We start from the raw sequence: 226429 nt of genomic DNA, 5'->3' as shown, positions 1-226429 counted from the left end.
TGAACGAAGGCTACGGCGACGCGGTGCGGTTCTACCCGGTGACGTTCGACCCCGCCCGCGACGACGCCGACCGCCTCCGCACGTACGCCGACGAACGGAACGTCGCGCTCGATGCGGGCAACTGGCAGTTCCTCCGTCCGGCCTCCGCCGAGCGAGCCGAGCAGGTGGTCCAGGAGGCGTTCGGTGTGGCGTTCGAACGGACCGAACCGGAGGACATGGACGGCTACATGTTCACCCACACGCCGATGACGATGCTCGTCAACCCGGACGGGTACGTCGAGCGCGCCTACCGGACGAAATCGCCCGACTCGGAGCGACTGATCGACGACCTCGCGTCGGTGCGCGAGGCATGAACCGCAGACGGGCGATCACGGCCATCGCGGGCGCGGGGCTCACCGGCGGGAGCGCCCTCGTGCTGGGCGGCGCCGGTCCGTTCGGCGACGGCGACGGGTTGCCGGTCCGCGTCGAGGGGATCGACGCGCCGGGATCGGCCGACGGCCCGGTCCGGGTACCCCGCTCCGGTCGACCGACGCTCGTCGACTGCTTCGCGACGTGGTGTGCGCCCTGCGACCAGCAGATGCAGACGCTGACCGAACTGTACCCGGAGTACGAGGACCGGATCGCGTTCGTCTCGGTGACGAACGAGCGCGTCGGCGGCGGCCTCTCCGCGGAGGACGTCGCCGACTGGTGGGAGCGCCACGAGGGCCGCTGGCCCGTCGCGGTCGACCCCGAGAGCGCGGTCATGTCGGCGATCGGCGCCGACGGACTCCCGTACCTGGCGATGGCGGACGCGAGCGGCGTGGTCCGGTGGCGACACTCGGGGGTCGCGTCAGGCGAGCGCCTGCGGTCGGCGTTCGAGGCGGTGCTGGAGGGATGACGGGACCGCTCGTCGGTGCGGTGGGGTTCGCCCTCGGCGCGGGCGTCGCGACGTTCTTCGCGCCCTGTGCCTTCCCGCTGTTGCCCGGCTACGTCGGATACTTCCTCGAACGCGGCGGCGGCGACTCCCCCGGTGCCGCGGCCGCGGCGGCCGCGCTCGGTTCGCTCGGCGGGTTCGCGCTGATCGCGGGGGGCGCCTACGCGATCGGCCGTCGGCTCACGTCGCTCCTTCCGGCGTTCGAGCCGCTGGTGGGCCTCGCGCTGGTCGCGTTCGGTGCGGCGACGCTGGTCGACCGCGGGTCGGCGACCGTCCCGCTCCCGAGTCGACCCGACTCTGTCGTCGGCTTCGGGCTGTTCGGCGGCGCGTACGCGCTCGCGGCGGCCGGCTGCGTCGTACCGGTCTCCCTCGGCGTGGTCGCGCAGGCGCTCACGTTCCCGCCGGCGAGCGCGACGGCGGTGCTGACCGCGTACGCGGGCGCGGCGACGGCGCCGCTGGTCGGCGTGACCCTGCTCGCGAGCGCCGGCGTCGACACCTGGCGGTCGCTGGGGCGCTACGCCGGCACGCTCGAACGGGTGGCGGCCGCCGTCATGATACTCGCTGGCCTCGGTCAGATCGGGCTCTCGCTCGTCGTCCTCGACGCAGTCTAACCGGTCGGGCGGTAGCGATCCGCTCGCACTCAGAACGACTGTGCGAAGGTCAGGAGATCCACTGCGACGATGAACAGCACGACGAGGACGGCGAGGAGGATGATGGCCTTCAGGAACCACGGCATCGACTCGTCGGCTGCAGTCGTATCGCTCATACCCCCAGTAGCCGTGGCGCTCCCCTCAACCCACCGTTGTCACAGGACAATCGCCGTGCGTCGTTCGAGGTCGGGCAGACGGGAGAGTCAGTCGTCCGGTCGCCCTCGCGACCGAAACTGACTGGCTACTGGCCGAACAACTTCGGGATAGATGCGGGAATTCGTCTTCACGCTGACGTACGAGACGGGAGCGGACCCGCTGATGGACGCCTTCGCGGCTACGCCGGAAGCGGGGTCGACGGCGCTCGTCTGTCCGGTCTCCGAGTCGGAGGTCTGGCGACTCGACAGGGTCACGGGGCCGGCGGAGACAGTCGAACGGGCGGCGGCCCTGATCGCGGACGAGGAGCGGGACCTGCTGTCGATCAGCGACCGCGGCTGCGCGGGGCGCCGATACAGCGACGTGCTCTCGGCCTCTGCGCGGCGAGCCGTCGTGTACACCCGCGTCTCCGAGGCCGTCCGGTGCGACGCCGTCGCGCTGATCGCCAGGCGGTACCTCACCGGTGGCGTCCTCGCGGAGGTGACCCGCCGCGAGTCCGAGGAGCGCTGGCGGATCCTCACCGAGAGCGACGAGAAGGTCGGGATGCTCTACGACACGCTCGGAGGGACGCTCAGAGAGGGGATCTCCTTCCGGTTCGAGCACCTGGAGGACGCGACCGAGCCGCCGTCGAACCCGTTCGCGTCGCTGTCGCTGCGGCCCGAGCAGCGGCAGGTGCTCGAACTGGCCGCGGAGATGGGGTACTACGAGACGCCGCGGGAGACGACGCTCGACGACCTCGCCGCCGAACTCGACTGCCCGCGGTCGACCGTCTCCTACCGGCTCAGACGCGCGGAAGCCCAGGTCGTGGCGGGATTCCTCTCGACGACCTGAAACCGGTCGTCACACCGGGAACCACGGAGCGACGGCGTCGGCAAACCCGACCGGCTCAGCCGAGGAGGAGGCCGAGAGCCGCGTCGAGGACCCCGACCGGGACGGGCCGTACGGCGGGGTCGAACGGCCCGTCGGCGACCATCGAGAAGATGGGGAAGCCGTAGGCGATGGCGACGAGGACGACCGCGACGGCCGTCCACAGTTTGAAGTTGTCGAGGACGCGCGGGCTGTCTTCGGGGCCGGAGATCGGTTCCGGGAGGTGGCTGTCGACGCGGAGGCGCCCCCGGCCGCGGTCGGCGAACCAGGTCGCCAGCATCACCGCGACGAACAGCACCGCACCCAGCGTCAGCAGCGTCCCGCCGGCGGCGATCTGCAGGCGCATCTCCGGGATCGACCCCAGCGCCGCCTCGAAGGTGAACTGGTCGTACTGGGGCTCGGCGGTCCGCCGCGGGACGCCCGCGAGGCCGGCGCGGTGCATGGCGTTCGACATCAGGGCCATGCCGATGAACCAGACGTACGGCTGGATCTGCGCGAGCCCGTACAGCTGGAGTCGCTTACCGGTGACCTGCGGGTACAGCCAGTAGCTGAGGGCCATCATCGTCAGCGCGCTCGCGGTGCCGACGGTGAGGTGGAAGTGGCCGGGTACCCAGAGGGTGTTGTGGATCAGCGAGTTGATGTTCATCCCGGCGTTGACGATGCCGGAGAACCCGCCGGCCGCGAACATCAGCCCGGCCAGCGCCATCCCGGCGAAGGCGGGATTCGCCCACGGCAGCGCCTTCATCCAGCCGAAGTAGCCGCTGCCGCCCCGCTTGCGGGCGCCGTACTCCATGCTGGCGACCACGGTGAAGGCGGTGAGGAAGCTCGGCAAGAGGAGGAACATCGTGTTCGTCATCGCGACGAACTTGAACCCCTCCGCGACCCCGGGGTCAGCGTACTGGTGGTGGAAGCCGACCGGCGTCGAGAGGATGAGAAAGAGGACGAACACGACTCTGGCGAGCGGGTCGCTGAACAGCCGGCCGCCGGCGAGTTTCGGCAGGATGGTGTACCACGCGAAGTACGCCGGCATCAGCCAGAAGTAGACGACCGGGTGGCCGAAGAACCAGAACAGCGTCCGGGTGAGCAGCGGGTCGACGCTGTCGATGAGGCCCAGCGACAGCGGCAACAGGAAGACGAGCACCTCGACGGCGACGCCGAGCGTCGAGATGTACCACATCAGTATCGTCGTCAGGACCATGAACGCCTGGAGCGGGACGCGCTCGCCGGCGTTGTCGCCGCGCCAGCGGAGGTACGACCGGATCCAGTCGAACCCGGCGAGCCACGTGCCGACGAGCCACGCCGCCAGACCGGCGTAGAACAGCGGGTGGGCCTGCAGCGGCGCGTAGAAGGTGTACAGCACGTCGGCCTCGAACGGGATCTCGCCGACGAAGCCGCCGAAGATGGCCGTCGCGACGGCGACGGCACCGCCGAGCTGGAGCGCGAACCAGCCCATCGAGAACCGCGGGTCGACCAGGTCGCGCCCGAGACTGCGGGTCGTCCCCCAGGTGAACGCGCCCGAGAGGAAGAAGATCGTGAAAAACAGCGCGAGCAGGACGCCGTGACCCGTCAGCACGGAGTAGTAGTCGCTCGAACTGATGACGCCGCGGAAGACGTTCGTCCGGTGGAGCGCCTGGACGATACCCAGTATCGCCCCGACCAGCAGGGCGGAGAAGGAGACGCCGAAACACAGGCGGGTGATCCGGGCGGCGGCGGGGTACTCGTCGACGAACGCGAGGCGGTCGCCGGTCGTCAGTTCGGGCCGTTCGGCGGTCTCGGTCGCCCGGTCGTCGTGTGCGTGTGCCATCGTCACTGCACCTCCGCGGTCGCGTTGAACGCCGACTCCGGGACCACTTCGAGCGTTCCGGCCATGTCGTGGTGGCCCTGCCCGCAGTACTCGTTACAGACGAGGCCGTACTCGCGGGGCTCGTCGAACTCGGCGGTCACCATGGCCTTCTGGCCGGGAATCGTCATCGTGTTGATGTTCGTGCCCACGACCTCGAAGCCGTGGAGCACGTCGGCGCTGGCGACGTGGAACGTCACGGTGCTGTTCGCCGGGACGCGGATCGGCTCGGCGGTCCCGGGGACGAACGCGAACCGGCGCGTCTCGACGTAGACGTCGTAGTGGCCGGGTTCGCTGCCGTTGTAGACGCCGGGGTCGCGGAAGCTCTCGCTCGCCGCCGGGTCCGACGTGTCCACCTGCCCGCCCTCGGCGTCGACCATCCCGTACCCCGCGACGACGGCACCGAAGGTGACGGTCCCGATGAACAGGACGATCATGAACAGCGCGGCGACGAGCCAGATCCGTTCGAACCGGTGGACGTGCATCTCAGCCCACCACCGTCGGGCCGTTGGCGAGGAACTCCACGAAGTACATGAACAGCCAGGTCAGCGTGACGACCAGAAAGTAGACGGCCAGCAGCGCCGCCGTCCCGACCGGGTCGAACGCGTCGTGGTCGACCGACTCCGTCTCCGCCTCGGCCACCGCTGACTCGTACATCGGCCCGCCGCGGGCGACCGGGACCGCCGCCCCTTCGCCTGCCGCGGCGGTATCGGTTCGAGCGCCCTCGAACGAGGGTTCCGGCGGCGTCCGCCACCCTAACCAGTACACGGCGCCCACCGCGAGCGCGGTGACGAGCGCGCTCACGACCGTCGCGGCCAGGAGCGACCCGTTCCCCGCTGCAGTCGCCAGCACGACACCGACTTCAATACCCTTCATACTGGGTGTCGTTCGACTCCGGTCGATTGTAACCTGCCTTGTCGCAGGACAACCGGCGAGCGGCCGCGACGGCGGTTGTCACGGGACAAGGTGGTGTTTATTCCCGGTAGTTCCCTCGGTGCCAGACACCCCGCGGCCGCCGGCGCGCGCGCCGACCGGCGGTCGCCGCACAGCAATGGTCGAACGCACGCCGCGATCCGATCGGTCGGACGCCCTCGTCTCCCCGGAGTGGGTCGTCGAGCGGTTGCCCGAGGCCCGGTCGGACGACCCGTCGCTTCGACTCGTCGAGGTGGACCTGAACACCCAGTTCTACCACGAGGAGCACCTCCCGGGCGCGGTCGGACTCGACTGGCGGTCGGACCTGCAACACGACCGACGGCGGGACCTGCCGTCGGCGCGGTCGTTCGCCGACCTGCTCGGCGTCCACGGCATCACCGAGGAGACGACCGTCGTGGCCTACGGCGACAACGCCAACTGGTTCGCCGCGCACTTCTACTGGCTGTTGACCTACTACGGACACGACGACGCGTACCTGCTCGACGGCGGGCGGGAACACTGGGTCGAGTCGGACCGACCGACCACGACAGCGGTGCCGTCGTTCACGTCACGTACTTACGAGCCCGCCGGCCCCTTCGAGCACGTCCGCGCGTACCGCGACGACGTCCGGCGAGCGATCGACGGGCGGACGAGGCTGGTCGACGTGCGACTGCCCGAGGAGTTCGACGGGACCGTCCTCGCGCCCCCGGGGATGGACGAGTTCGCCCAGCGCGGCGGGCACGTCCCCGGCGCGGTCAACGTCGTCTGGTCGGCGAACGTCGCGCCCGACGGCCGGTTCAAATCCACGGACGAGCTCGAAGCGCTCTACCGCGACCGCGGCGTCACGCCCGACCGGAGCGTGATCGTCTACTGCCGTATCGGCGAACGGTCGTCGGTGACGTGGTTCGTCCTCTCGGAGATCCTCGGCTACCCGTCGGTCCGCAACTACGACGGCTCGTGGACCGAGTGGGGCAATCTGATCGGCGCCCCGGTCGAGACCGATCCGTCCAGCGATCCGGGGGACGGGAGCGTCTAGCCCCTGCCGGACTGGCGGTGACCGGGCGGTCGCCGGTGGCCGGACGGTCGCCGGTGGCCGCCTCGATCGTCCGCGTCACTCGCGGGTCGCGACGGACGCTCGGTCACCGTCCGCGACGGGGCGCGTCGAGTTGAGCACGACGAGCAGACTGCTGGTCGCCATGGCCAGGGCGGCAAAGAGCGGGTTGAGCACGCCCGCGACGGCCAGCGGGAGCGCCACGGCGTTGTAGAGAAACGCCCAGCCGAGGTTCTCGCGGACGCGTCTGCGGGTCCCCTCGGTCTTCGCGAACACGGCGGGCAGTGGGTCGAGCGAGTCGCGGGCGACGACTACGTCGGCGGCGTCGACGGCCAGCCGCGTCCCGCGCTCCATCGCGACCCCCAGGTCGGCGGCGGCCAGCGCTGGCGCGTCGTTGCTCCCGTCGCCCACCATCGCCACCGGACCGTCCGCCGCCAGGCGGTCGACGACCGCGGCCTTCGCCTCGGGCGGGACGCCAGCGAACACCTCGTCGACCCCCGGGTGGGTCTCGAACCGTCGCGTCGCCGCCCGGTCGTCGCCGGTGATCACGACCACGCGGCGCTCGGCGATCAGGTCCTCGACGACCGCTTCCCAGCCGTCGCGCACCTCGTCGCCGACGACAATGGCGCCCCGGACCCGGCCGTCCCAGCCGACGTAACTCGGGACCGCGTCGGCCGACGCGTCCTCGTAGGCGAGCGCCACGTCCTCCGGGACCGACCAGCCCCGCTCGTCGAACAGCGCGGCGTCACCGACGAGGACCGTCCGGTCGCCGACGGCCGCCTCGACCCCCCGTCCGGGGTGGGCCTCGAAGTCGGCGACGGCGGCGTCGGGGAGGGTCCCGGCTGCGACGACCGCCTCGGCGACCGGGTGCGTCGCGAACTGCTCGACCGCGGCCGCGAGCGCGAGCGTGTTCTCGTGGCCGACCACCTCGCGGACGGTCATCGATCCGGTGGTGAGCGTGCCCGTCTTGTCGAACGCCACCGTCTCCACCTCGGGGGCGGTCTGCAGCGCCGAACTGTCGGTGATGACGACGCCAGTCGCGAGCGCGTCGCGGATGCCGGCCGCGACGGCCATTGGCGTCGCCAGCCCGAGCGCGCACGGACAGGAGACGACGAGGACGGTCAGCCCGGTCAGCAGGGCGGCCGTCGGGGCGGCCCCGAGCAGGAGGTGGACGGCGGTCGTGCCGACCGCGAGGACGAAGACCAGCGGGACGAACGCGGCGGCGATGCGGTCGACGAGCCGCTGGGCGCCGGACGAGTCGCTCTGGACGGCCCACAGCGTCTCGACGAGGCGGTCGGCGGTGCTGGTCGGGTCAGCGTCGGCGCGGACCACGAGGCCGCCGTCTGTGACGGTCCCGCCGCCGACCACCTCGTCGCCGGGACCTTTCGAGACGGGCACGGACTCGCCGGTGACCAGTGACTCGTCGACGGCCGCGGTCCCCTCGACGACGGTGCCGTCCACGGGGACGCGCTCGCCCTCGCGGACGACGAGCTCGTCGCCGCCCCCGACCGCGTCGCGCGGTACTGGCTCGGTCCCGTCTGACGTCCGACGTCGCGCCGTGTCGACCCGTTCTTCGGCCGCCTCGGAGAGGCGACCGGTCGCCCGGCGGCGGACGCGGTCGCGGTAGTAGTCGCCGACCGTCACCGCCAGCACGACGACGACGGCCACGTCGAAGTACAGATCCGTGTGGCCCAGGACCAGGGCGAGCGTGCTGTAGGCGTAGGCGGTGACCGCCGCGACGGCGACCAGCAGGTCCATATTCGGCTCGCGGACCTGCAGGCTCACGACGGCGCCCCGGAGCAGGGGATAGCCGGTGTAGCCGACGACGACCGTCGCCATCGCCCAGACGTTCGCGAAGAGGAACCCGCCCGCCGGCCCGTCGAGGTCGACCAGCAGCGAGTCGGGCGCGACCCCGAGGTAGACGGGGTAGAGGAAGAGGACGTACCACGCCATGACCATCATCCCGAAGAAGCCGCCGACCAGCAGACGCCCGACCGTCTCCTGGTCGTCGTCGCCGGCTTCGCTCCCGGTCGGCGCTGCCTCGTAGCCGTAGTCGGAGACGCCGTCGGCGACGGCGGCCTCGTCCGTCAGGTCGGCGTCGTAGACGACCCGCATCATCCCGGAGGTGTAACTCGCCTCCGCCGCGCGCACGCCCGCAGTCTCGGTCGCCGTCGCCTCGAGGAACGACTCGCAGGTGGCACAGTGCATTCCCGACACGTCGAGGTAGGCCCGCTCACCGTCGACGTCTTCGACTGCGGGCCCGCCGTCGAGCGCGTCTGGGTCGGCGTCTTTGGGGGCGTCGTCGAGCGTCCGCGCGACTTCCAGGCAGCCCCGACAGCAGAACGCGCCCCCCACGTCGTCGGCGACGTGGGGCGAGTCGGGCGTCGGGAGCCCGCAGAGCGTGCACTCGTCCATCGTCACCCCAGCGGCTGGTAGGCGGGCAGCGGCGGGTGTGGCAGGTGGACACCCAGCAGCATCAGGCCGTGAGCGAGCGGGAGGTAGCCCATGAGAAGGAAGGCGACGCCGAGCGCGCGGTGGAGCGGTCCCTGGATCCGCGGCGAGACGGACTGGAACGCGACGCCGTAGGCGAACACCGCCGGCACGGTCGCCAGTCCGAGGGACGCAAGCGCCAGGCCGCCGTAGGCCGGCGACCCGGTGGCGAACGCGTAGAGGAACGCGGGGTACAGCAGCGGGCACGGCAGCAGTCCGTGGACGGCGCCCAGCGCGGCGATTCGCGGGCCGCGGACCCAGCGGTCGACGCGCTCCATCAGCGCGCCGCTCACCCGCTGGAAAGCCGAGGGCGTCCAGCCGTGGCCGAGGGCGCCGCCGGTCGAGCCGGTGAGCGCGTAGTTCGCACCGGTCAGCAGGATGAACCCGCCGACCAGCACGCCGGCGACCGCTCGCACGTCGTCGGCCACCGCCGCGACGCCGGCGGCGTCGTACAGCACGGCACCCAGCGCGCCCATCGCGGCCCCGATCAGCGCGTAACTCGCCGTCCGACCGAGGTTGAACAGCAGGTGCTGGCGGATCGCCGTCCACCCGGCGGGGCCGTCGCCGCCCAGCCGGTCGGCGTACAGCGTCACCAGCGGCCCGCACATTCCCAGACAGTGGGCACCACCGAGCAGCCCGACGAGCGCGAACACGACGAGACCCGCCTCGCTGCCGGCCGACGCGGCCGCCTGGAGCGGCGTCATCAGTTCCCGGTCAGGCGAGCCGGGAGGTACTGCTCGTCGGCCGATCCGAACATGATCCGCACGGCGACCACGATGAGGACAGTGTTGAGTATCGCCAGCACCGCGACCGGTTCGAGTCCGAGGGCGAACGCAAGCGCCGACGGGATCGCGAGCAGCCCCACCAGTGGGAGCCACGAGAGCGGGATCGAGTCCATGGATCCCCCTGTCTCCGTCGATCGGTTAAATTGCGCGTTGTCACAGGACAACCGCCGGGATCGGGTGCCCGTCTCGCCCGCCGTCTCAGTCGGCTTCCCACTCCTCGCGCAAGAGGCCGTACTGCACCATGTCGCGGTGCTCGCCGTCGACGAACATGAACTTCCGACGGCGACCTTCCTCGGTGAACCCGAGCGACTCCAGCAGGCCCCGGGAAGCGTCGTTGTGGTCGAACGCGCCGGCACCGATCGCCGGCTTGTCGTACGAGCGGAAGACGTAGTCGATCACGAGCCCGACGGCCTCCTTGCCGTAGCCCTGGCCGTGGACCTCGGGGATCAACCAGTAGCCCAGTTCGGGCCGGCGGTAGTGCATCTCCTCGGCGTTCACGGCGCCGATCCGTCGCACCTCGTCCTCGTCGACTTGGCCCGGCCCGGCGTCCTCGCCGTCGAGACAGACCAGGAACCGGTCCGTCCCGTCCTCCGCGGAGACGTCCATGGCCTCCTGATTCCGCAAGTAGGAGCCGAGGGGGTAGCGGATCTCGTCGTTCGCGCTGGCCCGCTGGAGGAACGGGACGTCCTCCGCTTCGACGGACCGGAGCGTGACGCGGTCGCCGCTCGTGATGCGTGCGCCTGGCATGGAGGCACGAGGCCGTCCCTGGGGCATCTGTCTTCCGGTCCGTCGAAAGAAAGCCGAGTGGATCGCCCGTCGCCCCGCGGCGAGACGGCGGGCGACGCGGAATCGGAGGGCCGTCGTTCGTGCGGTCGTCAACCGCTCTCTTCGCCGACAGCGTCCTCGCGGAGCGGTGTGAGACGGATCGAATCGCCGGCGACGATCTCGACGAGGAAACCCTCGTATCGGAACGAGACTCGACAGCGGACGGTCGAGTCGGCGCTCCCGTCGAGGAGGGCGTCGAGCGCGTCGGGGTCGAGGACCTCCCCGAGCGGTTCGAGGGACTCGGGTTCGGTGTTCGCGAGTGCGGCCACGGCTCTGTAGACGGCGACGCACGCTGATTCGGGCGCGACCGATTCCAGATCGGTCTCGTAGACGTCGGAATCGTCAGCCCAGACTCTCTGTTCGTTCATAGTTCTCTTTGGTGGCGACGTCGTCCGCATCGCGCCGACGTTCGCACGCAGGGATCTGCACGCAAGTACCTGATGTCTACATGATTAGGTCCCGATCAGCAGCGCTCGGTCCGTCGCGCCGCGAGAGAGAAATCCTTTTGCGTGATTCGTCCGCAGTTAGGGGTATGGACTGGCCGCACGACCCCGACGGCGACGAGGGGAGCGAGGGACGCCGCAAGTACGGGCAGGCGGTGCTCGCGAAGAAGATCGACGAGGCCGAGGACTTCCCGCTGACCCAGTCGGAGTTCGTCGACGACTACGGCGACCACCCGATCCGGATCGACTACGAGACGGTCGTCAGCGTCGCCGAGATATTCGAGCACGTCGACCAGGAGGAGTACGAGGACTTCCCCGACTTCCACAAGGCGGTCGGGCAGGGGCTCCGCGACGCCGACTACTGGCCGTACCGCCTCGAACACGCGTAACCCGGCCGGAGTTTTAGGGACCCACCGCTCGTATCTCGCACAGAGCCGACAGTGTCAGACGCTTCCACCGGCGACGACGCCGACGCGGCGCGGGCCGATTCGGACGCACACTCGGCCGACACGTTGCGCGAACGGGCGGGCGAGAACCGCGTGAAGCTCTGGCTGTTCTTCGAAGCGGACCGTCGGGCTATCGCGGTCGCTGTCGGACTCGTCTTCTTCGCCGCGCTCGTCGTCGTCGGCGCGCTGACGCCGAACGTGACCGGCGCCCTGCGGACCGGCGACCCGGTCGAGACGACGTTCCAGGCGTTCATCGGTGCCATCATCACCGGCGTCACGCTCGTCGTGACGCTCAACCAGCTCGTCCTCTCCCAGGAGTTCGGAACGTTAGACGAGCAACGCGACCGCTTCGACGGGACGATGGCCGTCCGCGAGACCGTCGCCGACCACGTCGACCCCGAGGTCGCCCCGTCGGACCCGTCCGCGTTCATCCGCGTCATCGTCGAGGCGGCAGCCGACGACGCCGAGGCCGTTGAGGGCGCACTCGAGGTCAACGACGTTCCCGCTGACGTCGCAGACGCGATCGAGAACCTCACCGCGGGCGTCCAGAGCAACGCCGACACGGTGGTCGAGCAGCTGGACGGCGCCGCGTTCGGGTCGTTCGACGTCCTCTCGGCCGCGCTGGATTTCAACTACTCGCTGAAGATCTTCGACGCGCGCCGCCTCCGCAACGAGTACGAGGAAGACATCCCCGAGCCCGTCCAGGAGCGCCTGGACGAACTCCTCATCACGCTGGAACTGTTCGCCCCCGCGCGCGAACACCTCAAGACCCTCTACATCCAGTGGGAACTCATCGACCTCTCGCGGTACGTCCTCGGCACCGCGATCCCGTCGCTGATCGTGGCCGTCTACATGCTGCTGTTCCACGAGGTCGGGACGCCGGGGGGTGCCGTGTTCGGTATTCCGACGGAGGTCGTCGTCGTCAGCGCCGCGGTGACGGTCGCGCTGGCGCCGTTCCTCGTCCTGTTGTCGTACGTCCTCCGCGTCGCCAGCGTCACCAAGCGGACGCTCGCCATCGGTCCGTTCACCATCCGCGACACGCACGACCAGAACGAGTGAAGTGGGTAGCGCACGGTGTGCGGGAAGTCGGACCGCCAGCGGCCGCCGACTACACCAGCTGGATGGTGTTGCCGTTCGACGTGACGTGCAGGTCCCGACCGAGTTTGTACCCCTCACTGGACGCGAGGTCGACGTACCCGGAGAAGCCGGCCATGTCCTGGTGAGCCGGGATGACGTGCTGGGGCTGGAGCGCGTCGAGCATCTCGTAGTGGCCCTCCGAACGCAGGTGACCCGACACGTGGACGTCGTCGTAGATGCGCGCGCCCTGCATGCCCAGCAGCTTCTCGGACTGGTAGCGCTGGCCCTCGTTCGTCGGCTCCGGGATGACCCGCGCCGAGAAGATGACCTTGTCGCCGTCGTCGATCTGGTAGGGCGTCTCGCCGCGGCCCATCCGGGTGAGCATCGCGCGCGGCTCGCCCTGGTGGCCGGTGACGACGGGCAGGAAGTTCTCCTTGCCCTCGTTCATGATCCGTTCGAACGCCCTGTCGACGGACTGGCGGTGGCCGTACATCCCCAGGTCGTCCGGGAACTCCACGGCGCCGATGCGCTCGGCGGTGCCGGAGTACTTCTCCATCGAGCGGCCGAGCAGGACGGGTTCGCGACCGATCTCCTCGGCGAACTCGACGAGCGAGGTGACCCGTGCGATGTGGGAACTGAACGTCGTCGCGACGATACCGCCGTCGTAGTCTTCGAGACTCCCCATCACGTCGCGGAGGTGGCTCCGGGCGACGGACTCGCTCGGCGTCCGCCCCTTCTTGTTCGCGTTCGTGCAGTCCTCGATGTAACAGAGGACGCCGTTGTCCTCACGCCCGATCTCGCGGAAGCGCTTCATGTCGATGGGGTCGCCGATGACCGGCGTGTGGTCCATGCGCTTGTCGAGGCCGTAGACGATAGCCCCCTCGGGCGTGTGCAGGACCGGGTTGATGGCGTCGATGATCGAGTGGGTGACGTTCACGAACTCCAGTTCGTTCCGGTCGCCGATCGACATCGTCTCGCCGGCGTCCATCTCGACGAGGTCGTTCTGGACGCTGAACTTCGACTCGTCCTGGATCTCTTCCTTGACGAGCTCGAGCGTGAACGGCGAGGCGACGATGGGCGCGTCGTAGCGGTGAGCCAGTTTGGAGATGGCGCCGATGTGGTCGAGGTGACCGTGCGTCGGCACGATTGCCTTCACGTCGCCTTCCAGATCGGACATGACGCGGTCGTCGGGGATCGCGCCCATGTCGATCAGGTCGAGGCTGTGCATCCGCTCGGTCTGGACGTCGTCGTGGATCAGTACCTTCGAGAGGTTGAGGCCCATGTCGAAGACGACGACGTCGTCTCCGGCACGGACGGCCGTCATCTGGCGGCCGACTTCCTCGTAGCCGCCGATAGTTGCGATTTCGATTTCCATAGTTGGGTCCGATCAGAGTGATCCCAGAACCCCTTGCAGAGTCCGCCAACGGAGGAGAGTCGGAGGTGAAACGCCACTTCGACGGCCGGACGAGGCGAGTCGCGACGAGCGACTCCCCCCGAACGCACAGCCTTCCCGGGGATAACGCGTGTTTCGGTTACCTACTAATCCGTACCCACGACGTAAATAGCCGACGGACCGGGCCTTCCGTCGAGGTCGACCAGGCACGATGGTTCCGGAGCGCGGCCCGTTCGGAGCGCTCGCCGACGGGCGGATCACTCGATGAGTCGCCCCTCCGGGAGAATCCCAATCGTTTACTACCGGCGGCCGTAACTTCGCACGCGTTCCTTTCCCGATAATCGGTCCCGCAGGCACCCCCTCCACAGCGACGACATCACCCACATGAGCGATACGATACACCTCATCGGCGGCGGAACGGTCGGTCGACGGATCGCCGATCGGCTCGACGTGCGAGGCGATTCAGTCCTGATCGTCGAACGAGACGACGAGCGCGCACGGACTCTCGAACGGCGAGGGTACCGGGTTCATCGGGGCGACGGGACTGACGTCTCGACCCTCGACGAGGCCGGCGTCGCCGACGCGGACGTCGTCGTCGTCGCGACCGGCAACGACGACTCGAACCTGCTCGCCGCCCAGCTGGTCAGGAGCCGGTTCGACCCCGACTCCGTCATCGCTCGCGTCAACAGGCGCGGAAACGCCGACCCGTTCGAGGAACTCGGCATCGAAACCGTGTCGAGGTCCGACGCGACGGCGCGGATGCTGGACTCCCACATGGAGTCACCGGCGATGACCCGGTGGATGGAGTCGCTCGGGGACCGCGGCGACGTCCAGGAGGTCGCAGTCACGAACCCGGACCTCGTCGGGTCGACGATCGCGGAACTGGACGAGCGACTCCCCGAACAGGTCCTGATCGTGATGGTCGGCGACGAGGTCGACGCCCACCTGCCCGACCGCGATGGGACTGTCGAACTCGGCGAGCACGTCACGCTCGTCGGCTCGCGGACTGCCGTCCGAGAGGCGATTGAGGTGCTCGGCGACGACGACCGACCGACCGAGACCCCGTCCCGCGATTAGGACGGCGAACCGACGGGCCGACGGCCACGCTATCGGTTCCGTTCGTGTGAGAACGCGCTACCGACGTGGTCGATCGTCAGTCGGTCTCCCGAGGCGTTGAAGGACGTCACCCTCTCGTTCTCGACGACCCCGACCGCGCCGTCCCGAATCACCTCCGTCACGTCCCGAACTCGCCGACGTACTTCTCCTCGGCGTACTCCCTCGCGACTTCCGCTTCAGGCGTCGTCGGCCGAGTCCTTGATGGCAGACAGCCGGTCGACGAGGTCGTCGGTCGAGGCCTCTGTCTCGAACGTGATCTCGCCCTCGTGGTCGTTCTCGTGGACGCTCACACCCTCGCCTTCGTCAGCGTCGACGCTCTGGTCCTGTTGCTCGGATTCGTCGTAGCTTCCAAAACCCATACGCGATCGATCCCGACTCCCGCCGAAAAAGCAACCGATACTCAGTCGGGGACAGTCGACAATCTGGCCGGAGACGGACGACGGCGTGTCCGGTCGGTTCACCGACGAGCGGAATCGAAGACGAACGGGCGGATCACAGACGGCGTTCGACCGCTGAATGCGACCAGGCAATCTCACAATATCAGAGTAGACGACAGATCGGGCTGTTCAGCGCGGTCGACGGGAGAACTCGTCGAAGCGCCCCCTCACCGGCTGGTACTCGAGGTCCAGTGCCCCGTCGGGTCCCGACGCGACCCAGAGGACGCCGTCGACCCGTTCGGCCAGCGCCGCCATCGTCGCCTCGTCGTGGGCCGTGTAGTCGACGCCGACGAGCGTGACGCCCGAATCGGTCCGGATCCCCGAGATCTGCCGGAGCACCGAACACACCTGGTCGGTCGGCACGGTCGCGAGGACAGGCGTCAGCGATCTGACCAGGAGGTGACGCGCTCCCGTCGCCGGTGGACCGCCCGCGGACAGTTCCGTGAGTCCGACGACCAGCCGCTCCAGATCCCCTGGAGCCGGCGTGTAGACGACCGGGACCTCCCCGGCGGGCGCAGCGAGTGACTGCTGTTTCGACGCCGTGTCGACCACGCCGAGCGGCGGCCTGTCTCCGTCCGGATACGTGCTCTCGGCGGCCTCGACGGTCTCGTCGGCGCTCTCGGTCGTCGTGACGGCCAGCACCGTATCGTCGGCGTCGCCGAGCCGAGAGATGACCTGGAAGCCGACGGCGTGGCGCGAAGGGTCGGTCGAGCCCGCGACGAGGACGGTCGACTTCGTCGAGAGTCCCTGCGGTAGAGTGCCGACGGACATCGGGTCACGCTCGCTCGACGAGTCGGACGCGTCGGTCACTGATCAGTCGCTCCGGCGCCGCCGAGCGGCGCTCGACCGTCCTGCCAGTTGCGAGACCGTCTGACGGGGGTAGTAGCGTGCCCCACAGGTGGGGCACTGGGCGATGCGTGCGCTGGACCGGCCGTCGGTCTCGACCGGCAGGTCCGCGGTGAAGACGACGCGTTCGACGAGCGGTGCCCCGCAGTCCGAGCAGGGGAGGTCAGTTTCTCTCATGGGTGTGTCTGTGGCCGGTCCCGTCGGTGAAGCCCAGGGCCCGCCATGAAAGGGGTCGCATCCGGCACGGCGCATCTCAGAGCAGTGCCATCGAAGGACGCCTCGTAGCGGTGGCGAACCGATGGGCGAACGAAGAACGGACCGGACGAAGTCCGCAGTACGAACGTCTGTTCCGTTGTACGTCGTAAATATGTTTCGCTCAGCCGGTCCGTCGACGGCGGGTCGTATTCTCGTCCGATCGCAGGAAACCGGGGCCGCCCGCCCAGTCGAAGCGGACGATTCCGCGGTCGCTCAGTCGAAGCGGAACGTTTCGAGATTTCGGGGGGCGTGCGTCCGGACGTTGAGCTCCTGGTAGAGTGCGGAGGAGAGCTGGTCCGTCGCGGTCTCGTCGCCGTGGACGCAGAGCACCTCTTCCGGGCGCGGGCTCATCGTCCCGACGAAGTCCTCCAGGCCGTTGCGGTCGGCGTGGCCGGAGAACCCGCTGACCGACTCGACGTCGAACCGCAGCGTCATCTGTTCGCCCCGGCTCCCGCGGTCGCTGAACGGGATCTCGCGGCGACCGCTCTGGATCCGGCGGCCGAGCGTCCCCTGGGCCTGGTAGCCGACGAACAGCAGCGTGTTCTCCGGCTCGCCGCCCAGCAGTCGCAGCCACGACATGATCGGACCGCCGGTCACCATCCCGGAGGTCGAGAGGATGACACACTCTTCGCCGTCGGCGATCTCCTCGCGCATCTCCTCGCCGCCGTCGACCTGCTGGAACTGGTCGGCGAGGAACGGGTTCTCGTCCTCGTGGAGGATCCGCTGGCGCAGCCCGTCGCGGAGGAACTCGGGGTAGGCCGTGTGGATCGCCGTCGCCTCGCGGATCATCCCGTCCAGGTACACCGGCATCGTCGGGATCCGCCCCTCGCGCATCGCCTCTTCGAGCACGAGCATCAGCTCCTGCGAGCGCCCGACGGCGAACGCCGGGATGACGACCTTGCCGCCCTCCTCGTAGGTCTCGTTGACGAGTTCGGTGAGCTTGCGCTCGCTGTCTTCCTGGTCGGTCTGGTAGTCGTCGCGGCGGCCGTAGGTCGACTCCATGACGAGCGTCTCCGCCCGTGGGAAGTCGTTCGAGGCGCCGTTGAACAGTCGGGTGTCCTTGTAGTGGATGTCGCCCGAGAAGACCACGTTGTGGAAGCCGTTCCCGATGTGGAAGTGCGAGACGGCGCTCCCGAGGATGTGACCGGCGTTGTGCATCGTGAGCTTCACGTCCGGCGCGATGTCGGTCACGTCGCCGTACTCGACCGGGATGGTGTGTTTGAGCTCCTTGCGGACCATCTCGGACTCGTAGGGCGGCGAGCGCCCCTCCTTGGCCGCGACGTCGAGGTAGTCGAGCTGGAGCAGGCCCATCAGGTCGCGGGTCGCCTGCGTCGTGTAGATCGGGCCGTCGAAGCCGTACTTGAACAGGAGCGGCAGGAGCGCCGAGTGGTCGAGGTGGGCGTGGGTCAGGACGACGGCGTCGAGGTCGGGGATGGGGTTCGCCTCCGGGACCTGGAGGTAGGGGACCTCGCCCTCGGCGCCCGGTTTGTCGCCGCAGTCGATCAGGATCCGGGTCTCCGGCGTCGAGAGGATGAAGGAGGCGCGGCCGACCTCGCGACAGCAGCCGAGCGTCGTCACGCGGACCCAGTCGGTCTCCTCGCGCTGTTCGCGGTGGATCCGCTCGCCGACGCGTTCGAGGAACTCCCGGCGCTCGTCGCGCTCCTGGATGAGGTAGTTCCGGACGTTGTCGACGGTCGAGGACTCCATGGGCGGCGTCCGCAGGACCTCCGCGGTCCAGCCGACTTCCCGCTGGATCTCCCGGAGGGTACTCCCCCGGTTGCCGATGACCATACCGGGCTTCTCGGCCTCGATCACGACCTCGCCGGTTCCCGGATAGAACCGGAGGTTCTCGATCCCGGCTTCCTCGGGGATCAGATTCCGGATCTCCGCTTCGGCGTCGCGCTCGCGGACCTGCGTGCCCGCCGCCGGGCGGACGGTGATCCGCTTGCGGACGGAGCTGGCCAGCCGCGGGACCAGTCCGTCCTGTTCGGCGAACTGCTGTGGCGTCTCCGTGTAGATCACGAGTTCGGGGCCTTCGAAGGTGACCCGCGAGATCTCGAGTTCGTCGGGGATCTCCGCCTCTATCGTCTCCCGCATCGCCTCGATCGGGTTCGTGCTGTCGTCAGTACTCATTCATATCGTGTGTTCCGCGTGGTCGGGGATGGTCGGGCTCTCGGTCGACGACGCCCGTCGGCGAGAGCGCTCAGAGCGGTCCGTCCGAACGAATCCGGTCGCGGGTCGCCGCCTCGGCCGCCCTCGTCGTGGAATCGGACCCGGACTGAGAGAAGAACCGAGAATCCGGTTCGGTACCCGCGAACGGACGAAGTCGTTCGCTTTCAGGTAGTCGAGTCACGGTATAAACCGTTTCCGACACTCGTCGCCCGGGTCGCCCGTCGCTTCCGGCGCTCGTTGCGCCGGACGTCCCTCGCTTCCGACACCCTCGATCCGGGGGCTCACCGCTCTCGGTCGCGTTCGCGCATGCTCTGGCGAGTGAACTGTGGCTGGGCGCGGATCCCGCGGCGCTTGCGAAACGAGAAGTACAGCAGGACGGCGACGAGGACGGCGAGCCCGACGGTGACGGCTGCGGCGACGAGCTGCTCGAACGCGACGAGCACGGCCGACGAGAAGACGGCGCTCGCGAGGACCATCCCGTAGATGAGCCGGCGAGTGACCCGTCCGAGGAGGTTCTGCGAGTCCCTGAAGTCCACCTCGACCTGCAGGTCCTCGTGGATCGCGAGATCGAGCACCTCCTCGATCTTCGGCGGCGTCCGGACGGCCGACTTCGTCGCCTCCTGGACCTCGTCGACCCGCTCCTCGACGTACTCGCGCGCGGTGTCGGCGAGGAACCCCTGTCGGCGGAGGTACGCCGTCGCCACCTCGATGAAGTCGAAGTCCTCGTCGAGCGTGACGCAGACGCCCTCGACGACGGTGGCGACGCGGAGGACGAGCGCGAGGTTCGCGGGAAGCCGGAACGGGAAGTCGTAGATAGTGTCCTCGACCTGCTGGACGATCTGCTGGACGCGGTACTGCTCGATGTCCTCGCCGCGGGCGTCGGCGATGGCGAGTTCGAGGACGTCGGCCATCACCTGTCGGTCGGCTTCCGGACTCAGCGTCCCCATCTCGATCAGCGTGTCGAGGATCGCCTGGATGTCCTGGTTGGCGACGGCGATGTAGAAGTCGACGATCTTCTCCTGGATGAACGCGTCGACGTACCCGCTCATCCCGAAGTCGTAGAAGACGAGCGTGCCGTCGTCCTGCACGGCGAGATTGCCGGGGTGGGGGTCGGCGTGGAAGACGCCGTCCTCGATGATCATCTTGAGGTACGCCTCCTGGAGCGTCTCGGCCAGTTCCGTGCGGTCGAGGCGGCGGTCGTCGAGTTCCTCGAGGTCCGTGATCTTCGTGCCGGGGACGTACTCCATCGTCAGGACGCGGTCGGTCGACCGGGACTCGTCGACCTCCGGCATCCGGATCTTCGGTTCGTCGGCGAAGTTCGCGCGGATCTCCGCGAGCATCCGCGCCTCGCGCTCGTAGTCCATCTCCTGGCGGATCGTCCGGTCGAACTCGTCGGCGAGCGTCTCCAGCGAGAACGACCGCGACTCGTCGACGAAATACAGCAAGAGGGGCAGCGTCCACTTGACCACGCGCAGGTCCGCCTCGACCAGGTCCTCGACGCCCGGCCGGCGGACCTTGACCGCGACCTCGCCGTCTTCGGTCCGGGCGTGGTACACCTGGCCGAGGCTCGCGCCGCTGATCGCCTCGGTGTCGAACTCGGCGAACCGGCTGTCGACGGGGCCGAGCGCCTCTTCGAGGACCACGCGGGCGCGCTCCCAGTCGGCCGGGGGCACGCGGTCCTGCAGTTCTTCGAGTTCCTCGATGTACTCCGGCGGGAGCACGTCGGGGCGCGTCGAGAGCAACTGGCCGAGTTTGATGAACGTCGGCCCGAGCGTCAGGAGGGTTTCGAGGAGGGTCCGCGCACGCTCGCGCCGTTTCTCGGGCGAGACCGACCGGCTCCGGCCGAAGAGGATGAACCGGTTGCGGTCGCGGACGTACGCGAGTGCGAGCGGCAGGAACTGCCACGCGACGACGACGAACCGCCAGTATGCGCGTAGGTTCACGTGAACTCAGTCGTCGATGGGGATCTGCGTCTCCGGCGCGGCCTCCGCTTTGGGGAGTTCGAGTTCGAGGACGCCCCGGTCGATCGAACCCGAGGCGCCGGCGCCGGTGACCCCCGGCGGGAGCGGCAGTTCCACGTCGAGAAACAGCGAACGCTCCTCCTCGACGTAGTCGAAGTCGGCGGGCACGTCTTTCTCGCGCCGCGCCTCGACGCGCAGGCGACTGCCGTCGACGGCTGCGTCGACGGTCGCCTCGGACGCGCCGGGCAGGTCCAGCACGAGCAGGTACGCGTCGTCGCTCTCCAGCACGTCGGCGAAGACGGCGTCGGGCAGGTCCCTGAGCGCGTCACGCAACGATGACATGCGCGGGGGTACGGATGCGACGGCGAAAAAGGCCGCGGTGTTTCCGCCCCGCGCGGCCGAACGGCTGCGACGCACCGCTTATTGGCCGGGCGCCGAAACCGTCCGTATGACCGAACCGCCCCGGTCGGCCGCCGACCGGACCGCCACGTCGACGGCCCGCGACCGACTGCGCGCCGTCGTCGCCCCGACCGACCGGACCGAGACGCTGCCGGTCAGCACCGCCGTCAGCCGGCCGCTCGCGGAACCCGTCGTCGCCCGTCGTGCCGTCCCCGCATTCGACCAGGCCGCCCGCGACGGCTTCGCCGTCCGCGCGCCCGACACCGCCGACGCGAGCGCGGAAGCGCCGGTGGAACTCGCCGTCGCGACCGTCTCGACCGACGCCGCCGACGCCGTCCCCGCCGCCGCGGTGGAACCCGGAACGGCGGTCCCCGTGGAAGCCGGCGCCCAACTGCCGGAGGGGGCCGACGCGGTGGCCGGTCCGGAAGCGGTCCACGGGGTCGCCGATCCGGACACGACAGACGACGCTCTCACTGTTTCCCGCCCGGTCGACCCCGAGGTCGGAGTCCGCCGCGTCGGCGCGGACGTCGTCGCCGACGAGACCGTGCGACCATCGGGCCACCGGTTGCGACCGTCGGACCCCGCGCTCTGCACCGCCGTCGGTCGCACCCGCGTCGAGGTCGTCCAGCGCCCCGCCGTCGGCATCGTCCCGACCGGCGGAGCCGTCACGAGCGGCGACCCCCGGCCCGGAGAATCCGTCGAGACGAACGGGACGACGGTCGCGGAGTTCGCCGAGCGTTTCGGCGCCAAGGTGACCTACCGCGACCCCGTCGAGCCCGCCCCGCACGCGCTCCGCGCCGCGGTCGAGCGCGACCTGACGAAGGACCTCCTGGTCACCGTCGGCGGGACGGGGCCGGGAGAGTCCGACCGGATCCGCGACGTGGTAGCCGACCTCGGCGAGGTCGAGGTCGACGGCGTCGCGCTCGAACCCGGCGGAACCACCGCCCTGAGCGTCGTCCGTGAGCGCCCCGTCCTGTCGATACCCGGCGACCCCGTCGCGGCGTTCGTGGCGACGACGCAGTTCGTCGCGCCCGCCGTCGCCCGCCTCGCCGGTCGTGAACCACCGGCGCCGGTGACCGTCGACGCCGACCTCGCCACCGACGTCGTCAGCGAGTCGGGTCTCACCTCGGTCGTCCCCGTCGCGTTCGAGGACGACGACGAGTCAGGGGCGGAGACGGAGCGGACCGCTCGCCTCGTCGCCGACGAACCGCTGTCGACGCTCGCCCGTGCCGACGGCTGGGTGGTCGTCCCCACAGACCGCGAACGAGTGCCGGCGGGCGAAACGGTTTCCGTCGAGCGCTGGGAGGCGTCGGTATGAGCGACCGCAAGGAGTTCCGTGACCTCGCCGACCCCGAACGGGCCCGCGAGACCGTCGCCTCCCTCGATCTCTCGGCCGGGAGCGAGCGCGTCCCCCTCGAAGCGGCCCGAGAGCGCGTCCTCGCCGAACGGGTCGACGCGGACCTGGACGTGCCGGGGTTCGACCGCGCCGCGATGGACGGGTACGCCGTGCGCGCGCCGGACACCTACGGGGCCGACGATTCACCCGTGACGCTCCCCGTCGTCGGGAGCGTCCACGCGGGGGAGACGCCCGACGTGTCCCTCGACGCCGGCGAAGCTGCGGAGATATCGACGGGCGCGGTCATGCCGGAGGGCGCCGACGCCGTCGTGATCGTCGAGCGGACGGAGGAAGTGACCGGGAACGAGGTCGACGACGACAGCCAGTCGGACCGCGCCGTCCGCGTCGAGAGGGCGGTCACGCCCGGCGAGAACGTCATGCTGGCCGGCGCGGACGTCGCCGCCGGCGAACGGGCGCTCGGCCCGGGCACCCGCCTGACGCCCCGCGAGATCGGTCTGCTCTCGGCGCTCGGCGTGGACGAGGTACCGGTTCGAACGAAACCCCGGGTCGCCATCGTCTCGACCGGCGACGAACTCGTCCGCCCGGGCGGTGACCTCGACAGTGGCGCCGGCCAGATCTACGACGTGAACACCTACGCCGTCGCCTCGGCCGTCGAAGAGGCCGGCGGCGACCCGGTCGTCTACCCCCACGTCGGCGACGACATGGAGGCCATGGAAACGACGCTCGTCGAGGCCGCCGGCGACTGCGATCTGGTGCTCACCTCCGGGTCGACGAGCGCCAGCGCCGTCGACGTCGTGTATCGCGTCGTCGAGGAGCGCGGCGAACTCCTGCTCCACGGCGTGGCGATCAAACCGGGCAAGCCGATGCTCGTCGGCCGGATCGACGGTGACGGTGACGCTACCGGCGGTGACGCAGATTCCGAAGGCGGCGAGTTAGGTGCCGCCTACGTCGGCCTCCCCGGCTACCCCGTCTCGGCGCTGACCATCTTCCGGACGTTCGTCGCGCCCGCCATCCGGTCCGCCGCGGGACTGCCTGAACCGCAGACAGCCCGCGTCGACGGCCGGATGGCCGCCGCGGAGCGCTCGGAGGAAGGCCGGCGCCGCCTGCTCGCGGTCGGCCTCGTCGAGGCCGAGTCGGGCGAGACGCTCGTCTACCCCGTGGACAAGGGCAGCGGCGCGACGACGACGCTCACGGCGGCCGACGGCGTGGTTGACGTCCCGGCGGACACGAACGCCCTCGCCGCCGGCGACCCGGTGACCGTCGACCTGTTCTCGCCGGAGGTGCGCCCGCCGACCCTGCTGGGCGTCGGCGAGGACGACCCCGCGCTCTCGCGACTGCTGGATCGACTCGACCGCCCCCGGTATCTCGCTCGCGGGTCTCGCGGTGGGCTCCGACAGCTTCGAGACGGGCTCCCCGACGTCGCCGTCGTCGCCGGTCCGTTCGACGCCGAGCGCGAAGCCGTGGCCGACGCCGTCGACCTCGGCGGCTGGACGCGCGAGTGGGGCCTCGTCGTCCCCGACGGGAACCCCGAGGGCGTCGAGGGGCTCGGCGACCTGGTGGACCGCGACCTGTCGTTCGTGAACCGGGGGACCGAGTCCGGTCTCCGGACGAGTCTCTCGAACGCGCTGGCGGAACTGGCCGAGGAGCGGGGCGTGGACCGGCGGGACGTGACCGACTCCATTTCGGGATTCGAGCTGGCCGCGCGAGCCTTCGAGAGCCCCGCCCGATCCGTCGCTGCGGGCGACGCCGACGTCGGGCTCGGGCTGCGCGCGACGGCGTCGAAACTGGGCCTGGGGTTCGTCCCCGTCGGGACGCAGTCCGTTCGCGTGCTCGCGAATCCCGAGCGGATGGACAAGGCGAGTGTGAGAGCGGTTGACGACCGGCTCGGCGACCTCGCCGACGTGCTCGGTGGGCTCGACGGCTTCGAGAGCGAGTGAGCCGAGCGAGCCAGTAGCTGGGGAAACCCCTCGACGCGCTCAGAGTTAGCCGCACCCTCTCGACGCGCTCAGAGTTAGCCGCACCCTCTCGGCGCGCTCAGAGTTCGCCGAACCCGCCGATGCGGCGGTCGCCGAGGACGCACTGACCGCGTTCGACGGCGTCGACGCGGTCGACGTGGATCGCGTCGATGCCGGCGTTCCAGGCGGCGCCGGTGTCGTCTGGGTCGTCGCCCACGAGGGCGCCCTCGTGGCCGTTGTACCCCACACCGATGCGGTTCATCGCCAGTTCGACCGGGGTCGGGTCGGGCTTCCAGCCGATGTCGTCGTCGCAGCAGACGACCGCGTCGAACCAGTCGGCGATGTCGTGGTGGTCGAGCAGCGGCCCGGTCAGGTACGACTGGCAGTGGGTGACCACGCCGGTCGGACGGTCGAGTTCGCTGATGAACGCCGCGGCGTCCTCGTAGACGAACGACGACTCGGCCCGGGCGACCGGGTCCTCGACCTCGTGGAACGTCTCCCAGAACTCGTCGGGGTCGAGGTCGCGTCGGGAGAACACGTCGTTTCGCGCGCCGCCGACGCCGTACCACAGGTGGTCGGCCTCGCGGTCCGTGAAGCTGAACCCGAGCCGGTCTCCCACTTCACCGACGACCTTCCGGGGGTAGTCGGGGTCGACGTCGACGACCGTCCCGTCGAGGTCGAACAACCAGAAATCGTACGCGTCACCGGCCATTGGATCGTTCTAGTTGGGGACTGCGCTGTAAGTACCTTCTGGCGGGATCGCCGCGCCGGGTGCGAACCGCCGCCGCCAGCGCCACGGACCGGGCAGATTTATGGCACAGACGGTCCAGCGTCCGGACGAACGATGCGCCTGTCGACGCTGGTCACGGACCCCCGGACGTTCTTCGAACGCCGACGGGAGGACCCATCGCTGGTCGGCCCCACGATCGTCGTCGCCCTCCACGCGTTGATCGTGCTCGCGACGATGGCGGTCATCCTCCGGGCGTTCAGCGGGCTGGTCGGCCGGGTCGACGCCGGGTCGCTGGTCTACGCCGCCGGCGACCAGCGCGTCGCCGCGCCCCGCCAGTTCGTCCTCTCGCTGGGGTTGACGCCCGTGGTTTACCTCGCACTCTGGGTCGGGGTCGCCGCCGTCGTCTACCTCGTCTCGATCTACTTCGACGGCGAGGGCCCGTTCCGCCGCGTCCTCGCGTTCGTCGGGTGGACGCTCGTCCCGACGCTCGTTCCCACTGTCGTGGTGGCGGTCGTCGTCACCGCGCTCTTCGTCGACGCGCCGACGTTCGGCTCCGAGGCCGCCGTCGAGGAGTGGGTCCGCTCCTCCGTGATGGGCGACCCCGCCTACGTCGGTGTGCGACTGCTCCGCCCGCTGTTCACGCTCTGGATGGCCTACCTGTGGATCGTCGCTGCCGAGTGCGCCCGCGGGCTCACCCGCCGCCAGGCGCTGGTCGCCGCGGGACTCCCCGTCGCCCTCGCCGTGTTGAACGCCCTCGGGACCTACGTGGGGTTCGTCGCCCAGGCGCTCGGATTCCTCCCGTGACGCTGTCGCCCTCCGTCGCCCACGGCTACACTTCCTCGGTGACGTGGATCGAACTCCCGAGGTACTTCGACAGGACCTCGTCGACCGTCGACGCGTTGAACAGGTCCAGGTCGTCGGCGATGGCCGAACGCAGGTCTTCGAGATAGGCCTCCGTGGTCCGGAGTTCGCTGAACGAGACGCTCGCGACCGGCGTGCCGAGCGCGTCCTCGGTCACCTCGCGCATGTACGCCTCGTCTCCGCACTCGCCCCGCCACAGGTTGTCCCGGAAGTAGAGCCACCCGGGCTCGCCCGGCGGGTCCGCCCGCCGGAAGACCGTCGTCTGGAACGTGTCCGGGTTCGCCCAGACCCCCTCCACGTCGGGGTCGAGCCGGACCGTCACCCGGAACACGTACGCCGCCTCCGGGTCGGTCCCCGTCGCGGACCCGTCGTCACCCCTCCCCTCGTCGTCTCCCGTCGCCATCTACTGCAGGTCGTCGAACCGCTCGGCGAGTTCGATGTCCTTGTCGGTGATGCCCCCTTCGTCGTGGGTGGTCAGCCGCACTTCGACCTCGCGCCAGCCGATGGTCATCTCTGGGTGGTGGAAGGCGTCCTGTGCGACCCCGCCCGCGCCCGCGGCGAAGCCGACGCCGTCGAGGTACGCGTCGAACTCGTAGGTCCGGACGATCTCGTCGCCGTCGCGCTCCCACTCCGCCGGTAGTCGCTCTTCGATCTCGTCGTCAGAGAGCAGGTCTGCCATGTGAAAACCGTGGGTCGGAACCCGCATGAAAGTTCGGCCGATGTGTTCGAGTCGGAAAGATTCCCGCTGCAGAGACGACCGCTACTCGAACTGGGACCGCGAACAGCGTGAAAGCCCCGACGCGTTCGACTCGGGAGACTCGCTGCGCTCCTCGCTCCGCTGCGGTGCTTGCTTCGTCTGCCTTCGTCGAACGCGTCGCCCCTTTCATTCCCGCCCGCTTCGGCCAGTCGATCAGTCTGTGCGGGTGGGAATGAAAGGGGCCGGGCGCTCCGGGAACCCGGGCGAAGAAAGCACCGCAGGGAGCGAAGCGACCGAGGAGCGCAGCGAGCCCCGGGACCGGAGCGTCCGGGGGCTTTCACGCTGTTCGTGGCTACGATCGAGTCCGCGGTTCTACGAACCCATTCACTCACGCCGCCGAAATCGGAGAGAAAACCGAGAACAGCTACTCTTAGTCGTCGCCCAGCTGATCGAAGACGGCGTCGGGCATCTGGTCGCGGATGTGTTCGGGGATCTCCACGCCGTCGACGTCGTCGCCGTCCGCTTCGGCGCCGAACTCGGGGTCGAACAGCTGGAGCGCGGTGTTGATGGTCGACCAGTCGTCCTCCTCGGCGGCGTCGCGCAGGCTCTTGGTCGGCGCGGCGAGCAACTGGTTGACGATGGCGTCGGCCATCGCCTCGACGACTTCGCGCTGGTCCTCGTCGAGGTCCGCCCTGCCGAGCGCCGTCTCGACCTCCTGGGCCTTGACGCGCTCGGCGCTCTCGTACATCGCCGAGATGACCCGGTCCGCCCGCTTTCGCTTGTACTGGGCGATCAGGTTGTCGAACTCGACGTCGATCATGTCCTCGACGACCGTCGCCGCCTCCGCGCGCTGGGCGCGGTTCTCGTCGGTGACGGTCTTCAGCGCGTCCAGGTCGCGAACGGTCACGTCCGGGAGTTCGGTCACCGTCGGCGGTACGTCGCGCGGCTGGGCGATGTCGACGACGAACGTCTCGCCGGCGCCGGCGACGGTCGACTTCTCGAAGACGTAGTCGGGGCTCCCGGTTGCCGTCACGACGACGGCGGCGTCGGCGACGACGCCGGCGACGTCGTCTAGGTCGACGACGGTCGCGTCGGCGTCGACGGTGTCCGCGAGGTGGACGGCCCGCTGGGTCGTCCGGTTGGCGACGTAGAGGTGGTCGACGCGCGGCGCGAGCGACTGGGCGGCGAGCCGCCCCATCTCGCCGGCGCCGACGACCAGGGCGTCGGTCCCGTCGACGCCGACCTCTTCGTCGACCAGCTTGACCGCGGCGCTAGCGAGCGACACTGACCCCTCGTTGATGGCTGTCTCCGTCCGGGCACGCTCGCCGACGTGGACGGCCTTCGTCACGCCGGCTTCGAGGATCCGGCCGATGCCGCCCGCGGCGAGGGCGTCCTCGTACGCGGTGCTGACCTGGCCGAGGATCTGGTCCTCGCCGACGACGATCGATTCGAGGCCGGCGGCGACGCGCATCAGGTGCCGCAGGCTCTCCTCGTGTCCCAGTTCGACGAGGACGTCCTCGGATACCGCGTCGAAAAACACGTCGAGCGCGGCGCGACCGTCCGGGCCGTCGCTCGTGACGACGTAGGCCTCCACCCGGTTGCAGGTCTGGAGGACGTACGCCTCCTCGACCGCCGGGACCGAGAGCAGGCGCTCGACGGCCGCGCGCTGGCTCTCGACGGACGCGGCCTCGAGTTCGTCGACCGTCGCGCGGTCGATATCGACGCTCGCGCCGGAGATGACGCCCGTGCCGACCGTCACGCTGTCTCACCCGTCACGTCCGTGATCACGTCCGCTGCCACTTGTCGAGCTTTGGGTATCCCACTATCTAAAGCCTTCCAAACCGCGTCCGACCTGACAACCGCCCGCACGGCCTCGCGACGGCGGTCTGGAGCGACGCCCTCGCGCTGTAACTCCTCGCGTATCTCTCCCGTGAGTTGCGCCATCGCGCCCGCGTCGGCGATCTCCGTCTCGATCCGCTCGCGGAGGTGCCGGCTCAGCGCAGGGCTCGCCCCGCCCGTCGCGACGGCGGCCACGACCGGGTCGTCCCGCACCGTCGCGGGCACGACGACGCTCCCCGGGTCGCGTCCGCCGTGTTCGTCGGCCCGGTTGACGAGCACGCCTCGCTCGCGAGCCACCTCCTCGATCCGTTCGTTCAGGTCGGCGTCGCTCGTCGCCGCGACGACCAGAGCCGGGTTCGCCCGGTCGAACCAGTCGGGCACGTCCCCGGGATCGGGCGCCTCGCGGACCAGTTCGGCGTCGCCGAAGTGGGTCTTCCCGTCCGTCCCGTCGCCGTTCGAACTGTTGCCGTCCGACCTGTCGCCGTCAGCGTCGGCGAACGCCGGGCTCACCACGACGACCCGCGCCTCGCGGGCGAAGCGGCGCGCTTTCCGCGCGCCGACGCGGCCCCCGCCGAACACGAGGACCGTCTCGCCGTCGAAGTCGTGGAGCAGTGGAATCACGTGTCGTGCCTCGTCACCATCGTCTCAGGCGGTGTTGGCGTCCGCGCGTTCCTCGATGCGGATGCCGGTCTTCTTCAGGATGCCCGTCGAGAACAGCGTGTCCCAGTCCTCGTCGGTCACGTCCCAGTGTTCGGCCATCTTCTCGCGGACCTGCTCGACGCGGGCCTCGCTCTCTTCCTCGCTGCGGCCGTGGGTCATCGCGAAGAAGTTGTACGGCCAGACCCCCTCGTGACGGGGTCGCCGGTAGCAGTGGGTCACGAAGTCGAACGCGGCGATCTCGGGGCCGACCTCGTCGACTACCTCGTCTGGTACGTTCCAGACGGTCATGCCGTTCTCCGAGTACCCCAGCGAGTAGTGGTTCGGGATGACGCCGACGCGGCGAACCTTCCCCTCCGCGTCGAAGCGCTTGATCGTCTCCAGCACCCACTCGACGTCCTCGTCGAGCGCTGCGGCCACGTCCCGGTAGGGCGTTCGCGTGGTCGGGAGGCCGCCCTGGATCTCGACGACCAGGTCCCGCTCGCGCGGCGTCAGGCTGTCCCGGTCTTCCGGCTCCACGTCGGGACCCAGGCCCGACAGGTCGATCCCGCCGTCGACGTCCTCCAGGGGACCCTCGACGGGGAACTTCGCGCCGACGTGGAACTCCCGCTGTTTGGGGAGGTTGTACGTCTCCTGGTCGGTCTCCTCCTCGATTTCGCCGAGCACCTCGTCGACGCGGTCCTCTTCGGCCACGCTGACGACGAACCACATGTTGAGGTGCGGATGTTCGCGCTCGTAGTTGTGCGCGACTTCGGAGTGTGCGTTCACCTGTTCGGCCACCTCGTCGAAGCGCTCTTCGGGCGCGTGCATCGCGACGAGGGTCGCCGTCCCGCCGATCGCCTCGGCGTTTATCAGCGCGCCGAACCGCGTGAGGACGCCTTCCTCGTCGAGTGCGGCGAGGCGCTCGTGGAGGTCCGTGGCGCTCACGTCCACGCCGTGGTCGGCGAGCGCAGCGGCCGCTGGTTCGTAAGGGTCCGCGACGACCGGGAACCCGCCCTGGTAGGCGTTGAGGATCGCCCGGTCGACGGCGTCGAGGTCGGTCATACCAGAGATTGTGGCGCGAAACGGTATAAACCGCCCGTCTACGGTGCGACGACGGTCCTCGTGGCCCGACTGCGCCCTACGGGCAGTCGCTCTCGTCGAACGACGACGGCTCCGATCCCTGTTCGACGCCCCCGGTTTCTCCGCTATCGAGGTTCACGAGCATCGCTCGCCCGCCGTAGCCGTGGGTCTGGTCGTGCCCGCGGACGACCACGCAGGTGAGATCCTCCGGCACTTCGATGGTCCCAGAACGGGTGAACGGATCCGTCGAGTGAGGATGCGCGAGGTCGCGCCGTCCGAGCCGGTCGCCGTCGAGGGACTCGACCTGCCACCAGTCGGCGTACCCCTCCTCGCCGTCGTCGTCGTGGTAGAGCGTGACCGAGAAGCGGTACGCGTCGTTCGATCGCTCGAACTCGACGGCGGTGACGTTGGCCTCGCGGAGGTCGTACTCGGGCGTCGCCGTCCCGTCGCTTGTCGTCTCCCGTTCGTCGCTCGTCGGCTCCCGTCCGTCGGTCGTCGGCTCCCCACGGTCGGTGGTCGTCGAGGCCGTCTCGTCGGCCGGACTCGCCGACTCCGCAGTGGTGGTCGTCGCTTCTGCGTTCGTGGGCTGGTCGCCGCCCGAGTCCGGATCGGTGCCGGTTCCCTCGGTCGCGCAGCCGGCGAGGCCGACGAGCGTGAGCGCGGCCCCCCGAAGGACGGTCCGTCGGTCGGGCGCGAACGTGTCGAGCGCAGGTGGGTCGGGGTCGGGGTCGGCTGCAAGAGGGCCGGGCATATCGACGACTCCGCCCTGTTCGCTGAAAAACGTGTCTCCGACGGGCGGAACGGGCTCACAGCCGTCTGGTCGCGGCGCGGAAAACCTTTGTTGTATGAGAACGTGCACCACGATATGCCGAGCGAGAGTGACCAGCGTGCGTCCGAGATGATCGAGCGCTGGAACCACGCATTCCGCGCGCTCACCGCGGAGCCGCGGAGGCAGATCGTCGTCGCGCTCATGGAGGCCCCGCCCGGCCGGCAGCTTTCCCTCCCCGAAGCGGCGAACCCACCGTACCAACTCCGCGACCCGGAGGACCTGTACGTCGACCTCGTGCACACGCACCTCCCGATGCTCGCGGAACGCGGCTTCGTCGAGTGGGAGCGCGAACCGCTCACCGTCGAGCGCGGGCCAGCGTTCGAAGAGGTCCAGATCGTCTTCGAAGCGCTGCATGCGCACGCTAGCGAGCTTCCGCCGCAACTCGTCCAGGAGTGCCAGCGACTCGAAGAGTCCGCGAGGGGGCAGTCGTGACCGAACCCGACGACATCACTCTGGAACTCGTCGGCGCCCTCGCCACGGTCGAGGGGGTCGAACCGCACGAACTCGACTACTCGTTGCACGACTACGTGGCCACCGACGCCATCCGCGCGATGGCCGAGACGGACACCGACGACTGGGAACTCACGTTCGACGTCCCCGACCACACGGTGACCGTCGACGGAACCGGCGAGATCCGGATCGACGGCGTGACCGTCCGCGAGAGCGACGCCGTCCAGTCCGACGAGATCAGATAGCGGCGACGGCGTGCGTGGGATCGGCGACAGGGGGTTCGGCGCGGAACAACCGTGGCGAACGGGAACTGTGGATTCAGCGCGGAAGAACGGGTCGAACGGACACCGCAGATGCGGCCCTTACTCGAAGACGAGGCCTTCGCCGTCGTCGCCGTAGAGGGGGTGCTCCTCGGTGAGACCCTGGACGATCTCGGCGACCTCGGCCTTGACGTCTTCGTCGTCGGGATTGTCGATGACCTCGGCGATGCAGTGGCCCACCGTCTCGGTGGCGTCCTCGTCGAAGCCGCGCGTGGTCAGCGCGGGCGTGCCGGCGCGGATGCCCGAGGCCACGAACGGCGAGCGCGTCTCGCCCGGGACCGTGTTGGCGTTGAGGACGATCCCCACGTCTTCGAGGGCTTCCTCTGCCTGCTTGCCCGTCACGTCCGGGTGCGAGTCGCGCAGGTCGACGAGCACGAGGTGGTTGTCGGTGCCACCGGAGACCAGCGAGAAGCCGTGTTCCTGCAGGTGGTCGGCGAGCGCCTGCGCGTTCTTCACGGTCTGCTCGGCGTACTCCTCGAAGTACGGCTGCAGGGCCTCTTTGAACCCGACCGCCTTGCCGGCGATGTTGTGCATCAGGGGACCGCCCTGCGTGCCGGGGATGATCGCCGAGTCGACGGCGTCGGCGTACTCCTCGTCGGCCATGATGATGCCGCCGCGGCCGGCGCGGATGGTCTTGTGCGTCGAGCCCGTCACGAAGTCGGCGATCCCGACCGGCGAATCGTGGACGCCCGCGGCGACCAGGCCCGTGATGTGGGCGATGTCGGCCATGTGGTAGGCGTCGACGTCGTCGGCGATGGCCTGGAACTCGTCCCACTGGACCTCGCGCGGGTACGCCGAGAAGCCCGAGACGATCATGTCGGGGTCGAAGTCCTCGGCCTGGGCGCGGATCTCCTCGAAGTCGAGGCGGCCCGTCTCGGGGTCGACCTCGTACTGTTCGACCTCGTAGACCTGACCGGCGAAGTTCTTCGGGTGACCGTGGCTGAGGTGGCCACCGTGGGTCAGGTCGAGCGAGAGGATCTTGTCGCCCGGGTCGAGGACGGCCGTGTAGACCGCCATGTTGGCCTGCGAGCCCGAGTGGGGCTGAACGTTGACGTACTCGGCGCCCCAGAGCTCCTTCGCGCGGTCGATCGCGGCCTGTTCGACCGTGTCGGCGTGCTCGCAGCCGCCGTAGTAGCGCGAGCCGGGATACCCCTCGGCGTACTTGTTCGTGAGGACGGAACTCTGCGCCTCGAGTACGGCCTCGCTGACGTGGTTCTCGCTGGCGATCATCGCCAGCGTGTCGCCCTGTCGCTCGACTTCGGCTTCGAGCGCGTCGGCGATCTCCGGGTCCACGGCCCGGACTGTGTCGTAGTTCATCTGTACTGGAGTGTCGGCGGCGGCCCGTCAATAATCTACCTTTTCGGCGAGCCAACGGGCTCCGCCGACAGGCAGACCGAGCGGTCTCAATACCGACTCCGCCACCCGCACCAACGACAGACCGCCCGAGACCCGGTCAAACCGGAGCGATAGGGTCGATTCACAGCCGACGGGCGGTAAAATTAAGTGTGATAATCCGAAATACCGCAGCTATCAGATGAGTTCGAACTTTCTGGAGGACGACGTCGGTGCCGTTCTCGCGGGCGTCTTTCGGGACAGTAGCGGCCTCGTATACGCGGTCAACCCCACACGAGAGACTCTCACGGAACTGATATTCCGGCTCCACGACGTGGCCGATCCCCCGACGGTCCGGCTGCTGGCACCGGGCGATCCGATCAAGGACGTGATGGCCGACTTCATCGTCGCCGGCCACGCCGCCGACCTCGTGGCCGCGGACACGCTCGGGCTGCGCGTGCTCGACGACGCGCCGGAGGCCTCCCTGCTCGTGACGGAGTCGAGCGTCGTGTCCCTGATCGCTGCCGACGACCGGGTCGGCGGCCTCACCGCGACCGACGAGGAGTTCGTGACGGCGATGCGCGACCGCTACGCCGCCGAGTGGGACGACGCCGAGGAGTTCTCCCTCCGGACGCCGCCGCTGTCGCGGGTCCGCGAGACGCTCGCTGCCGACATCGGAGCCGACACCGCCGAGGACTTCGACGGCCTGCTCGACTCGCTGTCCGTCGCCAAGGGCGACGGCGAGGGGCTCGACGAGGTCGCCATCGCTCTGCTGGTCGCCGCGCGCAACGGCCAGTTGCTCTACGACATGAGCAAGTGGGGCGAGGACGTGGGGCTGGCCAGCAAGGCGACGTTCTCGCGGATGAAGACGCGCCTCGAGGACAGTGGCCTCGTCCAGACGGAGAAGGTCCCTATCGACGTAGGCCGGCCGCGCCTGCGCCTGCGTCCCGGCGACGACGAGATGGCCGAGGCCGACCTCCCCGAGCTGGCCGCGATGGCCCAGGAGCGCCTCGACGAGTGAGTCCCCGGGCTTTTCTACCCGTCGCCGCCTCCGGGCACGCATGACAGTCGGACTCGTCGGATCGGGCCCGGCCGCCGCGGCCGTCGAGGCGGCGCTGGGCGACGTAGACGAACCAGTCGAACGCGTCGGCGTCGACGACATCGACGTGGGAACGCGCCTCGGCGTCGTCGTCGACCGCGCCGGCGCGGCGACCTTCGAACGAGCGAACGACCGGGCGCGCGACACGGGGGTCCCCTGGTTCGCGATCGAACTCGGTGGGATCGGGGGCGTCCCCGTCGTCGACGCCTCCGTCGCCGGGTTCGACCCCGAGGGCGCCTGCTATCGGTGTCTCTCCGCCCGCGTGGAGTCGAACGTCGAGGCGGACGCCGACCCGACGGCCGCACCGTCGGACGCCACGGCCAGGTTCGCCGGCGCCGTCGCCGGCCGCCGCGCCGCCCAGCTCCTCGACCCCGCCGAACCGGACCCCCTCGGCGCGGTCGTCGAACTCCCACACGCAGAGCGCGAGTTCCTGGCCGTCCCGGGGTGTGACTGCGGCGACGGCCGCGACCGCGTGCTCGACAGGGGCTACCTCGACCGCGACGTCGAGCGGGCGCTCACGCGGGCCGAGGTCGGTCTCGACGACCGCGTCGGCGTCGTCCAGCAGGTCGGCGAAGCCGAGTCGTACCCGGCGCCGTACTACCTCGCGCAGATCTGCGACACGAGCGCGTTCGCGGACGCGACGGCCTCGCGCCAGGCCGCCGGCGTCGATCCCGGCTGGGACGCCGCGTTCATGAAGGCGCTCGGCGAGGCCTACGAGCGCTACTGCGCGGGCGTCTACCACGCGGCGGAGTTCAAGCGCGCCGCCGCGACGGAACTGGCCGACGCCGTCGCGCCCTCGTCGTTCGTCCGACCCGATAGCTGGATCGGGAACGGCGAGGACGGCGTCGACGCCGGCGGCGACCGCGCCGAGCGCCCGTGGGTCCGCGGGACCGACCTCGTGACCGAACAGCCGGTCTCGCTCCCCGCCGAGATCGTCCACTACCCGCCGCCCGAGCGGACGATCCGCCCCGCCATCACGACCGGGCTCGGACTCGGCAACTCCTCGGTCGAGGCGATGCTCTCGGGCCTCTACGAGGTGGTCGAGCGCGACGCGACGACGATCGCCTGGTACTCGACGTTCGACCCGCTCGGCCTCGACGTGGCCGACGGCGGCTACGAGCGTCTCGCCGCCCGCGCCGGTGCCGAGGGGCTTGATGCCACCGCGTTGCTCCTGACCCAGGACGTCGACGTGCCGGTCGTCGCCGTCGCGGTCACGCGCGAGGAGTGGCCGAAGCTCGCGCTCGGAACCGCGGCCCACCTCGACGCGGGCCGCGCGGCCAGGAACGCCCTCGCCGAGGCGGTCCAGAACTGGGTCGAACTCGACGGAATGGGCGAGGAGGACGCGGCCGCGACAGACGGCGCCATCGGTCACTACGCCCACCGGCCCCCGGTCGTCGACGAGTTCGTCAGCCCCGACAAGCGGGTGTCCGCCGACTCCGTGGGCCCGGAGACGCTCCCGGAAGGAGGCGACCACCTCGACGCCGTCCTCGACCGCGTCGTCGCGGCCGGCATGTCGGTCTACGGCGCCCGGACGACCACGCGGGACGTCCAGCGACTGGGCTTCGAGGCCGTCCGCGTCGTCGTCCCCGGCGCCCAGCCGCTCTTCTTCGGCGACCCCTACTTCGGCGAGCGAGCGCGGAGCGTCCCGGCCGACATGGGCTTCGAACCCGCGCTCGACCGCGACCACCACCCCTATCCCTGACGGAGGGCCGTCCCGCTCGGCCTGGACCCATACCGGCCGCTCACAGGACCGGTTCGGCGACCGTTTTTCTCGATCCGCAGACGGCGTGTAATATGCAAGTAAATAGACTAATACGAGGATTTATGGCGAAGGGTGCAGATGGTTCACACGGCACCTGGCGTCGCTTCTGCAAGCCCGAAGCGGTCCGTCAGAGGAGCGCATCATGGTATCAGAGTTCGACCTCCCGTGTACAGACTGCAATCAGCAACTGGTGCGGACGGAAGTCGCGTCGCCGTCGACGGGCGACGAGTTGACCGTGGCGGAGTGCCCGACCTGCGGGAGCCGGTACTATCCCGAGTCGGCCCTCGAAAAGGTCTGACGGCCCCGTTTTCGTCGATTCCTCGCCGGCTTCGTAGCGGTAGCGCCGACGCGAGCGTTCGGTTCGGTCCAGCCCCGATTCAGATGGCGAACGTGACGCGCAGCATGTCCCGCGTCCCGGGGCCGAGGCCGACGGCCGCGGCGGCGACGAGCAGCAAAACCGCGTAGCGGGGACTCTCCTCGAAGATGTGCTCGTCGAAGAGCCAGACGATCCCCACCGCGACGGCGAGTTTCACGACGAGGAACGGCCACGAGGTACCGATCACCGCCGACACCGACGACGGCTGTATCGTCTCGGTGATGCCGATGATCGCCCGGTTCGCGACGTGTTTCGCGCCGTAGGCGTCTATCGGGTGACCCAGCTCCGGGAGCCAGTCGGCCGCGACCACGTTCGCGACGCCGTCGACCGCGTGCGCCCACAGGATCCCGAGCCCGACCAGGCCGGTCCCCTCGTTGATCTCCGGTTCGTAGCGGTCGGCGCCGACGTAGATCCCGTACGCGAGCACGGACGCGAGTCCCAGGTCGACCACCAGTATCTGCGGGTAGAACTCGGCGTACTCCCGCGTCGCCGCGACGAAAAAGAGGTACGCCAGCGTGAGCGCGAGGACGCCGAGGCCCATCCCCGCCATCGCCCGGTATCTGTTCTCAACGACGCCCTGGGATTCGAGCCGCAGGCTCACTAGCAGCGCCCCCAGCGTGATCACGAACACCGTCACGTAGATCACGGGGCTGATGAACAGGACGTTCAGCGGGTAGCTGATGACGGGTTCGACGCCGGCGCCGGCGGCGGCGTCGGTCACGTCTTCGACGACCCTGACGGCGCCGCCGAACAGCATGAACGGGACGAGCGAGAGGAACAGTCGTTTGTCCTCGCCCACGTCCAGCCGGTCGAGCAGGAAGTAGACCCCGGCCAGCATGAACACCAGCACGACCATGTACCCGACCGTGGAGACGGTGCTGTACCCGGTGTACGCGACGACGCCCGACGCCTCGGCCGCCTGACAGGCCGCGGTGCTCCCGAGCAGTTCGGTCCCCTCGCCGGTCCTGACCGCACACCGCGCGTTGTTGGCGTCCGAGTAGATCGGGCCCCAGAAGTACTGCCAGACGAACTCGTCGTAGACTCGTTCGGTGGCCACGACTGAGCCGCCGACCAGCGCCACCAGCGCAGCGGCGAACGCCGCGAGCCAGCCCCGCTCGGACACTACCTGCTCGCTTTCCATGCCCTCAATCCGTCGCGTCTGGCTGTTTAGCCTTCCGGTCCCGTGCGCACGTCGAGCGCGACCGCGACCACGGCGTGCTGGTAGCGCGACGGCGCTGCTCTACCGCGATGCCGCCGCTCGCGCCACCTCGCAGACCGCGTCGTGCGCTTGGCCGTTGCTCGCGACGACCCCTTCGCGGTCCGGCGTCCACTGCTCGCCCTCCAGGTCCGTCACCGTCCCGCCGGCCCGCCTGACGAGGTGGATCCCGGCCAGCGAGTCCCACGGGTCCGGCGTGTACGTCGAGAACGCGGCGTCGAGTTCCCCGCTCGCGACGAACGCGAGCGTCGACTGCATGCTCCCGAACCGTCGAAAGTCCCCCAGCCGATCGACCGTCGCGGCCGCGACAGCGCCCAGGTCCGCGCCCGCCCCGCGTTCGAAGCGCCCGACCGACGCCGCGGCGAACGTCTCGGGGTCAGTTCGGCCGCTCACTTCCAGCGCGTTCCCGTTGCGAGTCCCCGTCTCCGCCGCCGCGTACAGGTCCTCGGTCGTCGGGAGGTACGTCGCCGCCGCGACGACCTCGCCGTCGGTCACCGCGGCAACCGCCGTCGCCCAGGTCCGGTGGCCGCGCGCGAAGTTCGCCGTCCCGTCGATCGGGTCGACCACCCACACGTCCCCGCTCTCTGGCACCTCCGACAGGATCTCGACCTCCTCGCCCGGCGTCCCCAGCGGCACCGCGTCTTCCTCGCCGACGACCGCGTCGCCGGGAAACTCCCCGCGGATCGTCGAGACCACCTGGCGCTGGGCGTCCCTGTCGGACTCGGTCACCAGGTCGTTCTTGTCGGCTTTCGTCTCGACGTCGAGCTCGCCCCGGAAGGCCTGGCGAGCGACGGCGCCGCCTGCTCTCGCTGCCCGCTCGGCCACCGCCACTCGTCGATGTGCGTCGGTCACGCCCGTTCCTCCGTCTCCCGCGCAAAAAGCCGCTCCGGATCCGTCATTTTCCTCGGGGGTCGCCTGCGGCGACCTCCCGACAAAAAACAGGGGTGAAAACGGCCGTTCGTTCCCTGTAGTCGCGACCGGTGTCCTCGACCGCTTCCTGGACGAACCAGTCGCGCCAATTAGAGCGTAACACAGTGACACGAGTGGTGAAGAGTGAAATCCAGGGCTCGGGCATGGATCGAACTTGGGCTATCGGGACTACTGCGTTCGCTGACTCGCAGCCGCATCCTCGTTCGATTTCGCGAGATTCTCGGCAACTCTCTCGAGATGCGGAGCTCGAACACGGTTTCAGAATCGCCTTTTCGTAACCTCTCGCACGGAGGTCATCCTCGGAGATAGCCGAGTCACGAACGGTTTTGTAACGCGTGGAGGATACGGCATACATGGCTCAGCGATGGCAGCCAGTCGAATGGAAATTCGAGCCTGCCAATTCACACGAGAACGCGTACGGCGACGAGTTGCTGACTGCCACGTTCGAACACGAATCGGGTACAACGCACGAAGTGTCGGGGTTCCGATACGGGGACGGCACCGTTCGCGTGCGCTTCGCACCGCCATCACAAGGTCGGTGGACCTGGGAGACCCACTCGACTGATCCGGAACTCCGCGAGAGCGGGACGTTCGAGGCGACGACGAACCGGACTGAAACCGCGCTTCACGAGCACGGCTACCTCGTCGCGGACGAGCGTACCCTCCGCCACGCGGACGGGACGCCCTTCTTCTGGCTCGGGGACACCGCCTGGTCGGCGAGCACGCGCGCGACTCCGGAGGAGTGGGCGGACTATCTCGACCACCGCGCGGAACTCGGCTACAACGTCGTACAGGTGAACGCGCTCGCACAACACGACGCCTCGATTCCCCACGACAGGCTCCCGTTCGGCGCGGACTGGGAGATGGATTCTCCGGATCCCGAGTACTTCGAGGCGCTCGACGGCCTCGTCGCGATGGCCCACGACCGCGGCATCGTGCCGGCGCTCGTCGCACTCTGGTTCGACTACGTCCCCGGGGCGAACGCGAGCTGGGACTACGTCTACGCGGACCGCCACCCGATGACTGCCGCGCAGGCACGACGGCTCGGACGGTATCTGGGCGCCCGCTACGGTGCATACGGGACCGTCTGGCTCGTCTCGGGGGACTCCGAGTTCGACGAGGAGTCACTACAAGTCTATCGAGCGGCCGCGGAGGGACTCCGCGACGCCTGTACGCATCCGCCCTTGACCGTCCATCAGCCCGGGGGCCAAGTGACGCCGGCGATCGCGAACGACGAGGACTGGCTCCACTTCCACATGTACCAGTCGGGACACTCGACCGACCTCACCGGCCCCCGCAGCCAGGCACACAGTACCAGAACGCTGGACCCGCCGCGGCCCGTTCTCAACGGCGAGCCGCCGTACGAGGACATGTACAACCGGGACCCAGACGAGCGAATCGATCGTAGGACCGTTCGGGCGGCGGGCTGGGTGAGCGTCCTCGCGGGCGCGAATGCCGGGCTCACGTACGGCGCACTCGGCATCTGGAACTGGCACCGGGAAGGAGACGCGTTCGAGGCCGGAGAAGACCGGTGGGGCAAGTCGGCAACGTGGCGTGAGGCCCTCGAATTCCGAGGCGCCGAAGATTACGCCCGATTACGCGAGATTCTCGACGGATTCGCGTTCGACTCACTGGAACCTCGACCCGAGCTCCTCGTAACTGACGAATCGGGCGTCGAAGCAGCGGTGCTCGCGGATGCCCTCCTCGTATACGCGGTCGACGGCCACCGTCTGACGCTCCGTGACCCTCCGACTGTCGATTTCTTCGAGTGGGTTGACCCCGGAACCGGCGCGAGGCGCGACGCCGAGGTCGAACGCCAGGGTGACGACGTTCGTGTCTCTCCCGCTCCGTTCGATGGCGACGGCCTGCTCGTTGGACGACGATAGTTCCAACACGGGATCCTATCGTTGTCTCTCTGACATCTATTGGATCCACGACTGCGCCAGCGGCCAAAAGGTCGTGAACCAGGGTCAGAACGGCGGGCATCTGCTGAACGCATCCGCTGTATCCAGCACGGCACTCTGAACGACAACCAATTTTGAGAGACGGATAGTGGTCAATTCGCACGCCGCACTGAACACACTCTTTCGATTGCAGTCGGTTACTCCGAACCCTCTGCCTCGTCGGCCATCTCGATGATGGACTCGGCGATGTCGCGGGCCTCTTCCGGCGTGTAGAGCGTCTGGTCGCCCCACGACTGGTCGATGCGCACGTAGCCGTCCCTGGCGTCGATGTCGAAGAAGGCAGTATGCTCTAGCGGTGGCACGTGCAGCGGGTCCTGGGCCGTGTCGTCCGTTGCCATACCCAATATCCGGCCCGAAATGTCATAAACTTGCCCCCGTCTGCCGGATTTCTGGACAGTCGCGCACCTCGTGGGGACGTTTGGCAGAAGTTTGCGAGGGAAGACCGCTCCGATCACGGCGCAACACCGTTCACATCAAGGCCGACCGATGGCCGGCCTCGTTCCGCGGGCTTCCTGCACTGTTTGCGAGGGGCCGCGTGGGCCACACAGTGCGAGGGAAGGGATTTGAACCCTTGGACCCCTACGGGAGCGGATCTTGAGTCCGCCGCCGTTTCCAGGCTTGGCTACCCTCGCACGCAGATACCGGTTCGACTGACGCGTTTGAATAGGCTACGGTATCGCCGCCGCCCCCGCTGCTTGCCGGGAGTACGCCGTACTTATCGGATGCGGTCGAACCGTCGGCGCTGGTAGCCACCTCCGAACGGTCACGTAGCCGGTGGTTGACTGCGCAAAACCAGCTAAACCGTTGTGGGACTCTTCCGTCCACCGCGGGCAACACGCGGACGATGCAACGGACAACTATCGCTGTAGCACTGACCGCACTGCTCACGGTGACGAGCGTCGGCGGCGCGATGGCGCTCGGCGTGCCCGCGGGCGACCTGTCGCCACAGACCGAACGGTCTCAGGACGCCCAGCAACAGACCGCCTGTGACTACGAGTCGCTGTTCGACGACACCATCGGATCGGTCGTCTCGGTTCGGACGGTCTCCGGACAGGGGTCCGGTTTCGTCTACGACGTCACGAACGCCACCGGCGGCGTGAACGAGACCGACGCCGCGAACACAACCGACGAAGTGAGCGCGGCGGGAAGCGCGTACATCGTCACGAACGCGCACGTCGTCAGCGGCGCGGACACCGTCGAGATCCAGTTCGAGCGCGGCGAGTACCGAACCGGGACGATCGTCGGTCGGAGCACCTACGCCGACCTCGCGGTCGTGAACGTCTCGGACGCCCCCGCCTACGTCGAGGGGCTCTCGGTCGCCGACTCCGATCCCGACCACGGCGAGAAAGTGGCCGCGCTCGGTAACCCGCTCGGCCTCGAAGAGACGATCACCCACGGCATCGTCAGCGGGGTGAACCGGTCGCTGCCGACCGACCGCGGCTTCTCCATCCCCAACGTCGTCCAGACGGACGCACCGATCAGCCCCGGCAACTCCGGCGGCCCGCTGGTCGCCTGTGACGGCGACGTCGTCGGCGTCAACACCGCCGGGATCGCCCGTCAAGGCGCCGAGAACATCGGTTTCGCCGTCTCCGCGTCGATCATCGAGCGGGTGGTTCCCGAACTCGTCGCCGAGGGCGAGTTCGAATACCCCTTCCTCGGCGTGCGAACGACGCCCGTCACGCCCGCGGTCGCCGACGCCAACGACCTCAACCAGACGACCGGTATCATGGTTGTCTCCACCGCCGAAGGCGGACCGGCCAGCGGCGTGTTGCAAGGCGCCACGGGCGTCGACGAAACGACGGAGCCCGACGTCCCGATCGGCGGCGACGTGATCCTGGCGGTCGACGGGGAGCAGATCGAGACCGGTGAGGACCTCGGCACCTACCTCGTCCTCAACACCGAACCCGGCCAGACCGTCGAGATGACCGTCCTCCGCGACGGCCAGGTCGAACAGGTCGACGTGACTATCGGCGAACGGCCCGACCCGCAGGGCACCTGAGTCCGGACTCCCCGAGTTCGCGCTCCCGCGGCGTTCGCCGGGGCGACCGACGCCGCGAGAACCGCTGTCGAACTCGTCGGCGGCGAACACCTATCCCCGCCGCGGACGTAGATTCGCGTATGGATAGCGACGCGGACGAACCCCCCTCACAGGCGGAGACGGACGGACTCGACTCGGTTGACGAGAGCGACCAGGCCGACGAGACCGATGGAACCGACGAGACTGCCGAGGCCGGCGAGACTGCCGACGCCGACGAAACGGTGCAGGTCTGGCTCGTCGAACGCACGTACTCCGACGACGAGCAGAACATCATCATCCTCGTGTACGCGACGCCCGACGGGGAGCGTTACTTCCGGAAAGAGCGCGCACTGACGAGTTTCACGAACGACGTCCGGGAGACGACCGCCGCGGTGGACGTCTCGCCGAACAATCTCGGCGCCGTCACCGACCCCGAGGAGCGTGAGCGGTACGCCACCGAGGCCGCGCGGATGGCCGAGGCCTACGACCCCGACGACACCGTTTGAGACCGCCGCCCCGTGACCTCACCCGTCTAGGTCTCGGCAACCGATCTCACCCGCCCAAAGATCGGCAGTCGACCTCACCCGTCCAGATTTCGGCAATCGACCTCACCCGTCCAGATTTCGGCAATCGACCTCACCCGTCCAGGTCTTCGAAGTCGTGGATGCGCTCGCGCAGTTCGGGCGGGATCGGTCGCGATTCGCGCGTCTCGGGGTCGACGAACACTTGCGTCGTCTCGGCCTCGGCGACGAGAGCCCCGTCCTGTCGGAGTTCGTAGGCCATCGTGAAACTCGACTCGCCGAGGCTGGTCACCTCGATTCCCACGTCGACGGTGGACGGCTCGGTCACCGACGACCGGAAGTCGACGTTCAGCGAGACGACGACGGCGGAGAACTCGTCGATGTCGTCCACACCGAGTACCTCCTCGATGTACGCGACGCGGGCCTGCTCGCAGTAGGTCCCGTACACGACGTTGTTGACGTGACCGAACGTGTCGAAATCCCGGTAGCGGACGTCGACTTCGTGTTCGAACGCTGCGTCCATGGCTCACGTGTGGACGGCGGCTGTGTTAACAACCGCGGAACCGCGCTCCCGGGACCGCGCTCGCGTTGCCTGACCCACCGTCGGGCCGACGGACAGTTGCACGGACGGGCCGACTGCCGGTCGCACCGACGGGATTACACGTCGGGCGCCCGGAGAGGTGAGTGATGGACGAACACACCCGGGACTACGACGTCGGGCCGCCAACCACCGGTGATCCCGCCGGCTGGCGGGCCGACCGCGGCGCGTCCAACGGGTGGGAACACGGGACGCTCCGGCGCGCGGTCGTCCACGGCGTCGCCCTCTTCAACGCCGGCGAGTTCCACGAATCACACGACTGCTTCGAGGACGAGTGGTACAACTACGGCCGCGGGTCGACCGAGAGCAAGTTCCTCCACGGGATGGTGCAGGTCGCCGCCGGCGCGTACAAGCACTTCGACTTCGAGAACGACGACGGGATGCGCTCGCTCTTTCGCACGGCGCTGCAGTACCTCCAGGGCGTCCCCGAGGACTACTACGGCGTCGACCTCCGGGAGGTCAGGGCGACGCTGGCCGACGCGCTCGACGACCCGTCGGTCCTGCGGGGGTGGCAGATCCCGCTGGACGGCGAACGACCGGTCGCCGACGATCGGGACTTCGCGTACGCCGAGTCGCTGGAACATTGACGGCCGTCGAACGGAGAACCGGGCCAGGTCAGAGCTGCACGGCCTCGTACCCGCTCAGGGTCTCCGGGACGGTGACGGTGGTCTGGGTAGTCGCGCCGGACTTCGTCGACAGTTTGATCCGGACGGTGCTGCCCTCTCCGAGCGGTTCGTCGGTCTCGTCGACGTTGACCGTGCCGTCGCTCGTCGCCATCGTCACGTTCGTCGGATCCCCTCCGGTGTCGAACGTCAGGATGAACCTGTCGTCCGGGTCGTTGAGAACCGGGAGCGAGTCGTCCGCGTCCTTCAGCGCCGTCGCCGCGAAGTCGGCGTCGCCCGCGTCGACCCGGTAGTGAGTGACGTGGTAGACGCCGCTCGGATCGAGCCACTGGACGGTGACGTTGCGGAGGTCGACGTTCCCCGCGCCCGGGTTCGCATGGACGGTGACGTTCACGCGTCCGATGACCTCCTTGCCGTCGACCATCCCGACCGCGCCCGACTTCGGCGCGATGTCTATCCGGTCGGTCACCTGATCGCTGGAGTCCTGGCCCGTCTGCGAAGATTTCGTCTGGAGGAACCCGGCCGTGTTGATCAGGACACCGGCCGCGATCGCAGCGACCAGGACCATCGCGATGAAGACGACGAGCGTTCCGATACCGACCTGTGCCTTGCCGTCGGATCTGCGTTCGAACATCTGTGAGTCACGTCCCGAAACGGTGGTCCGCCTGCCGCTCGACCGACGTGTCCGGCGAACCCCTCGTTGGTACCCGTGCTTTCGAGAACTCCCTCATAAACGTGTTCGAGCGGTTATCAACGGTGAGTCCGCCGGCGTTCGTCGTCCGTCGCGGTCGGGACGGGAGCGGGCGGGGAGTCGACGGCCGGTCGCGCCCTCGAGCGTCCCAGTCACGGGCGAAAGCGGTCCATCTATAGGGGCCAAACCGGTACCACGGATCGATGCGAGTCGAGACGCTGGGCGACGGAGAGCCAGAGATCGCCGTCGTCGGCGGGATCCACGGCGACGAACCCGCCGGCGTCGAGGCGGTCGAGCACTTCATGGAGACGCGACCGGACGTCGCGAAACCGGTGAAACTCGTCCTCGCCAACGAGGAGGCCATCGAACGCGGCGTCCGGTACGTCGAGGCGGACCTGAACCGCTCGTTTCCCGGGCGGGCCGACGGGCAGAGCCACGAAGTCAGGCTGGCCCACGCCCTCGGCGAGGAAGTCGGCGACTGCCTGACGCTCGCGCTCCACACCACGCACTCCTACGAGGGGATGTTCGCGCTGGTCGACGAGATCCGCGACCTCGCCCGCGAAGTCTGTCCCCGACTGTCGGTCGACGCCGTGGTCGAGACCGGTCACGCGGAGGGGCGGATCTTCGAGGTGGCGCCCGACACTATCGAGGTCGAGTGCGGGTACCAGGGGTCGAAGCAAGCGGCGCGGAACGCCCGGCAGGTCACCCGAGAGTTCCTCGCGGCGACCGGCGCGTTGCCCGACGAGCGGACGCCGCACCAGACCGACCTGCCCGTCTTCAGGTTAGGGGACCCCGTGCCGAAGGTCGCCGCGGAGGAATACGAAGTGTTCGTCGACAACTTCGAGGAGGTGCTCGCGGGCGAGAAGATCGCCGCCGCCGACGGCGAGGCCGTCCTCGCCGACAGCGACTTTCACCCGGTGTTGCTCTCGGCCTACGGCTACGAGGACGTGTTCGGCTACACCGCAGAGCGCGTCGGCACGCTGTCGGGCTGAATCGCCGCAGTCTCCGTCGTAGATCACGCCGGCCACGCCGCCCTCCGGCCGCGCACTCAGCTTTCGTCGGCTTCGAAGACGACCGTCGTCAGGTCCCGGTCGAGCGCGCAGAAGTCGTGGGGCGGGTCGCCGACGACGGTCTGGATGGTCCGCTCGTCGTCGAACTCGACGCCCTCGGGTTCGCAGTACTCGTGGCTCGGGCAGTCGGTGTGCGGACAGGGGCCTTCGAGCGACACCTTGCTCCCGGCGTACGCGCTCGAACTGGCGACGTTGGCGCGGACCGACGCGGGTTCGACCTCGACGGCCACGACGCCGGCGTCGTGGACGGCGCAGTCGAGCGTGCTCCCGTTCTCCCGGAGCGACTCCACCCGGTAGCGGCGGCCCTCGACGAGATTGAGACACTGGTCGCGGTACGGGCAGCCCTCGCAGGCGCTCGACTCGCCGCGGTAGACGAACTCCTGGCCGGGTTCGGCGAGCCGCGACCCGACGAGCGTGAGCGTCGACATATCCGCGACTTGTCGCCGACGCGGATTAAGTTTCCCGGCTCCGCCGCGGCGTAGAAAACCGAGGACCACGAGAATCTCTCGTCCCCAACGGCGATAGGGTTCGGCTCACTCCCCGCGGCCGGTGAGCTCGTCGAGTTTCTCGAAGTACGCCTCGCGCGGGACCTGGTAGAGCGAGCGGTAGTCGACGTCGCCGGCGGCGAAGCGGCCTGCCAGTTCGACGGCACCCGCCTGCGCCTCTTCGCGGGAGTCGTACCGGTCCTCCGGGCGATTGACCTCCGGTTCCAGGTAGAGCGTCACGAACCACGGGTCGTCGGGCCGGGTCTGGTCGCCCGGGTGGCGTCGCCGCCGGCCCTTGGTGAGGTAGACGGTGGGGAGACAGGGCGCCGGAAACGCGTCGCTGTCGAACACGTCGGGCCGGTACGCCAGGACGGCCTTGTGGCGCTCCTCCGACCAGACCACCCAGTCGTCGTCGAGCCCCTCGAATGCCATACCCGTAAGTGGACGTCCCCAGGCCAAGAGTGCCGCGGTCGGCGTCCGACGGGGATCGGTGTCCGGGACGGGCCGGCGCAGAGGGGCTCGATGCAGACGGTACTCGCCACCGACGCGACTTGGTGCAGATGGCACTCGGTGCAGACGGGGCCGTCGAACCGGCCGGGGCTTTCGCGCACCGAGGCATTGACCGGCTCTCGCACGACGTCACGTTGGTAATCGACAACAACCCACACGGGAAAGCGCCGGCGAGACGGGCTGGACGCCCGCGAATCGGCGGACGTTTATATAGCAAGCGGCGCCCCCGTGTGGACGATCCACACGAATCTCTCTCCCTACAACTATTTTCGACAAGAAAATTTCGAAATAAACAGCCGTGAGTGCCCGTACCGCGGAAAGGCTTATCAGTGACCAGACCTCATATGATAAATAGTATCGGTGGTTGCTCCACGGTACGCTGTCGCTACTGTCCGAGGGTCGCCCGCGCGATTCCCGGAAGTTGCGTGTTCACACATGCCATTCGAACACTCGCCCCGGCGGTTCCGGCGGTCCCCTGTTGTCAGCGACGACGAGGTGCCGGGCGGACGGTCCCGGGGGCGACGCACCGAGACACGAAACCGCGGCCGCTCGCCGGTCGCGTCCGTCAGCCGAAGCGCGCTGGCGGCACCACAGTTCGACGTGAACTGTCCGTGATAGCATGACACAGGAAACCCTCGAAGAGCTGAGTCGAGAGTACAGAGACACGATCCCTGCGGACCTCCGAGAGCATCGGTCGTTCTCGGCGTACCTCGATCAGCTCTACGACGAGCCCACGATCGCCCGCAACGCCCACCAGCGCGTTGCCGACATGTTCGACTACTACGGCACCGAGTACGACGAGGACGCCGGCGTCGTCGAGTACAAACTCGCCTCGGAAGACCCACTGAACGACGGTGAGAACACCTTCTACGGACGGATCGTCCACGAGTCGATCCACGAGTTCGTCAACAAGGTGAAATCCGGCGCTCGCGGGCTCGGCCCGCAGAAACGCATCAAGCTCCTCCTCGGCCCGGTCGGGTCGGGGAAGTCCGACTTCGACCGCCAGGTCCGGCGCTACTACGAGGACTACACCCGCTCGAACGAGGGCCGGATGTACACCTTCCGGTGGACGAACCTCTGCGACGTCATCCCGGACCAGGACCCCTCCGACGACACCGTCCGCTCCCCGATGAACCAGGACCCCATGGTCTTGCTCCCGCAGGACCAGCGCGACCGGGTCATCGAGGACATCAACGAGGAGCTCGACGCGCCCTACACCATCCGCAACGAGCAGGCCCTGGACCCGGCCAGCGAGTTCTACATGGACCGCCTGCTCGCCCACTACGACGACGACCTCCAGCAGGTGCTGGAGAATCACGTCGAGATCGTCCGCCTCGTCGCCGACGAGAACATGCGACAGGCCATCGAGACGTTCGAGCCCAAAGACAAGAAAAACCAGGACGAGACCGAACTCACGGGGGACGTCAACTACTCGAAGATCGCCGTCTACGGCGAAAGCGACCCGCGGGCGTTCGACTACTCGGGGGCGTTCTGTAACGCCAACCGGGGGATATTCTCCGGCGAGGAGCTGCTGAAGCTCCAGCGCGAGTTCCTCTACGACTTCCTGCACGCCACGCAGGAACAGACGATCAAGCCCAAGAACAACCCCCGGATCGACATCGACCAGGTGATCGTCGGGCGGACGAACATGCCCGAGTACAAGGACAAGAAGGGCGACGAGAAGATGGAGGCGTTCAACGACCGGACGAAGCGGATCGACTTCCCCTACGTCCTGCAGTACGAGGAGGAGGCGAAGATCTACCGGAAGATGCTGAACAACGCCGACCTCCCCGACATCATCGTCGAGCCCCACACCCTGGAGATGGCGGGCCTGTTCGGCGTCCTCACCCGCATCGAGGAGCCCGACACCGGCAACGTCACGCTCGTCCAGAAGGCCAAGGCCTACAACGGCGAGATCGACGAGGCCGAGGACATCGACGTGAAGAAGCTCCGCGACGAGGCCGCCGAGAAGGCCGAGATCGGCGAGGGCATGGAGGGCGTCTCCCCGCGGTTCATCGGCGACGAGATCGCCGAGGCGATCATGGACTCGATGCACCGCTCGCGCGACTTCCTCTCGCCGCTGACGACGTTCAACCACCTCGAAGCCAACATCGAGAACCACGGCTCCATCCCCGAAGACCGGTTCGAGACCTACCACCGCTACCTCGAACTCGTCCGCGAGGAGTACAAGGAGCGGGCCATCGAGGACGTGCGTCACGCGCTGGCCTACGACGTCGACGAGATCCAGCGCCAGGGCGAGAAGTACATGGACCACGTGATGGCGTACATCGACGACGACACCGTCGAGGACGAGATCACGGGCCGCGAGCAGGAACCGGACGAGCAGTTCCTCCGCAGCGTCGAGGAGAAACTCGACCTGCCCGAGGACCGCAAGGACGACTTCCGCCAGGAAGTGTCGAACTGGGTCAGCCGGCGCGCCCGCGAAGGGGACACGTTCAACCCGCAGGACAACGACCGCCTGCGCCGCGCCCTCGAACGCAAGCTCTGGGAGGACAAGAAGCACAACATCAACTTCTCGGCGCTGGTGTCGAGCGGCGAGATGGACGACGACGAGCGCAACCAGTGGATCGACGCGCTCATCGAGCAGGGCTACTCCGAAGAGGGGGCGCGGGAGGTGCTAGAGTTCGCCGGTGCGGAGGTCGCAAAGAGCGAGATGGAAGACTGATATGAGCGGTCACGACTTCATCGGCGAGGCCGACCGATCGCTCGACCGCACCTACGAGGCGCCGCGGAGCCTCGCCGAGTACGTCGACCTCGTCCTCGACGAACCCGCGCTGGCCGCCCACGCCTCGAAGTACCTGCTCAGCGCCATCGAGGCCGCGGGGACCCGCACGGTCATCGAGGAGGGCGACCAGAAGGAGCGCTACCGCTTCTTCGACGACCCGCACAACGACGGCGAGCACGCCATCCTCGGCAACACCGAGGTGCTCAACGCCTTCGTCGACGACCTGCGGTCGATCGCCGCCGGCCGCGGCAAAGACGAGAAGATCGTCTGGCTCGACGGTCCCACGGCGACCGGGAAATCGGAGCTCAAGCGCTGTCTCATCAACGGGCTGCGCGAGTACTCCAAGACCGACGAGGGCCGCCGCTACACCGTCGAGTGGAACGTCGCCGGCGCCGGCAGCGGCGGCGCCGGCCTCACCTACGCCGACGAACCGGTCGCCGACGAGGACGACTGGTACGAGAGCCCCGTCCAGTCCCATCCGCTCACGGTCTTCCCCGAAGACGTGCGCGAGGATCTGGTCGCCCGCCTCAACGAGAACCTCGACGACCACATCCCGGTCCGCGTCGAGGGCCGACTCGACCCGTTCTGCCGTGAGGCCTACGAGTACCTCGAAGAGAACTACCGCCGCGAGGGCGTCGAGGAGCTGTTCTCGGCGATCACGGATCCGCAGCACCTGCGCGTCAAGAACTACGTCGTCGACGTTGGCCAGGGCATCGGCGTCCTCCACTCCGAGGACGACGGCCCGCCCAAAGAGCGGCTGGTCGGCTCGTGGATGCGCGGGATGCTCCAGGAGCTCGATTCGCGGGGACGCAAGAACCCGCAGGCGTTCAGCTTCGACGGCGTGCTCTCGCAGGGCAACGGCCTCCTCACCGTCGTCGAGGACGCCGCCCAGCACGCCGACCTGCTCCAGAAGCTGCTGAACGTCCCCGACGAGAGGTCCGTCAAGCTGGACAAGGGCATCGGGATGGACATCGACACGCAGCTGATCATCATCTCCAACCCCGACCTCGAAGCGCAGCTCAACCAGCACGCCGACCGCGAGGGCCAGGACCCGCTGAAGGCGCTCAAGCGCCGACTCGACAAACACGAGTTCACCTACCTCACCAACCTCTCGCTGGAGACCGAACTGCTCCGCCGGGAGCTGACAGACGAGACGGAGGTGTGGGACGCCGACTCCTGGGGCGAACTGGAGGAGTGGATCCAGGAGCCGCTGACGGTCCACGTCCGCGACGAGAACGACGAGGTCAACGCGAAGGAGCTGGCACCCCACGCGCTCGAAGCGGCCGCCCTCTACGCGGTCGTGACGCGCCTCGACGTGAGCGACCTGCCCAACGGCCACGACCTCGTGGACAAGGCCCTGCTGTTCGACCGGGGCTACCTCCAGGAGGGCGACGAGCGGATCGACGCCGACGACTTCGAGTTCACCGACGGCGGCTCCGACGGGAGCCACGGCATCCCGGTGACGTTCACCCGAGACGTGATCGCCGATCTCTTCCACACCGAGCAGGACCGCCACCACGGCGACCTGTCGGTCGAACACGTCGTGATGCCGCGCGACATCCTCAACGCGATGGCCGAGGACCTCTCGACGGCACCGGTGTTCTCGAACGCCGAGGCGGCGGACTTCGAGGAGCGCGTGGTTCCAGTGAAAAACCACGTCTTCGGCCAGCAGGAGGGCGACGTGCTCGACGCGATGATGCGCGACAAGCGCGTCGACGAGGAGACCGTCGAGGAGTACATCGAGCACGTCTACGCGTGGTCGACCGACGAGCGGATCGAGAACGACCGCGGCGAGTACGTCGCCCCGGACCCGCTGAAGATGAAGGTCTTCGAGATCGAGCACCTCGGCCGGTTCGACGAGGACGACTACGCCGGCAACCTGCCCGGCGAGGCCGTCGAGGGGTTCCGCGAGGACAAGATCATCACCGCGCTCAACCGCCACGCCTGGCAGCGCCGCGACGAGGAGTTCCGCGTCGAGGACGTCTCCCCCAAGGAGATACCCGTCATCCAGACGGTGCTCGGGAGCCACTCGTGGGACGACGTGAAACGCGCCTACGAGGACTTCGACCCGCGCCAGTGGGACGAACCCCCGAGCGGCACCGAGACGGCCGATCTGAAGGCGAAGACGGTCGAGAACATGCAGGACATGTTCGACTACAGCGAAGCGTCGGCCGAGCTGACCAGCCGCCACGTCATGAGCCAGGTGAGTTACAAATGGGACTGAAAACCGCGCCCACGCCGCCGACGCGACGCCGGGCGGCGAGCGCCCGAGGTGAACGATGGGACTGAGAGACGACCTGGAGCGCTACCGCGAGGTCGGCGAGAACCGCCGGCAGGACCTCGCGGAGTTCATCCAGTACGGCGACCTGGGCCAGAGCCGCCCGGACTCCGTGCGCGTCCCGATCAAGATCGTCGACCTCCCGGAGTTCGCGTACGACCAGCGCGACAAGGGCGGCGTCGGCCAGGGCGACGCCGAAGAGGGCGACCCCGTCGAGGCCGAGCCCCAGCCGGGCGACGACGGCGACGACGACGGTGACCCCGGCGAGGAGGGCGCCGACCACGAGTACTACGAGATGGACCCCGAGGAGTTCGCCCAGGAGCTAGACGAGCAACTCGGTCTCGACCTCGATCCCAAGGGCAAGAAGGTCATCGAGGAGACGGAGGGCGACTTCACGGACATCACGCGCTCGGGCCCCACGTCGACGCTGGACTTCGAGCGGCTGTTCAAGCAGGGGCTCAAGCGCAAGCTGGCGATGGACTTCGACCGCGACTACGTCCGCGAGGCCCTGAAGATCGACGGCTGGGGGCCGGCGAAGGTCTTCGAGTGGGCCCGCGGCGAGAACATGCCCGTCTCCCGGGCCTGGATCGACGAGGCCTACGACGAGATCCCCGCCGGCGAGAAGACGACCTGGGCCAGCCTCGAGGAGATGGAGGCCAACACGGAGCGGGTCGACACCGCCCAGCGCATCCGCCGGGAGGGGATCGAAGAAGTGCCCTTCCGCCGCGAGGACGAACGCTACCGCTACCCCGAGATCGTCGAGGAGCGCGAGAAGAACGTCGTCGTCGTCAACATCCGCGACGTGTCCGGCTCGATGCGCCAGAAGAAGCGCGAACTCGTCGAGCGGACGTTCACGCCGCTGGACTGGTACCTCCAGGGCAAGTACGACAACGCCGAGTTCGTCTACATCGCCCACGACGCCGACGCCTGGGAGGTCGAACGCGACGAGTTCTTCGGCATCCGCTCCGGTGGCGGGACCCGCATCTCCAGCGCGTACGAACTCGCCGCGGAACTCCTGGAGGAGTACCCGTGGAGCGAGTGGAACCGGTACGTGTTCGCGGCGGGCGACTCGGAGAACTCTTCCAACGACACCGAGGAGTACGTCGTCCCGCTGATGGAGCAGATCCCGGCGAACCTCCACGCCTACGTGGAGACCCAGCCGAGCGGGAACGCGATCAACGCGACCCACGCCGAGGAGGTCGAGCGGAACTTCCGCGACGCCGACGACGTGGCCGTCGCCTACGTCTCCAGCCCGGACGACGTGGTCGACGCCATCTACGAGATCCTCAGCACCGAGGAGGAAGCACAATGAGCAGACCGATGAGCGACCGGATCGAGGCCCAGCGCATCGCCGCCGACCTCGAGGAGCCCGTCGACGAGGCGGGCAACCTCGCCCGCAAGTTCGGCCTGGACCCCTACGAGGTGAACTACTGGATCGTCGACTACGACGAGATGAACGAGCTCATCGCCTACGGCGGGTTCCAGCGCCGCTACCCCCACTGGCGGTGGGGCATGCAGTACGACCGCCAGCAGAAACAGGGGCAGTTCCTCGGCGGCAAGGCCTTCGAGATCGTCAACAACGACGACCCGAGCCACGCCTTCCTCCAGGAGTCGAACACCCTGGCCGACCAGAAGGCGGTCATCACCCACGTCGAGGCCCACGCCGACTTCTTCGCGAACAACGAGTGGTTCGGCATGTTCGCCCGGAACCCCAACGCCGCGGCCATGCTCGCCCGGCACGCCGATGCCATCGAGGCGTTCATGACCGACCCCGAGATCGACCGCGGCGAGGTCGAGAAGTGGATCGACCACGTCCTCACGCTGGAGGACAACATCGACCAGCACGTCCCCTACGAGCCCATCGACACCCGGATCGACCTGATCGACGAGCGCGACACCGCCGACGTCGCCGAACAGCTCGAGGAGCTCGATCTGTCCGACGAGGTGAAGGGGCAGGTGTTCACCGAGGAGTGGCTGGAAGCCCAGAGCGACGACGAGGAGGGCGTCACCTTCCCCGCCGAGCCGGAGAAGGACGTGCTCGGGTTCCTCCGCAAACACGGCATGCGCTACGACGAGGACGCCGCCAGGGCCGACGAGATGGAGGACTGGCAGAAGGAGATCCTGGAGATGCTCCGGCGCGAGGCCTACTACTTCGCGCCCCAGAAGATGACGAAGGTGATGAACGAGGGGTGGGCCGCCTACTGGGAGTCGGCGATGATGACCGGCGAGACGTTCGCCGGCGACGACGAGTTCGTCCTCTACGCCGACCACATGGCGAAGGTGCTCGGCTCCTCCGGGCTCAACCCCTACAAACTCGGCCTGGAGATCTGGCAGTACGTCGAGAACGCCACCAACCGCCGCGAGGTCGTCGAGCGCCTGCTCCGCGTCGAGGGCGTCACCTGGCGCAACTTCCACGACACCGTCGACTTCGGGCAGGTGGTCGATCTGATCGAACCCGACCCCGAGGTCGCGTCCGTGGTCACTCACCTCGACAGTCTGGACTCCGAGGACCCGCGGATCGATGCGGAGGCGCTCGACGACGCCCGATCGGGCGAGATCGACGTCGAGGCCTACCCCTGGAAGGTGCTCACCTACGAGGGGCTGGCCGAGCGCCACTACTCGCTCACCAAGCCCCAGAACCGCGGCTTCGTCTCGCGGGTCAGCCAGGAGGAACTGGAGCGCGTCTCGCGGTACATGTTCGACGATTCGCGGTACGCGTCGGTCGAAGACGCCCTCGCGGACATCGACTACGCCCGCGGCTGGGACCGGATGCGGGAGATCCGCGAGAGCCACAACGACGTCACCTTCCTCGACGAGTTCCTCACCCAGGAGTTCGTCGACGAGAACGAGTACTTCACCTACGAGTACACCCAGTCGACCGGCGACTACCGCGTCACCTCGGTGGACTACCGCGACGTGAAGAAGAAGCTGATGCTGCAGTTCACCAACTTCGGCAAGCCCACCGTCGTCGTCGAGGACGGCAACTACAACAACCGCAACGAACTCCTGCTGGCCCACCAGTACAACGGCGTCATGCTCGACCTCGGACAGGCCAAGGACGTCCTCGAACGCGTGTTCGAACTCTGGGGCCGGCCCGTGAACCTCAAGACCATCGTCAAGGAGTTCGACGAGCACGACGTGGAGGTCGCCAAACGGCGCGACCGCGAGCCCGAACCCGAGGAGGTCGGGCGATTGATCCGCTACGACGGTGACGAGGTGACCGTCGAGGAACTCCCGTGGGACGCCGTCGACCACCTCGCCGCCGACGACATCGACTACGACACCAAGCCCGACGAGTGGCTGGCCTGACGGTCGACCGCCGAGCGGGTCCTGCCGCACCGGTTCCGGCCGGTGTTTTCAGCGCCTGTAAAACGCAGTGCCGATTTATGTAGGAAACGACCGTAGTGGGCATCTGAAGCCGAATCGACCCTCGCGGTCGGTCGGAGGTGGGCGTGGATGGGAAAACGAAGGACGACCAGCCGACGGGCAGCGCTCGGACTGATAGGGAGCGGTGCGCTCGTCGTCGCGTCGCGGACCTTCGCCGCCACGAACCTCTCGGTGTCGCGACCGGCAGATATGAGCGTCGTGAGCGATCCGAACGCCTACCTCGGGATCGACGGTATCGGAACGAGCCCGGGCGACGAGATCTCCGTCGTGAACAACACGGACGCGACGCTGGAGGTCACCGTCACGACGTCGAACTTCCGGATCGAGAGCGGCGGCAGCGACACCGAGTGGACGTTCCAGCTCGCCGCCGGGAGCTCCCAGACCGTCCAGTTCAGTCCGGACGGCGCCAACAGCGACGACGTGCAGTTCGAGGGGGACCTGCTCGACGGGAGCACCGAAACCGGACGCATCGAGTTCTCACGGACCATCGAGATTCCGCCCGAAGACGGCCAGACGTATCGCATCGAGAACGTCCACAGCGGGCTGTCTCTCGGTGCGGTTTTCGCGTGGGAAATCAACAACGGAGTAGAGATCTACTACAACGTCGAACAGGAGACCTACGACGGGAGCAACGACCAGCAGTGGATCGTCCGCGAAAACGGGGACGGGACGCTCCGGTTCGAGAACGTCAGGTACGGGGACGTCATCGGCGTACGGGACGGCTCGAGTGGACAGGGAGCCACGCTCACACTCCGAAACTGGAACGGGAACGACGATCGACGCTGGGATCCCACGCTGAACGACGACGGCAGCTACCGGTTCGAGAACGAGGCGAGCGGACTCGCGATGGACGTCGAGGGAGAGAGCACGGCACCCGGCGGGGACGTCATCCAGTGGCCCTGGAAGGGCTCCACCGCGATTCCCAACCAGAAGTGGCTGCTCGTCCCCCTCTAGGTGTCGCTACCCGAACCGGCGCCTGATCCGGGTGCGAACGGACACGCCGCTGCCCCAGCGCAATCGGAGTGGCCCGAACCCGAGGAGGCGACCGCTGACGAACAGGACCGCGAGCACCAGTACCACGTTGACCGCGAGCAACGCGAGCGCGGGATGCACGTCGTGGAGCGCGCCGACGACCGGCGGGGGTAAGACCAGCAGGTACCGGTACTCCCGGATCTGCCCGGTGGCGCGCTCGCCCGGCGGCGGTGTCACCATCGAGACCGAGACGGAGGCGTTCCCGCTCCCCCAGAGCACGCGCGGGCTGTCCGGGACGGTCACGTTCCCCGCGGTCGACTCGAACGCGAACGCCAGCGGCACCACACCGTAGTTGGTGTAGCGGTACTCCCAGGTGGCGGGTTCGCCGGGGACGAACTCGTCGCTGCCGTCGACCACGTCGCCCTCGATGGCGATGTCGTGGGTCGCCGACGGGACCAGCATCGCGGTGTTGGCCGGGACGAGAACGACCAGGAGGAACACCGCCGCGAGTTTGCGCGTATCGACGACGGCAGGTCTGTTCCGCGATCGGGTCCGTTCGCGGCGGGGACCGGCCAGCGATTCCTGGACCGCCGTCAGGACGAAGAGCACGACCCCGAGAGTGACGAGGAACACGCCGGCGCCGTTGGATCCGGCCGATTCGTCCATGCCGAGCGCTTGCGCGATGGTCCCCTGCGCCGCCTGGACGACGCCGCGGATTGCGACGACGGCGACGCCGAGATACGGGATAGCGACGACTGTGTCGCCGACCGAGAGCGCTTTCGCGACGATCTGGTCCTCGGTCACCGCCGGCTCGACGCCGTCCTGGTCGGTGAACGGGTTGGCGTCACCTTTGGTGATGTAGCCCGCATCGGTCTCCCCGACCACGCGGTGAGTCGTCAGGCCGCCGCCCTGGAGGTTCTGCGCCCTGAAGACGACGACGTCGCCCTCCTGGACGTCCCCGGCGACCGCGGTGGGCACCGCGACGAAGCCGTCACCGGGGTTCAGCGTGGGCGCCATGCTCCCCGTCTCGACGAACCCGAAGAGGACCGGCTGGCCGAGGACGGCGCCGACGACGAGCGCGACGACTGCCGCCGCCACCAGCAGTTCGCCGAACCGGGCGGCCAGCGACCGGAATGACACGAGTCACCGATTCGATAGCCCCCAGTAAAAGCGTTTCAGTGCCGTGCCAGCCCGCCGCGGGCCGCGCCCCGCCGCGGAACGGCGTCCCGCCCGCGACGTCGTCACTCCGTGGGCGGCCGCGCCTCGAAGCCCACAGTGACGTCCTCGTCGGGGTCGAATCGGGCCGGGAACGCGACACTGAGGCCCAGCTCGGCGCCGGGCTCCATCTCCATCCCCTCGGCCAGGACTGCGTCCCCGCCGACCAGCAACCGGACATCGTCAGGCGTCTCGTCCGTCGCGAGCGCGACGACGAGAGACTCCTCCGACGCATTCGAGAGGGTGACGACGTCCGCGAAGACCGTCGCGTCGTCCTCCGACCTCGACGACCACGACTCTGTCTCCGTGAACGCGAAGGAGACGGTCCCCTCGGCGACGCCGTACCGGTCTTCGTCGCCCGAACCCGGCGAGACGCGGAGTCCGGCAGCGCTGTCGACGGTCACTACTAACGCGGGCGAGTCGCGAAGCCATCCGAGCCCCCAGAACAGCAGGGGCAGCCCGACGAGCGCGGCCAGGAGACCACCGAGCAGGGAGAACGGGAAGCCGCTGGTCCCCGGAGTCGTCCCGGCTGTCGTCGACGGCCCGTCCGGCGACCGTTCCTCCGCGACCGGCTGGGTGGTCGCCGGGGGGACCGACGTCGCGGACCCCTCGCGCTCGGTAGTCGCGGTGGGTGTCTCGGTTCCGTCGTCGGGGACGGTCGTCCCGTCGTCGGGTGGCACCGTCGTCGGTGACTGCGTCGGCGTCGACGTCGGTGACTGGGTCGGCGTCGGCGTCGGAGGCTCGCTCGTCGTCACCGGGCGCCGCGTGTTCGGCGTATCGTCGTCGCCCGAACCGCCAGCCGACCGGGCCGTCGGGTCCGGCGACGCGGTCGTCGCCGTGGGCGTCGCAGTCGGAACCACCGCTTTGACCGTCAGATCGACCGTCAATGGCGCGGACACGCCGCTGTCGACGCGGATACCCGCGGTGAACGTCTCGCCGGCGGACATCGCGACCGCGTTCGGCTTGCTGCCGATCGACCCGCGAGTGTCCATCCGATAGACGGTCACCGCCGGCGAGGCGGTCTCGACCCACACCTCGGCCCCGTCCAGCGACGTGGAGACGTTGAACACCGAGTCGACGACCGTCGTCGCTCGCGAGTTCAGGTCCGTGAGTTCGATGACGAGCTCGCCGTTCGCGTCCATCTCGGCGTACCGGTCGCCGTTCTCCGAGTCCGCGGGGTTCAGATAGACGCCACGGACGGCCTCGTCGCCCCCGGTGAAGGCGCCTGTCGAGACGACGGCCCCGGACGCGACGACGAGGACGACGAAGACGAAGAGACGACCCGACATCGGTCACCCACCGTACGCGCCGCTCGCGCACGCTATCCGCCGGCGCCGATGGAATACTACTAACATGCTCTGCTAACGGCCCAGGCGCAGTCGCTCGCGTTCCGCGCACCGCGGCTCCCGGGTGGTGCTCCGAGCGAATCGTTCGCTCCCGGTTTTCGAGTCGAGGTCAGTGTCGCCCGCCTATCAGGCAGACTGGGCCGTACTGGCCTCGATCGTGATCGTATTGTCCGAGTCACTCACCGAGCTGGTGTCGATTATCAGGTCGACACTCACGCTTCCACCGGAGGTGAGCGAGTGATCGTCTCCCGATGCGGGCCAGGACTTGAGGTTGTGGCCGTTGTTGTTCGACTCGATAGTGACGTCCGCCGGAGCGCCCTGAATGCGTACACCGACCGCTTCGCCGAGATTATTCGTGATGGTGAACGCTGGCGACAGTGTCGTCGTCGCGTCGTCGTTTAGCGAATTCAGATCGATCTGCAGGATAGTCTGTCCGTTGTTCCCGGTCGTCGTTCCGACCAGAGGGGAATCAGCGACCAATCCCACGTTCGCACCGTTGTTGTCGTCAACCGTCGTGATGTTCAGATCACGCGATGCGCTCACTGACGTCAGCGCCCCGCTCCCCAGCGCGGCGCCGCTACCCACCGCGGCAGTGCCGATACCTACCAGTACGTTCCGTCGGTTCATTTTCATCGTTGTCCACACCCACCTGTTAGGCGGTTACTACTCATACTGACATACTCCATGAAAAAGATATTGGTAAACTTCCGTCTTTTCTGAACGAGAGAAAGCCCCTCCGAACCGCCCTCCTCGCGGTTTCTCGCCGTATCTCGCGGGCTACCGGAACCAGTGGTTACTTAAGGTGGGATTTCCATCTACGTTCAAGTACGGTGCCGCCGGCCCGGGCCGGGTGGGCCCGACGTGCGGCGCGGAAGCCGTGCGGACGGCACCGACAGGCGACGCAATGGAACGGCGAACTGTGATTCGACGCGCGGCGCTGGGACTGCTGACCAGCGGTGCGGCTCTCGCGCTTGCGGACACGAATGCGGCGACCACCCTCACCGCCGATCGGACGGTCAACTTCGGCACGACTACCGACGCGACCGCGCTGCTCTCGGTCGAGAACATCGACGACGCCGACACCGTTCCGCTGGTGACCAACCGGACCGGCCACGACGTGTCGGTGACGCTCTCGTCGGCGGACGGCGGCGTCGAGTTCGACGTCGGGGACGACGGAAACGCCGACGGCGCGGCCCCCACGTTCGCTCTGTCGGCAGGTGCGGACGTGCGCGTCGACGTGCTCTCCGACGGTACGACGCCAGTCACGTTCGAGGCGGACCTGCTCGGTTCGGCCGGTGACGTCGTCGGCTCGATCACGTTCCAGCGCGACGTGGAGACGCGCTCACAGGCCGGTCAAGTCGACGTCACCGCGAACGTCACCTCGGTGGGCAACAGCGGCAAGTACGAGTTCGAGCTCGAGAACACCGGCAGCATAGACGTGACGCTCGTGGGCATCGGGATCCGACGGACGAGCAATCCGGCGGCAGTCGAAGTCGCGGGCGGCGACGTCCTGTTCGTGGCCGGGTACGGGTCGGTGGTGAACGCGCCGATTCCGGTCGACAGCGACGCCCCGGATTCGGACACCCGCCGGGACTTCACGGCGGACGTGGCCCTCGACCAGGGACAGACGCTGACGTTTCGGTTCGATCGATTCAAGGACGCCGACGGGAAGAGCGCCAAGATGAAGAAAAACGGCGATACGGTCGACATCACCCTGTACTTCGACGATGGGAGCGAACTCGACAAACGGCTCCAGCCGTGACCCGGGCGACCGTCACCTCTTTTAGCCGGGCCGTGAGATACGGATGACGATGACTGCCGAGGACGGGCCGACGACCGCCGACAGGGTGCGACACGTCTGTTCGTCCCACTTCGTGCTCGCCGTTGGACTCTGCCTGCTCCTCGCGGTGGGCGGCGCCGTCGTCGCCGTCGGCGCCCACACCGGGCCGGACACGACGACCGAACAGCGAGTCGTCGCGACGTGGACTACCGACAGCGGCTTCGACCACGCCGCCGTCGTCCAGCGGGACGCACGCCCGTTCGACCGGGGCGAACTCCTCCGCAATCGCTCGACGTACTTCAGTTCGGTCACCCCGGTCCTCAACGGCACCTACCGGTACGAACACGGCGGCGATGCTGACACTGCCCGCGTCACCACCGACCTGACGCTCGTCGTCCGTGCCGTAACTCGAGACTCGAACGGTGGCGTGCTCTGGCGCGAAACCGAACCGCTCGCGTCCGCGGACACCGCCTCGGTGCCCGCCGACGGTGCTCATCGAGTTCCGTTCCAGGCGAACGTCACCGAACGCATCGAATACGGACGAGCAGCCCGTGAGGATCTCCAGACAGTCCGCGGTCGGATCGAAGTAGTGATCGTGGCCGAGACCGAGGCAGTGACGACGCTGGAGGGAGACCGACTGGTCGACGAACGGACCGAACAGATCGAAATTTCGCCCGAACAGGGGACCTACGACGTCTCGGTCAACGCGTCGGGCCCCGCACAGAAACCAGTCAGCGAATCGGTCTCGGTGCCCGTGGAGGCCGATCCCGTCCGCGAGTACGGGTCGATCCTGATCGCTCTCCTCGGCGTCGCCGGTGTCGCCGCGCTCGTGTGGACGGACCGGACCGGCCGTCTCGACGTGCCGAGTCGCGTCGCGTCCGCCATCGCCGTCCAGCGCGAGCGCGACTCGTTCGACGAGTGGATCTCCGTCGGTCACCTCCCGCCCGGGGACGAGGACCGCGTCGTCACCCTCGACTCGCTCGAAGACCTGGTCGACGTCGCGATCGACTCGGACCGGCGCGTGATCGAGGACGTAAATTCGTCGACGTACGTCGTCCTCGACGGTGAGACTCGCTACGAGTTCCGGTCCGACACCGCAGATCACACGGGGGCGTCGAACGTGAGCGGCGCGCGGTTCGGCGGCTCGGTGCGGGACGACGGCGACCCGGTCGGCGCCGTCGACGGCGACGGCGCGGACGACGTCGCGGCCGATGACGGGAGTTCGCCGCCGGCGAGCGAGAACTGAGCTACGCGAACCGGTCGAGCCCGAACGCCGAGACGTCCGCGTCGGTCTCGCCGTCGAGGGTCAGGTCCGCGAGCACCGCTCCCAGCGCGGGCGCGAACTTGTACCCCCGACCCGAGAGCCCGGCGGCGACGGCGACGCGCCCCTCCGCCAGCGTGTCGACGACGAACTGGCCGTCGGGGGAGTTGGTGACCAGCCCGGTGTCGAGTCGGAGCGTCGACCCCGCCGCGCCGGGGACGTAGCTGTCCGCGAACGCTCGGAGCGGCCGCTCGTCGGCCTGCGTCGGCTCCGCGAGATTGTCCGGGTCGGTCGGTCGGAAGTCCGCACGGCCGAACTTCATCCCCGGCAGGTACACCCCGGGCACGCCGTAGTAGTTCTCGCCCTCGACGGTCGCGACGAACGGCGGCACGGGATCGCCGTCGGTCCGGACGACTTCGGGGGAACCATCGACCGCTCCCTCGGTCTCGGAATCGGCGCTACCCCGGTCCGCTTCGTCCGCACCGTCCCGGACTTCGGCGTCGTGGTTCACCCGTGGGCCGGCGCTCGGCGCGAACCAGGCGGTCGCGTGGCGACAGGGCTCGAGAACGCCGTCGAGGGCGTCGACCGACTGGGCGGCCCAGGGGCCGGCGGTCACGACGAGTCGGTCCGCCAGGTACGAGTCGCGGTCGGTGTCGACGCGCACGCCCTCGGCTGTCCGCGACCAGTCGACGACCCGTTCGCGTGCCTGCACCGTCGCGCCCTCCGAGAGCGCCGCGGAGACGTGGGCCACGACGCCGCGCTCGGAGGCGACGACCGCGCCGTCTGGCTGGTAGAGCGCCTGGGCCCCGTCGGGGAACTGGTAGGCCGGAAAGCGCTCGGCCAGTTCGGCGCCGGTGAGCGTGTCGAACGCGAGGTCGTGGCGCTCGCACGCGCGTCGGGCGCTGTCCACAGGTTCTTCGCCCCCGACGGCGACTGCGAGCGACCCGGTGTCGGTCAACAGGTCGGTCCCGGTCTCGCGTTCGAGGTCGCGCCACCCCTCGTGTGCGCGGTCGGCCAGCGCCATCGTGGCGGGCTCGACGTCGAGCAGCCGCTGGAGGAGTCTCGTGCGGCCGTGCGACGAGCCGCGGGCGTGGGGCACGTCGAACCGTTCCAGTCCCAGCACGTCGGCGCCTCGCCGCGCGAGGTGGTACGTCGCCGCGCTCCCGACGCCCCCGACCCCCAGGACGATCGCGTCGTATCGCCCGCCGCTCGGTGTCATAGGGGCCACTGCGCGTGCATCCGGCAAAGCGGTTACGTCATCGCTCCGTCTGACGCACCCACCGAGAACCACCGCCGGTCGACCGCTGCGGTCAGTCCGCCTGTGCCCGCGGCTCCTCGTAGATCCGCTCGATGGCGTCGTCGTGGACGTGGCGGATGTTCCGCCGTTTCTTCTTCATCGAGGGGGTGAGCAGGTCGTTCTCGGCGGTCCACTCCCGGGAGACGAGTTCGAACTGCTTGATCCGCTCGACGCGTTCCAGGTCCGCGTTGACCTCCTCGATGGCCTCGCCGACCCACTCGCGGACGCGCTCGTCGCGACAGACGGCCTCGTCGTCGTCGGGCAGGTCGATGCCCTCGCGGTCCGCCCAGCGGCGCAGCGCCTCGAAGTTGGGCACCACGACGGCGCCGATGAACTTGCGCTCGTCGCCGACGACCATCAGCTGGTCGACGCGGTCGCTGGTGGCGAACCGGTCCTCGATCGGTCCCGGCGCGACGTTCTTCCCCGTCGAGAGCACGACCAGCTGTTTCAGCCTGTCCTTGTAGCGGAGGTACCCCTCGGGGGTGACCTCGACGATGTCGCCCGTCCGGAAGTACCCGTCCTCGGTGAACGCCGCCTCGGTTTCGCCCGGTGCGTTCCAGTAGCCCTCGGTCACGTTCGGGCCATCGACTTCCAGTTCGCCGACCGGGCCCGCTGCCTCGGGGAACTGGTCCGGGCCGACGGCGGACTCGTCGACGCGCGCGTCGACGTCGACGACGGGGGGACCCATCGTCCCCGGACGGATCGCCTCCGGCGGGTTAACGGAGATGACCGGCGACGTCTCGGTGAGGCCGTACCCCTCGACGACGGGGATCCCCATGCCGAGGAACATCTGCGCGAGTTCCTCGCTGAGGCTGCCGCCGCCGCTGACGAGGAACTCGACCTCGCCGCCGAGGCGTTCCTTGACCGTCGAGTAGACGAGCCGGTCGGCGACCGCGTGTTTCGCCCGCAGCCCGAGTCCCGGTTCGTCGGCGCGTGCGTAGTCGCGTGCCACGTCCACCGCCCACTCGAAGATCCGCTCTTTCGCGGCGGAGTCGCTGGCCTGTTCGCGCATGTTGTCGAAGATACGCTCGTACACGCGAGGCACGCTGGCGCCGGAGGTCGGCCGGAGCAGTTCGAGGTCCTCGGGGAGGGTGTCCGGGCTCTCCGCGTAGCCGACCGCCGCGCCCGACGCGAACATCAGAAAGTGACCCGAGAGGCGCTCGAAAACGTGCGCGAGTGGGAGAAAAGAGATCGACCTGGAGTCGTCGTCGAGCACCGGGACGTCCTCCTTGTCCGGGCGCGGCCCCATCCGCTTGCGGCACTGGTTGACGTTCGACCGGAAGTTGCGGTGAGTGAGCCGCACGCCCTTGGGCTGGCCGGTCGTCCCCGACGTGTAGATGATGCTCGCCAGATCGTCGGGATCGCGCTCGGCGATCCAGCTCTCGTAGGACTCCAGGTCGAAGGTCTCGTCGCCGCGGTCGTGTAGTTCGGCCAGCGTCAGCACGTCGTCGCGGTCGGCGGCCGGACCGTCCGGGGCGCACTCGTCCATGACGACCGAGAAGGAGAGATCGAGGTCGTCTTCGACCTCCTGGACGCGTTCGAGGAGCGACTCGTCGCCGGCGACGACGCCCGTCGCGTCCGGGTCGTCGAGCAGGTAGCGGACCTGTTTCGGCGAGGAGTCCGTGTAGACCGTCGTCACGACGCCGCCGGCCGCGAGGACCGCGAAGTCGGCGAGCGCCCACTCCATCCTGGTCTCGGCGAGGATCGCCACGCGGTCGCCCGCCTCGACGCCGAGGTCGCGGAACCCGGCGGCGAGCCGGCGGACGACGGATCGCATCTCCATGTACGTGATGTCGGTGAACTCCCCGGGCGGTGCCGCCGGGATGACCTCCGGTGTGAGCGAACGGTCGTAGACGCTGCCTTTGTACCGCTGGGCCGTGGCCTGGGCGTACCGGTCGGCCGCGGCCTCGTACATCGCCGCGAGCGTGTCCGTCCCGACGACCTCGTCGGTGTAGGACTGCTCCGCGGCCCACCACTCGCCCGTGGGCTCAGGAGAAGCCATAGCACGGCGTAAGCCACGCTGCATGATATATGTTATCGAACCCCCGACCAACTATCGTTCGTTGAACGATCACAAACGATCGGTTTGTTTCTGGCTGTCGCACGCCGTCGACGCGAGCGTGGCGGTCCGTATGGCGAGCGCACGGCGAACGCACGGCGAGCGCACGGCGAACGCACGGCGAGCGCACGGCGAACGCACCGCGTTCACATGGGGACTGCCGGGAATCGATATAGCGATTTCCGGTTTACGGCCACGAGTACGCCCGGAAACCGCGACGACGAAAGCGACGGGCATCATCCGAATATCTGGCCGAAAATCGACGCCTGTGCCCGGTGGACGCGTTCGAGAAAGGCCGACTTGCTGATCCCGAGTTCGGCCGCGGCGTCGGAGGCCGTCGCCTCTCTGGGCACCGCGAAGTACCCGGTCTCCAGGCCGACTTCGACGGCTGCGACCTGCGCTGGCGTGAGATTCCAGTGGGCCGAGACGGACGGTTCGCCGTCCGGGCCGAGGGGCGTGGCCCGCTCGATGGTGACGCCGACGGCGTCGCCGGCCGCTTCGAGCACGCCCTGCAGGACCTCGCGCCCGACGACGGCGCCGCTGTAGAACTCCTCGCCGTCGCGGTACCGGATCGACTCCGCGAGAAAGCCCGCGTTCGTCAGTTCGTGGACCACGCAGGGGGCCTTCGACAGGCAGCGATACGTCTCGCGACCGTTCGCCCGCGCGACGTGGAGGTAGCGGACGCGGTCGTCGTCGTCGAGCGCCTCGGCGACGCCAGAGTCGGCGGGGCCGCTGCAGTGGACCAGCGCGTTGCCGTCAGCACGGAGCTGTGGCGGCCGCGCATCGACTGTCGTCGCGGCCGCTTCCGACGCTCGCGCGACCGGGCAGTCGTTGCCCGTCACCCGGAACTCGACCGCGAGACACTGGTCGATCATCCCCGGATCGTTCGACCCCCGCGTATATAAACCCGCGATATAGGCGGGTGAATACGTACCCGCCACAGAACCGTAACGATTAATATGAACATAGAGGCGACGAAAGCCCGGGCCGGACCGAGGGAGTTCGGTCCTTCCGACGACATGCCCGCGGAGTACCGGAAGGCGGCGACGCGGATGCTCCAGTTCCACGCGAACAGCGAGATCATGGGGGCGTACCTGGAGAAGCCCTTCATCAGGCAGTCGCCGAGCATCGACCGGAAGCTCGCGTTCAGCGCGAAGGTCCAGGACGAGATCGGCCACGGCCAGCTCCTCTACCGCGCGGCGGAAGCGCTGGGCGTCAAGACTCGCGAGGAGATGCTGGACGAACTCGCCCGGGGAGACGGGAAGTTCCTCAACTGCTTCCACTACGAGATGACCGACTGGGCGGAGACGCCGATGATCGCCTTCTTCGTCGACGGCGCGGCGATGAAGCGCCAGGCGACGCTCAAGCAGTCGAGCTGGACCCCCTACGCGCACGCGATGGACAAGATCTGCTTCGAGGAGGGGTTCCACGTCAAACACGGCGAGGACATCATGCGCGAACTCGCGACGGGGTCGCGCAAGGAGCAGCGGTTGCTCCAGGAGGCCTTCGACGAGTGGTGGCCGCGCATCCTCCAGTTCTTCGGCCCGACCGACGACAAGAGCACCCACCACGACTTCGCGGCCGACGTGGGCCTGAAGACGATGACGAACGACGAACTGCGCAACCAGTTCCTCAACGCCTACGTCCCGAAAGCGCGCAAGTACGGGCTGGAGATCCCCGACGAGCCGCGTATCCGGTATCACGAGGACCGAGACCACTACGAGGTCGTCGAAGACGACCTCGACTGGGACGAGTTCTTCGCCATCGCGAAAAACGAGTACCCCGAAGGCCTCGACCAGATCGAGGGGCGGGCGAACGCGCGCGACGCCGTCGCGTGGGTCCGGGACTCGCTGGAGGAGAGCGACGCGAGCGCGTCGGGGAGCGCGGCGGCCTCCGCCGGAGGTGACTGAGGATGCGCTGGGAAGTCTTTCGCCAGGGCAAGCGCGGCGACTACCACAAACACTGCGGGGACGTCCACGCGCCCGACCGAGAGATGGCGACGCTGTTCGCCCAGATCCAGCACGGGCGGCGGATGACGACGAACAGCCTGTGGGTCGTCCCGAGCGACGAGGTCACCGAGATCGACGCGGACGACACGGCGTTCGGGGGTCGGACGGACAAGGCCTACCGCTGGGCGACGACGTACAACGTCGACGCGAGCTTCGCCCAGGAAGTGGCGGACTCCGAGCGAGAGCAGGCCGCGGTCGAGGGTGGCGAGGTCGGAGGGAGCGACGCGACCGAGACCTCGACAGCGAGCGGTGAAACCGCGAGCGACGGAGGTGACGGCTGATGGCGAAGCCCCGAGCGCTGGCCGAACTGGACGACGAGGAGCGATCGGCTGCAGCGGCACTCCTGTTCAGGCTCGCCGACGACGAGTTCGTCCTCGCGGAGCGCTACACCGAGTGGCAGGTCGTCGCGCCCACCCTCGAATCGGACCTGTCGCTCTCGAACATCGCACAGGACGAACTCGGGCACGCGCGCGTGTGGTTCGACGCGCTCGGCGAACTCGGCCACAGCGAGCAGGCGCTCGTCTGGGAGCGCGACCCGGGGGAGTTCCGCCACAGCACGCTCGTCGAGTTGCCGTTCGCGGAGGGCGACTGGGCCGACGCGATCCTCCGGGGATACCTCTACGACGTGGCCGAGGACCTCCGCCTCGACGCCGTCGAGGGGTCGGGGATCCGGGAACTCGTCGACCCGGTGGGAAAGATCCGCAGCGAAGAGGCGTATCACCTCGAACACGCCCAGAACTGGCTCGAACGACTCTGCGACGACGAGACCGGCCGGGAGCGGGTGCAGGCGGCCGCCGATCGACTGTTCCCGCACGCGCTGACGCTGTGGGCTCCGGGACCGGAGGCGTCCGCGATCCGCGTCCACGAGTTCCGCGGTGAGTCGCTCGAATCGATGCGGGGGCAGTGGCTCGATACGGTCGCCTCGTTCCTGGAGAGCCTGGACGTCTCGGTGCAGCTGGACCCCGGAGACGATCCCGCGGAGTTGCTTCCCGACGTCCGAGGCCGGGATGGAAACCACACCGACCACTGGTCGGCACTCCACGAGGAGTTGACCGAGACCTACCGCGAACTGGGTCGGAGCGACGTGCGACGACTCCGGGGTGAACAGGCGTGAGCGACGCCGATTCGGGCGTCGACGCGCCCAGCGGTGACGTCCCCGACGAGGACGCGTCTGACCCGACGCCGTGCGCATACACCGATTACCACGATATCAAATCCGGGGGCGGCCGGGATCTCCCGGCCACAGGAGACGGCGCGGAGGGCGTCGAATCCCGTGTCTGGGACGCGCTTCGTGGAGTCGAGGACCCGGAGATGCCGATCAGCGTCGTCGACCTCGGGCTGATCTACGGCGTGACCGTCGCCGACGAGGTCGCGACGGTGGAGATGACGCTCACCTACACGGGGTGTCCCGCCCGGTCGATGCTCACCGACGAGATCGAGCGAGCGGCAGGCAGTCCCGACGAGGTCTCGACCGCCGACGTGCGACTGGTGTGGTCGCCCGAGTGGACGCTAGACATGGTGACCGAGCCGGGACGCGAGCGACTCCGCGAGTTCGGGGTGAGCATCTGATGGGCCGCCGCGCCGACCCGAGCGTCGCGGCCGGTGCTGAGGGCGCGCCGGTCGCGTGTCCCTACTGCGGGTCGACCGAGACGGAGCGCGACCACCCGAAAGGTCCCTCGCTCTGTCGGTCGATGCACTACTGCAACGCCTGTGACCAGCCCTTCGAGGCGATGCACGACTGAAGACTCTTCACCCCCCGTAGCCAACGGGGGCCATGCGCGTTCACGCGGTCGTCCTCGTCGCACTTGTGGCGGTCACTGCCGGATGCGGCGCCATCGGGGGGCAGCCCCCCGACGCCAGGACGGACACGCGGGCGCCGACGGCGACGGCGACCGACGAACCCTGTCGAACCGACCTGCTACTGACGTCCAACGGAAACGAGCAGGTGACGCCGAAACCACTCCCCGACGAGCGACCGGACCTGACTCCGGAAGCGGTCGCGCAGTACGCGCGCGAGTACGAACGAGTGTTCGCCCACAACCACGAACTCGGCGAACGCGCGCGCGACGTGACCGTCGAGTTACAGGGAACGACCGTCAGGTCGGTCGACGGCGGCTTCCGCGTCCGCGTACACGTCTGGACGGTGACCACCGTCGATCCGCCGGCGGGGGCGACCGACACCGGGACGATGAGCAGGGAATCGTTCTACGACGCCCACTACTTCGTCTCCGAGACGGCGCTCCGTCGCGCCGAGACGGACCGCCACGGCGACCTCCCCGACGCCGACCTCTCCCAGTCCGGCGTCACGCTCGCGTGCTGGGACGGGTAGCCCCGGACGCGCGGAGCGACGGCCACACCGGGGTCCTTTTTTGGACAGCGCGGTGAATCGGGAGTATGACCGAACACGACGGGTGGTTCGCGGGACTCGACCCCGGCGACGCCGACGCCGCGGTCGAGCGGATCCGGACCGGGTCGGCCTCGGAGCCGGCCGAATGGTCGGCGCTCGCCGTCGAGGAGGGGTTCGCCGACGACGCCGACGACTACTACGAGCGCCTCCACGACGCGACGATGGCCGCCGCCCGTGCGGGCGTCCACGAGCGTGAGCGCGCGGACGACAAACAACTCATCCACGCCGTCCGCGCCATGGACGACTGCGAGCGCACCGCGAACGAACTCGCCGAGCGCGTCGCCGAGTGGGCCGGCACCCGCTTCGACGACGCGGGCACCGGCGTCGACTACGCGCGTGACCTCGCCGATGCGGCCGAGGACCGAGAGCCCGCCGACCCCGGGGAAGAACGCCTCGTCGCCCTCGCCGAGCGGACGGCCGCGCTCGCCGCGGAAGCCGAGGAGCTACGGACCTACGTCGAAGAGACGACGCCCTCGGTCGCGCCGAACCTCGCGGCGATGGCCGGACCGGTGCTCGCCGCTCGACTGATCTCGCTGGCCGGCGGGCTCGACAGCCTGGCGAAGAAGCCGTCGAGTACCGTGCAGGTGCTCGGCGCCGAGGACGCGCTGTTCGCCCACCTCCGTGGGTCGGCGAGTTCGCCGAAACACGGCGTCATCTTCACCCACGAGTACGTCCGCGGCACGCACCCGGACGAACGCGGGTCCGCCGCCCGCGCGCTCGCGGGGAAACTCACCATCGCCGCGCGCGTCGACCACTACAGCGGCGACCGCAAACCCGAACTCGACGCCGAACTCGACGAACGCATCGCGACCATCCGCGCGCGGACCGCGCCAGATGGAAGCGACGACGGCAACGGAGGTGACGGCTCGTGAGCGACCTCCCCGACGGCGTCGAACGGCGGGAGCTTGACGGTGTCGAGCGGCTGGCGACCGTGGGCGAACCGGTGTACGGCGAACCCACCGACGGCGAGTGGCGCGCGTGGAACCCCGACCGGTCGAAGCTCGGCGCCATGCTCGAACTCGGGATGGACACCGGACTCGCCGGCGGCGAGACGGTGCTGTACCTCGGCGCGGCGGCGGGGACGACCGCCAGCCACGTCGCCGACTTCGCCGGCCCGACCTACGGGGTCGAGTTCGCTGCCCGACCCGTGCGCGACCTGCTCGACGCGGCCGAGCCCCGCGACAACCTCTTCCCGCTGCTGAAAGACGCCCGCAAGCCGGAGACGTACGCGCACGTCGTCGAACCCGCCGACGTCGTGGTGCAAGACGTCGCCACGCGCGGGCAGGCGAAGGTGGCGACGGCCAACGAGACGTTCCTCCGCGAGGACGGCCGACTCCTGATCGCGATCAAGGCCCGGAGTGAGGACGTGACTCGCGACCCGGAAGACGTGTTCGCGGACGTGCTCGACGAACTCGAATCGACCTACGAGGTGCTGGAGACCGAGCGGCTCACGCCCCACCACGACGACCACCTCGGCGTCGTCGCGACGCCGCGCTGAGCGGTGTTCCGCCCTGGATTCTCGCCCCGCGACCGGCCGCCCGGCCGTCGTACCGGAGGGGTTATCCGTCGACAGGAGACAGATACGGGTAGACGGCACGGTCAGCAGCACCTTTCGGCTCGCGTGGTTTCCACGTGGGCTATCGCTGACTGGCCTAAACCGTCTCTCTAATGCCCCGAGCGGTGGCTATCGCGACGCTCGGTGAGAGACGGAACCGCCGAACGGACCAGACGAGTGGTGACGCAGAAACCGCGATTCTCTGGCGAACGGTGCCGCCGTGCCGATCAGATCCTGTCCCGACCGACGAGGAAGTACAGGACGATTCCCAACAGTGGCGCCAGGAAGACGACGAGCGCCCAGAGGAACGCCGGCTGGCTGCTGTTGGTCTGTGCGTCCTGGTACGTCCAGACGATCATCGCGAGCGAGACGACCAGCAACAGGATGGCGAACAGGAAGAAAAACGCCGCTGCGCCGGACTGTAAGGCGATCGTGGAGGGCATCTGTGACGGATGATTCAGTTATGTTGATAAATATTTTGTGTTGCGCGGTCGAGTGAGCGGCGCCACACGAGCCCACCGTCCGAGTTCGAAGCCGCGGACGGTTCCCAGTTCGGAACTGCCGACGACCGACGCACGCGGGAGAAGGGAAAATTTTAGCGCTGTCGGCCCGACGTACGTGTCGATGGACGAGCGGGGTTCGCGCGACGCCTTCAGCCGGATGGGTACGATCGGTATCGAGGAGGAGTATTACGTCGTCGACGAGGACGGCCGCCCCACCTCGGGCACGGACGAACTCGTCTACGAGTCGGACCCGCCAGAGCTGCTGGACGGACGGCTCGACCACGAACTGTTCAAATGCGTCATCGAGTCCCAGACGCCGGTCATCGAGGAACTGAGCGACGCTCGCGAGCAGTTGCTCGCTGTCCGCGAGGCACTCGTCGACCACGCTACCGCCCACGGGTTCGACATCGCCGCCGCCGGACTCCACCCGCTCGCGAAGTGGCGCGAGCTCGAACACGCGGAGAAGCCGCGCTACAAGTCACAGCTCGACCGCATCCAGTACCCGCAGCACCGCAACACGACCGCGGGCCTGCACGTCCACGTCGGCGTCGACGACGCCGACAAGGCCGTCTGGATCGCGAACAAACTGCGCTGGCACCTGCCAGTGATGCTCGCGCTGTCGGCCAACTCGCCGTACTGGAACGGTTTCGACACCGGGCTCCAGTCCGCACGGGCGAAGATCTTCGAGGGACTCCCGAACACCGGGATGCCGACCGCCTACGAGGACTACGAGGCGTTCGACGACTTCGAGCGCCGGATGCTGGAGACCGGGAGCATCGACGACCGCGGCGAGCTGTGGTTCGACGTGCGCCCCCACTCGGGCCACGGCACCGTCGAAGTCCGCACCCCGGACGGGCAGGCCGACCCCGAGCGAGTGCTCGCGTTCGTGGAGTACACGCACGCGCTGGTGGAAGACCTCGCCGCCCGCTACGAGGACGGTGAATCCGGTGACGACTTCCGGCGGGAGCTGTACGACGAGAACAAGTGGCGCGCGATGCGCCACGGTCAGGACGCCGCGCTCCTGGACCAGGAGTTCCAGTCGACGACGGACCTGGACGAGATCGTGGATCGCGAAGCCAGTCGGCTCGGGGTGGACGGGATCGCAGCCCTTTACGACGCAGAGAGCGGGGCCCGGCGCCAGCGGCGACTCCGCGAGGAAGCGGGCGTCGACGCGCTCTGTGACGCGCTCCGCCTCCAGTACGAGTGAGACTGCGGCGGGGGCGGCCCCAGGCCGGCCAGTCGGGTCGCCGACCCTTCGGCCCGCCGGGAGTACCGGCGAGCGGGAACGTCGGCAAGATTTTTACCCGACAGGGGCTTTCGTCCTTCTAGAAGCGACGTATGTCTACAGACGATCCTTCGGACGACGGCGAGGGGACCGACCAGCCGGACGCGGACTTACCGGACGGCGACGGTGGGAACGTGCGCGAACGGCTCGAACAGGAGGCCGACAAGGCGGTCACGCAGTTCGACGAGGGGATCGTCGACATGCTCTCGTGGGTACTGGAGACCGAGACGCGGGCGCGCATCTACGTCTTCTTGCGACAGAACCCCGACAGCACCAGCGACGAGATCGCCGACGGGACGGGGCTGTACCCGTCCACGGTGCGGGAAGCGCTGGCCGAGCTCCACGACGAAGGGAAGGTCACGCGACAGAAACGCGAGAACGACGGCGCCGGCAACAACCCCTACGAGTACAGCGCGATGGCGCCGAGCGACCTCGTCGGCAACGTGGTCGACGACGTCCAGGAGGAACTCAACACCGTCTTCAATCTCGACCAGATCCTGGGGAGCGACGACGACGAGCCGACGGTCGACTCGGAACCCGTCACCATCACCGTCGAAGACGACACCGACGAGACGGGCGACACCGACGAGTCGGCCGGCGGCTTGGCCGACGACGGGACAGGCGACGACGCGGGCGGGGACGACACAGGGACGGGCGTCGCGGGCGGGAACGACGCTGATTCCGACGGCTCCGACGACGAGGAGCACGACGACTACTGACCCGCAGGGAACGGGTTTCCCTTCTCAGCTGACGGTCGTACGGACGGAGTTCGCGGAAAGCCGAAGGCACTTTACCGGGGACCCCCCAACTGAGCGTGTATGAAGGTCGCGCTGGGTGGAACGTTCGACCCGGTCCACGACGGGCACCGCGCGCTGTTCGAGCGCGCGTTCGAACTTGGTGACGCGACGGTGGGCCTGACGAGCGACGAGCTCGCGCCGACGCTGCGGGACGAGAACCGCTACGTCCGTCCGTACGACCAGCGCGAACGCGATCTCGACGACGAACTCGCGGCCATCGCCGACGAGCACGGCCGCGACTACGAGATCCGGAAGATCGACGACCCCACCGGGTTCGCCCCCGAGCCGCAGTTCGACGTCATCGTCGTCTCCCCGGAGACCGAGACCGGCGGCAAGCGCATCAACGAGATCCGCCGCGACCGCGGGATCGACCCGCTCGACATCGAAGTCGTCGACCACGTCTACGCCGAGGACGGCGAGATCATCTCGAGTACGCGCATCGTCCGCGGCGAGATCGACGAACACGGCAACCTGACGCCCGACCGCGACGGCCGGGAAGCCCCCACCGAAACCGAAGTCGACACCGCGACTGCGGCCTCCTCCGCCAGACCGGCCGAGGCAGAGTCGGCGGACGCGGAGACGGACGACGCCTGATTCTCACCCGCGGTAGTCGCTCGGCGACTGCACCAGTCGACCGCACACGATAGGCTACCAGCCCGGCGCGTCCAGCCCTTCGCCTTCGAGGATGTCCTTCCAGCGCTGCTGGATCGTGAGCCGGGACACGTCGGCGGCGTCTGCGATCGCGTTCTGGCTCCGGCGGTCGCCTTCGACCAGGCCGGCGACGTAGAGACTGGTCGCCATCACCGCCCGCTTCGAGCGATCGGTGTCGGGGACGTTCGAGAGGAAGAGATCGGCCGCGCGCGAGCGGACCGCGGGATCGAGTTCGAGGCGCTCGGCGATGGCCTCGATCTCGTCGAGCCACTCGGCGTTCTCGACCTGGTCGCGGGCGCTGTACATCGATCCCCCGTAGCCGTTCCGCCTACTTAAATCCACGACGGGGCGAGTGGTCGCTCGCTTCGGCGGGGCCAGTGTGAAGTGACGACGTGGTCGCGACAACGCCCGTCGCTTTCCGCACGCCACGCCTGCGGAAGATATAAATCCGGTACTGACCTCTGCCTGGGTAGTTCCGATGAGCGCCGCCCTGTAACCGGGCCTGACACTCGCAGGCCCACGGCCGGTCGCTGCGGTCGAAAGCCGTCGCTTCAGGATAGCGGCGCTCGCTGCCCACGCTTCGCCCGGAGCGACCGGTTCGGCGACCTGCACTCTTCGTACACGGACAGGGATCGTTCGCTGATCGAGTAGTCCGCCGAGAAACTCCGGAACTCCAGATGACCCGACCGCCACGCAATCGCCCCACAGCCCCCCGACTCCCGATTCGAGAGAGCCAGTCACACAACCGACCGACCGCCCCCCGAGCCTGTGAGAGCGGTTCGGACGAGCGGCCACCCCGCGATTCGGCCTCGGCCGCGTTTGCGACACCCGTCCCGGTACGCTCCCCGGACAGCGGCGCGGATCGACGCCCGACGGCCGGTCCACGGGGGCTATCGCACGAGCGGCGTGCCCTTCGAGTGGTCGCGGACGGGGGCAGACAGTGACGGGGACCGCAGACGACCAGTCGGGGCGATTCACGCGGGGATCGATCGTGCGGTCCCTGCTCGTACTGGCCGGACCGCTCACCGCGACGCAGTTGTTACAGGTGGCGTACAACCTCACGGACACGTTCTGGGTCGGCCGACTCGGCGCCGACGCGGTGAGCGCGCTCTCCTTTTCCTGGCCGCTCATCTTCCTGCTGATCAGTGTCGGCGGGGGGATGACCAACGCGGGGACCATCCTCGTCTCCCAGCACGTCGGTGCAGGCAACGACGACCGGCTCGGTCACGTCGCCGGCCAGACGATCGCGTTCGTGGGCGTGCTGTCGATCGTCGTCTCGGTTCTCGGCGTCGCCGTCACGCCGCAGTTACTCCGGATCGTCGGTGCCCCGGCGGGGACGGCGATCCACGACCTCGCCGTCACCTACACGCGGATCGTCGTCCTCGGGATGCCGTTCACCTTCGGATTCTACGTCTTCATGGCTCTCCTCCGCGGCTGGGGAGACGCGAGGACCCCGATGTACCTGATGGTCCTCAGCGTCGGCCTCAACATCGCGCTCGACCCGTTTTTCGTCCTCGGGTTCGCGGATAATCCGCTGTTCGGCTGGCTGGGCCTCGGCGGTGTTCAGGAGTCGCTGTTCAGCGCCACCGGGTTCACCGGGTTCGGCGTCGCAGGCGCCGCCGTCGCGACAGTCTTTTCGCGTGCGATCGCCGCCGCTGTCGGCCTGTGGTTGCTCTTCGGCGGCCGCGTCGGTCTGCACATCGCGCTCGCGGACCTCCGCCCCACAGCCGAAACCGTGACGAAGATCGTCCGCATCGGTGGCCCCGGAGCTATCGACCAGAGCACTGAATCGATCGCGACGATCGTCATGACGGCGCTCGTGGCCACGGTCGGGACGGACGCCGTCGCCGCGTACGGCATCGGCAACCGGTTCGTCTCGCTCGTCTGGCTCCCGACCGTGGCGATGGGGATGTCCGTCGAGACCGTCGTGGGGCAGAACCTCGGCGGCGGCAACCGCGATCGGGCTCGTCGGACGGTGTACGTCGCCATCGCGATCCTGGCGGCGGCGTTCGTCGTCGCCGGCGCGCTCACGGTCTGGTACGCTCGCCCCATCGTCGGCCTGTTCATCACCGGTCCCCAGGCCGGCCCGATCGTGGACCACGGCGCGGCGTTCCTCCGGATCGTCGCCCCGACGTGGGCGATCATGGCCTCGTACCACATGATGAACGGAGCCTTCTACGGGTCGGGATCGACGCGGATGGCCATGGGGATCGGCGTCACGACGCTGTGGGGCGTTCGAGCGGTCGTCGCGGCGCTACTCGTCCTCGCGTTCAGTTTCGGCGCCGCCGGTGCCTGGTACGCCATCGCCGTGTCGAACTGCACCGCGGCGGTCGCCGGAGCCGTCTTCTTCTTCCGCGGCCGGTGGCTGGAAGGCGTCGTCGCGGGCGACTCACCGGCCGAAACGAACGGCCAAGTGGGGACGGATGGCGATCCCGAGACGACCGACTGATTCAGTCGACTCGCCCGACGCGGACTCGGGCCCGGTCGAAGATGAACGGGGGGCTCGCGGACCGCGCTGTGAACGAGGAAGCCCGATGGAACACGTCGTTGCGCAAGCGTCATACCGGTGCTGTCCGTACCCTCCGCCGTGACACAGTGGGTCGAGAACCCGACGGGCGGGCGAGACCGCGGGCCGGGCGCGCTCGCTCGTGCGTGGGCGGAGGTGCTCGTGCGACCCCGCCGGCTCTTCCGGTCGGGCGTCGCGCCGGGCGACCAGGCGCCGGGGCTGGTGTTCGCGGGGACGGTCGTGTTCGTCGAAGAACTCACGCGCGTGCTCACCGGCGCGGCCGCCTACCCCGTCTTCGGCGGGCGGCCGCTGGCCTCGACTGCTCTCGTGCTCGCCCTCGCCGTCGTCTTCGTCGCGCCCGCGGCGCTGCACCTGACCGCCGCGGTCCTGACGCTCATCCTCGTCCCGACCGCCCCCGACCGCGCGGGCGTCAGCGAGACGGTCCAGGTGATCGCCTACGCGACCGCGCCCTGCGTCTTCGCCGGCCTCCCCTCTCCGCTCGTCCGCGTCGCGGCGACCGGATACGCGAGCGTCCTCCTCGCCGTCGGGATCAGTGACGTCCATCGCGTCTCGCTCCCGAAGGCGGCGGTCCTGGCGGCCGTCCCGGCGGCGCTCGTCTTCGGGTACGGCTTCCGCGGGTTCGCCGCCCTCTCCGCGCTGACCGGGCTGACCTGGGCGGACGTGGTCGCCGCCGTCGCCTGAGTCGCCATGCATCCGTCGCTCCTCCAGTCGTCGCACTCGGTTCCGGTCGGACCACGGCAGTTTAAGCGCGCGCCGGCCGGATCGACGGTATGCTCAGTCTGGACCTCGCGGAGTTCATGTTCGAGGTGAAAGACGGCGCGATCAAGCACGTCGGCCCGTCGAACAAGACCGCGTCGGCGAAGCTCTACGACGTCGAGGGCGTCGACGTGCGGGAGTTCGGGGACAAACGCGTCAAGATCGCCTTCGAGGACGAGGACGGCAACGAGGTCGAGGTGGCGCTGTTCCCGGAGCAGGCCCGAGCGGTGGCTCGCGGGATCGAACTCCTCGAAGACGACAGTCCCGTCTTCGAGTGAGATCGGGGGTTTCTCGACCATCGTATCCGGCGAAATCGCCCGTCTAGCGACGTCGAACCGCCCGTTCGGGTCGTGGGCCGACGGCGAGCGCGTTTCGACAACCGTTTTAGGGTCGGGCCGTTTCTACCTGCCAATGGGTTCGTGTATCATCTGCGGAAAGTCTGTCGACGGTCGCATCTGCGACCTTCACGAGGAAGACGTCGTCTTCGAGTTCCGAGGGAACCAGCCCGACCAGCTGACGGTCGATCGCTACTACCGCGGAACGGTCGACGGGTACGCCGAGTTCGGCGTGTTCGTCGACATCGGCGACAGCGTCACCGGACTGCTCCACCGGAGCGAGCTCGACCGACGGCTCGAGAGTCTCGACTGGGAGTCCGGCGACACCGTCTTCGTGCAGGTACAGCAGGTGCGTGACAACGGGAACATCGACCTCGGCTGGTCCATCCGCCAGGCCGAAGCGGAGTTCCGCGGCACGCTCGTCGACGACCCCGCGAAAGACGCACCGTATCTCAAAGAGGACGAATCGGGAAATGAGGACGCGGCAGCCGACGACGATTCGGCTGCCGACGAGTCCGGTCGAGGCCAGTGCGACGACACCACCGAGGTGACGGGCCGCTCCGAGAGTCAGAGCGACCGCCGGGACGCCACCGTCGGACGCGACGCGGAAGACGCTGGCCAGACCGACGAGGAACCGGCCGAAACGGCGGCCGCGACCACGACGGAGTCGACCGCGACCTCCGCCGGAGCCGACACAGGCTCCAGCGGTGAGGGCGGCGCGGCCGCTACCAGCGGCGGTAGCGGCGGTGCCAGCGCTGTCACCGAAGAGCCGTCCCACGTCGCCATCGAGACGCTGTCCGACCGCGTCGGCGAGACGGTTCGCCTCGAAGGCGTGGTCGAGAGCGCGCGCCAGACCAGCGGTCCGACGGTGTTCGAGGTCCGCGACGAGACCGACAGCGTCGAGTGCGCCGCGTTCAAGGAAGCTGGCGTCCGCGCATACCCCGAGATCGGCGGCGACGACGTGGTCCGACTGGACGGCGAAGTCCGCGAACGACGCGGCGAGCTCCAGGTCGAGACCGAGGCGCTCGTCAAGCTCGAAGGCGACGAGCGCGAAACCGTCGAGGACCGACTGGCCGACGCGCTCCGCTCGCAGGCCGAGCCCGACACCGTCGACCCCATCGCTGACGACGACGTCGTCGCGGGACTGACCGACGAGGTCCGCGAGGTCGCGACGGCAATCCGGAAAGCGGTGCTCGAAGAGCGACCGGTCGTGGTTCGACACAGCGCGACTGCCGACGGCTACGTCGCCGGCGTCGCGCTGGAGCGGGCGACGCTCCCGCTCGTGCGCGACCAGCACGACCAGCACGACGCGGTCTACCACTACTTCGACCGTCGCCCCCTCGAAGGCGGCGTCTACGACATGGACGACGCGACCAAGGACGTGACGCGGATGCTCGAAGCCCGCGAACGCCACGACGAGAAGCTCCCGCTGTTCATCTTCGTCGCCGCCGGCGGGACCCGCGAGTCCCTCGACGGCTTCGAACTGCTCGACCTGTACGGCGCGGGCCGCGCGCTCGTCGACGACATCGAGGTCGACGCCGAGGTGGCCGAGACGGTCGGCGCGCTCGTCGCGCCGGCGGCAGCGGACGCGGCCGAGACCACTTCCTCGACGCTGGCCGCCAACGTCGCCGCCCACGTCAACGACGACGTGCGCGACGACCTCCGACACCTCCCGGCCGTGAGCTTCTGGGAGGACACGCCCGAGGCGTACGCCGAGGCCGCGAGCGACGCGGGCTACGACGCCGAGGCGGTCCGCGAGGTCCGCGAGGCGGTCGCCCTGGAAGCGTTCTACCAGTCCTACGAAGACAAGCGCGAACTGATCACGGACCTCCTGTTCGGCGAGGGCGACGGCCACGGCGGCCTCGCCGGTCACGTCAGCGAGCAGTTCCGCGAGAAGCTCGACGCCGAGGTCGAGACGGCGGAAGCCAACCTCGACACGCAGACGCTCGACGACACGAAGGTGGCCGTCCTCGACACGGACGCGTTCACCCACCGCTACGAGTTCCCGCCGACGGAGCTCCTGCTCGACGAGCTTCACCGCCGCCACCGCGACGACGTGGCTGCGGTCATCGGCGTCTCCGAGGACGAGCTCCACATCCGGAGCGACGCGCCGATCGATGTGCGCGACGTCGCCGACCGCGCCCGCGAGTGGGTGCCCAACGCCGGCCTCACGGCCACGTCCGCTCGCGACGGCAAGCTGGAGTACATCGCCGGCGAGCGCTCGGCCGTCCTCGACACGGTCATCGACGTCGTCGCCGACGAAGTCGCCTGAGCGACTGAAACCCGACTGTCCTTTCTGCCGTCCCGGTACACAAGGCACTTGTAGCGACAGTAACACGTCCGCGTATGCGCCGTCGAGCCCTCCTCGCTGCCGCGCCCGCCGCGACGCTCGTTCTCCCTGGCTGTTCGAACGTCCTCGGAGACGCCGAGACCGCCGACCCGACAGACCGACAGGCGAATCCCACGCCGAAGCCGGCGCGCCCCGCGATCCAGAACGGCTTCGAGTTCGACCACACGGAGTCGGAGTCGACGGGGGAGTCCGCTGTCGGCTCGCGAGCGGCGGCGACAGACGCGGACGCGTCGATCCCGTGGAGAGTCCTCGTGTGGAACGACGCTGCGGAGGCGCGCTCGATCACCGTGACAGTGTTCGGCGAGTCCGCCGGTCGTGCCCTCGTCGAGACGATCGGGTTCCCGGCGAACGCGTATCACACCGTCCTCCTGTTCGAACCGGACGAGTACACGATTCAGGTTCAGGCAACAGACCGCGCCCGTCACGAATATCACATCGCCGCCGGCGAGTTCGACTGTAACAGTCACACTACGGAGATCCGCGTGGCTCCGACTGGCGACGTGCAATACGTCGAGAGTAGTACGCTGGTCCTCTGCGGTCCGTTATCCACGGCAGAGTCCGAAGACGGGTGACCTGCACCGCCGACGTGTGCCGTTATTCGACTCGGCGACGAAGTCGGTTGCATGAGCGACGACGGCGACCAGAATCCGATCGTCTCCGAAACGGCCCTCGACTGGGACGAGTACGACCACGGCGACCGCGCGTTCCGCCGGAAACAGCTCGGCGCGGCGGCCGGCGGCGACGAACTGGGGACCAGTCTCTACGAACTCGACCCCGGCAAGCGGACGTGGCCGCGACACTATCACGCCGGCAACGAGGAAGCCGTCTACGTCCTCGACGGCGAGTTGACACTCTGGCTGGGGACCGGCGACGATGAGACCGAACACGCCCTCGAACCCGGAGACTACGTCGCCCTCCCGAGCGGGCCGGACCACGCCCACGAGGTCGAAGCGCGGGGCGAGGAGACTGCGCGATTCCTCGTGATCTCGACGATGAACGAACCGGACATGTCGGTGCTGGCCGAGCGCGACGTGGCGATGCTGTTCGCGGGCGGCGCGCCGGGTAACTACGACGACCGGTACATCTCGAAGACGGTCGACCTGAACGCCGAAGTCGACTACTGGGACGAGTAGCGGCCGAATCGTACGCCGCTTCACTCGAACGCGATCTACCCCGGACTCCGACGGAGCGATAGCGAACCGAGTGTCGATACCCGGTCGCCCGAAGAAAAAGACGTCGTGTCGACAGTCGATGGGCTGGGTGAGTCGATGACACCGGCGGTCGCCATCACCACCGTAGTCGTGTGGTGACGCTGTTAGCTGCCGCGGAGGTGAACGGAGTCGTCGGTAGGCGTCACTTACTTCCGTCCTGGCTGGTACGAACGGGCTGCGAGAGAGTCTGCGGCCGTCGCAGCGATACTAACTGGACTGCCGGGGGACGGCGTCTGCAAGAGGGTAGGAGTACCATTACCTCTGAAATCGAGGCACGGGGGACAGTTCAGAAACGAGGTCTACCCAATCCTGAACGAATGGCCCGGTGTCGTCGAGAGTGAGATAGTCGAAGCGCGGGTTCTCGTAGCAAGAGACGGCGATGTCCCGGAGCGTGTCGACGTACGACGGCCGTTCGACGTGCGGCGAGTCGTGCCGGAACAGACTCAGCGCGTACAGCAGTTCACCCTTCAGCCAGTGACACCCCACACCGACGTCGTAGCTCGGGTCGATCTCCTCTGCGTGGCCCGTTACCTGTTGCCAGTAGTACTTCGGGAAGTCCGCGCCCATTGCGACGCTCGAGGCGAGTGACTGCCACATCCGCGGGTTGATCTCCGCGAGCACGAACTCGCCCGTGTTCTCGTCCCGGAGATATTCCAGACAGGCGAGGCCGTGCCATTCCAGCTGATCCAGGAGGTCCGTCGCTACCGCTTCGAGTTCGGGAATCGCGACCGACTCACGGTACGCGCCGCCGGAACCGACGTACGAAGTGCCCCGGACCTGGCGGTGCTGGAAGACGACCAGCGGCTCGCCCTGATCGTAGAGCGCTCCGACCATGTACTCCTCGTCCGCCGGGACGTACTCCTGGACGATGGGGTCGTGTCCCATCTCCTCGCGCAGTCGGGCGAAATCGGGCCGGTCACCGGGGCGGACGTGCTCGATACCGTCGGGCGAATCGGCTTCCTCTGGACCGAGCCAGTCGCAGTAGGACTCGGTGAGCAGGTTGTATCGCGACTTGACGAGGAGGTCCCGCGACCAGTCGTCGACATCGGCCAGGAGCTGGGTTTCGGGGACCGGGACGTCGGCGGCCTCGGCCGCCTCGACGAGCCGGACCCGGTCGTGAACCTGTCTGAGCGTCTCCAGTGGTGGGACGGCGAGAGAGACGTGGCGCTCGAACGACGACCGATAGCGAGAGAGCACGTAGATATCGGTTTCTCGCACGGGGATTATCGTCTGGATATCCCGGCGCGACGCGACGTCGAGGAGCGCGTCCTTGTACGCCAGGAGATCGTTCTGGGGGTCGGGAACCGCTATCCTCTCGTCACAGTAGCCCGACGAACTCCCGGTCGTGGAGTCCTTCTCCGAGACGACGACAGTGTGAATCCCCGCCGATCCGAGTGAACGGAGACACGCCACAGTACTCGGGACGGTGGTTGCCGGTACGATCACCGAAGCCCCTCCAGAAGTTCCCTCTTCTTCCATCGGGTGTTCTTACCCTCGCTCACTCTATAGTAAATCACGACGTATATGCCGTAACTGGTAGGTTAAGTCGGAGAGAACGTGGACAGCAGGGACAGAGAGACACGTTTTCGACGGCAGGATCTGTAGTGGACTGGGACAACACGACTTCCCGGAAAGTGTACCGCTTCCGCTCGAACGTGCCACTCGAGTTCTGCAACGCCGGTGCCGTTCGGTAGTTCCTGGCACGATCGATCCGACCCGGGTACCAGAACCGAACGGTGATTTTCGTATGGTGATTGACGAATTACCTGTTCGTCGGACGTGTTTTTTGATCACTTGTTTCTGTCGAGTGAGTTTTCGAAGCAAGGTAAGGTAGAGTTACCATACTCGACAGTAAACGTCGAAAGCCCTCGGCACGCTCGCTCACCGGAAAACCCACTCCGTTCGTCCTCCGAGCCCTGGCTCGCTACGCTCGCCAGGACGCCAGGGACAGCACAGCACCGCGCCTCACACCACCCCGACCGATCCGCTCCCTGCAATTGCGTATCCCCCGCACGGCTTCGACGCGGCAGGGAGGCCGCCAACCTCAGAGCTAGCTCCGACGGCCAATCGGAATCGCAAGCGAGTCCGAGACGACGCCGCGCACCACCGCGATCGTTCACTCTGCGGGCGGAATACGGCGGATCGGGGAGCAGAACGTACGAATGAGAACCGTTGTGTGGCATCCTCGGGAGGAGTAGCGGTTAGTCCTTCGTCTCGGCATCGGGGTCGAACACGCCGCGGCGAAGGCCCTCCCGGACGGGGTCGTGTTCGGCGTCGGTCGGCGGCGGTGCGGTCACGAGCAGCGCCTCCAGCCGCTCGTCCTCGTCGGCTTTGACTCCCCGATCCACGTCGGCGGGGACGACGACCACGTCGCCGGGCTCCACCTCGTGGTCGATGTCGCCTTCGCGGACGACGCCCGTCCCCTCGCGGACGTGGACGGCAACGTCACTCCCGGGCGCGTGGACGGGGATAAACTGACCCGGTTCGAAGTACCCGCAGACCACCTTCATGTGGTCGCTCCGGAAGATCCCCTGCGCCGAGAACTGGTCGTCGCTGTACTCGCGTTCGGCCTCGAAGTCCGTCGCTGGCATCTGTAGTCGCTCGGACGGCCGGCGACCGAAAGCGAGTGGCCCCGAACGTGTTCACCGGTCGCGATGGCGGCCGTGGCCGTGGGTCCGGTCCCTCGCGGTAGCGACACGCTTATTCGCGACAGGGACGGATCCCAGACAACGCGATGAGCACCGAGACGCCGGACGCGACCGACGCCGAGGCGGACGAGCCCGAGGCGTTCCTGCAGGCCTGCCGGGAACTGGTCGACCGCATCCTCGCCGACGAAATCGAAAAGGACGACGTCGAGCAGGCGAAAAAGGAGGTCTGCGGGAAGTACTCCTCGCCGAAGGTCCCGCGGAACTCCGACCTGATCGATTTCGGTCCGGAGGACCGGCGCGAGGAACTCGAAGAAGTCCTCCAGCGCAAACCCGTCAGGACCGCCTCGGGCGTCTCGCCGGTGGCGATCATGACCTCGCCAGAGCGCTGTCCCCACGGGAAGTGTCTCTACTGCCCCGGTGGCCCGGATTCGGAGTTCTCTTCCTCGCAGTCGTACACGGGCCACGAGCCCGCGGCGGCACGCGGCGTGCAGAACGACTACGACCCCTACGGGCAGGTGCGCCTCCGCCTCGAACAGCTCCGGCAGATCGGCCACCCGGTCGACAAGGTCGAACTCATCCTGATGGGCGGGACGATGACCGCCCGGAGTCACGACTACCAGGAGTGGTTCGTCAAGCGCGCGCTGGAGGCGATGAACGAGTACGACCCCAGCGGCGAGCCCGAGCCCGCCGAGGACGAGAGCTTCGCGCAGGACCCCGACGAGTACGACTTCAGCTACGTCGAGGACGTGATCGCCGAGAACGAGACGGCGGACGTTCGCAACATCGCTACCACGTTCGAGACCAAGCCAGACTGGTGTGACCCCGAGCAGATCGACCGGATGCTCGACCTGGGCGCGACGAAGGTCGAAGTGGGGGTACAGACCACCTTCGAGCGGATCAACCGCGAGATGCACCGCGGCCACGGCACGCAGGACGCCATCGACGCCAACCGCCGGCTGCGCGATTCGGGATTCAAGGTCGGCTTCCACATGATGCCCGGCCAGCCCGGGATGTCCAAGGAGATGTGCCTGGAGGACTTCCGGCGCATCTTCGAAAACGCCGACTGGCGCCCGGACTTCCTGAAGATCTACCCGACGCTCGTCGTCGAGGGGACCGTCACCTACGACTGGTGGCGAAAGGACGAGTTCGAGCCCCTTTCCAACGACGAGGCCGCCGAACTCGTCGCGGAGATCAAGTCGATGATCCCCGAGTACACCCGCCTCCAGCGCGTCCAGCGTGACATCCCCGCGGACTTCATCGAGGGCGGCGTCTGGAAGTCGAACCTCCGACAGCTCGCCCGCCAGCGCATGGACGAACACGGCTGGACGTGCGACTGCATCCGCTGTCGCGAAGTCGGCCACCACGACGAGACGCCCGAGGAGATCACCCTCGATACAGACGTCTACGAGGTCGCCGGCGGTCGCGAGCACTTCATCAGCTTCGAGGACCGCGAGAAGGACGTCCTCGTCGGCTTCTGTCGCCTGCGGTTCCCGAACGACCCCGTCCGGCGTGAGCTCGAAGACGCCGCGGTCGTCCGCGAACTCCACGTCTACGGGAGCGAGGTCGGCGTCGGGCAGTCCGCCGAGGAGGGCGGTCAGCAACACCGCGGGTACGGTAAGCGACTCGTCCACGAGGCCGAACGCCTGGCCGCCGACGCGGGCTACGGCAAACTGGCCGTCCTCTCGGGCATCGGCGTCCGGCAGTACTACCGGGAGAAGCTCGGCTACAGGCAGGACGGCCCGTACGTGTCGAAGCGGCTGTGATCGCGAGCGGTCGAGACTGCTGGCGGCGATCCGCTACTCCTCGTCCACGTAACTTCCGTAGTCGACTTCGGCCCAGTAGAGCCGTCCGTCGTAGCGGACGACGTAGGACCCGTCGTACTCGGTTTCCTCGACGGGTTCGTGGGCGCGGAAGCGGTCGACGAGCGAGTCGAACGCCTCGTTGTCGCTATCCTCTACCCAGTAGGAGTCGTCGATTGACTTGTTGACGATCTCCCGTTCTCCCCCGGAGAGCCCGGAGAGTTCGAACTCGTAGCGGTCGCGGAGCGACTCGGCGTACGCCTCGCGGCTCCCGGCGACCTCGCTCGCCTCGTACCGGTAGACGGTCAGCGTCTCCTGTTCGGCCCGTGCGTCGATCGGGTAGACCTCCCCCTCGTATCTGACCGCGTCGTACTCCTGCGTGGGGGCCAGCACCGACGACTCGCCGTCGTCTTCGGTGTAGATGGAACTCACGCCGATGTCGTATCCCGGTTCGAGGATCGCGTCGGACCGGTCTTGCGAGAGCGCGAACTCTAGTGCCCCCCTGTCGACGGCCGGCAAGTCTTCGTAATCCACGACGGTGCCGTCGACCGACGAGGCGTTGTAGTCGATCCGGATCTCGACGTCGTAGCCCGGTGCAGTCCCGTTCTCGGCGTAGTCGAGCGCGTAGAACCGCCCGTCGTGACGGAAGGGTAGCCGCTCCTCAACTGGCGGGCGGTCGCCGATCGCTGTGGCGGTACCGGTCTCGATCGCTCGTTGCACCACGTTTTCGTCGCTGTCCGGCGGCGCGCCGGTAGGTACGGGATGGCTCGCTTCCTCGGCGAGCGCGCTGTCGTTGACGGGAGTCAGCGAGAGCGATCCCTCCGCCGAACACCCGCTCAATCCCGCGAGGAGGGCGACGAGTGCCAGAGCGAAGACCGTCCTGTGCCTCATATCGCAAAGTTGCGGAAGCGACATGAATGTCTTGTGCAGACCCGAATCGGGATTTGACTCTCGGGAGGCGATCGGCCAACGAGTCCCGAAACCGGTCGCGGCCAGTACCGTTTTCCCGCTCGATCGATAATTAGGGACGTACATGCCGACGCGACTCGCGGAGGGGGTGTGGATGCTGGATCTCGGGTTGTTCCCACCGCTGTCGACCAACGGGTACCTCGTCGACGACGGGACGGTCACGCTGATCGACCCGGGGCTGTTCTGGAACCGCCCGTCGCTCGGGTCGGAGCTGAACGAGATTGGCTACGAGGTCGCGGACATCGACCGCGTCTTCCTCACGCACTACGACCTGGACCACACCGGCGGTCTGCGCGCCCTCGACGCAGACTTCGACGGACCGGTCTACATCGGTGCCGCCGACCTGGCGCTCGCCCGCCGGGAACAGCACCCGAAACTGGTCCACCACAAGGGACTGTTCCACAGAGCCGCGCGGCGGTTGTTCCCCCTCCCGGACCACATGGATCTCCGCGGCGTCGAAGACGGCGAGCAGATCGACCGCTTCACTGCGTTCCACACGCCGGGGCACAACCCAGGGCACACGGTGTTCGTCCACGACTCAGGCGTCGCGTTCCTCGGCGACCTCGTCTGGGAGAGCGACGGGCGGCTGACCCCGCCTATCTGGTTCGACTCCTACGATATGCGAGAGATCGACGAGAGCATTCGCCGACTCGGCGAGCGGATCCCACCGTTCGAGGTCGCCGCGGTCGCCCACGGGACGCCGCTGATCAGAGACGGCCGGACCAAGCTTCTGGAATGTGCGGCCCGTCTCTGACCTCGTCTCTGGGGCGCGCCTTTCGAGCAGATCGCTGCCGTGCTTCGTTCAAGACGAGATGCGTACTGAGCACTGGCAATCGCGCGAGCGGTGCGAGGTGCGTCCGCAAGGAGCGCCTCGATGCGAATAGCGCGGGAGCGAAGCGAACGAGGACACCCGACGATGAAAAAGATGGCTGTGCCGGGCATACGCCGAGCGAAGCGAGGCCTTTCACCGGTCGCGACCGAAGGGAGCGACCGGCCTTTTTCACCCATGTTTTTGGCTAGCGAGGGACCGAAGGTCCCTCGGACCATGCGAACGGGCGGCGAAGCCGCCCGTGAGCAGACGGGGGGTCGGCTGTGGCGACCCCCGAGCGAAAAAGATGGTGCGACAGGCCTTTGCTCCCGAGGGCGGACGAACGTGTATGGACAGAAAGCGGGAACTGACGAGCGTCGACCTCGCGGCGCTCGCCGGTGAACTCTCGGTCTACGAGGGCGCGGGGGTCGGCAAGGTGTATCTCTACCCCGACGCGGACCTGCTGCGGTTCCGGATGCGCCACTACGACCACGGTCGCACCGAGTTGCTCGTGGAAGTCGGGGAGAACAAGCGGGTCAACGTCGCCGACCCGGACCACGTCCCCGAGGCGCCCGAGCGGCCGCCGAACTTCGCGATGATGCTGCGGAATCGAATGCAGGGCGCCGAACTCACCGACGTCTCGCAGTACGAGTTCGACCGCATCCTCGAACTCACGTTCGAGCGCGACGAGGAGACGACGCGCGTGGTCGCCGAGCTGTTCGGCGACGGCAACGTCGCTATCCTCGACGGGACCGGCGAGGTGATCGATTGCCTGGAGACGGTCAGGCTGAAGTCGCGGACCGTCGCGCCCGGCGCGCAGTACGAGTTCCCGAGCGCGAGGTTCAACCCGCTCGGGGTCGACTACGACGCCTTCGCGGCGCGGATGCGCGACTCGGACTCCGACCTCGTGCGGACGCTGGCGACGCAACTCAACTTCGGCGGCCTCTACGGCGAGGAACTCTGCACGCTCGCAGGCGTCGACTACAACGTCCCCATCGAGGAAGCGACCGACGAACAATTGCACGCGCTCTACGACGCGATGCGGCGGCTGGCCGACCGGCTGGCGGACAGCGACCTCGATCCGCGCGTCTACTACGAACTCTCGAACCCCGACGCGGATGACCCGACCGACGACGAGGGGGAGATCGAGGGTCGCCGGGTCGACGTGACGCCGATCCCGCTGGCGGAGTACGACCAGCGCTACGGCGAGCCCTTCGAGTCGTTCAACGAGGCGCTCGACGACTACTTCACGTACGCCAGCGACGAGGGCGACGACTCGGGCGGCGAGAGCGCCGGCGGCGGCCGTCAGCGACCGGACTTCGAGTCGGAGATCGAGAAACACAAGCGGATCATCCAGCAGCAGAAAGGCGCGATCGAGGACTTCGAGGCCCAGGCCGACCGCGAGCGCGAGAACGCCGAGGCGCTCTACGCCAACTACGACCTGGTCGACGACATCCTCTCGACGATCCGCGAGGCCCGGGCGGCCGACCACTCCTGGGACGACATCGAGGAGCGCTTCGCCGAGGGGGCCGAGCAGGGCATCTCAGCCGCCGAGGCGGTCGTCTCGCTCGACGGGAGCGAGGGGACCGTGACGGTCGAGATCGACGGCGAGCGAGTCACGCTGGACGCGAACGAGGGCGTCGAGAAGAACGCCGACCGGTTGTACACGGAGGCCAAGCGCATCGAGGGCAAGAAGGAAGGCGCCGAGGAAGCTATCGCGCAGACTCGCGAGGAACTGGAGGAGATCGAGGCGCGGCGCGACGAGTGGGAGGCCGCCGACGCGGGCGAGGACGGCGGCGCGGGAGGGGACGGCGAATCGGACGACGAGGACGAAGACGAGGAGGTCGACTGGCTGTCCGAGCCGTCGATCCCGGTCCGTCAGTCCGAACACTGGTACGAGGACTTCCGGTGGTTCCACACGAGCGACGGCTTCCTCGTCATCGGTGGCCGCGACGCCGAGGACAACGAGGACCTGGTCAAGAAGTACCTCGACCGCGGCGACCGGTTCTTCCACGCACAGGCTCACGGCGGCCCGGCGACCATCCTGAAAGCCACCGGACCGAGTGAGTCCTACGACGGCGACGTCGACATCCCGGAGTCGAGCAAGCGCGAGGCCGCGCAGTTCGCCGTCTCGTACTCCTCGGTCTGGAAGGACGGCAAGTTCGCCGGGGACGTCTACGAGGTGAGCCCGGACCAGGTGTCGAAGACCCCCGAGAGCGGCGAGTTCCTGGAGAAAGGCGGGTTCGCCATCCGCGGCGACCGCACGTACTACGAGAACACGGAGGTCGGCGTCGCGGTCGGGATCACCTGCGAGCCCGAGACGCGAGTCATCGGCGGGCCGCCGAGCGCTATCGAGCCCGCGACGGAGACGGCGATCCGCGTCGAACCCGGCCGCTACGCGCAAAACGACATCGGAAAGCGCCTCTATCGGGAGTTCAAGAAGCGGTTCGCAGACGACTCGTTCCTCCGGAAGATCGCCAGTCCCGACCAGATCCAGGAATTCCTCCCCCCGGGCGGCAGCCGGATGAGCGACGACTGACTGGACGCGACGCTATCCTCCGAAACATATTTGGCGAGCAGTGCTAACGTCAACCATGGTCTCGGAGGTGCTGTGGCTCCTCGGACTGGTGGTCCTCATCTTCCTGCCGGGACTGTGTTTCGTCGCGCTCTTCCGACTGATCGATTACGTCGCGCACGACGAACTGATCGCGCGCGTCGAAAACGGCGAGATGCAGTCTGGGTGCCGTACCGGTTCGGGGTCCGAGCTGTCAGACGGTAGTTCCGGAGCGACGAGCGGAGACAGCGTGCGCTGCCCGTCCTGCGGCGCCGAGAACTGGGGTGACGCGACCTACTGCGGCAACTGTCTCACCGAGATCTGAGACCGGATCGTCCGCCGCTCGCGTCGCCCGTGGGCGGGGTCCCGCTCGGCACGGCGAAAAAACGGCGCGGAGGGGCCGTCGCGGCCCCGGTCAGACCTCGTTCCCGAGGAAGACGTCACTCCGGTCGGGAACGGCCCGGCGGGACGGCATCAGCGGGTACGTCCGGCCGCGGATGGGCGGCGCGCGAGCGTCTGCGGGCGCGGCCATCGGTCCGCCGGCCCCCGACGCCTCCGCCATCGACGTGTCCGCCGTGGACGCGCCGGGCGCCCTGTCGGCAGCCTGGGGATCGACCGTGATCGTCGGGAGATTCTCCGGATTGAATCCGGTCGCACCGGCGGCAGCCTGCCCGGCCGAGAGGCGATCGCCCGAGAGCGAGGCGAGATCCCCCTCGTCGTTCGCCCGCGAGCGCTCGTCTGCCCGCGAGCGCTCGTCTCGGCTGCTGTGCACCGATACGTCCTCGCCGTGTTCGTCGATAGTGATGGTGACTCGCATCGGCGGTCACTTCCAGTGGTAGACGTATCGAGCGCGGAATCGCGTCGCGACGTCGGCGATGTTCTTGACGTTGATGTAGTAGAACAGCCGCCCGTTCGAGTCCATCTTGACGGAGTGGACCGAACTCTGGATGCGGCCCTCGGGGTTGAGCGGGTCCACGTAGTAGTCGACGGAGTAGCGCGGGTCCCACGGTCCGGACCACCAGAGCTGGTACTGGCCGGGGTCCAGCGATCCGCTGAAGTGGTCCTTGGGATCGCTGATGCCCTGGACCGCGGCCTGCTGCGACGGTGCGGCCGTCGTCTCCTGACCGATTGGGCGGCCGGTCGTCGAGCCCCCGAGTTGTTCGCCGACCGAGCCACCGGGACGGGGCGGCTGGGTCTGCCCCGCGGACGGGCCGGCGCCGATAGCGCCGCCCGGAGCGGACTCTTGGCCCTGTTGGGCCGTGATCGGTTCGAGCATCCCGTGTTCGTCCTGGACGGTTCCCATCGGAATGCCGAGGGTGATCTTCGGGCTTCCCGCGAACAGGAGGTCCGTGCCGTAAAACCCGTCGGGTCGGAGCGTCCCGATGACGCTCCCGCTGTCGCCACCGCTGCTCATCGCCCCGAAGACGTCGAGTCCCTCGAACTCGAGCGGCTCCGAGAACGGGTGGCCGTAGTTGATCTCCGCTCGGAGGTCGCGAGCGATCAGTTCGCCGCTCGTCACGCCGGTCGTCCGACCGCTCTTGACGTGGACCTCGCCGTATCGCGCGTTCGCCCAGCCGTTGAGGTCCGGGATCCCGAGGACGTCGTTCTCGACGAGGTCCCCCTCGATTCGGACGAGGGCGCTGTCGGTCCGGTTGATCTCGTCCTCGCTCAGCTCCGACCACTCGAGGAGTTCGCCGATCGCGTCGTCGGGCGACGTTCCGCCGTCGTGACGGCCCGGCTGGAGAATGGTATCACCGGCCGACGACCGGTTCGCTGGCGCCGCGACGTGCGCGTTCGTCAGAAAGACCGTCTCGTCGTCGCTCGTGTAGAGCGGCGAGGTACCGAGCGTCCCCGCCGTGACGTCGGGATGCCCGATCGACACGCCGCCGGACGCTGGTCGCCACCTGTCCATGCGTGTCTGGGCCGGACCGACCTCGCCGACGAACTCCTGCCGGTCGGGGCGCTGGATCGGCTGTCGCATCCCGCCCTCGCTCGGCTGTTGGGTCACCGGGTCGTCCGGCGCGTACTGCTGGGCGAGAGCGTAGAACTCACCGCCCGCGTCCACTACGTCGGTCTGTACCGTCTCCTCGTCCACGTCGACGGTCTCCGGGACCAGGTCGTCGTCGGCCAGTTCCGACTTCGGAAGCTTCCGTCGCACGACCACCACGACGGCCTCCTCGTCGAGGACGTCGCCATCAGTCCGCTTCGGTCCGCGCCCCACCGCCAGCACGTTCGGCTTCGCTAACAGTTCGTCCTCAGTTTCCGGCGAGATGTCGCCGCTGAAGGTCTTTACTTGCATCTGTTGCCTGCCTCCCCCCTGGAAGGGCGTTCGAACCGACGGCGAGCGGTCCGATAAATCGGTAGTACTGTTCGAAGTATGAGAATTTGGCCGCTATCAGTATCTCGGATGTCCACTCGCAAAGGTATTACGAGACTATACGTTCGACCGCTGGCCGTCGAGACGCAGTGCCGGGGGCCGGTACCGTTCGGCTACCGATCGAAAGGCCCGTCGAATTGTCCGCCGGACGGCGATTTCAATCGAACCCGCGGACGGCCGGCGTTTATCCCGGTCGGTCGCGCGTGCCACGTTCTGGGAGAAAGCGTAGCAACGCCTGGGAATGCTAGCTGGATACGAACGGAAAACGCGCCAGTCCGTGACGCTGCCGAGACGTCCGTGACGCTGCAGCCACGCCCCCGGACCCGCCGAGGCGACTGCCGACGGCCCGCCGCGGCTGGCCAGTGGCGGTGGCGGCACGTGACTGCTCGGTCGACAACGGGGTGCCCGATCAGTCGGGGCGAACGCCGACGACGTCGTAGCCGGCCTCGCGGACGGTCTCGACGAGTCCGTCCTGGTCGACGTCGGCCTCGTAGTAGAACACGACGTCGAAGGTGCCCTCGCGGAGGAGCTGCTGGCACTCCCAGACGAACTCGTCGCCGTCGAGGGTGAGCCCCTGGTGCTGGTTGACGCCGAACTCCGGGTCGTCGTTGCCGGAGTAGACGTACGTGTCGGTCGGTTCGATACCGGCGTGCTCGGCGATGTAGTTGCCGATCTCCAGGGTCGCCTCGTGGAGCGTCGGCTCCTGGTCGCCCGAGATGTCGGTGTGGACGATCAGGCCGACCAGTTCGATCTCGCCGGGTTCGAGGAGTGCCTGCGCGCGCTGGTACAGGTCCGTGTCGACGGCGTCGGCGTCGCTCATTGCTCGGAAGTGCGAGCCGCTGGCTCTTGTGTCCCACGGTCTGGAGTCGCCAAAATTGCCGCGAACGCGCCCGCTCGCCGAAGATATTCGGGACCGCTCCGAGAGACCCGGGACCGCTCCGAGAGACCCGGGACCGCTCCGAGAGACCCGGGACCGCTCCGAGAGACCCGGGACCGCTCCGAGAGACCCGGGACCGCTCCGAGAGACCCGGGACCGCTCGGGGTCGACGGCAAGACCGTGCCGTCGCTGGTCGTGGAAAACGGACGTGCCGCGGATGCGGCAGAATCCGTCGTCGAGTCGCCTTACAGGCGCTCGAGGTTCGTCGCGCGCGGGCCTTTGTCGGCCTGCTCGATGTCGAACTCGACTTCCTGCCCCTCCTCGAGGTCAGGACCGCCGACGTCCTCCATGTGGAAGAACACGTCTTCGTCGGCGTCGTCGGTATCGATGAAGCCGTACCCGCCCGTGTCGTTGAAGAAGTCGACTTTGCCTTTGGCCATCGTTAGAGGCGCTCCAGGTTGGTGGCACGCGGACCCTTGTCCGCCTGCTCGATGTCGAACTCGACTTCCTGCCCCTCTTCGAGGTCGGGGCCGCCGACGTCTTCCATGTGGAAGAAGACGTCTTCGTCCGCGTCGTCGGTGTCGATGAAGCCGTACCCGCCGGTGTCGTTGAAGAAGTCGACCTTACCTTTCGCCATGGTTAGAGTCGCTCCAGGTTCTCGGCGCGCGGGCCTTTGTCTGCCTGAACGATGTCGAACTCGACTTCCTGCCCCTCCTCGAGGTCAGGACCGCCGATGTCCTCCATGTGGAAGAACACGTCCTCGTCGGCGTCGTCAGTGTCGATGAAACCGTAACCGCCAGTGTCGTTGAAGAAGTCTACCGTACCGGTCGCCATTGCGTTTGGAGAGAGGTGATGCCCCTATTAAAACCTGGCGGGACAACGTGGTGGTTGGTAACACACCACACACAGAGAGTCGTCACATCGCACCATCCGGCTGGTCCGCGAGGGCGTCGGCGAGCCGTTCGACCGGATGCGGCGGTCGGTCTTCCGACTCGACGCCGTCCCGGTCGCCGAGTTGCGATCGGCAGGAAGCGCCGGGAGCGACAACCGTCTCGCCCGGGCTCTCGTCGACCTGGTCGAAGAGTATCCGTCCGATCGCGCGGCTCATCGAGTAGTGTTCGGCCTCGTAGCCGAAGCTCCCGGCCATGCCGCAACACCCCGAATCGAGCGCGTCGACCGCGAAGCCGGCGCGGCGGAGTACGCCGACGGCGTGGTGGTCCTTCTTGGTCGCCTTCTGGTGGCAGTGCCCGTGATAGGTGATCGTCTCCGCGGGCGCGTCGAACTCGATGAACTCGCCGAGGCGGTTGCGGTCGACGTACTCGCAGACGCCGTAGGCGTTCGCGGCGACCGTCTCGACCGCTTCGCCCGAGAGGAGGTCGAGGTAGTCGTGCTGGAACATCACGGCGTCGGAGGGCTCGACGACGACCAGGTCCCAGCCGTCGGCCAGGCGGGGGGCGAGCGCCTCGACGTTCCGCTCCGCGCGCTCGCGGGACGTGTCGAGAAATCCCTTCGAGTGCGCGGCGCGTCCGCTGGCGGTCACGTCGTCCGGAACGTCGACGTGGACGCCCGCGGCTTCCAGGACGCGCACCGCCGCTTTCCCCGCATCAGGGTGGCTGTAGTTGGTGTAGGTGTCGGGGAAGACCAGCGCCTTCCGCTCGGCTTCGTTCTCTGGAACGGCCGCCTCGCGGCCGGCGAACCAGTCGACGAAGGACTCCCGCTCGAACGTCGGGAGCCGGCGCTCGCGCGCGATGCCGAGCAGGCGTTCGGCGACGAGGCCGCTCCCCGGGAGCTTCTGGAGCCAGTTCGAGACGGGCGCGGTCGCGCTCCCGAGGGCGCTCAGCGTGTCGACGTTGGCGAACAGCCGCTCGCGTATCGACGTGCCCTGGTCCTCGTGGTGGGCGTGTTCGACCTCCGCCTTGAGCTTCGCCATGTCGACCTCGCTCGGGCAGTCCCTGGCACAGCCCTTGCAGCCGATGCACAGGTCCATCACTTCGCTCACGAACTCCTCGTCCGTCGGGTCGTCGGGGAGGTCGCCACTCATCGCCTGCCTAAGCATGTTCGCTCTGCCGCGGGTCGCCGTGACCTCCTCGTCGGCCGCGCGGTAGGTCGGGCACATCACGCCGCCGGTGGTCTCCTGGCCGCCGCGACAGCCGCCGCAGCCGTGGCAGAGCTCGACCATCCCCTGCATCCCGTTGTCGTTGTCCCACTCCAGCGTCGGCTCGAAGGTCGCGTCGAACGCGTACTCGGGGTCGAACCGCAGGTTCTCCGTCATGTCGACCGTGCGGGCGCGCTCGGGCGCCTCGCCGGCCGCGACCGCCGCGGCGTCGACGCCGACAACCTGCCCGGGATTCAACAGCCAGTCCGGGTCGAACGTCGCCTTCAGGTCACGGAAGCGGTCCCAGACCTCTTCGCCGTACAGCTTCCGGTTCCACTGAGTGCGCGCGCGGCCGTCGCCGTGTTCGCCGGAGACGCTCCCGCCGTACTCGACGACGAGATCCGTCACCTCGTCGGCGATCGATTCCATCGTCTCGACGCCCTCGACCGTCTTCGTGTTGATCAGCGGGCGGATGTGCAGACAGCCGGGCCCCGCGTGCGCGTAGAAGCTCGCGTAGGTGTCGTGGGCTTCGAGGACGGCCTGGAAGTCCGCGACGAACTCGGGGAGGTTCTCGGGCGGGACGGCCGTGTCCTCGATGAAACTACCGTGTTTGTCGTCGGTGGTCCGCGAGAGCAGGATGGGCAGGCCGCTCTTGCGGAGCTTCCAGAACCGCGCGCGCTCGGCGGCCCCGTGAGCCTCGCGGGCACCGAACGCTCTGATCGGGGCCTCGGTCGTCTCGGCGGCGTCTTCCGCGGGTTCGACCTCGGTCGCCGCGCGTCCGGCGTCCGCGTCGACCGCGTCGACGGCCGTTCCGCTCCCGCCCGTCTCGCCCAGTCGGTCGGCGATCAGGTCGGCCACGCGCTGTTTCCCCTCCTCGTCGGACTCGGCGTAGAACTCGACGAGGAGGACAGAGCCGGTCCCCTCGGGGAGGACGGAGTCGACGAGGTCCCCGAACTCCTCGGTCTCCTCGGCGAGGTCCAGGAGGACGCCGTCGAGCACCTCGACGGCCGCGGGGTCGTGTTCGAGGATCGGCTGGACGTCTTCGAGCGCTTCGAGCAGCGTCTCGTAGGTCAGAAGCGCCAGCCCCTTCGTCTCGGGGACCGGTTCGAGCGAGACGGTCGCCTCGGTGACGATGGCCAGGGTGCCCTCGCTCCCGGCGAGCAGGCGGGCGACGTTGACGGTGGCGTGTTCGCCGTCTTCGCTCTGGGCGTCCAGCGCCTCCCGGGCCTCGGCGACGAACGCGTCGAGGTTGTACCCCGAGACGTTGCGCTTCAGTTCGGGGAACGCCGCCTCGACGCTCTCTATCTCCTCGTCGACGATCCGCGCGAGTTCGGCGTAGATGCGGGCTTCGAGGTCGCAGTCCTCGCTCGCGGCTTCGCCGCTCGCACTGTCTGCGGCGCTCGGCGCCGCGCTATCTGCCCGGTCTCGCAGTTCGGCCAGCGTCACCTCGCCGAAGCGCGTGACCGTCCCGTCGGCGAGCACGACCTCGCACTCCTCGACGTAGGCGTCGGTCTTCCCGTACTGCAGCGAGTGGGCGCCGGTCGAGTTGTTGCCGATGGCACCGCCGAGCGCGGACTTGTCGCCCCACGCCGGATCGGGCGCGAACTTCAGCCCGTGGGGTGCCAGTTCAGCGTTCAATTCGCCGAGGATGGCCCCGGGTTCGGCACTGGCGAGTCGCTCGTCGGGGTCGACCGTCAGCACTGCGTCCATGTGTCGCGTGAAGTCGAGGACGACGGCCTCGTTGACGGCCTGGCCCGCCAGCGACGTGCCGCCGCCCCGGGGGAGGACCGGGATCGACCGCTCGGCGCAGTAGGAGACGACGGCGGCCACGTCGGCAGTCGACTGCGGATAGACCACGCCGACGGGCGTCACCTCGTAGTAGCTCGCGTCGGTCGCGTAGAGCTGTCGCGAGTAGTCGTCGAACCGGACCTCGCCCGCGACCCTGTCCCGGAGGTCGGCGACCAGTCCCGGTCGCGCCACCGCGTCGGCCGCGTAGTCGTAGTCCGCCCGCGGGTCCCGCGCGGGGTCGGACTCCGGCCGGTCGCTCGTTCCCATGGCCGACGCCTACGCGTCTCCCCGGATTAAAGCCCTGCTTTCGCTGGGCGAGGGTGAAACGGACGGACGGAATGGGCGGTCGCGGCGACCGCCGCCCGCCCGAAGCAGAATGCGGGATCGCACTACTCGGGGCCGAGTAGCGTGTCCGATGACAGCACCACAGAGTGCAGTGTGGCGTTGGTGGCTGGCAGTGGTTAGTTCGCGGACGATACCTCACGGCCTGTTCCGGGTCCAGGCGCCCGGAGCGGTACTCGTTCGTGTCCAGTCGGGCGCTCGCACGCCCGAACTTCGCAGTAGACGATCGGCGAGATTGACGGATAAACGTTGTCCATAAGGGAAGTTTAAGATGATAGTATCGATTGTACGTCCGGGATCAACTCTGATTATTGTACGGTAAGGGGTGATCCCAATACGCCTCGAACGGATCGCGGACCGCGGCTGAGAGCGGCGGCTGGAACGTGGACTGCCGGGGATCGGGTGGTCGGGGACCGGGAGGTGAGGGCCGGGGACGGGGTTGCCGGGAACTTGGACTGTCGGGGACTGGGGAATCAAGGACTGAGTGATCGGGGACTCGATGATCGGGGACCGGGCACGGGGAGCGTTCGGAGAACTGGGACGGAGTCGGCGACGGAAGGAGCGGACAGGAACGGGCGAAACAGAACGTGCGGACAGAGACGGACGACGCGGAGCGGTGCGGTCGGATCAGAACTCGCGCCACTCGGTAGGCTGGCCGGCGAGACCCAGGACGCGGGCCTCGCGGCGGCCGTCTTCCTCGCGGATCTCGATCATGCCGTCGAAGGCCTGTTTGATGACCTGCAGTGTCTGGTCGTCGTGCGCGCTCGAATCGATCGTGAACAGCCCGAGGTACCCGGCCGAGTCGAACCGCGAGGAGAGGACGTGGCAGAACTTGAAGACGGTCTTTCGATCGGTGTAGGTGAGCATCGTGGACAGCGATGTGAGCGCGAAGCGGCCGCTCTCGGCGCCGTTGTTGTGGAGGTACTCCAGGCACTCGGTGATCCCGATGCCGATGCCGGTGAGGTCGCCGGGCGAGGAGACGTGGTAGACGTAACTCCCCGAGGCGGTGGCTTCGCCGCGACGGCTACCGTCCCCGCGGCAGTCGACGACGCTGACGGTCGAGGGGTCGGCGTCGGGGACGCGGCCGAGGAAGTCTTCGAGGACGTCCTCGGCCCGGTCGCCGGTCGTGACGACGAGGGTGCCCTGTCCATCCGCGGCGCCGTCGGCGAGCACCGACAGCGCGAGGTCCTCCTTGCCGCTCATCGCGGGGCCGGAGACGAGGATGTTCGATCCCGGGCGGACCGATTCGAGGGCCTCGAACTCCAGCACGTCGGTCAGGTCGTAGGCCGTCCCGGAGTCGCTACTCCTCGCCATCGCTCAACCCCCGTAGCGTCGCGATGAAGTCCTCGTCCCCTTCGATGCCGCCGAGCGCGTCCCCCAGGTCGTCTCGGAGCCCGTCGATCCGTTCCTGCAACTGAGCGTACTCCTCGTTGTCGGCGAGTTCGGCGCTGCTCTTGGTCGCCTCCAGCGTCGCCTGCGTCTCGACCAGCGAGTAGTACTCCTGGAGCAGGTCGTCGTACTCGGAGCGCTCCAGCAGGTTCTCCACCGTGTCGTGGAGTTGTTCGCTTCGAATGGGCTTGCAGAGGTAGGCGTCGAAACCCATCTCGAGGATGTCGAAGTCCGGTTCGACCGCGGTGACCATCGCGACTCGGCACTCCAGACCTCTGTCGCGGATGCGCTGTAACACCTCGTCGCCCGAGAGACCGGGCATCATCCGGTCCAAGAGCACCACGTCCACGTCGTCGTCAAGTTCCGCCAGCCCCTCGTCCCCACTCTGGGCCATTCTGACCTCGTACTCGTCGGCGAGCCAAAGGTTGTACGTCTCCGCGACGTCGGGCTCGTCCTCGACGATGAGTACGACTGGCGTGTCCGATCCTTTCATCTGCTCTCTACGGCGTCGTTGTTGTTCATCACACATAGCCCTGTGGGTCCTCGCCCCGGCCGAGACGCCAGAGAGCGTCCGGTTTTCGGCGGATACGCGGCCTGACGAACGGCCCGCTGTTCGCCCCTCCACGCCCCGCTCGACGGCCTCTCTCGGCCGCGGTCCCGACCAGCTCTCTCGCCAAGAAACGATACGCTCTAACGCCCGCCAGGCCAACAGGAACGCATGATCACCAACGTCGCCGAGGGACAGCAGGGGTTCACCAGCAACGCCTTCCTCGTCACCGGCGACCGCACCGTCCTGGTCGACGCGGGCAGCGAGTTCGACGCCGTCGCCGAACTGCGCGAGCGCGACGCCGCGCTCGACGCCGTCGTCCTGACGCACACGCACCCGGACCACGTGGGCAACACCGCCGCCGTCGCCGACGCGTTCGACGTCGACGTCTGGGGGTTCGACCCCGACCACGAGCTCGTCGACCGCGCGATCGCCGACGGCGAAGAAGTCCGCTTCGGCGACCACAGCTACGAGGCGCTGCACACGCCCGGCCACAAGGACGACCACCTCTGTTTCTACGCCGCCGACCCGGAGGTCCTCTTCGCGGGCGACCTCGTGTTCGCCAACGGGAGTTTCGGCCGGACCGACCTGGCCGAGGGCGACCGCGGCGTCCTGATCGACAGCATCGAGTACGTCCTCGACACCGTCTCGCCGAGCCTCGCCGAGATGCACACCGGCCACGGCCAGAGCGTCACCGGGAATCCCTACGAGCACGTCGAGACTGCGCTCCGCGCAGCCCAGTTCTGAGTCGACGGCCGAGTTCGCCGGTTCCGAGTCGGCTGGCCGAGCGTCCCTCCGAGCCGCTGGCCGAGTCCGCTCACGCTCGTCCACTCACGTCCGCGTCGTCGACGGTGTATTCGTCGATCCACGGCGGCTCGGACCGGTCTTTCGCCCACGAAAAGAGGTGGCGTTTGTCGTTCGCGTAGTAGTAGCGATAGGCGTCGACGTAGTCCTCGGCCGCCCAGTCGCCGGTGAGCTGGGGCGGATCGGACAGGTCGTTCGAGGGCCAGTCGAGTTCCCGGACGACGTCCGTGTCGAGCCCGGCGACCTGATCCCACGACCCGTGGGACTCTTCCGGCGAGTGGTCCCAGCGGTAGCGCCACTCCTCGTGGGCCGCGTCGGTGTAGGCGCGCAGGTACTGCCAGTTCTCGAACGACTCGGCGGCCCACCGCGTCAGCGGATGGTCCGAGTGCGTGAACGACAGGTCACCCTCGTACCCGCGCAACTGGACCGCCGTCGTCAGCACCATGGAACACTCGAAGACGCTACTGGTCACGTGCCTGTCGACGAGCCAGGCGACGGCCTGCCGGAGATTCCGGTCCAGCCAGAACGCGTTGACCACGGGTCGAATAGGGGCCGCGGACGGGTATGGCCTGCGGGCCCGCTCACTCGAACGCCGTCGCGAGCACCGCGTCGTAGGCGTGGTCGTACGCGTCGGCGACCGACTTCGGGTCCGCCCGCGCGTCGGCGGACAGCGGCGGCAGTGGCGCCTCGGTCGCCGGGTCGACCAGGTCGGTCACGTCGCCGACTCGCTCTTCCAGCTGGCCCGCGTCGGGCCCGCCGCTGGCGACGGCGCAGCCCTTCCCGTAGCGGTCGCCGTCGTAGACGCGGACGCGTCCGGGCTCGACCACGGCGACCGCGTCGGGGTCGATGGCCCGGAACGGTCGGGCGACGTCGGCGTACGACTCGACGACGGCCCTGTCTGCCGCCGCGACCTCGTCGCAGAGCGCGCGCTGGGCGGGCAGGTGGCGCTCGGCCATGCAGTCGTTGAACTCGGCGATCGACGAGACCCGCGGCGCGTCGGCGAGCGGGAGCGCGTCGCGGACCGCCCGGGGGATGTCGACCGTCCCGTTGACCACGTACCCGTCCCCGACGCGGTCGACCAGGAACTCGCGGTCGTCTCTGCCGAGCAGTCCGCTCGCGCTCCCCGGCGACGGTCGCCAGAGCCGGTGGACGGGATTGACGTCCTCGGGTTCGACCGGGACGTCGCTCGCCGCGGCGAGCTTCCGGGCGTCCTTGCCGTAGAGGCGCCCGTCGGCCGTCGCGGTGCGGAAATCGTCGTGGTCGAACCAGTAGTCGTTCCCGGCGCGGGGCTTGTACCCGACCGCGTCGGTCCGCGCGACCAGGCCGGTCGAGAACGTCGTCTTCCCGGCGTCGACGCGGGCGCCGCCGGCGACGAGGATCCTCATTGCTCGGCGCTGTCGGCCGCGTCGACGCCCGGCGCCAGCCCGTAGTAGCCGGGGTCGTTGTCGGCCTCGGGCTCGGCGAAGACGAATTTGTCGCTGTGGGTCATCATCCACGGGATGGCCCAGTCGAGCAGGACGTTCTCCGTCTCGATGTCCAGTTGTTCCTCGGGGTCGACTCCCTGGAGCAGGCGGCCCACCTCGTAGATCGTGTACATCTCGTCGGCGTCGAGCACTTCCGCGGGCTCTCGAAACGCCAGCGGGCGCAGGTCGTCGAAGTCGTCTTTGGGTCGCGGCATACCCCGCGATAGAACGGAGGCCGGAGTAAATGGACCGATCCGGGCTGGTCCCACCGCTGGCCCGCCACGGTGTCCGGGACAGCGTCCGTGCGGGCCAGCGGAGAAATACGATCTGATAATCGGCCCAGAGGTGTTAAAGAACAGTACGGGGATCTCCTGTACATGGTCGGGTGGTTGGGCATCTACCAGGTCGGACTCGTCGTTTCGAGCGTGGTGTCCGGACTCTCGGCCGCGATCGCGTGGCGGAACCGCGGAGCACGCGGCGGCGTAGCGCTCGCTATCACCCTCGGCGCACATGCGACGTGGGCGGTGAGCACGCTCGTGGGGACGCTCGCGCCGGGTACCGAGATCGCAGTCGTAACCAGCAAGATCGTCATCACCGCGGTCGTCGTCCTCACCGCCGCGTTTTTCGTCTTCGCGCTCCAGTACACCGGCCACGAATCGTACGTCCGACGCGAGACGCTGGCTCTCCTGGCTATCGAACCCGTCGCCACCACCGCGCTCATCTGGACCAACGAGGCACACGGCCTGATGTACGTGGCGCTCGAACCCGGAAGCACCGGCGCGAGTGGCCTGACGAAGAACTACGGGCCGGCGTTCATCGCACACACGGTGTACTCGTATTCCCTGCTGGTGATCGCGATATTCCTCGTCGTCATCTTCGTCTTCCGGTCGCGATACATGTACAAGCGACAGGTCGCGGCGGTGTCCTTCGCCACGTTCGTCCCCTTGACGGCGAACGCCGTCTCCCTGGCGCTGCACCTCCAGCTCGACTTGACGCCGATCGTGTTCACGGTCACCGGTGTCGCGTTCACCTGGGCCGTCGCACGGGAGGGGCTCCTCAACGTCACGCCGATCGCGACGGAGATCATCCTCGACGACATCGATACCGGGGTGATCGTCGTCGACACCGGCGATCGCGTCGTGGACATCAACGACAGCGCCAGCGAACTGTTCGACGTGTCGAAAGAGGGGGTCATCGGCGCCTCGATCCCGGAACTCGTCTCGGAGCGTCCCACTTTGAAAACGGCCTACGAAGCTGTCACCGCCGGCCGAACGAGCGAGAGCTGGGAGTCCCAGGTAGACGACAGGTACTTCAGAGCCCAGAGTTCCCCGCTCATCGACCGGCGCGACGAGGTCGTCGGATACGCGCTCCTCGTGGTCGACCTGACCGAACAGCGAGAGCGCGAACTCGAACTCGAGCGGCGGAACGAACAGCTCGATCGGTTCGCCGGCGTTGTCTCCCACGACCTCCGGAACCCGCTGCAGGTGGCGTCGGGGCGGCTCGAACTCGCCCGCCGGGACGGCAAAGCGGAACACTTCGAGGCGATCGAGCGGTCGCACGAGCGGATGGAGCGGCTCATCGAAGACCTCCTTTCCCTCGCGCGCCTGGACGAGGGCCTCGACGTCGAGCGCGTCGACAACGGGGAGGTCGCCGAGTCCGCGTGGACTCACGTCGACACGGCTGACTCGACGCTCGTCGTCTCGGTCGACGAACTATTCCTCGACGCCGACCGTGACCGACTGTCCCAGTTGTTCGAGAACCTCTTTCGCAACTCGGTCGAACACGGCGGCGACGGGGTCACCGTGTCGGTCGAATCGCTCCCGGACGGGCGCGGGTTCGCCGTGAGCGACGACGGTCCCGGATTCGTCGACGCGGACGTCGACGCGGTGTTCGACGACGGCTACACGACTAGCCGCGACGGCACCGGGTTCGGTCTCTCGATCGTCGCCGAGATCGCCGACCAGCACGGCTGGTCGGTCGAAGCGATCGACGCCGATGCTGGCGCTCGCATCGAGGTGACGACTGGCGAAAAAATGGCGATGGTGAACTGACTCGTCGTTACTCGAAGTGGCCGACGGCGGTCTGGTACTGGTCGGCGACCTCGTCCCAGTCGACGACTTCGAAGAAGGCGTCGATGAAGCTGCCGCGGTCCGGGCCGTAATCGTAGTAGTAGGAGTGTTCCCAGACGTCCAGCGCCAGCACCGGGTGGGAACCCCAGAGCGCGCCCTGGTCGTGCTTGTCGACGGCCACGTTGCGCAGCTGCTTGGCGACCGGGTCGTAGACCAGCAGGGCCCAGCCACCAGCGGCGGAGGCGGCGGCCTCGAACTCGCCCTTCCAACCCTCGTAGGAGCCGAAGTCCTCCTCGATGCGGTCGGCCAGCTCGCCGTCGGGCTCGCCGCCGCCGTTCGGCGCCATGTTCTCCCAGAACAGCGTGTGCAGATAGTGCCCACAGCCGTTGTGGGTGACGTTGCCCAGCGCGCCGGCGGTCGACGAGTGGTCGCCCGACTCGCGCGCGTCGGCGAGCGTCTCCTCGGCGGATTCGAGGCCGTTGACGTACCCCTGATGGTGGGTGTCGTGATGCCACGTGAGTACCTGCTCGCTGATGTGCGGTTCGAGGGCGTCGTAGTCGTACGGGAGCGGCGGAAGCTCGGGTTCGGAATGTTCTGGCATAGATATCTCCTCCATGCTGACGGTCGGCTGGATACCTGTTAAAGTTTGAGGAAGGGGCGATCAAACGCGCCCGCTCGCGGCCTGTTCGCTCAGATCTGGGGCCCGGCCGACCTGCTCACCGCGACCCGCCGGACTCGGGGCGTCGCCGGGATACTTTATGTCGCTCGTCTCGACGGTACGGTCGAGGGGACCCGGACGGTCCGGGCACTTCACGACAAATGAAAGCCATCGTCCAAACTGGAGCGGAATCCGTCGACGTGACCGAACAGGACCAACCCGACGTCGCCGACGACGAGGTGCTCGTCGCCGTCCATTCGACGGGCGTCTGCGGCAGCGACGCCCACGCCTATCTCTACCACGGCGGCTACGAGTGGGTGCAACTCCCGCGCGTCATGGGCCACGAGTACGCCGGGACGGTCGAGTCGGTGGGGTCGGCGGTCACCGAATTCTCCCCAGGCGACCGCGTCGTCGAGGACCCGACTCGGCGATGTGGCCGCTGTTACCAGTGTCGGAACGGTCAGGAGAACGTCTGTCAGAACTTCTCGGTCAAGGGGATGCACCGCGACGGCTCGTACGCGGAGTACACCGTCGCGGAGCCGGAGAACCTCCACGTCGTCCCCGACGGCGTCTCGCTCCGCGACGCGGCGATCACCGAACCCCTGAGCGTGGCCGCACGGGCGGTCTACACCCAGTCGCGGCTCACGCCGGGCGACACCGCGCTCGTCGAGGGGCCGGGACCGATCGGCGTACTCGTCGCCGCCGTCGCGGACGCGCTGGGCGCGTCAGTGCTGGTCTCCGGACTGGGCGCCGACGCCGACTACCGGCTCCCGCTCGTCGAACGGCTGGGGATCGAAACCGTCGACCTGTCGGAACGCGATCTCGATCCCGCGGTCGCCGAGTTCACCGACGGCGTCGGGTTCGACCTGGTGTTCGACACGACCGGCCACAGGAGCGGCGTCGAAACCGCCGTCGAACAGGTCAGGAAGGGCGGTCAGATCGTCGTCGTCGGACTCCCCGGTGAATCGAGCGACCTGCAGATGGCAGACGTCGTGCGGAACGAGGTCGAGATCCAGACGTCGTACGGTTCGGTGTGGCGGAACTTCGAACAGGCGCTCTCGCTACTGGAGGCGGGGACGGTCGACCCCGACACGATCGTCGACACGTCGTTCTCGACGGACGACCCGGACGCGGCGTTCGCGGCCTTTCTCGACTCGGAGACGACCAAACCGGTGTTCACGTTCCGGGAGACCTGACGGGGAGCGCTCTATCGGTTCTCCCGGATCACTCCGCGAACGGGTCCGCGAGTTCGAGATCCGTTCGGCGGTCGATCTCGAGCAGCCGGTTGTACTTCGCGAGGCGTTCGGAGCGGGCGAGCGAGCCGATCTTGATCTGCCCGGCGTCGAGACCGACGGCCAAGTCGGCGATCGTCGCGTCGCAGGTCTCCCCCGAGCGCGCCGACACGACCGGGGCGACGCCGGCCCGCTTCGCGTCTGCGACGACGGAGGTCGCGCGAGTCATCGTGCCCGCCTGGTTCGGTTTGACCAGCACCGCCGAGGCCGCGTCGCGCTCGACGGCTCGCGCGAGCCGGTCCGCGTTCGTCACGAGCAGGTCGTCGCCGAGCAGTTGCACCTCGTCGGGTAGTCGGTCTGTCAGACTGACCCACCCCTCCCAGTCGTCCTCCGCGAGCGGGTCCTCGACCGAGACGAGCGGGTAGGACTCGACCCACTCCGCGACGAGCGAGATCATCCCCTCACGGTCGAGCGTGCGGTCGATGCTCTCGATCCCGTAGGTCTCCTCGTCCGCATCGTAGAAGTGTGTGGCAGCGACGTCGACGGCGAGTGCGGCGTCGTCTCCCGGCACGTACCCGGCGGTTTCGATAGCCTCGACGAGCAGGTCGAAGGCGTCGTCGACGTGTGAGAGCGGCGGTGCGAACCCGCCTTCGTCGGCGACGAGCGGTCTGTGGCCGTCGGCGACGATCGAATCGCGGACCGCGCGACGAACGTCCCACGCGATCTCGAGGGCGTCCGTGTAGCTGTCCGCACCCGTCGGGACCACGAGGAAGTCCTGGATCTCGATACCGCCCTCCGCGTGGAGGCCGCCGCTGATCACGTTGACCATCGGGAGCGGCATCGACTGCTCGACGCCCTCGGTCGCTGCCAGGTGGTCGTGGAGCGGTCGTCCGGCGAGGTCGCTCGCCGCACGTGTCACTGCGCCCGACACGGCGAGGATAGCGTTCGCGCCGACAGATTCGAGCGTCTCCGTGCCGTCGTAGGCCGTCATCGCGGCGTCGACGGCAGCCTGGTCGGTCACGTCTCGGCCGGTCACGAGTTCCGCCAGTTCGGTGTTCACGCGCTCGACGGCCGACTGCACGCCCATGCCACCGTATCGCTCCCCGCCGTCTCGGATTTCGACGGCCTCGAAGCGGCCCGTGCTCGCACCGGCCGGGACAGTGAACGTGCCTGTCGCGTCGGCGGCCTCGACCGCCGCTCTGACCGTGGGGTTTCCGCGCGAATCGAGCACCTCCCAGGCGGTCACGTCGGTGATCTCGGTCATCGGTCTCGGTCCCCCTCGACTGGATCGGTTGTAGGTACACTCATGGCTCGTCTAGTTCCGCGCGTCGGGCCGAAACGAACGCCTCGACGGTCTCCGTCTCGCCGGAGAGTATCCGTCCGGCAAGTGTTCTGATGTGGGCTTTCGTCGCCTCGCGTTCGACGTACTCGACCGGTGACTTCCCGTCGACGCGAGCCAGTAACAGGACTCCCAGTTCGGTCACGAGATGACGTTCACGATCCGTCGAGAGGCCCCGCTCCTCGCGATAGGCGTCGAGGAACGACGTGGCCGCGCGGACGTACGGTTCGCCGTCCTCCGCTCGATAGACGGATTTGATGAACAGGTGCGAGAGCATGAACGCGACGTCGAACAGCGGGTCTCCCCAGTGTGCGACTTCGAAGTCGAGCAGCCACAGGGTCTGCTCCTCGCCGGCGTCGTCGACGAGCACGTTCTTCGGGCTGAAATCGCCGTGGACGAGCGTCGTCCGGGTGTTGCGCAGCCGTTCGATCTCCCGGTCGATCGCGGGCGCGTACTCGGGATACCGCTCGGCGACGGTCCGGTGGTAGGGGTCGAGTCTGAGCTGTTCGAACGGCGCGTACCGCTCGAACTCGCGCTCGATAGCCGGGTCACCGCTCGCAGTCCCGTGTACGGCGGCGAGGACGGAGCCGAGCGTCGCTGCGATGGCTGTATCGACGCGGCCCGCGAGCAGGTCTGCCTTCCACATCCGCGCGCGCTCCGGCGCGGCAGTGACGACGATCACGTGGTTGTCGTCGTCTTCGTAGCGCACTTCGGGGACGCGGACACCCGACACCGCGCTCGTCTCCGCGACCGTCGCGTAGACGCGGGCCGCGGCCGCCTCGTTGTGGACGCGCTCGACGTCGGCGGGCCAGTCGGCCTCGACGGCGAGGTCCGGAAACGGCTGTTTGACCACGACGGCGTCGCCGTCCCACTCGACGCGGAGAACGGCGTTCGAGACGCCGCCGCCCAGCGGTTCCGCGGTCGCCGTCGCGTCCGCCGGGACGACGCCGGCTTCCCGGAGGTACGGGACGACGGAATCGGCTTCCAGTTCCATCGCGCGGACGTACGAGGACCGGGTAGATTACTGTCCGGGTCGGTCTGCGGTACTCCGACGTCGGGGAGGCCCACAACCGGACGGCGCCTCAGTCGCCGCGAGCGTGCTCGAACATCTCGATAGCCTGCTCCCGGCGGTGGCTGTGGTCGACGATGGGGCCGGGGTAGTCGGGTGCGAGCAGCTCGCGCCGGCCGGCGTCGAGTTCGTGCCACTGGTGGATCGCGTCGGCCGGCACGTCCCGGAGTTCGGGGACGTACTCGCGAATGTACTCGGCGTCCGGGTCGTAGCGTTCGCCCTGGGTCATCGGGTTGAAGATGCGGAAGTAGGGCTGGGCATCCGTCCCGGTCGAAGCGGCCCACTGCCAGCCGCCGTTGTCGTTTGCGGTGTCGTGGTCGACGAGTTTCTCGCGGAACCAGTCGTAGCCCTCGCGCCAGTCGACCAGGAGGTCCTTGGTCAGGAACGAGGCGACGATCATCCGCACGCGGTTGTGCACGAACGACTCCCGTCGCAGTTGGCGCATCCCAGCGTCGACGATGGGATAGCCCGTCTCGCCGTCCTTCCACGCCTGGAGTCCGTCCGAGTCCTGGTTCCACTGGATGGGGCGCTCGTACTCTCTGTAGTTCTCCGTGACGACGCTCGGTTCGTTCCAGAGGACGTGACTGTAGAACTCTCGCCAGGCGAGTTGTGACTCGAACTCCTCGGCAGCGTCGTAGTCGGTCCCCGCGACGGCGCGTTTGGCGTCGTCGACGGCCTCGTACACCTCTCGGATGCCAATGGTCCCGAACTTGAGGTGCGCGGAGAGTCGCGAGGTACACTCGTCGGCGGGGTAGTCCCGACGGTCGTCGTAGTCGTAGATGTCGTCCTCGCAGAACGCACGGAGGAGGTCGCGGGCCGTCTCGGTCCCGGCCGGCGGCACGTCCGCCTCGGGCTCGTCGAAACCCAGATCGGTGAGGGAGGGGATCGGGTCGTCGTCGGCGATATCGGCGAGGTCGTTCTCGGCGGGTGCTTCGGCTGGGTCGTCTTTCTCGCGGTCGCGCCACTTCTTCCAGAAGTAGGTGAACACGGAGTACACCTCGCCCTGGTTCGTGCGGATCGAGCCGGGTTCGTGGAGCAGGGCGTCCTGCACGCTGTGGCGGGCCACGTCGGCGTCGTCCAGCGCCTGCCGGACGGCCGCGTCGCGCTCGCGTCCGAGCCCGGAGACCTCCTTGCCCCACGTCACGCCGTCGGCGTCGAACTCGGCCGCGATCGCCGGGAGGACGTCGCGCGGGTCGCCGTGACGGACCACGAGGTCGCTCCCGCGCTCGCGGTAGCGCTCACGGAGCGAGTCGAGCGCGTCGAGCATGAACGCGACGCGCGGTGGCCCCGCGTGGGCGAGTACGTCTTGGTCGAAGACGAAGACGGGGACGACGGGGCCGTCTGCGGTCGCCGCGGCGAGCCCCGCGTTGTCTGCGACGCGGAGGTCCCGTCGATGCCAGTGGAGTTGCACACCGGAAGTCCTCGGGAAAGGCCCCTCAAACTACTGCCAAACAGGTGGGGTGGCGTCCCGCCGACCCTCACGTGTCCGTGACCCCACGCCTCGTGATGGTTCGGATCCCCCGGGGCGCGAAACGGGAACCGAGTTCAACGAGCGCCGCTGAGGCCCACGCTTAAGCGGCGGCCGGGCGTCCCTGTGGACATGGAACACGTCACACTCGACGTGACCGACGGCGTCGCGACGGTGACGCTCGACCACCCGGAGATGCGCAATGCGCTGACCAGCGGCGTCGCGACGGACCTGATCGCCGCGATGGACGAGGTGCCCGACGACGCCCGCTGCGTGGTCCTGGCGGGCAACGGCTCGACGTTCTGCGCGGGCGGCGACATCGACGCAATGGTGGAGGGGCTCGACAGCGACGCGCCCGCTCACGAACGGGTCCAGCGGATCGTCGACGAGACCGCCGGCGCAGTGCGGGCGGTCGCGACCTGCGACCTGCCCACGGTCGCGAAGATCCACGGGCCGGCCTACGGCGCGGGCGGCGCGCTCGCCATCGCCTGTGACGTCCTCCTGGCGAGCGAGTCCGCGTCGATCAGCTTCGGCTTCCGGCAGGTCGGCCTGAACGTCGACTCCGGCGCCTCACATCTGCTTCCCCGGATGGTCGGCGAGAACGTCGCGAAGGAACTGCTGTTCACCGGCGAACTCATCGACGCCGAACGGGCCGACGAGGTGGGACTGTTCAACCAGGTCTACACCGACGACGAGTTCGACGCGCGCGTCTCGGGGACGGTCGACCGCATCGCCTCCGGACCGACCGTCGCGCTGAGACAGTCCAAGCGACTCGTCGAACAGGGGCCCACGAGTTCGCTCGACGAGGCGATCGAGAACGAGGCGGCAGCGCAGATCGTCTCCGCGTCGACCGACGACCACGAGGAGGGCGTCCGCGCGTTCGTGGCGAGCCGCGAACCCGAGTTCGACGGCGAGTGAGCGGCGTCCGGTCAGTCGTCGGCGGGGCAGCCCGGGGAGTCCGACCCGAACCGCGAACTGGCGGCGTCTTCTGCGGACCTCTCGGACCGCTCGTCGTCGAGCGGGTAGGAGTCGTCGAGCGCGAAGATGCCGTCGGACGCCGCGATACGGCCGGGGAGCGTACCCCTGAACCACGGGTCGTCGAGCGACTCGCCGCCGATGATCGCGAACCCGGCGAAGATGACGACGAACCCGCCGACGGCGAGGGCCGAGATGGTCTCGTCCAGCAGCGCCCACCCGCCGAGCGTCGCCACGACCGGGACGACGTAGAAGACGAGGTTGGCGCGGATAGCCCCCACGTCGTCGATGAGGCCGAAGTAGGCGATGTAGGCGAGCACGCCGGCGAACAGCGCGACGTACCCGAGCGCGATCAGGGCCTCGGTAGTCCACGTGACGGCGGCGACAGACTCGCCGGCGCCCAGGCTCAGCGCGTGGGTGACGACCGCCGCGAGCGGGAGGCCCCAGGCGGTCCGGACGGTGCTGGAGATGTCGGCGTCCGAGCGACGGATGAGGACCGTCCCGAGCGCGCCGCAGACCGCGCTCGCGAGCATCACCGCCTCGCCGAAGAGGCCGCCCGACAGGAGCGCCGCCGGGTCGGGGTTGGCGACGAGGCCCACGCCGAGCAGGCCCAGCGCCATCCCGACCGCGCCGCGGGTCGAGAGGTGCTCGTCGGCGAGCAGGACCGCCGCGAAGACGGGGGTGAGGATCGGGTTCAGGCTCGCGATGATCGAGGCGACGCCGCTGGTGACGTACTGCTGGCCGACGAACAGGAGCGCGTTCGTCAGCCCGATGACGAACAGACCGGTCGCGACGATGCCACCGACGTCGCCGCGGGTCCGGGGGATCAGGTCCTCGCGCGACCGCGTGACGACCGCGAACGCGATCAGGGCGACCGCCGCAACGTCGAACCGGAGCGCGACGAACAGCAGCGGCGGGAAGTATTCGAGACCCGCTTTCGCCGCGACGAACGTCCCGCCGAAGAGGAGGCTCGTCGCCAGGAACGCGAGTAGGCTCCTGGGGCTGATCACGGAGACACCTCCAGCGACGGCGGGCGCTGGTTCGTGCCCGCGAGGCTGATCGACTGCCTGGACGACGACTGCCCGAACGAGCGCGACTGCCCGAACGAGCGCGACTGCCTCGACGAGTATCCCGATAGAGCGCGAATGTGGAGAGCGGCCATCTTGTCATATCGTACGATCTGGTCCCTTATAGGCCCGTTTAGAAATTTTTAAGCGGCGGGAAACGGGCGCGCCCCGTGTGTCGCTTTCACCCCGTGAAAGCACGGTGCGGCGTGAAAGTCGTGACCTGGCCCGAGTACCGGTCGACGGGACCGCCCGGCCGTCGCGTCGGATGCACGCGAGTTCGCCAGGCCGTGGAGTCGGAGGGGCGTGAGTCCGTTCCGACCCCGAAAACGGTTTAGCCCGACGGCCGTCAGGTCGGGTATGGACGCGGCGCTCGAAGACGTGGAGTTCCTCGCACTCTCGGCCAACCGGGTCGAGGTGTTGCAGTCGCTGGCGGCGGGACCGCGGAGTCGGTCCGACCTCGCCGCGGAGACCGGGGCGTCGCAGGCGACCCTCGGGCGGATCCTCGGCGACTTCGAGGAACGGTCGTGGGTCCGACGAACCGACGGGAGTTACGAGGCGACGGCGACGGGGCGGCTCGTCGCGAGCGCGTTCTCGGACCTCCTCGACGTGCTCGAAACCGAGCGACAGCTGCGCGACATCGTCGCCGACCTCCCGACGGACGCGATGGGGTTCGACCTCGCCCGCCTCGCCGACGCCACGATCACCGTTCCGACGGAGACGCGTCCGAACGCGCCGCTCCAGCGGCTGATCGACCTGGAGCGGGAGGCGGAGACGATCCGGGCGTTCTCCCACGCGTTCAACGAACAGACGCTCGCACTGACGGCCGAGCGCGCGGAGGCCGGCGACCTGACGTTCCGCGGCGTCTTCTCGCGGAGCGCCATCGACGCGCTAGCGAGCGAGTCGACGCTCAGGCGGCGCCTGGAGACGCTGCTCGGGGCGGAGACCGCCTCGGTCCGCGTCCGCGACGACGGCGTCCCCCTGGCCGGGACGCTCGTCGACGACAGGGTCCACCTGCTCGTGCGCGACGACAGCGGCGTCCTGCGGGCGTCCATCGACACCGACGACCCGGCTGTCGTCGAGTGGGCCGAGGACGCCTTCGACCGCTACTGGTCGAGCGCAGCGCCGCTCGACCGCGGTGACCTCGACGGCCGCGCCCCGGAGTAAGTCCGGAATTGCGACAAGGGGACGCGCCACAGGCCGGACCCGATCGGCCCGCTGTCGTCCCTTCCGGCGGGATTGGCTCCGTCAGACTTATGATTTAGACAGATCTAAATCACGACCATGTACGGTCGTGCGCCCGCCAGCGACCGCGCCGTCTGGGACGGCAGGCCGGCCCGCGGCGCCGAGTCGCGCTGTCGCGGTGAGCCGGTCCGCGTAGCGGCGCGGGTGAGTCGCTCGTGAACGGCTTTCTCACCGTGATGGTCGCGGCGATGGTCGCGCAGCTCGCCGTGCTGCCCGGCGAGAAGGTGCAGTTCATCATCGCGGGGCTGTCGACGCGATTCGACCCGCTGACAGTCGTCAGTGCGGCCGGGCTGGCCTTCGCCGGGTGGACGGCACTGGAGATCTGGTTCGGACAGGCGCTGCAGGGCGCACTGCCGCCCGTCTACCTCGACGTTATCGCGGGCGGGCTCTTCGTCCTGTTCGGCGTGTTGCTCCTCCGGTCGATCCCGGAGGGGGGACAGGTCACGCCGACCCGCGACGAGGTCGCCGCCGCCGAGACGGACGGCGGGTTCGCCGGGGTCGGGAGCACCGGAGGCGACCTGAACGTGTCGATCGGTGGGTACGAGGTGCCCAACCGCTTCGGGGACTTCCTGCCCATCTTCGCGCTGATGGCCGCCGGCGAGTTCGGCGACAAGACCCAGCTCGTCACGATCAGCCTCGCGGTCCAGTACGGCGCTCACCCCGGCATCTGGGTCGGTGAGATGCTCGTCATTATCCCGGTGAGCCTCGCCAACGCCTACTTCTTCAGCACCTTCTCCGGCCGTTTCGACGCCGTGAAGGCCCACCTCGCCGGCGCGGCGCTGTTTTTCTTCTTCGGCTTCGACACCTTCCTGACCGTCTTCACCGGGTTCTCGATCTGGGAGACGGTCGTCGAGGCCGTCGCCGGCGCCCTCCAGGGGATCTGGAGCGGCGCCGCGGCGGCGATGCCCGCCTTCGCGGCCCTCCTCTGAGGCGCGAGTCGGCCCGTCGGCTGGCGGCACCGCGAGCGTCACTGATCGCCACACACAAGCGAGTTCGGGCGATAGCGGTGAGCGATGAGCGAGGGCGACGAACGAGCGGGGACGGAGCCATCGGACGGCGAGCGATCGGGTGACGAGACGGACGACGACTACCTGCCCGACGACGTCGAGGCGGTCAGGAGTGCGCTGGTCGAGTGGTACGAGGACGACCACCGCGAGTTCCCGTGGCGGCGGACCGACGATCCCTACGAAATCCTCGTTTCAGAGGTGATGAGCCAGCAGACGCAGTTGAGCCGCGTCGTCGCCGCCTGGGAGGCCTTCCTGGAGCGGTGGCCGACGACGGCGGATCTCGCGGCCGCCGACCGCGCCGACGTGGTCGGGTTCTGGAGCGACCACAGCCTCGGGTACAACAACCGCGCCAAGTACCTCCACGAGGCCGCCGGTCAGGTCGAATCGGAGTACGGTGGCGAGTTCCCCCGCGAGCCCGACGAACTCTCCGAGTTGATGGGCGTCGGCCCCTACACCGCGAACGCCGTCGCGAGTTTCGCCTTCAACAACGGCGACGCGGTGGTCGACACGAACGTCAAGCGCGTCCTCTACCGCGCGTTCGACGTCCCGGACGACGACGCGACCTTCGAGCGGGTCGCGGCCGACCTGCTGCCCGCCGGAGAGTCCCGCGTCTGGAACAACGCGATCATGGAACTCGGCGGGGTGGCCTGCGAGAAGACGCCCGAGTGCGACGGGCAGTCCTGTCCGTGGCGCGAGTGGTGTCACGCCTACGAGACGGGCGATTTCACCGCGCCGGACGTGCCGACGCAGCCGGCGTTCGAGGGGAGCCGACGACAGTTCCGCGGTCGGATCGTCCGCGCGCTGGGCGAGCACGACGAGTTGCCGCTCGACGAACTCGGCCCGCGCGTCCGCGTCGACTACGCCCCCGAGGGCGAGTACGGACGGGAGTGGCTCCGCGGACTGCTCTCGGACCTCGCGGACGACGGGCTCGTCCGGACGAGCGAATCAGGCGGCGAGATCGTCGTTCGGCTCCGGTAGCAACCCCGGGCGCCAGCGTTCGGGCGGCAGTCAGACGGAAGCCGGGCCGCGTGTGGCGTCGGTCAGTCTCCGTCGCAGGGCGGGAGTCGAACGACCGACAGCCAGAACTCCTGGATCGACCGGACCGTCTCGATGAACTCGGTCGGGTCGACCGGTTTCGTCAGGTACGCGTTCGCCTGGAGTTCGTACGACTGGACGACGTCCTCCTCGGCCGACGAACTCGTCAAGATGACGACGGGCAAGCGTTCGAGCGTGGAGTCGGCGCGGATCTCGTCGAGCACTTCGTCGCCGTTCTTCCGCGGGAGGTTGAGGTCGAGGAGGACGATGTCGGGACGCGGCGCGTCCGCGTGGGCGTCGCGCCGGTGGAGGAAGTCGAGCGCTTCGACCCCGTCGGTCACGACGTGGAGGGTGTTGCAGATCTGGCCCTCTTTGAACGCCTCCTGGGTGAGCCGGACGTCGCCCGGGTTGTCCTCGACGAGCAGGATGTCTGCGGGGACGCCGGAGGTGTCACGGGGGGGCACTGTCAGTCCCTACGGGCGGCAGCGTGAATGTAAACGTCGATCCGTCACCGGGCTCCGACGCGACCCAGATGTCGCCGCCGTGGCGCTCGACGATGCGCTCGCAGAGGGCGAGCCCGATGCCGGTTCCCGAGTGGTCGTCCCGGCTGTGGAGGCTCTGGAACACCTCGAACACCCGGTCGGCGTCCTCGGAATCGATGCCGATGCCCTCGTCGCTGACCGATATCTCCCACCGGTCGCCCGCCCGCTCGGCGGACACGTGGACCCGCGGCGGTTCGGTGCCGCTGTACTCGATCGCGTTGTCGAGCAGGTTCTGGAACACCTGTCGCAACTGCCCGCCGTCGCCCTCGACGCGGGGAAGCCCGTCGACGGTGATCTCCGCGTCGGTCTCGTCGATCCGGACCTGCAGGTCCTCGCGGACGTCCGCGAAGACCGCCTCCAGGCCGACCGGTTCGAACTGGTCGCCGCGCGTGTCGACCCGCGAGTACTGGAGCAGCCCCTCGATCATGTCCCGCATCCGGTCGGCGCCGTCGACCGCGAACTCGATGAACTCCTGGCCGTCGGCGTCGAGGTCCGCGGCGTATCGCTGTTCGATCAACTGGAGATAGCTCGACACCATCCGCAGCGGTTCCTGCAGGTCGTGGGAGGCCGCGTAGGCGAACTGTTCGAGGCGCTCGTTGGACTCCCCCAGCCGCTCGATCAGCTCTTCGAGGCGCTGTTCCCGCTGCTTGCGCTCGGTGACGTCCTGAGCCGCGCCGCGGAGCGAGACGACCTCGCCGCGAACCGTCTCCGGGACGCCCTGTACGCGGAGCCAGCGCACCTCGCCCCCGGGCGTCTCGAATCGGACCCCCACGTCGAACGGGTCCCCGGAGTCGAGCGCCTCCTGGACACCGCTCTCGACGACCGACCGATCGTCCTCGTGGTAGACGTCGAGCGCCTCGTCGAGCGGCGGCTCTTCGTCGTCGTCCACTTTCAGGAGGTCGAAGAGGTGTTCGGTCCAGAACACCTCCTCGGTGTTCGGGTCGATCTCCCAGCCGCCGACGTCGGCGATGCGCTCGGTCCGCTCGAGCAGGTCGAGCGCCCGTTCGAGTTCGGCCTCGCGCTCGACCTGCTCGGTGATGTCCTGGGCCATCGTCATGCCGGCGAAGACGTCCCCCCGTTCGTCGGTGATGGGGACGCCGTGGACGATCCAGTCGCGGCCCGCGTATTCGAGTTCGACCGACCGCTCCTCGCCGTCGAGCGCGCCCTCGAACAGCGGTTCGAGCGCGTCGGCGGTGGCCTCGTCCCAGACCTCGCTGAAGCGTTTCCCCTCGAGGTCGGCCGGCCGGACGGGGATGCGGTCGAACCCCTGTCCGGCGGCGAGCGTGTACTCCAGATCGCGGTCGAACAGCGCCACGAGCCCGTTGGGGAAGTGTTCGGCGAGAGCGCGATAGCGCTGCTCGGACTCCGCGAGTCGCCGCTCGTGCTCGACTCGCTCGGTGACGTCCCGGTCGGAGACGATGATCGACACGACCTCGCCGGCGTCGTTCGTGACGGGCCGGAAGTAGCCTTCGAGGACGTAGCGCTCGCCGTCGGGGCGGGAGAGGTCCGCCCGGAATTCGACGTATTCGCCGGCGGCCGCGCGTTCGGTCCACTCCCTGACGTCGGACTGGACGTCGCTCTCACCCCACCAGGGCGTCTCCCAGAACAGGTCCCCGCGGACGTCCGCGAGGTCGGCGTCGACGTACTCCATCGCCGTCTCGTTGATGTCCAGTACCGTCCCGTCCGGTTCGAGCAGTCCGACGAGGACGTTCGGGTCCTCGAACATGGCCTCGAAGCGCCGTTCCGTCTGTTCGAGTCGGCGCTCGCGCTCCTCTCGGTCGGAGGCGGTCTCGCGGACGACGCCGACGATCCCGTCCAGGACTCCGTCGGATCGGACCGCGCTCATTCGCACATCACAGGAGACCGGTCCTCCCCCGGCGGTTCGGAGGGCGAGTTCGACGAGCGCGCCTCGTTCGGTCGACTCCGTCGAGAGCCGGTCGACTTCCCGCTCGATAGCGTCGGCGTCGGCATCGAAGAGCGCAGCGACGGGTTCGCCGAGTAGGTCCTCCCGCGCGTACCCCGTCAGTTCGACGAAGACGTCGTTGACGGCGACAACGCGTCCCTCGTCGTCGAGAAAGTAGATGCCGTCGTCGAGCGCGTCCACCAGCGCCTGATAGCGTTCGCGGGCCTTGGAGTCGTCAGCCTCCCCCCAGATGGCTTCCCCCGAGGCGTCAGCCCATCTGCTCATGTACATGAAACAGGTCTCCGGCTGGATAAGTTCCTTGTCCGTGGGTCGCCCCGGACCGAGCCGGCGGCCACCGACTCCGCGGTCGTGTATCGGGCCCCAGGACTGGCGCAGGCCGCTGGAAGGGCGCGTTCGAAGGGGACACTCCTTTCAGCGCGAGACCGCAATTTCAGCCGTGCCCGGGCTCCTCGTCTCGCTCGCGCTGGCCGTCGTCGCGACCGGCGTCATCTGGGTTGGAAGCGTGCGCTTCGAGCGAGCCGCCGAGCGGCTCAGCAGATACTACGGGTTGCCGGTCGCGGTCCACGGGGCCATCGTCGTCGCCGTCGGGTCGAGCTTCCCCGAGATCAGCTCGATCGCCATCAGCACGGTCGTCCACGGCGAGTTCTCTCTCGGCGTCGGTGCCATCGTCGGGAGCGCCATCTTCAACCTCCTGGTCATCCCCGCGTTCTCGGCGCTCGCGAGCGAGGATCTGGAGGCCACCCGCGACCTCATCCACAAGGACGCCCAGTTCTACGTCATCAGCGTGCTCGTCCTGTTCATCGTGTTCGCCCTCGGCGCGACGTACGTTCCGGGCGGGACGAACCGAGCTGCCGTCCTGACGCGGCCACTCGTCGTCCTCCCGCTCGCCACGTACGTCGTCTACGTCTTCCTCCACCAGCAGGACGCGAGCGAGCACGTCGCGCCGGCCGCACCCGACGTGAGTCCGCTCCGAGAGTGGGGGCGGCTCGCGGTCGTCCTGGTCGTGATCGCCATCGGGGTCGAGGGGCTCGTCCGCGCCGCGCTCTCGTTCGGGGCGGCGTTCGGCACGCCGAGCTTCCTGTGGGGACTGACCGTCATCGCCGCCGGGACGAGCCTCCCCGACGCGTTCGTGAGCGTCAACGCGGCGAAAAACGACGACGACGTCACCAGCCTCACGAACGTCCTGGGGAGCAACACGTTCAACCTCCTGGTCGCCATCCCCGTCGGCGTCCTCCTCGGCGGCGAGGTGACGATCGACTTCCTCGTGGCGATCCCGACGATGGGGTTCCTCGCGTTCGCGACGCTCGTGTTCATCGTCTTCACGCGCACCCGGCTCGAACTCACCGACCCCGAGGCGTACGGCTTCCTCGGCCTGTACGTGCTGTTTCTGTGCTGGATGACTCTGGAAACCGTCGGCGTCATCGATACCGTGATCGGAATATAGGGCGCCTACAGTCCCGGGACGGAGACGCCGCGAGAAGCGGTGGAACCGGCGAAATTTTAGGCGTTCGCCCCGGACGGCCACGTATGTCGGATCAGCCGCACGTCGTCGCCGTCTGTGGCAGCCTGCGGGAGGAGAGTTACACACGCAAAGCACTGCGGATCGCGCTCGACGCCGCCGAGGACGCCGGCGCGAGCGTCGACCTCGTCGACCTCCGGACGTTCGACCTGCCGGTGTTCGACCCCGACGCGGAGGACGCCGGGGACGCGGCTGAACTCCGCGACCGGATCGAACGGGCCGATTCGATCGTCCTCGGGACCCCAGTCTACCACGGGTCGTACTCCTCGGTGGTCAAGACCGCCCTCGATTACTGCGGGTTCGACGAGTTCGAGAACACGACGATCGGACTCCTCTGCGTGGCGGGCGGGTCGTTCCCGGTCACGTCGCTCGACCACCTTCGGTCGGTCTGTCGCTCGCTCAACGCCTGGGTCGTTCCCCACCAGGTCGCCCTGCCGCGAGCGCGGACCAAATTCGACGGCGATTCGCTGCGAGAGGAGGGCGACCGGGACCGGGTTCGGACGCTGGGCCGACGCGTCGTCGAGTACGCGAACATCGAGCCCGACCCGCCCTGTATCGAGAGCACCGAGAACGTCGGCGCCGATTGAACCGCACGGGGGTCCGTGGAACGACCGACTGGCGAACGACACCGCGGACACCGGCACGATATTTTAACCGAGCGGGCGACGCACCGTCTCTCAATGAACGAAGGAGGGACCGTCGCGTGGGTCGGCGGAGCCTCGGAGGGGCGAACAGGGGCGTCTTCCGGGGCCGAAGCGCAACTGGAGCGGAGTGGGTTCGCCGTCGAGCGAATCCGCGTGGACGAACTCGCGGGCGACGTCACGAGCGAGCGGCCGGACTGTCTGGTGTGCGACGCGGACAGTTGCGCGGACGCCGTCGAGGTGGTACGGACGGTCCGTGAGGTCGATCCGGCGGTCCCCGTGGTCGTTCTCGCACGCGAGGGCGACGAGGACCTGGCCCATCGCACCGTCGCGGCGGGCGCCACCGAGTACGTGCCGTCGACCGCCGACGGGGCGCTCGACGACGCGGTCGAGCGAGCGATCGGACGCGGGCGGCCGAGAGGCGACCCGCAACGGCGGTCGCAGACCGATCGAGTCGACGAGTTCGCGGACGTCGTCGGGCACGACCTGCGAAACCCGCTGGGCGCGGTCAGACACCGCATCGAGATGGCCCGTCGGACCGGCGACGACGGGCACCTCGACGACGCGCTCGCGGCGCTCGACCGGACTGGCGAACTGCTGAGCGATCTGACCGCGAGGGCGAGAGAGGCGAGGCCAGCCAGCGACACCGAGCGCGTCTCGCTGGCGACGGTCGCTCGCTCGGCCTGGGAACACGTCCCGACGGGGGAGTCGACGCTGGTCGTGGTCGAGGACCGAACGATCGCGGCCGACCCGAAGCGACTGACGCAGTTGCTGGAGAACCTCTTCGTCAATGCCGCGGAACACGGTCCCGGGAGCGCTGACGAGGGGGTGGAAGTCAGCGTCGGCGTCGACCGAGACGGTTGCCTCTACGTCGAGGACGACGGACTGGGGATCCCCGTCGAAGACCGGAACGCGGTGTTCCAGTCGGACTACTCTACCGCCGCGGACGGGACGGGGTACGGGCTGGTGAGCGTGCGGCGGATTGCGCGGGCGCACGACTGGACCGTCGAGGTGACGGAGAGCGAGGAGGGCGGTGCCCGCTTCGAGGTACGCGGGGCGGAGGTCGGCGACTCGTGAGCGACACCTTCATGAGCGCGACGGGGATAGCGGAAACCGAGCGCGGGTAGCCAAGCCAGGAAAAGGCGCAGCGCTTAGGACGCTGTTCCGTAGGGATCCGCCGGTTCAAATCCGGTCCCGCGCATGAGCGAACGAAGTGAGCGAAGAGCAGGACCGATTTGAACCCTGGAAGTCGCAGTGCGCGCAGCGACCGGAAGGGAGCGAGCACGTCTGGGTCCGGTTCAAATCCGGTCCCGCGCACTGCTCGTGAACACGCGACAGCAGGCCCGAGCGGCGGCGCTGGCAAGTAAACATTAGCAAGATATAAGTAACGGATGAGAGACACTCCGGGTGAGATGCGCTACACGATCGACAAGCGGCCGAGTTACGCGGTGCTGGAAGTGGCGCTGGCGGAGGGTGAGGAGATCGAGACGAAGCCGGGTGCGATGATGACCCAGTCGGCGGGCATCGAGAACGAGACGAGCATCGGCGGCGACGACGGCGTGATGGGGATAGCCAAGCGGGCGATCAGCGACGAGCGGGGGCTGGTCGAAAACAAGTACTACGCGGTGGCCGACGACGCCGAGGTGACGCTCGTGCCGGACCACCCGGGTGACATCACGGCGATCAACGTCACGGAACGAGGGCCGATCAAGTCCCAGTCCGGGTCGCTGCTGGCGTGGGAGCCGCTGGTCGAGCGGTCGACGGAGATGAACAACCGGTCGAATCTGTTCTCCTCGGGCGAGCTGACGGTGCTCGGCATCTCGGGGCAGGGCATGGCGTTCGTCTCCTCGTACGGGTCGATGTACGAGAAGGAGGTGACGCCCGAGGAACCGCTGACCGTGGACGAGGACCACCTCGTGGCCTGGACCGACGGGCTGTCGATGGACCGGCGCAAGGACGGGAGCATCAAGTCGACGATGCTCGGCGGCGAGGGGTTCGTGACGGAGCTCTCCGGTGAGGGCCACGTCTGGCTGCAGACGCGCAACCCGCTGACGCTGATGGCCGGCGGAGCCGGACACGAGGACGACGACGCCGCTGGCGGCCCGAGCGTCGACGACTTCATCTGACGCGACGGGACGGTGTCGAGACCGGACGGGTCAGGACGGATCGGCTCGCTTCGGGGCGGTTTTTCGCGCGGCGATCGTGCCGACGGAGTTAACACGCGGCCGTCGGAACCGCGGGTATGGAACGCGGTTCGAGAGCGACGGGAGGCAGCAGGTGCGCGTAGTCCTGGCCGTCGGGACGACGCGGACCGCGGAGATCGACGGGCTGAGCGCGGCGGGCGCCGACCCGGAGGCGATGGTCCACACGCCGAGCGCCGACGCCGAGATCGTGAGCTACGGCGAACCGGTGCGAGCGCCGGTGGTGCCGGTGAGTCCGACCGGTTGTCCGACGCCGGCGCTGGTGACGCGGGCGGTGCGCGACCTGGTCGGCTTCGACGTGACCTTGGTCGACGCGGGGCTGGCCGAACCGACCGGCGCGCCGACGGTGACGGTCGGGGCGCGGCCCGGTGACGACATCCGCGAGGCGGATCCGGTGTCGACGGCGCCGGGAGCCTTCGCCGCGGCGCGGGAGTTCGGGCGAGCGCTACCCGACGACGAGGTGTATCTCGGCGAATCGATCCCCGGCGGGACGACGACGGCGCTGGGCGTGCAGGCGGCGCTGGGCGAGCGGTCGTCCCTGGGCGACGGCGCGGGCGTCTCCTCGTCGCTGCCGGAGAATCCGGTCGAACGGAAGGAAGCGGTCGTCGCAGACGGACTCGCGGCGAGCGGGCTCGAAGAAGGTGACCTGGCCGGAGACCCGCGGGAAGCGATCCGGCGGATGGGGGACCCGGTGCTGGCGGTGCTCGGCGGGACCGCGCTGGGCTGTCTCGAATCGGGGACCGCCGTCACGCTCGCCGGCGGGACCCAGCTCGCGACGGTCGCCGCGATATTGCGCCACGCGGGCGAAGAACGGCGACTGGACCTCGCGACGACGGCGTACGTCGACGCGGACCCGTCGGTCGACCTCGACGCGATCGCCGAGGCGCTCGACCTGTCGGTGACGGCGACGGACCCGGCGTTCGACGCGGGGGACCACCGCGCCTTCGACGGGTACGTCGCCGGCGAGGCGAAGGAAGGGGTCGCGATGGGCGGTGCGCTCGCGCTCGCGACGACCGCCGGCGTGTCCATGGCCGACGTTCGCGAACGGGTTCTGGAGCGGTACCGATCGCTCCCGATCGACGATTGAACGGGCCCCCGCCATACCCGCAACCGACCCGGCGGCACGGGGTCGCGGGCTGGCGGACGCAGCCCCGCGAAACGTGTCAAACAACAATTGGTTATCGAGGATCGGGTTCGCGGGTTCGGGACGCGTTCCGCGCGTTCGCATGACGAGCGTGCGACGGCGGTCAGACGGGTCGAAACGCTTTTTCCTGTCGGCTGAGTTGATACGACAATGACCGGTCTCGACGACTTTCTCGATGAACTAGTCGCTGATGCGGACGCCGTGTTTCTCTTCTCGCCGGGCAAATCGGACTACGAGACGATGGCCGAGGACGAGGAGACGATCGTCGTGGGCCCGGAGAACGACGTCGAAGCGGAGTCGTTCGTGGAGTTGCCGCTGGAGTTCGAGGACCTGCGCGACCGGGTCCGGTTCGGCGTCGAAGGGGCGGTCGAAAACGGCCACGTCGACGAGGACGCGGAACTGGTCTGTCTGGCTGGGGTGTTCGACGAGGACGCCGACACGGTCACCCGGGTCCGGGCCGACGAGTTCGAGAAGTCGGGCGTCTACGACCTGTTCGCCAACTCGCGGGCCGAGCCCTCGGTCATCCGCGACGTGCTCGAAGTGGCGGTCGAACTCGGCAAGAAGGGCCAGAAGGGCAAGCCGGTCGGCGCGCTGTTCGTCGTCGGCGACGCCGGGAAGGTCATGAACAAGTCCCGGCCGCTGAGTTACAACCCCTTCGAGAAGTCTCACGTCCACGTCGGCGACCCCATCGTGAACGTGATGCTCAAGGAGTTCTCACGGCTCGACGGCGCGTTCGTCATCTCCGACTCGGGGAAGATCGTGTCGGCCTACCGGTACCTCGAACCGTCGGCCGAGGGCGTCGACATCCCGAAGGGGCTCGGCGCGCGTCACATGGCGGCCGGGGCGATCACGCGGGACACGAACGCCATCGCGATCGTCCTCTCGGAGAGCGACGGTCTCGTCCGGGCGTTCAAGGCCGGTGAACTCATCCTGGAGCTCGATCCGGAGGCGTACTGATGCAGATCGACTGGCCGGAGGTCGTCCGCGCGATATTCTCCGAGCAGGGGGCGTTCGCGGCGTCGATCGCCATCCTGCTGTTCGGCGTCGTCTTCAGCTACCTGGTCTGGCGGTGGACGCGGACGCTGCTCAAACGCGCCGGCATCGCGGAGACCGTAGAGGGGACGCCGTTCGAACGCACTGCTCGGGGGTTCGGGACATCGACGATCGGGATCATCTCGAACATCGCGGCTGTTTTCGTCTACGTCCTCGCCATCATCATCGCGGTGAACGTCGCCCGCCTGGGCAACCCCGACGTGTTCTGGACGCGCTTTACGGGGTACCTCCCCAGTCTGTTCATCGCCGCCCTCGCGCTCATCATCGGACTCGTCGTCGGCGACCAGGCGAAGCTGTACGTCGGCGAGCGCCTCCGCAGCATCAAGCTCCCGGAGGTCAGCGTCATCCCCAAACTCGTCAAGTACAGCGTGTTCTACGTGGCGATCCTGATCGCGCTCGGGCAGCTCGGCGTGGAGATCGACGCGCTCCTGATCCTGCTCGGCGTCTATGCCTTCTCGCTGGTCGTCCTCGCCCTCGTCGCGTTCTGGGACATGCTTCGGTCCGGCGCGGCCGGCATCTACCTGCTGCTGACCGAACCCTACAGCATCGGTGACCGCGTCCGAATCGACGACAACGAGGGGATCGTCCAGGAGGTCGACATGTTCACCACTCGCATCGAGAGCGACGGCGAGGAGTACATCGTCCCGAACCGGAACGTCTTCGAGTCGGGCATCGTCCGCATTCGCAATTGACCGGACGCGGCGAACCCGGCGCCGGCCCGGGCCTCGACGTTCTCGCCCGTCAGTCCGCGTCCTCGACGGTCGCCGGAACGCCGGCAACTGTCGCGCCTGGGGGGACGTCCTCGGTAACCAGCGAGTTGGCAGCCACCTGTGCGCCAGCGCCGATCTCGACGCCGGGCAGGACGACCGCACCGGCGCCGATCATCGCTCGCTCGCCGATCACGACTTCGCCGGTCCGGTACTCGTCCTGGAGGAACTCGTGGCAGAGGACCGTCGCGTCGTAGCCGACGATCGCGTGGTCTTCGACCGTGATGAGGTCCGGCCAGAACACGTCGGGCGTCGACTCGAGCCCCCACGCGACGCCGTCGCCGACCGTCACGCCGATACGCCGCAGTAACCAGTTCTTCAGCCGCATACTCGGGCAGACCCGACAGACGAGGACGACGACGTAGTTGATAATCACGCGGAGCGGGTGGCGCGCCGAGGTCCAGTGAAAGATCGAATTGTACGGCCCCCGCGTTGGATGGCGCGTGACTCGGTCGTACCGGGGGTTGGACTCGCCGCGTCCGTTCTCCGACGCCTCGGCCGGACGCGACGGCTCGTCGCTCCGCTCGCCCCGATCGTCGGCCCGTGTGTCCTCGGTCACGACCGACCGTTCGGACGCCGTCGCCTTGAATCTCGTCACATCGATCCGGACAGACGGCTCTCGCTAGCGTCGTTCGAGATCGAAAAAAGGCGAGTCCGCGTCGTATCCGTGGTCCGTGTAGTCAGTCGCTCGCTATGCGCCGGCTTCGGTCGCGGTCTCGGTCGCCGTCTCCTCGCCGAAGCCGTCGTCGGTCCCCGTCTCCGTTTCGGTCTCTTCACCGATGCCGTCGTCGGTCTCCGTCTCGGTGTCGGTCTCCATGCCGCTGTCCGTTTCCGTCTCGGTCTCCGTCTCGTTGTCCATCGCGTCCGTCTCGGTCATCGTCTCGGTTTCCTCACCGACCGTCGCGGTGTCCGTGCCCGCGTCCATGGTCGGGATGGAGACGGTCATGGTCGCGTCCTGCACGGCGAACACCTCGAACGAAGCGCCCGCGGGCGCCTCGTCGGGGTTCACATACCCAGCGGCGATCGCGGAGTAGGCGTTACCGCCCTCGACGCTCAGATCGACAGTGGCGAGCGTCTCGTTCGTCTCGTTCGAGCGGATCTCGACCGTGTAGTCGCCTTCCGGGACGTTCACGTAGTCCGAAGCGTTCTGGAAGGTGACGTTGGACGCGAGAACGGTCTCTCCGTCCTCAGCGACGTCGGTCTCGGTTTCGGTCTCTTCGCCGAACGCGTCGGTCTCGGTTTCCGTTTCGGTTTCAGTTTCGGTTTCAGTTTCGGTCTCCGTTTCCGTCTCGTTACCCATGCCGTCGTCAGTCTCGGTCTCGGTCTCCGTTTCCGTTTCCGTCTCTTCCTGCGCCGCCATGGACATCTCTTCGTCGGTCTCGGTTTCCGTCTCCGTCTCTTCGCCCATGTCGGTTTCAGTCTCGGTCTCGGTTTCCGTCTCCGTCTCTTCGCCCATGTCGGTTTCAGTCTCGGTCTCGGTTTCCGTCTCCGTCTCTTCGCCCATGTCGGTCTCGTTGTCACCGGACGGACCCTCGACGACGACGACGTCGACTGCCTCTGCGTCGGGGGAGAGGTGGACGACGCTGACGGCCGCCATGTCGTCACTCGGCTCCCAGGCGTCGTTCTCGAAGGCAACCGGCTGGAACTCCGTGTCGGAGTCAGTGGTGATCTCACCACTGGCGGCGAGCGTCGCGACCATTCGCGGCTCGACGGTCACGTTGCCCTCGTAGACCACCATGTCAGGCTGCCCGGCCGCGCTGATGGTCACGTTGTACGTGCCCGCGGTGACGTTCATGTACTCGGTCACGTTCCCGAACTCGACGTCTGACGCGACCGTCTCGTTATCCAGTGTCACGTTGACTGCGGGCGCGTCCGGGGACATGTGGGCCAGACGCAGGTACGATGTCTCCTGCGTTTGCGTCTCTGTATCGGCGGCATCCTGTGCGGAGAACGACGCAGCGCCGCTCATCGCGAGTGCGCTCACGACGAGTGTCAGCGCTACGGCTCCGACTATCGCTTTTGTATATCTATCGTAAGTCATCCGAATGACCAGAGGGGCGAGATACACTTTGTTATCCTCCGCCCAGCGACAAACCGCGAATCGTAGGCCGAGGCAATTTCCACGGCGGCCCCGATAGCCCGGCCTTTGTGTGAACCTGTTCCACGCGCTGCCCCATGGGACAACCCCTACCCATATCACTCGCTCCCCGACGGCGTCGTCCCTCCCTGACGGTAATACGGAATTACTCGCGGCTGGACGCCGATACCGACCGTAAACCGGCGTCCTGAGTATCAATCACAGTAACTGGAACCCGGCCGAAGTCACCGAGTGCAACTCCCCCGATGCGAGGGGCCATCGCGAATCGGCGCCCTGGAACTGATACTGGGAAGACAATTTTTCGCCTCGCTCGTATCGAGTTTTCTGATTTTCTTCGTGACGGCTTCGCCTCTCACGTTGGAGACACTACTGCCCGCCGTGGTACCGCGATCCCCGACCTCCCCCTCGACGGATCGATTCGGTTGACTGCGAAAACGACGACTATCGAGGATCGAAACTGATGGGGATCCTCGCTCCGCCCGGGGTTCCGAACTTCAACTCTCGCTGGCGAATTTGCACCCGACGTTCGCCGTAGAAACTCGCTCGCGGGTCGCTCCATTCCACGCCCGCGTCTCGATGTGCTCACTCCGTTCGCGCCTCGCATGCGCCGGCCGGGATTTGAACCCGGGCCATGAGCTTGGAAGGCTCAGGTCCTACCACTAGACCACCGGCGCTCACTTCGTCTTTTTTCGCCGCTAATTAAGGGTGTTTCCTTTCCGACCGAGGCGACGGCGGACGTCTCATCCGAAGTCGAGCGCTACCGAGCGGGCGCGGTCGAGGAGCACGTCGTCGTAGGTCGCTTCGGTCTGCGTGGGATGGTCCTCGTCGATGGCACGGACCGTCTCGACGGTGTTCGCGAAGTTCCGGTAGGTCGCCTCGTCGACCATCTGGCCGTCGAGGACGACCGCGCCGGTCCCCTCGCGCTTGGCCTCGTTGAACCCCGCGACCTTCTCGACGGCCGCTTCGAGCTCGGCTGGCGTCGGCATGTGGACGCGGTTCGCCTGCGCCGTCTGCTTGGGGTGGAGCGACCACGAGCCGTCGAGCCCGATGCGCGCCTCGCGTTCGACCTGGTCCGCGTAGCCCGGCGCGTTGTAGTAGGTCACGCCGGCCCGCTCGTCGAACAGTCGGTCGAAGGGCCCGCCGATAGACACCACTCCGCCAGCCGACGCCTCGTTGGACAGTCGTTCGAGCAGGCCGCTCCAGCGCGGGCGCTCGCCGTCCATCGCGCGACCGCCCAGGTCGGCCGTGTAGTCGACGGGGCCGAACACGAGTCCCGCCAGCCGATCGGTCTCGCCGAGGCGGGCGATGTGGGGGAGGTCGGACACTGCGGCGGCCGTCTCGACGATGACAGCGAGTTCGATGCTGCCGTCGTCGTAGCCGTACTCGCGTTCGGCCTCGGCCACGGCGACGGCCGCGCGCTCTACGTCCCCCAGGCGACCGACCTTCGGCACGACGACGCCGTCGAGGTGATCGCCCACGGCGGCGACGAGCGTCTCGATCTGATCCCGGCCGCGGTCGCGATACTCGGCGTCGTCGTGGGCCCACTCGACGCGGGGCCAGATCTCGCCGCCGAAGTCCGGTGCGTGGGCGGGGATCCGATCCACGACGTTCTCGACGGCTTCGGCTTTCATGTCCGGCGCCGTCCCGTCCTCGACGTCCGGGACGAGCCAGTCCGGGGTCTCGAACCCCTCTGCGGTGAGGCCCGATTCGAGGTACTTCGCCGAGTCGTCTCGCGGGACGGCGGCCGGTGCGGTCTGGAACGTGCGGCAGAGTCGTGTCATGTGTGGATGTCTCGCGTGTCGTCAGTCGGTGCGTTTTCTCGCATATCGTCAGTCGTCGCGGCGGTCGACGAGCGCCCGGCGAGTGCCGGAGTACACCGGCCGCGCGTCGTCGGTGAACGCGACGTGCTCGAAGGTGATTTCGCCCGCTCGCGACGGCCCGCTCGACCCGTCCGCGTCGAGCACGCGGGTGAAGCCGAAGACGGTGTCGCCGGCGGTCACGAAGTCGTGGAACCGCTCGTCGTCGAAGCCGAGTTCGCGGTAGGTCCGCTCGTCGGAGCGAGCGTGCCCGAGCGCGGTCGAACGGGTGACGTCACCGTAGGCGACCGGTTCGCCCGACGGCGAGTCGGCCATCGCGGCGGCGTTGTGGTGCTGTCGGGCGGTGTTGAGCGTGGCGAGCGGCAGCGCCGCGACGGTGAACGCGTCCATCGTCCGCCCGCGCTCGTGTCGGTAGGCGACCGCCGCGTCGCGGTCTGCGGCTTCCTCCAGCGCCTGCCGGAAGTCCTCGAACGCGCCGCCCTCCGGCGTGACGAACGTCTCCGGGAGCGACGGCTGGCCGGATTCGGGCTCCTCGACCGCCGATTCCGCTGCGTCGCCACTCGCCGATTCCGACCGACCTCCGTCGGTCGCGGCGGGCTCGCGGCGCGGGATCAGGTTCGTCCGCTCGTAGGACGCCAGGAGTTCGCCCGTCCCGGCGTCGACACCGCGGGTCTCCCAGGTGACGATCCCGTACTCGGGCCGGGAACTCGACGTTCGCGTCGCCTGCACGGTCGATTCGACGCGTAGTTCGGTCCCGTACGGGACGCCGTGCCGGTGGAACCGCACGCCGTCGCGACCGAGGAAGTACCCGCCCTTCTCGCTCAGGTCCTCGACCGAGGGTCCCATCACGCACGCGAGGAGGTAGTCCGGGTGGACCGGCGTGGCGTCGAAGCCGCGGTCGCGTGCGGCGTCGGTCCGCCAGAACGCCGGGTCGTGATTGAGCGTCTGGCTCATCCACGTCTCCGACCCGTGACGAGTCAGCCGGAGGCCCGGCGCGTGTTCGATCACCGCGCCGTCGGCGAAGTCCTCGAAGTAGTTGCCCTTCTCGCGTGTCTCGACGCGGTCGAGCGCGGCCGCGAACGTCTCCGGGTCCGTCCAGTCGGTCATCGGCGACCACCGCCCGAACCGTCCGCGGCAACCTCCGGTCCGGCACGCTCCCGCCGCGCGAGCGTCCGCCGCATCTCGTTGGTGACGACCATGTACCCCTCGTCGAAGCCCATCCCGGGTTTCGCGAGCAGTTGCGCGGCGTCCGTGGCCAGCGCGACGTGGACGCAGGCGCGGGCCGAGACGGCCGTCTCGTTGCATGTCCCGCCGAGGTACGCGCGGGTGTCCGTCCCCTCGCACTCGGTCACGGCGCGGGCGCTCCGCTGGATCCCGCCCAGGTCCGGCGTCTTCACCTGCACGACGTCGGCGGCCCCGGCGTCGACGAACGCCCGCACGTCGTCGAACGTGTTACACCACTCGTCGGCGACGATATCGACCGGGACGCCAGCGTCGGCCAGTCCGTCCCGTAGTTCCGCCATCGCCGCGATCTGCTCGGCGCGGCCGCCGGCGTCCATCGGCCCCTCGACCTGGAGCGGGTACGGGTCCGCGGCCGCGGCCAGGTCCGCGAAGTAGTCCGTGACCTCCGCGCGGTCGTACGGCGGACCGAACAGCGCTCCGATGGTCCCGTAGACGTCGACGTGGAACCGCGGTCGGTACCCGTCCGGACCGAGTTCGCCGGCGCGTTCGCCCAGCCACGCCAGGTACTCGACGAGTCGCTCGCCGTCGCTCCCGAGTTTGGCCTCGCTGTTGAACAGGCCGTGGGGCAGGACCGGCACGCCCTTGACGAGCATCTTCTCGGCGTTCCGCCGGCGTGCGTCGCCCGACTGCCCGAAGATAGGCACCGGCTCGGTTGCGGGGGTCGTCCCCAGCGCGTCCGCCAGGACGTCCGTCGGTGTGACCCGTCTCGCACGAGCGGCGGCCGCGGCCAGCGCCTGCGAGACGCCGTAGCGGACCGCCGTGTGCAGCGCCTGACCCGCTCGCGGGCCGCCCCCCTCCTCGCTCCCCGCATCGGGCTCGCTGCCGTCGTTCGCTGACGGCAGCAGTTCGACGAGGGAGACGTTATCGGCGAACGCCCGCGGGTCGCGGCCACGGAGCGCGTCGGCGACGGGTCCCTCCACGACCGGGGCGTACTCCTCGGCGCGGAAGAGCGGGTCCCGGCCGCCGGCGCCGGAGTACTGGACGGCGGCGCAGTCGCCGCGGACGACGCTGCCGTCGGAGAGTTCGAGTTCGACGAGCAGCGCCTCGCCGGCCTGGCGGACGGCGTCGAAACCTTCGGTGACCGGTTGGCCCCCGTAGGTGAACCCGTCCTCGGGGGCGCCGGTCTTGATGGCCCGCTGGTCGTCGAAGTAGAAGCCGGAGACGCCCGGGACCGCCCGGACGGCCTCAATCTGCATCGCTCTCACCTCCCGGGTGACCGACGTCGTCACCCGGTCCTCCCGAGTCGGCGTCGCTCGCTGACGGGCGGCCGATCAGCTTCCCGTCGCTGATGGCGTCGACGTCGTCGGCGACCATCCGGAACGAACGACTGCGGCCCTCCGTGCGCGCTCGCTCGTCGAGGCGGGCCTCGTGGATCTCCCTCGTCTCCGCGGACACTGCGAGGTCACCCCATTCGAGGACGCGGACGCGGCCGTCGTCGTCGCGGGCCGGCAGGACGGCGGCCTTCGCGCTGTCGCTCGGCGCGAAGGGCACGTCGAGCCCCCCAGATTCGAAGGCGGCGACCACGCCGCGGGCCACGTCGCCGTCGCCGTGGTCGAACACCGTCTCGATCAGCGAACGCGCCGTGCGCTCGATGAGGGACTGTTCCTCGTCGATGCCGTCGATGAGGATCTCCTGTTCAATCATCATATCAATGAGCTGTCTGGTCGTGCGCAGGCCGGCGGCGTTGGCCTCGCGGGTGGGGACGCCCCGGAACTCCTGGGGAGACTTGGTGATGACCTTGTCCGGGCGGGCGAGCGCGGCCGTCGCGCCGCCGAGGCCGATGACGCCGTTGGCGCGGGCCTCGTCGGGCGGGAACCCGCCCATCCACTCGTGGAAGACGGTCGTGACGGCGACGTCGTCCGGGAGGTACTCCTCGCCCAGTTCGCGGAGGGCGCGCAGCGCCGCCACGTCCTGGACGACGTTGCCGACCTGGCCGTATCCGAGCGTGAGCGAGCGGACGCCCTGTGTCGCCGCGAGCAGTCCCTCGACGACCATCACCGCGATGGCGATGGCCGGCGGGACGAGCGTCCCGGTGAGCGGGCCGAACGGTTCGCGGTTGATCCTGACGCCGCGCTCGGTGTAGGCGCCGCAGAGCCGGTCGACGAACTGCCAGTGTTCGATCGTCTCGGCCAGGTCGTGCTCCTTGGTGTACGGGATGTTGTAGGAGATCGGACCGCCCTCGAAGCTCTGGAAGCCGCCGGCGAGCGTCACGACGGCGAGCAGCCGGGCGTCCGGCGTCCCGTGGCGGACCTCGACCGGCGCGTCGAGCGACCGGACCAGCTCCCGACAGGCGTCGACACCGTGGTTCACCGCCGGGAAGCCGTTGAGCGTGTCGTCGCCCGACTCGCGGGCCTCCTCCAGCCCGCGTTCGGCCTTCTCGTACTCGTTGTCGCGGGTGTAGGAGTCGATTGTCGTCGGGAGCAGGTCGGCCCCGCCTTCGGATTCGAGGTGTTCGAGCAACTCGATCTGGTCGTCGAGCCGCGGGACGCCGGCGCGGGGCTGGAGGAGCGGTCGGTCGGCCGACTCCAGGACGGTCGCGAACTGTTTGCCGGCGGGCAGCGAGTCGTGGAACTCGATCGCCTCGTCGAAGTCGGCGTCGGCGCCGGTGGGCCACCGGCCGCGCAGTTCGGATTCGGTCGCGCGTAGCTGGTCGCCCGGAATGCGTTCGTCGCGGAGCATCTACGAGTTCACGCTGACCCTGTCGGTCTCGGGCTCGGTGGCCCGCTGGTCGAGGTCGCGTTCGAGCGAACTGACGACCGCCTGCGGGTCGGTCTCGGCGTCGAAGACGCGGTCGAAACCGAGCTCGCGGAACAGCGACTCCGTCTCCGCCCAGTCGTCCTGGCCGACGGCGAGGTTCCCGCCGATGTACGTGACCGCGTCGCAGTCGGCCGCGGCGAGTCCCTCGTGGAGGCCCTCACAGTCCTGCTCGGCGTGTCCGTAGAGCGAGGAGACGAGTACCGCCCCCGCGTCCTCGGACTCCGCGGCCGAGACGAACTCGGCTTTCGACGTCTGCACGCCCAGGTTCTCGACGTCGAACCCGGCGGCTGTGAGCGCCTGTTCGAGGATCGTGATGCCGACGACGTGGGCGTCGGACCCGATCACTCCGAGGATGACTGTCTGCCCCATGTGAGTGTCTGCACCGATGGCACCCACCATCATAAACATAATGGTCTTTCATGATAGTCTTGGCAACCGTTGTCACAGGCACGGACTGCGGCGAACGGAAGTATGTAATGATTTATCACTAGCGTTTATGTCGGGCGAGCACATGGGGGGCGTATGAGCGCACTGTCGGACCTGCGCGTGATCGATCTGACACAGGTGCTGGCCGGGCCGTACTGCACGATGCTGCTGGCGGACATGGGCGCGGACGTCGTGAAGGTAGAGCGGCCGGGCGGGGACCTCATCAGGTCGAACCCGCCGTTCGTCGAGGGGGCCGAAGCGGAGGCCTACGGGGGGTACTTCCAGAGCGTCAACCGCAACAAGCGGTCGCTAGAGCTGGACCTCGGGGACGACCAGGACCGCGCCGACTTCCTGTCGCTCGTCGAGACCGCCGACGTGGTGGTCGAGAACTACCGCGCGGGCACGATGGAGCGGTTCGACCTCGGCTACGAGACGTTGCGCGACCGCAATCCCTCGCTGATCTACTCGTCGATCCGCGGGTTCGGCGACCCGCGGACCGGCGAGACCGACCGACAGGGCCAGCCCTCCTTCGACCTGATCGCACAGGCGCTGGGCGGCGTGATGGCGATAACCGGCCAGCCCGACGGCCCGCCGACGAAGGTCGGCCCCGGCATCGGCGACCTTTTCACCGCCGTGCTCAACGCCGTCGGCATCCTCGCGGCCGTCCACCACCGCGACCGCACCGGCGAGGGGCAGTACGTCGACACCGCGATGTACGACGCGATAGTCTCGCTGTGCGAACGCACCGTCTACCAGTACTCCTACACGGGCGAGGCGCCCGGTCGCCGCGGGAACGCCCACCCGACCCTGTTCCCGTACAACGCCTTCGAGACGACCGACGGATACGTCGTGATCGCGGCGTTCTCCGACGGCCACTGGCGCGCACTCTGCGAGGCGATGGACCGGGCTGACCTCGCGGCCGACTACCCCACCGGCGCCGACCGCCTCGCCGCGCGCGACGACCTCCGCGAGGAGATCGCCGAGTGGACGCTGACCCGGTCCTCAGCGGCCGTCGTCGAGGCGCTCGACGGGTCGGTTCCCGCGGCGCCGGTCCAGGACACGAGCGACGTCTTCGCGGACCCGCACGTCCGAGCGCGGGAGATGCTCGCCACCGTCGAACAGCCGGGGGTCGACGAGCCGGTCACGATCGCCGGTAACCCGATCAAACTGTCCGAGACGCCCACGGGCGTCGACCGCCGCGCGCCGCTGCTGGACGAACACCGCGAGGAACTGCTGGACTCGCTGGCGCGGGCCGGGGACGACGGCGAACAGGTCAGAAGCGACGACTGATCGCTCCGAAACGGCCGGCGATCCGTCGAAGCGGGTTCGTCCGCTTCCGATATTAGCTGTGAAAGTCGAGGGCGACCATTTATATAGAAGGCTGAGAGACGCTGAGAGAGTCATCGATGACGGGCACGAACGAGGCAGCGGGTCGACAGCCGCCATCGACCGTCGAAGAATGTGACGACGGCGTGACGGAGCCGGACAAACCGGATACGGGGTCGGTCTGGTGGGCCGAACTATCACTGGGCGCCGTCTGCTGGCTCTCGGCCGGCGGGGTCGCTATGACGCAGACGTCGGTCGGTCCGTTTTCCGACTTCAGATTCGTCTACGGCACGATCTCTGCGGTACTGTATTTCGTCGTCGCGATGACCCTGGGCCTGAGCTTCCTCCGGTCGGGGATCCAGCGAGCGCCGGGGAGAGACCGGCTACGCTGACCGGACGACGGCGTAACAGTTGCCGCTCGACAGTTCGAACTCGACGAGCGCCAGCCCGCTGTCGGCGACGTCCGCGCGGAACTCGTCGGGGTCGTAGATGTGGTAGAAGCGGTCCACCGTCTCGCCGCCGGGGAGCGTCCACTCCACGGTCGTGTCGAACCCCTCCGTCTCCGCGAAGCGGTCGTGCGCCGTCGACCACGCGCTCACCAGCGCCCGGCCCGCGGGGTCGAGCGCGCGAGCGAGCTCGTCCAGGCTCGCGACGCGACGCTCCCGCGTCGGCACGTGGGGGAGCGTCGCGACGTAGACCGCGAGGTCCACCGCGTCGCTCCTGACCGGCAGCCTCGCCGCGTCGGCCTGGCCCAGTGCGTACGAGTAGCCCCGTTCTGCGGCCCGCGCGCTCGCCTCGCGGAGGATCCCGCGGCTCACGTCGAGCCCGACGGCGAGGTCACAGCGCTGTGCGAGCAGTTCGGTGTGGCGCCCGTTGCCGCAACCCACGTCGAGACCCACGTCGCCGGAGCGGCCGTCGAGGAAGTCCTCGACCTCCGGCCAGGGGTACTCGCGCGTCTTCGAGAAGTGCTCGGCGATCCGGTCGTAGGTGTCGCGAACAGACGTCGTCTGCGGGCCGTCGGCCGGCGTCATCGGTCACCCATTCCGGTCAGTCGTACTTCTCGGGGTAGGCCTCGCGGAGCAGGTCCGGTTGCTCGTCGAGGCGCTCGCGAACGGGCGCGATGACCTCCGAGATGGCCTCGCCCGCGGAGGGCTTGAGGTCCGCGGGGTGGAGTTCGCCCGAGAGGAAGTCCGCTTCGAGGGCGTCGTAGTCCTCGTAGGTGAGGTCCCCGCCGTACTCCTCGGGACGCTCGACGACGAACGTCTCGCCGCGCTCGTCGAGGACCGGGAAGACGAGGTACTCGAGGTACTCCAGCACGCCGTTGTCCTCGCGCTCGCCCGCGGGGCAGTAGGCGGCCTGGATCTTCTCGACGACCTCCTCGGGGGAGTCGTTCAGGTTCACCTTCGAGGACTCGTCGGAGGCCGACATCTTCCCGCCCGAGAGGCCCGACAGCAGCGGCGCGAAGACGCAGACTGGCGCCTCACCGCCGTGGTCGGGGAGGATCTCCCGGGAGAGCATGTAGATGCCGCGCTGGTCGATCCCGCCGTAGGCGACGTCTGCGTCCAGCGCGTCCACGTCCAGGGTCTGCATCAGCGGGTAGAGCAGCCCGCCGAGCTTCGGCGAATCCGACTCCCGGACGACTTCGCTGCCGGCCCGCTGGGCGCGGCTGAGCGTCGTCTCCGCGGCCATCCGCAGGAGTTCGAGCGTGTAGTCGGGGTCGAGTTCGAACTCGCTCCCGCGGACGAACGAGATCTGCTCGGCGTCCGCGCCGGCGGCGTCGATCATCGCCTCGATGGTCGCCTCGTAGTAGTCCGAACGGGCGTCGAGCAGGTCGAAGGGGCTCTTGTTGTCGTCGAGGTGAGCGTGCAGGTCCGCGATGAGGACCGTCACCTCCATCCCGGCGCCGAGGAAGTCCGCGAGTTTGCGCATCGTCGTGAAGTGCCCGATGTGCATCTCGCCGGTCGGCGCGTACCCGATGTAGACCGACGGGTCGCCCTCCGCGAAGTGCGCTTCGAGTTCCGATCGCTCGACCACCTCGGCCGTGTTCCGCGTCGCGAGTTCGAGCCGCTCGGCCGTATCCATGTCCGCACGTCCCACCGGGCGAGATTAAAGGGTTTCTTTCGGCCGAGAACGCCTATCACCGCCCCGATACGTTTTTCCGTCCGGTGGTGGCGACGGGCGGATACCCAAATATGTCGACACGACCGAGTTGCCTGGTGGAACGCATTTCGGGACGATGCCCCTCTCGACCGGGTGCGAACGGCTGGACGCGCTACTGGGCGGCGGCCTGCCGCCGAACCACAGCCTCCTCGTGTCCGGCCCGCCCGGGACGGGGAAGACCACGCTCCGGATGCAGTTCCTCCAGGCCGGACTCGACGACGGCGAGGACTGCCTGTCCGTCGGCACCGAGCAGACGCTGGCGGAACTCGAAGACACGCTCGACCCGTACCCGTTCGACCTGCGCGCGGAGAACCCCGAACCGCTCCTGGAGCGACTCTCCCCCCGGCAGGTCCGGGAAGCCCGCTACCGGGCGGCCGCGCGTCACACCGGCGAGGACGACGTGGTCGTCTACACCGTCAACCCCGCGATTCAGGACAGGGCGCTCGTGGAGTTCTTCGTCGACACGAGTCGACAGACGCTGCGGATCGAACGCGCCGACGACGGCATCGAGTGGCTCACGCTGAAGAATCGCCGACCGGGTCGCCGGGGACGAGCGCGGTCGTCGACTACGCCGAGGACCCGCCGTACGCCGACCTCGTCTAACGGGGCGACGACAGGGAGACAACAGGTGCTTCGGGGCTCACGAGTTCAGGTCGAAGCCGGTCGGAACGGCGACCGGTTCAGGCCGAGGCGCTCTCGACGAGTTCGACGGCCTCGGCGTCGACGGCCTCCGTGTCGAGGAAGTTGGGGATGTAGTCGCGGCGCTCGTAGACGTCGCGCTCGTCTTCGGTGCCGACGGTGCACCACAGCTGCGGTCGGTCCGGACCGTGCCACTCGCCCTGGCGGGCGACGCCGAAGACGACCAGCTCCTCGCCGTCGACCGAGATGACGGCGTCCTTCCGGAATCCGGGGTCCCCGTGGACGATCAGCTTCTTCATGCCCGTCGCTTCGGCGGAGGCGTACTTAGTGACTTCGAAGCCGCGGCGAGTTCGGGCAGTTGCGCGCCGTTTCCACCGCACTCGGCGGACCGCGGGGACGCGCGCGAACTCCCGACGGGTCGCGTTCGTCTCTCGACGCGACGGCATCTCCTCCCGATTCGGGCCCGTAAAGACTGCAAGGAGACATTATGTGTTAAGAGGAGACGCTTATCACCCCCGACGAGAGCGAGAGATCCGTGGCAACCGAGTACGTTCGAGCGATGGCGGGCCGACCACTGCTGCGTCGGGTCGTGCGGCCGGTGGCCGCGTTCGCGGTCCTGGTCGCCGCCGGCGTCGCCGGGTTCGCCGCGCTCGCGGACGTCGGGGTCGTCGAGGCGCTGTTCTGGTTGCTCGACCCGACCAGCATCGAACTGTACGTCGAGTCTCACGACGCGCCGGCGCGAGCGCTACGCGCGTACGGCATCGTCGTCGAGTCCGGGCTCGTCCTCGCGGGCCTGTGGATCGGCGAGACGGTCCTCTCGGCGACCTTCGGCGGTCAGATCGGCACGGAACTCAGACAGATGCAGGTAGAACGCTCCATCGACGACTGCGAGGATCACGTCATCGTCTGCGGGTACGGTACCTTCGGCAAGACGATCGCACGACGACTCCGCGACCGCGACCGGTCGGTCGTGGTCATCGAGAGCCAGGAGACACAGCACGAGCGCGCGCTCGACGACGGGCTCCTCTCGGTCCGGGGGGACGCCCGCCGCGAGGGGATGCTGACAGCGGCGGGCGTCGATCGAGCTGAGACGGTCGTCGGCGCCGTCGACGATTCCAACGTCAACATCCAGGTCGCTATCACGACCGGCGAACTGGCGCCCGAGGCGACCGTCGTGGTCCGCGCCGGCGACGAGATGTACGAGTCCGTCGCCCGGCGGGCCGGCGCGGACGAAGTGATCGTCCCCGAGGTTGTCAGCGGCGAACAGGTGACGACCACGCTGTAGCCCAGTGCGGCCACGCGACGACGGGCCAGCCGGCCGCGCTCCGGTCCGAGGCCGCCCCGAACCAAACGGGTTTTAAGCGGGCACGACCAAGCCGCTCGCAAGGTCGATATCTATGGAGATGCCACGCCGATTTAACACGTACTGTCCGCACTGCGACGAGCACAACGAGCACGAGGTCGAGCGCGTCCGGAGCGGTCGGACCTCGGGGATGACCAAGGTCAACGGGCGACAGGCCGAGCGCACGCGCTCGGGCTACGGGAACGCGGGCAAGTTCTCGAAGGTGCCCTCTGGCGGGAAGCCGACCCAGAAGACCGACCTCAAGTACCGCTGTTCCGACTGCGGCAAGGCCCACCTCCGCGAGGGATGGCGCGCCGGCAAGCTGGACCTGCAGGACTAACGATGACAGGGAACTTCTACAGCGTCGCGTGTCCGGACTGCGAGAACGAACAGATCGTCTTCGGTAAGGCCGCGACCGAAGTCGCCTGCGAAGTCTGTGGTCACACGCTCGCCCGACCGACGGGCGGCAAAGCGGCCATCGAGGGCGAGGTACTCGAGACCGTCGAGGCACGATAATGAAATACAGCGGCTGGCCCGACCCCGGCGAACTGGTGGTCGGACGCGTCGACGAGATCGAGGACTTCGGCGTCTTCGTCGACCTCCAGGAGTACGAGGACAAGCGCGGCCTCTGTCACATCAGCGAGGTCGCCTCCGGGTGGATCAAGAACGTCCGCGACCACGTCTCCGAGGGCCAAACCGTCGTCGCGAAGGTCCTCGACGTCGACGAGAGCGCCCAGCAGATCGATCTGTCGATCAAGGACGTCAACGACCACCAGCGCAAGGACAAGATCCAGGAGTGGAAAAACGAGCAGAAGGCCGACAACTGGATGCTGCTGGCGTTCGGCGAGGACATCGAAGACGAGACCTACGCCGCCATCGCCAACGAGTTCCTGGCCGCCTTCGGCTCCATGTACGAGGGCTTCGAGGAGGCCGCCATCCACGGCGAGGAGGCCCTCGACGAGACCGACCTCTCCGACGAGGAGATCGAGGCCATCGTCGAGACGGCCCGCGAGAACGTCTCGGTCCCGTACGTCAACGTCACCGGCTACGTCACGCTGGAGTGTCCCAGCGGCGACGGCGTCGACGTGATCAAGGAGTCGCTCCAGGCCGCCGAGGGCAACGGCGAGATCCCCGACGAGGTCGAACTCGAGGTGACCTACGTCGGCTCGCCCGAGTACCGCATCCAGGTGCAGGCGCCCGACTACAAGACGGCCGAGTCCCACCTCGAATCCAGCGCCGATCGCGCCATCGCCGTCGTCGGCGACCACGGCGGCAGCGGCGAGTACCACCGCGACCGGTCCGAAGACGTCGAGTGATCGGCGTCGCTCCGAGGACCCCGTTTTCATGAAATCCGACATCCTGGTCTGTTCGGCCTGGCGCGACGAACACGAGCGGCCGCGCTACACGCTCGCCGAGACCTGTCCGGCGTGCGGCGCCGAGGCGGTCAACTCCGCGCCCGCGCCGTTCTCGCCCGAAGACAACTACGGGGAGTATCGACGCGCACTTAAGCGACGACGCCGCGACTAACCCGTATGGACGAATACGAACGCGAGGCGCTGGCGAGCCCCGACCTCGACGAGCCCGTCCTGGTCGAGGGGCTCCCCGGCGTCGGTCACGTCGGCAAACTCGCCGTCGAGCACCTCCTCGAAGAGATCGACAGCGAGCTCGTCGAACGGGTCCACTCGACGCACTTCCCGCCGCAGGTGAGCGTCGAGGACGGCCGGACGGAGCTGGCTTCCGCCGAGTTCCACGCCGTCCAGCCCGAGGACGGCCGGGACCTGCTCGTGCTCACCGGCGACCACCAGGCCCAGGACAGCGAGGGCCACTACGGGCTCACCGACACGTTCCTCGACGTGGCCGACGACTACGACGTCGAGCGCGTGTTCGCCCTCGGGGGTGTCCCCACCGGCGAACTCATCGAGGAGTACTCCGTCCTCGGCGCCGCCACCACCGACGAGGTCGTCGACGACCTCACCGAGGTCGGCGTCGAGTTCCGCGAGGACGAGCCCGCCGGCGGCATCGTCGGCGTCAGCGGCCTGCTGCTCGGCCTCGGCGAGCGCCGCGGCTTCGAGGCCGCCTGCCTGATGGGCGAGACAAGCGGCTACCTCGTCGACCCCAAGAGCGCCCAGGCCGTCCTCGAAGTCCTCCAGGAAGTCGTCGACTTCGACGTCGACTACGCATCCCTGGAAGAGCGCGCCGACGAGATGGAGGAAGTCGTCCGGAAGATCCAGGAGATGGACCAGGGCACGCCGACGCCCTCCGACGAAGACCTGCGCTACATCGGCTGACCGACCGCCGCTCCGTCGACGTCTCCCGTCGCCAGTCTGTCGCCGCTTGGTTTCTTCCCCACCGTCGCCCCTCTGTTTCCACTCTACCTTCGCCCCTCTGTTGCTATTCAATCGTCGCCGCACCGACGCTCGGCATCGACCGTCGCTCCCGAGACTTTCATATTTCGGCGACGCCAACGCCCGCGCGTGGTACTGGACGGCCTGCTCGCGCTGCCCCGGTGGTTCCTCGTCGGGCTCGGCCTCGGCGTCGCGAGTAGCGTCCTCGCCGCCTTCCTGTTCGTCGTCGCGAACAGACGGTTCCCCACTCGACAGGCCCGGCGGCGCCGAGACGGAGGCGAGGGTCGCCGCCGGACCGAACTCAGAGAGTACCTCGAAGCCATCGACGAGCCCTTCGCAGAGGACCACTTCGTCGAGGGCCAGCACGTCGCCTTCTATCTCCCCGAACGGGACGTCGCGATCACGTTCGACGCCCGTGCGTACTACCGGATCGAGCGCTCGCCGACGGTCCCCGTGCTCGTCGAACACGAGATGCCGGGCGTCCAGCTCGGCGACAGGCTCCCGTTCGACGTACCCGACGTCGACTTCGGCCCCGACGACGAGCACGTCGACCCCACGCTCGCCGCCTTCGCCGAACTGGGCGTCCCGGCCTCGGCGAGTCTCGACGAGGTGAAAGCCGCCTACCGGCGGAAGGTCAAGGAGGTCCACCCCGATCAGGGCGGCGACGAGGACGAGTTCAAACGGGTCCGCGAAGCGTACACGACCGCGAAGCGATACGCCGGTTGACGGGCCGGTCGACCGCTCGCCGTGCGTCCGCCGCTACCGGTTCGGTGGCCTGGCTGCGTCGTCGGCCGCTCGGACGAGGACGTACGTACTGTTGACCGTCACGTCACAGCCCTCGTAGCGAAACCGGACCGAGGGGTCGCCCTCCCCGTCGAAGAGGCGGTCGAGCGAGTCCGAGTCGACGACGTGAAACAGCGGCCGCAGGTCCGTGACCGTCTGGTCCGTCGCGGCGGCGACGGCTCTGACGATCGCGACGCTCGGCGGATCGTCGCCGTAGGCGTTCGTGACCGTCCAGTCGTCGATCGCGGTCATCGCTGGCCGGACCGAACCCTCGTTACCGGCCGACGCCACGGGACCGTCGAGTCACGCCGGCCGGAGTTCCTCCCGGAGTCCGCGTCGGCGCCCGATCGCGATCGACACGCCGGGTTCGATTCGACTTCGAACACACGATACATTACCGACGGAGGGCATTGAGCGGCGTGCCAGAATAGACAGGTACGGGTTCGGTCACGCTAACTGTCTGCGACCGGCCTCCTCGAACAGGGCCGAGAGGAGTTTCCGCTCCGCCACGCGGAGGTGCTGGTGGAACGTCTGGGGCGCGATGTCCAGCGTCTCGGCGACGTCGCCGGCGTCGCTCGTTCGCGCCGGCCACTCGAAATAGCCCGCGAAGTACGCGGCCTCGAGCGCGGCCTGCTGTTTCTCCGTCAGGTCGGCCGCGAGTCCGCGACGGAACTCGTCGGGGCTCCGGATCGAGCGTTCGGTCTCGTGGCGAGCGGCCAGTTCGGTGTCCGGATACGCTTCCTGCACGGCGTCGACGACGTCGCGAACCGCGGCGTCGGAGGGTAACTCCGCGACGATCCGTGCCTCGCCGCAGTCCGCCACGCCCGACGTCGTCCTGGCACCGAGATCCGACAGCACCGACGTGATCGTCCCCCCTCGCGTCCGGAACTCGAAGCGACCCCCGTCGAGTGTGTCGACGGTGGTGATCGAATCGACCGACGACGCCGCCGCGCGGACCTGCTCCGGCGGGGCGCCATTCGACGTGAAGTAGAAGACGTGTTCGTCTCCGAACGAGAGCGAGCGCTGGAGTTCGAGCCGGCAGTCCGCCGCCTCGGAGACCGCGAAGAACGAAACGCCCTGGTCTCTCGAACGGAGTTCGATCTCGACGACGGTGTCCGAGTACAGCAACTGGTGGGTCAGCGCAGACTGGATCGCGTTCCCGATCACCTCGCCGAGTTCGCCGAGCACCGCCCGCTCGCGCTCCGACAGACCCGGAACTCTGTCCGTGCAGAGGCCGAGCAGTCCGAATCGCTGGCCGTCCGCGACCAACGGGACCACCGCGAACGTCCGGGGGCGGTCGGTCTCGCACTCCCCTTCGACCATCGGCCCGCTCGTGATACCCTCGCTGACCTCCACCGAACCAGACTCGGCCGCACGCGTGGCTATCGACGGGACGTTCGCTTCCGCGTGCCGCTCGGCGACCTCGACCATCTTCCGACCCAGGCCCGCGGAGGCGTCGACGTCGAACCCCCCGCCGTCGCTGTCGATGGATCCGATGGCCGCCCCGCAGTAGGCGCCCGCTTCGACGAGTCGTTCACAGACCGAGCGAGTGATCTCCCCGCGCGTCTCGGCCTCGACCAGGACCCGGTCGACCGAACGGATCGCCGTGTTCAGATGGTCGAGTCGCTCCAGCATCGCCTCGTAGCTCCTGTGCTCGGAGATGTCGCGACCGACGCCCGTCTGGCCGACGACCTTCCCGTTCTCGACGAGCGGTGCGCCCGTGAACTCGTACGGGATCTCGGTCCCGTCGCGCGTCACGATCGCCGACTCGACCGTCACGACAGACCCCTCTTCGAGGACCCGGCTGATGGCCGAGCCGACGCGTTCGTGGTCGTCCTCCGGGATGAAATCGAGCGGACTCAGCGTCTCTATCTCCTCGTCGGTGTACCCGGTGACTTCGTTCACCCGTTCGTTCCACCGGACGAACCGGCCCTCGCGGTCGAACGCGTACACCACGTCCGGCAGCGCGTCGAACATACTCCCGACGAAGGCCCGTTCGGACGCGAGCTGTTCGCGCCGCTGTATCTGCGTCGAAATGTCCCTGAAGACGCCCACGAAGTACCGGTCGCCGTCGTGGGTGAACTCGCGGAACCACATCGCCAGCGGGATCTCGTGACCGTCACGATGGCGTCCCCGGAATCGCACTTCGTCCCAGTCGAGGGTCCGCTCGCCGCTCCGGAGATACGCTCCGAATCCCGCCCGATGGGCGTCGCGCAATCGCTCCGGGATCAACTCGACCAGCGGGCGATCGACCAACTCCTCCGGTTCGTACCCGAAGATCCGCTCGACCGCGGGATTCGCGAAGACGACGCTCCCCCCGTCGTCGACGACGACGAAGCTCTCCGGCGCGGTCGCGACGAGCAACTCCGAGAGGACAGTGCCCCCGAGGACGTCGACGAACGACTCGTCGACCGCGTTCGCGGCCGCCGCGCCGCTCCACTCTCCCCCTGGGCGCTCGACGTCGTGGCTCACAAGCTAAATGTGGTCGTTTGATAATTAAGTGTTCTCCCAAAATGCTCAGTGCGCGATATATCGGACTGGTAGGGTTCGAGGTGCGCTAATTTTGCGTTGACGTTTCGAGGCGGCCCACCGTTCTAAAATTCACCCTTGAGAACAGAAGCCGATCCGCTGTACCGACGTGCCGGCGACCGAATCCACATACGTCGTCTCCGGTCCACTCGTCTGCCTGGAAAACGCTCGCTTCGCTCGTTTTTCGAGACACTGGTAGCCGTGCTTGCTTCGCTCCGCTCGTCTCCCGAGCCGACGAGCACGACTCCTCGTGTTACTCGTCGTCGTCCTGTTCAGAAAGCTCTCCAGACTCGCTTCACTCGTCTTCGTCGCTTTCGTCAAACTTGAGAAGCTCACTCCGTTCGCTTCTCAAGACACCGATAGACTCACTGCGTTCGTCTATCGAGCCGACGACGAAGACTCGTCCTTTCAGTCCTCGTCTTCGTCAAACTCGAGAAACTCACTCCGTTCGTTTCTCGAGACACCGGAAGACGTGCTCGCTCACTTCGTTCGCTCCGCGCGACTTCCGAGCCGACGAGAGCTCCTCGGACTCGTGTTACTCGTCCTCGTCGCTCTCGTCGACGTCTTCGAAGTCGGCGTCGACGTACTCCTCGCCCTGCCCGCTGGCACCAGCGCCTGCGGCGCCACCGGGGCCGGCACCGCCCATACCGCCCATGCCGCCGGCACCTGCGGCGCCGGCCGCACCGGCACCCGCCGCGCCCTCGGCGGCCTGGTCCTGGTACATCTGCTTGCCGATCTCCTGGAGCGCCTCGGCGAGGCTCTCGGTCGCGTCCTTGTAGTCCTCGGTGTCTGCGTCCTCGTCTTCGAGGACCTCCCGGACCTCGTCGATCTCGGCTTCGATGTCCTCGACGAGTTCCTCGTCGACGTTCTCCTCGTTCTCCTCCAGCAGCGTCTCGGCGCGCTGGATGGTGCTCTCGGCCTCGTTGCGGGCCTCGATGCGCTCGCGACGCTCCTGGTCTTCCTCGGCGTGCTCCTCGGCTTCCTGCTGCATCTCCTCGATCTGGTCGTCCGAGAGACCGGCGCCACCCTCGATGGTGATGTTCTCCTCGTTACCCGAGCCCTTGTCCTCGGCGGAGACGTTGACGATGCCGTTCTCGTCGATGTTGAACGAGACCTCGATCTGCGGCGTGCCCGCGGGCGCCGGCGGGATGCCGGTCAGCGCGAACTCGCCGAGCAGTTCGTTCTCGTTGGCGATCTCGCGCTCGCCCTGGAAGACGCGGATCTGGACCTGCGTCTGGTTGTCCGCGGCCGTGGTGAAGATCTTCGACTCCTCGGTGGGGATGGTCGTGTTCTTCTCGATGAGCCGCTCGAAGAGCCCGCCCTTGACCTCCACACCGAGCGAGAGCGGCGTCACGTCGAGCAGGACGATGTCGTCCACGTCGCCCGAGAGGACGCCGCCCTGGATGGCCGCGCCGAGCGCGACGGCTTCGTCCGGGTTGACGTTCTTCTTGGGCTCCTGGCCGGTCATCTCCTCGACCTGCTCCTGAACCTGGGGCATCCGCGTCGACCCGCCGACGAGGATGACCTCGTCGATGTCGCCCTGGTCGTAGCCGGCGTCTTCGAGCGCCTGCTCCGTCGGGCCGACCGTCCGCTCGATGAGGTCCGCGGTCAGCGACTCGAACTTCGCGCGGGTGAGTTTCTCTTCGAGGTCGAGCGGCCCCTCGTCGGTCGTCGTGATGAACGGCAGGTCGATGCGGGTCTCCTTGCGGTTGGAGAGTTCGATCTTCGCCTCCTCCGCGGCGTCGTTCAGTCGCTGGAGCGCCTGGCGGTCGTCGCGCAGGTCGATGCCGTGTTCGTCCTCGAACTGCTCGGCGAGGTAGTCGATGATGGCGTGGTCCCAGTCGTCGCCACCGAGGTCGTTGTCACCGTTGGTCGCGACGACCTCGTAGACGCCGCCGCCGAGGTCGAGGATGGAGACGTCGAAGGTGCCCCCGCCGAGGTCGTAGACGAGGACGGTCTGGTCGGACTCGTCGTCGAGGCCGTAGGCCATCGCGGCCGCGGTCGGCTCGTTGACGATGCGCTCGACCTCGAAGCCGGCGATCTCGCCGGCGTCCTTCGTGGCCTGGCGCTGCCGGTCGTTGAAGTAGGCCGGGACGGTGATGACCGCCTTCTCGACCTCGTCGCCGAGGTACTCCTCGGCGTCGCGCTTGATCTTCTGGAGGATCATCGCCGAGACCTGCTCGGGCGTGTACTCCTCCCCGTCGAGTTCGACCGAGTAGTCGTCCTCGCCCATGTGGCGCTTGATGGACTGGACCGTCTCGTCGGGGTTCTTGACTGCCTGGTTCTTCGCGGGTTTGCCGACGAGTCGCTCGCCCTCGTCGAACGCGACGACGGACGGCGTCGTCCGCTCGCCCTCGGAGTTTACGATGATCTCGGGGTCGCCCCCCTCCATGACCGCGAACGCGCTGTTCGTGGTCCCGAGGTCGATTCCGAGAATCTTGTTGCTCGCCATCTTACCCGACTATACCCGATTGCGCCGGTTAAAAGTTGCTAGATGCACCGAACCCGAAGCGACCCAGACGGCCCCAGACGGGCGATTTCCGTCACCGGCGGCGCGACCGACCGGTGCTTATAAATCCGACCGCAATACCAGCGTTACGCCGCCGAAAACTAGCCCGTCCGACAGGTCGAACTGCCCCGCGGCTGCCTCACTCCTCGCCGCCCGAGCCGTCGCTGACAGTGACCTGCGCCTCGCGGATGACCTTGTCGGCCATGACGTAGCCCGGCCGGTGGACTTCGGCGATGGACCCCTCGGGCTGGTCGGATTCGACGCGCACGAGCACCTCGTGACGATGCGGGTCGACGTCCTCGCCGGGTTCGGGTTCGACCACGGCGACGTTCTCCTGGTCGAGCACGTCGTCGAACGACCGCAGTGTGGACTCGACGCCGCCCCTGATGTCGACGTCCTCGTCCTGTTCGAGCGCGCGCTGGAGGTTGTCGCGCACGTCCAGCAACCGGGAGACCAGGTCCTCGGTCGCGCGCTGTTTCTCTTCTTCGCGGCGCTGTTCCATGCGCTTCTTGTAGTTCTGGAACTCCGCCTGCTTGCGCTTGAGTTTCTCCGTCAGGTCGTCGAGTTCCTCCTCGCGGGCGTCCAGTTGCTCCTCCAGCCCGTCGACGCGCGTCCGGAGCGCCGCGAGCTCGTGAGCGACCGACTCGGGGTCGGATTCGGCGACGCGGTCGATCAGATCCTGGTCCGCGACGGCTTCGAAGTTCCCCTCGCCGTCCGCCGCGTCCGCACCGTCTCCCACGTCCGCGTCGGCCTCGTCGGGGTCGATGACCTCGTCGGGACTGACGGGGTCGCCCGCGCCGTCGTCGGCCTCCCCGTCGAACTCGGTGGCGTCTGCGGTCGCGCCTGTCTCGTCTGCAGCGGCCCCAGCGGGGTCGGACGCGTCCTGCTCGGTCATACCCGTGGGAAGTCGCCGCGGCGACAAAAGGGTTGAGAATCCGACCGACGGAACCGGTCGGACGGCGCGATCGGCGAACCGGTACCGTCCGCCGACGCCCCGAACCGACCGCCCGGTATCGCCGGTGGACGACCCGCCACGGTGGGCCGACCCCGCACCGCTTAACTCCCGTGCGCGGGTAGTCCGCCGCAGTGACCGTCCGGCTCACTTACGAGGAAGGCACGATCCGGATCACCGGCGCCGAGGACGTCGGCAGCGACGCCGAGGACGCTGGCAGCGGCGTCCTCGACCTGCCCTACGTCGAGCGCGACGAGCGCTCGAAGACGCTCCGGGCGCCCGCCCACCGCTACACCGACCTCTGTACTGCCCTCGACGACGCCGGGACACCCTACGACGACCGCGTCGTCTCGCTCCCGGATCTCTCCCTCGACTCCGCGTACGAACTCCGCGAGTACCAGCGGACGGCCCTCGACGACTGGGAGCGCGCCGACCGGCGAGGCGTGCTCGAACTCCCCACCGGAAGCGGCAAGACCGTCATCGGCATCGCCGCGATGGAGGCGCTGGGGACGCCGACGCTCGTCGTCGTTCCCACTATCGACCTGCTCGAACAGTGGCGCCGCGAGCTCGAACGGGAGTTCGGCCGCGAGATCGGCCAGCTCGGCGGCGGCGAACAGCGTCTCGCCGACGTCACCGTCTCGACGTACGACTCGGCGTACCTCCGCGCCGACGAACTCGGGGACCGCTTCGGTCTCGTCGTCTTCGACGAAGTCCACCACCTCGGCGGCGAGGGGTACCGCGACATCGCCCGCCTGCTCGCGGCACCGGCCCGGATGGGCCTCACGGCCACGTTCGAGCGCCCCGACGGGGCCCACGAGGTGGTCGAGGAACTCGTCGGCCCGCTCGTCCACCGCGTCGACGTGGACGAACTCGCCGGCGAGCACCTCGCCGACTACGACATCAAGCGTCTGGAAGTGGCGCTGACACCGGAAGAGCGGGACGTCTACGAGCGCCACCAGGAGACGTTCACCGACTACCTCGCCACCTCGGGGATCGACATGCGCAGCGGCAGCGACTACCAGGAACTCGTCAAGCGCTCGGGGTCGGACCCGCAGGCCCGCGAGGCGCTGCTGGCCAAGCAGCGCGCCCGGGAAGTGATGATGAACGCCGACGAGAAGGTCGAGCGCCTGCAGGACATCCTCGATCGACACGGCGACGACCGGATCATCGTCTTCACCGCACACACCGACCTCGTGTATCGCCTCTCCGAGCGCTTTCTGATCCCCGCGATCACCCACGAGACCGGCGCGAGCGAGCGCCGCGAGATCCTCGAACGGTTCCGGTCGGGCGAGTACTCCCGGGTCGTGACGGCGAACGTCCTCGACGAAGGGGTCGACGTCCCCGACGCGAACGTGGCCGTCGTGCTCTCGGGCAGCGGGAGCGAGCGGGAGTTCACCCAGCGCCTCGGGCGGATCCTCCGGCCGAAAGCCGAGGGTGAGCGGGCGCTGCTCTACGAGATCGTCACCGAGGAGACAGCGGAAGAACGGGTCGCGCGTCGACGGCGGTGAGGCCAGAATCGGGGCGAGACGGTCCGGGTCGGATGAGGCCGGGTTGGCCTGTCCTGGCCGATCCGTCCCCGCTACTCCGGCGCCGTCGAGTTCGTCCCGGACGAATCAGTTTCGGCCGAATCCGTCTCGGTCGTCTCGGCCGAATCCCTCCCGGTCGTCGACTCGTCGGTCCCGCTCGATCCGCTGGCGTCCGTCGATCCCGCTGTCGCGGTCTCCCTGTCCTCGGGATAGGGCGTCACCGTTCCCTCGGGGATGGGCGTCGCGGGGCCCCCGGGTTCGAACTGCACCTCGAATCCGGGGTCGGCGTCGTACTCGCTGTAGGGGACGGGGACGACGATCCGAACCTCCGTCGACGCGCCGGACTGGAGCGCCACGTGCTCGGTCGGCGTGAATCGCTTGTTTCCAGCCGTGAGGACGACCATCATCGTCGTCTCGTGGGGGACCTGCGACCGGTTCTCCACGGTCAGCACGACCAGGAGGTCGCCGCCCTCGGTCGCCTCGTAGGTCCACTCGGGAACGGCGAACTGCGGCGTGTCGGCCGTTCCGTCCCCGGCTCCGGCGCTCCCGTCGCTCCCGATGCCCGCGTCACCGTCGCCCCCAGAGTTGCGAACTCCGTCCGGCGGTTCAGGGGCCGCCACCGGAACCTCCCGATTGGCGCCCGTGCAGCCGGCCACCGCCGCGCCCGCGGTGAGGGCGGCCAGCCCGCGCAGGACGCTCCGTCGTTGCATACCTGCTCTCCGGGTACCGTCCGGTAAGAATCTTCTCGTCGGGATGCGGTCGGTGGCCCGCCGACTCGGCCGTTCCCCGGGACCCGTCGGGCTTATGCACGTCGGCGGCCGATTCCCGACCGTGCTGACGAAGGACCTGCTCCGCGTCTCGCGGGCCGGCGGCGGGTTCCACCCGCAGTTCGTCGACGGCGACCGGCGGGACCTCGCCGCGCGAGTCCTCGGCGTCTTCCAGGGCCACGTCGACCGGACGCGGGCGGAACTCGACGACGCCCTCCAGTCCCTCGAACGCGACGCCGACGACTTCAAACTCGTCCGCGGGTTCGCCAAACTGCTCGACCGCGAGGCCCGCTTCGAGGTCCGCGCGCCCGTCGAGCCACGCCGCGCCCGCGAGGCCGCCTTCGCTGCGAGCGAGGCCGTCGGCGTCGTGACCGCCACCGACCGCGAGCGAGCGCTCGAACGGGCCGCGAGTCGATTCGGCGCCGACACCGACGCCGAGGCGGTCGCCGACTCGCTGTACGCCGACCTCGACGCCCGGCAGGTGCTCGCCGAGGTCGATCCGCGCTGGGACCCCGACGAACTGGTCGCGCAGTACAACCTCTCGCTGGGCCAGACGGCGCTGTTCGACGCGACGGAGGTCCGCGTCCGGTCGAGCGACCCGAAGGCGCTCGTCTCGGCCGTCAAGCGCCTCCGCCTGATGTACGAGGTCCGCAAGACCGACGCCGGCCGCGAGGTGGTCGTCACCGGCCCGACGGCGCTGTTCCGCCGGACGCGCCGCTACGGGACTCGCTTCGCTCGCCTCCTCCGGACGGTCGCGAAGGCCGACGAGTGGCGCCTGGAGGCGACCGTCGACGACCGCGGGACCGAGCGGACGATGGTGCTCACCGACGCCGACGTGTCGGTGCCGGGCGTCGAGCCCGTGACCGAGGTGAGCTACGACAGCGGCGTCGAGGCGGACTTCGCGACCCGCTTCGAGTCGCTCGGCCTCGACTGGGACCTCGTCCGGGAGCCCGAACCCCTCGAAGCGGGCGCGAGCGTCGCCATCCCCGACTTCGCGTTCGACTACCGCCACGCCGACTTCCGCGTGTTCTTCGAAATAATGGGCTTCTGGACGCCGGAGTACGTCGAGAAGAAGCTCGCCCAGCTCGACGCCATCGACGACGTGGAGCTGCTCGTCGCCGTCGACGAGGATCTGGGCGCCGGCGAGGCCATCGAAGCGCGGGACCACCGCGCGATCCCGTACTCCGGGACGGTGCGCGTCAAGGACGTCCGCGACGCCCTCCGGCGGTACGAGGACGAACTCGTCGCCGAGAGCGCCGCGGCGCTCCCCGACGAACTGGTCCCCGAAGCGAACGTCGTGACCCTCGAATCGCTCGCCGCCGAGCGCGGCGTCAGCCAGAGCGCCGTCGAGGACAAGACCTTCCCCCAGCACGAGCGGGTCGGTCGGACGCTGGTCCGACCGGCGGTGCTGGAGGCACTCGCCGAGCGGATAGAAGTCGGGATGGCCCTCGACGAGGCCGAAGCGGTGCTGGACGAGTACGGGGTGGACGACGCCAGCGCGGCGCTCTCGGCACTGGGATACCGGGTGGCCTGGGATGGCCTGAGCGGCGGGACCGTCCGCGAGCGTCCCGAGTGAGTCAGCTCGGTGAACGGCCGAGCGTCGGAAGAGCGACCACGCCGGCCGATCGGACTGACGAGAGCACCACGAAGAGGAGAAACAGATAGACGAGCAGCACGATGGTGTTGCGTTTCGGCGCTCTGGGGCGCATGCCGGGAAGCACGACGAAGACAAACGTCCGGGTCAGGCGCCAGTCGCTTCTCACCGACAGTCACCTCCGGGTCCGAACGCCGTCTTCGGCCGCCCGGCGTCCGATTCGGTGGACCGAGTGAAGACCGTCCCCTCCCCCTGAGCAAACGCATCGGCCCGACGCGATCGCTCGTCGGACGTCGGTGCGAGCACGCGTCCGTCGCGTCGCCGCACCGGGGAGGCCCGCCGGCGCGTTCGTTCGACCGACCGTGCAACCGCGAGCGGGCGGTCGCGTTCACCGTTCTGATCGCCGTCCGGAACGCCGCCGCTTCCCAACCCCTCCGGAGCGTCCGTCCCCGGCGGCCCCGGTTCGTTCGTCGATGTGTTCGTCTGGGTCCCCCCGGCGTCTGTCTGCGTGGGGGAACTCGTCGGCGTCTGCGTGGTTGTCGGCGTCGCCGTGGGAGTCGGTGTCGTCGTGGGCGTCGGCGTCGCTGTGGTGTCGGCCGGCGTACTGGTTGCTGTGGAGTCGACTGACGTGCTGGTCGCCGTGGGAGTCGGCGTCGTCGTGGGAGTCGGCGTCGCCGTGGAGTCAGCCGGCGTGCCGGTCGCCGTGGAGTCGACTGGCGTGCTGGTCGCCGTGGAAGTCGAGTCCGGGGGAGTGCTCGTCGTCGTCGGTCCGGTGACCGTCTGCGTCGCTGTCGGGGTCGACCCGTCAGTCGGCGACGTTCCTGGCGGTGAGCCCCGGTTCGCCGGCGCGTTCCCGGCCGTCGAGGCGGGGCCGCCGGTCGGCGCGTTGCCGTCCGTCGAGGTGACCCCGCTCGCCGGCGCGTTCCCCGCCGCGTTCCCGACGCCCTGCAGGGTCCCGTCGACGGACTCCCCGTCGAAGAGCAACCCCTGCGTGAACCCGCCCGTCATCGCGGCGAAGCAGACCATCGTCACGAGCGACAGCGAGGCGAGCTTCACCCGTGGGCTTCGCTCAGCAGGAGCCATCGTCCTCGCTCTCGTCGAGAGCGTCCCTCACGAGGTCTTTCGCCGCCAGATCGTCTCCTCCGTCCTCCGGACCGCCGAATTCCCGTCCGTGACCGGTCGACGTTTCGGTTCGACCAGTCTCCGAGGGGTCGCTCCGCGGCGAATCCGACAGCGACCCGCCGTCGTTCGACGAGCCGTCGGCCCCGGCTCCGGGATCTGCCGACCCGGCCGTCCGGGAATCCCCCTCGGGGTCGACCGTCGAGTCGCGGTCGTCCCGACGGTCGGCCGGCCCGGACTGCTCGACAGTGACGACGTACGCCACGCCGTCTCCGAACAGGACGTAGGCGGCCCTCGATTCGTCGTGGACGAGCCAGGTCCCCTTCTCGACTGCCATCGCACGCAGCGTTTCGAAGGAGTCTATCTCGACTCGTCTGCGGCGGTAGAGGCAGGACGACACCGAACCCTGGACGACGTCTCCGGGCGACCGACCGCCCGGCCCGGCCGTCCCCGCCGACACGCTTCCCCCGTCGGTCGTCGCCTGCCGTCGATTATCGCCAAGGACGGAGACGCTCGCGAGCAGCAGCAACGCGCTCACCGCCGCGACGAGGACGCCGACCGCGAGCGGGTGCATCGTCTCGTAGGCGCGCCACCCCGCCGCGACGGTGACGACGACGAGAATCCCGGCCACGCCCCCCATCTGCCGGGGCGACAGCGTGACCGCGGTCTCCGCCTCCGTTCCCCCGTCTCCGGTCGATTGGGTCGCGGTTCCGTCTCCCGCGGCGTCGCCCGACTCGTCGCGCCTCCGTCGAGCGACTGCGGACCAGAGTTCCGTCGCAACGAGGAGCGTCACGGGAGCGACGACCAGGAGGGCGAACCCGACGGTCGTCCCGGCGAACTCGACGACGTACCCCACGTACGGGATCACGAAAAGCGTCGAACCGAGCACCGGCAGCGGAAGTTTCATCACGCGCCCGGAAACGCTGCTCGGCCGCACGGGCGACGGGTCCGCGTCCTCGTTGTTGTCTCCCTTCGTGCGAAAGACCCGTTCGCCGTCCTGCTCCTCGATTCCGATTACGCGATGAGTCGTCGTGGGCTCGCTCTGACTGCCGCCGAAGGTGATCACGTCGCCCTCCTCGATCTGGGCAGGTCGGACCTCGTTGACGACGACGACGTCGCCGGAACTGATCGCCGGTTCCATGCTCCCGCTCAGCACGACGTAACTGTGTTCGGCACCCACGACCTGCGGGACGGCGAAAACGACGAACGGGAGGACGAGCAGGACGAACAGTCCCAGTAGCGTCCACTGCAGTACGTCTCGGCGGTCGTACGATGCGATGCGCGCTCGAAGCCCGTCTGAAAGTCCATTGGATTCGTTCATGAGTCACACCCCTTCGATTCGAAGTTCCCGCCGTCGACGTCGTACTTGAGACCGCACCTACCGGGACACGGCGTCGGGTTCGACCGCCCGGTACCACTGAAACCGGCCCCCTGCTGGGCGTACGTCTCGTCGGCGGTCCCGGCGGCGAAAGACCCCTGGAACGGCGGGTCGCGGAATACGTCGAGTCTCGTCCCGTACTTGAGGAGGACAGACCCGAGTTCGGCGGGCGCCTCGGTCAGGTCGAGGACCGGGCCGTCGACGGTGAACTCGAAGTCCTCCGCCTCGATCGCTGCGCCCGAATCCGCGCAGAACCCGACCCAGCTGACGTCGCTGACCGCCGGACCGCTACCGGCGCAGCTACCGGGAGGACAGACCCACGCCGGTCCGTGATCGTCGGAGTCCTCGACGTTTCGCGCCTGGACGGCGAAGAAATCGAGGTCGAAGTCGACCTCGCCGTCCGACTGCAAGGGTTCCCGGAGCTCCCACTCCACGACGAGCCAGCGGGTTTCGCCCGGAGACAGCAGACCGGGGAGACGCGTCCCCGTGCCCAGCCGGTCCCGGAGTACACCCAGTCGGTCGCGATCGATCGTCGTGGTCCCGCCGGTTTCGGTCTCGATCGAGATCGACACGTCGAGGTGCTCTTCGGCGTCGGAACAGCGTCTACAGGTCGTCCGAAACCAGACGTACGCCGGGTTGTCCGACGCCGGAATCGAGAGCGCGACGCGCTTGCGCCCGCCGTCGCCGACCGCTTCCACCGTTCCCAGGTCCACGCTCGTGCCGCCGTCCGTCCACGCGGCCCGCAGATCGAGGGAACCGCTCGCGAAGCTCGCGCTGGTACGCGCGTCGGTCCTGAACAACGCGCCCGTGCCGGCACCGATAGCCGAGGCGGCACCGACCGACGTGATACCGGCGAGGACCGACCGTCGCGAGAGCGAGGCGTCTTCCTCGTCAGTCACGGGTCACTCCTCCGCGGTTCGTTCGTGGCGGTCCTGACCTTCGCTTGCGTCCCGATACCGCCCGTACCGACGCTCTTCTCACCGTCCACGGAGACCATCTCCCGTTGTCGATCCGCGACCGTCGCGCGGCGTTCGATTCTCGAGCGTCACCGTCGCCGAACTGGATATCGGTCGGTCGCGCACGTCGGTCACGGGAGTCAGCGGACTCCCGGTGGCCGCATCGAGGCCGCTCCAGAGTGTCGCGGTGAGCTCCGGGTCCGTTCGACCGTCGCTCTCCGGCGCCAGGTCCACGTCGCTCCAGCGAGTCCGCGGTCGTTCACCGGCGTGATCCGGGTGGGCGATCGGGAACGGGTTCCCCTTCCAGACCGGGACCGGCCCGTCGCGGTATCGGCCTGGGGGCAGCGCCCGCGTCCCGACGAGCGACTCCAGCGAGGTCGGATCGCCGCCTCCGACAGACGCGGCGTGGAGCCCGAGGACGAACGTCGGCGATTCCGCCGCCGACGCCGGGACCGTGGCTGACTGCCGCTCGCGTCGGCGGCGCGAACGGCCGTCCGATCCCTCGAGCACCACGGACAGACCTCGTTCGGGATGCGGATCGACCCTGGCGGTCGCCGTCGCCCCGCGTAGCGGGTCGATATCGGGAGCCGCCGGTCCGAGCGCCGCGCTCGCTTCGGCCGTCGCGAACCGCGCCGCGAGCGGCAGTCCCACTGGTCCCGTCGCTTCGCGAGACGTCGCGGTCGCGGCGACGACCAGGTGGCCGGTTCCCGAGTGGACGGATTTCACGGGTGCTCACCTCCCGGCGTCGTGTTCGTGCGTGACGGCGGCGGCGCCGGTCGCCGGTCGACGTGACGATTGTGGTTGAGTATCGTGCGTCATGGTTTGGGTACCCGAGCGGTCGGGTTGAGACCCACCGGCGGAGTCGAACCGCCGTTCCGGCCACGCGTTCGAGACGCGCCCGTGTGGGTGGTGGTCGCGAGACTAGTCGGCGAACGGGTTCTCCGGGTCCGGGTTGTTCCGGCTCTGCTCGGCGTGGAACCCGATATCGAACCCGACGGAGTCGGACTGGACCTCGTTGCCCGCATCGACGGGAAGCTCCCACTCCAGGCCCAGACACTGGGTCGCCGCGGGCGCGAAGGGGTCGCGACCCTCCGTGGATCGGTTCCCGTCGAGCGCGACGCCCGACTCGAGTTCGGTCAGCAGGTTCGCGAGCGACCCCTCGAAGATGACCTGCTCGCCGGTGATCGCCTCCGACACCTGCGAGAACACCTGCTGGATCGCGTCCTCGCTGTCCGTTCCGCCGGTGACGATGAAGACGTGGTCCTCGTCCGGGTCGGACGCGAGGTCGTTGAGGGTGCTCTCGTTGGCTCCGGCGACGCCGATAGTGAAGACCTCGATACCGGCGTCGCGAGCGGCTTGCGCCGCGTTCACGGCGGCAGACGTGTCGTTCGGCGCTCCGTCAGTGAACAGGACCATGATCCGGTCGTGACCGTCGGGGCAGTTCTCGAGGTCGGCGGCGGCCTCGTCGATGCCGGCCGTCATGTTGGTCCCGCCGTTCGAGGTCAGCCCGGTGACGTCGGTGAACGAGTCCCCGACGCTCTGAACGAGAGTGGCACCGTTCGAGAACGTCGTCACTCCCACCTCGTTGTCCGGGTTCGCCGCCAGGATGTCGTTCGCGAGGGAGTTCGCCGAGTCCTGAACCGTGCTCATCGCGCTACTCCCGATCGACCCGGAGGTGTCGAGCACGAGCTGGATACAGGCCGGGTTGGAGTCTTCGCCCTCGCCGTCGTGTACGTTGTTGCAGTTCTCGTCGTACCAGAGCGTCGCTTCGATCGCGTCCGCGAGTTCGCCCGCGCCGGCGCCGGGATCACCGCCGGTCTCGTCGACGCCCGATTCCGGTCCGATCAGTCCGTTCTCGGCGTTCTCGGTCAGCCCGCCGGTCATCCACACCCACCCCGCGTTGTCGCAGAGGTGGAGGCTGACGGTGACTTCGCCCGTGTCTCCCGGTTTGACGTCGCGGAGCGTGAACACGGGGACTTCGTCGCCGTTGATCAGGTCGAACGCCTCGTCACAGAGGTCGTTCTCCTGGACGGTGTCTTCCCACGCGCTGTCGTCGGTGGGACTCGGGACTTCGCCGAGGAGGTAGACGCCGTCCTCCTCTTCGACCACGTCGAAAGGCTCGCCCGGCCCTTCCTCGCTGTACCAGCTATCCACCTCGTCGAGCCGGTCGGGACCGCCGGCGTAGGTCGCCCGGTAGTCGAGTTTGAGGTCCAGTTCGCCGGCCGTCAGGCTGTTTCCTTCGAAGGACTCGCTGTCGCTGAACAGCGCGCTCGTTCCGATGCCGGCGCTGGCGCCCGCGAGCCCGGCGGCACCGATGCCGCCGAGGATCTTCCGCCGCGTCAGTTTGAATCTGTCGTCGGTCATTGTATCGTCCCCCTCCGGGGGGAAACCCACCGGCGGAATCGAACCGCCGTGCCACGGGGAACCGTGGGAGTCGCCTTCGACTGGCGCGAAGGCGACGGTTGCCGTCGTGGGCAGAGAGCCGCCGAGACCTGTCGGTCGTCATGCGCCTGTCGTTCCACTCCCCCCGTTGCCCTCGCACTGTTCGGTGTAGAACCCGAGGTCGAAGCTCACGGCGTCGCTCTGGACCTCGTTCCCGACGTCGATCGGGAGCCACCAGCCGAAGCCGACGTAGTTGCTCACGCCCGGCTGGAAGCACTCGCGCGCCTCGTCGTCGCCGTCGTCCCCGAACTCGTCGAAGCCGGTTTCGAGCCCTGCGTCGAGGGGGACGCCCGCCCCGGACGAGAGCGCAGCGAGGTCCTCGGCGAGCGTGCCGCGGTGGAACACTTCCTCCGGGACGGCGATCGCGTCGACGATGGCGCCGAGGACGTTCGACGTCGTCCCGGAGTCCTCGGCGCTGAAGTAGTCACCCTGACTGCCGGCGATCCGGTCGCGCAGGTACGTCGAGAGGAGCGGGACTCCCGACTCCCCCGTTCGACCCGACGGCGCCCTGTCGTCGTCGATGCCGACCGCGAGGATGCGGTGGGAGTCGCGGACTTCCCCGGCGATGGCCGCCGTCTCGTCCAGTTCACCGTCCTCGACCACTGCGTTCGAGCTGTCGCCGTTCCCGTACGGTCCGACCTCGTGGCCACCGGCCCGGTAGGGACCGTTGTCGTAGTTCGGCCCGCCGTCCGTGAACAGGACGACGAAGGTCTCAGCGCCCGGTCGCCCGTTCGCGTCGAGTTCCGCCGCCGCGACCTCCAGGGCCGCGGGCATCGGCGTGTCGCCGTTCGCCGAGAGTCCCGAGAAACTGACCGGCCCGTCGGCGAGCGCGGTGAAGTCGTCGATCGACCCGCCGCCGAAGCTCAGGCCACCGATTCGCGCGTCCGCGGCGGCGTCGAGGTCGCTGGCGAGGTCCGACGCCGCGGTCGCCAGATCGGCGACGTCGTCGCCGTCGAGCGACCCCGAGGTGTCGACCGCCAGCATGACGTCGACGGCACCGACCGACGAGTCGACGACGTTGTTGCCGTCGCTGTCGTACCACCAGACGGTCCGGATCTGTTCGGCGAGCTCCGGGTCGCCCGGGGAATCGTCGACCGCGGCCTCCGGTTCTGTCAGCCCGCCCTCGGACGCAGAGACGTTCCTGCCGCGGAGCCAGACGTACCCGGGACTGTCGCAGAGGTGGAAGCTCAGCGTGAGTTCGCCGAAGTCGCCGGGTTTCACGTCGTCGAGGTCGATCAGCGGGCGGACCTCCCCGTCGACGTACGTGTCGCCGCTGTTCGTCCGGAGCGCGCCCTCGGTCGACGGGTCGAAGTGCTCGTCGAGGTCGGCGCCGTCTTCGCACGCGACGTACTCGAACCCGGTCTCCTCGCCGTCGAGTTGGAGTTCCTGAACGCCGTCGTCGTTCGGGTCCGGGAACGATTCGACGGCCGTCTCGTCCATGTACCGTGCGAGGTCCGTCTCGTGTACCCAGACGACCGGGTCCTCCGGGTCGGGCAGCCCGACGTAGTCGTCGGTGTTCTCCGGTCGGGTACGAGTGATCCCGTGTTCGAGGTGGGCGTCCGCCTCGCCGTCCTGGAAGGAGTAGTGTTCCTCCCAGTCGACCTTGAGGTCGAGGACGCCCGCCGCGAACGTGTTGTTCTCGAACGTCTCGCCGTCGGCGAACAGCCCCGTCGTGCCGAGACCGGCGCCGGCGCTGGCCAGTCCGACTGCGCCGAGCCCTCCCAGCAGCTTCCGCCGCGAGAGTTCGATCGGTGTCTCGGTCATCGTCTCACCCCGCGAAATGCAGGCCCACCGGCGGAGTCGAACCACCGCCGTCGAACTCGGGCACCGGCGTGGGCGAGTCGAACCATCCGGTGATCACGCTCCGTCGAACGGCGTCGGGTTGTTACGGACCTGCTCGGCGTCGAATCGGAGCGTGAAGGTGACTTCGTCACCCTGGATTTCGTTCCCGACTTCTCGGGGGAGTTCGAGCAACTGGTAGAACCACGCGGCGTCGGAGTTCGCCCCGATCACCAGCGGCTCGCCCGTAGACGCATCGCGGAGCAAGACGCCAGATTCGTAGACGGAGTGGGCTTCGTTCAGCGTCGTGTAGTGGGCGCCACCGCCAGTCACGCCGTCCATATCCGGCGTTTCGTAGCCCGAGAGTCCGGAGTCGTTCAGGTCGGTCGTTGCGTCGAGGCCTCCGAGATACTGGCGCGAGGAGTTGAGGTTGTCCCACGACTGCCACACCGTCGACAGGATCGCGTCGCCGAGATCGCCAGGTGAAGCCGTCTCCGATTCGGACTCGGGCGTCCCGCCCTCGACGTTCGAATAGTCCTCGTCGACCGAGGTTATCCGGACGTACCCGGGGTTCGCGATCACTTCTGGATTCCACTCCAGGATGAGCCAGTCGCCGGGTTTCAGATCGGCCACCGAGATGGTGACTTCCTGCCCGTCGGCGGTGTCGCTCGGCGTGATCGTCGTGTTGTCCCGGACGATCGGCGTGCTGTGCGCGACGTTGTCGACAGTGACGCGCATGTTGAGAGCACCCGCCCGAAGTTCGTTGTCCTCGAACAGTTCCTCGTCGCTGAACAGCGCCGTCGTCCCGAGGCCGGCGCCCACGCTGGCGACGCCCACCGTACCGAGCCCGGCGAGCAGCGATCGGCGCGTGAATCTGAGACCGTCGTCGTTGGTATCGTTTCCGTCGGTCATGGTCGGGTCACCCGAGTGTTCGGGTTGAGGCTCACCGGCGGAGTCGAACCGCCGTGGCCGCGTGAACGCGGCGAGCGCCCGCGTGAGTCCCGGCGGGACGTCCCGCCGGTGTGGTCGCGAGGGGTCGGGAACGGACGCGACCACGGGTTGGGTAGGGGTGGACCGGGAGGGGCCGCGGCAGCTACGTCCCCGGCGTCGACGTGGAGGTCGAAGTCGCCGTGGACGTCGAAGTCGCCGTGGACGTAGTCGTCTCGCTGACCGCGCTGTCTCCGTCGAACGGCGTCGGGTTGTTGCGGACCTGTTCGGCCTCGAACACGAGGTCGAACGACAGTCCGTCCGTCTGGACGTTGTTTCCGACGTCCTCCGGAATGTACAGGAGCAGGCACCACTCGACGGGGCCCGGTCCGTCGGGCGTCTCCTCGTCTTCCGGGAGCGACCCGACGACCATCGGCTCGCCGTCGCCGTCGCGCATGACGACGCCGTCGGAGAACTCGTCGTAGGCTTCCTGAAGCGTCGTCCCCTCGGGAGCGACGGAGTCGCCGCCGTCGGGCGTGAGGTGGCTCCGGGGCGGGTCGGAGTCCGCGTCCGCGTCGAAGCTCCGGTAGACCTCGGCCAGCATCTCGTCCTGGAGCTCGCCGGCTCCGCCGCTGTCACCGGGATCGTTGTAGTCGCCGCCGTCCTCGTCGGACGGTTCCGGTTCGGGGTAGCCGTTCTCGCTGGACAGCAGATTCTCCGCGCGCGTACGGACGTACCCGGGGTTGTCGGCGATCGAGATCTCGAAACAGAAGATCCCCCAGTCGCCCGGCTTCACGTCCTCGACCTGGATGCCGGTCACGGCTTCGCCGTCGGCCGTTTCCTCCAGTTCCGAGAGGTCCACCTGTTCGGCCCAGTACTCGTTGGCCGCTTCGATCGACGCGGTGACGCTCATATCGAGCGTGCCCGCCGTTATCGTGTTCCCTGTGAACGATTCCTCGTCGCTGAATAACGCCGTCGTCCCGAGGCCCGCGCCGACGGACGCGACACCGACAGTGCCGAGTCCGGCGAGCATCTGGCGTCGGGACAGACCGATTTTCTTGTCTGACATGACTTGGTATCGCCCGTTCCTGAGCGGCACGGGCTTACCGAGACCCTCGACAGGGTACCCCATAGATAATTACCAGATTCTATACCTATCGGCTCGTAGAGCGGTCCGGAACGAGGTGTTCGAAACCCACAAGCCGCCGTTAGCCAGTCCTCGAGGGTCGTTATCGGCGCTAACGGCTGGTTAAACCGTCAGGGGGAGAGTGTAACTCGCTCGGGTGAACGCGCGGGCGGCCCGCAGAGAAGATCCGGTGGTAAACAGCGCGCTGCTCGCTGTTTCCGGCCATCCGACCGCGCTTACGGCCGTCGGGATCGCGAGCGCCCGGTAGCCGCTCGCCCCCAACGCGTCGTTTAGTTCGGGCGCTCGACGCGAACGGTCTCCTTCGCTTAAGTGACCCACAGGCAGACCGGACTGATCGAGGACAGCATGCGAGCCGCCACAGTGACGCGCCGGAACGTATCGTCCCCAATGAACCCACGCAAGAATCAGTCGTCCGGCGCGTACCTCGCCGACCTCGCCGCGGCTACGCTGCTCGCAGACCGTTCAGGACACTGGATCGCCATAGGACCCGACCAGCGCATGCAGGTGCTGGCGGCGCTGCGACTCTGGCTCGACGACTGTCCGCAGTGTGGCGGTCGCGTCGAGATCGGTCGCGACACCATCGAGTCGTGCTGTCGCTCGGTCGACGTCGTGGCCTCGACGTGCCAGCGCTGTGGCGACCGGCTCTTCGAGGCCGAGGGCGACCCGGTCACCAGTGCGTGAACGGCGTCTCGGCCGCCTCTCCGAACGACAGTGCGGTCGAATAACGACCCATTCAGACAACTAAATAACAGGTTCAGCGAGTCAGTCACTGGTTTAGTTGACGAGCTGAAACCGTCACGTGCGCCTGAATTAACCGTTCAGACAGCAGAACGAGAGAATAACTAACCCCGTGTGGACGGTACGAGGGTCCGGGTACGGGCATGGGTAAACACGACCATACACAGTCGCTAGCAGAAGAAGAGATCCACGATATCCTCAGAAACGAGCGCCGTCGCGAGGTGCTCGACCGACTGCGGAAGACTATCGGTTCGATGTCGCTCAGGGAGCTGTCAGTTTCTATCGCCGAGTCCGAATCCGGGCAGTCGCCGCCACCGACGGATCTCCGCGAGAGCGTGTACAACTCGCTCCACCAGACGCACCTCCCGAAACTGGACCGCGAGGGGATCGTCGTGTACGACAGGGACCGGAAGACTGTCGAGTTGGACCAGTCGGCGCGGGCGGTGGACCTCTACATGGAGGTCGTCACGCCGTACGGGATCACCTGGGCGTCGTTTTACCGGGCGCTCTGTACAATCGGCCTGATGGTCTTACTCGGCGTCGAACTCGGCTTCCCGCTGCTCTCCGCGCTGAATTCCGTCCTGCTGATAACCACGTTCCTGCTCGTCCTCGCAGCGGCGACGAGCTATCAGCTCTGGAATCGGCGCTGGTTCATCCTCCGAGCGCTCGTCGAGTGAGCGCGCCGAAATTCGAATGGCTCCGAGACCGAGTCGGGGCGGAACGCTTCGTCGTTACCGCAGTCGATCTCGGACGACCTCGAACCACCGCGTGTTGGTCCGGCCCTTCTGGTAGACGAGGGAGACGAACAGCGCGAGAAGCGTTATTTCCGCGACCAGCTGCGTCGATACCGGCACGAGAGCGTCCAGTCCGATGCGACTCAGAACGGTGGCAGTGAGCCCCGCGGCAGCGGCGGCGACCGTCCAGTCTAACCAGGCTCCCGTAGAGCCCTCCGACGCGTCTTCGACCCCTTCGTCCGCCGTTCCATCAGTTCCCTCCCTGAACGGTGCGAAGTTCTCGGGGCGGCGCGTTGCGATCTTCCGTTCGAAGTCGTAGTCGATGACACCGTACTTGTCGAGTTTCGGCAAGTGAGACTGGTCGAGAGTTACGTAGGCGCTCTGTCGCTTGTCCCGCGGTGGCGGGCGTTCGTCAGTTTCGGCGGCTGCGACTTCTTCCGCGAGTTCCGACACCGGATACGCTTCCTGTTCGTTGAGTAGTTCGAGGACGGTTACCCTTCGCTCGTTGCTCAGAATCCCGTGGATCTCCGTTTGCGTCAGACCGCTGTCGCTGGTAGTGACCCAGCTATCGTCCGCGTCTGACCGCTTCCGTTTCGTTGATTGGTGTGACATTTGTTCACCCATCTGTGCCGGCCCGTCCCGCCACCCCACACGGTGGCGGTCAGCCGCGACAGCCTCGTGCGGCTGACTCGGGCCAACTGACCCACTCCGTTTCTCAGGAGCGACCGGTTGTAGTTTCCCTACAGTTAAATATTCAATGGATAGACACCTAGTGGTTGCCAGGTGCGTACGCGGAACCGCCCTCGATAGGGTTCAGCGGCGCAATATCCGGCGGATGCGGTACTGTCGTACTCGCGGTGACGAGAAGTGGCCGCGAGCGAATCAACAGTCCTCACCGGCTTTCACGGGAACGAGCGTCACCGTCTTCGTCCGCTCGGCGACGGTGGCGCTGCCCTGCGAGACCTGGATCACGGCGTCTTCGAACGCCTGTGGCGCCCACGACCCTTCGCGGACGCTCGTGAACGGAACGGTCACGGTCCGGGTGGACCCCGGCGGGACGGAGACGACGCGTCGTTTCGTCTCTCCGAACACAGACGCGCGGACGGCGACGCCCACGGCCCAGAACTGCGGGTTGTCGATGCTCGTCCCCGGGCGGCTGACGGTGGCGGAGACGGTCGCGCTGCGGACGACGACGCCCTCGCAGTTGGCCGTGACGTTCGTCGGCGTCGAACCAGAGGCGTTCACGTCGTCGACCGAGACGGCACCGTCGCCGTACAGTGACGCCGTGACGGCCGCCGAGGCGCCGACGACGGCGATCAGCGCCAGCGCGACCCAGAGGCGCCGCGACCACGACATACCACTACGATTCTCGGTTCCCCTGATAAACGTTGCCGTGGTCCGGGCCGCTACGGACGCACGTCGGCGCATCTATGGCGGTCCGACGGCTCTCGACGCCGCTCCGACGGCTCTCGACGCCGCCCCTACAGCTCCCGACGGCGCCCCTACAGCTCCCGACGGCGCCCCTACAGCTCTCGACGGCGCCCCTACAGCTCTCGACGCCGGCCTTTCGGGACCTGCGAGCGGAGTTCGCCGTGGACGTAGAGGCCGACGCCGACGGGTGCGGGCTCGCCCGCGACGTCTGTCGCGACGATCAGGTACCCCCAGTCGCCGTCCCAGTCGAGTTCCTGGTCGTCGCCGGCGACGAACGTCGCCGCCTGCTCCCGCGAGAGCTGGACGACGCAGTCGTCCGCGTCGCCGCCGAACCGCTGGACGGCTTCCAGCGTGGGTTTCCAGTGTTCGCGGCGCGTCCGCAGGAACGCGAGCCCGAGCCCCTCGATGGCTACCGGCGAGGCCACGTCGTCGGCGAACGCCCAGATCTTCCCCGACCCGCGCTCCCAGAACGTGTGGTCCGCGAACGTCTCCGGCGGGACGCCGAAGCGTTCGTCCCACCACGCGAGAACCTCCTCGCGGGTCGCCCGCCCCTCGACGACGCGCTCGTCGGCGGTCGCGGGCAGTCGATCGAATCGGGTGCCGTCGTTCTCCTCCGCAGGTTCGGGACTCATTCGGCGGTCACCTCCAGTTTCGCGCAGAAGAAGCCGCCGGTGTCGTTGTGGTGCGGGTAGATGCGCTTGGCCTTTCGGACCGACTCGTCGTAGGACTCTTCGCCCCACTCGGTGACGCCGGGGGCATGCTCGAGCGGCAGGTCGAACTCGACGAGTTCGCACGGCTCTTCGTCGAGCGCGTAGTCGAGGACGGCCTCGTTCTCCTCGGGCGCGAACGTGCAGGTGGAGTAGACGACGGTGCCGCCCTCGCGGGTGGTCTGGATCGCCCGGCGGAGGACGCCCTTCTGGACGCCGGCGATGCCGTGGACGTGGTCGAGGTTCCAGTCGTCGAGCGCGTCCGGGTTCTTGCGGATGGTCCCCTCGCAGGAACACGGCACGTCGACGAGCGCGCGGTCGTACGGCGCGCCCTCCCGCCCCGCTTCGGAGCCGGGCGCGCGGAACGGTTTGAGCGAGTGGTTGCGGGCGTCCTCGTGCGTGACGGCGACGTTCGTCACGCCGGCGCGCTCGGCGTTCGAGCGCAGGGCGGAGATGCGCCCGAGGTTGTTGTCGGTCGCGACGAGGAGTCCGGTGTCCTCCATCAGTGCGGCCAGCTGCGTCGTCTTGCTGCCCGGTGCGGCGCAGGCGTCCCAGACGCGCTCGCCGGGCTGGGGGTCGAGCACTTCGGCGGGGACCGCGGAGACTTCCTCCTGCCCGTGGATCCAGCCCAGCATGTACGGCCAGTTCGTCCCCGGCTGGTCCTGGGGGAGGGCGAGCAGCCCGTCGTGCCACTCGCGGGGTTCGTAGGCGATACCCGCCTCGTCGAGGGCCGCTCGCGCGCGCTCGACGGTCGTCTTGAGCGTGTTGACGCGGACGACCGAGGGAAGCGGCCGGTCACAGGCCGCGCGGAAGGCGTCGAAATCGTCCACGAGGGGCGCGTAGCGCTCCAGTACGTCCATTGGAGCCCCGTTGGCTCCCGCCCGTGTTAACCCCCTCGTCTCGCGGCGCTCCGGCGCGCGTCGACGGGTGACGGCGCCGGCGGTCGAGCCGGGCGAGCGCCCGCTCGCGGGCGGTTTTATGCCGCTGGCGACCGGCGAACCGGTATGGCTCACGTCACGGTACACCGTGAGGAGATCGAACTCGACTCGCCGACGCTCATCGAGGGGCTGCCCGGCGTCGGCCTCGTCGGCAAGATCGCGGCCGACCACCTCGTCGACGCGCTGGACATGACCTACTACGCGTCGTGTCACTGCGACGGGCTCCCCGAAGTCGCCGTGTTCGGAGACGGCGACCGGAGTTACGAGCCGCCGGTCCGGATCTACGCCGACGAGGAGCGAGACCTGCTAGCGCTGCAGAGCGACGTGCCGGTCTCCCCCAGCGCCGCCGACGACTTCGCCACCTGTCTGACCGGGTGGCTGGCCGAGCGCGACGCGACCCCCCTGTTCGTCTCGGGGCTCCCGGCCGAGAAAGACGGCGTCCCCACCCTGTACGGCGTCGCGAACGGCGACGCGGCCGCGCTCCTCGACGAGCACGACATCCCCGCGCCGACCGAGAGCGGCGTCATCAGCGGGCCGACCGGGGCGCTCCTCTACGAGGCCAACCGGACAGACCTCGACGCACTCGGGCTTGTCGTCGAGTCGAACAGGAACTTCCCCGACCCGGAGGCCGCGCGCGTCGTCCTGCTCGACGGCGTCGGGCCGATCGCCGGCGTCGACATCGACACGGAACACCTGGTCGAACAGGCCGAAGAGATCAGCAAAGCGCGCGAGAACCTCGCGAAGCGGATGGAAGAGGCACAGGAGGAGAGTTCGAAGGCCCAGCCGATCGGGATGTACCAGTAAGGCTGCGGAAGACGCCTTTTTCACGGTCCACTCGATACACGGGGACGATGGGAGTCGCGACTGTCGCGCAGACGTTCGGTGTCGGCGTCGTGTTCGGACTGGCGCTGGCGGCCCCGCCCGGTCCGATGAACGCGGTCATCGCCGAGGAGAGCGTCCTCCGCGGCTGGATCGCGGGCTTCACCGCCGGACTGGGCGCGATGAGCGCCGACCTGATATTCTTCGCGCTGTCGCTCGCGGGCGTGGTCGCCTTCCTCGACGGCGCCCCGACGGTCAGGGCGGTCATGGTCGGCGTCGGCGGGCTCCTGATGCTGTACTTCGCCACCGGCGCGGTTCGCGACGCTCGCGCGGACTTCCTGTCCGACGACGCGGGGCCGTCCCCCGACGACGCCGACGCTCGCGGCTTCACGAAGGCCTTCGTACTCGCGCTGACGAACCCCTACCAGATTCTCTTCTGGCTGACGGTCGGCGTGGGGCTGCTCGAACCCGGGACCGTCGACGTGCTCTCGTACCTGCCCGCGGTCGGCGACGGGCTGGCGGGCGTGCTCGTGGTCAGAACGGGGAGTCCGGCGCTGCTGGCGGGGCTGTTCGGCGGGATCGTCGTCTGGATCGTCGGCTTCCCGGCGACGCTCGTCAGCGTGGGCCGTCGGGTGGACGCGTTCGCACCGGCCGCGGCGGCCGCGTCGGCGCTCGTGCTCGCGGGCTTCGGCGTCACCTTCTGCTGGACGGCGGCGCGGACGCTCCTCGACGCGGCCGCGTAGCGGGCGCGTCCGGTTCGGCGGGGCGAGCCGCGTCAGTCGGGTCGGTCTGACGGCCCGCTGAGCTCCTCGTCGGGGTCGACGTCGGCGACTTCGGTCTCGAGCCACTCCTTGAACCACTTGACCCGCTTGAGCCGCCGATGGACGATGCTCTCGGCGGTGTCGCTCCGGACGCGCTCGCGCGCGTCGACGCCGCGTTCGAGGACGCGCCCGACCATCTCGGCCGCGTCGATGTGCGTGCGGGACTCGTAGCCCATCCGCAGGAGCATCAGGGCCGTTCCGTTGGCCCCGACCTTGTCGAGCAGGTCGGCCTCGATGAGACACTGCGTCTCCAGGGAGAGGTCGGTCAACTCGCCCTGGTAGGAGTGGTCCTCGACCGCGGCGCACACCTCGTCGACGAACGACGCGGGGTAGTCGCCGTGGCTGGTCAGGTACTCGCGGGCGATTCGGGCGCCCTCCTCGGCGTGGAGGTCCTGGTCGACCTCGAGCTTCGCGATGTCGTGGAACAGCGCGGCCACGCGGGTCACGTCGACGTTCGCACCCTCCGATTCGGCGATCTCCTCGGCGAGTTCGACCACGTTCAGGATGTGATTGAAGCGGTACTCCGCGGAGTGCCAGGGGTACCACCGCATGCGACCGCCGTCGTCCTCGCTCTCGACGCTGGCGGCGAGGTAGTCGTGGACGAAGCCCTTCATCTCCTCGAACTCCTCGTCCGAGACCGGCGACTCCCTAATCTCGACCCCCACAGAACCACCTCCGATAGATACGTGCGTCAGTCATCTTACGGATAGAAACGCGCGTTCGACTCTTAGGCGTTACGACACCCGTGGCCCTCCGGTTTCGCCCGGTTTTCGACGCCGATCGCCGTCCCCGATGGACGGGACATCCCAGCGTGACAGGCCCACGGTCTGGCGATTCGCTCGTTGAAAACGTTCTGTCGCGTCCGGTCGAAGCCGTCGATTTCGCCGCGAGTTCCACGTTCGCCCACCGATCGCCGCTCGGGACGACGAGTCGCCGGTGGGTCCGCGGTGTGGGCGTGGTTTTATCTTGTCGCATGCCAACAATTGACACATGGAGATACGGACAGCGACGTCGGCCGACCGCCCGGCGATCCGCGACGTGGCTCGGCGTTCGTTACAGGCGTCGTACTCGCTCGATCTGGAGGCGATCACGACGGCCGTCTCCGAGTGGTACGACGAGGACACGCTAGAAGAGCGGCTCGACGACGCCGACAGGCGGATCCTCGCCGCCGAGCGGGAGGGGCAGGTAGTCGGCTTCGCCGAGTCGGAGCGCTCGGCCGACGGCGAGACGGCCACGATCCTGTGGCTCCACGTCGATCCGGCCTACCGCGGACAGGGGGTGGCGGACGCACTGTTCGACCGGACGCGCGAATCGCTGGCCGAGGGGGGCGTCGAACGCGTCGCCGGTCGCGTGCTCGCGGACAACGACGACGGGAACGACTTCTACGAGGCGCAGGGGTTCGAGCAGGTCGGTCGGGAGGAGGTCGAGATCGCCGGTCGAACGCACGTCGAGAACGTCTACGCAGAGGAGGGCGGCGGCGGACTGCAGTCGATCCGGGCCGCCGACGGCGCCACCGTCTACGTCGACGAGAGCGACTGGGACGAGGGCTCGACTGGGAAGTTCTACACGGTCTACGCTGACGAGGACGCCACCGAGCACTACGGGTACTTCTGCTCGAACTGCAATCGCCTGGCAAACGCGATGGACGCCATGGGTCGCATCGAGTGCGACAGCTGCGGGAACGCCCGCAAGGCCACACGCTGGGACGCGGCGTACCTGTAGCGGTCCACGGTCCGGCTCCCTTCGCCACCCGGTCGAACTATCCGATGGTGTCGATGCGGTCGACGGGCATGACGGAGTAGTCGATCGAGAGCGTGTCCTGGGTCGCGCGGATCTTGCCCACGAAGGTCGAGATGTCTTCGAGCGACCCTTCAAGGATGAACAGTTCCAGGCAGTAGTGGTCGCCGATGTGGCTGTGGACGTTCGAGGCGACGAGGTCCTCGTACTCGTGGCGGAGGTTCATCATCCGGTTCTCGACGCCCGAGGAGGAGTAGTCGAACAGGACCGTGACGACCCCCATCAGTTCGCGCTCTTCGAGTTGCTTGTCCTCGAACTCGCCGAGGAGGTTACGCGCCGCCTCGCGGACGACTTCGCTCCGACCGGTGTACCCGTGTTCGTCCGCGAACGTGTCGATCCGTTCGAGCAGTTCGTCGGGCATCGAGACGCTGACGACGGTCATATGTTAAGAGTTGCCCGTCGAGATAATAAGGATTGATATCGGTCCCGGTTGCGCACCGTCGGGCCGAATACAGTCTTGCTTCGGTCGGGAGACTCAAGGACGGTGGTGCAGACTACAGGGACGATGGAGACGAGTCACCGGGTCGTCGTGGGCGACGCGCGCGACCTCTCGGACGTAGCCGCCGACAGCGTCGACCTCGTCGTGACGTCACCGCCCTATCCCATGATCGAGATGTGGGACGAAACGTTCGCGGACCTCGACCCCGCCGTCGGCGACGCGCTCGCCGAGGACGACGGTGAGCGCGCCTTCGAGGCGATGCACGGCGTCCTCGACGCGGTGTGGGCGGAGGTGTCGCGCGTCCTCGTCGACGGGGGCATCGCCTGCGTCAACGTCGGCGACGCGACCCGAACGGTCGGCGACAGCTTCAGCGTCTACCCCAACCACGCCCGCGTCATCGAGGGCTTCCAGTCGCTGGGCTTCGAGCCCCTCCCCGACGTGCTCTGGCGCAAGCCGTCGAACAGCACGGCGAAGTTCATGGGGTCGGGCATGGTCCCGCCGAACGCCTACGTCACGCTCGAACACGAGTACGTCCTCGTCTTCCGCAACGGGAGCGACTCGCGGTCGTTCGAGCCCGGCGCCGACCGCCGCTACGAGGCCGCCTACTTCTGGGAGGAGCGCAACCGCTGGTTCTCCGACGTCTGGACCGACGTACAGGGCGAACTCCAGGCGCTCGGTCACGACGACCTCCGCGAGCGCTCGGCCGCGTTCCCCTTCGAGATCCCCTACCGACTCGTCAACATGTACTCGGTGTACGACGACACGGTGCTCGACCCGTTCTGGGGCACCGGCACCACGTCCCTGGCCGCGCTCGTCGCGGGACGGAACTCGATCGGCTACGAGCGCGAGGCCGCCTTCACCGAGGTGTTCGACGACCAGATGACGGACGTCGCGGACCTGTCGCGGTCGGTCGTCCGCGAGCGACTCGATCGCCACCGGGAGTTCGTGACGGAAACACGGGAGAACGGCGACTCGCTCGGCTACGAGGCGACATACTACGACTTCCCGGTCCGGACGGGCCAGGAACGGGATCTGCGCCTCTACGCCGTCGAGTCCGTCGAACGGACCGATGACGGCTACCGTGCCCTCCACACGCCGTTCTGACGCACCCGCGACGCTCGGCGTCCAGTCCGCGAAAAAAGCGGGATCGCGGTCGGTCGTCGAGCTACGAGCCGGTCACTCAGACGGGGGGTTACCGATCATCGTTCCCGTGCCCGTTTCCAGGGCCATTGCCGTGGTCACCGTCGTCCCCGTCGTCGCGTCCGTGCTCGTTCCCGCGATCGTCCTCGCCGGCGAACGTGAACTCGATGCCGACGGGGACGCGGCCGCTCTCGCTCTCGTCAGCCGCCCAGGTGCTCGCGACGACGACTTCCTCGAAGTTGCCGTTGCGGAGGAACTTCTTCAGGTCCTCCTCGCCGGACTCGTCGAACGTCGTCGTGTCGATCTGTTTGACCTGGAAGTTCCCGTTGTGCTTGATCCCGATGAACGTGAACTGGTACTCTACACTGTCGCCGGTCGCCTCGCGCTCGCTCATGAACGGCTCCGTCGAGTCGGTGGCGACCGGTTCGCCGGCGACCGAGACGTTCTTGACCCACCAGCCGGGCTCGGCGATGGCCCAGTCGGTCACGTACCGGAACGAGACTAGAACGCTCTCGTTTCCGGCGAACTCCGAGAGGTCGAACGACTGGCGCTCCCAGCCGTCGGTGTTCCCGGTCAGTCCCGGGACGTTCTCCCGGACGAGCGGATGGGCGTCGGCCGCGGGCGAGTCGTCGGTGTTCTCGTTCGAGAGGCTGTGCCAGGTCTCGCCGCCGTCGGTCGAGACTTGTACGAACCCGTAGTCCCAGTCCTGTTCGATCCGCTGGTAGGAGTCGAAGGTGAGCGTCGGGTTCTCGGCGTCCGAGAGGTCACGCTCGACGATCGCGTGACGGTCGAACAGGTTCCCGGACCCGCTGTAGAGCACGTCGCCGCTACCGGTGACCGGGTCCGTCGCGGTCGACCATTGCGTGTCGATGAACTCGGTCCCCGAGACGGTAACCCCCTTGATCGGTCCGCGGTCGCTGGTGTCGATGGACCGGTAGTTCGTCCCCCAGACGCCCGCGGTCCCGACGGTGCCGGAGGTGTTGACGTCGACCTCGACGCCGTCGATGTGGTACCTGTCCTTCCGCGGCGTCCGGTGGTCGTCGGTCACCACCGCGGTCGAGAAGTCCTGGTAGAGGTCGTCGAAGTCGCGCTTCGCGCCGACCTCGTCGAGCGTGTTCTCGACGCCGTCGATCCCGTTGGCGTCGTCCTGCGCCAGGTTCGTGACGAAGTCCCGGCCGTACTCGTCGGCGAGGTACATCGTCCACGTGAAGGCGACGCCGTAGTCGGCGAGGATGTTGGTCGGACCCTGGTCCTCCCAGTTGGTCAGGGAGTTCGAAGGCATCTCCTCGTAGGCGTTCAGGTGGCCCTGCGGGACGCCGTAGCCGGTAATGTACTCCGCGTAGTCGGACATCCCCTCGTTGACCCAGCTGGTCTCGTCCCCGTCGAGGTCGGCGTGGATCAGGTGCTGGTACTCGTGGGCCAGGGTCCCCTCGTAACCCGTCTGGCCGCCGGTGTCACCGACGTCGTTCCAGCCGTAGGCGTCGATAGTGATCGCGTTCCGGTCGGTGTAGTCCTGGATCGTCGGGGAGTAGAAACCGGCGATGTACAGCGGGTAGTCCTCGTCGTAGTAGTTCTGGTCGCGGACGTTGTCCACGAGCAGGACCGTCCGCTCCGACCCGTTGCCGGTCTGGTAGTAGTCGTCCGGGACGAACCCGATCTGCTCCAGGTATGAGTCTGTCCCGTTACGCGCGACCGGTTCACCGAACGTCTCGGTCTCGACGGGATACATGTTCTCGTCGAACTGCCGGGCCATCGCCTCGGCCTGGTTCTCCGAGATGGTCGGATCCGTTCGCGAGTCGTTCGCCGGCCACGAGAGGTCGTTCGCGACCCAGACCTCGATCTCGTCGCCCACCGAGAGCAGGGTGAACTCCTTGAAGTAGTAACTCCCCTGGTCGGAGGCGAGATACTGCTTGTTCGTCCCGACCAGCGGGTGGTCCGCGTCGTCCGGGTCCATCACGATGGAGTCCGAGTCGGCCGCGGTCACCGACCCGTTCGTCGACGCCGCGCCCGAGAACTCCGACGGCGCCGTGTCGAGGTCGACCGGTTTCTCCGTCCAGTTGCGCGTCGGTTCGATCGCCCGGTAACCGTCCGAGCCGTTCCCCGGGTCGTCTTTCGGCACCAGCGCGTCCGCCGGGCCGGCCGCGTCCGCCCGTTCGTTCGGTGGCGATACCACTGTCGCGCCGCCGACGCCTGCCGTGACCGCCGACAGGACGACGACGAGTGCCATCAGTACTGTTCGCATCCGTGCTACCCGTTCACTAACACATACCGAGTGACAAAAAATAGTTTCTCTATAATCACTAATTAGAGATACGATACCGTGATGTACTGATCAGATCTGTGCGTCGACGGCTGAGTGGGAGACGGACGCCAGACCGTTCGGTCACGGACAGGAATCCCGCAGCCGACGATGGAGGTATCAAAACAGGGCGTAGAAGGGCTGAAAGTCGATTATAGTCCCGAGCGGATTCGAACCGCTGTCAGTGGCTCCAAAGGCCACTATGATTGGCCACTACACCACGGGACTCGTCGCGGTCCGAACGGCCGTCCGACCACCGTCCCCTTGGGCCGTTCGCTGAAAAACCGTACACTCGGGGCGAACTTCAACGCTTCGAGACGGGTCAGTCGTCGACGGCCGCGGGGACTTCCAGCAGGCCGCAGACGTCGTCTTCGGGGTCGAAGCAGTCGGGGCACTTGGGGTCGCGGTCGATGATGGTGTCGAGGCGCTCGGCGACGGTCTCGTCGATGACGCTCTCCAGCTGGCGGGCCTCGCCGCGGAACTCCTCGACTTCGAGGACCTCGACGAGGAAGCGCTCGATGATGCAGTAGTTCTGGAGGGCGTCGCGGGCGCGGACGATTCCCTCGTCGGAGAGCGTGACGCCCTTGTACTTCTCGTGTTCGGCCAGCCCCTGGTCTTCGAGCTTGCCGATCATCTCGTTGGCGCTGGCGGGGCTCACGTCGAGCCGATCGGCCAGGTCGCCCGTCGAGGCGGGCCCGTCCTCGATCTGCTGGATGAGGTAGATCGCCTTCAGGTACTGATCGGCCGTGTTCATGCGTATCCCTCCGGGTTCGTGTGAGCGCGACGAGGCCGCGCGCCGTCGGTGTTCATCGTCGTTCCTCCATGAGTTGTGTCACTTCCTCGACTCCCTCGGCCTCCTCCTCGCGGATGGCGGCGAGCGTTTCGAGGAGCCGCTCGCGGTCGATGCCGAACTGCACGTCCGACGCCTCGACGGCGTCGATGAGGTCGTCGTAGAACTTGTAGGCCGTCTCCTCGTTGCAGAGCTGGTCGTAGAGGACGCCGTCGAAGTCCTCGTCCGCCTCGTACTGGGCCTCGACGAGCATCTCGATCTCTTCGAAGGGGACCGTCTCGGCGTCGAGTTCGTCGACCAGCGCCTCCAGACGGTTGCGGTGGTCGGCCGATTCCTCGGCTGCGTCTTCGAGCATCGCCGTGACCTCGTCGCCGAGGTCGGCGGCCGAATCCGCGGCGTGTTTCGCGGCGCGGGCCTCGACGACCTCTTCGAGGACGATGCCGATCTGCAACAGGCGGGCCAGCTGGTGATCGGACCCGACCGGGACGGTGAGGCTCACCGCGTGCCCTCCCGGTAGTCGTCGCACGTGACTCCGTTCATGCGCAGTGCTCGGGGAGGAGGGGACGTAAGTGCTTCCCTCGGCGGGTAGTGGCTCGGCGGCCGGTTTCGAGCCAGTCGGTCGCCAACGGCGCGGCCGAAGTTATCGGTTCGTTCGTTGCCTGCGGTCTCGCGACCCGCCGTCCTCGGAGTCCGAACCCCCGCCGGTCCAGCGGAGCGTGAGGAGGTACAGGCCGACGACGACGAGGCCCACGGCCACGCCGAGGACCGAGTCCGCGAGGAGGTGCAGGTGCCCGGTGTGCAGCGGGACGAGGGGCGCGAGTGCGAGCAGGCCGGCGTGTAGCGGGCGCATACTCTGAGTGGACGTGACACGTCGGTCCTACTTAAACGCCCGGCGCGTTTTCGCAGGCTGGGAATCGGTCGAACGGTGCCAGTCGCCCTGAACGCCAGAGAATCGCCGCAGTCCAGATTGCTGAACCGATCCACGGATGCCGCTCCGGCCGCGCGGGCCACGGGGAACAGTGCTGATGCGTACTGTTACGCCCGCCGGCGAGCACGCACGAACCACGCCGCTGCGAGCCCGACGAGAGCGGAGGCGGTATCGAACCCCGGACCGCCGGCAGCAGTCCCGGCTGGTGCCGGCGTAGAGGCCGTCGGCGTGTCGGGATCGGTCCCGCCAGCCGTCGGCGAGGGGCCGACCGCCGTGGTGGTGTCGGTCGAAGTCGGTTCGGGCGACTCAGCCTCCGTCGGTTCCGGCGTCGCGGTCGGAGCGGGAGACGGAGTTGCTCTCGGAGTGGCGGTGACTGGCGTCGGCGGAGCAGTAGTCGTCTGCGGCGGGACGTTCGGGTCCGGGTCGCCTACCTTCGAGAGTGCGAACGACCCGAGAGGCGGTTCGTCCGAGAGAGCACCGTTCGTCGTCTCGACGGCGACCCACTCGCGGACAGCGTTCCCGCCGACGCGGTAAGCCGGGTCTGTCTTCGGTCCGTCGAAGCGACCGTTGTCGTTGCCGTCGCGGTGGGCGACGACGATCAGGTGCTGGGACTCGTTCGTGGACGCTATCGACATCGCGACGTCGTCCGCACCAGCCGAACCGACGCGGTTGAACGTCGACGCGTTCTGGGTCGGTCGATAGGCGACGATGAACCCACCGTCTTCGAGTTTCAGTTGTTCGATTCCGATTCTGTCGACCCGGTCGGCGCCGTCGGGCGGCGCCAGTTCCCAGGTGGCGTTCGGGACGTCGCCGACCTTCGCGGTGTAGGACGTGTTACCGACCGTGATCTCGAACAGCCCCCGATCCGCGTCCGGGAGCGGGAGTTCTGTGGCGAACGTCTCGTCCCGCACCTCGACCGTTCGACTGACCCGATAGTTCGGCTCCGTGAGCGACTGATATCCGAGGGTTATCGACGACAGCTCGGTCTCACCGGAGATCTCGACGGATCCGTCGGTCGGCCAGGAGACGACGCCGTCCACGCGCTGGTCGTACGAGTACGGGCCGAGACGATCCACTGTCGGTCGTCGATCGGTGTCGCCGTATTCTCCCCGTTCGAAATGCAGGTACTCGTCGTAGTTCCCGAGCGGGTTCGGATCGTCGACGTCCAGTCCGAAACTACCGTAGCCGGTGTACTGCTCGGTCCTGTCGTGGTCCACGAGGAGATACAGCGTCCCGTTCGCGTAATCGGGGAGGGCGCGAACCGCGCCGTTGTCGGCGCTCGCCTCGTAGTCCAGCGCGTAACACGGCCCGTCGATCCCGAACGCGACCGACGGGTCCCGGTCGTGGTACTCGTGGACGCGACCGAGTCGCTCGGTCGCCGTCTCGCCGGGTTGCGCCGCGACGGCGCCCAGGAAACTCGGCGACTCGATTCGGAGCACGACTGTCTCGCCAAGTCGCACTGCGGTGCGGTTGTACTCCGTCTGTTCGTTCGAAAGCATCCCGAGGGCTTCGGCGGTCCGAACGGCGTCGACCGTCCCCGCATCGTGCAACTGGGGCGGACCGCTCAGCGCGGTCACGGTCCCGAAGTCCGGCGCCGTGACGTTCAGACGTGCCTCGTCGACGACGGCGTCGTCGCGATAGACACCGATCGAGTAGGTCCGGTTCGTCATCGGTGCGTCCGTCTCTCCGCTCTGGATCGTGAGTTCGTCTGCACCCGTGACGCTGTACGCCTCGGCCCCGACAGCCGCGCCGTTCGCGGCGGCGTACGTGTTGATCCGGAGGGTGGCCCGCCCGTCGCCGTCGTCACGGACGGTCCCCTCGACAGTGTGATTCGTTCCCGAACCGATCTCGACGGTGCTGTTGAGACCGTCCGCGACCGACAGTGAGACGAACGCGATCCCGCCGAGCGGGACCGTTTCCTCCCCAGCGCTCGCCGCTGCCGACTGGCTCCGAACGGTGTGGGACCGCTCCCGGACGTCCGACGCGGCGCCGATCGACGTTGTTCCTTGCGTGCAGGAGACGGATGGACCGTCGCCGGCGACGCTCCCGGGCGGCGAGTCGATGGACTCGCTGGACACCGGAACGTGCGCTGCAGCGGTGACCGCAGGGACCAGAACTGCGAGAGCGACGCAGGCCACGGCGACAGCGGTCGCTGTCGAACCGCGGCCATCGTCACGGAGGGGTGACATGCGACCCGATTCCTATCGATCAGGTATCAGTTTTGTGGACGGGAGCGCGACCGCTCACTCGTTCGAAACGGAAGAAGAATTCGACCGCGCGTCGCGGAAACCGGGAACGCCTACTTGCGAAGCCGCCGTGGAGCGAAGCTCCACGAGCCTTCGTTCGCTCCCTACCGGTCACTCACGAAGACGCTCGACGACGAGTTCGTCGAGGTCCTCGCGGAGTTCGTCGACGGCGACCTCCTCGAAGACGGGGCCGAAGAAGCCCTCGACGAGCATGTTCTTCGCGCGCTCCTCGTCGACGCCGCGGGAGGTCATGTAGAACAGGTCCTCGGCGTCGACCTGGCCGACCGTCGCGGAGTGGCTGGCCTCGGTGTCGTGGTTGTTGATGATGAGCTTCGGCGAGGCGTCGGCCTCGGCGTCGTCGCTCAGCATCAGCGTGTTCTCGCGCTGGTAGGAGTTGGTGTCCCACGCGTCGCGGCCCACGTCCTGGACGCCCTCGTACACCGAGCGGGCCTCGTCGTCGAGGACGCCGCGGGTTACAAGATCGGCCGTCGTGTGCTCGTTCTCGTGCCAGACGCGGCTGTTGATGTCGAAGTGCTGGTCGTCGTGCCCGAAGAAGGCGCCGACGATCTGAGTCTCGGAGCCCTCGCCGAGCAGACGCGTCTCGACGCTGGACTTGGTGAGTCGGGAGCCGATGTTCCCCTCGATCCAGTCGACCGAGCCGTGTTTGCCGGCGTGGCCGCGCTTGACCGAGAAGTTGTAGCTGTCCTCGGCGAGATTCTGCAGCGCGCCGTACTGGACGCTCGCGTTCTCGCCGGCGACGACCTCGACGACGCCCGAGTAGTACTGGTCGCCGTCGAGGTTCGTCCCGGTCGTCTGCCGTTCGAGGATCGTGGCCGAAGAGGACTCCTCGGCGACGACGAGCGTGTAGTTGAACAGCGAGCGGCTGTTCATCGTCGTGCGGATCTTGACGTCCTCGGCGGCGACGCCCTCGGGGACGTAGACGAGCGTGCCTGCGCTGAAGAGGGCGGTCGACAGGGCCGTCAGGAAGTCACGCTGCGGGTCGACGACGCTGCCGAAGTGCTCCTCGATCAGGTCGCCGTGCTGGGCGAGCGCCTCGTCCCACGAGAGGACGTCGGCGCCCTCGGCCGCGACGCGGTCTTTCTCCTGGGCGAACTCCAGCGGGTCGACGAGCGACTCGTAGTCGAGGTCGACCAGGTTCGTCCAGTTGCGCGGGCCGGGCGTCGTGATGACGTCCGGCATGTCCAGGTCGTCGAGCGCCGCGAGGGCGTCCAGACGAGTCTCGAGGAGCCACTCGGGCTCGTCGAGGTCGTCGCTGATCGTCCGTACCTGTTCCTCCGTGAGGTTCGCGTGTAGCTGCGTACTCATGATAGACACCGGGGGTTACCCGAGCGAGCCCTCCATCTCCAGTTCGATGAGGCGGTTGAGCTCGACCGCGTACTCGATGGGCAGTTCCTCGGTGATCGGCTCGATGAAGCCGGCGACGATCATCTGCTTGGCGTCGTCGTCGTCCAGGCCGCGGCTCTGGAGATAGAAGACGTCCTCGTCGCCGATCTTGCCGACGGTCGCCTCGTGAGCCACGTCGACTTCGTTGTCCTTGATCTCCATGTACGGCATCGTGTCCGACGTCGACTCGTTGTCGAACATCAGCGCGTCGCACTCGACGTTGGTCTTGGAGTTCTTGGCGCCGTCGGCCATGTGGACGAGGCCGCGGTAGTTGGTGCGGCCGCCGTCCTTGGCGATGGACTTGGACTCGATGGTCGAGTTCGTGTTCGGCGCGTTGTGGTAGACCTTCGCGCCGGTGTCGATGTCCTGGCCCTCGCCGGCCATGGCGATGGTGATGTGGTTGTCGGTCGCGCCGGGGCCCTTGAGGATGGTGCTCGGGTAGAGCATCGTCGCCTTCGAGCCCATCGAACCGGAGACCCACTCCATGGTGCCGTCGGCCTCGCAGATTGCGCGCTTCGTGTTGAGGTTGTAGGTGTTCTTCGACCAGTTCTGCACCGTGGAGTACTGGACGTGGGCGTTCTCGCCGACGAAGACCTCGACGCCCCCGCTGTGGAGGTTGAACGCCGAGTACTTCGGGGCGGAACAGCCCTCGATGTAGTGGACCTCGGAGTTCTCCTCGGCGATGATGAGCGTGTGCTCGAACTGGCCCATCCCTTCCGAGTTCATCCGGAAGTACGCCTGGACGGGCATGTTGACGGTCGTGTCCTCGGGGACGTAGACGAACGACCCGCCGGACCAGACCGCGCCGTGGAGCGCGGCGAACTTGTTGTCGCTCGGGGGCACGCACTTCGTCATGAAGTGCTCCTTGACGAGGTCTTCGTGCTCCTGGACGGCCTTGTCCATGTCACAGAAGATGACGCCTTTCTCCTCCCAGCGCTCCTGCATGTTCTGGTAGACGATCTCCGACTCGTACTGGGCGCCGACGCCCGAGAGGGCGTTCTTCTCGGCTTCCGGGATGCCCAGTTTGTCGAAGGTATCCTGGATCTCCTCGGGGAGGTCCTCCCAGTCTTCGGCGCCGCCGCGCGTCTCGATGTCCGGGCGGATGTACGGGACGATCTCGTCGATGTCGACCTCCGAGAGGTCGGGCTGGCCCGGCCAGTCGGTCGGCATCGGCATCTCCTGGAACTGCTTCAGGGCGCGCAGGCGTCGCTCGAGCATCCACTCGGGCTCGTCCTTGTCCTCCGAGATGAGACGGACCGTCTCCTCGGTCAGTCCCTTCTCGGTCTCGAAGGCCGACTTCTCCTCCTTCTTGAACTCGAATCGGGCCTCCGTGTCTGTCTCTTTGAGATGGTCTTGATCTGAACTCATTGTTGTGTCGTAGGTTTGGTGTGGAGCCTTATGACGCTGTGCACGTTAGGCCGCCTCGTACACTTCCTCGCGGACCCAGTCGTAGCCCTCGTCTTCGAGGGTCTCGGCCAGTTCCGCGCCGCCGGACTTGGCGATCTCGCCGTCGATCATGACGTGGACGTAGTCCGGTTCGACGTAGTCGAGGATGCGCTGGTAGTGCGTGATCTGCAGGATGCCCGCGCCCTGCTCGTCGCGCAGGGCGTTGATGCCCGTCGAGACGTCCTGCAGGCGGTCGATGTCCAGCCCGGAGTCGATCTCGTCGAGCACCGCGATCGACGGTTCGAGGATCGCGGCCTGGAGGACCTCGTTCTGTTTCTTCTCGCCGCCCGAGAAGCCCGCGTTGAGATAGCGGTTCGCGAACTTCTCGTCCATGTCGAGCTGTTCCATCTTCTCCTGGAGGATCTCCTGGAACTCGGCGACGCCGACCTCGCCCTCGTCGGCGGGGCCTTCCATCGGCGACGTGTCGTAGCCCGCTGCGTCCTCTTTCGTGTCTCCGCCGTCGCCAGCCTCCGATTCTTCCTCCTCCTCGTCTTCGAAGAGTTCCTCGCGCTCCTCGAGCTTGGCGTTGAGCGCCGTCCGCAGGAAGTTCACCATCGTGACGCCCTCGATCTCGGCGGGGTACTGGAAGGCGAGGAAGATGCCGAGCGCCGCGCGCTCGTTCGGTTCGAGGTCGAGCAGGTCCCACGTCTGGAGGTCCGCGGGGACCTCGATGTCCTCGAACTCGTCTTCCTCGATGTGGAAGCGGACCTCGCCGCCCGTGACCTCGTAGGCCGGGTGGCCCGCGATGATCTTCGCCAGCGTCGACTTGCCGGAGCCGTTCGGCCCCATCAACGCGTGGATCTCGCCCGATGCGACTTCGAGATCCACGCCCTCGAGGATCTGCTCGCCTCCCTCCTCTGCGACTTTCGCCTGCAGGTTATCTATTTCGAGTACAGCCATGTGTTTCGGTCATCCTAAAACACGGTACTGTCGCTGATAATAGTTTCGAGTTTCCACGAGCGTCTTTTGCAAAACGGAAAGCGAAGTTTGGGAATGGGGAACATCTGCGCGTCGGCTGGATCGAAAGGGCGAAAATCAACCGACGGCGTCGGGACCTGGTTCTGTCCGAGTATCGGGGCCCGGTTTCAGCCGGGTGACATGGGTCTGGACCAGATTCCGCCCGCTCACATGAAGCTCTCTAACCCGGTCTGTTCCTGGCCGCTCTTGACCTCCTCCCAGGAGATGTCGAGCGCTTCGAGGACGCGCGCGATGGGGCCTTTCAGTGTCTTGTCAAGCATCTTGTCCCAGTCGACCTCGAACTCCTCGGGGACCTGGTCCGCGTAGTCGAAGCAGATGACCCCGTCACCGGCTGCCACCTCGCGCTTGAACTCGCCGTACAGCGGGTCCTCGGCCGGGTCGAGGTCGAGTTCCTCCTCCACCCGCTGGAAGAAGTCGGGGTGGACCGTGTCGAGGTAGAGCCGCTTGGGCTTGGAGCCGCTGGCGAAGTTCGTCCCCAGGAGGAGGTTGGCGTACTTCGCGCCGCGGACCTGTGCAGTGTCGGTGTCGTAGTTGTCGAGTTTCTTCCCGATCCCACCTGGAATACCCACGTCGTCGAGACTGACGTTCCCGGCCTGGTAGTCCTCGATGACGTCGTGGACGTAGTCTTTGACGTCCGCCAGGTCCTCGCCGTGGACGATCATCTCGATGACCTGCAACTGCACTTCCTTCGTGATCGGCGCGATGTCCGAGCGCTGGTACTCGAAGCCCGTGATGTCGATGTCGTCGACGTCCTTGCCCTCCTTCCAGACGATGTGGCCGGCGTAGCGCTTCTTCTTGCCCGCCTGGAAGAACCGCCGGTAGAGCTTCTCGAACTCGATCTGGAACCGATGGGAGTCGGCGTTGAGTTCTTCGCGCGCGAACTCGTCGTAGCGATCGTTGATGTGCTCCTCTATCTCGAAGGACTTCTCGATGGCGGCGTCCGTGTCGAGGTCGCCGAGTTCGAGCATGACTGAGTCCGTGTCCCCGTAGGTTACCTCGTACCCGAGCTCGCTCGACGCCTCGGCCGTGAAGCTGATGACCTCGCGATTGGTCGAGGTGACGCCGGCGCTCATCTCCCGGTCGTAGAGCCGGAAGCGGTCCCAGCCGAACACCCCGTACAGCGAGTTCATGATGACCTTCACCGCGGCCTGCTGGCGGTCGAACCGCTCGTAGTCCTCCGATCCGGGGTCGTTGTCGTTGCGCAGGGCCTTCTTCTCCTCGCGCTCTTCGAGGAGTTCGTCGACCATCTCCCGGATGATGCCGTCGGGTTCCTTCCGGAAGTGGACGCCCGTGGGCGTGCGGTAGGTCTGGCCGTCGAACGTCTCGGGGTTCACTTTGGTCTCGGGAGAGGCGTTGATGGTCGTCATCGACATCGGGTAGAGCGACTTCAGGTCCAGCACCGACACGTTCTCGCGGACGCCGGTGATGGGATCGAAGACGGCGCCGCCTTCGAACTCGTCGGTCGCCTCCTGCTGGCCCTTCGAGGGGAGCGCGAACTCGCCGTAGGCCTTGTGGAGGACGTACATGTCGACGGCGTCGCCCGCGGTCGGGGCGTCCTCGATCTTACAGCCGACGAGCTTGCGCGCCTCGTCCCAGAAGGCGATGATGTCCTGCTTGCGGTCGAGTTCGACGCACAGCTCCACGTCGCGGAGGTTGTATTCGAGCAGACGCTCGGGGTCGTCTTCCCACAGGTCGCCGATGTCGCCGGGGTAGCGTTCCTTGCCGACGCCCAGTTCGACCTCGCCGACGGCGTCCAGGCGATAGGACTCGAGTTCGCTGAACTGCGTCGCCTTGTACGCCCGCAGGAGGTCGAAGACGACCCGCCCCTTGATGTCCGGGCCGTTCCAGTCCGAGCGCCAGACCTCGTTCACCCGGGAGAGCCGGTCGATGTCGAGGTCGTAATCGTGACCCGGACCTGCCAGTTCCTCGACGCGGTCCAGGAAGTACGGCGCGTCGAAGTCGGCGAAGTTCCAGCCCGTGAGGATGTCGGGGTCGGTCTCCTCGATGTATTCGATGAAGGCGTCGAGCATCTCGGCCTCGTCGTCGAACACGCGCACGTCGGCGTCGATGTCGCTCTCGATCGGGTCGTACGCTTCGAGGGCGGCGGGGCCGTCGACGCCGTCCGGGGAGTTGTACAGCCAGTTGACGTACTCGTCGCGATAGGAGTCGTGGGAAGTGAGACAGACGATGGTCTCCTCGCCCTCCTCGGGGAACCCGTTGCGGTCGTCGACCTCGATGTCGAAGGTGTTCACCCGGGGAGTGGCGTTGGCGTCGACGGCCTCGACCTCCTGATGGGGGATCCGGAGGGTGCCGTCCTCGGTCCGACGCTCGGGGACCCGGACGCCGCTCTCGATGTCCTTGTCGATGAGCAGGCGGTTGGGGAAGAGGATGTCCGCCTCGTAGTGGTCGAACTCGTCGCGGACCTGACCGACGTCGCGCGGCGTGCGGCCGATGATCTTCGCGAGTCGCTCGCCACGGATAGACTCGAAGGGTTCGCCCTCGGGATCGGTCTCGCGGTAGTCGATCAGGCCGTCGTACTGCGCGATGCGTTCGTCGTCGACGTCGTCGATCGGCGCGTAGAAGTACGGCTCGAAGTCGTAGACCTCGACGTGTTCGAGTTCCGGCTGACCGTCGCCGCCGTCGGTTCGCCCGAAGACGTGGACGACCGGGAACTCCTCGTCGCCGCCGTACTCGACGGTGTAGTCGACCTGCGTGACCGTTATGGTGACCGTGCCCTCGGCCTCGGGGAACCGGGCCGAGTCGGCGTCGACCACCGTCGCGACCTCGCCGCCGTCGTCGCCGGCGACGTGGGCGGCTTCCTCGGCGGGCCGGTCGTCGCCGGCCCCGAAGTCCCCGAACTCCGTTTGCTCCATGATGGTCTCGCTTGGCAGCCACCGACTAAAATAACCGCGGTCTGGCTGGTCGTCCTCGGGGCGGCCGCGCAACGTCGCTGCAGGCAGAAGATACTTGTCACGGTGTCACAAACCCCGGCACGAAGCCATGACGGACCACACGACGCGCCGCGACGTGCTGGACAGTGGCGACAGCGAGCCGACGGCGGACGTGCGGGCGGCGCCGGCCGACACGGTCGGCGTCGCGGCCACAGACGCCTACGAGGTCGACGACGGCGTGGTCCTCTTCGACGTCGAGAACCCCCTCGCGTGGGTCGAAGCCGACGACGCGCTCGCGCTCGGGCAGATGACCTGAGCGGCCCGACCGGCTCGTCCCCGAGTGGCCCGGCCGGACCGAGTGGGAACCCTTTTTGCCGCCAGCGGGTAAGCGCCGCGTGTGTCAGGCGACGCGGACGAGGACGACGACGGCCTGCTGGGCAATCCCGAGCGCTTCGAGCCGTCGCTCGGGCCCGACGTCCCGGAGGTCGACGTCCCCTCGGTCCCGGACCCCGCGGAGTCGACCGACGTGGACGTCGACCCGGAGCTCAGAGCCACCTTCTGGCGGCTCGTCCTCGTCTTCGACGTCGCCTTCCTCGCGATGGCGGTCGGGCCCATGTTCGTCTTCTTCAGGGGCGACTGGGCGACCGGCGGGCCCATGTTCGTCCTCGGCGTCCTCGCGTTCGCCTACGGCGTCTCCCAGTACCGGCAGTACCGGGACCGCCCCGAGTGACCGGGCGTGGCGTCGGCCGGTTCGACGCCGCCGATCGGTTCCGCCGTCGAGCGCCGCGGACGGGTTCGACGACCGCAACGGCTAACCCCCCGAGTCGGCTACGGTCGCACATGCGAACGGTCCGCGACGAGTCCGGGCGACACTACCTCTTGCTGAAGGAGTCGAGCGAGTCCTCGCTCGTCCGCGACCCCCAGACCGGCGAGGAGCGCCACGTCGGAAACGATCGGCTGGAGCCCGTCGAGGGTGAATCGCCGCTGGAGACGACCAGCCGGGCGGTCGCGGCACCCGTCCGTGCCGTCGTCGGCGCTGTCCACGACGATCGGTCGCTCGGACTCTTACTCGAAATCGACGCCCGCAGTCCCGTCGACGTGCGGACGCTCATGGGCGCCGTCGACCTCTGCGAGAGCGACCTGCACGGGCTGTTGAGCGAGTTTCGCGCCGCCGGCCTGGTCGCCGAGACCGACGTGGCGGGCGTCAGGGGCTACGAAACGACCGAACGGGGCAGTGCGGGCCTGTCGACGCTCGTCGACGCCGACGAGCGCGCAGGCGACCGTTAAGACGATAGTTCGAGACTCAGTCGTCTGCGCCGACGACTTCGAGGAGTCGGTCCTCGGGTTCCTCGCGGACGACCGTCGAGCGGTTCGTCGTCGAGTCTTTCTCGACGCGGACGAGGTCGTCGGCGGCGCCGACGAGTTCCTCGTCGTGGCTGACGACGAGGATCTGCTCGACGCCGTACTCCCGCATCGCCTCGACGAGTTCGACCAGTTGCGAGACGTGGCCGGAGTCGAGGAAGACGGTGGGTTCGTCGAGGATGAGCGGCGGCATGGGCGCGGCGCCCTCGATCCCCTCGGCGAGCAGGCGGTAGATGGCACAGCGGAGACTCAGGTTGAACAGCGCGCGCTCGCCGCCGGAGAGCTGTTCGGGGTCGAGCGGCTCGCCGTCCTTCTGGTAGACGGTGAGCTCGTAGTCGCCCGAGAGCTCGATTCGGGCGTAGGAGTCGTTCTGGTAGACGAGATCGAAGATCTCGTTGAGCATGGCCTGGAGGCTCTCGACGTTGCGCTGGCGGAGCTCCGCGCGGAGGTCGCCGTACATCCGCTGGAGCTGCTCGGTCTCCTCGTAGAGCGAGTCGAGCCACTCGACGCGCTCGGCGAGGGCCTCGCGGCGCTCGCGCAGGGTCTCGAGTTCCTCGATCTCGTTCTCGACGCCGCCGATCGCGCTCTGTAACTCGTCGCGGCGCTCGCGCAGGGATTCGAGCTTCGCGTCGGCTTTCTCGACGTAGTCGGAAGCGGTCTCGCGCTGCTCGCGGGCCTGCTCGATGCGGCCCTCGTCGAACTCCTCTTGCAGGTTCGAGCGTCGTTCCCGTTTCTCGACGAGACGCTCCCGGCGCTCGTCGTTGGTCTCTTCGAGGTGGTCGCGGCGCTCGCGTAGACGCTCGATAGCGTCGGTGGCGTCCGCGATCGCGTCGAGCAGGTCCTCGACGCGTTCCAGCCGCTCCCGGTCCTCGCGGATCGTCGCGAGTTCGCCGTTGATCTCCCCGACCCGCTCGCGCGATTCGTCAGCTTCGTCCTCGTGTTCACCGGCCGCCTCCCGCTTGTCTGCGGCCTCGGATTCGTGCTCGTCGGCCTCCTCGCGGAGTCGCTCCGCCTGCTCGACTTTCTCCTCGACGGTCGCCTCCCGCTGCTCGACGAGCTGCTCGACGTTCGAGCGGTTGGTCCGACACTCCTGCACCTCGGACTCGATCTCCGCGAGTTCCTCCGCGCTGTCGAGCCGGTCTTCGAGATCTGACTGTCGCTCGTGCGCGGATTCGAGTTCGGCCTCCAGTTCGGCCAGGCGCTCGCGATCGTCGTCGATGGTCTCGACGTGCGGCGAGCCGTCCACGTCCTGCCCACACTCCGGGCACTTGCCGGCGTCGAGCAGCGCCTCGGCCTCCTCGATGGTCTCGCGCTGATTCTCGACGTCGGATTCGAGGCCCGCGACCGTCTCGCGGACCTCGCTGAGTTCGTCGGCGACCTCCTCGCGGAACGAATCAGCGGCGCCGAACTCGACCGGGGCGTCGTCGAACTCGGCTTCGAGCGTCTCGATGCGCTCGCCGAGTTCGTCGATCTTCTCGCGGCGGTCGGCGAGCGCCTCCCTCGTCTCGGCCACGTCAGATTCGAGGTCGTCGGCCTGTTCGCGCTTGTCTTCGGCCTGCGCGTCGAGGTCGTCGGCGGTCTCGCGGAGGTTCTCGGCCGTCGTCGAGTACTCGGTGACCGCCGACGTGACGTCGTTGAGCTCCTCCCGGAGCTCGTCCTCGCGGTCCCCCAGCGCGTCGAGGCGCTGGTCGACTGCCTCCGCATTCGGCGGGTCCTCGGCGTCGCCGTCGAGGTCCGTCTCGGGGAGCAGGCTCCCGAGTTCCTCGCGGCGCGCTGTGCGAGTCTCGCGGCGCTCGCCGATCTCGTCGGCCAGTTCCTCGCGGTCGCGCTCGGTCTCCGATATCTGTTCGCGCAGGTCCTCGACGTCGGATTCGAGGGCCGCGAGTTCCTCGCGTTTCTCCTCGTAGCTCTCCAGGATCTCGACGGCCCGATCGCGCGTCTCGACGGCCTTCTCCCGCTGTTCGTCGAATCGGTCTATCTCGCCGGAGACCTCCTCGTGCTCGGTCCGGAGGTCGTTGAGCCGGGCGTGGAGCTCCTTGTCCTCCTTGGTCTCGATCTGCTCGTCCAGTTGCGAGAGCGCGCCGCGCTTGTCGTCGCGGACGCGGCCGACGCCGACGCGGGCGTCGCTGGCGCGCTCGCGGTAGTCCTCGAGCTTGCCGAGTTGCAACAGCGAGTCGAGCATGTCCTGGCGCTGGCTCGGCGAGGCGTTGATGAGTTTGTTCACCTCGCCCTGGCGGACGTACGCGCAGTTGACGAACGCCTCGGCGTCCATCCGGAGGAGTTCCTGGACGTACGCGCGGACGTCGCGGGCGCCCTCGACGGTCGCGTCGGGCGCTTCGAGGACGCACTTCGCGGTCGTCGGCTGGTCGCCCGTCGCGCGGACGCGCCGTTCGACGTGATAGGACTTGCCCCCGTGTGCGAACCAGAGTTCGACCTCGGTGTCGTCCGCGCCGATGGTGACCACGTCGCCGAGATTGTTGTCGAGCCCCTTCGACCCGTAGAGGGCGAAGAAACACGCCTCTAGCAGCGACGACTTGCCGCTGCCGTTGAGACCGTGGATGACCGTCACGCCGCGGTCGAGCCGCAGGTCCGCGTCGTCGTAACACTTGAAGTTCGAGAGCCTGACGCGCTCGAACCTCACTGGTACTCACCCATCGTTGCCTGGTCCTCTGGGTCCTCCGGGACGGGATCGTCGTCGGAATCAGTGTCGGAATCGGCGCCGGGCGCTGCGTCGACCCCGTCGGTCCCGCCGTCTACCGTCGCTTCTGTCCCTGTCTCGGACTGGGCCTCCTCGTCGGTCTCCGGATCGACCGAGGCGAAGGCCGCAGCGTCGCCCGTGTCCACGAGGTCTGCGACCTGCGATTCGACCTCCTCGGCGACGTTCGAGTCGGCGATCTTGCTCGCGCGGACGGTCTCGTCGAGCGACCGGGCCGCGCTGCTCAGTCCGAGTTCGCGGACGCGGTCGCGGACGGCGTCGTCCGGGTCGGCGAAGGACACCTCGCGCTCGGTCTCCTCTGGCGTCTTGCGACGGTCCGTGACCCGAGCGACCAGCGCCCCCTGGTCGAGTGCGAACTCCTCGACCGTCGCGGGGGTGATCGGTTCGCCCTCGCCGTCGATGGTGACGACGACCACGGCGTCCGCGACGTCGTACTCGCCGACGCGCTGGCGGACGCGTTCGGCCCCTTCGCCCTCGCCGAGTTCGACGTCGACGAAGACGAACTCGCGGGTGTCGAGGCCGCGGCGGCGGACGTCCACGTCGCCGTCGAAGGTGACGAGGTTGTACCCGCGTTCCGCGCGCTCGGCGGCGCTCGTCCGTTCGGTCGACCCGCAGTAAGTGACCCAGGTGTCGTCGACCTCCGCGGTGTCGGGGTGGTGGTTGTCCCCCAGGAGGAGCGCGTCGAACTCGAGGTCGGCCGCCTCGAAGATCTCACGCGGGTCCCACTCGCCGAAGTCGAAGGGTTCGAACAGGCCGTGGGTGACCAGCGCGGCGTGGTCGCAGTCGTGGGGGTCACAGTCCATCTCGAAGTCCTCGCGCCGCGAGCGCGGGACGAAGTCGAGGCCGTAGAAGGCGGTGTCCCCGACCGCGACCGGTTCGGGCCCGAGGCGAGTCGCGAGACCGAGCGACTCGAAGAGGTCGAGCCACTGCCCTTCGCGTTTGGCCTCGTGATTGCCGACGATCGCCAGGAAGGGCACGTCGGCGTCGTCGAGGACCCGCAGGACCGAGAGCGTCCCCATGATGTCCTCGAGGGTCGGCCGCCGGTCGTGGAAGAGGTCGCCGGCGTGGACGACCGCGTCGACGTCGTCGGCCACCGCGTCGTCGACCACCTGCCGGAACGCGTCCAGGTAGTCCCGCTTGCGCTCCGGCCGGTGATACTGCCGGTAGCCGAGGTGGGTGTCCCCGGTGTGTATCACGCGCGTCATCTGTCACCGGCTACGAAACCCCCGCCTAAAGAGGTGTCGCGAGCGCGGTGAAAGTGTTCCTGCGCGGTACGGTCGGGCTACCGTGTGGACAGAGGGTCGCGCTCGAAAACGGTCGCGTCCGAGCCGGTTAGAGGCGAACGCCGCTCAGTCGTGTCCGATCTAGTTCGAAGTGAGCGCCGCTCACTCGACGCCGGCGTCGATCACTCGATGTCGAGCGTGTAGATGCGCTTTCGCGCGTCGGCGAAGGAGAACCGAGAACTGACGACGTCGACGTCCTCGAGACGGTTGAGGGCGTAGCGGACGGTCCGCGGCGGGAGGAGGGTCTCTTCGGCGAGCTGACTCTGGGTCAGTGCGTCGTTGTACTCCAGGGTCTTCGCGACCAGCTTCGCGCTGGGGGGCAGGTCGCGAACGGCGTCCCAGCCGTCCGCTGCCGGCGATTCGGGCTCCGCAGACTCGGGCGTACTCATCTCACCTTCGGCTTCTGGATACAGCCTAATAATATTTCCCGTTTCAAATTATTACCTCAGAGAATCTACCGGCAAGAACGACGACGGCCCGGTCGCGGGACCAGAACCGCAGTGGGCAATGGTAACGTATAACTCAGGCTTCGGGAGCCGATCGGGAGACAGCGCGCGTGCGGCCCGTGACGTGTCGGAACGGCAAGCAACCCGAACGACCCGAAACCTCTTATTATCTCATCCGCTAGCAGGGGTGTAATGACCGACACCGTGGACGAGGTGGACCTGCCGTACGACGACGACGCCTCCCAGCAGGACAAGATCGAGGCGCTCGAAGAGCGTCTCGAGGTCCTCGAATCCCAGAACGAGGAGATGCGCGACAAGCTCCTCGACGCGAACGCCGAGAACAACAAGTACCAGCAGAAGCTGGAGCGACTGACCCACGAGAACAAGAAGCTCAAGCAGTCGCCGCTGTTCGTCGCCACGGTGCAGGAACTCACCGACGACGGCGTCATCATCAAACAGCACGGCAACAACCAGGAGGCCATCACCGAGGTCACCGAGGAGATGCGCGACGACCTCGAACCGGACTCCCGCGTCGCCGTCAACAACTCCCTCTCGATCGTCAAGAGCCTCGAAGACGAGACGGACGTCCGCGCCCGCGTGATGGAAGTCGACCAGTCGCCCGACGTGACCTACCAGGACATCGGCGGCATCGAGGACCAGCTCGAAGAGGTCCGCGAGACGGTCGAGATGCCCCTGCAGAACCCCGGCATGTTCGAGGAAGTCGGCATCGACCCGCCGAGCGGCGTGCTCCTGCACGGCCCGCCCGGCACCGGGAAGACGATGCTCGCCAAGGCCGTCGCCAACCAGACCGACGCGACGTTCATCAAGATGGCCGGCTCCGAGCTCGTTCACAAGTTCATCGGCGAGGGCGCCAAGCTCGTCCGCGACCTGTTCGAACTCGCCCGCCAGCACGAGCCGTCGGTCCTGTTCATCGACGAGATAGACGCAATCGCGGCCAAGCGGACCGACTCGAAGACCTCCGGCGACGCCGAGGTCCAGCGGACGATGATGCAGCTGCTCTCGGAGATGGACGGCTTCGAGGACCGCGGCGAGATCCGCATCATCGCCGCCACCAACCGCTTCGACATGCTCGACCGCGCCATCCTCCGCCCCGGCCGCTTCGACCGCCTCATCGAAGTCCCCAAGCCGGACGTCGAGGGCCGCGAGCAGATCTTCCGGATCCACACGCGCAACATGAACCTCGACGAGGAACTCGACTTCGAGAAGCTCGCCGACCTCACCGGCGAGGCCTCGGGCGCGGACGTCAAGGCGGTCTGCACCGAGGCCGGGATGTTCGCCATCCGCGACGACCGGACCGAGGTCCGCATGCAGGACTTCCTCGAAGCCTGGGACAAGATCCAGGCGGAGGAAGACGACGAAGACATCTCGCGGACGTTCGCGTAGACGCACTCGGTCCACCTCGGTCCTCACGCGTCGTTCTCCGCGACCGCGGCCGTTTTCCGTCGACCGAATCCCTAAGTTCCGGGTAGCCGAAGGCTCTGTATGAACGCGTTCGACCGGTTCGACCACCCGGCGTGGATAACTGCAGTCGGCACGCTCGCCAGTTACGGACTGATCCTGCTGGTCATGTTCCTCGCGCTGTTCGTCGTCCCGTTTTTCGTCTACACGTCGGTCGTCGCCTGATCGGGTGCCCGTCTCGGACCAAGCAGGAGTTCTCCGCGGACTGAACAGGGACTTCCCGCGATCCGAATTGGGACTTCCCGCGATCCGAATTGGGACTTCCCGCGGACCCGACCACGACTGCTCGCGAAGTCGCTACCGAACGTGATCGGGTCGAGGGTCGTATCCGCGTTCGGATGTCGAATGACTTCTGGAATGAAAGCCCGATAAAGATCGGTACCGCGCGTCTCGAACGCGCCGTCGAAGGCTTCGATTGCCTACTCGAAGCACTCCCGCATGTCGCCGACGCCCCCGTAGACGGTGACGAGTCCGACGACCGCTTGGTATCTGCCGGCAGCTCTCCGCGTCTACTCCCTCCGAAAGAGCGGGTACCGGTACAGTTCCGACGCCCGACACGCCGCTGATAACCCTTAACACGGTCGGGGATAGTGTGTGAGACATGGCCCAGATCGTCGACTACGAGCTCTTCAAAGTCCCCCCGCGGTGGCTCTTTCTGAAGATCGAAACCGCGGACGGGACCGTCGGGTGGGGCGAACCGATTCTGGAAGGGCGGGCCGAGACCGTCAAGACGGCCGTCGAGGAACTGATGGAGGGCTATCTCCTCGGCGAGGACTCGAGCCGGATAGAGGACCACTGGCAGCGGATGTACCGCGGCGGGTTCTACCGCGGCGGTCCCGTCCTGATGAGCGCCATCGCCGGCATCGACCAGGCGCTGTGGGACATCAAGGGCCGGTACTCCGGAGAGCCGGTGTACGACTTGCTCGGTGGGCGGACCCGCGAGCGGGTACAGGTTTACAAGAAGATCGTCTCGGAGGACCGCGAGGAAGTGGCAAAGCTGACCGCCGACGCGGTCGAGGAGGGGTACACCACGCTCAAGCTCCTGACGGCCTATCAGACCTCGTCGATCGAATCGACCGCCGACATCGACGCGATCTGTGAGACGATGCGGATCGCTCGCGAGGCCGCCGGCCGCGACGTCGACATCGGGATCGATCTGCACGGACACATCTCTGCGACGATGGCTCCGCGCCTGCTCTCGCGACTCGCCGAGTTCGACCCGATGTTCGTCGAGGAACCGGTCCGGCCGGAGCACCTCCGGATGTTAGACCCGAAGGGGTCCCACGACGTACCCCTCGGTTTCGGCGAGCGCCTCTACTCGCGCTGGGAGTTCGCGCCCCATCTCGAGTCTGGACGGCTCGACATCGCCCAGCCGGACATCTCCCACGCGGGCGGGATCACGGAGATCAAGAACATCGCGTCGATGGCGGAGACCTACGGCGCGCAACTGATGATGAGCTGTTCAGTCGGCCCGATCGCCTACGCGGCGAGCACCCAGCTCAGTCATCACCTCTCGAACGCCGTCCAGCAGCCCTCGCTCGGCGAACGCTACGTCGATGCCTACGTCGAAAACGTCGGAACTATCCAGAGTGAGAACGGATACGTTTCCCTTTCCGACGAACCCGGGCTCGGCATCGAGGTCGACGAGGACGGGATCCGCGAACACGCCGGACAGGGCAGTGACTGGCGCACGCCGATCCGCCGCTACGACGACGGTAGCATCGCCGAGTGGTAACGGCCCCGACCGACTACGCGTTTTCCGAGGGGGACGAAATGGGCCGTCACCACTGTCACGCGCCCCGTGTGTACTAACAGTATACTTATTGGCGCGTCTCCCGTTCGTGGGGCTATGACACAGGGTGATCGGATCGCGGCCACGGAGACCGCGTTTGAGATCCTCGACGTGATCCACGGGCACGACGGGGCGTCCGCCGCAGAGATCTCCGGGGCAACCGGGTTGTCCCGCGCGGGCGTCTACAAGCACCTCCGGACACTCGACGCCATCGACGCGGTCAGCAACCGCGACGGGGTTTACGTGATCGGGCCGAAGCTCACGGACTACGGACTCGCGAGGGGCGGATCGGGGGTTGTCCTCGATCAGACCGAGCGAATCGACGAACTCGCCCGCTCGCTCGACGCGTCGACGAACCTCTGGAGCACGCGAAACGACACCTGTACCTGCGTCCACACCTCGCTCGCCGACGACCGTGACGGGTATCCGAGGGCCCACGGCGACACGGAACGCCTCACCGAGAGTCCGCCGGGGAAGGCGATCCTGGCGCATCGACCGCCCGAGCGCCGATCGGATCTGCTCGGCGACGGGGGCGACGACCTCCTCCCCCAGCTCGAAACCCTTCGCGAGCGACAGCTACTCGAGGAGACGCTCCCCGACGCACCGGAGTGGGTATCGATCGCGACGCCCGTTCTCTCCCCCTCCGACGAACCCGTCGCCGCCATCGAAGTCGTCATTCCCGCAGAGCGCGCCGCCGGGATCGACGTCAAGAACAATATTCAAGGATTACTGATAGATACAGCGAATCAGATCAGGGTTGATATGTTGTAACGAATTGTGTTCCCGGGATTCATTACGTCGACAAAACCCGCAGCTACGCCCGCATTGATGTATAATTCGACGTTTAATGCCAAGCTCAACGCATAGTTCGTCTGACCGATACACCCTCACCGGGACAGAGACCAATATCAGCTATTGGATACCTCTATTCCGAATATATCGCAACTCACCACCGACGAGACCTGGTACCTGACAATTTATCCAATTGGAATAATATAAGAACAGCATCACTATATGTATTTTGGTAGAAATCGAGTGGCAGAAGAGAAGAGACGTTTCTCCGGAGCGAATCCAGAACCGGTGAGTGAGAGGAGCGTTCATGTAATGGTAGAGAGAGCAGACTACGGGCTGCTCGGGGGACCGCCGCGTTGGCTCTTCCTGAAAGTCGAGACGAGCGATGGGACACCGTTCGAGCGGTCGACGGCCACCGGAGCGCACCGGGTTCACGATCGCGCCCAGAAGTTTTTTGCGAGCGACTCCTGAGTCATGGGTATGAACATCGCAGTGACCGGTGCGGCCGGGAGCGTCGGGCGCGAGGCGATACGGGCGTTCGACGATCACGACGTGACGCCCGTGACGCATCGAGAGCACGACGACATCGAGAGCACAGTCGTCGAGATAGAAGACCGAGCGGCAGTCGCCGACGTCGTCGACGGCCACGACGTCGTCGTCCACCTCGCGGCTAATCCCAGCCCCGGCGCCGACTGGGACGACCTGCTGGGCCCGAACGTCGAAGGGACCTACAACGTCTACGCCGCCGCCCTCGAATCGGGCGTCGAACGGGTCGTCTTCGCCTCGACCAATCACGTCCACCAGAGCCACCTCTACGGCGGGAGACACGACGTCGAGTCGCTCCCGGACGATCCCGATCCCATCAGTGCCGACGACCCGTTTCGGCCCGACTCGTTCTACGGCGTGTCGAAGATCACCGGCGAGGCCCTGGGCACCTACCACGCCGACGAGAACGACATCGACGTGGTCAACCTCCGGATCGGCTGGCTCCTCTCGCGGGAGGAACTCCGCGAGCGACAGGCCGAGGGCGGAAAGGTCGCGCAGTTCGCCCGCGCGATCTGGCTCTCGCCAGACGACTGCCGACGGGGGATCCGCAAGGCGGCGACGGAACCGCTGACGGACAACCCGGTCGACGCGAACCTCGTCTCGAACAACCGCGAGAACTACTTCTCCCTCGTCGAGGCCCGCTGCGGCTTCGACTACCACCCGCAGGACGACGCCAGCGAGGTCGTCGCCGACGACTGACCCCCGACCGTCCACTCTTCGGCCCAAAATTTAAATATTATTGGTATAGTCGTTGCGGTAGCCCACTCATGATGCCAGCCGCGCCCGGGAACTGTCCCATCGTAGCCACGCCGTTCACCGCGGACGGCGCTGTCGACCACGAGAGCCTCCGGAACGAGATCCACACCATCGCCGACGCTGGCTGCGAAGCCGCGACGATGTTCGGGATCGCGAGCGAGTTCTTCAAACTGTCCGACGACGAGCGCCTCACCGTCGCCGAGACCGTCGTCGACGCGTGCGGCGCGGCCGGGATCGCGAGCGTCCTCTCCGTGACTCACGGCGCGACCCGCGTCGCCGTCGAGCACGCCGAGACCTACGACGCGCTCGGTGCCGACTGCGTGATGGTCTTTCCGCCGCGTCGACGTGGCACGGCCGAAGAGGTTCTCGACCACGTCCGCCGGATCGGCGAGGCCGTGTCGGTCCCGGTGATGGTCCAGCACACGCCGCGCAACGTCGACGTCGAGCCTGAGCGCTTCGCCGCCCTCAACCGCGAGGTGCCGAACGTCCGCTACTTCAAGGTCGAACTCGACCCGCCGGGGCCGTACATCTCCGACCTCGACGACGAAACCGGCGACGACGTGTCGATCCTCGTCGGCAACTGGGGCTTCGATGTGATCGACGCCTACGACCGCGGTGCGGTCGGTGTGATGCCTATCGCCATCTACCCGGAACTCTACGTCGCGATCGACGGCGCACACCGGAGCGGCGACCGCGAGCGCGCCGTCGATCTGCACGCGGCGCTGCTCGCCTTCCTCAACGAGATACGCGGCGTCCCACACGCCAAATGGGTCATGCGTGAGCGCGGCGTGATCGACTCCGCCTACTGTCGGCCTCCCGTCGGCGACCAGGGCGACGAGCGCACGCAGGCCCGCCTCGAAGCCGCCCACGAGCGCCTTCGCGAGACAGTCGAGGAGATCTGACTCCCGGCACGGCGGCCAGAGACGCAAAGAGATTTAGGTCCTCCTGGTGATCTTCCGCTGGAAGTGATACCAGATGGAGATCACCGGCATTAGTGCCGTCCTCGTCGAGGGGAACTTCGACTGGCCGCTCGTTCGCGTCGAGACCGACGAAGGCGTCACCGGCTACGGGGAGGTGCGCGACCACGGTCGCGGACAGTTCGACCCCGCGGAGACGTTCTACGTCGACGACCCGCTAGACCTGGCGCTCGCGCTCGAACCCGAGCTCGTGGGCGAGGACCCGACCAACGTCGCAGAACGGTTCGAGGCCATCAGACGCTACGGCGGCTGGGGGCGCGCGGGCGGCGGCGTCAGCGGGGTCGAGATGGCGCTGTGGGACGCGTACGGGAAGTCGGTCGGCGAACCGGTCTGGAAACTGCTCGGAGGGAAGTACCGAGACGACGTGCGCGTCTACTGCGACTGTCGAGCGGGCGAACCGGTCGCCGACTCCGCGACCGACTACGCGCTGGACGCCAACGACTACACCCCGGAGGGATACGCCGACCACGCCGCACAGCGGGAGGCCGAGGGCTTCGACTTCCTCAAGTTCGACCTGATGCCGTCTGCGCTGGAACACGTCACCGGCGAGGCGGGCGTCCGCGACGGCAACGTCACGAAAGCGGGTCTCGACTACGTCGAGGAGGTCACCGCTTCGATCCGGGAGGCCGTTTCCGCCGACACCGACGTCGGGTTCGACTGCTACGAGCTCTCGCGGTTTCCCGTCTCCGACGCCGTTCGCTTCGCCGAGCGCCTCGACGGGTACGACCTGGCAGTCGTCGAAGACGTAGTGCCCGACGACGACGTGAGCGGGTGGTCGCGAGTGACCGACGCCGTCGCGACGCCGACGATCACCGGCGAGGACCTGTACACCGTCGACGGGTTCCGCCCGCTGATCGAGTCCGGAGCCGTCGACGTGGTCGGCCCGGACCTGTTGACAGCGGGCGGGATCCGCGAGACGAAACGGATCTGTACGTTCGCGAACCAACACGGGATGCCCGCGAACCTCCACTTCGCCGGCTCGCCCGTCGGCTTCGCGGCGAGCGTTCACGCCGCGGCTGCCGTCGAGGACCTGCTGGGCCTCGAGTTCCACGCCGTCGGCGTCCCGTGGTGGGGGGACCTCGTCGAGGAGTCGCTCTTCGCTGACGGCCGCGCGCCCGTCCCCGAGGATCCCGGGCTCGGCGTCACGCTCGACGAGGACGCGATCTTCGCCCACGCCCGCGAGGACCAGTGGGTGACGAACTGACGACGGATTCGAACCGCTTCTGCCTCTGAGTTCGCGCGCCCCCACACGCGAACGAGAGGCGTAACACAATTATACCGGAAGATAGTGTATTGGTCACATGGTCGGTACAGTTCAGTTCGGTCGCCGGAGAGCCGCGAGTGGCACGACGGGGTGTGGTGACTGATGGCCCAATCGTACGAGGAGTCGTCCGACGCCGTGACGGACCCGATCCTCGAGGTCGACGGGGCGAGCGTCACGTTCGACATGTCGCGTGGCACGTCGCGCGTGCTCGACGACGTGAGCATGGACATCGAGCGGGGCGAGATCCTCGGCGTCGTCGGGGAGTCCGGCTCGGGCAAGTCGATGTTCGCGTCCGCGCTCCTCGACGCCGTCGTCGAGCCGGGACGGCTCACCGGCGAGATCACCTACAACCCCGAGAACGGGCAGTCGGTCGACGTGCTCGACCTGAGCGACGAGGAACTGCGTCGCCTGCGCTGGGAGAAGATATCGATGGTGTTCCAGGGGGCGATGAGCTCCTTCGATCCCACCATGCGGATCGGTGCGCAGTTCCGCGAGACCATCGAAGCACACGACGAGGACATGGACGAGGGGATGGCCCGCGCCCGGCAGCTCCTCGAGGACCTCTATCTCGACCCCGAGCGCGTCCTCGGCTCGTTCCCGCACGAACTGAGCGGGGGGATGCAACAGCGCGCGCTGATCGCCCTCTCGCTCATCCTCGAACCGGACGTGCTCGTGATGGACGAGCCGACGGCTGCGCTGGATCTCCTGATGCAGCGGTCGATCATCGCCCTGCTGGACACGCTCCAGGAGGAGTACGACCTGACGATGGTCTTCATCTCCCACGACCTGGAGCTGGTGAGCGAACTCGCCGACCGCATCGGCGTGATGTACGCCTTCGAGATGGTCGAGGTGGCCGCATCGAACGACGTGATCACCGACTCGAAACACCCCTACACGCGCCAGCTGATCAACGCGACGCCTAACCTCGACACGCCGGTCGACGCCATGCGCCCCATCGAAGGGGAGGCGCCCGACCCCGTCGCCGTACCCGAGGGTTGTTCCTACGCGCCGCGGTGCTCGATGGCCGACGTGGACTGCCAGACCGAGGACCCGCCGCTCGTCGAGGTCGAACCCGGTCACAGCTCGGCCTGTCACTACGCCGACGACGTGGAGTCGGAGATACCGCTCAGCATCAACGAGTACCTGACCGGCGACGACCCGACCACCGGCGACACGTCGGTCACCGTCGACCGGACGGGCGACTCGCCGGTGCTCACGCTCGACGACGTGGAGGTCCACTTCGAGGAGGAGCAGGGCTTCATCGAGGGTCTTCGCGAGGAGCCGGGCGTCGTCCAGGCCGTCGACGGCGTCTCGCTCGACATCTACGAGAACGACGTGGTCGCGCTGGTCGGCGAATCCGGCTGCGGGAAGACGACGCTTGGCAAGGCAGCCATCGGCGCGCAACGAGCGACTGGCGGCACCGTCGCCTATCGCGGCCAGGACATCTGGGAGGCCAACGACGGCGGCGCCGACGTCGAAATCCAGTGGGACGAGATCCGCCGCTCGCTGCAGATCATCCACCAGGACCCCGGGAGCGCGCTCACGCCGCACAAGACGGTCCAGTCGACGCTCGAACGTCCGCTCAAGATCTGGGAATCCGGGATGAGCATGCAGGACCGCGAGGCGCGCATCTTCGGGATGCTCGAGCGCGTCGGCATGAAGCCGGCCGACGATTACGCCAACCGCTACCCCCATCAGCTGTCAGGTGGGGAGAAACAGCGCGTCGCGCTCATCCGCGCGTTGCTGATGAATCCGGACCTGATCCTCGCCGACGAGGCCGTCAGCGCGCTGGACGTGTCCCTGCGGGTGGACATGATGGACCTCATGCTCGACCTCCAGGACCAGTTCGACACCTCGTTCCTCTTCATCAGCCACAACCTCTCGAACGCCCGCTACCTCGCGAAGAAGACCGGCGGACGCATCGGCATCATGTACCTGGGCGAACTCGTCGAGGTCGGACCGGCCGACGAGGTGCTCGAAGACCCGAAACACCCATACACGAAGGTGCTGCGGTGGGCGACGGCCAACCTCGACCCCGAGGAGTCCAACGTCGAGCAACCGCCGCTGCGCGAGATAGACGTGCCCGACCCGCTCGACCCGCCGTCGGGGTGTCGGTTCCACACCCGCTGTCCCGAGGCCCGCGAGGTCTGCAAGCGCGAGGCGCCCGGGATGGCGGAGGCCGGCGCGGAGTCACAGGTCGCCTGCTTCCGGGCCGTCGACGACCACGAGTACTGGGACAGCGAGCCGCTCGCCGACGGCGACTTCGGAACCCTCGACGACGCCGGCGCGCAGCGGTCCGAATCATCGAGCGATTAATACGTCCGGCCCCGCTGTCTGTTGCTATGCCGATCGCGTCCGACGACGCGCCGCTCACCGAGCGCCTCTGGGACTACGTCTGTCCGTTCCAGAAGTACATTCTCGTCGTCGCCGTCGTGGAAGTGCTCTTGCTCCTGTTGCTCGCGTTCTCGCTCGCCGTCGGCGTCCAACCGGGGACGTCGTCGTACTACATCGTCATCGTCGACATCGCCGTGATAGTTCCGACGCTCCTGGCCGCCGCCTACGCCTACCGACGCTGTCAGCGCCGCCAGCGCGTCTGAACGGTCGCGACGTGTCCGTCAACAGCGTCGTGGAGACGTGACCGGGACTCGCTGCTGCTCTCGGTCGCGTCGGCTGCGAAAAATGAACCGTCGAACGAGTGCCCGGCGGCGTCACGCGAGCGACGTGGATTCCGCGACGAGTCCCCGCCACGACGGTCGAGTGCGCGATGCCCCGTCGAATGCTCAGTTCGTCGGGTAGAGGTCGCCCGTCCGGACCCACCACTCGGTGGGGTAGAACGCGTCGTAGTGCTTGCTGTCCTCGGGGGCGCTGTTCCAGCCCTTCGTCGAGATGTACGAGGTGGAGACCCCCTGCGTCATCGGCAGGGTCGGCAGGTGCTGGTTGTACACCCACGCGATCTGCTTGACGATGTCCCGGGCGGCCTGCGGGTCTGTCTCGGTGTAGAGCTCGTCGAGCTTGGCCTGGACGTCGACCTCAGTGCTCCCGGATCCGTTCATTGCGGGCACCTCGATGGTGGTTTCGTTGTTGATCTGTTTCTGGCGATTGATGAAGTCACGCTGGTAGCCGCTGTAGGGGTGGGGCGCCCACCAGTAGAACAGCGTCATGTCGAAGTCTGCGCTGGACCGGCGGTTGGAGAACTGCGTGCCCGGCTGGCTGGAGAGGTCTGTGTTCAGCCCGTAGTCGTCGAAGATGGTCTTGGCCGTCTCCGCGACGCGGCTCGGGTTCTCCCAGGTAGGGGTCAGGATCTCGAAGGTGACCTCCTCACCGCTGGAGTCGACGAGCGTCCCGTCCTCCATGGCGTAGCCGGCCTCTTCGAACAGCGCGGTCGCCCGTTCGGTGTTGGTGCCCTCGTAGGTCTCGTACTGCTCCAGCGAGTCTCCGAGCCAGTTGGGCGCCATCTTGTTGGTCAGCCCGACCACGTTCTCGACGTAGCTGTGGGCCGGCAGCGTGTTCTCGGCCATGCGCTGGCGGTCGAGCAGGTGGGCGATCCCCTGGCGCACCTTGCGGTCGCCGAGGAACGAGTGTTCCATGTCGACCGAGAGGTTCCAGCCGCCGGAGGCGGTCCCGGACTGGATCTTCGTGACGTGGTCGGGGAGTTGCTGCTGGGTCGACTTGGGGACGGACATGTGGGCCTGTCCGTCCAGTTCGTCGCCGAGGAACGACGAGACGATCGAGTTCAGGTCTGCGAGGTACTTGTAGACGTACTCGGTGAACGGGACCGGCCGGTGGTAGTCCTCGAAGTTCGTGAGGACGAGCTCCTTGGAGCCCGCGCGCTCGAACTGGAAGGGGCCGTTGCCGATGGGCTCCTCGATGGACCACTTCTGCAGGTCCGCCAGCACCTGGTCCGTCCCGGAATCGGTCGTGGTGTCCTGGAGCTTCTCGAGCCACTCGACGAACTGGCTGTGTTTGACGACGCCCTCCATCTGGAGGCTGTTCCAGAGGATGTCCGGGTTGACGGCCTCGCCGAGCGAGATCTCGACGGTCTTCTCGTCGGCGACGGTGAACGACTCGACGTTACCGAGCGCGTCGTTCACGTACTGCTCCATCTTGTAGTGAGTCACCAGGTCGCGCGCTTCGTACGTGTCCCCGTTGTGCCACGCGGCGTCCTCGCGGATGTTCAGCGTGACGGCCGTGTTCTCCGGGTCGTAGCTGCGCCCAGTCAGGAGCGTCCCTTCCTCCATGTAGTCCTTGCCGGTCTTCGGGAGGGGCTGCCACAACTCGTCGTACAGCACCATGTTCGGGTGGTTGTTGTCCCCGATGAGCAGTCGCTTGGGGTTGTACGGGTTGTACTGACCCTCGTTGGGCACGACGCCCATCCCGATCTCGAACCGTCCCTCGCGCGGGAACGTGTTCGCGACCGAGGTCTCCGTCGGGGACGACTCGCCGTCGCCGCCGTCACCGGAGCTGCCGTCCGACCCGTCGCCACTCGATCCGTCACCGCCCGATCCGTCGCCCGATCCGTCGCCCGATCCGTCACCCGAGGAATCGCCCTGCGAACAGCCGGCCAGTCCGGCCGCGCCACCGACGACGCCGGTCGCTGCGATCCATTCGAGATACTCTCGACGGTCTATGTCCTTACTCATGGTTGGCTTGGAAAGCCCTCATCCGATCAATGAAAAACGGATACTTAAAACTTTCTCAAACGTTCGTGATAGACGGCCGGGGCGTTACTGGATGTCCGCGGGGTCGTCGTCGACGGTCTCCGCGTGGCGGGCGCGAATGCGCGGGTTGAAGAGCCGGTCGGTTCCCTGTGCGATGAGGACGAGACCCATCGAGTAGACCACGATGGCGAGCATCGGGAAGAACAGCCAATGGAACGCCTCGGGGACGAACAGCGCGGTGCTGTTGTACGCCTTGTTGAGCATGATGCCCCAGTTCTCCAGCGAGTACGGCAGCGCGCCGATGAAGTACAGGCCGACCGCGGCGAAGATGATGTTGCGCGCGGTGTTCATGAAGTTGATCCCGATGAACGGCAGGAGATTCGGGAGCACGTCGGTACGCATGATATTCGTCTTCGAGTCGCCCATGATGCGCGCGGCCTCGACGTAGCTCTCGTTTTTAACCGACAGCACCTCGGAGCGAAGCGCCCGAGCCAGCCCCGGCCAGCCGTCGATCGAGAGGATCAGCCCGATGATGAACGGGTTTTTGGGCTCGACGAAGATGGCGAGCAGGATCACGAGCGGGAGGCCCGGGATCGCGATCTGGCTGTCGATGAGCGTCGAGAGGACGCGGTCGGTCAGGCCGCCGACGTAGCCCGCGGTGACGCCGATGACGATGGCCATGAAGACCGCGAAGGTCGCCCCGGTGAGGCTCATCAGCAGCACCTCGGGCGTCGCGTGGACGATCTTCGCGAAGATGCCCTCGCCGACGCCGTTGGTGCCCAGTGGGAACTCCATGGTCTGGAACGGCGGGACGAGCGCCTCGCCCTCGTTGAGTTCCGTGGGTTCGACGAGCCACGCACCTACGGTCCCCATCAGGATGTAGCCGAAGATGATGCTCCAGCCGACGACGGTCCGCCAGTCGTCGGCCGCGATCCGCAGCGGGGCGAGCACCGAGCGGTCGAGCCACCGTCGGTACCGTTCGACGGTCGTGATCTCCACGTCGCTGCGCACGTCGAACGGTGAGTCGTCGGCGTCGGTCACCGTCGCGGACCCGCGGTTGCTCATTCGTCACCTCCGGTCGTGACGCGGGGGTCTATCTTCCCGTAGGAGAGGTCGGCCACGTACACCGAGATCACCACTGCGACGGTGATCACGAGGAAGCCGCCCATCATCAGCGGGTAGTCCCGCGACTGGATCGCCTGGTACATGAAGTAGCCCACACCGTGGTAGGCGAAGATCGTCTCGAGGATGATCGACCCACCGAACAGGAAGCCGATCGAGATCAGCAGCTGCGTCCAGATCGGCAGGATGGCGTTCCGGACGACGTGGCGCAGGGCGATGTTCCGGGTCCGGATGCCCCGCAGTCGGGCGACGCGGATGTAGTCCTCGCCGAGAACGCTGATGCTGTTCGCCCGCATGCTGATCGCCAGGCCGGCGAATCCGGTCACCAGCGAGATGACCGGCAGCGCCGCGTGGTACAGCGCGCTCCTGACGAACGCGACCGAGAGGCCGACCTCCACGTCCGAGGCGAGTCGCCCCCCGGTCGGGAACCACCCGAGCTGGTAGCCAAGCACGTAGACCATCACGATCGCGACGACGTAGTACGGCACCGACGTCGAGAGGATGGCGAACATCGTGGAACCGACGTCGAAACGACTCCCCTCGAAGTACGCCATCAGCGCGCCCAGGCCGATGCCGAGAACGAAGTTGATCGCGAGCGAGATGCCGAGGATGAACACCGTCCACGGGATGGCCGCCGCGAGGATGCTCGACACAGAGCGGTCGTACCACACCGATTGCCCCAGGTCGCCCTGGGCCAGCGCGGCCACGTAGTCGATGTACTGTTGCCACATCGGCTTGTCCGGCTGGACGTTGGTGTACGCCTCGACCAGCTCGTTGACGCGGGCCATGTCGACCGAGTCGCCACCGCCCTGCGCCTGCTGGATCAACTGCGCGCGCATGAAGTCCATCGGCCCACCCGGGATCAACCGGATCATCACGAACGTCACCGTCACCACGATCAGGACGGTGACGAGTGCCTGTAATGTTCGTTCTGCGTAATACCTCATACAGGGTGTGTCTCTCCCACCCCGTGAAAATTGTTTCCCCTGACGGACGGCGCAGCCCTCGACAGCCTGCCCCATCCCCGAAATATTTATCTGTCGGCAACAGAGTTGCGAGGGTACACGTGACTCGAACGCCAGCCCGAGAGACTGGGGTAGCCGACTTTATCGAAAACCCCGCGCAGCTCGGTGAGAACGTCGAACCAACGCACGCCCCGTCGATCCCGTACGCCTCCGCGGGTGCGGCGCTGGCCGCCGCCGACCGACTAACCGAACCGGAGCAACGGTGGGCGGAATCGACCTACTGCCGGCTCCTGAACGGCGAGTGGTCGTTCCGCTGGGCGAAGCGGCCGGCCGACCTGCCGGACCGCCTCGGCGGCGACGCCGACTGGGACACCATTCCCGTCCCGAGCGTCTGGCAGCTGGAGGGGTACGACCGCCCAATCTACCGTAACCACGAGTTGACCTGGGCGCGCATCCCGGAGGTCGACGACGAACCCGAGGCGCCGGGAGTCCCCGAAGCGTTCAACCCCGTGGGGACGTACCGCCGCACGGTCGAGGTACCCGAGGAGTGGGACGGTGACCGCCGGTCGCTGCTCCACTTCGAGGGCGTCAAGTCCGCCTTCTTCGTCTGGATCGACGGCGAGTACGTCGGCTACGACCAGGGGTCAATGACGCCCTCGGAGTTCGACGTGACCGACGCCGTGACGCCCGGCGAGGAACACGAACTCACCGTCCAGGTCTTCCGCTTCTCCGACGGCAGCTACCTCGAAACCCAGGACATGATCCGTTTCTCGGGCATCTTCCGCAGCGTCTATCTCTACTCGAAGCCCGCCGTCCACCTCCGCGACTGGTTCGTCCGGACGACTTTCGACGACAGCTACGACGACGCCACGCTGGCAGTCGACGCCGAGGTCGCTGCCCCGATCGACGCGAGCGCAGAGGACTACGCTATCGTCGGGCACCTCTCCGACCAGGACGGCGCAGAGGTCGTGACGTTCGAGGCGACTGTCGCCGCGACGGACGGCGCGGAAACGACGCTCGAAACGACAGTCGAGTCGCCCGACCAGTGGTCAGCCGAGCAACCCGACCTGTACGATCTGGTGTTGGAACTGCGCGACTCAGCGGGAACGGTCCGCGAAGCCGTCTACGAACGCGTCGGCTTCCGCGAAGTTACCGTCGATGACGGCACGGTGCTGGTCAACGGCGAGGCGGTGAGCTTCCGCGGGGTCAACCGGCACGAGCACGACCCGGAGACCGGCCGGACGGTCCCCTTTGAACGCACGCTCGAAGAGCTGCGGATGCTCAAGCGCAACAACGTCAACGCCATCCGCGCCTCCCACTACCCTAACGACCTGGAAGTGTACGAGCTGGCGGCGGAACTGGGGTTCTACGTGGTCGACGAAGCCAACGTCGAGACCCACTTCAACATGAACTTCGTCAACGAGCGGCCGGAGTTCCACCGGTCGTTCGTCGAGCGCTTCGAGCGGATGGTCGACCACCACAAGAACTGCCCCGCGGTCGTCGCCTGGTCGACGAGCAACGAGGGCGGTACTGGCGAGGCCCACAGGGAGATGGCCGCCTACGCCCGCGAGGCCGACGGCACGCGGCTCGTCTACCACCAGGGCGACGGCGCGGCGCCCTACGACGAGTTCCACGAGAGCATGACCGGGACGGCGCCGTTCACCGACGTGTCGGGGCCGCGCTACCCGGTCCCGTACACGCTCACCCAGCACAACGCGATGGACGACCGCCCGCTCGTCATGGGGGAGTACGGCCACGCGCTGTGTAACAGCCTCGGCCTGCAGGACGCCTTCTGGGACCTCGTACGGTCGGTCGACGGCATCCAGGGCGGGTTCGTCTGGGAGTGGGCCAACCAGACGCTGGACGGCTCGGTCGTTCCCGGCGGGACGCCGGGCGAGTGGTGGTTCGACGACGACCCGTTCCTGCTCGACGGGACGATCTTCTCGGACGGCACCGAGCAGCCCGAGGTCCGCCAGCTCAAGAAGAGTCAGCAGCCGGTCGCCTTCGAGGCCGTCGACCTCGCGGAGGGCGCGCTCACGGTCGCCAACCACTACGACTTCACGACTCTCTCCGCGTTCGAGACGGGCTGGGAGGTGACCGTCGACGGCGAAGTGGCCCAGTCCGGGACCCTCGACCTCGCCGTCGCGCCGGGACACACCCGCGGCGTCCTCGTCCCCTTCGACGAACCCGCGCTCGACCCGGGGTCGGTGGCGCACCTCACCGTCCGCGTCCGCCTCGCGGACGCGACCGACTGGGCGCCCGCGGGGCACGAGGTCGCCTTCGAGCAGTTCGAACTCCCCTTCGAGGCGCCCGACCCCGAGCCGCTCGCGGCGAGCGATGCCGGCGTCACCGTCGAGCGAAGCGACGCTGGCGTGTCGCTCTCTGGCCCCCGATTCTGCCACCGTTTCGACACCGATCGCGGGGTGTTCGCGGAACTGCAGTACGACGGTGAGCGCGTCGCGGGCGACGGCCCGGTGTTCGGCGCGTTCCGCGCGCCGGTCGCCAACGAGGGGACCATCGACAGCGAGACCGAGTGGGGCTACGACAACGAGACCGAGTGGCGCGCGCTCGGCCTCGACGCCCTCTCCCAGGCGGCGACCGACCACGCGGTAGAGCGCCTCGCCGACGGTCGCGTCCGCCTGACCGCACGGACGGCACTCCGGAACCCGGACGGCGACGCCCTCTTCGAGGTCACCTACCGTCACGACGTGTTCGACGACGGCTCGGTCGCCACTGCGGTCGACGCCGACCCCACCGACGCGCTCACCGACTCGCTGGACTCGTGGCTCCCCCGGCTCGGCGTCCAATTCGCCCTCCCGCCGGCGCTCTCGGAGTTCGAGTGGTTCGGCCGCGGACCCGAGGAGACCTACCCCGACCGCAAGACCGGTTGCGAGGTCGGCCGCCACGCGGGGACGGTCGACGAGCAGTTCGTCCCCTACCGATTCCCGTCGGACAACGGCAACAAGACGGACGTGCACTGGGCGAGCGTCGCCGGCGAGGACGTCGGCCTCGTCGCCTACGGCGACCGCCCACTACACGCCCGCCTCGACCAGTACGAGAACCTCGCCGACGCGACGCGACTCGACGAACTGGTTTCGGCGGACGGCGCAACGCTGTTCCTCGACGACGCCGTCTCCGGCGTCGGCGGCACGCCGGTCAGGCCGCTGCCGGAGTACCGCGTCGCCCCGGAGCGGACGACCTACACCGTCGTCGTCCGCCCCTACGACGCCACCGAGTGCGACCCCGCCGACCTGGCCGGCCGCTTCCCGACACCGCTCGACGACTGAGCACCCACTCGTCGCGCGTCGATCGCTGTTCTCTCGTCGCCCCGTGCGTTCGTTTTTCTTCCCCGTCCGTCGACATCTTCTCCCGCTTCCCCCGTTCGCCGCGCATCTTCGTACACTAACGGTGGAATCGGCCGACCGGCTTCCCGACATTTGTTACAAGCATACGACTGTAATTTCGGCCAGTGTGTACCATTGGTACACGTCACTGCCACGGGAGCTACTGCGCTCCTTCGGGCGCCCCCTGGCAACGGAGAGGTCCGTTTGCTCGGCCCGACCCGCCCGGCTGGCGGTCCCGTCCGACTCGCGACGGGCCGCTCCGATTCACTGACCGTTCCGCCCGACCGCCGGCGGACCGACCCGCGCAGACGAGCCGCTACCCGGCTCGGCGTTCCCGTGACCGTCTTCGTCGCGGTCCCCGTCGCCGCGACCGTCTCCGTGCCGGCCGTCGCTGCGGTTTTCGTCATCGCGACCGTCGCCGCGGCCCCCGCCTCCGCGTCGCTTCCCGCCCCTCTCCCCTCGGTCGTCGCCGTACGGGGACGGGATCGCCCCGACCGCTGCGAGCGTGGCGGTCCCGCGGAGTCGCTCGCCGTCGGCCAGCGCTGGGTCGTCGCCGGCGACGGCGTGGCGGTTCAGCCAGCCGTCGGCGTTCGTGCCGGATATCGAGCGGTCGAGGACGAGCAGGTCGACGCGCCCGTCCTCTACGGACGCCCGGACGTGCTGTTCGCCGTCGCCGAGTACGTGGACGCCCCGTTCGTCACCGTCGCCGAGGGTGGCGGCCGCGACGTCGCGTTTGGTGCTCCGGAAGTCGTTCGATCCGTGGCTGGTGGCGTCGTCCTTCCAGGGCTGTCCGGACTGGATCGCGATCCCCTCGCGATCCGGACGCGACCCGCCGGGGAACGCCGCGGCGGTCCCGCGCTCCCGACCGACGTGGTCCTCCGGGTAGGCGCGCAGTCGGCCGTCGCGGTCCCACCGGAGCCGCTCGAACGACGGCGACGCCGGCAGGACGACGCCGACCTCGCGGGCCGAGACGGACTCGTCGAGTGCGAAGTCGTAGGCGACCTCGACCCCGCCGTCGAGGGGACGGAGGGTGATCGTCCCCGACACGCGATCGTATGCGAGGTCGATCACGACGGACGACTCGTCCTCGCCGAGCGACACAGCGGAGACCGACCGCCCACCGGGGCGGTGGTCGATGCGCGAGGCGTAGTCGCGGCCGGTCGCGCTCGGTGTCTGCGTGAGGACCAGATCCGGGGTCCCGTCCAGGAGCGCGTCGCCGTCCGGACAGGCGAACGTGACCGACCCGTCGTCGCGGGCGACCGTCAGCGAGTACTCGCCGGCGTCGAGTTCGACGGCGTCGTCGGTCTCCGCGGCCTCCGGGTGGCGCGCCGGGCGCGGCGCGTCGGGCTGCCGGGAGGGCGGGTCCTCGGGCGAGAGCGTCGCCTCGTTGATCCGGAATCCCAGCGGGTGGTCGACGGTGACGCGGACGTCCCGGCCGCCGGCAGCGACGGAGAACTGCGCCGACTCGCCGGGCGCCGCCTCCAGCGAGAGTTCCTCGGTCTCACCCCTGTGTTCGACGGAGACCGACCGCTCGGCGAGGTCGACGAACTCGTGGCGGTTCTCGACGGTGACGGTGACGCGGCCCCTCCCGGTCCACTCGACGTCGGTGACCTGGACCGGCGCGTAGGCCGTCTTGACGTGCCAGTACTCGGGCCGCTCCCGGCGGTTGCGGTCGAGCACGCCCCACAGGTACTCGCCCCACTGTTCGAGGTGGTCGCCGCCGGCCCAGAGGGCGGCGCCGGCGACCGAGTCGGCCTCGCGGCACTGCTCCCACACGGTCTCGAAGAGCCGGCCCCACTGGTCGCGCAGGCCCGGATCGGTCACCAGCTCCGTATCGTTGTAGCAGTAGACGTGGGCGTACTCGTCGAAGAGCGTGGCGGTGTCGAGGTTCCCGTACGCCGCGACCGACGAGTCGGCGCGGAAGGCCGGGTAGTGGTGCGTGTAGAAGTCGTAGGTGCCGTGGTAGGGCGCGTCGGGCCAGTGCTCGGCGCCGTTGAAGATGATCGGCCGCGTCGGGTCGACGGCTTTCAGCCGCGTCGCGGCCGTGTCGAACACGTTGTACCACGAGGACTCGTTCGCCAGCGACCAGATACACACCGAGGCCCGGTTCTTGTCGCGTTCGACCATCTCCAGGACCTGCTGGACGACGAGGTCGGGGTAGGGGTCCGTGCGGTGGCCGCCGAGGAAGGTCAGCGGTGCCTCGACCTCGACGACGATCCCGAGTTCGTCACAGGCGTCGAGGAACGCCTCCGAGGTCGGGTGGTGGGCCGTGCGGACGTAGTTGACGTTCGCCTCCTTCAGGCGGCGAGCGTCCGCCCGCGTGACCGCCGGCGGGACCGCGTGGCCGTGCTCTGCGAGGTGGATCTCCTCCCAGTTGACGCCCCGCAGGGTCACCGACTCGCCGTTGATCAGCAGGTCCGTCCCGTCGACCTCGACGGTCCGGATCCCGACGCGTTCGGTGGCGCGCTCGGTCGTCCCGTCCGCGGTCAGCTCGACCGCGACGTCGTACAGCCGGGGCTGCTCCGGGTTCCAGGTCCGCGGGTCTTCGACGTCGAACTCGACGGTTACCGTCCGCTTCCCCCCGGATTCGAGCGAGGAGAGCGCCCGCTCGGCGGCGCCGACGCGGTCGCCGTCCGGGTCGGTCAGGGTCGCGGTCACGGTCGCGTCCCCGACCGCGCTCTCGCCCGCGTTTCGGACGGTGACGTCCGCCCTGACGGTCGCCGACGCCCCGTCGTCGGCGAGGTCCGACCGGACGAACACGTCGGCGAGGTGGGTCTCGGGGACCGACAGGAGCGTCACGTCGCGGGGGATGCCGCCGGTCACGTTCTGCCACCCCATCTCGTCGGCCTTCGACTGCTGGGAGACGCCGACGGCGAGCGCGTTCGTCCCGTCCGGATCGACGACGTCGGTCACGTCTACCTCGAAGGGCGTGTGTCCGCCGACGTGGCTCCCGACCTCTGTCCCGTTGACGAACACGGTCGCCTCGCTGTAGACGGCGTCGAACCGGAGCTTCAGTCGCCCGCCGTCCCAGCCGTCGGGGACCGCGAACTCGCGGCGGTACCAGCCGAGCGTCCCTTCGGGCGGGTACCACTCGGAGGCCTCGTCCGGGACGACGTATCCGTCGTGGGCCCACTGCCCGGGGACGGACTCGTCGCGCCACTCGACGCCGAGGTCCTCGATTGAACTGTAGGTGAGCCACAGCACGGCGCTCGACGGGGCCCAGCGGAAGCCGTCGGCCACCGCGTCCGCGGACGGCGCGGCGTCGAGCGCTCCGGTCGTCTTGACGTCGACGTCGAGGTCGTTCCCGCCGACGACGAGGTCCGCGTCGCTACTCGCGAGGCCGTTCGCGTCGTGGGCGGTCGCGGCGACCTCCTCGCCGTCGACGGAGAGGCGCACCTCGTCGCCGGCGACGACGACGGTGAGCGCGTGCCACTCGCCGGCCGTGAGGCTCCCCCCGCTGACCGTCGGCCAGTCGCCGTTCGCCGTCTGGAACCAGAAGCTCGGCGTCCCGTCGTACACGCCGAGGCCGAACTGCTCGGTGCCTCCCGAGACGGCGCTACTCCCCCTGTCGAGGACGAGCCCGCCGCCGCCGTCGTACCGGACGACCGCGTGGAGCGCGAACCCGGGCTCTCCGAAGGCGAGCGACTCGCTCGAGCCGACGGAGACGTGCCCGTCACCGGCGAGCGAGAGGCCCTGTCCACCGCGACCCGGGGCCCACGACGGGTCGCCGGAGAGCGTGCCGTCGTTCCCCACGCCGGATTCGTCGGGCGTGACGCCGTTCGACGCGGTGTCGATCGGCAGCCACGCGACCGCGCTGTCGGGGATCCCGTCGAAGCCGCCGGCGACCTGGTCGGCCGTCAGCGCCGCGTCGAACGCGCGCAGCGAGTCCGCGACGGGCGCGCCGTAGTCGTCGTTCCCCGCGTCGTACCCGACGTGAAGCGGCGAGTCCGCGCTCGGGAGCGACGCCATCTCGTGGGCCGTGGAGCCGACCTCGTCGCCGTCGACGTAGACGCGAATCTCACTGTCGTCGACGACGACGGCCACGGTGTACCACCGACCTCGCGTGAGGTCGCTGGCGTCCACGCCGGGCCACGAGCCGCCGCCCTCGGTCCAGAACGACAGCTGACCGCCCCAGATGCCCAGCGAGTACTGGTTGCCGCCCTTGGAGAACAGCGGCCCGTCGCCGTCGTACCTGAAGGTCAGTTCGACCGTGAAGCCCGGCGCGGTGAAATCCAGGCTGTCGGCGTCGCCGACGGCCACGTACTGGTTGCCCGAAAGATCCAGCGCCCGCTCGGACTCGTCCGTCACGACGGTCGGCCCGTTCCGGAGGGTCGCGTCGTTCCCGCTCCCGGAGCGGTCGGGCGTGATCCGCCGCGTAGCGTCGGTCGGCGGCGTCTCGCTCCCCGACAGCGCGAAGTCCCACGTCCCGGCCAGCGACCGAGTCGCGCCCGCGCCGGCCTCGTCCGGACGCGCCGTGAGCGCGTACGCCGACGGCAACGCGGTCTCAGCGGGGTCGGTCGCGTCGGCGCCCGCGCTCCCTGTCGGGAGCGTCGTCCCCAGGCTCACCCCCGCGAGCCCGGCGAGAACTGTTCGACGATCGACATCCGGTCCACTACCCAGTAGCATATCGCTATCACCTGTCATGTGAACGCTACACAGGTGCTAGCCATACTATTTAGTTCTTTCCCGGACCGGTCGGGCGTCACGTCCGGGCACCGTCGGCGAGTGTACACCGTTGGTATACACCGTCCGATCGGATTACATCAGTATGGCTGTAATTTCGATCGCCTGTACACTGTCGGTACACAGACAGTCGATAGCGCCGCGAGGGCCAGTCACTCGACGATTCTGAGGTCGATACATCCGCTGACCGAGTCGCCGGCCGCGAGACCGGGGTCCTCGCCGACGGTCGCGTTGCGGTCGAACCACTCGCCGCCCGACCCGGCCAGCGAGCGGGCGAGGACGAACAGTCGGACGGCGTCGCCGGTCACCGCGGCGCGGAGGTGCGCGTCGCCCCCGGCGCGCAGTTCGAGGCCGCTCTCGCCGTCGGTGAGCGACGCGCGGCGGACGTTACGCTTGGCCGAGCGGAAGTCGTTCGACCCGCGCGGCGTCGCGTCCCGCGACCACGGCAGGGTGAAATCGCGCTCCCGATCTCCCGGGCGCTCGCCCGACGGGAACGCCTCGGCGACACCCTCGGGACGTCCCACGTGGTCGTCGGGGTAGACGGTCCAGCGCGCGTCGCGCTCCCACGAGAGCGTCTCGAAGTCGGGCGCGAGATCGAGCGCGATACCGACCTCCCGCGCGCTCCGATCGGCCGTGACGGACAGGTCGTACGACAGTCGGACCCACCCGTCGGTCGCGGGGCGGAGGGTGACGCGCGCGTCGACCGCGTCTCCCGTCCCCTCCAACCGGAGTGCCTGACCGTCCGCGATGGCGACCGCGTCGACCGTCCAGTCGTCGACACGCCCGTCGAACGGTTCCGCCTCGCGGTGTTCGCCGGTCCGACCCGCCTCCAGCGGCGTCAGGACCGGCGTCGGAACGCCGTCGAGCGTCGACCCCCGGCTGGCAGGCGCGGCCACGCGACCGGTTTCGCCGTCGACCGACCACGACGCCGCCCCAGCGTCGAGGACAAACGACCCTGCGCCGCCGTCCGCCCCGTCCCGGACCCCGTCCGTTCCGCCTGCGCCGGCGCTGACCGTCCCGGCGTCGAGATCCGCCGGCGGGGACGGGAGGTCGCCGCCGGCGAACCGGTACTCGTCGAGGACGAACCCCTCGCCGTCCACTACGCGAAGTTCGACGTGCTCCTCTTCGGTGGGTGCTACGGGGATCGCAAGGTCCCCCCGTTCTCCTGGCGGGATGTCAGCGACGACCGTTCCCGACTCACTACCGCGGTCCCACTCGATCCGGCAGTCCGCCAGGCTCTCGAAGTCCCGTCGGTTCGCCAGTTCGACGACCAGTCCGTCGGCCGCCCGTTCGGCGACGGTCGCCCGGACCGGCGCGTAGACCTTCCGGAGGTGCCAGTACTCGGGCCGTTCGCGCCGGTGTGCGTCGAGGATTCCCCACCGGAACTCCGGGTGGGCGTGGTCGATCCCGGCGAAGACGGCCCCGCCCGCGACCGAGTCGGCCGCTCGAACCGTCTCCCAGATCGGTTCGAAAAAGCGCCCCCAGTCGTCGCGCAGGCCGGGATCGGTGGCGAGCTCGCGGTGGTTGTAGCAGTAGACGTGCGCGAACTCGTCGAACAGAACCGGTCGGTCGCCGTCCTCGAAGTCCGCGGCGGTGAGCGACCCGGGTACCCGCATCTCGGGGTAGTGGTGATTTCCGACCGAACAGCGGTGAGCGTCCTCGTCCCGGTACTCCGCCCAGTTGAACGTCCGCAATCGCGTGGGATCCGCCGCGGCGACGGCTTCGGCGACCGCCTCGAAGTTCTCCCCCCACTCGGACTCGTTCGCGAGCGACCAGACGAACACAGAGGGGTGGCTCCTGTCGCGAGCGACCGTTTCCAGCGCGGTCTCCACCATCGTCTCGCGGTAGGCCGCATCGTCGGCTCGGTCGGCCGTATCGTTCCGGAGGAACGTAAACGGGAGTTCGACCTGGACGAGAATTCCGAGTTCGTCGCACGCATCGAGGAACGCCTCTGTCGGCGGCTGTGTGTGCGTCCTGACGTAGTTCACGTTCGCCTTGCGCAATCGCTCGGCGTCCCGGCGGGTCCGCGCCGCGGAAACGAGGGCCCCACGGTCGGGGTCGACTTCCTCCCAGTTCACGCCGCGCAACGTGACAGGCGTCCCGTTCACGCAGATCTCGTTCTCCGTGACGCCCACCTCACGGATTCCAGTTCGCCGAACCGACTCGACGCGGTTCCCGTCCGCAGCGACGCCGCAGTGGACTGTGTAAAGCGACGGTGACTCCGGCGTCCAGCGCTGGGTGTCGTCGACGGCGAGCTCGAGCACCAGTTCCCTCGACGCGCCGGGCCCGAGGTCTTCGAGCGAGCGCTCGGTGGCCGTGACGGGCTGCCCGTCCGGCCCGGTCACCGAAAGGTCGAGGGACGGCCCCGATGCTGTCTCGGCGCCCTCGTTGACGACTGTCAGGAGCGCGCGGACCGTCGCGGACTCGTCACCGAGGTCGGTCTCGACGTGGTATCGAGCCGCGTGGACGTCGGGCACGGAGAACATCGTCACGTCGCGAGTGATCCCGCCGGTGACGTTTCCCCAGTCGAGGTCCGCCGCTCGTGAGGATTCCCGGACGGCGACCGAGACGCGATTTTCACCGGATGAAACCGCATCGGTGACGTCTACCTCGAACGGCGTGTAGCCGCCCTCGTGGTCCCCCACGCGCTCGCCGTTCACCCAAACCACCGCGCGGCTGTACACCGCACCGAAGCGGAGTTTCGTTCGCCCGGCCCGCCCGGTCGGGACGCGGAACTCGCGACGGTACCAGCCGACCTCCCCCGCGTCTTCGTCGACCTCGAATCCGTGCGCGCTCCAGAGTCCTGGGACCTCGTGTGTCCGCCAGTCTGCTTCGGACGCGGGCGGTTCCGTCGGCGGTGCGGCGGTGAAGCGCCAGGAACCCGACAGTGAAACGACCGCGTCCGATTCCGGGAGTGGCGTGAGGCAGATCGGTTCTCTCGATACGCACGACTGCGAACTCATGTCCGTTCGGTCGGTGCGCCGGCACCTAATGGTTCCCCCTCTCGCCTGTGCGTCCGCGCTGTGGGCGATCGGTACGTGTGTCTCACTGATATCCAATTCCTCGACAGTAGTACCGCGCGGATCAATGTGACATCCGGAAAATATAAACGAATTCTCGATCGGACGATTCACAACTGCACCCATCTCCAGTGCCCAGTTACACCAATTCGACATATATACTATATATTCGAAAATTTGGTCGAACGGAGTCGTGTCGCCGTCTGCAACCGGACTCTCGATGACGAGTATTTCTCGATCTCGACGGGAGCTGCGGTCGAGTCACCGTCTGTGGACCGATGGCCCCTGTCTGCGGACAAGACCACCGGCTAGACGGTCTAGGTATCCATGAACCAACGGTACGATCCGCAGAACCCAGATTCCACCGTCGACGAGAGGGATCTATTCGACGTTTGATCACCTGTATACACCGCCCGAATTCCGCCGACGATCCCGTCTCACCCGTATAGAGTACGAGTCATCTCTCTTCTGTCCTCGACGATGACAGGTACTGAACCCAGATGATCGCAACCGGATGCCGGAGTCGTACTGAGTAAATATTTTTTAGGTGTAGCGAGTAACCCCAAATTCGAATAATGTTTTCTAAACGTATCTATTCACACCTCGGTCGTGGTTCGGGGCCGGCAGTGTCCACCACAGCGACTGTCGAACTCCAGCGGCCCCTCGAACAAGTTGAGTCGTGGAGTCAAATGTGCAACCTCGCGTGCGACAGGTAACAGATATCTGCTGTCAGCGGGCCGCCGTGAAGAGGTGTTTGTGAGAACGAGCTGCTGCGGTAATTGATAACACATTTGTCGCAAACGGAGCGGTTCCGAACTCCAGTAGTGTCGATCCCGTCAGTTCGGCGGTGCCGTCACCGGTAGAGTTCGACTGCAGCACCGGGTCCGATAGCCCGAGTTCCACGGTTGAGCCGGCGAGAAATAGTTGTCAACCGATGGTTCCAGGAATCCCGCGCGCGAATCGCTTCCGCCCTGGACGTGAACCGTCAGCTTCCTCGACATTTCGAGCGATTCTCGCGGACCGGACATCGACTCGTCGGCCCGGCCTCAGTCGACGATGTCCGCGATCCGTCGCGCTTCGCCGGAGGGCGAGGCGTTCTTCTCGACCAGCCGCAGGACCTCGTGGTCAGTGACCTCGGGGTAGGGCTTCTGGGTCGCGTCCTCGATGAGCGACTTCTCCAGGCGGAAGTCGTGGCCCTCGTAGACGACGTCGACGCCCTGCTCGTCGAAAGAAAGTACCGTCATGGCCGGAGCTATGCCGCCGCCGAATAAATATCTGGAGGTGTCCCGGCGGCCCCCACACCGGCACCGTCAGACACGCGTCAGACGCCCGTCGTGCACGGTGTGAGGGTTTATTACGACGGAAATCGCTGATCGGAACGTGCCGATCCGCTCGGACCCGCTCGACGAACTGACGATCCCAGACGGCACCACGGTCGAGGAGCACGACCTGGTGACCGACGGCGACGTGATAGTCGGAGGACAGAGCACCGTCGAGTTCGGGGTCCGCGGCGACGACGTGATGGCGGGCGAGCGAGTGACGTTCGGCGGCCACATCGAGGCCGAGGGCGACTGTCGGCTGGACATGTGGAGCGAGGTCGAGGAAGACGTGCTCGTCGGCGGCGACGCCTACCTCGGCGAGCGCGCGCAGGTCGGCGGCGAACTCAAGGTCGCCGGCAACGTCGACATCGGCGACGACGTCGACATCCAGGAGAGCTTCGAGGCCAGCGGCCACATCGTCATCCGCAACCCGATGCCGACGGTCGTCTTCCTCGTGGTCTACCTCTCGCAACTGCTCCGCATCGGCGAGGAGGAGGCCGCCGAGGACCTGGCGAGCCAGCTGGTCGACGCCGACGACGAGGAGGCCCAGCCGGTCGTCATCCCGCGGGGCGCCCGGGTCAGCGACGACGCCTGGCGTGTCTCGACGCCCGCCCGCGTCGGCGACGACTGCCGCCTCCACGGGAACGTCCGCGCCGAGACGCTGACCGTCGGCGAAGACAACACGATCTTCGGGAGTCTCCGCGCTCGCGGCGACGTGTTCGTCGGCGAGGACACCGAGATCAAAGGCGACGTGACCACCCGAAACGGCGACGTGTCCGTCGCCCGCGGCGCGACGGTCTGGGGCGACATCTCCGCCGAGGACGTCGAACTCCACGAACACGCCATCGTCGAGGGCAAGATCCGCGTCAGCGGCGAACTCACCCAGGTCCGCGACGCGCTCGGCCCCGAGCGCGCCGACGGCGAAGACGAGGACGCGAGCGAGGACTCGGTCGACGCTGATACCGCCGACCCCGCCGATACCGCCGAGAGCGACGACGATGGTGAATCCGAAGTGGACCCGGTCGGCGACGAGACCGACGAGTCCGACGAGTCGCCCGCGGAACCAGACGACGACGAGGTCGTTGCCGAAGACGACGACACCGACGAACGCGTCGAGACCGACGCCGAGCCTGCCGAGGTCGACGACGCGGCCAGCGCCGGCGACGAGGATGCCGCCGCCGAGCAGACCGATAGCGAGACGCCCCCGGCCGTCGAGAGCCGGGAAGCCGTCGAAGAAGAACTCGACGGCGTCGTCCCGATGATGGGCGGGCCGCCGGACCACAGCGAGAACGGTCACGACGAGGACGCCGAACTCGCGGAAGTCGAGTAACCGAAAGCGGCTTTTTCGGGCCCGCAGTACCCCGTAGTATGCTCTCTATCGCGCTTGCCGGCAAGCCCAACGCCGGCAAGTCGACCTTCTACAAGGCGGCGACGATGGCCGACGTGGACGTGGGCAACTATCCGTTCACGACCATCGACGCCAACCGCGGCGTCACCCACGTCCGCACGGACTGTCCCTGTCTCGACCGCGAGGAGCGCTGCGGCAACGAGAACTGCCACGACGGCAAACGCTTCGTCCCCGTCGAACTCCTCGACGTGGCCGGCCTCGTCCCCGGCGCCCACGAGGGCCGCGGCCTCGGGAACCAGTTCCTCGACGAACTGTCGAACGCCGACGTGATTCTCCACGTCGTCGACGCCTCGGGCGGCACCGACGAGGAGGGCGAACCGGTCGAGATCGGCGAGCACGACCCCGTCGACGACCTGCAGTTCATCGAGGAGGAGATGGACCTGTGGCTGGCCAGCATCGTCGACCGCAACTGGGAGTCCATCGAGCGGGCTTCCCGGTCGCCCGACTTCGACATCGACGAGGAACTCGCGGATCTGCTGACTGGCGTCGGCGCGACGGAGCTCGACGTGGCCCGGACGCTGCGGGACCTGGACTATCCCGACGACCCGATCCAGTGGACCGACGAGCACCGCGAGGAACTGGCCAGTGACGTCCGCGAGCGGACGAAACCCATCGTCGTCGTGGCCAACAAGGCCGACGTCGCCCCGCCCGAGAACCTCCAGGCGCTCAAGGAGCGCAACGAAGCGACGATTCCGACCACAGCGGACGGGGAGTTGGCCCTGCGGAAGGCCGCCGAGGCGGGCGTCGTCGACTACGATCCCGGCGACGAGGACTTCGAGATCGTCGGCGACCTGAGCGACCAGCAGGAGCAGGGTCTCGAGCAGATCCGCGAAGTCGTGGACGAGCACGGTGGGACGGGCGTCCAGCAGGCGCTCGACACCGCCGTATACGACGTGCTCGATCAGATCACGGCCTACCCCGTCCAGGACGAGACCCACTGGACCGACGGGCAGGGGAACGCGCTGCCCGACGCCTTCCTGCTCCAGTCCGGGTCGACGCCGAAGGACCTGGCCTACGCCGTCCACTCGGACATCGGTGACGGCTACCTCCACGCCGTCGACGCACGGAAGAACATGCGGATCAGCGACGAGGAAGAGCTCGAAGAGGGCGACGTGATCAAGATCGTCTCGACGGCGAACTGAACAGATGACCGGGGACGAAGTTCGGCCGACCGAACTCCGGCCCAGTCAGCTCTACGTCAGCGCCGAGAAGCTCTCGGCGGTGCTCGACCGCGTGGAAGGGCCCGAGCACCGATTCGGACCGCTCCCCGTCTACGAGTTCGACGGCGAACGGTACCTGACCGACGGCCACACGCGGGCGTTCGCGGCGTACCTCACCGGCGTCGACGCCGTGGCCGTCGAGTACGACGAGGACCTGGCCGCGAAGTTCGACCTGGCGCTCTACCGGGAGTGCATCGGATGGTGCGAAGACGAAGGCGTCGAGCGCGTTCCGGACCTCGTCGGCCGCGTGCTGGCGCCCGACGAGTACGAACGACAGTGGCTCGACCGCTGCTCCCGTGCGGCCGAGCGGCTCGACGACGCCTGAACGCCGTCACGCCGACGTCAGCGGTCCGAACGCCCGAACAGCCGGGCCGAGACCCGGCCGAGCAGTCGTGTGAGCGGGCCCGGCTCGGGCTGTTCGGACGTTTCGAGGTCCCAGCCGGCCGCCTGAGCCACGTCAGCGGGTCGGCGGAACTCCCACCCGGTCGCGTCGGCCACCCGCTGATCTTCGGGGGTGGTCCCGACGAAGACGTGTCGCGGCGCGTCGCTCGACTCGCGGATCCCTTCCATCGCGAGCCAGATGTCGCGGTCGCCGAGGGCGAAGTCCTGGAAGAGGTCGTGCTCGGCGACGAACGCCGCCACGGCGTCGGTGTCGTTCGAGACCACCCCGACGTACCGGCTCCACTCGCGGGCGTCCTCGAACACGGTCGCGGGGTCGTCGAACTGCCGGATCGCGTCGAGTTCGAACGCGAGAGTCATCTCGCCGCTCCGTTCGCCCTCGACGTCGACGCTCATGGATTGGCGTTCGGTTTCCGGCGATAAAATACACCGGGCGTCTGCCACGCCGCCGCGTTCCCCGACGCCGGTCGCCTCAGTCGTCGACGACGACGGTCTCCCAGTCGTGGTCGCCGTGGGCGCCCTCGCGCTCCTTGGCGGCCTGCTCGACGCGGATGAACTCGGCGTTCTCGCGGGCGGCGTCGAGCGTGTGGCCGCCGCAGTAGGAGAGCCCCGAGCGGATGCCGGCACAGAACTCCTCGGCCACGTCTGCGAGCGGGCCCTTGTACTCGGTGAACCCCTCGACGCCCTCGTCGGCTTCGACGTCGGTTTCGGCGTCTTCCTTGTCCGAGCGGTCCTCGGCGGCGGCGGTCGTCGCCATGCCGCGGGACTTCTTGTAGCGTTCGCCGTCGACCTCGACGATCTCGGGCGGCGTCTCCTCGGTGCCGGCGAAGAGCGATCCCATCATCACCGTGTCCGCGCCGGCCATGAGCGCCTTGACGGCGTCGCCCGACGAGCGGATGCCGCCGTCGGCGACGATAGGAATGTCGAGGTCCTCGGCCGCGTCGGCGCAGTCGTCGACGGCGGTGAGTTGCGGGACGCCCGCGCCGGCGACGCGGCGAGTGGTGCAGTGGCTCCCCGGACCGATCCCGACTTTTACGCAGTCGGCACCGGCCGCGTAGAGGTCCTCGACGCCCGCGGGGGTGGCGACGTTGCCGACCACGAGATCCGTGTCGGGGAACTCCGAGCGGAGGCGTTCGACGGTGTCGAGGCAGCGTTCGAGGTGGCCGTGAGCCACGTCGACCATCACGCAGTCGGCGCCGGCGTCGACGACCGCCGCGGTGCGGGCGACGGCGTCCTCGGCGATACCGACCGCGGCGCCGACCTGCTGGCCGGCGTCGACGACGCGTTCGACGGCGTCGGCCTGTTCGGCGACGGTCATGAAGCGGTGGACCGTGCCGAACCCGCCGGCGCGGCCGATCGCGATCGCGGCGTCGGCGCCGGTCACGGTGTCCATCGGCGCCGAGAGGAGGGGCGTGTCCAGTTCGATGTCGGCGGTCAGGCGCGTCGAGAGGTCGACGTCGCTCCGGCTGTCGACAGGCGATCGCTGGGGGACCAGCAACACGTCGCCGTACGAGAGCCCGGTACGCAGGTTTTCCATGCCGACACCACTGTAACCGTTCCCGAAGTAAAACCCTGCTGATCCGCGCGATCGCGGCCGTCACCCGAACGGCCTGAACCACACCGCGGCCACGAGAACGGCGAGAAAGAGGTAGGAGCCCCGTATCAGTAGCATCGTGGCGAGTTCCGGTTCTGCGCGGCGGGCGACGAGGGCGACGACGCCAAAGACCAGCGAGGCGAGGCCGGCGCTCGGCGGGATGCCGCGGAGCCCGACGGCGAGCAGGACCACCGCGACCATCCCCGTCGCCATGAGGGCGTACGCGGCCCTGTAGGCGCCGCGCAGGCCGAGCACCACCGCGACGGTTCGCTTGTCGATCGAGCGGTCGTACTCGTAGTCCTGGGCGTCGTCGACGACCTTGATCCCCGAGAGGAAGAGGAGGAAGACGCCAGCGAGGCCGAGGACGGCGGGCGAGAGCGACCCCGCCTGGACGTAGTACCCGCCGAGTAGCGCGAGGGCGATGCCCGTCGGGTACCCCGCGGTGGCCCCGACGGTGTGGGTGTCGAGCTGCGGCGCGTGGAAGTACCCGAGCGCCCACGTCGGCGCCGTGATCACGGCGGCGCCCGGCCCGGCCGTGAGCCACAGCCCGGCCAGCGCCGCCGCGAATCCGGCGGTCGAGCCGAGCAACGCGCGGCGACACGCCGGCGCGGAGAGCGGGTGGTCGTCGTCCTCGCCGCGGAGGTGGAAGTCGACGTAGCCGTCCTTCACGTGGGCCGTGTAGACGGCGAGAAACAGGGCGACGACGTGTATCGCCGCTGCGACGGGCGCCACTCGACCGGCGAACACCGCGCCGAACAGCGACGCCGCTAACGGCGGCAGCATGAACACCGGATGTACCTGTGAGAGTAGCGCTCGCGCGATCTCCCCACTTCCCCGGGCGTGCGTGACGTCCCCCATACCTACCGTGAGGGCCGGAAGCCCCTACGTTCTTTCGTCGTGTCAGGTCGCCGTGCCCCGTGAGGTGGTCGCCCGAACGGACCGTCCCCGCCAGCGTGGGCCGAATCACCCGTTCGCTCATGTGCGTGGCACCGCATGCAACGGTATGGAACGCGGACGGACGCGTCGGCTCACGTGGGGACTGTTCGGCGTCGGCGTCGTCGTCCTGTGGATGACCGTCGGCAAACTCGCGGGGCCGCTCGGGGTACTCGCGGCGCTCGTCTGCTTCGCGCCGGCGCTGCGTGCGCTGACGGCTTCCGCGGATCGACCGGCCGACGAACCGGTCGCTGCAGCGGCGCTCGCCCTCGCACTCCTGGCCGTCGCCGTCCTGTTCCGACCGCTCTCGGCGCTCCCGCTGCCCGATATCGGTGCGCTCGGCCGCTACACGTACCTCGCGACGGAGGTCGCGTTCGGGACGCTCGCGTTCGTCCTCCTCTTCCGTGCGGGTCGGGAAAGCCTGCTGCGCGCGGCCCGCACGATCGCCGTGATCTATCCGCTGGCCTACGCCTGGGACTGGTACACGCTCGAAGTCGGCGTGTTCGCCATCCCCCTGCGGACCGGCGTCGAGTTCGTCGGGATCCCGCTGGAGGAACACCTGTTCATGGTCGTCGTCCCCGCGCTGATCCTGGGCGTCCACGAGACGCTGAACCGGCGAGACACGGACACGTAGTCGCCTCCGTCCGGGCGCGAGTTACCGCTCAGACCAGGTTGTCGTCGTCGAAGACGAAGGCGGACACGTGGGACGCGAGTCGACGCGCGTCCGTCTCGGTTCGGGCGTGGAGTTCGCCGGCGAGCGGCCCCGTCTCGCCGCCGACGGCTTCCGTCTGGGAGAGCGGGTCGACCTCGATCGAGTACGAGCGGAGCGACCGCACCTGCTCTCGGAGCTTCCGGAGCGCGGTCTCGGACAGTTCGCTGTCGAGGTGCTGGAGGTCGTACCGGACGACGAACCCTCGTTCGCCGTCGCGGACGGCGACGACCGGGAGGCCGCGGTCCGCACAGCGGTCCCACAGCGTGGCTCCCTCGGCCTTCGTCTCGTAGATCGGGACGTTCGACGGGGCTAGTTGGTCCATTACCCCCGTTTGGGCCGTGATCGACTTCCGTATTGCGCCCGCGTCTCCCGGGCTCGGTCTGCGCCGAGACGTGTCAGAACGACTACTTCAACGCCGTTCAGGGAAGCGTCAAGTCGGAGCCGTTCGTCGGTCGGCCCGTGCGCGTCGACCTGTCGAACCCGCGTGCGCTGATCAGGCGGTACTACCTGTTCCAGGCGCTCGCGGCCGTCGGGTTCATCTCGCCGATCTTCGCCCTGTTCGTCCTCCGCGACCTGACGTATCCGCAGTACGGGACGCTCAGCGCCGTCTACTCGCTCCTGCTCGTCGCGGGCGAGATCCCGACCGGCTACGTCGGCGACCGCTTCGGCCGGCGGGACACGCTCGTCGCGAGCAAGGTGGCGCTGGCGTGCTCGCTGCTGGGCTTCGTCGCCGTCGACTCGTTCGCCTCCTACCTCGCCGTCTACGTCGTCTGGGCGCTCGGCATCGCGCTGACCTCGGGGACGGGGAGCGCGTGGCTCTACGAGGTGCTCGAATCGACGGTCGGCGAGAACCGGTTCACGCACGTCCGGGGTCGCGGCCAGGCGATCGCCCGCTGGAGTTCGACCGTCACGACGGTCGTCGGCGCCCTCCTCTACGGTCTCGACCCGCGGTATCCGTTCGTCGCCGCCGGCGCGCTCATGCTCGTTGGCGCCGGCGTGATCGCGACGCTCCCGCGGACGGAACAGTTCGAGCGCGGCGACGCGACGGGCCCGTCCGTGCGCGAGGCGCTCCCGCTGCTCCGCGACCGGCTCGCCCGGCCGCCGCTCCGGTCGTTCGTCCTCTTCGCCGCGGTCCTGTTCGGCGTCGTCGGCGCCGCCAACCAGTACGTCCAGCCCATCGCCGTCGCCGTCGTCGAAGACGTCGAACTGGCCGCGCTGCCCGTTGCCGGCGCGGTCGAGGGGGCGACCGGCGAAGGCGGGGTGCTCGCCGGTCTCCCGCTGACGGCCGAGACCGGCCTGGGGCCGCTGTACGCGAGTTTCGCGGCCGTCGCCGCGGCGGTGAGTTACTACGCCGGACCGATCGAGGCGCGCCTCGGACTCCGGCGCGTGCTCGCGCTCGCCGCGGTGACGCTCGCGGCCGCGACGCTCGTCCCCCTCGCCGTTCCCCTGGCCGCGTTCGCCTCGTTTTACCTGTTGCGGGCCGTCCACTTCCTGCTCCGCCCGATGGTAGAGAACCACGTCAACGGTCGCGTGGAGGACGTGGGGCGCGCGACCGTTCTCAGCGCCGTCTCGATGGTGTTCGGGCTCGCGCGGACGCCGTTCGTCGTCCTCGCGGGCGTCGCCGCCGGCGCGCGCGGCCCGGTCGCCGCCTACGGTGCACTCGGCGTCCTGCTCCTCGCGACTGCTCTCCCCCTGGCCGCGTTCGGATCGCCGTTCCCGGACGGTGACGGCGCGACCGACGACGGCGACGACACCGGCGAGGGGACCGCCAGTGAATCGGTCGACTGAGTCCGCTTCGGCGATTAGATCTCGTATCTCAGGCGCGTAGCGGCGCAGAACGAGACGAGTGCGACGATCCAAAACGAGACGAACGCGAGCGCAGCAACAGCGTATCGAAGCCAGCAGGCCCTCTCACTTCACGGCGTCGTACGCCTCACCCATGACGTCGAGCGCTTCCTGCAGCGTCTCGACGTCGACGGCGTAGGAGATGCGGGCGTAGCCCGCGCCGTGTTCGCCGAAGGCGTCGCCGGGAACGACCACGACGCCGCGGTCGATGACCTCGTCGACGAACCCCTCGGGCACTTCGGGCATCGCGTAGAACGCGCCGTGGGGCGTCGGGCACTCCAGGCCGATGTCGGCGAGGCCGTCCAGCAGTACGTCGCGGCGCTCCTCGAAGGCTTCGACCATCTCGTCGACCGGGTCCTGCGGGCCGGTGAGCGCCGCCTCCGCGGCGTACTGCGAGGCGGCCGACGCGCAGGCCTGGCCGTACTGGTGGACCCGCAGCATCCGCTCGATCCGGCGGTTCGAGCCGGTGACCCAGCCGAGCCGCCAGCCCGTCATCGAGTAGGTCTTCGAGCAGGCGCTCACGACGACGACGTTGTCGCTCTCGGCGAACTCCAGCGGCGAACGGTGCTCGCCCTCGAAGACGATGTGCTCGTACACCTCGTCGGAGATGCAGAGCACGTCGTGTTCGTCGGCGATGCGAGCGAACTCCCGCATGTCCTCGGGCGACTGGACCGCGCCAGTGGGGTTGGCGGGGCTGTTGACGATGAACGCCGCGGTGTCGTCGGTGATGGCCTCCTCGACCGCCGCGGGGTCCATCGTGAGGTCGTCGCGGAGGCCGACGGGCCTGGGCTCGCCGCCCGCGAGGTGGGTGAGGGCGTCGTAGGAGACGAACCCCGGGTCGGGGAACACGACTTCCTGTCCCTCGTCGACGTGCGCTTCGAGGGCGATGTGGAGCGCCTCGCTGCCGCCCGCCGTGGCGATGACGTGCTCGGGGTCGACGTCGATGCCCCGGTCCTCGGCGTAGCGGCCGGCGATAGCCTCCCGGAGCGACTCGGTGCCTTTGTTCGAGGTGTAGCCGTCGGCCTTCCCCGCGCGGATGGCGTCGATCGCGCCCTCGCGGGCGTGTTCGGGCGTCGGGAAGTCAGGTTGGCCCAGGCCGAGGTTGATCGCGTCCTCGCCCGCGGCCTCGAATACCTCGCGGATCCCGCTTATCGACACCTGCTCGACTCGACGAGAGAACTCCGTCATACCACTACCGCCGGTGCGCTCCCCGATAATTCTTGAGGGTCACGGTCGGTCCCTCCCGCACCGGGCGGCGACCGCGGACGTATCAACCGACATACCGGTGTTTCGGACACCAGCAGGTTTACCCTCGTCCTCGCGCAACGGCTGGCCGATGCACGCACGTCAGGTACTCGTGGCGCTGGCAGTCGTCCTCGCGACGGTGACAGCCGGGTGCGGCTTCCTCACCGGGAGCGAGGCGCTGTCCTTCAGCGCGTCGCCGGCGACCGCGAGCGACGACGCCCAGTCCGAGACCGGCTACGAGGAGCAGGCCGTCGAATCGTCGACGATGACGCGCAACTTCAGCGCCGCCGGCCAGACCCGTCAGGTCGAGGTGACCAACCAG

General features: G+C 68.0%; 213 protein-coding genes, 4 tRNA genes and 2 pseudogenes (2 of these 219 only partly in view). 102 read left to right on the top strand and 117 right to left on the bottom strand.

Translation table 11 applies throughout. The annotated features are described in order from the left end of the window. The 3 genes in view from ACMGFE_RS05675 to ACMGFE_RS05665 are tightly spaced (each overlapping or abutting the next) and all read left to right on the top strand, a layout consistent with a single transcriptional unit that may run on beyond the window. Positions 1–353 carry the 3' portion of an SCO family protein gene (locus ACMGFE_RS05675; protein WP_436924105.1) on the top strand. The gene continues 307 nt to the left of window position 1, outside the view, so the window shows 353 of its 660 coding nt (coding positions 308–660); its start codon lies beyond the left edge, outside the window; it ends in the stop codon at positions 351–353. Beyond that, the gene (locus tag ACMGFE_RS05670; RefSeq protein WP_436924104.1) at positions 350–877 is read left to right on the top strand and encodes a TlpA family protein disulfide reductase; all 528 of its coding nucleotides are present in this window, start codon (positions 350–352) and stop codon (positions 875–877) included. The genes ACMGFE_RS05675 and ACMGFE_RS05670 overlap by 4 nt, the downstream gene beginning before the upstream one ends. Next, on the top strand, positions 874–1524 hold the full coding sequence (locus tag ACMGFE_RS05665) for a cytochrome C biogenesis protein (RefSeq protein WP_436924103.1): 651 nt from the start codon (positions 874–876) through the stop codon (positions 1522–1524). The genes ACMGFE_RS05670 and ACMGFE_RS05665 overlap by 4 nt, the downstream gene beginning before the upstream one ends. A 29-nt stretch (positions 1525–1553) precedes the next feature. Here ACMGFE_RS05665 and ACMGFE_RS05660 read toward each other — a convergent pair whose 3' ends face one another. Continuing rightward, positions 1554–1679 (bottom strand): hypothetical protein, encoded by a 126-nt coding sequence (locus tag ACMGFE_RS05660; RefSeq protein WP_436924102.1) that lies wholly within the window; start codon positions 1677–1679, stop codon positions 1554–1556. 151 nt (positions 1680–1830) lie between these two features. On the opposite strand from ACMGFE_RS05660, the gene ACMGFE_RS05655 reads away from it, so the two are divergent. After that, on the top strand, positions 1831–2547 hold the full coding sequence (locus ACMGFE_RS05655) for a helix-turn-helix domain-containing protein (RefSeq protein WP_436924101.1): 717 nt from the start codon (positions 1831–1833) through the stop codon (positions 2545–2547). Positions 2548–2602: 55 nt separating this feature from the next. Here the strand turns inward: ACMGFE_RS05655 and ACMGFE_RS05650 are convergent, their stop codons facing one another. From ACMGFE_RS05650 to ACMGFE_RS05640, 3 genes are read right to left on the bottom strand one after another with little or no spacing between them, the layout of a single operon-like run. Beyond that, positions 2603–4387, bottom strand: coding sequence for a b(o/a)3-type cytochrome-c oxidase subunit 1 (locus ACMGFE_RS05650; RefSeq protein ID WP_436924100.1), 1785 nt, complete (start codon positions 4385–4387; stop codon positions 2603–2605). A gap of 2 nt (positions 4388–4389) precedes the next feature. Continuing rightward, positions 4390–4908, bottom strand: coding sequence for a cupredoxin domain-containing protein (locus tag ACMGFE_RS05645; protein WP_436924099.1), 519 nt, complete (start codon positions 4906–4908; stop codon positions 4390–4392). A gap of 1 nt (position 4909) precedes the next feature. Beyond that, positions 4910–5299, bottom strand: coding sequence for a halocyanin (locus tag ACMGFE_RS05640; RefSeq protein ID WP_436924098.1), 390 nt, complete (start codon positions 5297–5299; stop codon positions 4910–4912). 175 nt (positions 5300–5474) lie between these two features. Here ACMGFE_RS05640 and ACMGFE_RS05635 point away from each other — a divergent pair, with 175 nt between their 5' ends. Continuing rightward, entirely contained in the window at positions 5475–6371 is an 897-nt protein-coding gene (locus tag ACMGFE_RS05635) for a sulfurtransferase (protein ID WP_436924097.1), read from the top strand. A gap of 75 nt (positions 6372–6446) precedes the next feature. Here ACMGFE_RS05635 and ACMGFE_RS05630 read toward each other — a convergent pair whose 3' ends face one another. The 5 genes from ACMGFE_RS05630 to ACMGFE_RS05610 form a co-directional block, all read right to left on the bottom strand. Then, positions 6447–8801, bottom strand: coding sequence for a heavy metal translocating P-type ATPase (locus tag ACMGFE_RS05630; protein ID WP_436924096.1), 2355 nt, complete (start codon positions 8799–8801; stop codon positions 6447–6449). Positions 8802–8803: 2 nt separating this feature from the next. Further along, entirely contained in the window at positions 8804–9580 is a 777-nt protein-coding gene (locus tag ACMGFE_RS05625; protein WP_436924095.1) for a sulfite exporter TauE/SafE family protein, read from the bottom strand. Beyond that, positions 9580–9774 (bottom strand): DUF8131 family protein, encoded by a 195-nt coding sequence (locus tag ACMGFE_RS05620; RefSeq protein ID WP_436924094.1) that lies wholly within the window; start codon positions 9772–9774, stop codon positions 9580–9582. The genes ACMGFE_RS05625 and ACMGFE_RS05620 overlap by 1 nt, the downstream gene beginning before the upstream one ends. 85 nt (positions 9775–9859) lie before the next feature. Continuing rightward, on the bottom strand, positions 9860–10408 hold the full coding sequence (locus tag ACMGFE_RS05615) for a GNAT family N-acetyltransferase (RefSeq protein WP_436924093.1): 549 nt from the start codon (positions 10406–10408) through the stop codon (positions 9860–9862). 128 nt (positions 10409–10536) lie between these two features. Beyond that, entirely contained in the window at positions 10537–10854 is a 318-nt protein-coding gene (locus ACMGFE_RS05610) for a HalOD1 output domain-containing protein (protein WP_436924092.1), read from the bottom strand. Positions 10855–11018: 164 nt separating this feature from the next. Between ACMGFE_RS05610 and ACMGFE_RS05605 the strand changes: the two genes are divergently transcribed. Beyond that, positions 11019–11318: a DUF5785 family protein gene (locus ACMGFE_RS05605; RefSeq protein WP_436924091.1), complete on the top strand. Its 300-nt coding sequence runs from the start codon at positions 11019–11021 to the stop codon at positions 11316–11318. A 51-nt stretch (positions 11319–11369) separates the two neighbouring features. Then, on the top strand, positions 11370–12434 hold the full coding sequence (locus ACMGFE_RS05600; RefSeq protein ID WP_436924090.1) for a DUF7972 family membrane protein: 1065 nt from the start codon (positions 11370–11372) through the stop codon (positions 12432–12434). Positions 12435–12483: 49 nt separating this feature from the next. Here ACMGFE_RS05600 and ACMGFE_RS05595 read toward each other — a convergent pair whose 3' ends face one another. Further along, positions 12484–13827, bottom strand: coding sequence for an RNase J family beta-CASP ribonuclease (locus tag ACMGFE_RS05595; RefSeq protein ID WP_436924089.1), 1344 nt, complete (start codon positions 13825–13827; stop codon positions 12484–12486). Positions 13828–14229: 402 nt separating this feature from the next. On the opposite strand from ACMGFE_RS05595, the gene ACMGFE_RS05590 reads away from it, so the two are divergent. Beyond that, positions 14230–14922 (top strand): potassium channel family protein, encoded by a 693-nt coding sequence (locus ACMGFE_RS05590; protein WP_436924088.1) that lies wholly within the window; start codon positions 14230–14232, stop codon positions 14920–14922. Positions 14923–15137: 215 nt separating this feature from the next. Here ACMGFE_RS05590 and ACMGFE_RS05585 read toward each other — a convergent pair whose 3' ends face one another. The 6 genes from ACMGFE_RS05585 to ACMGFE_RS05560 all read right to left on the bottom strand — a co-directional run bounded on the left by ACMGFE_RS05585 (position 15138) and on the right by ACMGFE_RS05560 (position 20974). Then, positions 15138–15320 (bottom strand): DUF5786 family protein, encoded by a 183-nt coding sequence (locus tag ACMGFE_RS05585; protein ID WP_436924087.1) that lies wholly within the window; start codon positions 15318–15320, stop codon positions 15138–15140. A gap of 207 nt (positions 15321–15527) precedes the next feature. Beyond that, positions 15528–16208: a DUF7504 family protein gene (locus tag ACMGFE_RS05580; protein ID WP_436924086.1), complete on the bottom strand. Its 681-nt coding sequence runs from the start codon at positions 16206–16208 to the stop codon at positions 15528–15530. A gap of 3 nt (positions 16209–16211) precedes the next feature. Continuing rightward, positions 16212–16421 carry a hypothetical protein gene (locus ACMGFE_RS05575; RefSeq protein ID WP_436924085.1) on the bottom strand — a complete coding sequence of 70 codons (210 nt, stop codon included), beginning with the start codon at positions 16419–16421 and terminating at the stop codon, positions 16212–16214. A gap of 291 nt (positions 16422–16712) precedes the next feature. After that, complete coding sequence (locus ACMGFE_RS05570; RefSeq protein ID WP_436924084.1) at positions 16713–18632, bottom strand: beta-CASP ribonuclease aCPSF1; 1920 nt, start codon at positions 18630–18632, stop codon at positions 16713–16715. 320 nt (positions 18633–18952) lie between these two features. Further along, entirely contained in the window at positions 18953–20614 is a 1662-nt protein-coding gene (locus ACMGFE_RS05565; protein WP_436924083.1) for an ABC1 kinase family protein, read from the bottom strand. A 6-nt stretch (positions 20615–20620) separates the two neighbouring features. Beyond that, positions 20621–20974, bottom strand: a complete 354-nt coding sequence (locus ACMGFE_RS05560; RefSeq protein ID WP_436924082.1) for an Hsp20/alpha crystallin family protein — start codon at positions 20972–20974, stop codon at positions 20621–20623. 106 nt (positions 20975–21080) lie between these two features. Between ACMGFE_RS05560 and ACMGFE_RS05555 the strand changes: the two genes are divergently transcribed. Both ACMGFE_RS05555 and ACMGFE_RS05550 read left to right on the top strand, forming a co-directional pair. Then, on the top strand, positions 21081–22349 hold the full coding sequence (locus ACMGFE_RS05555; protein WP_436924081.1) for a molybdopterin molybdotransferase MoeA: 1269 nt from the start codon (positions 21081–21083) through the stop codon (positions 22347–22349). Then, entirely contained in the window at positions 22346–24325 is a 1980-nt protein-coding gene (locus ACMGFE_RS05550; RefSeq protein WP_436924080.1) for a molybdopterin biosynthesis protein, read from the top strand. Before ACMGFE_RS05555 ends, ACMGFE_RS05550 begins: the two co-directional genes overlap by 4 nt. 97 nt (positions 24326–24422) lie before the next feature. Here ACMGFE_RS05550 and ACMGFE_RS05545 read toward each other — a convergent pair whose 3' ends face one another. Then, on the bottom strand, positions 24423–25055 hold the full coding sequence (locus ACMGFE_RS05545; protein WP_436924079.1) for an HAD family hydrolase: 633 nt from the start codon (positions 25053–25055) through the stop codon (positions 24423–24425). A 132-nt stretch (positions 25056–25187) separates the two neighbouring features. Here ACMGFE_RS05545 and ACMGFE_RS05540 point away from each other — a divergent pair, with 132 nt between their 5' ends. Further along, positions 25188–25877 carry a YIP1 family protein gene (locus tag ACMGFE_RS05540; RefSeq protein WP_436924078.1) on the top strand — a complete coding sequence of 230 codons (690 nt, stop codon included), beginning with the start codon at positions 25188–25190 and terminating at the stop codon, positions 25875–25877. A 25-nt stretch (positions 25878–25902) separates the two neighbouring features. Here the strand turns inward: ACMGFE_RS05540 and lwrS are convergent, their stop codons facing one another. The 6 genes from lwrS to ACMGFE_RS05510 all read right to left on the bottom strand — a co-directional run bounded on the left by lwrS (position 25903) and on the right by ACMGFE_RS05510 (position 30940). After that, positions 25903–26337 carry an LWR-salt protein gene (gene lwrS, locus ACMGFE_RS05535; protein WP_436924077.1) on the bottom strand — a complete coding sequence of 145 codons (435 nt, stop codon included), beginning with the start codon at positions 26335–26337 and terminating at the stop codon, positions 25903–25905. After that, positions 26338–26613, bottom strand: a complete 276-nt coding sequence (locus ACMGFE_RS05530; protein ID WP_436924076.1) for a 4a-hydroxytetrahydrobiopterin dehydratase — start codon at positions 26611–26613, stop codon at positions 26338–26340. It lies immediately after the preceding gene. 448 nt (positions 26614–27061) lie between these two features. Beyond that, positions 27062–28390 carry a glutamyl-tRNA reductase gene (gene hemA, locus ACMGFE_RS05525; protein ID WP_436924075.1) on the bottom strand — a complete coding sequence of 443 codons (1329 nt, stop codon included), beginning with the start codon at positions 28388–28390 and terminating at the stop codon, positions 27062–27064. Next, entirely contained in the window at positions 28387–29091 is a 705-nt protein-coding gene (locus tag ACMGFE_RS05520; protein WP_436924074.1) for a precorrin-2 dehydrogenase/sirohydrochlorin ferrochelatase family protein, read from the bottom strand. The genes hemA and ACMGFE_RS05520 overlap by 4 nt, the downstream gene beginning before the upstream one ends. A 24-nt stretch (positions 29092–29115) precedes the next feature. Further along, positions 29116–30171: a siroheme decarboxylase subunit beta gene (ahbB, locus tag ACMGFE_RS05515; RefSeq protein WP_436924073.1), complete on the bottom strand. Its 1056-nt coding sequence runs from the start codon at positions 30169–30171 to the stop codon at positions 29116–29118. Positions 30172–30247: 76 nt separating this feature from the next. Beyond that, complete coding sequence (locus tag ACMGFE_RS05510) at positions 30248–30940, bottom strand: hypothetical protein (RefSeq protein WP_436924072.1); 693 nt, start codon at positions 30938–30940, stop codon at positions 30248–30250. 114 nt (positions 30941–31054) lie between these two features. Here ACMGFE_RS05510 and ACMGFE_RS05505 point away from each other — a divergent pair, with 114 nt between their 5' ends. Then, positions 31055–31450, top strand: coding sequence for a DUF7344 domain-containing protein (locus ACMGFE_RS05505; protein WP_436924071.1), 396 nt, complete (start codon positions 31055–31057; stop codon positions 31448–31450). Then, positions 31447–31713 (top strand): HalOD1 output domain-containing protein, encoded by a 267-nt coding sequence (locus ACMGFE_RS05500; RefSeq protein ID WP_436924070.1) that lies wholly within the window; start codon positions 31447–31449, stop codon positions 31711–31713. Before ACMGFE_RS05505 ends, ACMGFE_RS05500 begins: the two co-directional genes overlap by 4 nt. Positions 31714–31830: 117 nt before the next feature. On the opposite strand, the gene glyA is transcribed toward ACMGFE_RS05500, so the two are convergent. Continuing rightward, positions 31831–33105, bottom strand: a complete 1275-nt coding sequence (gene glyA, locus ACMGFE_RS05495) for a serine hydroxymethyltransferase (protein ID WP_436924069.1) — start codon at positions 33103–33105, stop codon at positions 31831–31833. A gap of 217 nt (positions 33106–33322) precedes the next feature. Here glyA and tbsP point away from each other — a divergent pair, with 217 nt between their 5' ends. The 3 genes from tbsP to ACMGFE_RS05480 all read left to right on the top strand — a co-directional run bounded on the left by tbsP (position 33323) and on the right by ACMGFE_RS05480 (position 36279). Then, positions 33323–34141 carry a transcriptional regulator TbsP gene (gene tbsP, locus ACMGFE_RS05490; RefSeq protein WP_436924068.1) on the top strand — a complete coding sequence of 273 codons (819 nt, stop codon included), beginning with the start codon at positions 33323–33325 and terminating at the stop codon, positions 34139–34141. 40 nt (positions 34142–34181) lie between these two features. Beyond that, positions 34182–35921, top strand: coding sequence for a YcaO-like family protein (locus ACMGFE_RS05485; RefSeq protein WP_436924067.1), 1740 nt, complete (start codon positions 34182–34184; stop codon positions 35919–35921). A 202-nt stretch (positions 35922–36123) separates the two neighbouring features. Then, on the top strand, positions 36124–36279 hold the full coding sequence (locus ACMGFE_RS05480; RefSeq protein WP_436924066.1) for a hypothetical protein: 156 nt from the start codon (positions 36124–36126) through the stop codon (positions 36277–36279). A gap of 79 nt (positions 36280–36358) precedes the next feature. Here the strand turns inward: ACMGFE_RS05480 and ACMGFE_RS05475 are convergent, their stop codons facing one another. Together ACMGFE_RS05475 and ACMGFE_RS05470 are read right to left on the bottom strand one after the other, a co-directional pair. Further along, positions 36359–37498 (bottom strand): DUF63 family protein, encoded by a 1140-nt coding sequence (locus ACMGFE_RS05475; RefSeq protein ID WP_436924065.1) that lies wholly within the window; start codon positions 37496–37498, stop codon positions 36359–36361. Positions 37499–37597: 99 nt separating this feature from the next. Beyond that, positions 37598–38425: an inositol monophosphatase family protein gene (locus ACMGFE_RS05470; RefSeq protein WP_436924064.1), complete on the bottom strand. Its 828-nt coding sequence runs from the start codon at positions 38423–38425 to the stop codon at positions 37598–37600. Between the two features lie 431 nt (positions 38426–38856). Between ACMGFE_RS05470 and ACMGFE_RS05465 the strand changes: the two genes are divergently transcribed. Continuing rightward, positions 38857–40389: a glycoside hydrolase family 140 protein gene (locus tag ACMGFE_RS05465; protein ID WP_436924063.1), complete on the top strand. Its 1533-nt coding sequence runs from the start codon at positions 38857–38859 to the stop codon at positions 40387–40389. Between the two features lie 215 nt (positions 40390–40604). On the opposite strand, the gene ACMGFE_RS05460 is transcribed toward ACMGFE_RS05465, so the two are convergent. Beyond that, entirely contained in the window at positions 40605–40805 is a 201-nt protein-coding gene (locus ACMGFE_RS05460) for a hypothetical protein (RefSeq protein WP_436924062.1), read from the bottom strand. Positions 40806–41015: 210 nt separating this feature from the next. Continuing rightward, a tRNA-Leu gene (locus ACMGFE_RS05455) sits at positions 41016–41099 on the bottom strand. Between the two features lie 212 nt (positions 41100–41311). Between ACMGFE_RS05455 and ACMGFE_RS05450 the strand changes: the two genes are divergently transcribed. Next, positions 41312–42466 (top strand): S1C family serine protease, encoded by a 1155-nt coding sequence (locus ACMGFE_RS05450; protein ID WP_436924061.1) that lies wholly within the window; start codon positions 41312–41314, stop codon positions 42464–42466. A gap of 260 nt (positions 42467–42726) precedes the next feature. Further along, on the top strand, positions 42727–42990 hold the full coding sequence (locus tag ACMGFE_RS05445) for a DUF7967 family protein (RefSeq protein ID WP_436925151.1): 264 nt from the start codon (positions 42727–42729) through the stop codon (positions 42988–42990). 130 nt (positions 42991–43120) lie between these two features. On the opposite strand, the gene ACMGFE_RS05440 is transcribed toward ACMGFE_RS05445, so the two are convergent. Further along, on the bottom strand, positions 43121–43528 hold the full coding sequence (locus ACMGFE_RS05440) for an acyl-CoA thioesterase (RefSeq protein ID WP_436924060.1): 408 nt from the start codon (positions 43526–43528) through the stop codon (positions 43121–43123). A 164-nt stretch (positions 43529–43692) separates the two neighbouring features. Here ACMGFE_RS05440 and ACMGFE_RS05435 point away from each other — a divergent pair, with 164 nt between their 5' ends. Then, a complete protein-coding gene (locus tag ACMGFE_RS05435) occupies positions 43693–44190 on the top strand; it encodes a DUF309 domain-containing protein (protein ID WP_436924059.1) in 498 nt (165 codons plus the stop codon). Between the two features lie 28 nt (positions 44191–44218). Here the strand turns inward: ACMGFE_RS05435 and ACMGFE_RS05430 are convergent, their stop codons facing one another. Continuing rightward, positions 44219–44860 (bottom strand): flagellin, encoded by a 642-nt coding sequence (locus ACMGFE_RS05430; RefSeq protein WP_436924058.1) that lies wholly within the window; start codon positions 44858–44860, stop codon positions 44219–44221. A 260-nt stretch (positions 44861–45120) separates the two neighbouring features. Here ACMGFE_RS05430 and ACMGFE_RS05425 point away from each other — a divergent pair, with 260 nt between their 5' ends. Then, entirely contained in the window at positions 45121–45909 is a 789-nt protein-coding gene (locus ACMGFE_RS05425) for a M14 family metallopeptidase (protein WP_436924057.1), read from the top strand. Between the two features lie 56 nt (positions 45910–45965). On the opposite strand, the gene ACMGFE_RS05420 is transcribed toward ACMGFE_RS05425, so the two are convergent. After that, positions 45966–46415 (bottom strand): UPF0179 family protein, encoded by a 450-nt coding sequence (locus tag ACMGFE_RS05420; protein ID WP_436924056.1) that lies wholly within the window; start codon positions 46413–46415, stop codon positions 45966–45968. 105 nt (positions 46416–46520) lie between these two features. Then, complete coding sequence (locus tag ACMGFE_RS05415) at positions 46521–46904, bottom strand: DUF5820 family protein (protein WP_436924055.1); 384 nt, start codon at positions 46902–46904, stop codon at positions 46521–46523. A gap of 697 nt (positions 46905–47601) precedes the next feature. Here ACMGFE_RS05415 and ACMGFE_RS05410 point away from each other — a divergent pair. The 5 genes from ACMGFE_RS05410 (at position 47602) to ACMGFE_RS05390 (ending at position 56347) form a co-directional block, all read left to right on the top strand. After that, the gene (locus tag ACMGFE_RS05410; protein WP_436924054.1) at positions 47602–49668 is read left to right on the top strand and encodes a PrkA family serine protein kinase; all 2067 of its coding nucleotides are present in this window, start codon (positions 47602–47604) and stop codon (positions 49666–49668) included. A gap of 1 nt (position 49669) precedes the next feature. Next, complete coding sequence (locus ACMGFE_RS05405; protein WP_436924053.1) at positions 49670–51952, top strand: PrkA family serine protein kinase; 2283 nt, start codon at positions 49670–49672, stop codon at positions 51950–51952. Positions 51953–52007: 55 nt separating this feature from the next. Next, positions 52008–53318, top strand: a complete 1311-nt coding sequence (locus tag ACMGFE_RS05400) for a YeaH/YhbH family protein (RefSeq protein ID WP_436924052.1) — start codon at positions 52008–52010, stop codon at positions 53316–53318. An 8-nt stretch (positions 53319–53326) separates the two neighbouring features. Next, positions 53327–55315, top strand: coding sequence for a SpoVR family protein (locus ACMGFE_RS05395; RefSeq protein ID WP_436925150.1), 1989 nt, complete (start codon positions 53327–53329; stop codon positions 55313–55315). A 147-nt stretch (positions 55316–55462) separates the two neighbouring features. Then, positions 55463–56347 (top strand): RICIN domain-containing protein, encoded by an 885-nt coding sequence (locus tag ACMGFE_RS05390; protein ID WP_436924051.1) that lies wholly within the window; start codon positions 55463–55465, stop codon positions 56345–56347. A gap of 6 nt (positions 56348–56353) precedes the next feature. Here the strand turns inward: ACMGFE_RS05390 and ACMGFE_RS05385 are convergent, their stop codons facing one another. The 3 genes from ACMGFE_RS05385 to ACMGFE_RS05375 form a co-directional block, all read right to left on the bottom strand. After that, positions 56354–57505: a signal peptidase I gene (locus ACMGFE_RS05385; protein WP_436924050.1), complete on the bottom strand. Its 1152-nt coding sequence runs from the start codon at positions 57503–57505 to the stop codon at positions 56354–56356. A gap of 101 nt (positions 57506–57606) precedes the next feature. Continuing rightward, positions 57607–58869, bottom strand: coding sequence for a hypothetical protein (locus ACMGFE_RS05380; RefSeq protein ID WP_436924049.1), 1263 nt, complete (start codon positions 58867–58869; stop codon positions 57607–57609). Between the two features lie 183 nt (positions 58870–59052). Continuing rightward, positions 59053–59571, bottom strand: a complete 519-nt coding sequence (locus ACMGFE_RS05375; RefSeq protein ID WP_436924048.1) for a hypothetical protein — start codon at positions 59569–59571, stop codon at positions 59053–59055. A 259-nt stretch (positions 59572–59830) separates the two neighbouring features. Here ACMGFE_RS05375 and ACMGFE_RS05370 point away from each other — a divergent pair, with 259 nt between their 5' ends. Both ACMGFE_RS05370 and ACMGFE_RS05365 read left to right on the top strand, forming a co-directional pair. Then, complete coding sequence (locus tag ACMGFE_RS05370) at positions 59831–60688, top strand: hypothetical protein (protein WP_436924047.1); 858 nt, start codon at positions 59831–59833, stop codon at positions 60686–60688. A 49-nt stretch (positions 60689–60737) separates the two neighbouring features. Continuing rightward, complete coding sequence (locus ACMGFE_RS05365) at positions 60738–61952, top strand: DUF5305 domain-containing protein (protein ID WP_436924046.1); 1215 nt, start codon at positions 60738–60740, stop codon at positions 61950–61952. Between the two features lies 1 nt (position 61953). Here ACMGFE_RS05365 and ACMGFE_RS05360 read toward each other — a convergent pair whose 3' ends face one another. The 3 genes from ACMGFE_RS05360 to ACMGFE_RS05350 form a co-directional block, all read right to left on the bottom strand. After that, entirely contained in the window at positions 61954–63186 is a 1233-nt protein-coding gene (locus tag ACMGFE_RS05360) for an FAD-dependent oxidoreductase (protein WP_436924045.1), read from the bottom strand. A gap of 91 nt (positions 63187–63277) precedes the next feature. Beyond that, the gene (locus ACMGFE_RS05355) at positions 63278–65266 is read right to left on the bottom strand and encodes an AMP-dependent synthetase/ligase (protein WP_436924044.1); all 1989 of its coding nucleotides are present in this window, start codon (positions 65264–65266) and stop codon (positions 63278–63280) included. 293 nt (positions 65267–65559) lie between these two features. Beyond that, entirely contained in the window at positions 65560–66198 is a 639-nt protein-coding gene (locus ACMGFE_RS05350) for a helix-turn-helix domain-containing protein (RefSeq protein WP_436924043.1), read from the bottom strand. A gap of 84 nt (positions 66199–66282) precedes the next feature. On the opposite strand from ACMGFE_RS05350, the gene paaA reads away from it, so the two are divergent. The 8 genes from paaA (at position 66283) to ACMGFE_RS05310 (ending at position 71237) form a co-directional block, all read left to right on the top strand. After that, complete coding sequence (gene paaA, locus ACMGFE_RS05345; protein ID WP_436924042.1) at positions 66283–67233, top strand: 1,2-phenylacetyl-CoA epoxidase subunit PaaA; 951 nt, start codon at positions 66283–66285, stop codon at positions 67231–67233. A 2-nt stretch (positions 67234–67235) separates the two neighbouring features. Then, positions 67236–67613: a 1,2-phenylacetyl-CoA epoxidase subunit PaaB gene (gene paaB / locus ACMGFE_RS05340; protein ID WP_436924041.1), complete on the top strand. Its 378-nt coding sequence runs from the start codon at positions 67236–67238 to the stop codon at positions 67611–67613. Beyond that, positions 67613–68446, top strand: a complete 834-nt coding sequence (paaC, locus tag ACMGFE_RS05335; RefSeq protein ID WP_436924040.1) for a 1,2-phenylacetyl-CoA epoxidase subunit PaaC — start codon at positions 67613–67615, stop codon at positions 68444–68446. The genes paaB and paaC overlap by 1 nt, the downstream gene beginning before the upstream one ends. Further along, positions 68443–68901 (top strand): 1,2-phenylacetyl-CoA epoxidase subunit PaaD, encoded by a 459-nt coding sequence (paaD, locus tag ACMGFE_RS05330; RefSeq protein ID WP_436924039.1) that lies wholly within the window; start codon positions 68443–68445, stop codon positions 68899–68901. Before paaC ends, paaD begins: the two co-directional genes overlap by 4 nt. Continuing rightward, positions 68901–69074 (top strand): 1,2-phenylacetyl-CoA epoxidase subunit PaaE, encoded by a 174-nt coding sequence (paaE, locus tag ACMGFE_RS05325; RefSeq protein ID WP_436924038.1) that lies wholly within the window; start codon positions 68901–68903, stop codon positions 69072–69074. Before paaD ends, paaE begins: the two co-directional genes overlap by 1 nt. A gap of 32 nt (positions 69075–69106) precedes the next feature. Beyond that, positions 69107–69661 (top strand): hypothetical protein, encoded by a 555-nt coding sequence (locus ACMGFE_RS05320; protein WP_436924037.1) that lies wholly within the window; start codon positions 69107–69109, stop codon positions 69659–69661. A 65-nt stretch (positions 69662–69726) separates the two neighbouring features. After that, entirely contained in the window at positions 69727–70611 is an 885-nt protein-coding gene (locus ACMGFE_RS05315; protein WP_436924036.1) for an NOP5/NOP56 family protein, read from the top strand. After that, positions 70608–71237 (top strand): fibrillarin-like rRNA/tRNA 2'-O-methyltransferase, encoded by a 630-nt coding sequence (locus ACMGFE_RS05310; RefSeq protein WP_436924035.1) that lies wholly within the window; start codon positions 70608–70610, stop codon positions 71235–71237. The genes ACMGFE_RS05315 and ACMGFE_RS05310 overlap by 4 nt, the downstream gene beginning before the upstream one ends. A 284-nt stretch (positions 71238–71521) precedes the next feature. Here ACMGFE_RS05310 and ACMGFE_RS05305 read toward each other — a convergent pair whose 3' ends face one another. Then, entirely contained in the window at positions 71522–71737 is a 216-nt protein-coding gene (locus ACMGFE_RS05305) for a PLDc N-terminal domain-containing protein (RefSeq protein ID WP_436924034.1), read from the bottom strand. Between the two features lie 181 nt (positions 71738–71918). Here ACMGFE_RS05305 and ACMGFE_RS05300 point away from each other — a divergent pair, with 181 nt between their 5' ends. From ACMGFE_RS05300 to ACMGFE_RS05290, 3 genes and pseudogenes are all read left to right on the top strand, one after another. After that, positions 71919–73004, top strand: coding sequence for a glutamate--cysteine ligase (locus tag ACMGFE_RS05300; RefSeq protein ID WP_436924033.1), 1086 nt, complete (start codon positions 71919–71921; stop codon positions 73002–73004). Positions 73005–73135: 131 nt separating this feature from the next. Next, complete coding sequence (locus ACMGFE_RS05295; RefSeq protein WP_436924032.1) at positions 73136–73801, top strand: winged helix-turn-helix transcriptional regulator; 666 nt, start codon at positions 73136–73138, stop codon at positions 73799–73801. 99 nt (positions 73802–73900) lie between these two features. Then, a pseudogene (locus tag ACMGFE_RS05290) lies at positions 73901–74380 on the top strand (phosphopantetheine adenylyltransferase); the annotation flags it as partial. A 147-nt stretch (positions 74381–74527) separates the two neighbouring features. Here ACMGFE_RS05290 and ACMGFE_RS05285 read toward each other — a convergent pair. After that, positions 74528–74836 carry a transcription initiation factor IIB family protein gene (locus ACMGFE_RS05285; RefSeq protein WP_436924031.1) on the bottom strand — a complete coding sequence of 103 codons (309 nt, stop codon included), beginning with the start codon at positions 74834–74836 and terminating at the stop codon, positions 74528–74530. A gap of 634 nt (positions 74837–75470) precedes the next feature. On the opposite strand from ACMGFE_RS05285, the gene ACMGFE_RS05280 reads away from it, so the two are divergent. From ACMGFE_RS05280 to ACMGFE_RS05255, 6 genes are all read left to right on the top strand, one after another. Then, positions 75471–76979 carry an MATE family efflux transporter gene (locus ACMGFE_RS05280; RefSeq protein WP_436924030.1) on the top strand — a complete coding sequence of 503 codons (1509 nt, stop codon included), beginning with the start codon at positions 75471–75473 and terminating at the stop codon, positions 76977–76979. Between the two features lie 138 nt (positions 76980–77117). Beyond that, entirely contained in the window at positions 77118–77738 is a 621-nt protein-coding gene (locus ACMGFE_RS05275; RefSeq protein WP_436924029.1) for a YIP1 family protein, read from the top strand. Between the two features lie 89 nt (positions 77739–77827). Then, complete coding sequence (locus ACMGFE_RS05270; RefSeq protein WP_436924028.1) at positions 77828–78091, top strand: hypothetical protein; 264 nt, start codon at positions 77828–77830, stop codon at positions 78089–78091. Between the two features lie 133 nt (positions 78092–78224). Further along, positions 78225–80420: a DHH family phosphoesterase gene (locus ACMGFE_RS05265; protein ID WP_436924027.1), complete on the top strand. Its 2196-nt coding sequence runs from the start codon at positions 78225–78227 to the stop codon at positions 80418–80420. 74 nt (positions 80421–80494) lie between these two features. Then, the gene (locus ACMGFE_RS05260; protein WP_436924026.1) at positions 80495–81070 is read left to right on the top strand and encodes a hypothetical protein; all 576 of its coding nucleotides are present in this window, start codon (positions 80495–80497) and stop codon (positions 81068–81070) included. A 51-nt stretch (positions 81071–81121) separates the two neighbouring features. Beyond that, entirely contained in the window at positions 81122–81631 is a 510-nt protein-coding gene (locus tag ACMGFE_RS05255) for a cupin domain-containing protein (RefSeq protein ID WP_436924025.1), read from the top strand. Between the two features lie 333 nt (positions 81632–81964). Here ACMGFE_RS05255 and ACMGFE_RS05250 read toward each other — a convergent pair whose 3' ends face one another. Together ACMGFE_RS05250 and ACMGFE_RS05245 are read right to left on the bottom strand one after the other, a co-directional pair. Next, entirely contained in the window at positions 81965–83155 is a 1191-nt protein-coding gene (locus tag ACMGFE_RS05250; protein WP_436924024.1) for a carboxylate--amine ligase, read from the bottom strand. A gap of 755 nt (positions 83156–83910) precedes the next feature. Beyond that, the gene (locus ACMGFE_RS05245; protein WP_436924023.1) at positions 83911–84300 is read right to left on the bottom strand and encodes a cupin domain-containing protein; all 390 of its coding nucleotides are present in this window, start codon (positions 84298–84300) and stop codon (positions 83911–83913) included. A gap of 143 nt (positions 84301–84443) precedes the next feature. On the opposite strand from ACMGFE_RS05245, the gene ACMGFE_RS05240 reads away from it, so the two are divergent. Beyond that, positions 84444–86120 (top strand): tRNA uridine(34) 5-carboxymethylaminomethyl modification radical SAM/GNAT enzyme Elp3, encoded by a 1677-nt coding sequence (locus ACMGFE_RS05240; protein ID WP_436924022.1) that lies wholly within the window; start codon positions 84444–84446, stop codon positions 86118–86120. 33 nt (positions 86121–86153) lie between these two features. On the opposite strand, the gene ACMGFE_RS05235 is transcribed toward ACMGFE_RS05240, so the two are convergent. Next, on the bottom strand, positions 86154–87047 hold the full coding sequence (locus tag ACMGFE_RS05235; RefSeq protein WP_436924021.1) for a hypothetical protein: 894 nt from the start codon (positions 87045–87047) through the stop codon (positions 86154–86156). Positions 87048–87189: 142 nt separating this feature from the next. Here ACMGFE_RS05235 and ACMGFE_RS05230 point away from each other — a divergent pair, with 142 nt between their 5' ends. From ACMGFE_RS05230 to ACMGFE_RS05220, 3 genes are all read left to right on the top strand, one after another. Beyond that, a complete protein-coding gene (locus ACMGFE_RS05230) occupies positions 87190–87879 on the top strand; it encodes an MBL fold metallo-hydrolase (RefSeq protein WP_436924020.1) in 690 nt (229 codons plus the stop codon). Between the two features lie 403 nt (positions 87880–88282). Further along, entirely contained in the window at positions 88283–90472 is a 2190-nt protein-coding gene (gene rqcH, locus ACMGFE_RS05225; RefSeq protein WP_436924019.1) for a ribosome rescue protein RqcH, read from the top strand. Positions 90473–90527: 55 nt separating this feature from the next. Then, positions 90528–90812, top strand: coding sequence for a DUF7577 domain-containing protein (locus ACMGFE_RS05220; protein ID WP_436924018.1), 285 nt, complete (start codon positions 90528–90530; stop codon positions 90810–90812). Positions 90813–90902: 90 nt separating this feature from the next. Here the strand turns inward: ACMGFE_RS05220 and ACMGFE_RS05215 are convergent, their stop codons facing one another. The 9 genes from ACMGFE_RS05215 to ACMGFE_RS05175 all read right to left on the bottom strand — a co-directional run bounded on the left by ACMGFE_RS05215 (position 90903) and on the right by ACMGFE_RS05175 (position 99848). After that, positions 90903–91304: a hypothetical protein gene (locus ACMGFE_RS05215; protein WP_436924017.1), complete on the bottom strand. Its 402-nt coding sequence runs from the start codon at positions 91302–91304 to the stop codon at positions 90903–90905. Positions 91305–91310: 6 nt separating this feature from the next. Beyond that, positions 91311–92786, bottom strand: coding sequence for a chymotrypsin family serine protease (locus ACMGFE_RS05210; protein WP_436924016.1), 1476 nt, complete (start codon positions 92784–92786; stop codon positions 91311–91313). A gap of 487 nt (positions 92787–93273) precedes the next feature. Then, positions 93274–93684, bottom strand: a complete 411-nt coding sequence (locus tag ACMGFE_RS05205; protein WP_436924015.1) for a DUF5778 family protein — start codon at positions 93682–93684, stop codon at positions 93274–93276. A gap of 302 nt (positions 93685–93986) precedes the next feature. Continuing rightward, the gene (locus ACMGFE_RS05200; protein ID WP_123537499.1) at positions 93987–94181 is read right to left on the bottom strand and encodes a cold-shock protein; all 195 of its coding nucleotides are present in this window, start codon (positions 94179–94181) and stop codon (positions 93987–93989) included. A 2-nt stretch (positions 94182–94183) separates the two neighbouring features. Then, on the bottom strand, positions 94184–94378 hold the full coding sequence (locus ACMGFE_RS05195) for a cold-shock protein (protein ID WP_123537499.1): 195 nt from the start codon (positions 94376–94378) through the stop codon (positions 94184–94186). A gap of 2 nt (positions 94379–94380) precedes the next feature. Further along, on the bottom strand, positions 94381–94575 hold the full coding sequence (locus ACMGFE_RS05190) for a cold-shock protein (RefSeq protein ID WP_006883802.1): 195 nt from the start codon (positions 94573–94575) through the stop codon (positions 94381–94383). An 82-nt stretch (positions 94576–94657) separates the two neighbouring features. Continuing rightward, entirely contained in the window at positions 94658–97891 is a 3234-nt protein-coding gene (locus tag ACMGFE_RS05185) for an FAD-binding and (Fe-S)-binding domain-containing protein (protein WP_436924014.1), read from the bottom strand. A gap of 702 nt (positions 97892–98593) precedes the next feature. Then, a complete protein-coding gene (locus ACMGFE_RS05180) occupies positions 98594–99280 on the bottom strand; it encodes an RAD55 family ATPase (RefSeq protein ID WP_436924013.1) in 687 nt (228 codons plus the stop codon). Then, positions 99267–99848 carry a HalX domain-containing protein gene (locus ACMGFE_RS05175; RefSeq protein ID WP_436924012.1) on the bottom strand — a complete coding sequence of 194 codons (582 nt, stop codon included), beginning with the start codon at positions 99846–99848 and terminating at the stop codon, positions 99267–99269. The genes ACMGFE_RS05180 and ACMGFE_RS05175 overlap by 14 nt, the downstream gene beginning before the upstream one ends. A gap of 225 nt (positions 99849–100073) precedes the next feature. Here ACMGFE_RS05175 and ACMGFE_RS05170 point away from each other — a divergent pair, with 225 nt between their 5' ends. Further along, complete coding sequence (locus tag ACMGFE_RS05170; protein ID WP_436924011.1) at positions 100074–100649, top strand: MBL fold metallo-hydrolase; 576 nt, start codon at positions 100074–100076, stop codon at positions 100647–100649. 70 nt (positions 100650–100719) lie between these two features. Here the strand turns inward: ACMGFE_RS05170 and ACMGFE_RS05165 are convergent, their stop codons facing one another. Genes ACMGFE_RS05165 through ACMGFE_RS05155 form a run of 3 tightly spaced genes read right to left on the bottom strand, consistent with a single transcriptional unit; the run spans position 100720 to position 102384 of the window. Then, positions 100720–101244, bottom strand: a complete 525-nt coding sequence (locus tag ACMGFE_RS05165; RefSeq protein WP_436924010.1) for a hypothetical protein — start codon at positions 101242–101244, stop codon at positions 100720–100722. Positions 101245–101287: 43 nt separating this feature from the next. Beyond that, a complete protein-coding gene (locus tag ACMGFE_RS05160) occupies positions 101288–102091 on the bottom strand; it encodes an ATPase (protein ID WP_436924009.1) in 804 nt (267 codons plus the stop codon). After that, on the bottom strand, positions 102088–102384 hold the full coding sequence (locus ACMGFE_RS05155; protein WP_436924008.1) for a DUF5827 family protein: 297 nt from the start codon (positions 102382–102384) through the stop codon (positions 102088–102090). Before ACMGFE_RS05155 ends, ACMGFE_RS05160 begins: the two co-directional genes overlap by 4 nt. A 162-nt stretch (positions 102385–102546) precedes the next feature. Between ACMGFE_RS05155 and ACMGFE_RS05150 the strand changes: the two genes are divergently transcribed. Then, entirely contained in the window at positions 102547–104220 is a 1674-nt protein-coding gene (locus tag ACMGFE_RS05150) for a sensor histidine kinase (RefSeq protein WP_436924007.1), read from the top strand. A gap of 7 nt (positions 104221–104227) precedes the next feature. Here the strand turns inward: ACMGFE_RS05150 and sod are convergent, their stop codons facing one another. Continuing rightward, a complete protein-coding gene (gene sod, locus ACMGFE_RS05145) occupies positions 104228–104839 on the bottom strand; it encodes a superoxide dismutase [Mn] (protein ID WP_436924006.1) in 612 nt (203 codons plus the stop codon). A 218-nt stretch (positions 104840–105057) separates the two neighbouring features. Between sod and ACMGFE_RS05140 the strand changes: the two genes are divergently transcribed. Continuing rightward, on the top strand, positions 105058–106092 hold the full coding sequence (locus ACMGFE_RS05140) for a zinc-dependent alcohol dehydrogenase (RefSeq protein WP_436924005.1): 1035 nt from the start codon (positions 105058–105060) through the stop codon (positions 106090–106092). 28 nt (positions 106093–106120) lie between these two features. On the opposite strand, the gene eno is transcribed toward ACMGFE_RS05140, so the two are convergent. From eno to ACMGFE_RS05125, 3 genes are all read right to left on the bottom strand, one after another. Then, positions 106121–107392, bottom strand: a complete 1272-nt coding sequence (gene eno, locus ACMGFE_RS05135) for a phosphopyruvate hydratase (RefSeq protein ID WP_436924004.1) — start codon at positions 107390–107392, stop codon at positions 106121–106123. Positions 107393–107432: 40 nt separating this feature from the next. Then, positions 107433–108461, bottom strand: a complete 1029-nt coding sequence (locus ACMGFE_RS05130) for a phosphotransferase family protein (RefSeq protein ID WP_436924003.1) — start codon at positions 108459–108461, stop codon at positions 107433–107435. 88 nt (positions 108462–108549) lie between these two features. Then, positions 108550–109947, bottom strand: a complete 1398-nt coding sequence (locus ACMGFE_RS05125) for a cryptochrome/photolyase family protein (protein WP_436924002.1) — start codon at positions 109945–109947, stop codon at positions 108550–108552. Positions 109948–110136: 189 nt separating this feature from the next. On the opposite strand from ACMGFE_RS05125, the gene ACMGFE_RS05120 reads away from it, so the two are divergent. Continuing rightward, complete coding sequence (locus tag ACMGFE_RS05120; RefSeq protein ID WP_436924001.1) at positions 110137–110922, top strand: enoyl-CoA hydratase/isomerase family protein; 786 nt, start codon at positions 110137–110139, stop codon at positions 110920–110922. A gap of 11 nt (positions 110923–110933) precedes the next feature. On the opposite strand, the gene ACMGFE_RS05115 is transcribed toward ACMGFE_RS05120, so the two are convergent. After that, on the bottom strand, positions 110934–111989 hold the full coding sequence (locus ACMGFE_RS05115) for a DMT family transporter (protein ID WP_436924000.1): 1056 nt from the start codon (positions 111987–111989) through the stop codon (positions 110934–110936). A 414-nt stretch (positions 111990–112403) separates the two neighbouring features. Here ACMGFE_RS05115 and ACMGFE_RS05110 point away from each other — a divergent pair, with 414 nt between their 5' ends. The 3 genes from ACMGFE_RS05110 to ACMGFE_RS05100 all read left to right on the top strand — a co-directional run bounded on the left by ACMGFE_RS05110 (position 112404) and on the right by ACMGFE_RS05100 (position 115273). After that, complete coding sequence (locus ACMGFE_RS05110; protein ID WP_436923999.1) at positions 112404–113210, top strand: helix-turn-helix transcriptional regulator; 807 nt, start codon at positions 112404–112406, stop codon at positions 113208–113210. 233 nt (positions 113211–113443) lie between these two features. Beyond that, positions 113444–114217, top strand: a complete 774-nt coding sequence (locus ACMGFE_RS05105; protein ID WP_436923998.1) for a TMEM165/GDT1 family protein — start codon at positions 113444–113446, stop codon at positions 114215–114217. 84 nt (positions 114218–114301) lie between these two features. Further along, the gene (locus ACMGFE_RS05100) at positions 114302–115273 is read left to right on the top strand and encodes an HhH-GPD family protein (RefSeq protein WP_436923997.1); all 972 of its coding nucleotides are present in this window, start codon (positions 114302–114304) and stop codon (positions 115271–115273) included. A 62-nt stretch (positions 115274–115335) separates the two neighbouring features. Here ACMGFE_RS05100 and ACMGFE_RS05095 read toward each other — a convergent pair whose 3' ends face one another. Further along, positions 115336–115794, bottom strand: coding sequence for a response regulator (locus ACMGFE_RS05095; RefSeq protein WP_436923996.1), 459 nt, complete (start codon positions 115792–115794; stop codon positions 115336–115338). Next, on the bottom strand, positions 115781–118060 hold the full coding sequence (locus ACMGFE_RS05090; protein ID WP_436923995.1) for a PAS domain S-box protein: 2280 nt from the start codon (positions 118058–118060) through the stop codon (positions 115781–115783). Before ACMGFE_RS05090 ends, ACMGFE_RS05095 begins: the two co-directional genes overlap by 14 nt. Before the next feature lie 172 nt (positions 118061–118232). Here ACMGFE_RS05090 and ACMGFE_RS05085 point away from each other — a divergent pair, with 172 nt between their 5' ends. From ACMGFE_RS05085 to ACMGFE_RS05050, 8 genes are all read left to right on the top strand, one after another. Continuing rightward, positions 118233–119240 (top strand): sodium:calcium antiporter, encoded by a 1008-nt coding sequence (locus ACMGFE_RS05085; RefSeq protein ID WP_436923994.1) that lies wholly within the window; start codon positions 118233–118235, stop codon positions 119238–119240. 83 nt (positions 119241–119323) lie between these two features. Beyond that, positions 119324–119902 (top strand): NADPH-dependent FMN reductase, encoded by a 579-nt coding sequence (locus ACMGFE_RS05080; protein ID WP_436923993.1) that lies wholly within the window; start codon positions 119324–119326, stop codon positions 119900–119902. Between the two features lie 93 nt (positions 119903–119995). Continuing rightward, a complete protein-coding gene (locus ACMGFE_RS05075; RefSeq protein ID WP_436923992.1) occupies positions 119996–121033 on the top strand; it encodes a sensor histidine kinase in 1038 nt (345 codons plus the stop codon). Positions 121034–121073: 40 nt separating this feature from the next. Further along, a tRNA-Leu gene (locus ACMGFE_RS05070) sits at positions 121074–121157 on the top strand. A gap of 211 nt (positions 121158–121368) precedes the next feature. Beyond that, positions 121369–122082 carry a TIGR00266 family protein gene (locus ACMGFE_RS05065; RefSeq protein ID WP_436923991.1) on the top strand — a complete coding sequence of 238 codons (714 nt, stop codon included), beginning with the start codon at positions 121369–121371 and terminating at the stop codon, positions 122080–122082. A 151-nt stretch (positions 122083–122233) separates the two neighbouring features. Further along, entirely contained in the window at positions 122234–123244 is a 1011-nt protein-coding gene (locus ACMGFE_RS05060; RefSeq protein WP_436923990.1) for a nicotinate-nucleotide--dimethylbenzimidazole phosphoribosyltransferase, read from the top strand. Positions 123245–123451: 207 nt separating this feature from the next. After that, positions 123452–124258, top strand: coding sequence for a diadenylate cyclase DacZ (dacZ, locus tag ACMGFE_RS05055; RefSeq protein ID WP_436923989.1), 807 nt, complete (start codon positions 123452–123454; stop codon positions 124256–124258). Then, on the top strand, positions 124258–125046 hold the full coding sequence (locus ACMGFE_RS05050; protein ID WP_436923988.1) for a mechanosensitive ion channel domain-containing protein: 789 nt from the start codon (positions 124258–124260) through the stop codon (positions 125044–125046). Before dacZ ends, ACMGFE_RS05050 begins: the two co-directional genes overlap by 1 nt. Positions 125047–125095: 49 nt before the next feature. On the opposite strand, the gene ACMGFE_RS05045 is transcribed toward ACMGFE_RS05050, so the two are convergent. From ACMGFE_RS05045 to glmS, 8 genes are all read right to left on the bottom strand, one after another. Further along, positions 125096–125680: an acyltransferase gene (locus ACMGFE_RS05045; RefSeq protein WP_436923987.1), complete on the bottom strand. Its 585-nt coding sequence runs from the start codon at positions 125678–125680 to the stop codon at positions 125096–125098. Positions 125681–125812: 132 nt separating this feature from the next. Beyond that, positions 125813–127105 (bottom strand): DUF4397 domain-containing protein, encoded by a 1293-nt coding sequence (locus ACMGFE_RS05040; protein ID WP_436923986.1) that lies wholly within the window; start codon positions 127103–127105, stop codon positions 125813–125815. Positions 127106–127822: 717 nt separating this feature from the next. Next, positions 127823–127893: transfer RNA gene (locus ACMGFE_RS05035), tRNA-Gly, on the bottom strand. 66 nt (positions 127894–127959) lie between these two features. After that, a complete protein-coding gene (gene citE, locus ACMGFE_RS05030; protein ID WP_436923985.1) occupies positions 127960–129000 on the bottom strand; it encodes an L-malyl-CoA/beta-methylmalyl-CoA lyase in 1041 nt (346 codons plus the stop codon). Between the two features lie 48 nt (positions 129001–129048). After that, entirely contained in the window at positions 129049–130143 is a 1095-nt protein-coding gene (gene mch, locus ACMGFE_RS05025; RefSeq protein ID WP_436923984.1) for a 2-methylfumaryl-CoA hydratase, read from the bottom strand. Beyond that, the gene (locus ACMGFE_RS05020; RefSeq protein WP_436923983.1) at positions 130140–131474 is read right to left on the bottom strand and encodes a methylaspartate ammonia-lyase; all 1335 of its coding nucleotides are present in this window, start codon (positions 131472–131474) and stop codon (positions 130140–130142) included. The genes mch and ACMGFE_RS05020 overlap by 4 nt, the downstream gene beginning before the upstream one ends. Beyond that, positions 131464–132957, bottom strand: a complete 1494-nt coding sequence (locus tag ACMGFE_RS05015) for a methylaspartate mutase subunit E (protein ID WP_436923982.1) — start codon at positions 132955–132957, stop codon at positions 131464–131466. The genes ACMGFE_RS05020 and ACMGFE_RS05015 overlap by 11 nt, the downstream gene beginning before the upstream one ends. After that, the gene (glmS, locus tag ACMGFE_RS05010; protein ID WP_436923981.1) at positions 132958–133404 is read right to left on the bottom strand and encodes a methylaspartate mutase subunit S; all 447 of its coding nucleotides are present in this window, start codon (positions 133402–133404) and stop codon (positions 132958–132960) included. A 153-nt stretch (positions 133405–133557) separates the two neighbouring features. Here glmS and mct point away from each other — a divergent pair, with 153 nt between their 5' ends. Both mct and ACMGFE_RS05000 read left to right on the top strand, forming a co-directional pair. Further along, positions 133558–134751 carry a succinyl-CoA:mesaconate CoA-transferase gene (gene mct, locus ACMGFE_RS05005; RefSeq protein WP_436923980.1) on the top strand — a complete coding sequence of 398 codons (1194 nt, stop codon included), beginning with the start codon at positions 133558–133560 and terminating at the stop codon, positions 134749–134751. 116 nt (positions 134752–134867) lie between these two features. Continuing rightward, entirely contained in the window at positions 134868–135179 is a 312-nt protein-coding gene (locus tag ACMGFE_RS05000) for a hypothetical protein (RefSeq protein ID WP_436923979.1), read from the top strand. Here ACMGFE_RS05000 and ACMGFE_RS04995 read toward each other — a convergent pair. Together ACMGFE_RS04995 and ACMGFE_RS04990 are read right to left on the bottom strand one after the other, a co-directional pair. Continuing rightward, positions 135171–135818, bottom strand: coding sequence for a class I SAM-dependent methyltransferase (locus ACMGFE_RS04995; protein ID WP_436923978.1), 648 nt, complete (start codon positions 135816–135818; stop codon positions 135171–135173). The genes ACMGFE_RS05000 and ACMGFE_RS04995 overlap by 9 nt on opposite strands. A 16-nt stretch (positions 135819–135834) precedes the next feature. Next, positions 135835–136869 carry a tyrosine--tRNA ligase gene (locus ACMGFE_RS04990; RefSeq protein WP_436923977.1) on the bottom strand — a complete coding sequence of 345 codons (1035 nt, stop codon included), beginning with the start codon at positions 136867–136869 and terminating at the stop codon, positions 135835–135837. Positions 136870–137023: 154 nt separating this feature from the next. Here ACMGFE_RS04990 and ACMGFE_RS04985 point away from each other — a divergent pair. Next, positions 137024–137233: pseudogene (locus ACMGFE_RS04985) on the top strand (RAD55 family ATPase); the annotation flags it as partial. A gap of 394 nt (positions 137234–137627) precedes the next feature. On the opposite strand, the gene ACMGFE_RS04980 reads toward ACMGFE_RS04985, so the two are convergent. Beyond that, entirely contained in the window at positions 137628–137885 is a 258-nt protein-coding gene (locus ACMGFE_RS04980) for an HAH_0734 family protein (RefSeq protein WP_436923976.1), read from the bottom strand. A 260-nt stretch (positions 137886–138145) separates the two neighbouring features. Between ACMGFE_RS04980 and ACMGFE_RS04975 the strand changes: the two genes are divergently transcribed. From ACMGFE_RS04975 to ACMGFE_RS04945, 7 genes are all read left to right on the top strand, one after another. Further along, on the top strand, positions 138146–138871 hold the full coding sequence (locus ACMGFE_RS04975) for a potassium channel family protein (RefSeq protein ID WP_436925149.1): 726 nt from the start codon (positions 138146–138148) through the stop codon (positions 138869–138871). Positions 138872–138983: 112 nt separating this feature from the next. Then, positions 138984–139268, top strand: a complete 285-nt coding sequence (locus ACMGFE_RS04970) for a 50S ribosomal protein L44e (RefSeq protein WP_006883878.1) — start codon at positions 138984–138986, stop codon at positions 139266–139268. Between the two features lie 2 nt (positions 139269–139270). Continuing rightward, a complete protein-coding gene (locus ACMGFE_RS04965) occupies positions 139271–139444 on the top strand; it encodes a 30S ribosomal protein S27e (protein WP_436923975.1) in 174 nt (57 codons plus the stop codon). Then, entirely contained in the window at positions 139444–140244 is an 801-nt protein-coding gene (locus ACMGFE_RS04960; protein WP_436923974.1) for a translation initiation factor IF-2 subunit alpha, read from the top strand. The genes ACMGFE_RS04965 and ACMGFE_RS04960 overlap by 1 nt, the downstream gene beginning before the upstream one ends. Before the next feature lie 28 nt (positions 140245–140272). After that, positions 140273–140455, top strand: a complete 183-nt coding sequence (locus ACMGFE_RS04955) for an RNA-protein complex protein Nop10 (RefSeq protein ID WP_436923973.1) — start codon at positions 140273–140275, stop codon at positions 140453–140455. A gap of 5 nt (positions 140456–140460) precedes the next feature. After that, on the top strand, positions 140461–141216 hold the full coding sequence (locus tag ACMGFE_RS04950) for a proteasome assembly chaperone family protein (RefSeq protein ID WP_436923972.1): 756 nt from the start codon (positions 140461–140463) through the stop codon (positions 141214–141216). Positions 141217–141408: 192 nt separating this feature from the next. Further along, positions 141409–141999: a J domain-containing protein gene (locus ACMGFE_RS04945; protein WP_436925148.1), complete on the top strand. Its 591-nt coding sequence runs from the start codon at positions 141409–141411 to the stop codon at positions 141997–141999. 33 nt (positions 142000–142032) lie between these two features. Here the strand turns inward: ACMGFE_RS04945 and ACMGFE_RS04940 are convergent, their stop codons facing one another. The 4 genes from ACMGFE_RS04940 to ACMGFE_RS04925 form a co-directional block, all read right to left on the bottom strand. Then, the gene (locus ACMGFE_RS04940) at positions 142033–142308 is read right to left on the bottom strand and encodes a HalOD1 output domain-containing protein (protein WP_436923971.1); all 276 of its coding nucleotides are present in this window, start codon (positions 142306–142308) and stop codon (positions 142033–142035) included. Between the two features lie 195 nt (positions 142309–142503). Further along, complete coding sequence (locus tag ACMGFE_RS04935) at positions 142504–144528, bottom strand: PAS domain S-box protein (RefSeq protein ID WP_436923970.1); 2025 nt, start codon at positions 144526–144528, stop codon at positions 142504–142506. A gap of 592 nt (positions 144529–145120) precedes the next feature. Then, a complete protein-coding gene (dnaK, locus tag ACMGFE_RS04930) occupies positions 145121–147037 on the bottom strand; it encodes a molecular chaperone DnaK (protein ID WP_436923969.1) in 1917 nt (638 codons plus the stop codon). Between the two features lie 196 nt (positions 147038–147233). Then, a complete protein-coding gene (locus ACMGFE_RS04925) occupies positions 147234–147989 on the bottom strand; it encodes a nucleotide exchange factor GrpE (protein ID WP_436923968.1) in 756 nt (251 codons plus the stop codon). Between the two features lie 191 nt (positions 147990–148180). On the opposite strand from ACMGFE_RS04925, the gene ACMGFE_RS04920 reads away from it, so the two are divergent. Next, positions 148181–149554 (top strand): DEAD/DEAH box helicase, encoded by a 1374-nt coding sequence (locus ACMGFE_RS04920; RefSeq protein WP_436923967.1) that lies wholly within the window; start codon positions 148181–148183, stop codon positions 149552–149554. A gap of 71 nt (positions 149555–149625) precedes the next feature. Here the strand turns inward: ACMGFE_RS04920 and ACMGFE_RS04915 are convergent, their stop codons facing one another. Continuing rightward, the gene (locus tag ACMGFE_RS04915) at positions 149626–150282 is read right to left on the bottom strand and encodes a hypothetical protein (RefSeq protein ID WP_436923966.1); all 657 of its coding nucleotides are present in this window, start codon (positions 150280–150282) and stop codon (positions 149626–149628) included. Positions 150283–150403: 121 nt separating this feature from the next. On the opposite strand from ACMGFE_RS04915, the gene ACMGFE_RS04910 reads away from it, so the two are divergent. Then, positions 150404–151915 carry a DUF790 family protein gene (locus ACMGFE_RS04910; protein ID WP_436923965.1) on the top strand — a complete coding sequence of 504 codons (1512 nt, stop codon included), beginning with the start codon at positions 150404–150406 and terminating at the stop codon, positions 151913–151915. A 1-nt stretch (position 151916) separates the two neighbouring features. On the opposite strand, the gene ACMGFE_RS04905 is transcribed toward ACMGFE_RS04910, so the two are convergent. The 9 genes from ACMGFE_RS04905 to ACMGFE_RS04865 all read right to left on the bottom strand — a co-directional run bounded on the left by ACMGFE_RS04905 (position 151917) and on the right by ACMGFE_RS04865 (position 161603). Further along, a complete protein-coding gene (locus tag ACMGFE_RS04905) occupies positions 151917–152102 on the bottom strand; it encodes a hypothetical protein (protein ID WP_436923964.1) in 186 nt (61 codons plus the stop codon). Beyond that, on the bottom strand, positions 152099–153016 hold the full coding sequence (locus ACMGFE_RS04900; RefSeq protein WP_436923963.1) for a hypothetical protein: 918 nt from the start codon (positions 153014–153016) through the stop codon (positions 152099–152101). Before ACMGFE_RS04900 ends, ACMGFE_RS04905 begins: the two co-directional genes overlap by 4 nt. Continuing rightward, positions 153003–154373 carry a signal peptidase I gene (locus tag ACMGFE_RS04895; protein WP_436923962.1) on the bottom strand — a complete coding sequence of 457 codons (1371 nt, stop codon included), beginning with the start codon at positions 154371–154373 and terminating at the stop codon, positions 153003–153005. Before ACMGFE_RS04895 ends, ACMGFE_RS04900 begins: the two co-directional genes overlap by 14 nt. Next, complete coding sequence (locus ACMGFE_RS04890; RefSeq protein ID WP_436923961.1) at positions 154370–155329, bottom strand: hypothetical protein; 960 nt, start codon at positions 155327–155329, stop codon at positions 154370–154372. Before ACMGFE_RS04890 ends, ACMGFE_RS04895 begins: the two co-directional genes overlap by 4 nt. A 78-nt stretch (positions 155330–155407) precedes the next feature. Continuing rightward, the gene (locus tag ACMGFE_RS04885; protein ID WP_436923960.1) at positions 155408–156112 is read right to left on the bottom strand and encodes a hypothetical protein; all 705 of its coding nucleotides are present in this window, start codon (positions 156110–156112) and stop codon (positions 155408–155410) included. A 195-nt stretch (positions 156113–156307) separates the two neighbouring features. Further along, positions 156308–157750, bottom strand: coding sequence for a vWA domain-containing protein (locus ACMGFE_RS04880; RefSeq protein ID WP_436923959.1), 1443 nt, complete (start codon positions 157748–157750; stop codon positions 156308–156310). Positions 157751–157888: 138 nt separating this feature from the next. After that, positions 157889–159592 (bottom strand): VWA domain-containing protein, encoded by a 1704-nt coding sequence (locus ACMGFE_RS04875; protein ID WP_436923958.1) that lies wholly within the window; start codon positions 159590–159592, stop codon positions 157889–157891. 93 nt (positions 159593–159685) lie between these two features. Then, a complete protein-coding gene (locus ACMGFE_RS04870) occupies positions 159686–160519 on the bottom strand; it encodes a SipW-dependent-type signal peptide-containing protein (protein WP_436923957.1) in 834 nt (277 codons plus the stop codon). Positions 160520–160700: 181 nt separating this feature from the next. Beyond that, positions 160701–161603, bottom strand: coding sequence for a SipW-dependent-type signal peptide-containing protein (locus ACMGFE_RS04865; RefSeq protein WP_436923956.1), 903 nt, complete (start codon positions 161601–161603; stop codon positions 160701–160703). A 465-nt stretch (positions 161604–162068) separates the two neighbouring features. On the opposite strand from ACMGFE_RS04865, the gene ACMGFE_RS04860 reads away from it, so the two are divergent. Then, a complete protein-coding gene (locus tag ACMGFE_RS04860) occupies positions 162069–162362 on the top strand; it encodes a DUF8054 domain-containing protein (RefSeq protein WP_436923955.1) in 294 nt (97 codons plus the stop codon). A gap of 200 nt (positions 162363–162562) precedes the next feature. Continuing rightward, the gene (locus ACMGFE_RS04855; RefSeq protein ID WP_436923954.1) at positions 162563–163096 is read left to right on the top strand and encodes a DUF7344 domain-containing protein; all 534 of its coding nucleotides are present in this window, start codon (positions 162563–162565) and stop codon (positions 163094–163096) included. Positions 163097–163150: 54 nt separating this feature from the next. Here the strand turns inward: ACMGFE_RS04855 and ACMGFE_RS04850 are convergent, their stop codons facing one another. The 4 genes from ACMGFE_RS04850 to ACMGFE_RS04835 all read right to left on the bottom strand — a co-directional run bounded on the left by ACMGFE_RS04850 (position 163151) and on the right by ACMGFE_RS04835 (position 166151). Continuing rightward, entirely contained in the window at positions 163151–163765 is a 615-nt protein-coding gene (locus ACMGFE_RS04850; RefSeq protein ID WP_436923953.1) for a DUF7344 domain-containing protein, read from the bottom strand. Positions 163766–164035: 270 nt separating this feature from the next. Beyond that, entirely contained in the window at positions 164036–164509 is a 474-nt protein-coding gene (locus ACMGFE_RS04845) for a hypothetical protein (RefSeq protein WP_436923952.1), read from the bottom strand. A gap of 188 nt (positions 164510–164697) precedes the next feature. Continuing rightward, positions 164698–165216 (bottom strand): DUF7122 family protein, encoded by a 519-nt coding sequence (locus ACMGFE_RS04840; RefSeq protein ID WP_436923951.1) that lies wholly within the window; start codon positions 165214–165216, stop codon positions 164698–164700. Continuing rightward, the gene (locus tag ACMGFE_RS04835; RefSeq protein WP_436923950.1) at positions 165213–166151 is read right to left on the bottom strand and encodes an RsmB/NOP family class I SAM-dependent RNA methyltransferase; all 939 of its coding nucleotides are present in this window, start codon (positions 166149–166151) and stop codon (positions 165213–165215) included. Before ACMGFE_RS04835 ends, ACMGFE_RS04840 begins: the two co-directional genes overlap by 4 nt. Positions 166152–166295: 144 nt before the next feature. Between ACMGFE_RS04835 and ACMGFE_RS04830 the strand changes: the two genes are divergently transcribed. Next, positions 166296–167033, top strand: a complete 738-nt coding sequence (locus ACMGFE_RS04830; protein WP_436923949.1) for a proteasome assembly chaperone family protein — start codon at positions 166296–166298, stop codon at positions 167031–167033. A gap of 89 nt (positions 167034–167122) precedes the next feature. Further along, on the top strand, positions 167123–167791 hold the full coding sequence (locus ACMGFE_RS04825) for a LysE family translocator (RefSeq protein ID WP_436925147.1): 669 nt from the start codon (positions 167123–167125) through the stop codon (positions 167789–167791). 32 nt (positions 167792–167823) lie between these two features. Here ACMGFE_RS04825 and ACMGFE_RS04820 read toward each other — a convergent pair whose 3' ends face one another. After that, the gene (locus ACMGFE_RS04820) at positions 167824–168534 is read right to left on the bottom strand and encodes an HD domain-containing protein (RefSeq protein ID WP_436923948.1); all 711 of its coding nucleotides are present in this window, start codon (positions 168532–168534) and stop codon (positions 167824–167826) included. Between the two features lie 325 nt (positions 168535–168859). Here ACMGFE_RS04820 and ACMGFE_RS04815 point away from each other — a divergent pair, with 325 nt between their 5' ends. After that, positions 168860–169591, top strand: coding sequence for a GNAT family N-acetyltransferase (locus tag ACMGFE_RS04815; RefSeq protein WP_436923947.1), 732 nt, complete (start codon positions 168860–168862; stop codon positions 169589–169591). Between the two features lie 37 nt (positions 169592–169628). On the opposite strand, the gene nikR is transcribed toward ACMGFE_RS04815, so the two are convergent. Further along, a complete protein-coding gene (gene nikR, locus ACMGFE_RS04810) occupies positions 169629–170048 on the bottom strand; it encodes a nickel-responsive transcriptional regulator NikR (protein ID WP_436923946.1) in 420 nt (139 codons plus the stop codon). A 123-nt stretch (positions 170049–170171) separates the two neighbouring features. Here nikR and ACMGFE_RS04805 point away from each other — a divergent pair, with 123 nt between their 5' ends. Further along, positions 170172–171209: a DNA-methyltransferase gene (locus ACMGFE_RS04805; protein WP_436925146.1), complete on the top strand. Its 1038-nt coding sequence runs from the start codon at positions 170172–170174 to the stop codon at positions 171207–171209. Between the two features lie 88 nt (positions 171210–171297). Here ACMGFE_RS04805 and ACMGFE_RS04800 read toward each other — a convergent pair whose 3' ends face one another. From ACMGFE_RS04800 to ACMGFE_RS04755, 10 genes are all read right to left on the bottom strand, one after another. Then, a complete protein-coding gene (locus tag ACMGFE_RS04800) occupies positions 171298–173487 on the bottom strand; it encodes a peptidase M6 (RefSeq protein WP_436923945.1) in 2190 nt (729 codons plus the stop codon). 212 nt (positions 173488–173699) lie between these two features. Further along, a tRNA-Gln gene (locus ACMGFE_RS04795) sits at positions 173700–173772 on the bottom strand. Between the two features lie 94 nt (positions 173773–173866). Further along, positions 173867–174298 (bottom strand): metal-dependent transcriptional regulator, encoded by a 432-nt coding sequence (locus ACMGFE_RS04790; protein ID WP_436923944.1) that lies wholly within the window; start codon positions 174296–174298, stop codon positions 173867–173869. 52 nt (positions 174299–174350) lie between these two features. Then, complete coding sequence (locus ACMGFE_RS04785; RefSeq protein ID WP_436923943.1) at positions 174351–174833, bottom strand: ferritin-like domain-containing protein; 483 nt, start codon at positions 174831–174833, stop codon at positions 174351–174353. 141 nt (positions 174834–174974) lie between these two features. Further along, positions 174975–175184: a hypothetical protein gene (locus ACMGFE_RS04780; RefSeq protein ID WP_436923942.1), complete on the bottom strand. Its 210-nt coding sequence runs from the start codon at positions 175182–175184 to the stop codon at positions 174975–174977. A gap of 185 nt (positions 175185–175369) precedes the next feature. After that, positions 175370–177451: a DUF7282 domain-containing protein gene (locus ACMGFE_RS04775; protein WP_436923941.1), complete on the bottom strand. Its 2082-nt coding sequence runs from the start codon at positions 177449–177451 to the stop codon at positions 175370–175372. A gap of 168 nt (positions 177452–177619) precedes the next feature. Further along, the gene (gene sufD, locus ACMGFE_RS04770; protein ID WP_436923940.1) at positions 177620–178834 is read right to left on the bottom strand and encodes a Fe-S cluster assembly protein SufD; all 1215 of its coding nucleotides are present in this window, start codon (positions 178832–178834) and stop codon (positions 177620–177622) included. Between the two features lie 15 nt (positions 178835–178849). Continuing rightward, a complete protein-coding gene (gene sufB, locus ACMGFE_RS04765; RefSeq protein ID WP_436923939.1) occupies positions 178850–180280 on the bottom strand; it encodes a Fe-S cluster assembly protein SufB in 1431 nt (476 codons plus the stop codon). Between the two features lie 45 nt (positions 180281–180325). Next, the gene (locus tag ACMGFE_RS04760; protein WP_436923938.1) at positions 180326–181258 is read right to left on the bottom strand and encodes an ABC transporter ATP-binding protein; all 933 of its coding nucleotides are present in this window, start codon (positions 181256–181258) and stop codon (positions 180326–180328) included. Positions 181259–181482: 224 nt separating this feature from the next. After that, positions 181483–184209 carry a DNA-directed DNA polymerase gene (locus ACMGFE_RS04755; RefSeq protein ID WP_436923937.1) on the bottom strand — a complete coding sequence of 909 codons (2727 nt, stop codon included), beginning with the start codon at positions 184207–184209 and terminating at the stop codon, positions 181483–181485. A gap of 127 nt (positions 184210–184336) precedes the next feature. Between ACMGFE_RS04755 and ACMGFE_RS04750 the strand changes: the two genes are divergently transcribed. From ACMGFE_RS04750 to ACMGFE_RS04740, 3 genes are all read left to right on the top strand, one after another. Then, a complete protein-coding gene (locus tag ACMGFE_RS04750) occupies positions 184337–184543 on the top strand; it encodes a DUF7331 family protein (protein WP_436923936.1) in 207 nt (68 codons plus the stop codon). Between the two features lie 81 nt (positions 184544–184624). Then, positions 184625–184957 (top strand): DUF7322 domain-containing protein, encoded by a 333-nt coding sequence (locus ACMGFE_RS04745; RefSeq protein ID WP_436923935.1) that lies wholly within the window; start codon positions 184625–184627, stop codon positions 184955–184957. A gap of 110 nt (positions 184958–185067) precedes the next feature. After that, positions 185068–185514, top strand: coding sequence for a DUF7346 family protein (locus ACMGFE_RS04740; RefSeq protein ID WP_436923934.1), 447 nt, complete (start codon positions 185068–185070; stop codon positions 185512–185514). A 16-nt stretch (positions 185515–185530) separates the two neighbouring features. On the opposite strand, the gene rad50 is transcribed toward ACMGFE_RS04740, so the two are convergent. From rad50 to ACMGFE_RS04725, 3 genes are all read right to left on the bottom strand, one after another. Continuing rightward, entirely contained in the window at positions 185531–188230 is a 2700-nt protein-coding gene (gene rad50 / locus ACMGFE_RS04735; RefSeq protein WP_436923933.1) for a DNA double-strand break repair ATPase Rad50, read from the bottom strand. Further along, positions 188227–189510: a DNA double-strand break repair protein Mre11 gene (gene mre11 / locus ACMGFE_RS04730; RefSeq protein WP_436923932.1), complete on the bottom strand. Its 1284-nt coding sequence runs from the start codon at positions 189508–189510 to the stop codon at positions 188227–188229. Before mre11 ends, rad50 begins: the two co-directional genes overlap by 4 nt. Positions 189511–189710: 200 nt before the next feature. Beyond that, positions 189711–189977: a MarR family transcriptional regulator gene (locus ACMGFE_RS04725; protein ID WP_274323523.1), complete on the bottom strand. Its 267-nt coding sequence runs from the start codon at positions 189975–189977 to the stop codon at positions 189711–189713. 249 nt (positions 189978–190226) lie between these two features. Between ACMGFE_RS04725 and pan1 the strand changes: the two genes are divergently transcribed. The 10 genes from pan1 (at position 190227) to ACMGFE_RS04675 (ending at position 200237) form a co-directional block, all read left to right on the top strand. After that, positions 190227–191438 carry a proteasome-activating nucleotidase Pan1 gene (gene pan1 / locus ACMGFE_RS04720; RefSeq protein ID WP_436923931.1) on the top strand — a complete coding sequence of 404 codons (1212 nt, stop codon included), beginning with the start codon at positions 190227–190229 and terminating at the stop codon, positions 191436–191438. Between the two features lie 99 nt (positions 191439–191537). Then, complete coding sequence (locus tag ACMGFE_RS04715) at positions 191538–191678, top strand: hypothetical protein (RefSeq protein ID WP_436923930.1); 141 nt, start codon at positions 191538–191540, stop codon at positions 191676–191678. Between the two features lie 436 nt (positions 191679–192114). Then, complete coding sequence (gene dgoD, locus ACMGFE_RS04710; RefSeq protein ID WP_436923929.1) at positions 192115–193248, top strand: galactonate dehydratase; 1134 nt, start codon at positions 192115–192117, stop codon at positions 193246–193248. A 114-nt stretch (positions 193249–193362) separates the two neighbouring features. Beyond that, positions 193363–194076, top strand: coding sequence for an IclR family transcriptional regulator domain-containing protein (locus ACMGFE_RS04705; protein WP_436923928.1), 714 nt, complete (start codon positions 193363–193365; stop codon positions 194074–194076). A gap of 333 nt (positions 194077–194409) precedes the next feature. Next, positions 194410–194568, top strand: coding sequence for a hypothetical protein (locus ACMGFE_RS04700; RefSeq protein WP_436923927.1), 159 nt, complete (start codon positions 194410–194412; stop codon positions 194566–194568). A gap of 9 nt (positions 194569–194577) precedes the next feature. Beyond that, a complete protein-coding gene (locus ACMGFE_RS04695) occupies positions 194578–195342 on the top strand; it encodes an NAD-dependent epimerase/dehydratase family protein (protein WP_436923926.1) in 765 nt (254 codons plus the stop codon). A gap of 71 nt (positions 195343–195413) precedes the next feature. Further along, positions 195414–196301 carry a dihydrodipicolinate synthase family protein gene (locus ACMGFE_RS04690; RefSeq protein ID WP_436923925.1) on the top strand — a complete coding sequence of 296 codons (888 nt, stop codon included), beginning with the start codon at positions 195414–195416 and terminating at the stop codon, positions 196299–196301. A gap of 73 nt (positions 196302–196374) precedes the next feature. After that, a complete protein-coding gene (locus ACMGFE_RS04685) occupies positions 196375–197580 on the top strand; it encodes a mandelate racemase/muconate lactonizing enzyme family protein (RefSeq protein ID WP_436923924.1) in 1206 nt (401 codons plus the stop codon). 162 nt (positions 197581–197742) lie between these two features. Beyond that, positions 197743–199956 carry a dipeptide ABC transporter ATP-binding protein gene (locus ACMGFE_RS04680; RefSeq protein ID WP_436923923.1) on the top strand — a complete coding sequence of 738 codons (2214 nt, stop codon included), beginning with the start codon at positions 197743–197745 and terminating at the stop codon, positions 199954–199956. 26 nt (positions 199957–199982) lie between these two features. Beyond that, positions 199983–200237: a hypothetical protein gene (locus ACMGFE_RS04675; RefSeq protein ID WP_436923922.1), complete on the top strand. Its 255-nt coding sequence runs from the start codon at positions 199983–199985 to the stop codon at positions 200235–200237. Between the two features lie 183 nt (positions 200238–200420). Here the strand turns inward: ACMGFE_RS04675 and ACMGFE_RS04670 are convergent, their stop codons facing one another. From ACMGFE_RS04670 to ACMGFE_RS04660, 3 genes are all read right to left on the bottom strand, one after another. Continuing rightward, on the bottom strand, positions 200421–202280 hold the full coding sequence (locus ACMGFE_RS04670) for an ABC transporter substrate-binding protein (RefSeq protein ID WP_436923921.1): 1860 nt from the start codon (positions 202278–202280) through the stop codon (positions 200421–200423). Between the two features lie 84 nt (positions 202281–202364). Continuing rightward, positions 202365–203363 (bottom strand): ABC transporter permease, encoded by a 999-nt coding sequence (locus ACMGFE_RS04665; protein WP_436923920.1) that lies wholly within the window; start codon positions 203361–203363, stop codon positions 202365–202367. Beyond that, positions 203360–204367: an ABC transporter permease gene (locus ACMGFE_RS04660; RefSeq protein WP_436923919.1), complete on the bottom strand. Its 1008-nt coding sequence runs from the start codon at positions 204365–204367 to the stop codon at positions 203360–203362. Before ACMGFE_RS04660 ends, ACMGFE_RS04665 begins: the two co-directional genes overlap by 4 nt. Positions 204368–204486: 119 nt before the next feature. Here ACMGFE_RS04660 and ACMGFE_RS04655 point away from each other — a divergent pair, with 119 nt between their 5' ends. After that, positions 204487–207672, top strand: a complete 3186-nt coding sequence (locus ACMGFE_RS04655; RefSeq protein WP_436923918.1) for a glycoside hydrolase family 2 TIM barrel-domain containing protein — start codon at positions 204487–204489, stop codon at positions 207670–207672. 321 nt (positions 207673–207993) lie between these two features. Here ACMGFE_RS04655 and ACMGFE_RS04650 read toward each other — a convergent pair whose 3' ends face one another. The 3 genes from ACMGFE_RS04650 to ACMGFE_RS04640 form a co-directional block, all read right to left on the bottom strand. Further along, positions 207994–212355, bottom strand: coding sequence for a LamG-like jellyroll fold domain-containing protein (locus ACMGFE_RS04650; RefSeq protein ID WP_436923917.1), 4362 nt, complete (start codon positions 212353–212355; stop codon positions 207994–207996). A 209-nt stretch (positions 212356–212564) separates the two neighbouring features. Next, a complete protein-coding gene (locus tag ACMGFE_RS04645; protein ID WP_436923916.1) occupies positions 212565–215375 on the bottom strand; it encodes a glycoside hydrolase family 2 protein in 2811 nt (936 codons plus the stop codon). 1103 nt (positions 215376–216478) lie between these two features. Beyond that, positions 216479–216676, bottom strand: coding sequence for a DUF5800 family protein (locus ACMGFE_RS04640; protein ID WP_436923915.1), 198 nt, complete (start codon positions 216674–216676; stop codon positions 216479–216481). Between the two features lie 136 nt (positions 216677–216812). On the opposite strand from ACMGFE_RS04640, the gene ACMGFE_RS04635 reads away from it, so the two are divergent. The 3 genes from ACMGFE_RS04635 to ACMGFE_RS04625 are packed head-to-tail and all read left to right on the top strand — an operon-like array spanning position 216813 to position 219704. Then, a complete protein-coding gene (locus tag ACMGFE_RS04635) occupies positions 216813–218081 on the top strand; it encodes a polymer-forming cytoskeletal protein (RefSeq protein ID WP_436923914.1) in 1269 nt (422 codons plus the stop codon). A 38-nt stretch (positions 218082–218119) separates the two neighbouring features. Continuing rightward, complete coding sequence (locus ACMGFE_RS04630; RefSeq protein WP_436923913.1) at positions 218120–219301, top strand: redox-regulated ATPase YchF; 1182 nt, start codon at positions 218120–218122, stop codon at positions 219299–219301. Positions 219302–219305: 4 nt separating this feature from the next. After that, the gene (locus tag ACMGFE_RS04625; protein WP_436923912.1) at positions 219306–219704 is read left to right on the top strand and encodes a histone acetyltransferase; all 399 of its coding nucleotides are present in this window, start codon (positions 219306–219308) and stop codon (positions 219702–219704) included. A 17-nt stretch (positions 219705–219721) separates the two neighbouring features. Here the strand turns inward: ACMGFE_RS04625 and ACMGFE_RS04620 are convergent, their stop codons facing one another. The 3 genes from ACMGFE_RS04620 to ACMGFE_RS04610 form a co-directional block, all read right to left on the bottom strand. Next, a complete protein-coding gene (locus ACMGFE_RS04620) occupies positions 219722–220174 on the bottom strand; it encodes a DUF7124 domain-containing protein (RefSeq protein WP_436923911.1) in 453 nt (150 codons plus the stop codon). Positions 220175–220250: 76 nt separating this feature from the next. Continuing rightward, a complete protein-coding gene (locus tag ACMGFE_RS04615) occupies positions 220251–221315 on the bottom strand; it encodes a guanosine monophosphate reductase (RefSeq protein WP_436923910.1) in 1065 nt (354 codons plus the stop codon). A gap of 60 nt (positions 221316–221375) precedes the next feature. Continuing rightward, positions 221376–222230 (bottom strand): UbiA family prenyltransferase, encoded by an 855-nt coding sequence (locus tag ACMGFE_RS04610; RefSeq protein ID WP_436923909.1) that lies wholly within the window; start codon positions 222228–222230, stop codon positions 221376–221378. Positions 222231–222375: 145 nt separating this feature from the next. On the opposite strand from ACMGFE_RS04610, the gene ACMGFE_RS04605 reads away from it, so the two are divergent. Then, a complete protein-coding gene (locus tag ACMGFE_RS04605) occupies positions 222376–222939 on the top strand; it encodes a lycopene cyclase domain-containing protein (RefSeq protein WP_436923908.1) in 564 nt (187 codons plus the stop codon). Between the two features lie 28 nt (positions 222940–222967). Here ACMGFE_RS04605 and ACMGFE_RS04600 read toward each other — a convergent pair whose 3' ends face one another. Next, positions 222968–223339: a hypothetical protein gene (locus ACMGFE_RS04600; RefSeq protein ID WP_436923907.1), complete on the bottom strand. Its 372-nt coding sequence runs from the start codon at positions 223337–223339 to the stop codon at positions 222968–222970. Between the two features lie 137 nt (positions 223340–223476). Here ACMGFE_RS04600 and ACMGFE_RS04595 point away from each other — a divergent pair, with 137 nt between their 5' ends. Further along, a complete protein-coding gene (locus tag ACMGFE_RS04595; protein WP_436923906.1) occupies positions 223477–224805 on the top strand; it encodes an MFS transporter in 1329 nt (442 codons plus the stop codon). 123 nt (positions 224806–224928) lie between these two features. Here the strand turns inward: ACMGFE_RS04595 and ACMGFE_RS04590 are convergent, their stop codons facing one another. Beyond that, positions 224929–226050, bottom strand: coding sequence for a pyridoxal phosphate-dependent aminotransferase (locus tag ACMGFE_RS04590; protein ID WP_436923905.1), 1122 nt, complete (start codon positions 226048–226050; stop codon positions 224929–224931). Positions 226051–226198: 148 nt separating this feature from the next. Here ACMGFE_RS04590 and ACMGFE_RS04585 point away from each other — a divergent pair, with 148 nt between their 5' ends. Continuing rightward, a protein-coding gene (locus tag ACMGFE_RS04585; protein WP_436923904.1) for a DUF6517 family protein crosses the window boundary here: on the top strand, positions 226199–226429 show its start. Its footprint extends 417 nt past the window's final position; the window shows 231 of its 648 coding nt (coding positions 1–231); it begins with the start codon at positions 226199–226201; its stop codon lies beyond the right edge, outside the window.

The organism is Halosimplex amylolyticum (genome assembly GCF_051414035.1).
GTDB classification, from domain to species: Archaea; Halobacteriota; Halobacteria; order Halobacteriales; family Haloarculaceae; genus Halosimplex; species Halosimplex amylolyticum.
This window is presented reverse-complemented; position numbering and strand designations above follow the sequence as displayed.

What these genes read in the sequence shown, in the direction of transcription:
- ACMGFE_RS05670 (WP_436924104.1), top strand. Translation starts at nt 350, where the DNA reads ATGAACCGCAGACGGGCGATCACGGCCATCGCGGGCGCGGGGCTCACC.
- ACMGFE_RS05665 (WP_436924103.1), top strand. Translation starts at nt 874, where the DNA reads ATGACGGGACCGCTCGTCGGTGCGGTGGGGTTCGCCCTCGGCGCGGGC.
- ACMGFE_RS05660 (WP_436924102.1), bottom strand. Translation starts at nt 1,679, where the DNA reads ATGAGCGATACGACTGCAGCCGACGAGTCGATGCCGTGGTTCCTGAAG.
- ACMGFE_RS05655 (WP_436924101.1), top strand. Translation starts at nt 1,831, where the DNA reads ATGCGGGAATTCGTCTTCACGCTGACGTACGAGACGGGAGCGGACCCG.
- ACMGFE_RS05650 (WP_436924100.1), bottom strand. Translation starts at nt 4,387, where the DNA reads ATGGCACACGCACACGACGACCGGGCGACCGAGACCGCCGAACGGCCC.
- ACMGFE_RS05645 (WP_436924099.1), bottom strand. Translation starts at nt 4,908, where the DNA reads ATGCACGTCCACCGGTTCGAACGGATCTGGCTCGTCGCCGCGCTGTTC.
- ACMGFE_RS05640 (WP_436924098.1), bottom strand. Translation starts at nt 5,299, where the DNA reads ATGAAGGGTATTGAAGTCGGTGTCGTGCTGGCGACTGCAGCGGGGAAC.
- ACMGFE_RS05635 (WP_436924097.1), top strand. Translation starts at nt 5,475, where the DNA reads ATGGTCGAACGCACGCCGCGATCCGATCGGTCGGACGCCCTCGTCTCC.
- ACMGFE_RS05630 (WP_436924096.1), bottom strand. Translation starts at nt 8,801, where the DNA reads ATGGACGAGTGCACGCTCTGCGGGCTCCCGACGCCCGACTCGCCCCAC.
- ACMGFE_RS05625 (WP_436924095.1), bottom strand. Translation starts at nt 9,580, where the DNA reads ATGACGCCGCTCCAGGCGGCCGCGTCGGCCGGCAGCGAGGCGGGTCTC.
- ACMGFE_RS05620 (WP_436924094.1), bottom strand. Translation starts at nt 9,774, where the DNA reads ATGGACTCGATCCCGCTCTCGTGGCTCCCACTGGTGGGGCTGCTCGCG.
- ACMGFE_RS05615 (WP_436924093.1), bottom strand. Translation starts at nt 10,408, where the DNA reads ATGCCAGGCGCACGCATCACGAGCGGCGACCGCGTCACGCTCCGGTCC.
- ACMGFE_RS05610 (WP_436924092.1), bottom strand. Translation starts at nt 10,854, where the DNA reads ATGAACGAACAGAGAGTCTGGGCTGACGATTCCGACGTCTACGAGACC.
- ACMGFE_RS05605 (WP_436924091.1), top strand. Translation starts at nt 11,019, where the DNA reads ATGGACTGGCCGCACGACCCCGACGGCGACGAGGGGAGCGAGGGACGC.
- ACMGFE_RS05595 (WP_436924089.1), bottom strand. Translation starts at nt 13,827, where the DNA reads ATGGAAATCGAAATCGCAACTATCGGCGGCTACGAGGAAGTCGGCCGC.
- ACMGFE_RS05590 (WP_436924088.1), top strand. Translation starts at nt 14,230, where the DNA reads ATGAGCGATACGATACACCTCATCGGCGGCGGAACGGTCGGTCGACGG.
- ACMGFE_RS05585 (WP_436924087.1), bottom strand. Translation starts at nt 15,320, where the DNA reads ATGGGTTTTGGAAGCTACGACGAATCCGAGCAACAGGACCAGAGCGTC.
- ACMGFE_RS05575 (WP_436924085.1), bottom strand. Translation starts at nt 16,421, where the DNA reads ATGAGAGAAACTGACCTCCCCTGCTCGGACTGCGGGGCACCGCTCGTC.
- ACMGFE_RS05570 (WP_436924084.1), bottom strand. Translation starts at nt 18,632, where the DNA reads ATGAGTACTGACGACAGCACGAACCCGATCGAGGCGATGCGGGAGACG.
- ACMGFE_RS05560 (WP_436924082.1), bottom strand. Translation starts at nt 20,974, where the DNA reads ATGTCATCGTTGCGTGACGCGCTCAGGGACCTGCCCGACGCCGTCTTC.
- ACMGFE_RS05555 (WP_436924081.1), top strand. Translation starts at nt 21,081, where the DNA reads ATGACCGAACCGCCCCGGTCGGCCGCCGACCGGACCGCCACGTCGACG.
- ACMGFE_RS05550 (WP_436924080.1), top strand. Translation starts at nt 22,346, where the DNA reads ATGAGCGACCGCAAGGAGTTCCGTGACCTCGCCGACCCCGAACGGGCC.
- ACMGFE_RS05545 (WP_436924079.1), bottom strand. Translation starts at nt 25,055, where the DNA reads ATGGCCGGTGACGCGTACGATTTCTGGTTGTTCGACCTCGACGGGACG.
- ACMGFE_RS05540 (WP_436924078.1), top strand. Translation starts at nt 25,188, where the DNA reads ATGCGCCTGTCGACGCTGGTCACGGACCCCCGGACGTTCTTCGAACGC.
- lwrS (WP_436924077.1), bottom strand. Translation starts at nt 26,337, where the DNA reads ATGGCGACGGGAGACGACGAGGGGAGGGGTGACGACGGGTCCGCGACG.
- ACMGFE_RS05530 (WP_436924076.1), bottom strand. Translation starts at nt 26,613, where the DNA reads ATGGCAGACCTGCTCTCTGACGACGAGATCGAAGAGCGACTACCGGCG.
- ahbB (WP_436924073.1), bottom strand. Translation starts at nt 30,171, where the DNA reads ATGACCGACCTCGACGCCGTCGACCGGGCGATCCTCAACGCCTACCAG.
- ACMGFE_RS05510 (WP_436924072.1), bottom strand. Translation starts at nt 30,940, where the DNA reads ATGCCCGGCCCTCTTGCAGCCGACCCCGACCCCGACCCACCTGCGCTC.
- ACMGFE_RS05505 (WP_436924071.1), top strand. Translation starts at nt 31,055, where the DNA reads ATGCCGAGCGAGAGTGACCAGCGTGCGTCCGAGATGATCGAGCGCTGG.
- glyA (WP_436924069.1), bottom strand. Translation starts at nt 33,105, where the DNA reads ATGAACTACGACACAGTCCGGGCCGTGGACCCGGAGATCGCCGACGCG.
- tbsP (WP_436924068.1), top strand. Translation starts at nt 33,323, where the DNA reads ATGAGTTCGAACTTTCTGGAGGACGACGTCGGTGCCGTTCTCGCGGGC.
- ACMGFE_RS05485 (WP_436924067.1), top strand. Translation starts at nt 34,182, where the DNA reads ATGACAGTCGGACTCGTCGGATCGGGCCCGGCCGCCGCGGCCGTCGAG.
- ACMGFE_RS05480 (WP_436924066.1), top strand. Translation starts at nt 36,124, where the DNA reads ATGGTATCAGAGTTCGACCTCCCGTGTACAGACTGCAATCAGCAACTG.
- ACMGFE_RS05475 (WP_436924065.1), bottom strand. Translation starts at nt 37,498, where the DNA reads ATGGAAAGCGAGCAGGTAGTGTCCGAGCGGGGCTGGCTCGCGGCGTTC.
- ACMGFE_RS05465 (WP_436924063.1), top strand. Translation starts at nt 38,857, where the DNA reads ATGGCTCAGCGATGGCAGCCAGTCGAATGGAAATTCGAGCCTGCCAAT.
- ACMGFE_RS05460 (WP_436924062.1), bottom strand. Translation starts at nt 40,805, where the DNA reads ATGGCAACGGACGACACGGCCCAGGACCCGCTGCACGTGCCACCGCTA.
- ACMGFE_RS05450 (WP_436924061.1), top strand. Translation starts at nt 41,312, where the DNA reads ATGCAACGGACAACTATCGCTGTAGCACTGACCGCACTGCTCACGGTG.
- ACMGFE_RS05440 (WP_436924060.1), bottom strand. Translation starts at nt 43,528, where the DNA reads ATGGACGCAGCGTTCGAACACGAAGTCGACGTCCGCTACCGGGATTTC.
- ACMGFE_RS05435 (WP_436924059.1), top strand. Translation starts at nt 43,693, where the DNA reads ATGGACGAACACACCCGGGACTACGACGTCGGGCCGCCAACCACCGGT.
- ACMGFE_RS05430 (WP_436924058.1), bottom strand. Translation starts at nt 44,860, where the DNA reads ATGTTCGAACGCAGATCCGACGGCAAGGCACAGGTCGGTATCGGAACG.
- ACMGFE_RS05425 (WP_436924057.1), top strand. Translation starts at nt 45,121, where the DNA reads ATGCGAGTCGAGACGCTGGGCGACGGAGAGCCAGAGATCGCCGTCGTC.
- ACMGFE_RS05420 (WP_436924056.1), bottom strand. Translation starts at nt 46,415, where the DNA reads ATGTCGACGCTCACGCTCGTCGGGTCGCGGCTCGCCGAACCCGGCCAG.
- ACMGFE_RS05415 (WP_436924055.1), bottom strand. Translation starts at nt 46,904, where the DNA reads ATGGCATTCGAGGGGCTCGACGACGACTGGGTGGTCTGGTCGGAGGAG.
- ACMGFE_RS05410 (WP_436924054.1), top strand. Translation starts at nt 47,602, where the DNA reads ATGACACAGGAAACCCTCGAAGAGCTGAGTCGAGAGTACAGAGACACG.
- ACMGFE_RS05405 (WP_436924053.1), top strand. Translation starts at nt 49,670, where the DNA reads ATGAGCGGTCACGACTTCATCGGCGAGGCCGACCGATCGCTCGACCGC.
- ACMGFE_RS05400 (WP_436924052.1), top strand. Translation starts at nt 52,008, where the DNA reads ATGGGACTGAGAGACGACCTGGAGCGCTACCGCGAGGTCGGCGAGAAC.
- ACMGFE_RS05395 (WP_436925150.1), top strand. Translation starts at nt 53,327, where the DNA reads ATGAGCGACCGGATCGAGGCCCAGCGCATCGCCGCCGACCTCGAGGAG.
- ACMGFE_RS05390 (WP_436924051.1), top strand. Translation starts at nt 55,463, where the DNA reads ATGGGAAAACGAAGGACGACCAGCCGACGGGCAGCGCTCGGACTGATA.
- ACMGFE_RS05380 (WP_436924049.1), bottom strand. Translation starts at nt 58,869, where the DNA reads ATGTCGGGTCGTCTCTTCGTCTTCGTCGTCCTCGTCGTCGCGTCCGGG.
- ACMGFE_RS05370 (WP_436924047.1), top strand. Translation starts at nt 59,831, where the DNA reads ATGGAACGGCGAACTGTGATTCGACGCGCGGCGCTGGGACTGCTGACC.
- ACMGFE_RS05365 (WP_436924046.1), top strand. Translation starts at nt 60,738, where the DNA reads ATGACTGCCGAGGACGGGCCGACGACCGCCGACAGGGTGCGACACGTC.
- ACMGFE_RS05360 (WP_436924045.1), bottom strand. Translation starts at nt 63,186, where the DNA reads ATGACACCGAGCGGCGGGCGATACGACGCGATCGTCCTGGGGGTCGGG.
- ACMGFE_RS05355 (WP_436924044.1), bottom strand. Translation starts at nt 65,266, where the DNA reads ATGGCTTCTCCTGAGCCCACGGGCGAGTGGTGGGCCGCGGAGCAGTCC.
- ACMGFE_RS05350 (WP_436924043.1), bottom strand. Translation starts at nt 66,198, where the DNA reads ATGATCGACCAGTGTCTCGCGGTCGAGTTCCGGGTGACGGGCAACGAC.
- paaA (WP_436924042.1), top strand. Translation starts at nt 66,283, where the DNA reads ATGAACATAGAGGCGACGAAAGCCCGGGCCGGACCGAGGGAGTTCGGT.
- paaB (WP_436924041.1), top strand. Translation starts at nt 67,236, where the DNA reads ATGCGCTGGGAAGTCTTTCGCCAGGGCAAGCGCGGCGACTACCACAAA.
- paaC (WP_436924040.1), top strand. Translation starts at nt 67,613, where the DNA reads ATGGCGAAGCCCCGAGCGCTGGCCGAACTGGACGACGAGGAGCGATCG.
- paaE (WP_436924038.1), top strand. Translation starts at nt 68,901, where the DNA reads ATGGGCCGCCGCGCCGACCCGAGCGTCGCGGCCGGTGCTGAGGGCGCG.
- ACMGFE_RS05320 (WP_436924037.1), top strand. Translation starts at nt 69,107, where the DNA reads ATGCGCGTTCACGCGGTCGTCCTCGTCGCACTTGTGGCGGTCACTGCC.
- ACMGFE_RS05315 (WP_436924036.1), top strand. Translation starts at nt 69,727, where the DNA reads ATGACCGAACACGACGGGTGGTTCGCGGGACTCGACCCCGGCGACGCC.
- ACMGFE_RS05305 (WP_436924034.1), bottom strand. Translation starts at nt 71,737, where the DNA reads ATGCCCTCCACGATCGCCTTACAGTCCGGCGCAGCGGCGTTTTTCTTC.
- ACMGFE_RS05300 (WP_436924033.1), top strand. Translation starts at nt 71,919, where the DNA reads ATGGACGAGCGGGGTTCGCGCGACGCCTTCAGCCGGATGGGTACGATC.
- ACMGFE_RS05295 (WP_436924032.1), top strand. Translation starts at nt 73,136, where the DNA reads ATGTCTACAGACGATCCTTCGGACGACGGCGAGGGGACCGACCAGCCG.
- ACMGFE_RS05285 (WP_436924031.1), bottom strand. Translation starts at nt 74,836, where the DNA reads ATGTACAGCGCCCGCGACCAGGTCGAGAACGCCGAGTGGCTCGACGAG.
- ACMGFE_RS05270 (WP_436924028.1), top strand. Translation starts at nt 77,828, where the DNA reads ATGCTCAGTCTGGACCTCGCGGAGTTCATGTTCGAGGTGAAAGACGGC.
- ACMGFE_RS05265 (WP_436924027.1), top strand. Translation starts at nt 78,225, where the DNA reads ATGGGTTCGTGTATCATCTGCGGAAAGTCTGTCGACGGTCGCATCTGC.
- ACMGFE_RS05260 (WP_436924026.1), top strand. Translation starts at nt 80,495, where the DNA reads ATGCGCCGTCGAGCCCTCCTCGCTGCCGCGCCCGCCGCGACGCTCGTT.
- ACMGFE_RS05255 (WP_436924025.1), top strand. Translation starts at nt 81,122, where the DNA reads ATGAGCGACGACGGCGACCAGAATCCGATCGTCTCCGAAACGGCCCTC.
- ACMGFE_RS05245 (WP_436924023.1), bottom strand. Translation starts at nt 84,300, where the DNA reads ATGCCAGCGACGGACTTCGAGGCCGAACGCGAGTACAGCGACGACCAG.
- ACMGFE_RS05240 (WP_436924022.1), top strand. Translation starts at nt 84,444, where the DNA reads ATGAGCACCGAGACGCCGGACGCGACCGACGCCGAGGCGGACGAGCCC.
- ACMGFE_RS05235 (WP_436924021.1), bottom strand. Translation starts at nt 87,047, where the DNA reads ATGAGGCACAGGACGGTCTTCGCTCTGGCACTCGTCGCCCTCCTCGCG.
- ACMGFE_RS05230 (WP_436924020.1), top strand. Translation starts at nt 87,190, where the DNA reads ATGCCGACGCGACTCGCGGAGGGGGTGTGGATGCTGGATCTCGGGTTG.
- rqcH (WP_436924019.1), top strand. Translation starts at nt 88,283, where the DNA reads ATGGACAGAAAGCGGGAACTGACGAGCGTCGACCTCGCGGCGCTCGCC.
- ACMGFE_RS05220 (WP_436924018.1), top strand. Translation starts at nt 90,528, where the DNA reads ATGGTCTCGGAGGTGCTGTGGCTCCTCGGACTGGTGGTCCTCATCTTC.
- ACMGFE_RS05215 (WP_436924017.1), bottom strand. Translation starts at nt 91,304, where the DNA reads ATGCGAGTCACCATCACTATCGACGAACACGGCGAGGACGTATCGGTG.
- ACMGFE_RS05210 (WP_436924016.1), bottom strand. Translation starts at nt 92,786, where the DNA reads ATGCAAGTAAAGACCTTCAGCGGCGACATCTCGCCGGAAACTGAGGAC.
- ACMGFE_RS05205 (WP_436924015.1), bottom strand. Translation starts at nt 93,684, where the DNA reads ATGAGCGACGCCGACGCCGTCGACACGGACCTGTACCAGCGCGCGCAG.
- ACMGFE_RS05200 (WP_123537499.1), bottom strand. Translation starts at nt 94,181, where the DNA reads ATGGCCAAAGGCAAAGTCGACTTCTTCAACGACACGGGCGGGTACGGC.
- ACMGFE_RS05195 (WP_123537499.1), bottom strand. Translation starts at nt 94,378, where the DNA reads ATGGCGAAAGGTAAGGTCGACTTCTTCAACGACACCGGCGGGTACGGC.
- ACMGFE_RS05190 (WP_006883802.1), bottom strand. Translation starts at nt 94,575, where the DNA reads ATGGCGACCGGTACGGTAGACTTCTTCAACGACACTGGCGGTTACGGT.
- ACMGFE_RS05185 (WP_436924014.1), bottom strand. Translation starts at nt 97,891, where the DNA reads ATGGGAACGAGCGACCGGCCGGAGTCCGACCCCGCGCGGGACCCGCGG.
- ACMGFE_RS05180 (WP_436924013.1), bottom strand. Translation starts at nt 99,280, where the DNA reads ATGGCGAGGAGTAGCGACTCCGGGACGGCCTACGACCTGACCGACGTG.
- ACMGFE_RS05175 (WP_436924012.1), bottom strand. Translation starts at nt 99,848, where the DNA reads ATGAAAGGATCGGACACGCCAGTCGTACTCATCGTCGAGGACGAGCCC.
- ACMGFE_RS05170 (WP_436924011.1), top strand. Translation starts at nt 100,074, where the DNA reads ATGATCACCAACGTCGCCGAGGGACAGCAGGGGTTCACCAGCAACGCC.
- ACMGFE_RS05160 (WP_436924009.1), bottom strand. Translation starts at nt 102,091, where the DNA reads ATGAGGATCCTCGTCGCCGGCGGCGCCCGCGTCGACGCCGGGAAGACG.
- ACMGFE_RS05155 (WP_436924008.1), bottom strand. Translation starts at nt 102,384, where the DNA reads ATGCCGCGACCCAAAGACGACTTCGACGACCTGCGCCCGCTGGCGTTT.
- ACMGFE_RS05150 (WP_436924007.1), top strand. Translation starts at nt 102,547, where the DNA reads ATGGTCGGGTGGTTGGGCATCTACCAGGTCGGACTCGTCGTTTCGAGC.
- sod (WP_436924006.1), bottom strand. Translation starts at nt 104,839, where the DNA reads ATGCCAGAACATTCCGAACCCGAGCTTCCGCCGCTCCCGTACGACTAC.
- ACMGFE_RS05140 (WP_436924005.1), top strand. Translation starts at nt 105,058, where the DNA reads ATGAAAGCCATCGTCCAAACTGGAGCGGAATCCGTCGACGTGACCGAA.
- eno (WP_436924004.1), bottom strand. Translation starts at nt 107,392, where the DNA reads ATGACCGAGATCACCGACGTGACCGCCTGGGAGGTGCTCGATTCGCGC.
- ACMGFE_RS05130 (WP_436924003.1), bottom strand. Translation starts at nt 108,461, where the DNA reads ATGGAACTGGAAGCCGATTCCGTCGTCCCGTACCTCCGGGAAGCCGGC.
- ACMGFE_RS05120 (WP_436924001.1), top strand. Translation starts at nt 110,137, where the DNA reads ATGGAACACGTCACACTCGACGTGACCGACGGCGTCGCGACGGTGACG.
- ACMGFE_RS05110 (WP_436923999.1), top strand. Translation starts at nt 112,404, where the DNA reads ATGGACGCGGCGCTCGAAGACGTGGAGTTCCTCGCACTCTCGGCCAAC.
- ACMGFE_RS05100 (WP_436923997.1), top strand. Translation starts at nt 114,302, where the DNA reads ATGAGCGAGGGCGACGAACGAGCGGGGACGGAGCCATCGGACGGCGAG.
- ACMGFE_RS05090 (WP_436923995.1), bottom strand. Translation starts at nt 118,060, where the DNA reads ATGAGCAGATGGGCTGACGCCTCGGGGGAAGCCATCTGGGGGGAGGCT.
- ACMGFE_RS05080 (WP_436923993.1), top strand. Translation starts at nt 119,324, where the DNA reads ATGTCGGATCAGCCGCACGTCGTCGCCGTCTGTGGCAGCCTGCGGGAG.
- ACMGFE_RS05075 (WP_436923992.1), top strand. Translation starts at nt 119,996, where the DNA reads ATGAACGAAGGAGGGACCGTCGCGTGGGTCGGCGGAGCCTCGGAGGGG.
- ACMGFE_RS05065 (WP_436923991.1), top strand. Translation starts at nt 121,369, where the DNA reads ATGCGCTACACGATCGACAAGCGGCCGAGTTACGCGGTGCTGGAAGTG.
- dacZ (WP_436923989.1), top strand. Translation starts at nt 123,452, where the DNA reads ATGACCGGTCTCGACGACTTTCTCGATGAACTAGTCGCTGATGCGGAC.
- ACMGFE_RS05050 (WP_436923988.1), top strand. Translation starts at nt 124,258, where the DNA reads ATGCAGATCGACTGGCCGGAGGTCGTCCGCGCGATATTCTCCGAGCAG.
- citE (WP_436923985.1), bottom strand. Translation starts at nt 129,000, where the DNA reads ATGACACGACTCTGCCGCACGTTCCAGACCGCACCGGCCGCCGTCCCG.
- mch (WP_436923984.1), bottom strand. Translation starts at nt 130,143, where the DNA reads ATGACCGACTGGACGGACCCGGAGACGTTCGCGGCCGCGCTCGACCGC.
- ACMGFE_RS05020 (WP_436923983.1), bottom strand. Translation starts at nt 131,474, where the DNA reads ATGCAGATTGAGGCCGTCCGGGCGGTCCCGGGCGTCTCCGGCTTCTAC.
- ACMGFE_RS05015 (WP_436923982.1), bottom strand. Translation starts at nt 132,957, where the DNA reads ATGCTCCGCGACGAACGCATTCCGGGCGACCAGCTACGCGCGACCGAA.
- glmS (WP_436923981.1), bottom strand. Translation starts at nt 133,404, where the DNA reads ATGGGGCAGACAGTCATCCTCGGAGTGATCGGGTCCGACGCCCACGTC.
- mct (WP_436923980.1), top strand. Translation starts at nt 133,558, where the DNA reads ATGAGCGCACTGTCGGACCTGCGCGTGATCGATCTGACACAGGTGCTG.
- ACMGFE_RS05000 (WP_436923979.1), top strand. Translation starts at nt 134,868, where the DNA reads ATGACGGGCACGAACGAGGCAGCGGGTCGACAGCCGCCATCGACCGTC.
- ACMGFE_RS04995 (WP_436923978.1), bottom strand. Translation starts at nt 135,818, where the DNA reads ATGACGCCGGCCGACGGCCCGCAGACGACGTCTGTTCGCGACACCTAC.
- ACMGFE_RS04990 (WP_436923977.1), bottom strand. Translation starts at nt 136,869, where the DNA reads ATGGATACGGCCGAGCGGCTCGAACTCGCGACGCGGAACACGGCCGAG.
- ACMGFE_RS04980 (WP_436923976.1), bottom strand. Translation starts at nt 137,885, where the DNA reads ATGAAGAAGCTGATCGTCCACGGGGACCCCGGATTCCGGAAGGACGCC.
- ACMGFE_RS04975 (WP_436925149.1), top strand. Translation starts at nt 138,146, where the DNA reads ATGGCGGGCCGACCACTGCTGCGTCGGGTCGTGCGGCCGGTGGCCGCG.
- ACMGFE_RS04970 (WP_006883878.1), top strand. Translation starts at nt 138,984, where the DNA reads ATGGAGATGCCACGCCGATTTAACACGTACTGTCCGCACTGCGACGAG.
- ACMGFE_RS04965 (WP_436923975.1), top strand. Translation starts at nt 139,271, where the DNA reads ATGACAGGGAACTTCTACAGCGTCGCGTGTCCGGACTGCGAGAACGAA.
- ACMGFE_RS04960 (WP_436923974.1), top strand. Translation starts at nt 139,444, where the DNA reads ATGAAATACAGCGGCTGGCCCGACCCCGGCGAACTGGTGGTCGGACGC.
- ACMGFE_RS04955 (WP_436923973.1), top strand. Translation starts at nt 140,273, where the DNA reads ATGAAATCCGACATCCTGGTCTGTTCGGCCTGGCGCGACGAACACGAG.
- ACMGFE_RS04950 (WP_436923972.1), top strand. Translation starts at nt 140,461, where the DNA reads ATGGACGAATACGAACGCGAGGCGCTGGCGAGCCCCGACCTCGACGAG.
- ACMGFE_RS04940 (WP_436923971.1), bottom strand. Translation starts at nt 142,308, where the DNA reads ATGACCGCGATCGACGACTGGACGGTCACGAACGCCTACGGCGACGAT.
- dnaK (WP_436923969.1), bottom strand. Translation starts at nt 147,037, where the DNA reads ATGGCGAGCAACAAGATTCTCGGAATCGACCTCGGGACCACGAACAGC.
- ACMGFE_RS04925 (WP_436923968.1), bottom strand. Translation starts at nt 147,989, where the DNA reads ATGACCGAGCAGGACGCGTCCGACCCCGCTGGGGCCGCTGCAGACGAG.
- ACMGFE_RS04915 (WP_436923966.1), bottom strand. Translation starts at nt 150,282, where the DNA reads ATGCAACGACGGAGCGTCCTGCGCGGGCTGGCCGCCCTCACCGCGGGC.
- ACMGFE_RS04900 (WP_436923963.1), bottom strand. Translation starts at nt 153,016, where the DNA reads ATGGCTCCTGCTGAGCGAAGCCCACGGGTGAAGCTCGCCTCGCTGTCG.
- ACMGFE_RS04895 (WP_436923962.1), bottom strand. Translation starts at nt 154,373, where the DNA reads ATGAACGAATCCAATGGACTTTCAGACGGGCTTCGAGCGCGCATCGCA.
- ACMGFE_RS04880 (WP_436923959.1), bottom strand. Translation starts at nt 157,750, where the DNA reads ATGACCGACGACAGATTCAAACTGACGCGGCGGAAGATCCTCGGCGGC.
- ACMGFE_RS04875 (WP_436923958.1), bottom strand. Translation starts at nt 159,592, where the DNA reads ATGACCGAGACACCGATCGAACTCTCGCGGCGGAAGCTGCTGGGAGGG.
- ACMGFE_RS04870 (WP_436923957.1), bottom strand. Translation starts at nt 160,519, where the DNA reads ATGACCGACGGAAACGATACCAACGACGACGGTCTCAGATTCACGCGC.
- ACMGFE_RS04865 (WP_436923956.1), bottom strand. Translation starts at nt 161,603, where the DNA reads ATGTCAGACAAGAAAATCGGTCTGTCCCGACGCCAGATGCTCGCCGGA.
- ACMGFE_RS04860 (WP_436923955.1), top strand. Translation starts at nt 162,069, where the DNA reads ATGAACCCACGCAAGAATCAGTCGTCCGGCGCGTACCTCGCCGACCTC.
- ACMGFE_RS04855 (WP_436923954.1), top strand. Translation starts at nt 162,563, where the DNA reads ATGGGTAAACACGACCATACACAGTCGCTAGCAGAAGAAGAGATCCAC.
- ACMGFE_RS04850 (WP_436923953.1), bottom strand. Translation starts at nt 163,765, where the DNA reads ATGTCACACCAATCAACGAAACGGAAGCGGTCAGACGCGGACGATAGC.
- ACMGFE_RS04845 (WP_436923952.1), bottom strand. Translation starts at nt 164,509, where the DNA reads ATGTCGTGGTCGCGGCGCCTCTGGGTCGCGCTGGCGCTGATCGCCGTC.
- ACMGFE_RS04840 (WP_436923951.1), bottom strand. Translation starts at nt 165,216, where the DNA reads ATGAGTCCCGAACCTGCGGAGGAGAACGACGGCACCCGATTCGATCGA.
- ACMGFE_RS04835 (WP_436923950.1), bottom strand. Translation starts at nt 166,151, where the DNA reads ATGGACGTACTGGAGCGCTACGCGCCCCTCGTGGACGATTTCGACGCC.
- ACMGFE_RS04830 (WP_436923949.1), top strand. Translation starts at nt 166,296, where the DNA reads ATGGCTCACGTCACGGTACACCGTGAGGAGATCGAACTCGACTCGCCG.
- ACMGFE_RS04815 (WP_436923947.1), top strand. Translation starts at nt 168,860, where the DNA reads ATGGAGATACGGACAGCGACGTCGGCCGACCGCCCGGCGATCCGCGAC.
- nikR (WP_436923946.1), bottom strand. Translation starts at nt 170,048, where the DNA reads ATGACCGTCGTCAGCGTCTCGATGCCCGACGAACTGCTCGAACGGATC.
- ACMGFE_RS04805 (WP_436925146.1), top strand. Translation starts at nt 170,172, where the DNA reads ATGGAGACGAGTCACCGGGTCGTCGTGGGCGACGCGCGCGACCTCTCG.
- ACMGFE_RS04800 (WP_436923945.1), bottom strand. Translation starts at nt 173,487, where the DNA reads ATGCGAACAGTACTGATGGCACTCGTCGTCGTCCTGTCGGCGGTCACG.
- ACMGFE_RS04790 (WP_436923944.1), bottom strand. Translation starts at nt 174,298, where the DNA reads ATGAACACGGCCGATCAGTACCTGAAGGCGATCTACCTCATCCAGCAG.
- ACMGFE_RS04780 (WP_436923942.1), bottom strand. Translation starts at nt 175,184, where the DNA reads ATGCGCCCGCTACACGCCGGCCTGCTCGCACTCGCGCCCCTCGTCCCG.
- ACMGFE_RS04775 (WP_436923941.1), bottom strand. Translation starts at nt 177,451, where the DNA reads ATGTCACCCCTCCGTGACGATGGCCGCGGTTCGACAGCGACCGCTGTC.
- sufD (WP_436923940.1), bottom strand. Translation starts at nt 178,834, where the DNA reads ATGAGTACGCAGCTACACGCGAACCTCACGGAGGAACAGGTACGGACG.
- sufB (WP_436923939.1), bottom strand. Translation starts at nt 180,280, where the DNA reads ATGAGTTCAGATCAAGACCATCTCAAAGAGACAGACACGGAGGCCCGA.
- ACMGFE_RS04760 (WP_436923938.1), bottom strand. Translation starts at nt 181,258, where the DNA reads ATGGCTGTACTCGAAATAGATAACCTGCAGGCGAAAGTCGCAGAGGAG.
- ACMGFE_RS04755 (WP_436923937.1), bottom strand. Translation starts at nt 184,209, where the DNA reads ATGGAGCAAACGGAGTTCGGGGACTTCGGGGCCGGCGACGACCGGCCC.
- ACMGFE_RS04750 (WP_436923936.1), top strand. Translation starts at nt 184,337, where the DNA reads ATGACGGACCACACGACGCGCCGCGACGTGCTGGACAGTGGCGACAGC.
- ACMGFE_RS04740 (WP_436923934.1), top strand. Translation starts at nt 185,068, where the DNA reads ATGCGAACGGTCCGCGACGAGTCCGGGCGACACTACCTCTTGCTGAAG.
- mre11 (WP_436923932.1), bottom strand. Translation starts at nt 189,510, where the DNA reads ATGACGCGCGTGATACACACCGGGGACACCCACCTCGGCTACCGGCAG.
- ACMGFE_RS04725 (WP_274323523.1), bottom strand. Translation starts at nt 189,977, where the DNA reads ATGAGTACGCCCGAGTCTGCGGAGCCCGAATCGCCGGCAGCGGACGGC.
- pan1 (WP_436923931.1), top strand. Translation starts at nt 190,227, where the DNA reads ATGACCGACACCGTGGACGAGGTGGACCTGCCGTACGACGACGACGCC.
- ACMGFE_RS04715 (WP_436923930.1), top strand. Translation starts at nt 191,538, where the DNA reads ATGAACGCGTTCGACCGGTTCGACCACCCGGCGTGGATAACTGCAGTC.
- dgoD (WP_436923929.1), top strand. Translation starts at nt 192,115, where the DNA reads ATGGCCCAGATCGTCGACTACGAGCTCTTCAAAGTCCCCCCGCGGTGG.
- ACMGFE_RS04705 (WP_436923928.1), top strand. Translation starts at nt 193,363, where the DNA reads ATGACACAGGGTGATCGGATCGCGGCCACGGAGACCGCGTTTGAGATC.
- ACMGFE_RS04700 (WP_436923927.1), top strand. Translation starts at nt 194,410, where the DNA reads ATGGTAGAGAGAGCAGACTACGGGCTGCTCGGGGGACCGCCGCGTTGG.
- ACMGFE_RS04695 (WP_436923926.1), top strand. Translation starts at nt 194,578, where the DNA reads ATGAACATCGCAGTGACCGGTGCGGCCGGGAGCGTCGGGCGCGAGGCG.
- ACMGFE_RS04690 (WP_436923925.1), top strand. Translation starts at nt 195,414, where the DNA reads ATGCCAGCCGCGCCCGGGAACTGTCCCATCGTAGCCACGCCGTTCACC.
- ACMGFE_RS04685 (WP_436923924.1), top strand. Translation starts at nt 196,375, where the DNA reads ATGGAGATCACCGGCATTAGTGCCGTCCTCGTCGAGGGGAACTTCGAC.
- ACMGFE_RS04680 (WP_436923923.1), top strand. Translation starts at nt 197,743, where the DNA reads ATGGCCCAATCGTACGAGGAGTCGTCCGACGCCGTGACGGACCCGATC.
- ACMGFE_RS04675 (WP_436923922.1), top strand. Translation starts at nt 199,983, where the DNA reads ATGCCGATCGCGTCCGACGACGCGCCGCTCACCGAGCGCCTCTGGGAC.
- ACMGFE_RS04670 (WP_436923921.1), bottom strand. Translation starts at nt 202,280, where the DNA reads ATGAGTAAGGACATAGACCGTCGAGAGTATCTCGAATGGATCGCAGCG.
- ACMGFE_RS04665 (WP_436923920.1), bottom strand. Translation starts at nt 203,363, where the DNA reads ATGAGCAACCGCGGGTCCGCGACGGTGACCGACGCCGACGACTCACCG.
- ACMGFE_RS04660 (WP_436923919.1), bottom strand. Translation starts at nt 204,367, where the DNA reads ATGAGGTATTACGCAGAACGAACATTACAGGCACTCGTCACCGTCCTG.
- ACMGFE_RS04650 (WP_436923917.1), bottom strand. Translation starts at nt 212,355, where the DNA reads ATGCTACTGGGTAGTGGACCGGATGTCGATCGTCGAACAGTTCTCGCC.
- ACMGFE_RS04645 (WP_436923916.1), bottom strand. Translation starts at nt 215,375, where the DNA reads ATGAGTTCGCAGTCGTGCGTATCGAGAGAACCGATCTGCCTCACGCCA.
- ACMGFE_RS04640 (WP_436923915.1), bottom strand. Translation starts at nt 216,676, where the DNA reads ATGACGGTACTTTCTTTCGACGAGCAGGGCGTCGACGTCGTCTACGAG.
- ACMGFE_RS04630 (WP_436923913.1), top strand. Translation starts at nt 218,120, where the DNA reads ATGCTCTCTATCGCGCTTGCCGGCAAGCCCAACGCCGGCAAGTCGACC.
- ACMGFE_RS04625 (WP_436923912.1), top strand. Translation starts at nt 219,306, where the DNA reads ATGACCGGGGACGAAGTTCGGCCGACCGAACTCCGGCCCAGTCAGCTC.
- ACMGFE_RS04620 (WP_436923911.1), bottom strand. Translation starts at nt 220,174, where the DNA reads ATGAGCGTCGACGTCGAGGGCGAACGGAGCGGCGAGATGACTCTCGCG.
- ACMGFE_RS04615 (WP_436923910.1), bottom strand. Translation starts at nt 221,315, where the DNA reads ATGGAAAACCTGCGTACCGGGCTCTCGTACGGCGACGTGTTGCTGGTC.
- ACMGFE_RS04610 (WP_436923909.1), bottom strand. Translation starts at nt 222,230, where the DNA reads ATGGGGGACGTCACGCACGCCCGGGGAAGTGGGGAGATCGCGCGAGCG.
- ACMGFE_RS04605 (WP_436923908.1), top strand. Translation starts at nt 222,376, where the DNA reads ATGGAACGCGGACGGACGCGTCGGCTCACGTGGGGACTGTTCGGCGTC.
- ACMGFE_RS04600 (WP_436923907.1), bottom strand. Translation starts at nt 223,339, where the DNA reads ATGGACCAACTAGCCCCGTCGAACGTCCCGATCTACGAGACGAAGGCC.
- ACMGFE_RS04590 (WP_436923905.1), bottom strand. Translation starts at nt 226,050, where the DNA reads ATGACGGAGTTCTCTCGTCGAGTCGAGCAGGTGTCGATAAGCGGGATC.